Source organism: Enterobacter cloacae complex sp. 394F7 (assembly GCF_057320385.1).
The window spans coordinates 1-209739 of the sequence record NZ_JBXWCS010000010.1 but is presented as its reverse complement, the minus strand read 5'-3'; the positions used below and the strand labels follow the sequence as shown (position 1 = coordinate 209739).

At 55.1% G+C, this 209739-nt stretch carries 221 protein-coding genes, 5 tRNA genes, 1 other RNA gene, 1 pseudogene and 1 other annotated feature; of the genes and pseudogenes, 140 read left to right on the top strand and 88 right to left on the bottom strand.

Annotation, left to right across the window (positions count from 1 at the left end; all coding sequences use genetic code 11):
• Positions 1–129 precede the first annotated feature (129 nt).
• Positions 130–1173, bottom strand: a complete 1044-nt coding sequence (locus AC2FAK_RS16500; RefSeq protein WP_013098506.1) for an aminopeptidase — start codon at positions 1171–1173, stop codon at positions 130–132.
• Between the two features lie 246 nt (positions 1174–1419).
• Between AC2FAK_RS16500 and cysG the strand changes: the two genes are divergently transcribed.
• From cysG to rpoS, 13 genes are all read left to right on the top strand, one after another.
• Positions 1420–2769, top strand: coding sequence for a siroheme synthase CysG (gene cysG, locus AC2FAK_RS16495; protein ID WP_170942756.1), 1350 nt, complete (start codon positions 1420–1422; stop codon positions 2767–2769).
• Between the two features lie 9 nt (positions 2770–2778).
• Complete coding sequence (gene cysD, locus AC2FAK_RS16490) at positions 2779–3687, top strand: sulfate adenylyltransferase subunit CysD (protein WP_008499613.1); 909 nt, start codon at positions 2779–2781, stop codon at positions 3685–3687.
• A 9-nt stretch (positions 3688–3696) separates the two neighbouring features.
• Positions 3697–5121, top strand: coding sequence for a sulfate adenylyltransferase subunit CysN (gene cysN, locus AC2FAK_RS16485; RefSeq protein ID WP_095455283.1), 1425 nt, complete (start codon positions 3697–3699; stop codon positions 5119–5121).
• A complete protein-coding gene (gene cysC, locus AC2FAK_RS16480) occupies positions 5121–5726 on the top strand; it encodes an adenylyl-sulfate kinase (protein ID WP_013098503.1) in 606 nt (201 codons plus the stop codon). The genes cysN and cysC overlap by 1 nt, the downstream gene beginning before the upstream one ends.
• Positions 5727–5784: 58 nt before the next feature.
• Positions 5785–6111 carry a DUF3561 family protein gene (locus AC2FAK_RS16475; RefSeq protein WP_013098502.1) on the top strand — a complete coding sequence of 109 codons (327 nt, stop codon included), beginning with the start codon at positions 5785–5787 and terminating at the stop codon, positions 6109–6111.
• A 166-nt stretch (positions 6112–6277) separates the two neighbouring features.
• On the top strand, positions 6278–6589 hold the full coding sequence (gene ftsB, locus AC2FAK_RS16470) for a cell division protein FtsB (protein ID WP_003862095.1): 312 nt from the start codon (positions 6278–6280) through the stop codon (positions 6587–6589).
• 19 nt (positions 6590–6608) lie between these two features.
• Positions 6609–7319, top strand: coding sequence for a 2-C-methyl-D-erythritol 4-phosphate cytidylyltransferase (ispD, locus tag AC2FAK_RS16465; RefSeq protein WP_013098500.1), 711 nt, complete (start codon positions 6609–6611; stop codon positions 7317–7319).
• Positions 7319–7798 (top strand): 2-C-methyl-D-erythritol 2,4-cyclodiphosphate synthase, encoded by a 480-nt coding sequence (ispF, locus tag AC2FAK_RS16460; protein ID WP_095455284.1) that lies wholly within the window; start codon positions 7319–7321, stop codon positions 7796–7798. The genes ispD and ispF overlap by 1 nt, the downstream gene beginning before the upstream one ends.
• Positions 7795–8844, top strand: a complete 1050-nt coding sequence (gene truD, locus AC2FAK_RS16455) for a tRNA pseudouridine(13) synthase TruD (RefSeq protein WP_040023576.1) — start codon at positions 7795–7797, stop codon at positions 8842–8844. Before ispF ends, truD begins: the two co-directional genes overlap by 4 nt.
• The gene (gene surE / locus AC2FAK_RS16450; RefSeq protein WP_029883175.1) at positions 8825–9586 is read left to right on the top strand and encodes a 5'/3'-nucleotidase SurE; all 762 of its coding nucleotides are present in this window, start codon (positions 8825–8827) and stop codon (positions 9584–9586) included. The genes truD and surE overlap by 20 nt, the downstream gene beginning before the upstream one ends.
• Positions 9580–10206, top strand: a complete 627-nt coding sequence (locus AC2FAK_RS16445) for a protein-L-isoaspartate(D-aspartate) O-methyltransferase (protein ID WP_013098496.1) — start codon at positions 9580–9582, stop codon at positions 10204–10206. The genes surE and AC2FAK_RS16445 overlap by 7 nt, the downstream gene beginning before the upstream one ends.
• 116 nt (positions 10207–10322) lie before the next feature.
• Positions 10323–11447, top strand: a complete 1125-nt coding sequence (gene nlpD / locus AC2FAK_RS16440) for a murein hydrolase activator NlpD (RefSeq protein ID WP_029883176.1) — start codon at positions 10323–10325, stop codon at positions 11445–11447.
• Positions 11448–11506: 59 nt separating this feature from the next.
• On the top strand, positions 11507–12499 hold the full coding sequence (gene rpoS, locus AC2FAK_RS16435) for an RNA polymerase sigma factor RpoS (protein ID WP_013098493.1): 993 nt from the start codon (positions 11507–11509) through the stop codon (positions 12497–12499).
• Positions 12500–12550: 51 nt separating this feature from the next.
• On the opposite strand, the gene AC2FAK_RS16430 is transcribed toward rpoS, so the two are convergent.
• Both AC2FAK_RS16430 and AC2FAK_RS16425 read right to left on the bottom strand, forming a co-directional pair.
• Positions 12551–12928 carry a DUF4440 domain-containing protein gene (locus AC2FAK_RS16430; protein WP_095455285.1) on the bottom strand — a complete coding sequence of 126 codons (378 nt, stop codon included), beginning with the start codon at positions 12926–12928 and terminating at the stop codon, positions 12551–12553.
• Positions 12925–14133: an MFS transporter gene (locus AC2FAK_RS16425; protein WP_095455286.1), complete on the bottom strand. Its 1209-nt coding sequence runs from the start codon at positions 14131–14133 to the stop codon at positions 12925–12927. The genes AC2FAK_RS16430 and AC2FAK_RS16425 overlap by 4 nt, the downstream gene beginning before the upstream one ends.
• Positions 14134–14242: 109 nt before the next feature.
• Between AC2FAK_RS16425 and AC2FAK_RS16420 the strand changes: the two genes are divergently transcribed.
• On the top strand, positions 14243–15130 hold the full coding sequence (locus tag AC2FAK_RS16420; RefSeq protein WP_095455287.1) for a LysR family transcriptional regulator: 888 nt from the start codon (positions 14243–14245) through the stop codon (positions 15128–15130).
• Here AC2FAK_RS16420 and AC2FAK_RS16415 read toward each other — a convergent pair.
• Positions 15127–15534 (bottom strand): MarR family winged helix-turn-helix transcriptional regulator, encoded by a 408-nt coding sequence (locus AC2FAK_RS16415; RefSeq protein WP_020689291.1) that lies wholly within the window; start codon positions 15532–15534, stop codon positions 15127–15129. The genes AC2FAK_RS16420 and AC2FAK_RS16415 overlap by 4 nt on opposite strands.
• A gap of 173 nt (positions 15535–15707) precedes the next feature.
• On the opposite strand from AC2FAK_RS16415, the gene AC2FAK_RS16410 reads away from it, so the two are divergent.
• The 3 genes from AC2FAK_RS16410 to AC2FAK_RS16400 are packed head-to-tail and all read left to right on the top strand — an operon-like array spanning position 15708 to position 17959.
• On the top strand, positions 15708–16310 hold the full coding sequence (locus tag AC2FAK_RS16410) for a non-oxidative hydroxyarylic acid decarboxylases subunit B (RefSeq protein WP_013098488.1): 603 nt from the start codon (positions 15708–15710) through the stop codon (positions 16308–16310).
• Positions 16300–17727 carry a non-oxidative hydroxyarylic acid decarboxylases subunit C gene (locus tag AC2FAK_RS16405; RefSeq protein ID WP_013098487.1) on the top strand — a complete coding sequence of 476 codons (1428 nt, stop codon included), beginning with the start codon at positions 16300–16302 and terminating at the stop codon, positions 17725–17727. The genes AC2FAK_RS16410 and AC2FAK_RS16405 overlap by 11 nt, the downstream gene beginning before the upstream one ends.
• Positions 17728–17737: 10 nt before the next feature.
• Entirely contained in the window at positions 17738–17959 is a 222-nt protein-coding gene (locus tag AC2FAK_RS16400; RefSeq protein ID WP_013098486.1) for a non-oxidative hydroxyarylic acid decarboxylases subunit D, read from the top strand.
• Positions 17960–18098: 139 nt separating this feature from the next.
• Here the strand turns inward: AC2FAK_RS16400 and mutS are convergent, their stop codons facing one another.
• The gene (gene mutS / locus AC2FAK_RS16395) at positions 18099–20660 is read right to left on the bottom strand and encodes a DNA mismatch repair protein MutS (RefSeq protein ID WP_095455288.1); all 2562 of its coding nucleotides are present in this window, start codon (positions 20658–20660) and stop codon (positions 18099–18101) included.
• A gap of 522 nt (positions 20661–21182) precedes the next feature.
• On the opposite strand from mutS, the gene AC2FAK_RS16390 reads away from it, so the two are divergent.
• Together AC2FAK_RS16390 and AC2FAK_RS16385 are read left to right on the top strand one after the other, a co-directional pair.
• Positions 21183–21998, top strand: coding sequence for a winged helix-turn-helix domain-containing protein (locus AC2FAK_RS16390; RefSeq protein ID WP_013098484.1), 816 nt, complete (start codon positions 21183–21185; stop codon positions 21996–21998).
• A complete protein-coding gene (locus AC2FAK_RS16385; protein ID WP_023621089.1) occupies positions 21995–22474 on the top strand; it encodes a membrane protein in 480 nt (159 codons plus the stop codon). The genes AC2FAK_RS16390 and AC2FAK_RS16385 overlap by 4 nt, the downstream gene beginning before the upstream one ends.
• Here AC2FAK_RS16385 and AC2FAK_RS16380 read toward each other — a convergent pair.
• Entirely contained in the window at positions 22452–22697 is a 246-nt protein-coding gene (locus AC2FAK_RS16380) for a SymE family type I addiction module toxin (RefSeq protein WP_013098482.1), read from the bottom strand. The genes AC2FAK_RS16385 and AC2FAK_RS16380 overlap by 23 nt on opposite strands.
• Before the next feature lie 174 nt (positions 22698–22871).
• On the opposite strand from AC2FAK_RS16380, the gene AC2FAK_RS16375 reads away from it, so the two are divergent.
• Positions 22872–23216 carry a nitrous oxide-stimulated promoter family protein gene (locus tag AC2FAK_RS16375; RefSeq protein WP_028028023.1) on the top strand — a complete coding sequence of 115 codons (345 nt, stop codon included), beginning with the start codon at positions 22872–22874 and terminating at the stop codon, positions 23214–23216.
• Between the two features lie 5 nt (positions 23217–23221).
• On the opposite strand, the gene AC2FAK_RS16370 is transcribed toward AC2FAK_RS16375, so the two are convergent.
• The 10 genes from AC2FAK_RS16370 to hypA all read right to left on the bottom strand — a co-directional run bounded on the left by AC2FAK_RS16370 (position 23222) and on the right by hypA (position 33151).
• Positions 23222–24442: an MDR family MFS transporter gene (locus AC2FAK_RS16370; RefSeq protein ID WP_095455327.1), complete on the bottom strand. Its 1221-nt coding sequence runs from the start codon at positions 24440–24442 to the stop codon at positions 23222–23224.
• Between the two features lie 14 nt (positions 24443–24456).
• Complete coding sequence (eitC, locus tag AC2FAK_RS16365) at positions 24457–25218, bottom strand: siderophore ABC transporter ATP-binding protein EitC (RefSeq protein WP_038984751.1); 762 nt, start codon at positions 25216–25218, stop codon at positions 24457–24459.
• Positions 25218–26255 (bottom strand): FecCD family ABC transporter permease, encoded by a 1038-nt coding sequence (locus tag AC2FAK_RS16360; protein ID WP_095455289.1) that lies wholly within the window; start codon positions 26253–26255, stop codon positions 25218–25220. The genes eitC and AC2FAK_RS16360 overlap by 1 nt, the downstream gene beginning before the upstream one ends.
• Entirely contained in the window at positions 26255–27253 is a 999-nt protein-coding gene (gene eitA, locus AC2FAK_RS16355; RefSeq protein WP_095455290.1) for a siderophore ABC transporter substrate-binding protein EitA, read from the bottom strand. Before eitA ends, AC2FAK_RS16360 begins: the two co-directional genes overlap by 1 nt.
• Before the next feature lie 151 nt (positions 27254–27404).
• Positions 27405–29477: a formate hydrogenlyase transcriptional activator FlhA gene (gene flhA / locus AC2FAK_RS16350; RefSeq protein WP_029883188.1), complete on the bottom strand. Its 2073-nt coding sequence runs from the start codon at positions 29475–29477 to the stop codon at positions 27405–27407.
• Positions 29478–29539: 62 nt separating this feature from the next.
• Positions 29540–30550, bottom strand: coding sequence for a hydrogenase expression/formation protein HypE (hypE, locus tag AC2FAK_RS16345; protein ID WP_095455291.1), 1011 nt, complete (start codon positions 30548–30550; stop codon positions 29540–29542).
• Positions 30547–31668: a hydrogenase formation protein HypD gene (hypD, locus tag AC2FAK_RS16340; RefSeq protein ID WP_095455292.1), complete on the bottom strand. Its 1122-nt coding sequence runs from the start codon at positions 31666–31668 to the stop codon at positions 30547–30549. Before hypD ends, hypE begins: the two co-directional genes overlap by 4 nt.
• A gap of 2 nt (positions 31669–31670) precedes the next feature.
• The gene (locus AC2FAK_RS16335) at positions 31671–31943 is read right to left on the bottom strand and encodes a HypC/HybG/HupF family hydrogenase formation chaperone (RefSeq protein ID WP_020689280.1); all 273 of its coding nucleotides are present in this window, start codon (positions 31941–31943) and stop codon (positions 31671–31673) included.
• Complete coding sequence (gene hypB / locus AC2FAK_RS16330; protein WP_058678798.1) at positions 31934–32797, bottom strand: hydrogenase nickel incorporation protein HypB; 864 nt, start codon at positions 32795–32797, stop codon at positions 31934–31936. Before hypB ends, AC2FAK_RS16335 begins: the two co-directional genes overlap by 10 nt.
• A gap of 3 nt (positions 32798–32800) precedes the next feature.
• Positions 32801–33151 carry a hydrogenase maturation nickel metallochaperone HypA gene (gene hypA / locus AC2FAK_RS16325; protein WP_038420487.1) on the bottom strand — a complete coding sequence of 117 codons (351 nt, stop codon included), beginning with the start codon at positions 33149–33151 and terminating at the stop codon, positions 32801–32803.
• 210 nt (positions 33152–33361) lie between these two features.
• Between hypA and hycA the strand changes: the two genes are divergently transcribed.
• The 9 genes from hycA (at position 33362) to hycI (ending at position 41140) form a co-directional block, all read left to right on the top strand.
• Positions 33362–33826, top strand: a complete 465-nt coding sequence (hycA, locus tag AC2FAK_RS16320) for a formate hydrogenlyase regulator HycA (RefSeq protein ID WP_013098469.1) — start codon at positions 33362–33364, stop codon at positions 33824–33826.
• A 70-nt stretch (positions 33827–33896) separates the two neighbouring features.
• Positions 33897–34505 carry a 4Fe-4S dicluster domain-containing protein gene (locus AC2FAK_RS16315; protein WP_047361443.1) on the top strand — a complete coding sequence of 203 codons (609 nt, stop codon included), beginning with the start codon at positions 33897–33899 and terminating at the stop codon, positions 34503–34505.
• Positions 34502–36316 (top strand): formate hydrogenlyase subunit 3, encoded by a 1815-nt coding sequence (gene hycC, locus AC2FAK_RS16310; RefSeq protein ID WP_095455293.1) that lies wholly within the window; start codon positions 34502–34504, stop codon positions 36314–36316. Before AC2FAK_RS16315 ends, hycC begins: the two co-directional genes overlap by 4 nt.
• A gap of 1 nt (position 36317) precedes the next feature.
• Entirely contained in the window at positions 36318–37241 is a 924-nt protein-coding gene (locus AC2FAK_RS16305) for a respiratory chain complex I subunit 1 family protein (RefSeq protein WP_485453318.1), read from the top strand.
• Positions 37242–37256: 15 nt separating this feature from the next.
• On the top strand, positions 37257–38966 hold the full coding sequence (locus tag AC2FAK_RS16300; protein ID WP_095455294.1) for a hydrogenase large subunit: 1710 nt from the start codon (positions 37257–37259) through the stop codon (positions 38964–38966).
• A 9-nt stretch (positions 38967–38975) separates the two neighbouring features.
• Entirely contained in the window at positions 38976–39518 is a 543-nt protein-coding gene (locus tag AC2FAK_RS16295; RefSeq protein ID WP_013098464.1) for a formate hydrogenlyase complex iron-sulfur subunit, read from the top strand.
• On the top strand, positions 39518–40285 hold the full coding sequence (locus tag AC2FAK_RS16290) for an NADH-quinone oxidoreductase subunit B family protein (protein ID WP_014833050.1): 768 nt from the start codon (positions 39518–39520) through the stop codon (positions 40283–40285). Before AC2FAK_RS16295 ends, AC2FAK_RS16290 begins: the two co-directional genes overlap by 1 nt.
• Positions 40282–40692: a formate hydrogenlyase maturation HycH family protein gene (locus AC2FAK_RS16285; RefSeq protein ID WP_014833049.1), complete on the top strand. Its 411-nt coding sequence runs from the start codon at positions 40282–40284 to the stop codon at positions 40690–40692. Before AC2FAK_RS16290 ends, AC2FAK_RS16285 begins: the two co-directional genes overlap by 4 nt.
• Entirely contained in the window at positions 40685–41140 is a 456-nt protein-coding gene (gene hycI / locus AC2FAK_RS16280; RefSeq protein ID WP_095455295.1) for a hydrogenase maturation peptidase HycI, read from the top strand. Before AC2FAK_RS16285 ends, hycI begins: the two co-directional genes overlap by 8 nt.
• Positions 41141–41228: 88 nt before the next feature.
• Here the strand turns inward: hycI and AC2FAK_RS16275 are convergent, their stop codons facing one another.
• A complete protein-coding gene (locus AC2FAK_RS16275) occupies positions 41229–42653 on the bottom strand; it encodes a 6-phospho-beta-glucosidase (protein ID WP_095455296.1) in 1425 nt (474 codons plus the stop codon).
• 18 nt (positions 42654–42671) lie between these two features.
• The gene (gene ascF / locus AC2FAK_RS16270) at positions 42672–44123 is read right to left on the bottom strand and encodes a PTS cellobiose/arbutin/salicin transporter subunit IIBC (RefSeq protein WP_013098459.1); all 1452 of its coding nucleotides are present in this window, start codon (positions 44121–44123) and stop codon (positions 42672–42674) included.
• Between the two features lie 215 nt (positions 44124–44338).
• Here ascF and AC2FAK_RS16265 point away from each other — a divergent pair, with 215 nt between their 5' ends.
• The 4 genes from AC2FAK_RS16265 (at position 44339) to AC2FAK_RS16250 (ending at position 49279) form a co-directional block, all read left to right on the top strand.
• Positions 44339–45352 (top strand): LacI family DNA-binding transcriptional regulator, encoded by a 1014-nt coding sequence (locus AC2FAK_RS16265; RefSeq protein ID WP_029883949.1) that lies wholly within the window; start codon positions 44339–44341, stop codon positions 45350–45352.
• A 134-nt stretch (positions 45353–45486) separates the two neighbouring features.
• Positions 45487–46032 (top strand): electron transport protein HydN, encoded by a 546-nt coding sequence (gene hydN / locus AC2FAK_RS16260; protein WP_014833044.1) that lies wholly within the window; start codon positions 45487–45489, stop codon positions 46030–46032.
• Between the two features lie 6 nt (positions 46033–46038).
• Positions 46039–48255 carry a carbamoyltransferase HypF gene (hypF, locus tag AC2FAK_RS16255; protein WP_095455297.1) on the top strand — a complete coding sequence of 739 codons (2217 nt, stop codon included), beginning with the start codon at positions 46039–46041 and terminating at the stop codon, positions 48253–48255.
• A gap of 1 nt (position 48256) precedes the next feature.
• Positions 48257–49279, top strand: a complete 1023-nt coding sequence (locus AC2FAK_RS16250) for a HoxN/HupN/NixA family nickel/cobalt transporter (RefSeq protein WP_023622352.1) — start codon at positions 48257–48259, stop codon at positions 49277–49279.
• A 286-nt stretch (positions 49280–49565) separates the two neighbouring features.
• Here AC2FAK_RS16250 and norW read toward each other — a convergent pair whose 3' ends face one another.
• On the bottom strand, positions 49566–50699 hold the full coding sequence (gene norW, locus AC2FAK_RS16245) for an NADH:flavorubredoxin reductase NorW (RefSeq protein WP_095455298.1): 1134 nt from the start codon (positions 50697–50699) through the stop codon (positions 49566–49568).
• A complete protein-coding gene (norV, locus tag AC2FAK_RS16240; protein ID WP_095455299.1) occupies positions 50696–52138 on the bottom strand; it encodes an anaerobic nitric oxide reductase flavorubredoxin in 1443 nt (480 codons plus the stop codon). Before norV ends, norW begins: the two co-directional genes overlap by 4 nt.
• Positions 52139–52322: 184 nt before the next feature.
• On the opposite strand from norV, the gene norR reads away from it, so the two are divergent.
• Entirely contained in the window at positions 52323–53837 is a 1515-nt protein-coding gene (gene norR / locus AC2FAK_RS16235; RefSeq protein ID WP_095455300.1) for a nitric oxide reductase transcriptional regulator NorR, read from the top strand.
• Here the strand turns inward: norR and gutQ are convergent.
• The 7 genes from gutQ to srlA all read right to left on the bottom strand — a co-directional run bounded on the left by gutQ (position 53834) and on the right by srlA (position 58744).
• Entirely contained in the window at positions 53834–54799 is a 966-nt protein-coding gene (gutQ, locus tag AC2FAK_RS16230; protein WP_058650467.1) for an arabinose-5-phosphate isomerase GutQ, read from the bottom strand. The genes norR and gutQ overlap by 4 nt on opposite strands.
• Complete coding sequence (srlR, locus tag AC2FAK_RS16225; RefSeq protein WP_013098449.1) at positions 54792–55565, bottom strand: glucitol operon DNA-binding transcriptional repressor SrlR; 774 nt, start codon at positions 55563–55565, stop codon at positions 54792–54794. The genes gutQ and srlR overlap by 8 nt, the downstream gene beginning before the upstream one ends.
• A gap of 63 nt (positions 55566–55628) precedes the next feature.
• On the bottom strand, positions 55629–55988 hold the full coding sequence (gene gutM, locus AC2FAK_RS16220; RefSeq protein ID WP_013098448.1) for a transcriptional regulator GutM: 360 nt from the start codon (positions 55986–55988) through the stop codon (positions 55629–55631).
• A gap of 67 nt (positions 55989–56055) precedes the next feature.
• Positions 56056–56835 carry a sorbitol-6-phosphate dehydrogenase gene (gene srlD, locus AC2FAK_RS16215; protein ID WP_013098447.1) on the bottom strand — a complete coding sequence of 260 codons (780 nt, stop codon included), beginning with the start codon at positions 56833–56835 and terminating at the stop codon, positions 56056–56058.
• 14 nt (positions 56836–56849) lie between these two features.
• A complete protein-coding gene (gene srlB, locus AC2FAK_RS16210) occupies positions 56850–57212 on the bottom strand; it encodes a PTS glucitol/sorbitol transporter subunit IIA (RefSeq protein ID WP_013098446.1) in 363 nt (120 codons plus the stop codon).
• Positions 57213–57224: 12 nt separating this feature from the next.
• On the bottom strand, positions 57225–58184 hold the full coding sequence (gene srlE, locus AC2FAK_RS16205) for a PTS glucitol/sorbitol transporter subunit IIB (RefSeq protein WP_095453492.1): 960 nt from the start codon (positions 58182–58184) through the stop codon (positions 57225–57227).
• Positions 58181–58744 (bottom strand): PTS glucitol/sorbitol transporter subunit IIC, encoded by a 564-nt coding sequence (srlA, locus tag AC2FAK_RS16200; RefSeq protein WP_014833029.1) that lies wholly within the window; start codon positions 58742–58744, stop codon positions 58181–58183. Before srlA ends, srlE begins: the two co-directional genes overlap by 4 nt.
• Before the next feature lie 274 nt (positions 58745–59018).
• Between srlA and mltB the strand changes: the two genes are divergently transcribed.
• The 19 genes from mltB to AC2FAK_RS16105 all read left to right on the top strand — a co-directional run bounded on the left by mltB (position 59019) and on the right by AC2FAK_RS16105 (position 73686).
• Positions 59019–60119 (top strand): lytic murein transglycosylase B, encoded by a 1101-nt coding sequence (gene mltB, locus AC2FAK_RS16195; protein ID WP_023620633.1) that lies wholly within the window; start codon positions 59019–59021, stop codon positions 60117–60119.
• Between the two features lie 493 nt (positions 60120–60612).
• The gene (locus tag AC2FAK_RS16190; RefSeq protein ID WP_013098442.1) at positions 60613–61266 is read left to right on the top strand and encodes a metal ABC transporter ATP-binding protein; all 654 of its coding nucleotides are present in this window, start codon (positions 60613–60615) and stop codon (positions 61264–61266) included.
• Positions 61263–62123 (top strand): metal ABC transporter permease, encoded by an 861-nt coding sequence (locus AC2FAK_RS16185; protein WP_095455301.1) that lies wholly within the window; start codon positions 61263–61265, stop codon positions 62121–62123. The genes AC2FAK_RS16190 and AC2FAK_RS16185 overlap by 4 nt, the downstream gene beginning before the upstream one ends.
• A gap of 14 nt (positions 62124–62137) precedes the next feature.
• Positions 62138–63016: a metal ABC transporter substrate-binding protein gene (locus AC2FAK_RS16180; RefSeq protein WP_029883886.1), complete on the top strand. Its 879-nt coding sequence runs from the start codon at positions 62138–62140 to the stop codon at positions 63014–63016.
• 130 nt (positions 63017–63146) lie between these two features.
• Positions 63147–63644 carry a nicotinamide-nucleotide amidase gene (gene pncC, locus AC2FAK_RS16175; protein WP_013098439.1) on the top strand — a complete coding sequence of 166 codons (498 nt, stop codon included), beginning with the start codon at positions 63147–63149 and terminating at the stop codon, positions 63642–63644.
• 89 nt (positions 63645–63733) lie between these two features.
• The gene (gene recA / locus AC2FAK_RS16170) at positions 63734–64792 is read left to right on the top strand and encodes a recombinase RecA (RefSeq protein WP_013098438.1); all 1059 of its coding nucleotides are present in this window, start codon (positions 63734–63736) and stop codon (positions 64790–64792) included.
• Between the two features lie 68 nt (positions 64793–64860).
• The gene (gene recX / locus AC2FAK_RS16165; protein WP_013098437.1) at positions 64861–65361 is read left to right on the top strand and encodes a recombination regulator RecX; all 501 of its coding nucleotides are present in this window, start codon (positions 64861–64863) and stop codon (positions 65359–65361) included.
• A 131-nt stretch (positions 65362–65492) separates the two neighbouring features.
• Entirely contained in the window at positions 65493–68120 is a 2628-nt protein-coding gene (gene alaS / locus AC2FAK_RS16160) for an alanine--tRNA ligase (RefSeq protein ID WP_095455302.1), read from the top strand.
• 241 nt (positions 68121–68361) lie between these two features.
• A complete protein-coding gene (csrA, locus tag AC2FAK_RS16155; RefSeq protein ID WP_000906486.1) occupies positions 68362–68547 on the top strand; it encodes a carbon storage regulator CsrA in 186 nt (61 codons plus the stop codon).
• A gap of 343 nt (positions 68548–68890) precedes the next feature.
• A tRNA-Ser gene (locus tag AC2FAK_RS16150) sits at positions 68891–68983 on the top strand.
• A 4-nt stretch (positions 68984–68987) separates the two neighbouring features.
• A tRNA-Arg gene (locus AC2FAK_RS16145) sits at positions 68988–69064 on the top strand.
• Positions 69065–69128: 64 nt separating this feature from the next.
• A tRNA-Arg gene (locus tag AC2FAK_RS16140) sits at positions 69129–69205 on the top strand.
• Between the two features lie 29 nt (positions 69206–69234).
• Positions 69235–69311, top strand: a tRNA-Arg gene (locus AC2FAK_RS16135).
• A gap of 65 nt (positions 69312–69376) precedes the next feature.
• Positions 69377–69453 (top strand) — tRNA-Arg (locus tag AC2FAK_RS16130).
• Between the two features lie 117 nt (positions 69454–69570).
• Positions 69571–70137: a fructose-1-phosphate/6-phosphogluconate phosphatase gene (gene yqaB / locus AC2FAK_RS16125; protein WP_020686219.1), complete on the top strand. Its 567-nt coding sequence runs from the start codon at positions 69571–69573 to the stop codon at positions 70135–70137.
• Positions 70134–70562, top strand: coding sequence for a YqaA family protein (locus AC2FAK_RS16120; RefSeq protein WP_014833021.1), 429 nt, complete (start codon positions 70134–70136; stop codon positions 70560–70562). Before yqaB ends, AC2FAK_RS16120 begins: the two co-directional genes overlap by 4 nt.
• 83 nt (positions 70563–70645) lie before the next feature.
• Entirely contained in the window at positions 70646–72190 is a 1545-nt protein-coding gene (gene gshA / locus AC2FAK_RS16115; protein WP_013098433.1) for a glutamate--cysteine ligase, read from the top strand.
• 153 nt (positions 72191–72343) lie between these two features.
• Positions 72344–72859, top strand: a complete 516-nt coding sequence (gene luxS / locus AC2FAK_RS16110; protein ID WP_013098432.1) for an S-ribosylhomocysteine lyase — start codon at positions 72344–72346, stop codon at positions 72857–72859.
• 53 nt (positions 72860–72912) lie between these two features.
• Complete coding sequence (locus AC2FAK_RS16105) at positions 72913–73686, top strand: AraC family transcriptional regulator (RefSeq protein ID WP_094084772.1); 774 nt, start codon at positions 72913–72915, stop codon at positions 73684–73686.
• Here the strand turns inward: AC2FAK_RS16105 and leuA are convergent.
• The 13 genes from leuA to AC2FAK_RS16040 all read right to left on the bottom strand — a co-directional run bounded on the left by leuA (position 73664) and on the right by AC2FAK_RS16040 (position 88470).
• Positions 73664–75319 carry a 2-isopropylmalate synthase gene (leuA, locus tag AC2FAK_RS16100; RefSeq protein WP_057072118.1) on the bottom strand — a complete coding sequence of 552 codons (1656 nt, stop codon included), beginning with the start codon at positions 75317–75319 and terminating at the stop codon, positions 73664–73666. The genes AC2FAK_RS16105 and leuA overlap by 23 nt on opposite strands.
• A gap of 166 nt (positions 75320–75485) precedes the next feature.
• Positions 75486–77033 (bottom strand): multidrug efflux MFS transporter permease subunit EmrB, encoded by a 1548-nt coding sequence (emrB, locus tag AC2FAK_RS16095; RefSeq protein WP_013098429.1) that lies wholly within the window; start codon positions 77031–77033, stop codon positions 75486–75488.
• A 16-nt stretch (positions 77034–77049) separates the two neighbouring features.
• Positions 77050–78222, bottom strand: coding sequence for a multidrug efflux MFS transporter periplasmic adaptor subunit EmrA (emrA, locus tag AC2FAK_RS16090; RefSeq protein ID WP_013098428.1), 1173 nt, complete (start codon positions 78220–78222; stop codon positions 77050–77052).
• A gap of 129 nt (positions 78223–78351) precedes the next feature.
• On the bottom strand, positions 78352–78882 hold the full coding sequence (gene mprA, locus AC2FAK_RS16085) for a transcriptional repressor MprA (RefSeq protein ID WP_013098427.1): 531 nt from the start codon (positions 78880–78882) through the stop codon (positions 78352–78354).
• A 314-nt stretch (positions 78883–79196) separates the two neighbouring features.
• Positions 79197–80381, bottom strand: coding sequence for an MFS transporter (locus AC2FAK_RS16080; protein WP_095455303.1), 1185 nt, complete (start codon positions 80379–80381; stop codon positions 79197–79199).
• A gap of 188 nt (positions 80382–80569) precedes the next feature.
• On the bottom strand, positions 80570–81565 hold the full coding sequence (proX, locus tag AC2FAK_RS16075; protein WP_013098425.1) for a glycine betaine/L-proline ABC transporter substrate-binding protein ProX: 996 nt from the start codon (positions 81563–81565) through the stop codon (positions 80570–80572).
• A 9-nt stretch (positions 81566–81574) separates the two neighbouring features.
• A complete protein-coding gene (gene proW / locus AC2FAK_RS16070; RefSeq protein ID WP_013098424.1) occupies positions 81575–82639 on the bottom strand; it encodes a glycine betaine/L-proline ABC transporter permease ProW in 1065 nt (354 codons plus the stop codon).
• Positions 82632–83834, bottom strand: coding sequence for a glycine betaine/L-proline ABC transporter ATP-binding protein ProV (proV, locus tag AC2FAK_RS16065; RefSeq protein ID WP_095455304.1), 1203 nt, complete (start codon positions 83832–83834; stop codon positions 82632–82634). Before proV ends, proW begins: the two co-directional genes overlap by 8 nt.
• A 333-nt stretch (positions 83835–84167) precedes the next feature.
• Positions 84168–85127, bottom strand: coding sequence for a class 1b ribonucleoside-diphosphate reductase subunit beta (gene nrdF / locus AC2FAK_RS16060; RefSeq protein WP_095455305.1), 960 nt, complete (start codon positions 85125–85127; stop codon positions 84168–84170).
• 9 nt (positions 85128–85136) lie between these two features.
• Positions 85137–87281 carry a class 1b ribonucleoside-diphosphate reductase subunit alpha gene (gene nrdE / locus AC2FAK_RS16055; protein WP_095455306.1) on the bottom strand — a complete coding sequence of 715 codons (2145 nt, stop codon included), beginning with the start codon at positions 87279–87281 and terminating at the stop codon, positions 85137–85139.
• Complete coding sequence (gene nrdI / locus AC2FAK_RS16050) at positions 87254–87664, bottom strand: class Ib ribonucleoside-diphosphate reductase assembly flavoprotein NrdI (protein WP_029883717.1); 411 nt, start codon at positions 87662–87664, stop codon at positions 87254–87256. The genes nrdE and nrdI overlap by 28 nt, the downstream gene beginning before the upstream one ends.
• Positions 87661–87900, bottom strand: coding sequence for a glutaredoxin-like protein NrdH (gene nrdH, locus AC2FAK_RS16045; RefSeq protein ID WP_013098419.1), 240 nt, complete (start codon positions 87898–87900; stop codon positions 87661–87663). The genes nrdI and nrdH overlap by 4 nt, the downstream gene beginning before the upstream one ends.
• Positions 87901–88143: 243 nt before the next feature.
• Positions 88144–88470, bottom strand: a complete 327-nt coding sequence (locus AC2FAK_RS16040) for an ElaB/YgaM/YqjD family protein (RefSeq protein ID WP_046889284.1) — start codon at positions 88468–88470, stop codon at positions 88144–88146.
• 160 nt (positions 88471–88630) lie between these two features.
• On the opposite strand from AC2FAK_RS16040, the gene AC2FAK_RS16035 reads away from it, so the two are divergent.
• Positions 88631–88975: a DUF2002 family protein gene (locus AC2FAK_RS16035; RefSeq protein ID WP_013098417.1), complete on the top strand. Its 345-nt coding sequence runs from the start codon at positions 88631–88633 to the stop codon at positions 88973–88975.
• Between the two features lie 32 nt (positions 88976–89007).
• Here AC2FAK_RS16035 and alaE read toward each other — a convergent pair whose 3' ends face one another.
• The gene (gene alaE, locus AC2FAK_RS16030) at positions 89008–89457 is read right to left on the bottom strand and encodes an L-alanine exporter AlaE (RefSeq protein ID WP_013098416.1); all 450 of its coding nucleotides are present in this window, start codon (positions 89455–89457) and stop codon (positions 89008–89010) included.
• Positions 89458–89936: 479 nt separating this feature from the next.
• Here alaE and stpA point away from each other — a divergent pair, with 479 nt between their 5' ends.
• Positions 89937–90341, top strand: a complete 405-nt coding sequence (gene stpA, locus AC2FAK_RS16025) for a DNA-binding protein StpA (protein WP_013098413.1) — start codon at positions 89937–89939, stop codon at positions 90339–90341.
• Positions 90342–90379: 38 nt separating this feature from the next.
• Here the strand turns inward: stpA and AC2FAK_RS16020 are convergent, their stop codons facing one another.
• Complete coding sequence (locus AC2FAK_RS16020; RefSeq protein WP_023621597.1) at positions 90380–90559, bottom strand: YodC family protein; 180 nt, start codon at positions 90557–90559, stop codon at positions 90380–90382.
• A 79-nt stretch (positions 90560–90638) separates the two neighbouring features.
• The gene (locus tag AC2FAK_RS16015; protein WP_058678779.1) at positions 90639–91160 is read right to left on the bottom strand and encodes a rhodanese family protein; all 522 of its coding nucleotides are present in this window, start codon (positions 91158–91160) and stop codon (positions 90639–90641) included.
• 178 nt (positions 91161–91338) lie between these two features.
• Here AC2FAK_RS16015 and AC2FAK_RS16010 point away from each other — a divergent pair, with 178 nt between their 5' ends.
• Positions 91339–91497 carry a YqaE/Pmp3 family membrane protein gene (locus AC2FAK_RS16010; protein ID WP_013098410.1) on the top strand — a complete coding sequence of 53 codons (159 nt, stop codon included), beginning with the start codon at positions 91339–91341 and terminating at the stop codon, positions 91495–91497.
• Here the strand turns inward: AC2FAK_RS16010 and AC2FAK_RS16005 are convergent.
• The gene (locus AC2FAK_RS16005) at positions 91494–92423 is read right to left on the bottom strand and encodes a LysR substrate-binding domain-containing protein (RefSeq protein WP_020684930.1); all 930 of its coding nucleotides are present in this window, start codon (positions 92421–92423) and stop codon (positions 91494–91496) included. The genes AC2FAK_RS16010 and AC2FAK_RS16005 overlap by 4 nt on opposite strands.
• A gap of 318 nt (positions 92424–92741) precedes the next feature.
• On the opposite strand from AC2FAK_RS16005, the gene AC2FAK_RS16000 reads away from it, so the two are divergent.
• The 6 genes from AC2FAK_RS16000 (at position 92742) to AC2FAK_RS15975 (ending at position 100309) form a co-directional block, all read left to right on the top strand.
• Positions 92742–93347 carry an ankyrin repeat domain-containing protein gene (locus tag AC2FAK_RS16000; protein ID WP_014832999.1) on the top strand — a complete coding sequence of 202 codons (606 nt, stop codon included), beginning with the start codon at positions 92742–92744 and terminating at the stop codon, positions 93345–93347.
• 106 nt (positions 93348–93453) lie between these two features.
• Entirely contained in the window at positions 93454–94995 is a 1542-nt protein-coding gene (gene fdrA, locus AC2FAK_RS15995; protein ID WP_062676657.1) for an acyl-CoA synthetase FdrA, read from the top strand.
• A complete protein-coding gene (locus AC2FAK_RS15990) occupies positions 94995–96410 on the top strand; it encodes a YlbE family protein (protein ID WP_170942754.1) in 1416 nt (471 codons plus the stop codon). Before fdrA ends, AC2FAK_RS15990 begins: the two co-directional genes overlap by 1 nt.
• Before the next feature lie 11 nt (positions 96411–96421).
• The gene (locus AC2FAK_RS15985; protein ID WP_095455308.1) at positions 96422–97975 is read left to right on the top strand and encodes a xanthine permease; all 1554 of its coding nucleotides are present in this window, start codon (positions 96422–96424) and stop codon (positions 97973–97975) included.
• On the top strand, positions 97972–98928 hold the full coding sequence (locus AC2FAK_RS15980; RefSeq protein WP_020684934.1) for a carbamate kinase family protein: 957 nt from the start codon (positions 97972–97974) through the stop codon (positions 98926–98928). The genes AC2FAK_RS15985 and AC2FAK_RS15980 overlap by 4 nt, the downstream gene beginning before the upstream one ends.
• Before the next feature lies 1 nt (position 98929).
• Positions 98930–100309: an amidohydrolase family protein gene (locus AC2FAK_RS15975; RefSeq protein ID WP_095455309.1), complete on the top strand. Its 1380-nt coding sequence runs from the start codon at positions 98930–98932 to the stop codon at positions 100307–100309.
• 95 nt (positions 100310–100404) lie between these two features.
• On the opposite strand, the gene AC2FAK_RS15970 is transcribed toward AC2FAK_RS15975, so the two are convergent.
• Positions 100405–101325 carry a LysR substrate-binding domain-containing protein gene (locus AC2FAK_RS15970; RefSeq protein ID WP_013098402.1) on the bottom strand — a complete coding sequence of 307 codons (921 nt, stop codon included), beginning with the start codon at positions 101323–101325 and terminating at the stop codon, positions 100405–100407.
• Between the two features lie 215 nt (positions 101326–101540).
• On the opposite strand from AC2FAK_RS15970, the gene AC2FAK_RS15965 reads away from it, so the two are divergent.
• The 4 genes from AC2FAK_RS15965 to AC2FAK_RS15950 are packed head-to-tail and all read left to right on the top strand — an operon-like array spanning position 101541 to position 105513.
• Positions 101541–102872 (top strand): MFS transporter, encoded by a 1332-nt coding sequence (locus AC2FAK_RS15965; protein ID WP_095455310.1) that lies wholly within the window; start codon positions 101541–101543, stop codon positions 102870–102872.
• A gap of 35 nt (positions 102873–102907) precedes the next feature.
• Entirely contained in the window at positions 102908–103657 is a 750-nt protein-coding gene (locus tag AC2FAK_RS15960; RefSeq protein WP_023620857.1) for an SDR family NAD(P)-dependent oxidoreductase, read from the top strand.
• Positions 103658–103669: 12 nt separating this feature from the next.
• Positions 103670–104515, top strand: coding sequence for a transketolase (locus AC2FAK_RS15955; protein WP_013098399.1), 846 nt, complete (start codon positions 103670–103672; stop codon positions 104513–104515).
• Positions 104515–105513, top strand: coding sequence for a transketolase family protein (locus tag AC2FAK_RS15950; RefSeq protein WP_375714096.1), 999 nt, complete (start codon positions 104515–104517; stop codon positions 105511–105513). The genes AC2FAK_RS15955 and AC2FAK_RS15950 overlap by 1 nt, the downstream gene beginning before the upstream one ends.
• A 37-nt stretch (positions 105514–105550) precedes the next feature.
• On the opposite strand, the gene AC2FAK_RS15945 is transcribed toward AC2FAK_RS15950, so the two are convergent.
• Positions 105551–106153 carry a short chain dehydrogenase gene (locus AC2FAK_RS15945; RefSeq protein ID WP_095455311.1) on the bottom strand — a complete coding sequence of 201 codons (603 nt, stop codon included), beginning with the start codon at positions 106151–106153 and terminating at the stop codon, positions 105551–105553.
• A 97-nt stretch (positions 106154–106250) separates the two neighbouring features.
• On the opposite strand from AC2FAK_RS15945, the gene AC2FAK_RS15940 reads away from it, so the two are divergent.
• Together AC2FAK_RS15940 and AC2FAK_RS15935 are read left to right on the top strand one after the other, a co-directional pair.
• Positions 106251–107138 carry a LysR family transcriptional regulator gene (locus tag AC2FAK_RS15940; RefSeq protein ID WP_095455312.1) on the top strand — a complete coding sequence of 296 codons (888 nt, stop codon included), beginning with the start codon at positions 106251–106253 and terminating at the stop codon, positions 107136–107138.
• Positions 107139–107157: 19 nt separating this feature from the next.
• Positions 107158–108339 carry an aminotransferase-like domain-containing protein gene (locus tag AC2FAK_RS15935; RefSeq protein ID WP_038420464.1) on the top strand — a complete coding sequence of 394 codons (1182 nt, stop codon included), beginning with the start codon at positions 107158–107160 and terminating at the stop codon, positions 108337–108339.
• Positions 108340–108420: 81 nt separating this feature from the next.
• Here AC2FAK_RS15935 and AC2FAK_RS15930 read toward each other — a convergent pair whose 3' ends face one another.
• Positions 108421–108840, bottom strand: coding sequence for a nuclear transport factor 2 family protein (locus AC2FAK_RS15930; RefSeq protein WP_020690742.1), 420 nt, complete (start codon positions 108838–108840; stop codon positions 108421–108423).
• A 98-nt stretch (positions 108841–108938) separates the two neighbouring features.
• Between AC2FAK_RS15930 and AC2FAK_RS15925 the strand changes: the two genes are divergently transcribed.
• Positions 108939–109670: a helix-turn-helix domain-containing protein gene (locus tag AC2FAK_RS15925; protein ID WP_045901495.1), complete on the top strand. Its 732-nt coding sequence runs from the start codon at positions 108939–108941 to the stop codon at positions 109668–109670.
• A gap of 146 nt (positions 109671–109816) precedes the next feature.
• Here AC2FAK_RS15925 and AC2FAK_RS15920 read toward each other — a convergent pair whose 3' ends face one another.
• The 3 genes from AC2FAK_RS15920 to AC2FAK_RS15910 form a co-directional block, all read right to left on the bottom strand.
• Positions 109817–110164: a HigA family addiction module antitoxin gene (locus AC2FAK_RS15920; protein ID WP_038980942.1), complete on the bottom strand. Its 348-nt coding sequence runs from the start codon at positions 110162–110164 to the stop codon at positions 109817–109819.
• A 10-nt stretch (positions 110165–110174) separates the two neighbouring features.
• Positions 110175–110474, bottom strand: coding sequence for a type II toxin-antitoxin system RelE/ParE family toxin (locus AC2FAK_RS15915; RefSeq protein ID WP_014832979.1), 300 nt, complete (start codon positions 110472–110474; stop codon positions 110175–110177).
• A 253-nt stretch (positions 110475–110727) separates the two neighbouring features.
• Positions 110728–111165, bottom strand: a complete 438-nt coding sequence (locus tag AC2FAK_RS15910; RefSeq protein WP_072203667.1) for a hypothetical protein — start codon at positions 111163–111165, stop codon at positions 110728–110730.
• A gap of 486 nt (positions 111166–111651) precedes the next feature.
• On the opposite strand from AC2FAK_RS15910, the gene AC2FAK_RS15905 reads away from it, so the two are divergent.
• From AC2FAK_RS15905 to AC2FAK_RS15895, 3 genes are read left to right on the top strand one after another with little or no spacing between them, the layout of a single operon-like run.
• Positions 111652–112101 carry an STM2901 family protein gene (locus AC2FAK_RS15905; protein WP_095455329.1) on the top strand — a complete coding sequence of 150 codons (450 nt, stop codon included), beginning with the start codon at positions 111652–111654 and terminating at the stop codon, positions 112099–112101.
• Positions 112095–112421 (top strand): DUF1493 family protein, encoded by a 327-nt coding sequence (locus tag AC2FAK_RS15900; RefSeq protein ID WP_040023494.1) that lies wholly within the window; start codon positions 112095–112097, stop codon positions 112419–112421. The genes AC2FAK_RS15905 and AC2FAK_RS15900 overlap by 7 nt, the downstream gene beginning before the upstream one ends.
• A 14-nt stretch (positions 112422–112435) precedes the next feature.
• The gene (locus tag AC2FAK_RS15895) at positions 112436–112921 is read left to right on the top strand and encodes an Hcp family type VI secretion system effector (protein ID WP_029882108.1); all 486 of its coding nucleotides are present in this window, start codon (positions 112436–112438) and stop codon (positions 112919–112921) included.
• 64 nt (positions 112922–112985) lie between these two features.
• On the opposite strand, the gene AC2FAK_RS15890 is transcribed toward AC2FAK_RS15895, so the two are convergent.
• From AC2FAK_RS15890 to AC2FAK_RS15860, 7 genes are all read right to left on the bottom strand, one after another.
• Entirely contained in the window at positions 112986–114155 is a 1170-nt protein-coding gene (locus tag AC2FAK_RS15890) for a beta-barrel domain-containing protein (protein ID WP_094084808.1), read from the bottom strand.
• A gap of 10 nt (positions 114156–114165) precedes the next feature.
• Positions 114166–116358, bottom strand: coding sequence for a type I secretion system permease/ATPase (locus AC2FAK_RS15885; RefSeq protein WP_045294745.1), 2193 nt, complete (start codon positions 116356–116358; stop codon positions 114166–114168).
• Positions 116355–117758, bottom strand: a complete 1404-nt coding sequence (locus AC2FAK_RS15880; protein ID WP_013098387.1) for a TolC family outer membrane protein — start codon at positions 117756–117758, stop codon at positions 116355–116357. The genes AC2FAK_RS15885 and AC2FAK_RS15880 overlap by 4 nt, the downstream gene beginning before the upstream one ends.
• 83 nt (positions 117759–117841) lie before the next feature.
• The gene (locus tag AC2FAK_RS15875) at positions 117842–127117 is read right to left on the bottom strand and encodes a BapA/Bap/LapF family large adhesin (protein ID WP_423250532.1); all 9276 of its coding nucleotides are present in this window, start codon (positions 127115–127117) and stop codon (positions 117842–117844) included.
• A 108-nt stretch (positions 127118–127225) separates the two neighbouring features.
• On the bottom strand, positions 127226–128482 hold the full coding sequence (locus AC2FAK_RS15870; protein ID WP_423250533.1) for an Ig-like domain-containing protein: 1257 nt from the start codon (positions 128480–128482) through the stop codon (positions 127226–127228).
• A gap of 696 nt (positions 128483–129178) precedes the next feature.
• Entirely contained in the window at positions 129179–129535 is a 357-nt protein-coding gene (locus AC2FAK_RS15865; protein ID WP_095455313.1) for a hypothetical protein, read from the bottom strand.
• A 359-nt stretch (positions 129536–129894) separates the two neighbouring features.
• Positions 129895–131301, bottom strand: coding sequence for an MFS transporter (locus AC2FAK_RS15860; RefSeq protein ID WP_170942757.1), 1407 nt, complete (start codon positions 131299–131301; stop codon positions 129895–129897).
• 340 nt (positions 131302–131641) lie between these two features.
• Between AC2FAK_RS15860 and AC2FAK_RS15855 the strand changes: the two genes are divergently transcribed.
• On the top strand, positions 131642–132556 hold the full coding sequence (locus AC2FAK_RS15855) for a LysR family transcriptional regulator (protein ID WP_013098383.1): 915 nt from the start codon (positions 131642–131644) through the stop codon (positions 132554–132556).
• Here AC2FAK_RS15855 and AC2FAK_RS15850 read toward each other — a convergent pair.
• Both AC2FAK_RS15850 and AC2FAK_RS15845 read right to left on the bottom strand, forming a co-directional pair.
• Positions 132540–133133: an L-threonylcarbamoyladenylate synthase gene (locus AC2FAK_RS15850; RefSeq protein WP_013098382.1), complete on the bottom strand. Its 594-nt coding sequence runs from the start codon at positions 133131–133133 to the stop codon at positions 132540–132542. The two genes, AC2FAK_RS15855 and AC2FAK_RS15850, sit on opposite strands and share 17 nt — an antisense overlap.
• Before the next feature lie 38 nt (positions 133134–133171).
• A complete protein-coding gene (locus AC2FAK_RS15845; protein ID WP_023620864.1) occupies positions 133172–133951 on the bottom strand; it encodes an L-threonylcarbamoyladenylate synthase in 780 nt (259 codons plus the stop codon).
• Between the two features lie 235 nt (positions 133952–134186).
• Here AC2FAK_RS15845 and AC2FAK_RS15840 point away from each other — a divergent pair, with 235 nt between their 5' ends.
• The 7 genes from AC2FAK_RS15840 (at position 134187) to AC2FAK_RS15810 (ending at position 140832) form a co-directional block, all read left to right on the top strand.
• The gene (locus AC2FAK_RS15840) at positions 134187–134663 is read left to right on the top strand and encodes a YbhB/YbcL family Raf kinase inhibitor-like protein (protein ID WP_013098380.1); all 477 of its coding nucleotides are present in this window, start codon (positions 134187–134189) and stop codon (positions 134661–134663) included.
• Positions 134664–134673: 10 nt separating this feature from the next.
• On the top strand, positions 134674–135900 hold the full coding sequence (locus AC2FAK_RS15835) for an HlyD family secretion protein (protein ID WP_045901484.1): 1227 nt from the start codon (positions 134674–134676) through the stop codon (positions 135898–135900).
• 12 nt (positions 135901–135912) lie between these two features.
• Positions 135913–136518 (top strand): L-threonylcarbamoyladenylate synthase, encoded by a 606-nt coding sequence (locus AC2FAK_RS15830; protein ID WP_023620866.1) that lies wholly within the window; start codon positions 135913–135915, stop codon positions 136516–136518.
• Positions 136515–137741 carry an MFS transporter gene (locus tag AC2FAK_RS15825; protein WP_095455314.1) on the top strand — a complete coding sequence of 409 codons (1227 nt, stop codon included), beginning with the start codon at positions 136515–136517 and terminating at the stop codon, positions 137739–137741. Before AC2FAK_RS15830 ends, AC2FAK_RS15825 begins: the two co-directional genes overlap by 4 nt.
• Positions 137742–137849: 108 nt before the next feature.
• Positions 137850–139205, top strand: a complete 1356-nt coding sequence (locus tag AC2FAK_RS15820; protein ID WP_095455315.1) for a 3-isopropylmalate dehydratase large subunit — start codon at positions 137850–137852, stop codon at positions 139203–139205.
• Complete coding sequence (locus AC2FAK_RS15815) at positions 139195–139734, top strand: LeuD/DmdB family oxidoreductase small subunit (RefSeq protein WP_095455316.1); 540 nt, start codon at positions 139195–139197, stop codon at positions 139732–139734. The genes AC2FAK_RS15820 and AC2FAK_RS15815 overlap by 11 nt, the downstream gene beginning before the upstream one ends.
• Before the next feature lie 87 nt (positions 139735–139821).
• A complete protein-coding gene (locus AC2FAK_RS15810) occupies positions 139822–140832 on the top strand; it encodes a TauD/TfdA family dioxygenase (protein WP_013098374.1) in 1011 nt (336 codons plus the stop codon).
• Between the two features lie 115 nt (positions 140833–140947).
• On the opposite strand, the gene AC2FAK_RS15805 is transcribed toward AC2FAK_RS15810, so the two are convergent.
• Together AC2FAK_RS15805 and AC2FAK_RS15800 are read right to left on the bottom strand one after the other, a co-directional pair.
• Positions 140948–141361, bottom strand: coding sequence for a DUF7079 family protein (locus AC2FAK_RS15805; protein ID WP_240516908.1), 414 nt, complete (start codon positions 141359–141361; stop codon positions 140948–140950).
• Positions 141358–141927 carry a hypothetical protein gene (locus AC2FAK_RS15800; RefSeq protein ID WP_240516909.1) on the bottom strand — a complete coding sequence of 190 codons (570 nt, stop codon included), beginning with the start codon at positions 141925–141927 and terminating at the stop codon, positions 141358–141360. The genes AC2FAK_RS15805 and AC2FAK_RS15800 overlap by 4 nt, the downstream gene beginning before the upstream one ends.
• A 221-nt stretch (positions 141928–142148) precedes the next feature.
• Between AC2FAK_RS15800 and AC2FAK_RS15795 the strand changes: the two genes are divergently transcribed.
• Together AC2FAK_RS15795 and AC2FAK_RS15790 are read left to right on the top strand one after the other, a co-directional pair.
• Positions 142149–142451: a hypothetical protein gene (locus AC2FAK_RS15795; protein WP_040023478.1), complete on the top strand. Its 303-nt coding sequence runs from the start codon at positions 142149–142151 to the stop codon at positions 142449–142451.
• Positions 142452–142755: 304 nt separating this feature from the next.
• Positions 142756–143571: pseudogene (locus AC2FAK_RS15790) on the top strand (DUF4225 domain-containing protein).
• 13 nt (positions 143572–143584) lie between these two features.
• On the opposite strand, the gene AC2FAK_RS15785 reads toward AC2FAK_RS15790, so the two are convergent.
• The 4 genes from AC2FAK_RS15785 to AC2FAK_RS15770 form a co-directional block, all read right to left on the bottom strand.
• Positions 143585–143911, bottom strand: a complete 327-nt coding sequence (locus AC2FAK_RS15785) for a hypothetical protein (protein ID WP_095455319.1) — start codon at positions 143909–143911, stop codon at positions 143585–143587.
• A 588-nt stretch (positions 143912–144499) separates the two neighbouring features.
• Entirely contained in the window at positions 144500–145390 is an 891-nt protein-coding gene (locus AC2FAK_RS15780; protein WP_095455320.1) for a hypothetical protein, read from the bottom strand.
• Positions 145391–145665: 275 nt separating this feature from the next.
• A complete protein-coding gene (locus tag AC2FAK_RS15775) occupies positions 145666–146691 on the bottom strand; it encodes a site-specific integrase (protein WP_033146283.1) in 1026 nt (341 codons plus the stop codon).
• A gap of 3 nt (positions 146692–146694) precedes the next feature.
• Positions 146695–147327, bottom strand: a complete 633-nt coding sequence (locus AC2FAK_RS15770) for a phage repressor protein CI (protein ID WP_485453317.1) — start codon at positions 147325–147327, stop codon at positions 146695–146697.
• 116 nt (positions 147328–147443) lie between these two features.
• Here AC2FAK_RS15770 and AC2FAK_RS15765 point away from each other — a divergent pair, with 116 nt between their 5' ends.
• The 16 genes from AC2FAK_RS15765 (at position 147444) to AC2FAK_RS15690 (ending at position 157808) form a co-directional block, all read left to right on the top strand.
• Complete coding sequence (locus AC2FAK_RS15765) at positions 147444–147692, top strand: hypothetical protein (protein WP_033146281.1); 249 nt, start codon at positions 147444–147446, stop codon at positions 147690–147692.
• Between the two features lie 32 nt (positions 147693–147724).
• A complete protein-coding gene (locus tag AC2FAK_RS15760) occupies positions 147725–148234 on the top strand; it encodes a phage regulatory CII family protein (protein ID WP_058651061.1) in 510 nt (169 codons plus the stop codon).
• A 7-nt stretch (positions 148235–148241) separates the two neighbouring features.
• The gene (locus AC2FAK_RS15755; RefSeq protein ID WP_334756679.1) at positions 148242–148466 is read left to right on the top strand and encodes a phage filamentation protein Fil family protein; all 225 of its coding nucleotides are present in this window, start codon (positions 148242–148244) and stop codon (positions 148464–148466) included.
• Positions 148456–148656, top strand: a complete 201-nt coding sequence (locus tag AC2FAK_RS15750) for a hypothetical protein (RefSeq protein ID WP_017382392.1) — start codon at positions 148456–148458, stop codon at positions 148654–148656. Before AC2FAK_RS15755 ends, AC2FAK_RS15750 begins: the two co-directional genes overlap by 11 nt.
• A gap of 69 nt (positions 148657–148725) precedes the next feature.
• Positions 148726–149151 carry a tellurite resistance TerB family protein gene (locus AC2FAK_RS15745; RefSeq protein WP_063930707.1) on the top strand — a complete coding sequence of 142 codons (426 nt, stop codon included), beginning with the start codon at positions 148726–148728 and terminating at the stop codon, positions 149149–149151.
• Complete coding sequence (locus tag AC2FAK_RS15740) at positions 149151–149300, top strand: DUF3927 family protein (RefSeq protein ID WP_017382390.1); 150 nt, start codon at positions 149151–149153, stop codon at positions 149298–149300. The genes AC2FAK_RS15745 and AC2FAK_RS15740 overlap by 1 nt, the downstream gene beginning before the upstream one ends.
• Positions 149301–149402: 102 nt before the next feature.
• Complete coding sequence (locus AC2FAK_RS15735) at positions 149403–149636, top strand: DUF2732 family protein (protein ID WP_485453316.1); 234 nt, start codon at positions 149403–149405, stop codon at positions 149634–149636.
• The gene (locus tag AC2FAK_RS15730) at positions 149636–149863 is read left to right on the top strand and encodes a TraR/DksA family transcriptional regulator (protein WP_023307009.1); all 228 of its coding nucleotides are present in this window, start codon (positions 149636–149638) and stop codon (positions 149861–149863) included. Before AC2FAK_RS15735 ends, AC2FAK_RS15730 begins: the two co-directional genes overlap by 1 nt.
• Positions 149860–150717 (top strand): DNA adenine methylase, encoded by an 858-nt coding sequence (locus tag AC2FAK_RS15725; RefSeq protein WP_485453315.1) that lies wholly within the window; start codon positions 149860–149862, stop codon positions 150715–150717. Before AC2FAK_RS15730 ends, AC2FAK_RS15725 begins: the two co-directional genes overlap by 4 nt.
• Before the next feature lie 42 nt (positions 150718–150759).
• Positions 150760–153129: a replication endonuclease gene (locus AC2FAK_RS15720; RefSeq protein ID WP_485453314.1), complete on the top strand. Its 2370-nt coding sequence runs from the start codon at positions 150760–150762 to the stop codon at positions 153127–153129.
• Between the two features lie 85 nt (positions 153130–153214).
• Positions 153215–153910 carry a DNA adenine methylase gene (locus tag AC2FAK_RS15715; RefSeq protein WP_032665772.1) on the top strand — a complete coding sequence of 232 codons (696 nt, stop codon included), beginning with the start codon at positions 153215–153217 and terminating at the stop codon, positions 153908–153910.
• Positions 153911–154070: 160 nt separating this feature from the next.
• Positions 154071–154259 (top strand): hypothetical protein, encoded by a 189-nt coding sequence (locus AC2FAK_RS15710; protein WP_014884914.1) that lies wholly within the window; start codon positions 154071–154073, stop codon positions 154257–154259.
• 10 nt (positions 154260–154269) lie between these two features.
• Positions 154270–154503: a DinI family protein gene (locus tag AC2FAK_RS15705; RefSeq protein WP_485453313.1), complete on the top strand. Its 234-nt coding sequence runs from the start codon at positions 154270–154272 to the stop codon at positions 154501–154503.
• Between the two features lie 286 nt (positions 154504–154789).
• Positions 154790–155008 (top strand): hypothetical protein, encoded by a 219-nt coding sequence (locus AC2FAK_RS15700; protein ID WP_050870784.1) that lies wholly within the window; start codon positions 154790–154792, stop codon positions 155006–155008.
• Positions 155008–155850, top strand: a complete 843-nt coding sequence (locus AC2FAK_RS15695) for a hypothetical protein (protein WP_485453312.1) — start codon at positions 155008–155010, stop codon at positions 155848–155850. Before AC2FAK_RS15700 ends, AC2FAK_RS15695 begins: the two co-directional genes overlap by 1 nt.
• A 212-nt stretch (positions 155851–156062) precedes the next feature.
• Positions 156063–157808: a DUF262 domain-containing protein gene (locus AC2FAK_RS15690; RefSeq protein ID WP_032665778.1), complete on the top strand. Its 1746-nt coding sequence runs from the start codon at positions 156063–156065 to the stop codon at positions 157806–157808.
• Between the two features lie 36 nt (positions 157809–157844).
• Here AC2FAK_RS15690 and AC2FAK_RS15685 read toward each other — a convergent pair whose 3' ends face one another.
• Together AC2FAK_RS15685 and AC2FAK_RS15680 are read right to left on the bottom strand one after the other, a co-directional pair.
• Complete coding sequence (locus tag AC2FAK_RS15685; RefSeq protein WP_485453311.1) at positions 157845–158906, bottom strand: phage portal protein; 1062 nt, start codon at positions 158904–158906, stop codon at positions 157845–157847.
• Positions 158906–160669 carry a terminase ATPase subunit family protein gene (locus AC2FAK_RS15680; protein WP_017382378.1) on the bottom strand — a complete coding sequence of 588 codons (1764 nt, stop codon included), beginning with the start codon at positions 160667–160669 and terminating at the stop codon, positions 158906–158908. Before AC2FAK_RS15680 ends, AC2FAK_RS15685 begins: the two co-directional genes overlap by 1 nt.
• 149 nt (positions 160670–160818) lie before the next feature.
• Between AC2FAK_RS15680 and AC2FAK_RS15675 the strand changes: the two genes are divergently transcribed.
• From AC2FAK_RS15675 to AC2FAK_RS15625, 11 genes are all read left to right on the top strand, one after another.
• Positions 160819–161646: a GPO family capsid scaffolding protein gene (locus AC2FAK_RS15675; protein WP_353427968.1), complete on the top strand. Its 828-nt coding sequence runs from the start codon at positions 160819–160821 to the stop codon at positions 161644–161646.
• A gap of 15 nt (positions 161647–161661) precedes the next feature.
• Positions 161662–162810: a phage major capsid protein, P2 family gene (locus AC2FAK_RS15670; protein ID WP_485453310.1), complete on the top strand. Its 1149-nt coding sequence runs from the start codon at positions 161662–161664 to the stop codon at positions 162808–162810.
• Positions 162811–162813: 3 nt separating this feature from the next.
• A complete protein-coding gene (gene gpM / locus AC2FAK_RS15665; protein ID WP_485453309.1) occupies positions 162814–163467 on the top strand; it encodes a phage terminase small subunit in 654 nt (217 codons plus the stop codon).
• Positions 163468–163565: 98 nt separating this feature from the next.
• Positions 163566–164033 (top strand): head completion/stabilization protein, encoded by a 468-nt coding sequence (locus AC2FAK_RS15660; RefSeq protein ID WP_014884903.1) that lies wholly within the window; start codon positions 163566–163568, stop codon positions 164031–164033.
• Positions 164033–164236 (top strand): tail protein X, encoded by a 204-nt coding sequence (locus tag AC2FAK_RS15655; protein WP_063160416.1) that lies wholly within the window; start codon positions 164033–164035, stop codon positions 164234–164236. Before AC2FAK_RS15660 ends, AC2FAK_RS15655 begins: the two co-directional genes overlap by 1 nt.
• Before the next feature lie 3 nt (positions 164237–164239).
• Complete coding sequence (locus AC2FAK_RS15650; protein WP_014884902.1) at positions 164240–164455, top strand: hypothetical protein; 216 nt, start codon at positions 164240–164242, stop codon at positions 164453–164455.
• Positions 164436–164951 carry a lysozyme gene (locus tag AC2FAK_RS15645; protein WP_485453308.1) on the top strand — a complete coding sequence of 172 codons (516 nt, stop codon included), beginning with the start codon at positions 164436–164438 and terminating at the stop codon, positions 164949–164951. The genes AC2FAK_RS15650 and AC2FAK_RS15645 overlap by 20 nt, the downstream gene beginning before the upstream one ends.
• Positions 164948–165376: an Rz-like lysis system protein LysB gene (gene lysB / locus AC2FAK_RS15640; RefSeq protein ID WP_485453307.1), complete on the top strand. Its 429-nt coding sequence runs from the start codon at positions 164948–164950 to the stop codon at positions 165374–165376. The genes AC2FAK_RS15645 and lysB overlap by 4 nt, the downstream gene beginning before the upstream one ends.
• The gene (lysC, locus tag AC2FAK_RS15635; protein WP_278435506.1) at positions 165261–165509 is read left to right on the top strand and encodes an Rz1-like lysis system protein LysC; all 249 of its coding nucleotides are present in this window, start codon (positions 165261–165263) and stop codon (positions 165507–165509) included. Before lysB ends, lysC begins: the two co-directional genes overlap by 116 nt.
• Positions 165472–165903, top strand: coding sequence for a phage tail protein (locus AC2FAK_RS15630; RefSeq protein ID WP_278435353.1), 432 nt, complete (start codon positions 165472–165474; stop codon positions 165901–165903). Before lysC ends, AC2FAK_RS15630 begins: the two co-directional genes overlap by 38 nt.
• Positions 165896–166342 (top strand): phage virion morphogenesis protein, encoded by a 447-nt coding sequence (locus tag AC2FAK_RS15625; protein ID WP_485453306.1) that lies wholly within the window; start codon positions 165896–165898, stop codon positions 166340–166342. The genes AC2FAK_RS15630 and AC2FAK_RS15625 overlap by 8 nt, the downstream gene beginning before the upstream one ends.
• Here the strand turns inward: AC2FAK_RS15625 and AC2FAK_RS15620 are convergent.
• A complete protein-coding gene (locus tag AC2FAK_RS15620; RefSeq protein WP_353421970.1) occupies positions 166305–167195 on the bottom strand; it encodes a hypothetical protein in 891 nt (296 codons plus the stop codon). The genes AC2FAK_RS15625 and AC2FAK_RS15620 overlap by 38 nt on opposite strands.
• Positions 167196–167272: 77 nt before the next feature.
• Between AC2FAK_RS15620 and AC2FAK_RS15615 the strand changes: the two genes are divergently transcribed.
• The 5 genes from AC2FAK_RS15615 to AC2FAK_RS15595 are packed head-to-tail and all read left to right on the top strand — an operon-like array spanning position 167273 to position 171115.
• On the top strand, positions 167273–167851 hold the full coding sequence (locus AC2FAK_RS15615; RefSeq protein WP_126814913.1) for a phage baseplate assembly protein V: 579 nt from the start codon (positions 167273–167275) through the stop codon (positions 167849–167851).
• Entirely contained in the window at positions 167848–168207 is a 360-nt protein-coding gene (locus AC2FAK_RS15610; protein WP_032665788.1) for a GPW/gp25 family protein, read from the top strand. Before AC2FAK_RS15615 ends, AC2FAK_RS15610 begins: the two co-directional genes overlap by 4 nt.
• A complete protein-coding gene (locus AC2FAK_RS15605; protein ID WP_029463805.1) occupies positions 168194–169102 on the top strand; it encodes a baseplate assembly protein in 909 nt (302 codons plus the stop codon). Before AC2FAK_RS15610 ends, AC2FAK_RS15605 begins: the two co-directional genes overlap by 14 nt.
• Positions 169095–169700, top strand: coding sequence for a phage tail protein I (locus AC2FAK_RS15600; protein WP_014884893.1), 606 nt, complete (start codon positions 169095–169097; stop codon positions 169698–169700). The genes AC2FAK_RS15605 and AC2FAK_RS15600 overlap by 8 nt, the downstream gene beginning before the upstream one ends.
• Entirely contained in the window at positions 169697–171115 is a 1419-nt protein-coding gene (locus AC2FAK_RS15595; protein ID WP_485453305.1) for a phage tail protein, read from the top strand. The genes AC2FAK_RS15600 and AC2FAK_RS15595 overlap by 4 nt, the downstream gene beginning before the upstream one ends.
• Before the next feature lie 55 nt (positions 171116–171170).
• On the opposite strand, the gene AC2FAK_RS15590 is transcribed toward AC2FAK_RS15595, so the two are convergent.
• From AC2FAK_RS15590 to AC2FAK_RS15570, 5 genes are all read right to left on the bottom strand, one after another.
• A complete protein-coding gene (locus AC2FAK_RS15590) occupies positions 171171–171644 on the bottom strand; it encodes a tail fiber assembly protein (RefSeq protein ID WP_485453304.1) in 474 nt (157 codons plus the stop codon).
• 95 nt (positions 171645–171739) lie between these two features.
• On the bottom strand, positions 171740–172060 hold the full coding sequence (locus tag AC2FAK_RS15585; protein WP_032679844.1) for a gp53-like domain-containing protein: 321 nt from the start codon (positions 172058–172060) through the stop codon (positions 171740–171742).
• A 26-nt stretch (positions 172061–172086) separates the two neighbouring features.
• Positions 172087–172338, bottom strand: a complete 252-nt coding sequence (locus AC2FAK_RS15580) for a gp53-like domain-containing protein (protein WP_485453320.1) — start codon at positions 172336–172338, stop codon at positions 172087–172089.
• Between the two features lie 101 nt (positions 172339–172439).
• Positions 172440–172751 (bottom strand): gp53-like domain-containing protein, encoded by a 312-nt coding sequence (locus AC2FAK_RS15575; protein ID WP_485453319.1) that lies wholly within the window; start codon positions 172749–172751, stop codon positions 172440–172442.
• A gap of 62 nt (positions 172752–172813) precedes the next feature.
• The gene (locus AC2FAK_RS15570; RefSeq protein ID WP_485453303.1) at positions 172814–173113 is read right to left on the bottom strand and encodes a gp53-like domain-containing protein; all 300 of its coding nucleotides are present in this window, start codon (positions 173111–173113) and stop codon (positions 172814–172816) included.
• Positions 173114–173292: 179 nt separating this feature from the next.
• On the opposite strand from AC2FAK_RS15570, the gene AC2FAK_RS15565 reads away from it, so the two are divergent.
• The 10 genes from AC2FAK_RS15565 (at position 173293) to AC2FAK_RS15520 (ending at position 182265) form a co-directional block, all read left to right on the top strand.
• On the top strand, positions 173293–173880 hold the full coding sequence (locus AC2FAK_RS15565) for a recombinase family protein (RefSeq protein WP_105608375.1): 588 nt from the start codon (positions 173293–173295) through the stop codon (positions 173878–173880).
• Positions 173881–173938: 58 nt separating this feature from the next.
• Positions 173939–174691, top strand: a complete 753-nt coding sequence (locus AC2FAK_RS15560) for a DNA-methyltransferase (RefSeq protein WP_015386375.1) — start codon at positions 173939–173941, stop codon at positions 174689–174691.
• A gap of 80 nt (positions 174692–174771) precedes the next feature.
• Positions 174772–175944 carry a phage tail sheath protein gene (locus AC2FAK_RS15555; RefSeq protein ID WP_007848866.1) on the top strand — a complete coding sequence of 391 codons (1173 nt, stop codon included), beginning with the start codon at positions 174772–174774 and terminating at the stop codon, positions 175942–175944.
• A 9-nt stretch (positions 175945–175953) separates the two neighbouring features.
• Positions 175954–176469 carry a phage major tail tube protein gene (locus AC2FAK_RS15550; protein ID WP_007848874.1) on the top strand — a complete coding sequence of 172 codons (516 nt, stop codon included), beginning with the start codon at positions 175954–175956 and terminating at the stop codon, positions 176467–176469.
• 54 nt (positions 176470–176523) lie between these two features.
• A complete protein-coding gene (locus AC2FAK_RS15545; protein ID WP_014884889.1) occupies positions 176524–176826 on the top strand; it encodes a phage tail assembly protein in 303 nt (100 codons plus the stop codon).
• A 14-nt stretch (positions 176827–176840) separates the two neighbouring features.
• Complete coding sequence (locus AC2FAK_RS15540) at positions 176841–176960, top strand: GpE family phage tail protein (protein ID WP_007848878.1); 120 nt, start codon at positions 176841–176843, stop codon at positions 176958–176960.
• Positions 176953–180396, top strand: a complete 3444-nt coding sequence (locus tag AC2FAK_RS15535; RefSeq protein WP_485453302.1) for a phage tail tape measure protein — start codon at positions 176953–176955, stop codon at positions 180394–180396. The genes AC2FAK_RS15540 and AC2FAK_RS15535 overlap by 8 nt, the downstream gene beginning before the upstream one ends.
• Positions 180396–180881 (top strand): phage tail protein, encoded by a 486-nt coding sequence (locus tag AC2FAK_RS15530; protein WP_015386377.1) that lies wholly within the window; start codon positions 180396–180398, stop codon positions 180879–180881. Before AC2FAK_RS15535 ends, AC2FAK_RS15530 begins: the two co-directional genes overlap by 1 nt.
• Complete coding sequence (locus tag AC2FAK_RS15525) at positions 180878–181978, top strand: phage late control D family protein (RefSeq protein WP_485453301.1); 1101 nt, start codon at positions 180878–180880, stop codon at positions 181976–181978. The genes AC2FAK_RS15530 and AC2FAK_RS15525 overlap by 4 nt, the downstream gene beginning before the upstream one ends.
• A 68-nt stretch (positions 181979–182046) precedes the next feature.
• Positions 182047–182265 carry an ogr/Delta-like zinc finger family protein gene (locus AC2FAK_RS15520; protein ID WP_334756744.1) on the top strand — a complete coding sequence of 73 codons (219 nt, stop codon included), beginning with the start codon at positions 182047–182049 and terminating at the stop codon, positions 182263–182265.
• A 114-nt stretch (positions 182266–182379) separates the two neighbouring features.
• On the opposite strand, the gene ssrA is transcribed toward AC2FAK_RS15520, so the two are convergent.
• Together ssrA and smpB are read right to left on the bottom strand one after the other, a co-directional pair.
• Positions 182380–182743, bottom strand: a transfer-messenger RNA (tmRNA) gene (gene ssrA, locus AC2FAK_RS15515).
• Positions 182744–182832: 89 nt separating this feature from the next.
• The gene (gene smpB / locus AC2FAK_RS15510; protein ID WP_008502505.1) at positions 182833–183315 is read right to left on the bottom strand and encodes an SsrA-binding protein SmpB; all 483 of its coding nucleotides are present in this window, start codon (positions 183313–183315) and stop codon (positions 182833–182835) included.
• 156 nt (positions 183316–183471) lie between these two features.
• Here smpB and AC2FAK_RS15505 point away from each other — a divergent pair, with 156 nt between their 5' ends.
• Entirely contained in the window at positions 183472–183909 is a 438-nt protein-coding gene (locus AC2FAK_RS15505) for a type II toxin-antitoxin system RatA family toxin (protein WP_014832955.1), read from the top strand.
• Complete coding sequence (locus AC2FAK_RS15500) at positions 183899–184186, top strand: RnfH family protein (RefSeq protein ID WP_003863119.1); 288 nt, start codon at positions 183899–183901, stop codon at positions 184184–184186. Before AC2FAK_RS15505 ends, AC2FAK_RS15500 begins: the two co-directional genes overlap by 11 nt.
• Positions 184187–184294: 108 nt before the next feature.
• Here AC2FAK_RS15500 and bamE read toward each other — a convergent pair whose 3' ends face one another.
• From bamE to nadK, 3 genes are all read right to left on the bottom strand, one after another.
• Positions 184295–184633, bottom strand: a complete 339-nt coding sequence (gene bamE / locus AC2FAK_RS15495) for an outer membrane protein assembly factor BamE (protein ID WP_095455321.1) — start codon at positions 184631–184633, stop codon at positions 184295–184297.
• Between the two features lie 138 nt (positions 184634–184771).
• On the bottom strand, positions 184772–186433 hold the full coding sequence (recN, locus tag AC2FAK_RS15490; RefSeq protein ID WP_095455322.1) for a DNA repair protein RecN: 1662 nt from the start codon (positions 186431–186433) through the stop codon (positions 184772–184774).
• An 85-nt stretch (positions 186434–186518) separates the two neighbouring features.
• Positions 186519–187397 carry an NAD(+) kinase gene (gene nadK / locus AC2FAK_RS15485; RefSeq protein ID WP_013098356.1) on the bottom strand — a complete coding sequence of 293 codons (879 nt, stop codon included), beginning with the start codon at positions 187395–187397 and terminating at the stop codon, positions 186519–186521.
• A gap of 122 nt (positions 187398–187519) precedes the next feature.
• Here nadK and grpE point away from each other — a divergent pair, with 122 nt between their 5' ends.
• Positions 187520–188113, top strand: a complete 594-nt coding sequence (gene grpE, locus AC2FAK_RS15480; protein WP_013098354.1) for a nucleotide exchange factor GrpE — start codon at positions 187520–187522, stop codon at positions 188111–188113.
• Positions 188114–188165: 52 nt separating this feature from the next.
• On the opposite strand, the gene AC2FAK_RS15475 is transcribed toward grpE, so the two are convergent.
• Entirely contained in the window at positions 188166–189452 is a 1287-nt protein-coding gene (locus AC2FAK_RS15475) for an HlyC/CorC family transporter (protein WP_028028086.1), read from the bottom strand.
• A gap of 18 nt (positions 189453–189470) precedes the next feature.
• Entirely contained in the window at positions 189471–190262 is a 792-nt protein-coding gene (locus AC2FAK_RS15470; protein ID WP_014832951.1) for a cytochrome C assembly family protein, read from the bottom strand.
• 166 nt (positions 190263–190428) lie between these two features.
• Between AC2FAK_RS15470 and ffh the strand changes: the two genes are divergently transcribed.
• The 7 genes from ffh (at position 190429) to AC2FAK_RS15435 (ending at position 195845) form a co-directional block, all read left to right on the top strand.
• Positions 190429–191790 (top strand): signal recognition particle protein, encoded by a 1362-nt coding sequence (ffh, locus tag AC2FAK_RS15465; protein WP_013098351.1) that lies wholly within the window; start codon positions 190429–190431, stop codon positions 191788–191790.
• A gap of 116 nt (positions 191791–191906) precedes the next feature.
• The gene (gene rpsP, locus AC2FAK_RS15460) at positions 191907–192155 is read left to right on the top strand and encodes a 30S ribosomal protein S16 (protein ID WP_003863133.1); all 249 of its coding nucleotides are present in this window, start codon (positions 191907–191909) and stop codon (positions 192153–192155) included.
• Between the two features lie 15 nt (positions 192156–192170).
• Positions 192171–192710 carry a ribosome maturation factor RimM gene (gene rimM, locus AC2FAK_RS15455; RefSeq protein ID WP_013098350.1) on the top strand — a complete coding sequence of 180 codons (540 nt, stop codon included), beginning with the start codon at positions 192171–192173 and terminating at the stop codon, positions 192708–192710.
• A gap of 31 nt (positions 192711–192741) precedes the next feature.
• Complete coding sequence (gene trmD / locus AC2FAK_RS15450) at positions 192742–193509, top strand: tRNA (guanosine(37)-N1)-methyltransferase TrmD (RefSeq protein WP_008502493.1); 768 nt, start codon at positions 192742–192744, stop codon at positions 193507–193509.
• Positions 193510–193552: 43 nt separating this feature from the next.
• Positions 193553–193900 (top strand): 50S ribosomal protein L19, encoded by a 348-nt coding sequence (gene rplS / locus AC2FAK_RS15445; protein ID WP_002914145.1) that lies wholly within the window; start codon positions 193553–193555, stop codon positions 193898–193900.
• A 132-nt stretch (positions 193901–194032) separates the two neighbouring features.
• The gene (locus AC2FAK_RS15440; RefSeq protein WP_045901431.1) at positions 194033–194437 is read left to right on the top strand and encodes a DUF2946 domain-containing protein; all 405 of its coding nucleotides are present in this window, start codon (positions 194033–194035) and stop codon (positions 194435–194437) included.
• Between the two features lie 37 nt (positions 194438–194474).
• Positions 194475–195845 (top strand): PepSY-associated TM helix domain-containing protein, encoded by a 1371-nt coding sequence (locus AC2FAK_RS15435; protein ID WP_095455323.1) that lies wholly within the window; start codon positions 194475–194477, stop codon positions 195843–195845.
• Between the two features lie 2 nt (positions 195846–195847).
• Here AC2FAK_RS15435 and AC2FAK_RS15430 read toward each other — a convergent pair whose 3' ends face one another.
• From AC2FAK_RS15430 to AC2FAK_RS15415, 4 genes are all read right to left on the bottom strand, one after another.
• Entirely contained in the window at positions 195848–196333 is a 486-nt protein-coding gene (locus tag AC2FAK_RS15430) for an OmpA family protein (RefSeq protein WP_095455324.1), read from the bottom strand.
• A 12-nt stretch (positions 196334–196345) separates the two neighbouring features.
• Positions 196346–197566: a diguanylate cyclase DgcN/YfiN gene (dgcN, locus tag AC2FAK_RS15425; RefSeq protein ID WP_095455325.1), complete on the bottom strand. Its 1221-nt coding sequence runs from the start codon at positions 197564–197566 to the stop codon at positions 196346–196348.
• The gene (yfiR, locus tag AC2FAK_RS15420; protein WP_013098345.1) at positions 197559–198047 is read right to left on the bottom strand and encodes a regulatory sequestration protein YfiR; all 489 of its coding nucleotides are present in this window, start codon (positions 198045–198047) and stop codon (positions 197559–197561) included. The genes dgcN and yfiR overlap by 8 nt, the downstream gene beginning before the upstream one ends.
• A 203-nt stretch (positions 198048–198250) precedes the next feature.
• Complete coding sequence (locus tag AC2FAK_RS15415; protein ID WP_020690780.1) at positions 198251–198625, bottom strand: DUF2799 domain-containing protein; 375 nt, start codon at positions 198623–198625, stop codon at positions 198251–198253.
• Positions 198626–198839: 214 nt separating this feature from the next.
• On the opposite strand from AC2FAK_RS15415, the gene aroF reads away from it, so the two are divergent.
• The 3 genes from aroF to AC2FAK_RS15400 are packed head-to-tail and all read left to right on the top strand — an operon-like array spanning position 198840 to position 201975.
• A complete protein-coding gene (gene aroF / locus AC2FAK_RS15410) occupies positions 198840–199910 on the top strand; it encodes a 3-deoxy-7-phosphoheptulonate synthase AroF (protein WP_485453300.1) in 1071 nt (356 codons plus the stop codon).
• Positions 199911–199920: 10 nt separating this feature from the next.
• Entirely contained in the window at positions 199921–201042 is a 1122-nt protein-coding gene (gene tyrA, locus AC2FAK_RS15405) for a bifunctional chorismate mutase/prephenate dehydrogenase (RefSeq protein WP_013098342.1), read from the top strand.
• A gap of 60 nt (positions 201043–201102) precedes the next feature.
• Complete coding sequence (locus tag AC2FAK_RS15400) at positions 201103–201975, top strand: SMP-30/gluconolactonase/LRE family protein (RefSeq protein WP_045901427.1); 873 nt, start codon at positions 201103–201105, stop codon at positions 201973–201975.
• On the opposite strand, the gene pheA is transcribed toward AC2FAK_RS15400, so the two are convergent.
• From pheA to bamD, 4 genes are all read right to left on the bottom strand, one after another.
• The gene (gene pheA / locus AC2FAK_RS15395) at positions 201972–203132 is read right to left on the bottom strand and encodes a bifunctional chorismate mutase/prephenate dehydratase (protein WP_013098340.1); all 1161 of its coding nucleotides are present in this window, start codon (positions 203130–203132) and stop codon (positions 201972–201974) included. The genes AC2FAK_RS15400 and pheA overlap by 4 nt on opposite strands.
• Before the next feature lie 30 nt (positions 203133–203162).
• Positions 203163–203288 (bottom strand) — a sequence feature (Phe leader region).
• Positions 203240–203287: a pheA operon leader peptide PheL gene (gene pheL / locus AC2FAK_RS15390; protein ID WP_100249759.1), complete on the bottom strand. Its 48-nt coding sequence runs from the start codon at positions 203285–203287 to the stop codon at positions 203240–203242. It overlaps the preceding feature by 48 nt.
• A 103-nt stretch (positions 203289–203391) precedes the next feature.
• A complete protein-coding gene (raiA, locus tag AC2FAK_RS15385; RefSeq protein ID WP_008502470.1) occupies positions 203392–203733 on the bottom strand; it encodes a ribosome-associated translation inhibitor RaiA in 342 nt (113 codons plus the stop codon).
• A gap of 268 nt (positions 203734–204001) precedes the next feature.
• On the bottom strand, positions 204002–204739 hold the full coding sequence (gene bamD / locus AC2FAK_RS15380) for an outer membrane protein assembly factor BamD (protein ID WP_013098339.1): 738 nt from the start codon (positions 204737–204739) through the stop codon (positions 204002–204004).
• Positions 204740–204870: 131 nt separating this feature from the next.
• Between bamD and rluD the strand changes: the two genes are divergently transcribed.
• The 3 genes from rluD to clpB all read left to right on the top strand — a co-directional run bounded on the left by rluD (position 204871) and on the right by clpB (position 209282).
• Positions 204871–205851, top strand: coding sequence for a 23S rRNA pseudouridine(1911/1915/1917) synthase RluD (gene rluD, locus AC2FAK_RS15375; protein ID WP_029882082.1), 981 nt, complete (start codon positions 204871–204873; stop codon positions 205849–205851).
• Complete coding sequence (gene yfiH / locus AC2FAK_RS15370) at positions 205848–206579, top strand: purine nucleoside phosphorylase YfiH (RefSeq protein ID WP_095455326.1); 732 nt, start codon at positions 205848–205850, stop codon at positions 206577–206579. The genes rluD and yfiH overlap by 4 nt, the downstream gene beginning before the upstream one ends.
• A gap of 129 nt (positions 206580–206708) precedes the next feature.
• The gene (gene clpB / locus AC2FAK_RS15365; protein ID WP_013098336.1) at positions 206709–209282 is read left to right on the top strand and encodes an ATP-dependent chaperone ClpB; all 2574 of its coding nucleotides are present in this window, start codon (positions 206709–206711) and stop codon (positions 209280–209282) included.
• Positions 209283–209739: the final 457 nt, after the last annotated feature.

The following is a 209739-nucleotide window of genomic DNA, read 5'->3' as shown; positions in this document are numbered from 1 at the left end:
TACGAGCTGAGTGAATCTAACTGCTCGCAAAATATTCATTCTAATCCTCTGAAACCACTAATAAAAAATTAGTGGGGATTCCTCAGCCCGGTGGGAGAGGGTTGGGGTGGGGCATCAGGCCGCACGACCTCAGGCTTTCCCCGCTTTCGCCAGCTCCTTCACCAGCGGCAGCATCACTTTCACCACATCGCGGCTGCGGTGCTCAATGCGCTGCGGCAGTGCGCTATCAATATGCTGCTGATTATCCAGCATCACGTTATGCCAGCTCGTCCCGTCCGGAAAGGCTTTCGTTTTAGCCCGCTGCTGATAGCCATCTTTTTTGCCTAACGCCCAGTTGGTGGCTTCGACGTACAGCACCGGGATGCCCGCTTTATCGAACACTTCACCGTCGTTACAGCAGCCCGTTCCGCGCGGATAAGCCGGATTGCCGCCAGGATTGGTCGTGGCATACACGCCATGGCTGCGCGCAATTGCCAGCGCCCGGTCACGGGTCAGTTTACGCACGGTACCCGGCGTACTCTGTCCGCTATTAAAATAGAGCTTATCGCCAACGATTAAATTATCGAGGTTAATCACCAGCAGCGTATTTTTCTTCTCCTCAGCGCTCATGCGCTTAAGGAAATTCTCCGCGCCGAGTTTGCCTTCCTCTTCGCCGCTGGTTGCCACAAAGCGAATACCGTATTTTGTCGGAATGTTTTTCATTCGCTCGGCCAGTTCAAGCATCACGCCCAGACCTGCCGCGTTATCGTCCAGCCCTTGCAGCGTCAGCCCGCCCAGATTGTTATCGGTATCGGCGTCGCTCATGGGCGCGTAAGTGTCCAGGTGCGCCATAATAATGATCTGCTCAGCCGCGCTACCTTCATGTGCCGCAATAACGGTACTGCCGGTCACGTTATGCCAGTTTTTTGTTTTATTTCGTGAGGTGTAGATATAGCGGCTGTGAAACGAGCGGATATCGCTCTGGTAGCCCATATCGGCAAACTGCTGGCGAAGATAGTCAGCGGAAAGCATTTCCGCAGGGGAACCGGTCATGCGTCCGGGAAAAACGGTGGCAATATGCCGCGCCTGCATATTGGCGATTTCACCATACGGTTGATTTTTTGCCTGAGCCGGAAGGATAAAGCAAACGCCGAGCGCCAGGGCAACGTATCGGTGGCGCATTGCGGAAAACATAGTGAGTCCTTAAAAACAGAGCAAAATTATAACCCGCTTAGTATGAAACTGTGATCGGCCATACACAATTTGAATTGCTCTTAAATGCCCGAAATTTCGCGTGTTAAGCACTTTTTGATATTTGCTTTTTCATCGCGTTATTCCATTGAGTAACTACTCATTCCAATTCGTAATTTCATTCGGTCTAAGCCGCCCCCTATAGTCCCTCTATTCCTCGTTGTTAGTGAGTTGTTGCTTGTGGACTATCTGCCCCTTTTTGCTGCGATTAAAGAAAAACCGGTACTGGTTGTGGGTACGGGGGAAATTGCCGATCGCAAAATCGCGTTTCTGCAGCGCGCGGGCGCGCAGGTGCGGGTTGTCGCAGAAGCGGAGTTCGACGAGTCACAAATCGACAGCGTGGTGCTGGTGATTGCAGCGACGGAGGATCGCGAACTCAACCGACGCGTTTCCGAGGCCGCTCAGGCGCGTTACCGCCTGGTGAACGTGGTCGACGACCAGCCTTTGTGCTCGTTTATCTTCCCGTCGATTGTCGACCGCTCGCCGCTGCTGGTGGCGATCTCCTCCGGCGGTACCGCACCGGTGCTGGCGCGCGTGCTGCGGGAAAAGATTGAAGCGCTGTTACCAACCAGTCTCGGACGTATGGCAGAGAAAGCGAGCTACTGGCGCAACCATCTGAAAAACCGCCTGACCAGCGTAACGGAACGCCGTCGCTTCTGGGAGCGGGTATTCCGTGGCCGCTTTGCCAGCCTGATGCACGCCGGTAATGAAACGGCTGCGCAAAAAATTCTCGAAGACGAGCTGGATAACCCCGGCAGCACGGGCGGGGAGATCATTCTGGTGGGGGCAGGTCCGGGGGATGCCGGGTTACTGACCTTACGCGGACTGCAGGTGCTACAAGACGCGGACGTGGTGTTCTATGACCATCTGGTCACCGACGGTGTGCGCGAGCTAATTCGTCGCGATGCCGAGCAAATCTGCGTGGGTAAACGCGCAGGCGAGCACTCGGTACCGCAGCACGACACCAATCAGATGCTGGTTGCTGCAGCGAAAGCAGGCAAAACCGTGGTGCGCCTGAAAGGGGGCGATCCGTTCATCTTTGGTCGCGGTGGCGAAGAACTGCAGGCGGCAGCCGAAGCGGGCGTGCCGTTCCAGGTGGTGCCGGGGATTACGGCGGCCTCCGCGGTAACGGCCTACGCCGGTATTCCGCTTACGCACCGCGATTACGCCCAGAGCGTGACCTTTGTGACCGGTCATTATAAGGCCGACAGCACGCCGTTTGACTGGTCGCATCTCGCCCAGAGCCGACAGACGCTGGCCATCTATATGGGCACCATGAAGGCGGCGGACATCAGTGAACAACTTATTCAGCACGGTCGCGAGGCGACAACGCCGGTGGCCGTGATTTCTCGCGGCACCCGCGTCGATCAGCGTGTGGTGACCGGTACGCTACAAGACCTTGCAGTCCTGGCGAAAGACGCCCCGATGCCCGCGCTTATTGTGGTGGGCGAAGTGGTACAGCTGCACAGCACGCTCGCCTGGTTTCAACATACAACAGACTCAGAGGGGTTTGGCTCCTCTGTGGTGAATCTGGCTTAAGGAACGGTTATGGACCAAAAACGACTTACTCACCTGCGACAGCTTGAAGCGGAAAGTATCCATATTATCCGCGAAGTGGCCGCCGAGTTCTCTAACCCGGTGATGATGTACTCCATCGGCAAAGATTCCAGCGTGATGCTGCATCTGGCGCGTAAAGCGTTTTATCCGGGTACGCTGCCGTTCCCGCTGCTGCACGTGGATACCGGCTGGAAATTCCGTGAGATGTATGAGTTCCGCGACCGTACCGCCAAAGCCTATGGCTGTGAGCTGCTGGTGCATAAAAACCCGGAAGGGGTGGCGATGGGCATTAACCCGTTTGTTCACGGCAGCGCCAAACACACCGACATCATGAAAACCGAAGGGCTGAAGCAGGCGCTGAACAAGTACGGTTTTGACGCCGCTTTCGGCGGTGCGCGCCGTGACGAGGAGAAATCCCGCGCCAAAGAGCGTATTTACTCCTTCCGTGACCGCTTCCACCGCTGGGATCCGAAAAACCAGCGTCCTGAGCTGTGGCACAACTACAACGGCCAGATCAACAAAGGCGAAAGCATTCGCGTCTTCCCGCTCTCCAACTGGACCGAGCTGGATATCTGGCAGTACATCTATCTGGAAAATATCGAGATCGTTCCGCTTTACCTGGCGGCTGAGCGCCCGGTGCTGGAGCGTGACGGCATGCTGATGATGATCGACGACGATCGCATTGATTTACAGCCGGGCGAAGTGATCAAAAAACAGATGGTGCGTTTCCGTACTCTTGGTTGCTGGCCGCTGACCGGCGCGGTGGAGTCCAACGCGCAAACGCTGCCAGAGATCATCGAAGAGATGCTGGTATCGACCACCAGCGAGCGACAGGGGCGCGTCATTGACCGCGACCAGGCAGGCTCGATGGAGCTGAAGAAACGTCAGGGTTATTTCTAAGGAGCCGCCATGAACACCACGATTGCCCAACAAATTGCCAACGAAGGCGGCGTAGAAGCATACCTGCACGCGCAACAACACAAGAGCCTGCTGCGCTTTCTGACCTGCGGTAGCGTTGATGACGGTAAAAGCACGCTGATTGGTCGCCTGCTGCACGACACGCGTCAGATCTATGAAGACCAGCTCTCTTCCCTGCATAACGACAGCAAACGTCATGGTACTCAGGGCGAAAAGCTCGACCTGGCGCTTTTGGTGGACGGCCTGCAGGCGGAGCGCGAGCAGGGCATCACTATTGATGTTGCGTACCGCTATTTCTCCACCGAGAAACGCAAATTTATTATTGCCGACACGCCGGGGCATGAGCAGTACACCCGCAACATGGCCACCGGTGCATCAACCTGTGAGCTGGCGATCCTGCTGATCGACGCCCGTAAAGGCGTGCTGGATCAAACCCGTCGTCACAGCTTCATCTCCACGCTGCTGGGGATCAAACACCTGGTGGTGGCGGTGAATAAAATGGATCTGGTGAACTTCAGCGAAGAGACCTTCGAGGAGATCCGCCAGAGCTACCTGACCTTTGCTGAACAGTTGCCGGGTAACCTTGATATTCGCTTTGTGCCGCTCTCGGCGCTGGAAGGGGATAACGTCGCCTCCCAGAGCGCCAACATGCCGTGGTACAGCGGCCCGACGTTGCTGGAAGTGCTGGAGACGGTTGAAATTCAGCGCGTGGTGGATACCCAGCCAATGCGCTTCCCGGTGCAGTATGTGAACCGCCCGAACCTCGATTTTCGCGGCTTCTCCGGCACCCTCGCCTCGGGCACCGTCACGGTGGGGCAGCGCGTCAAAGTGCTGCCGTCGGGTGTGGAGTCGTCCATTGCCCGTATCGTCACATTTGATGGCGATCTGCAGGAAGCGGGTGCCGGTGAAGCGGTGACGCTGGTGCTGAAAGATGAGATTGATATCAGCCGCGGCGATCTACTGGTGGATGCGCAGGAAGCGCTGGCGGCGGTGCAGGGTGCTGCCGTGGATGTGGTGTGGATGGCTGAACAGCCGCTGACCGCAGGCCAAAGCTACGACATCAAAATTGCCGGTAAGAAAACGCGCGCCCGCGTGGACGGTATCCAGTTCCAGGTGGACATCAACAATCTGACCCAGCGTGAAGTGAGCGAACTGCCGCTGAACGGTATTGGCCTGGTGGATCTCACCTTTGACGAGCCGCTGGTGCTGGACAAATACCAGCAAAATCCGGTAACGGGTGGACTTATCTTTATCGATCGCCTGACCAACGTTACCGTTGGTGCAGGCATGGTGCGCGAGCCTAATCAACAGGCGGCAGCGGTGTCTGAATTCAGCGCCTTTGAGCTTGAACTGAATGCGCTGGTGCGTAAGCACTTCCCGCACTGGGGTGCACGCGATCTGCTGGGAGGCAAGTAATGGCCGCCCATGATGAGAACGTCGTCTGGCATCCTCATCCGGTTACCGTCGCTCAGCGGGAGCAACTCCACGGCCACCGTGGGGTTGTGCTGTGGTTTACCGGGCTGTCCGGCTCCGGTAAATCGACGGTCGCGGGCGCGCTGGAAGAGGCGCTGCATCAGCAGGGGGTGAGCACCTACCTGCTGGATGGCGACAACGTGCGTCACGGCCTGTGCAGTGATTTAGGGTTTAGCGATGAAGACCGCAAGGAGAATATCCGTCGGGTTGGGGAAGTGGCCAGCCTGATGGCGGATGCCGGGCTGGTGGTGCTGACCGCGTTTATCTCGCCTCACCGCGCCGAGCGGCAGATGGTACGCGAGCGCGTCGGTCAGGATCGATTTATTGAGGTGTTTGTCGATACGCCGCTGGAAATCTGCGAAGCGCGCGATCCGAAAGGGCTGTACAAAAAAGCCCGCGCGGGTGAGCTGCGAAACTTCACCGGCATCGACTCGGTCTACGAAGCGCCTGAATCCCCTGAGATTCACCTGGAAGGTCAACAATTGGTAACAAATTTAGTAAGCCAATTATTAGACCTGCTCAGACGGGACGATATTATCAGATCCTGAGACGGTATCGTTCGGGAGCTGTCTTCCCGAACGATGAGTCACGGTCACAGGATTAGCTATGCGCAACAGTGAAAACTACATGATTACCACCGGGTCGGATCCGATAGCGACCGACGACGAGACGACCTGGTCCTTTCCCGGGGCCTTCGTCGGCTTCGTCTCGTGGTTGCTGGCGCTGGGCATCCCGTTTCTCATCTACGGCGGTAACACGCTGTTCTTCTTTCTCTACACCTGGCCCTTCTTCCTGGCGCTGATGCCCGTGGCGGTTGTCGTCGGCATCGCCCTGCATTCACTGCTTAACGGCAAACTGCTGTACAGCACCGTTGTCACGATTGTGACGGTGGTCCTGATGTTTGGTCTGTTATTTTTGTGGCTCATGGGCTAACTTCAGCCATAATTCAAACCGTAACCAACTGTGTGACGATATTGAGCAGGGCGATTCTGCGGAAAAAATGTGGTACATTTGCCCGCGATGTTGCGGCATCTCTGTTACTCCGGCATAGAGCGCCGGGGGCGTTGTGGGATGAAGATGCCGTTTTTCAGGGGGCAGGATGGGTAAACTAACGCTGCTGTTGCTGGCTCTGCTGGTCTGGCTGCAATATTCGCTGTGGTTCGGTAAAAACGGACTGCACGACTATAGCCGGGTAAGCGATGACGTCGCGGCTCAGCAGGCAACTAACGCCAAACTTAAGGCGCGAAACGATCAACTCTTTGCTGAAATTGATGACCTCAATGGCGGGCAGGAGGCGATTGAGGAACGCGCACGCAATGAACTCAGTATGACTAAACCGGGCGAAACCTTTTATCGTCTGGTTCCGGATGCGTCTAAACGCAATCAGGGCTCAGCACAAAACAATCGATAATCAGGCCCAGGATTACGACATGGCAGTGACTTTTTCGGACGTATGCGCCGTGGTGCCGGCCGCGGGTTTTGGCCGGCGCATGCAGACAGAATGTCCTAAGCAATACCTCTCTATTGGCGATAAAACGATCCTCGAACATGCCGTGGCGGCGCTGCTGGCGCACCCCCGAGTGACGCGTGTCATCATCGCCATCAGTCCGGGCGATGCCCGGTTCGCACAGTTACCGCTGGCCGCTCATCCGCAGATCACCGTCGTTGATGGCGGTGCCGAGCGCGCCGATTCCGTGCTGGCGGGCATCCAGGCCGCTGGCGATGCCCAGTGGGTGCTGGTCCACGACGCTGCGCGCCCGTGTCTGCATCAGGACGATCTTGCGCGTCTGCTGGCGCTAAGTGAAACCAGTAAAGTCGGTGGCATTCTGGCCGCACCGGTACGTGACACCATGAAGCGTGCCGAGCCTGGCAAACAGGCTATCGCGCATACCGTTGAGCGCGTCGATCTCTGGCACGCGCTGACGCCACAATTTTTCCCCCGCGAATTACTCCACGACTGCTTAACGCGCGCGCTTAAAGAAGGTGCGACCATCACCGACGAAGCCTCTGCGCTGGAGTATTGCGGTTTCCACCCAACGCTTGTTGAAGGGCGCGCTGATAATATAAAAGTGACGCGCCCGGAAGATTTACAGCTCGCGGAATTTTATCTTACCCGTTCGACCCATCAGGAGAAGGCATAATGCGAATTGGACACGGTTTTGATGTACACGCCTTTGGAGGCGTTGGCCCAATTATCATTGGCGGCGTGCGCATTCCTTATGAAAAAGGGCTGCTGGCGCATTCTGATGGCGACGTGGCATTACACGCCTTAACCGACGCCTTGCTGGGCGCGGCGGCGATGGGCGATATCGGCAAGCTGTTCCCGGACACCGATCCGGCGTTTAAAGGCGCAGACAGCCGTGCGCTGTTGCGTGAAGCCTGGCGCCGTATTCAGGCGAAGGGCTACACCCTGGGTAACGTCGATGTGACGATCATCGCTCAGGCCCCTAAAATGCTGCCGCATATTCCTCAGATGCGCGTATTTATCGCTGAAGATCTGGGCTGCCATATGGATGACGTTAACGTCAAAGCGACCACCACGGAGAAACTGGGCTTTACCGGTCGCGGCGAAGGCATCGCCTGCGAAGCCGTGGCGCTGCTGGTGAAGGCGAGCAAATGACCGATTTTGACAACCTGACCTACCTGCACGGTAAACCGCTGGGGAGTGGTCTGCTGAAAGCCAGCCCCGAAGATTTCGTGGTCGTGGAAGATTTGGGCTTTGAGCCGGACGGCGAAGGCGAGCATATTCTGGTGCGCATCCTCAAAAATGGCTGCAATACCCGCTTTGTGGCCGATGCGCTGGCTAAATTTCTGAAAATCCATGCCCGCGAAGTGAGCTTCGCCGGGCAGAAAGACAAACACGCGGTCACCGAACAGTGGCTTTGCGCGCGCGTTCCCGGCAATGCGATGCCTGATTTAAGCAAATTTGAGCTTGAGGGCTGTAAGGTGCTGGAGTACGCCCGTCACAAGCGCAAACTGCGTCTGGGGGCGTTGAAAGGTAACAACTTTACCCTCGTACTGCGTGAAGTGACCGACCGTGACGACGTGGAAAAACGCTTGCAGGCCATCAATGAACGCGGTGTGCCTAACTACTTTGGCGCACAGCGTTTTGGCATCGGCGGCAGTAACCTGCAGGGCGCACTGCGTTGGGCGCAGAGCGATGCGCCGGTGCGTGACAGGAATAAACGCAGTTTTTGGTTGTCGGCGGCCCGCAGTGCGTTGTTTAATCAGATCGTAAGCGAACGGCTGAAAAAACCGGACGCGAATCAAGTTGTTGTCGGCGATGCGCTACAATTAGCGGGACGCGGTAGCTGGTTTGTGGCAACGGCCGAAGAAATGGCCGATGTACAGTCGCGCGTGGACGCTAAAACGCTGATGATCACCGCAGCCTTGCCCGGCACGGGCGACTGGGGTACGCAGGGTGACGCGCTGGCCGCGGAGCAGGCAGCCGTGGCCGAAGCGCAAGAATTACAATCATTGCTGGTGCGGGAAAAAGTCGAAGCAGCACGCCGGGCGATGTTGCTCTACCCGCAGCAGTTAAGCTGGAACTGGTGGGATGACGTAACCGTTGAGTTACGCTTCTGGCTGCCGGCAGGTAGCTTTGCCACCAGTGTTGTCAGGGAACTTATCAACACGTCGGGTGATTATGCGAATATTGCTGAGTAACGATGACGGGATCCATGCCCCAGGCATTCAGACGCTGGCGAAACACCTTCGCGAATTTGCGGATGTGCAGGTCGTGGCTCCCGATCGTAACCGCAGTGGAGCGTCTAACTCATTGACGCTGGAGTCGTCGCTTCGCACCTTTGCTTTTGAAAATGGCGATATTGCCGTGCAGATGGGCACGCCAACGGACTGCGTTTTTCTGGGGGTGAATGCGCTGATGCGCCCGCGCCCGGATATCGTCGTTTCCGGGATTAACGCCGGGCCGAATCTGGGTGATGACGTTATCTACTCTGGTACCGTGGCGGCCGCAATGGAAGGCCGTCATCTTGGCTTTCCGGCGCTGGCGGTATCGTTAAATGGTCACACTCATTACGACACGGCGGCAGCGGTAACCTGTTCTATCCTGCGGGCACTTAGCCGTGAACCGCTGCGTACCGGACGCATCCTCAACATCAACGTGCCGGATCTCCCGCTGAATGAAATCAAGGGCATTCGCGTCACGCGTTGCGGGAGCCGTCATCCGGCCGATCAGGTCATCCCGCAGCAGGATCCGCGCGGCAACACGCTCTACTGGATTGGCCCTCCTGGCGATAAGTGCGATGCGGGGCCGGATACTGACTTTGCCGCTGTGGATGAAGGCTATGTCTCGGTAACGCCGCTGCACGTAGATTTAACCGCGTATAGCGCGCATGATGTGGTGTCGGGCTGGCTTGATCGCGCAGGAGTGAACGCGCAATGGTAAGCAAACGTGTACAAACTCTTCTGGAACAACTTCGCGCACAGGGGATCCGCGACGAGCATGTGCTTGACGCGCTCGCCCAGGTTCCGCGTGAGAAATTTGTAGACGAGGCGTTTGAACACAAAGCGTGGGAAAACGTGGCGTTGCCCATCGGGCAGGGCCAGACGATTTCGCAGCCCTACATGGTTGCGCGCATGACGGAGCTGCTGGAGCTCACCCCCGACTCCCGCGTGCTGGAGATTGGCACCGGGTCCGGGTATCAGACTGCGATTCTGGCGCATCTGGTGCATCATGTGTGCTCGGTTGAGCGGATCAAAGGTTTACAGTGGCAGGCGCGTCGTCGCCTGAAACAACTTGATTTACACAATGTTTCGACACGACACGGTGATGGATGGCAGGGTTGGCAGGCTCGCGCCCCGTTTGACGCAATCATCGTGACGGCGGCTCCACCGGAGATCCCTGCGGCCCTGTTGTCGCAGCTGGATGAGGGAGGCATTCTTGTATTGCCTGTTGGCGATGAGCAGCAGCTGTTAAAGCGCGTTCGTCGACGTGGCGACGAGTTTATTATCGATACCGTAGAAGCCGTGCGCTTTGTGCCTCTGGTAAAGGGGGAACTGGCCTAAGACTCGGAATTATCCAGGGTTATTAAGGCAAATTCAGCGTATGGTGTGGCGCGAAAGAGTCGTGCCATCACGGTTAATTTTAAGTCACTGGTAGTTAACACATTCCTGGGGGATAAATGAGCGCGGGAAGCCCTAAATTCACCATCAGCCGTGTTGCGGCATTATCACTGGTTTCGCTCTGGCTGGCAGGCTGTTCGAGTTCTAACAATGCACCTGCGCCTGTCAGTTCTGTTGGCGGAAACAGCGGCTCCGGTAACACGTCCAGCGGAATGTTGATCACGCCGCCGCCTAAAATGGGCACTGCTGCGCCGCAGCAAACACCACAAATTCAGCCTGTGCAACATCCTGTTACACAGCCAACACAGATTCAGCCAGTCGAACAACCTGTTCAGACCCAAAATGGCCGCATAGTGTATAACCGTCAGTATGGGAACATTCCGAAAGGCAGCTATACCGGCGGCAGCACCTATACCGTGAAACGTGGCGATACGCTGTTCTATATTGCGTGGATCACCGGGAACGATTTCCGTGACCTCGCGCAGCGCAACAACGTCCAGGCACCGTATGCGCTGGAAGTCGGGCAGACGCTCCAGGTGGGCAACGCAACGGGTACGCCGCTTACGCCTGGCAATACCGTCTCTGCAGCCGACGTGACCGCGCAAAATAACAGCGTTAAGCCTGCACAAAAATCCACCACGGTGGTTGCTTCACAACCTGTAATTACGTATTCTGAAGATTCAGGTGATCAGACTGCTAACAAAATGTTGCCGAATAATAAAGGGACTGCGACTGCTGTCACAGCACCGGCTACGGCACCTGTGGTTAGCTCTACTGAACCGACTGCCAGCAGTATGAGTTCCAGTTCGCCAATTTCAACCTGGCGCTGGCCAACTGACGGTAAGGTTATCGAGAACTTCTCTTCCTCCGAAGGAGGGAACAAAGGGATCGATATCGCAGGAAGTAAGGGACAGGCTATCATCGCGACCGCAGACGGACGCGTTGTGTATGCCGGTAACGCTCTGCGCGGTTACGGTAATCTTATTATCATCAAACACAACGATGATTACCTGAGTGCCTACGCCCATAACGACACAATGCTGGTCCGGGAACAACAAGAAGTTAAGGCGGGGCAAAAAATCGCTACCATGGGTAGCACCGGAACCAGTTCTACACGCTTGCATTTTGAAATTCGTTACAAGGGGAAATCCGTAAACCCGCTGCAGTATTTGCCGCAGCGATAAATTGACGGGGCATGCCAGCCAGGGTGTCTCGTTCAGGGATCACGGGTAGGAGCCACCTTATGAGTCAGAATACGCTGAAAGTTCATGATTTAAATGAAGATGCGGAATTTGATGAGAACGGAGCAGAGGCTTTTGACGAAAAAGCCTTAGTAGAAGAGGAACCCAGTGATAACGATTTGGCTGAAGAAGAGCTGTTATCGCAGGGTGCCACACAGCGTGTACTGGACGCGACTCAGCTTTACCTTGGGGAGATTGGTTACTCCCCACTGTTAACGGCCGAAGAAGAAGTCTATTTCGCACGTCGTGCTTTGCGTGGTGATGTTGCCTCGCGCCGTCGCATGATTGAAAGTAACTTGCGTCTGGTCGTGAAAATTGCCCGTCGTTACGGCAATCGTGGTCTGGCTCTGCTGGATCTGATTGAAGAGGGCAACTTAGGTCTCATCCGCGCAGTAGAGAAGTTTGACCCAGAACGTGGGTTCCGCTTCTCCACCTACGCGACCTGGTGGATTCGTCAGACCATCGAACGGGCCATTATGAACCAAACCCGTACGATTCGCCTGCCGATTCACATCGTCAAAGAGTTGAACGTCTATCTGCGTACCGCGCGCGAGTTGTCCCATAAACTGGACCACGAGCCAAGCGCAGAAGAGATTGCTGAGCAACTCGACAAACCGGTTGATGACGTAAGCCGCATGCTGCGTCTCAACGAGCGCATTACCTCGGTTGACACCCCGCTGGGTGGCGACTCCGAAAAAGCGCTGCTGGATATCCTGGCCGATGAAAAAGACAACGGCCCGGAAGACACCACGCAGGACGATGACATGAAACAGAGCATCGTCAAATGGCTGTTCGAACTGAACGCCAAACAGCGTGAAGTGCTGGCACGTCGTTTCGGTTTACTGGGGTATGAAGCTGCGACACTGGAAGACGTCGGCCGTGAAATTGGCCTGACCCGTGAACGTGTTCGTCAGATTCAGGTTGAAGGTCTGCGCCGCCTGCGTGAAATTCTGCAGGGGCAAGGTCTGAATATCGAAGCGCTGTTCCGCGAATAAGCAACCTTTCGTCAAAAAAAGGCCCGTCGTGAGACGGGCCTTTTTTATCTCTTACGGCTGCGCCGTTTCGTGCAGCAGACGCCAGCTGATCTTCTCGCCATCCCGATTGAGCACCGCGGTTGACCAGCGTACGTTGACGGGCTGGTCCAGGCGGGTCTGCGTCTCCCGGTAATGAAGCACCGCACCGTTATCCCATGACTGAATCGTGGCTAACTCATCAATGATGATTTTAAGGCCGGGTCGGCTTCCACGCTGGGCGTGCAGAAAACGGACAAGGGCGTCATGGTTTAAATGCGCCCCACTCGGGGGAACCATCAGAAAGTTTGGCTGGAAACGGGCGAGCAGGGCATCAATATTACCTTCACCGGCACCCAGCCAGTTTTCCAGTGCGATATGAATATCAATGATGTCGTGTTCGAAAGGCGTCATGGTTGCTCCTGTTGCAGTTGTGCAAGCACCTGCGGGTTGTTAAGACGAAATACAGAGATGACGGGCACCAACGTGATGGCCGAAGCAACCAGAAACATCCCGTGCCACGCGGCGACGGGGGGCAAATACCTCTGGGCCAGATCCAGCACCTGTGCCAGCAGAAAGGCACCCGCAAAAAAACTCAGCTGACGATTAAGATTCCACAGCGCGCTGGCATCAGCCATCTCTTCCCGACGCGTTGTCAGAAATGCGCTGCTCTGGGCCGTACTGCTGCAAAGACTGCCTCCTGCGCCCATTAATGCAAACGCAACGATCGCTGGCAGCGTGCCCGTGGTCGCACTGACGCAGAGCAAAAGCAGAATACCTGACGCCTGAAGCAGGCAACCCGCGATCAACAGAGGTCGGGGGCCGACACGGTTAAAGTAACGGCCCGTTGCGGTGATGGCCATAAACGATGCCAGAGACCACGGCAGCATAAGCATACCCGTCGCGGCTGGCGTCATGTTGGCCACGCTCTGCAGATAAAACATGCCGGTGACGTTTATTCCGATAAACATGCCGGGGACACATACATAAACCATCATGGAAACGCGCAGAAGCGGATCGGCGATCAAACTCAGGTTCAGCAGTCGGTTTGCTTTCATCGCGGGCATTTCATGCTTAAGCCACAGACAGGCCAACGCAAAGGTCAGGAGAGCAACCGGGAGGGTAGCAAAAAATACCCACCGCCAGCTTAACGCCTGAACCAGTACGCCCCCTAACGCAGGTGAGCATGCGGGGGCAAGCAGTGCAACCAGCATGACGGCGGAAGAGAGCCTGGCGCGTTCATGCGATTTAAACTGTTGCCAGGTCAGCGCCTGCCCTACGGGGATCAATAAGCCACCGCCCACGCCCTGCAGCACCCGCCAGGCAATCAGAGTTTCAAGTGTGGCAGACAAGCCTGCCGCGGTGGAGGCTACGCTAAAGAGAACCAACGAGAGAAGGACGACGTGCTTTGCCCCGATGCGGCGCGTCAGGGCACTGCTGAACGGGATCACCAGCGTCAGGCCGGCAATATACCCGTTACTGACCCAGGCGAGTGCAGAGGGCGTGGCGTGATAGGTCTGCGCCATTGCCGGAAAGGCGACGCTGGCGATAAACATGTTGATCAAATCAAGAAAAAAGCCCAGCAGATAGACTACGGCGACTTTGCTGCGATACGTCATGGTGGATCCTCCGGTGAGGGGGCGTATCGTATCGGCTTGTCCGGTGCCGATAAACGCAACAATTCGCGATATACTGTCAAAACTATTTTGACAATTATGAAGGTTAACGATGCTGAATCTCCAGCGAACGGCGATGTTTGTGGCGGTAGCGGATGCGGGCAGTTTTACTGCCGCCGCAGAGTCGATGGGGCTGACAAAGGCCGTGGTCAGCTTCAATATTCGCCAGCTGGAAGATGAGCTGGGAGTCACGCTGCTGTTGCGATCCACCCGTCGCCTGACGTTAACCGAGGCGGGCGTGCTTTTTCATCAGCGAAGCGTCAGGCTTTTACAGGAGGCTGAACGCCTGCAGGACGACGTTCGCGCTAACCATTCCGGCCTGACCGGCGAATTGCGGATCACCACAACGCCCGAATACGGTTCGCAGGTGGTTGTGCCTTTGCTGGCCGAATTTAGCCAGCAGCATCCGGAGCTTCGCGTTCGTCATGTTTCGTCGTCTCAGCATGCCGATCTCATCTCGGAGCGCTTTGATGTCGCCATCCGGCTGGGAACACTCGCTGATTCGCGCTACCACGCCGCCTTGATTTCAAACTTTACTATCCTGCCGGTTGCCGCCCCCGGGTGGCTGGCTAACCATCCCGTTGAATCTCTCGAACACCTGGCGCAGGCCGGGTGGATCGTTCACGAGCGTTTACCTTCGCCGCTGCACTGGCAGGTAAAAGATGCAGATGGCAATCTGGTTGCCTTTGAGATTAAAAAAGCCCCGCGCCTGTACGCAGATAGCGCCCAGGCGCTGATGGCTTTCGCGCATGCGGGATGTGGTGTGGCGCTGCTGCCGGAGTGGCTGGTGCGAAACGCACTGAATTCGGGGGTTCTGGTATCGCTTTTACCGGGATACACGTTTGCTCAGCAGGGCATCTATGCCGTTTATCCAGATGCCCAGCATGTGCCCGCTAAGGTTCGGACATTTATTGATTTTATGCGTGCCCGGGTGAACTAGTCATGCATCATCTTTTTGATCAGTGCCGTAAATTGTTCCCGCTCGTCCTGGCTGAGACGCCCTAAAAACGCCTCATCCACCTCATTACCGACCGGTTTACAGCTTGCAAGCAGGGCTTCCCCTTCAGGCGTGAGGAAGACAAACCGGCGGCGCTTATCCGCAGGATCGTGTTCGCGCTTCACCAGCCCACGCGATTCCATGCGGCTCAGCATTTCGGCCAGCGTCGCTTTTGTGCTCACGGCGACTTCCGTCAGGGCGACCTGCTCGATCCCCGGATTTTCAGAAACAGATCGCATCACCGCATATTGCGGCTTGGTCAGCGCCGGTAAAGCATGTTGCCAGTGGGCAGTATGCTGTTGAAAAAGCTGCCGTAGCAGGTGGAACGCTTCTTGTCTCAGTTCCATGAACACTCCGACGAAAAAAATCTCCCCCCTATGATAGCCGCTATTGCCTGCGATTTTAACGCAGCAGTTTTTAGCATTACGTGTGATCGTGTACGAACAATATTGTCAGCTCAGCTCACCGGGAGTAACGTAGTCATTATGTTCGCATACGAACAAATTAATTGAGGTGCTGAATGAGATTGATCGTGGGAATGACGGGAGCAACAGGTGCTCCGCTGGGTGTGGCTTTACTGCAGGCGTTACGGGACATGCCAGAGGTTGAAACCCATCTGGTGATGTCGAAATGGGCGAAAACCACCATTGAGCTGGAAACGCCCTATACCGCGCAGGATGTCGCCGCCCTGGCAGATGTCGTTCACAGTCCTGCCGATCAGGCTGCCACCATCTCCTCCGGCTCGTTTCGTACCGACGGCATGATCGTCATTCCCTGCAGCATGAAAACGCTGGCGGGTATCCGCGCGGGCTATGCCGAAGGGCTGGTGGGCCGTGCGGCAGACGTGGTGCTGAAAGAGGGGCGCAAGCTGGTGCTGGTCCCGCGTGAAACGCCGCTCAGCACCATTCATCTGGAGAACATGCTCGCGCTTTCCCGCATGGGGGTGGCGATGGTGCCGCCCATGCCTGCGTATTACAACCACCCGCAAACCGCCGATGATATCACCCAGCATATCGTGACCCGCGTACTCGACCAGTTTGGTCTGGAGCACAAAAAGGCGCGTCGCTGGAACGGCCTGCAGGCGGCGAAACATTTTTCACAGGAGAATAACGATGGCATTTGATGATTTGAGAAGCTTCCTGCAGGCGCTCGATGAGCAAGGGCAACTGCTGAAAATTGAAGAAGAGGTCAATGCGGAGCCGGATCTGGCGGCGGCCGCTAACGCGACGGGACGTATCGGTGATGGTGCGCCTGCGCTGTGGTTCGATAACATTCGCGGGTTTACCGATGCCAGGGTGGTGATGAACACCATCGGCTCCTGGCAGAACCACGCCATTTCGATGGGGCTGCCGGCGAATACCCCGGTCAAAAAGCAGATCGATGAGTTTATTCGCCGCTGGGATAAATTCCCGGTCGCACCGGAGCGCCGGGCCAACCCCGCATGGGCGCAGAATACGGTGGACGGTGAGGAGATTAACCTGTTCGACATCCTGCCGCTGTTTCGCCTGAACGACGGGGACGGCGGTTTTTATCTCGACAAAGCGTGCGTTGTCTCGCGCGATCCGCTCGACCCGGACCATTTCGGCAAGCAGAACGTCGGTATTTACCGCATGGAAGTGAAGGGCAAACGTAAGCTCGGCCTGCAGCCGGTGCCGATGCATGATATCGCCCTGCATCTGCATAAAGCCGAAGAGCGTGGTGAAGACCTGCCGATTGCGATTACGTTGGGCAACGATCCGATCATCACCCTGATGGGCGCAACGCCGCTGAAATACGATCAGTCCGAGTATGAAATGGCCGGGGCGCTGCGTGAAAGCCCGTACCCGATTGCGACCGCGCCGTTGACCGGCTTCGATGTGCCGTGGGGGTCTGAAGTGATCCTGGAAGGGGTGATTGAAGGCCGTAAACGTGAAATTGAAGGGCCGTTCGGTGAGTTTACCGGGCACTATTCGGGCGGACGCAATATGACGGTGGTCCGTATTGATAAAGTCTCGTACCGCACCAAACCGATTTTCGAATCCCTCTATCTCGGGATGCCCTGGACCGAGATCGACTACCTGATGGGGCCAGCCACCTGTGTGCCGCTTTACCAGCAACTGAAAGCGGAGTTCCCTGAAGTGCAGGCGGTGAACGCGATGTACACCCACGGTCTGCTGGCGATCATCTCCACCAAAAAACGCTACGGTGGTTTTGCCCGCGCGGTCGGTTTACGCGCCATGACCACGCCGCATGGCCTGGGCTATGTGAAGATGGTGATTATGGTGGATGAAGATGTCGATCCGTTCAACCTGCCGCAGGTGATGTGGGCGCTGTCATCAAAAGTGAACCCGGCAGGGGATCTTGTGCAGCTGCCGAACATGTCGGTTCTTGAGCTTGATCCTGGGTCCAGCCCGGCAGGCATCACCGACAAGCTGATTATTGATGCCACCACGCCTGTTGCGCCGGATAACCGCGGTCACTACAGCCAGCCGGTGCAGGATTTACCTGAAACCAAAGCCTGGGCTGAAAAGCTGACTGCGATGCTGGCAGCACGCCAATAAGGAGGAAAAGATGATTTGTCCACGTTGTGCCGATGAGCAAATTGAGGTGATGGCCACATCACCGGTGAAAGGGATCTGGACGGTTTATCAGTGCCAGCATTGCCTGTATACCTGGCGCGATACCGAGCCGCTGCGTCGTACCAGTCGCGAACATTACCCTGAAGCGTTCCGTATGACGCAGAAGGATATTGATGAGGCGCCGCAGGTACCGACCATTCCGCCATTGCTGTAAAAAAAAGCCCGGTGGCGCTGCGCTTACCGGGCGGTAACATCGTGCGGTCTGTTTTGCCGGGTGGCGGCTTCGCCTTACCCGTCCTACAAAACCCGTAGGCCCGGTAAGCGTAGCGCCACCGGGCAAAGATCGCAGAGAACTAAACCAGACTCTTCAGCCGATAAATCCACTCCAGCGCCTGACGTGGCGTCAGTGAATCCGGGTCGAGATTCTCCAGCGCTTCAACGGCGGGTGACGTCTCTTCCGCAGGTGCCAGCAGCGACATCTGCGTACCATCAATCTGGGTGGCTGCCGCATTCGGTGACAGGCTTTCCAGCTCGCGCAGTTTCTGACGCGCGCGTTTAATTACTTCTTTAGGCACACCCGCCAGCGCCGCGACGGCCAGGCCATAGCTCTTGCTCGCTGCACCTTCCTGCACCGTGTGCATAAAGGCGATGGTATCGCCATGCTCAAGCGCATCCAGGTGGACGTTTGCCACGCCCTCCATTTTCTCCGGCAACTGCGTCAGTTCAAAGTAGTGCGTCGCGAACAGCGTCATGGCCTTGATTTTATTCGCCAGGTTTTCCGCACACGCCCATGCCAGCGACAGTCCGTCGTAGGTTGAGGTGCCGCGTCCGACTTCGTCCATCAGCACCAGGCTGTGTTCTGTCGCGTTGTGCAGGATATTGGCGGTTTCCGTCATTTCGACCATAAAGGTGGAACGGCCGCTGGCCAGATCGTCCGCCGCACCCACGCGGGTGAAGATACGATCGATGGGGCCAATCTCCACTTTCTGCGCCGGAACGTAGCTGCCGATGTAGGCGAGCAGGGCGATAAGCGCCGTCTGGCGCATATAGGTACTTTTACCGCCCATGTTCGGACCGGTAATGATCAGCATTCTTCGCTGCGGCGACAGGCTCAGCGGGTTAGCGATGAACGGCTCGTTCAGTACCTGCTCCACCACCGGGTGGCGGCCTTCGGTAATGCGAATGCCGGGCTTGTCGATAAAGGTCGGGCAGGTATAGTTCAGCGTTTCAGCGCGCTCAGCCAGATTCACCAGCACATCCAGCTCCGCCAGCGCGCCAGCGCTTAACTGCAGGTCCGCGAGGTGTGGCATCAGCATGTCGAACAGCTCGTCGTAAAGCTGCTTTTCCAGGGCCAGCGCTTTGCCTTTCGAGGTGAGAACTTTGTCCTCATACTCTTTCAGCTCAGGAATGATGTAGCGCTCAGCGTTTTTCAACGTCTGGCGACGCACATAGTGAATCGGCGCCAGATGGCTCTGCCCGCGGCTGATCTGAATATAGTAACCGTGGACTGCGTTATAGCCGACTTTCAGGGTATCGAGCCCGAGACGTTCGCGCTCGCGGATCTCCAGCTTGTCGAGGTAATCCGTTGCGCCGTCAGCCAGCGCGCGCCATTCATCCAGCTCTTCGTTGTAGCCAGGGGCAATTACGCCGCCGTCGCGCACCAGAACCGGCGGCGCATCAATGATAGCGCGCTCCAGCAGATCGCGGAGTTCAGCAAACTCGCCCATGGTTTCGCGCAGTTTCTGAACCGGTGCGCTGTCAACGTCGCTCAGCTGAGCACGCAGTTCCGGCAGCTGCTGGAAGGCATGACGCATCCGTGCAAGGTCGCGAGGCCGCGCCGTGCGCAGTGCCAGGCGAGCCAGAATACGCTCCAGATCGCCCACCTGACGCAGCACAGGCTGCAGCTCGGTGTAGCGATCCTGCAGCGCGGCAATGGTCTGCTGACGACAAACGAGCGTATCCGTATCGCGGACGGGCATATGCAGCCAGCGCTTCAGCATGCGGCTGCCCATCGGCGTCACGGTGTTATCGAGGACGGATGCCAGCGTGTTCTCAACGCCACCCGCCAGGTTCTGGGTGATCTCCAGATTCCGGCGCGTGGCCGCATCCATAATGATGCTGTCCTGCTGGCGCTCCATGGTAATAGAGCGGATATGCGGTAGGGCGGTGCGCTGGGTGTCTTTCACATACTGCAAAAGGCAGCCCGCGGCGCACAGTCCGCGCGGGGCGTTTTCCACCCCAAAGCCAATCAGATCGCGGGTGCCAAACTGCAGGTTGAGCTGCTGGCGAGCGGTATCAATTTCAAATTCCCACAGCGGACGGCGGCGCAGGCCGCGACGACCTTCGATCAACGCCATTTCGGCAAAATCTTCGGCATACAGCAGTTCCGCCGGGTTGGTGCGCTGCAGTTCGGCTGCCATGGTTTCCCGGTCAGCCGGCTCGCTCAGACGAAAACGCCCGGAGCTGATATCCAGCGTGGCGTAACCAAACCCTTTGCCGTCCTGCCACAGGGCCGCCAGCAGGTTATCCTGACGCTCCTGGAGCAGGGCTTCGTCGCTAATGGTGCCTGGCGTGACGATACGCACGACCTTGCGTTCAACCGGGCCTTTTGAGGTGGCCGGATCGCCGATCTGCTCACAGATGGCAACCGACTCGCCCTGATTCACCAGCTTGGCCAGGTAGTTTTCTACCGCATGATGCGGAATGCCTGCCATCGGGATGGGTTCACCTGCCGATGCGCCACGTTTGGTCAGAGAGATGTCGAGCAGCTGCGATGCCCGTTTAGCATCGTCATAAAACAGCTCGTAAAAATCGCCCATGCGGTAAAACAACAGAATTTCCGGATGCTGCGCTTTCAGCTTCAGGTACTGCTGCATCATTGGGGTATGGGCGTCAAAATTTTCAAGTGTACTCATTAGGTTACCGTGTCCATTTTTTTTCAATTTCAATGAGTTGTCTTTTTTATTGTCAGGTTTCTTTCTCTCTCATTGGAACGCATGACAGCCTGCGTTTCTTATCATGAATCGTTCACGGACCATGATAACGGACTCTGCTGGACAGGAAAACAGACGTGCGGGCTCTTTCGACTAAAATGCGTACCTGATTCCAGCGATGCTGAAGACGTGGGTCTGTCTTGCCGCAATTGCGACAGGCACGCTGGTCCGGTAATGCTAAAGGAACACCGCGCGATATTCCTTGCGTATTAAACGTAAACGGGAATAAAGGCGTCAGGATATAACGTCATCTTTTTTTCTGTTTCAGAAACGTATTTGTCTTCGATGTGGGGATAATATTCTATTATGCTCACATTATTTTATTTCGGTGTTACTGCTGAACAAACACCATAACTTACTGCTTTGACAAGGAATATTCGCAGAGTATACTTGCTAACTCTGGCAACAGTTTTCTGATTCTGTTGATTGCATAGTGAGTCTCATATGTTCTGGATAATTAACGATAATATTAAATTTTGTCCAGAGAAAAACTTACTTGTCTCTATGACCCGACCGGAGTTGAGCGTCATTCTGACGACGCCAGCCAGTCGCTGTCTGGTACTTCTGCTTGAGTCCGCCCCGGAAGTGGTTAATCAAAGGGATTTCTTCACTAAAGTTTGGGGTGAAGACGGAATGTTAGTTCCGGCAAATACCCTTTATCAGAATATCTCCATTATCCGGCGTGGGTTGCGCACGACGGGAGAGACTGACGACACGCTGGTTGCCACGGTGCCCAGAAAAGGGTTCCAGATTAAAAAAGAAGTTAAGGTCAGCCGAATTGAAAACGACGTAACAGAATCAGAAAGCGCGATAGCAGAAGCCCAGCCTGTCACCGGCTCGAAAGAGGTGATTGCGGAAACTGCTGCCGTTCAGGTGAAAGATAAGACCCCGCGTCATCACTATCGTCGCTATCTTCCACTGCTTTTTATGGCCCTCTCTTTTGGGCTGGGCTATTTTATTCTTCATCTGGCGGTCCATGACTATTCCAGAAAAGACTTTTTTAAAGACTACACCATAAGCAGTACGGAAAATGGCTGCCATTTTTTCTCACGAAACGATGATATTAAAAGCAGGGGTAACTTCACGCGTTATAAGCAAATTATCATGCGAACAGGGCTCGATTGTAAAAAATACCCCTGGGCCTACTTCTCTTCATCCAGCACGGCTCCGGCACTTTCTGTACTTATTTGCAGAAAACCGTATGAGCAAGAAGAAGATGCAGGATGCGTTACGCTTTATTTTAGGGGGTACAATCAGTGACTAAAAAGTCTACTGCCATCCTGTGTCTCGTCCTGTTTGCCGTTGGGGCGCTGACGTCCTGGCTTTATCATTATCACTTAGAAAAAAAACAAAATACGGAAGCCTGTTCAGTTTCTGTTGTTGTTTACCATGAAGATGCCCGCGCAAACCTGACGCTGGATTTTATGTACACCATGCAAAAGCAGACCGGGGTCATCGCGCTAAGCGGGACATATTTTAAAAATGAGAAGGCGATAGCCTCTATCCGTCGGGATGTGTCTTATATCTGGACCGAAAACAAAGACTCTTTCCAGTTTACCTCCGTGAAGATCCATGAGGTTAATGAAGACTCCCTGCCGGATAATGTGCTCGGCGACGTGTTGCCTGATTTCTTTATTTATCCGAACCATAAATTGAACTATACCATTCTGAAACAAGGGCCCAGAGGGTTTCTATTTACCGTCGGTAAGCGTCCTATTTTCTTCTGCTCTCGCTGAGATCTTCTTTCAGTAGTTCGATGACAATTTTCCCCTGTTCAACCCCCACCCTGACCTGAGAGTGGGTAGTAAACCCTGCCTGCTCCAGCCAGTCGCCTTTTAAGCTCAACGCCGCATGTACGCTGTAACGTCGCGGGATTTTGGTCTTCCGGTCTTCGTGACGCTTTCTGAAATAACCGACTTTTAAGTGGCGATAGTGTTTGGTCGTGGCGATCTCTTGCATATAGCCTCCGTAACGATGAGCGACGCGTGTTGTTAATGACTGTATAAAATACCAGTAAAAAAGGGTGGGGGTGGGCTTAATAGTGGAAGGCGGCTTCAGAAAACGAAATGCAACGACTGAAAAGTGGCAGATAAAGGGGTATTATTAATGCATGTTTTTAGTCGGTGAGCCGCTATGTCTGGTAAACGTATTTCACGGGAAAAAAAGACGATCGCCAGAATGATCGCTCTGTATGAAAAGCAGTGCCCGGAGGCTTCTCAGGAAGAGGGACATTATCAGGCGCTGAATGCCTATGCGGATAAGCGTCTGGATAAGTGCGTCTTTGGTGAGGAAAAACCGGCCTGTAAACAGTGTCCGGTACACTGCTACCAGCCCGCCAGGCGTGAAGAGATGAAGCAGATTATGCGCTGGGCGGGGCCGCGCATGCTGTGGCGTCACCCCATCCTGACGGTACGCCATCTGCTGGACGATCGTCGCCCGGTACCGGAATTACCGGAAAAGTATCGCCCGAAAAAGTAACCGTCTCAGCGCGTGAAAGGGCGACAAATGATCTTCATGGCGATCGCGCTGCATAGCGGGAACAGGGCCAGCAGCAGCCAGGGGGACATCGCCTGCGGCGAAGGGACAAGCGCGCGATCCAGCAGACTGCCAAACAGCAAATTCCCCAGCAGCACCGCAACGCCGCCAGCGGTGGCGAGTGCGCCGTAGTGCGCGCCAAGCGTCGATTCCTCCGCAAAGCGTGGAACCAGATCTTTCGCCGAGGGCACCAGCAGCATTTGCCCAAGCGTTAATAGCGCCACAAAACATACCGACGGCAGCAAGCGCAGCCAGCCTTCCGGCGGCACCGTCGGGGCGAATACCGCCACGCTCGCAAAAGATGCCGAGAGCAGTAAAAAGCCCACCGGCAAAATTCTCACCGCGCCCACGCGTCGTGCAAAGCGGGCCAGCGGAAGCTGCAAGGTGATGATCAGCACAGAGGCCAGCATAAACAGGGGGCCGAGATCTTTCTCGTTACCACCGGCACGCTGGATCTCTACGGGCAGCGCCAGATAGAGCTGGTTGTAGCTCAACAGCCACGAGCTGTAGGCGATGATAAAGGCGACAAAGCGCGGCTGACGGAAGGTTGTCCACCAGGGAACAATATTGAGTGCCTGCTTGCTGTGTTGCGCAGCCGGAAGGCAGAAGTAGAGCACAATCAGCGCGACGACGAAGACCCCCGCACCCGCCAGCGCCACCTGGCGAAACCCCAACCCCGTGAGCAACGCCCCGACAACCGGCCCCAGCACCGCGCCGAGTTCACCGCAGACGGCAAACAGCGCAAACCACTCTGCACGGCTGCGTTGACCTTTAGTCTCGCTATGCGTACCCGCCCTGGCCAGCAGCGCTTCGATGGAGGGAGAGAACAACGCGCCGCCAATGCCGGTCAGACAGGCGCCAAGGATGATGGGCCAGAGCGCGTGTCCAAATGCCAGCAGCAGATAACCCGCAACGCGGATGACGCAGCCGCAGAGGATAATGATTTTGGCACCAAAGCGGTCTGAGAGCGCACCGCCGACGATGAACATCCCCTGCTGCGAAAAGGTACGCAGCCCCAGAATCAGCCCGATAAGGCTGCCGGAAAGCAGCATGTCATCGCGCAAAAAGATCGCCAGGAAGGGGACGACCGCGTAAAAACCGATGTTAAACACAAACTGGCTGCCCAGTAAGACGGGCGGCCAGAGCGTTGTGGCAGGGCGCAGGGGCATCATGTTACGGGCGCTTAAACGATAAAATGAATGTGTTTTTTGCCATGGAACGGCGAGATCTCGATTTTGGTTTTGACCCGAAAAACGTCCCAGAGCAACGTCTCAGAGAGGATCTCCTGCGGCGTTCCGGTGGCCACGATTTGCCCCTGCTGCATCACAATCAGCGAATCGCAGAACATCGATGCATGGTTGAGATCGTGAATAGCCACAATGCTGGTCACCGGCAGATCGCTTATCAGGTGCATCAGCTGCATCTGATGGTGAATGTCCAGGTGGTTGGTCGGTTCATCCAGCAAAATTTCTGTAGGCGTCTGCGCCAGCGCCCTGGCGATATGCACGCGCTGGCGCTCCCCGCCGGAGAGGCTCAGCCAGCCCTGATCGCTTTTTTCCAGCATATCCACCCGCTGCAGGGCGGCGGTAACGGTCTCGTCATCCTGCTTGCTCCAGTTCGAGAACGGGGAGTGATGCGGGATGCGACCGAGTTTGACGACATCGCGAACGCGCATATTGGCATCGGTCATGCCGTGCTGTTCAACGAAGGCCACCCGGCGCGCAAGCTGCTTTTTGGCGATGCGGGAAATGTCCTGACCGTCCAGCGTCACACAGCCCGCATCCGGGCGGCGCAGGCCAGCCAGAATGCGCAGAAGCGATGATTTACCGCAACCATTAGGGCCAAGCAGTCCTACCGTTTCACCGCGCGCCACCTTGAGCGACACGTTATTGACGATGACCTTTTTGCCTACCTTCCAGGTAATATTTTCAGCGCAGATACTCATTACTTATTCCTTGAGCGGTAGATGATCACGGCAAAGAACGGCACGCCAACCAGGGCGGTTACCACCCCGACGGGCAGACTTTGCGGGGCAATCAGCATGCGCGAGGCGATATCTGCCAGCACCATCAGGATCGCCCCCGCCAGTGCGCTGGCAATCAGCAGGGTTCGATGCAGAGGACCGAACAAGAAACGCATGACGTGCGGAACCACCAGCCCGACAAAGCCGATTGAGCCCGCCATGCTGACGATGGTTGCGGTGATCAATGCGGTGGTGGTAAAGAGCGTCAGGCGCACCCAGGGGACGGCAATCCCCAGCGAGGCCGCGGCATCGTCACCAAAGGTAAAGGCATCCAGCGCCCGGGAATAGTAGAGGCAAATGGCTAACCCAATCAGCACCACAACCAGTGCCAGCTGGAATTCAGGCCAGCGTACACCGCTAAAGCTGCCCAGCAGCCAGAACATCACATCACGCGCCTGCTGCGCGCTGGCAGAGGTGCTGATGGTATAGGCGGTGATGGCGTTGAAGAGCTGAGAGGCGGCTACGCCCGCCAGAATGGTACGCTCGTTGCCGCCGCGCGCGCCGTTGGTCAGAAAGGCGACAAACGCAAAGGCGGCGAATGCGCCAGCAAACGCGCCCGCAGAGAGCGACACCGCGCCGGTCCCCATCCCCAGCACCACGACGGAAACCGCGCCGGTGGACGCCCCCGCAGAGACGCCGAGCACGTAAGGTTCAGCCAGCGCGTTTTTCAGCAGGCTCTGCAAAACCGCGCCGCAGATAGCCAGCCCCGCGCCGCAGCAGGCCGCCACCAGCGCGCGGCTCAGGCGGAAGTCCCAGATCACGCTCTCATAGATGCGGTTGAGCGGAACCGCGGTCAGCCCCAGCTTATTACCGATAGCATAAAAGACATTGGACAGCGGAATCGACAACTCTCCGACGCTTACGCCAAGGGCTATCACCAGAAACAGCAGGACGATAGCCAGCAGGGCGGAAGTGGTCAGGAACAGGCCCTGTCGGGCCTGAAGTACGGCTGCCGTCATCAGTTCAGCCCCAGTTTTCTGAGCTGTTCGCCCACCTGTTCAGCGCCATAAATGGTACGGATCGTCGGGTTCATTGCCTGGCCGTCCATCACCACGATATGGCCTTTTTTGACGGCATCAAGCTGGCTGACGGCCGGATCGCTTTTCAGGAATTTGATTTTCGCTTCCGCGTTATCCAGCGCCCAGCGGTTACGGTCGAGGCTTGAGACCACAATCACGTCCGGGTTAACGGCAATGATGCTTTCCCAGCCCACGGTTGGCCATTCGGCCTCGGCGGTGATGGCGTTATGGCCACCCAGTACGTCAGCGATAAAGCCTGAGGCGCTGTTTTTACCGCCCACGTAGGCATCAGCAGAAGGAGAGGCGCTTGAGAACCAGAACACAAAGGAGAGGTCTTTTTTGCTTTTGCCAAATTCTTTGCGCAGGTCTGCCTCACGTTTTTTGAAGCTGGCGATAACGGCCTGACCACGGTCTTCAACGTTGAAAATTTTGGCGAAATCTTCAATCTCTTTATAAAGGTATGTCATGTCCCACAGCTTCTGGCGGCTGCCGTACATATCGCCCGAGGCTTTTTTAGTGGCGCACATGCCCGGTGATAAATAGCTGTTCACGCCGACGGTAGCCAGATCCTCACGTTTTGCGACCTTACTTTCTGGCCCGAGCAGCAGCGGCAATTGTGCAGGAACAAAATCGGGGTTTTGCGCAAGGATAGATTCCAGCGTAGGAATTTCGACGGTGAGCGTTTTGATTTTGGCATTCTGTTCCGCCAGCTGCGGCAGCACTTTGGTCGGCCAGAAGGCGCTGGCCTTCACCTTATCTTCCAGACCCAGCAGAAGCAAAATCTCAACGGTATTTTGACCAAGGGCCACGACGCGTTCCGGCGCTTTGGTGAAGGTCTCTTTATAACCGCAGTTTTCAATGGTCAGAGGATAAGTGGTTGCCAGAGCAGAACTGACCGACGCAACCGCCAGGCCTAACGCGCAGATGACCTTCTTCATTAAACGCTACCCTTCATTAAAGTTATTTTTGATGCAAATGAAACTCATTATTAAGGCGGAATTTTATACAGAGGAAAATATTGTGTGTCAATGAGGGACAATAACGCAGGGTGACAAAAGGCGGTGCCAGAAAGCACCGCCGGAATGCGCCTTAAATCAGGCTCTCTTTATCTATTCCAAGGCGCTTCATGCGCGACAGCAGGGTGGTGCGTTTTAACCCCAGACGCTGGGCTGCCCCTTTCGGCCCGGCCACCACGCCGTTGGTCTCTTTCAGTACGCGGACGATCAATTGATATTCATCTTCCCCGTCCTGGGCCACGTCGGTCGCGGCCGCGGGAGAGTCCGGCAGAGAAACCTCCGGCAGGGAGAGTTGCAGCACATTACCGCGCGTCAGCAGCACCGCACGCTCAATGACGTTTTCCAGCTCGCGCACGTTGCCGGGCCACTCCATCGAGGAAAGGGTGCGTAACGTCTCGGCGGGAATGCTGTCGATGTTGCGTCCCATCCGGCGGGCAATTTTGGCGGTAAACGCTTTGACCAGCAGCGGGATATCTTCCGGACGCTCGCGCAGGGGCGGCAGGCAAATCGGGAACACGTTCAGGCGATAGTAGAGGTCGCTGCGAAACTCGCGGTCGGCGACCATTTTTTTCAGATCGCGGTTGGTGGCGGCAATCAGCCGCACGTCGGTCTGAATCAGCTTATTGCTGCCAAGACGTTCGAACTCCTGTTCCTGCAGCACACGCAGCAGTTTAGGCTGTAGCTCCAGCGGCATATCGCCCACTTCGTCGAGGAACAGCGAGCTTTTATCCGCCAGCTCGAAACGGCCCAGGCGCTGGCTGCTGGCACCGGTAAACGCGCCGCGCTCATGGCCAAAGAGATCGCTTTCCAGCAGACCCGCAGGCATGGCGGCACAGTTCATTTTCACCATCCGGCGGCTGTTGCGGTTGCTAAGATTGTGGATCGCGCGGGCAATCAGCTCCTTACCCGTACCGGTTTCGCCCAGGATCAGCACTGTGCTGTCGCTTTGCGCGACCATTTCCACCTGTTTGAGCACGCTGTACATGGCATCGCTGCGTCCGATGATTTCGCCAAACTCGCTGTCGACATTGTTAAGCTGTTCCGTCAGCGCCAGGTTTTCATCCACCAGCCGTTCTTTCAGACGGTGGATCTCCTGATACGCCAGCGCGTTATCCAGCGCGATGGAGATACGCTCGGCAATCTGACGCAGCAACTTCAGGTTGGCGGTGGTGAACACCCCTTCCTCACACTGCGCCAGCTTGAGAACGCCCAGCATGGTGTTACCGGACATCAACGGCAGCAGGCACAGGGTCTGGATTTTGTTGCCCCAGATGTTAAACAGCATTCGCTCGTAAGGCGCCATCACATCCTGCTCGCTGAGATTGAGCAGCAGGATCTCCTTGCTTTTAAACACCCGTTCAGAAAGGGTTCCCGCTTCATCCACCTCGCTCTGCTCATGGGCCGGGTTCGCTTCGTCGAGATAGTGCGTGGAGTAGATGTTGAGCTTGCCCTTGCGATGGCCGCGCAAGGCAATGCTGATGGCGTCAATTTTGAAGTAGTGATGGATCTCCTTCGACACTTCGCTGACCAGCTCATCCATGTCGAGACGGGAGAGCACGGCATTGGTGATTGCCACCAGAATGCGGAAGTTGTCACGCTCACGGCTCAGCAGGTCGTAATCCACATTATTGCTGACGCGGCTTTGGATCTGCTCGGCGACGACGGCCACTATCTGGGTAAAGGTGTGCAGACGCTCATATTCCGCCTCGCTCCATGGCTGGTCGGTATTACGGATAAACTCGCAGCCACCAAAAATGTGGCCTTCCACCGCCAGCGGCAGCAGGCTGTAATGACCAAACGGCTGATATAAGGCGCTCCGGGCCAGCATCGGCCACGCCTGACGGAACTCCTCAAAATTGCAGTGCAGCGCTTCCGGCCGGGAAAGAATACGGCGTATCGGCCCGTGAGCGAGATACGTTTCGTCTTCGTATTCAAACGCTTTTCCGTTTTCTCGTGTGGAGAAGTAGCTCGCACGATGGCTGCCGCTATGCCAGAGCACAATGGCGGCGCTGTCTGCCAGTGCAGATTGCCTGACCAGACGCGTCAGGGCATCGCTCAGCGCACCCAGGTCGGGCTGCTGTAAAAGTGTTCGCGTAATGTCGAACAGACCCTGCTGTCCGAGATCGCTCATCGGTGTATACGGCATAGTGCTTTCCAGTAGAAACGGACAAAAAAATAAATTCCGTGCCGACCGCTTTTCGCGCGGTTCTAGCAAATGCGGGGTAACGGTTCCGCGTGCGGCAGATCCAGCGTGCGCTTCACGCCATACAGTCCGGCCAGGCGCACCCCTTTGCGCTCAACCACCTCACCAATTATCGCGGCCTCTTTTCCTGACGGATGCGCCCGCAACTGTTCAAGTACGGCTTCGGCCGCGGCGCGCTCAACGCCTATCACCAGCTTGCCTTCGTTAGCAAAATTGAGCGGATCCAGTCCCAGCAGCTCGCACAGTCCGCGAACCGCAGGCTTCACGGGCAGGCTGCGCTCAGTAAGTTCAATACCGCAGCCGCAGCAGGCCGCGAACTCATGCACCACGGCATTGACGCCGCCACGGGTGGCATCCCGCAGGGCTTTCACGCCGGGGATCGACCGCAGCGTCTGGATAAGCGGGGTGAGCACCGCGCAGTCGCTGCGCAGTTCCCCGTCCAGCCCCAGGCCTTCGCGCAGGTTAAGGATGGTCGCCCCGTGACAGCCCAGCGTGCCGCTGACCAGCAGCACGTCGCCCACGGCCAGCTGCTGCGCGCCCCAGTGAATATCGGCGGGGATCGCCCCCATCCCGGCGGTGTTGATAAAGAGCTTATCCGCCGCGCCGCGCTGCACCACCTTGGTATCGCCGGTGACGATAGCAATCCCTGCCTCGCGCGCGGTGTGCGCCATGCTGCTGACCACCGCCGCGAGCGTCTCCATCGGCAAACCTTCTTCAAGGATAAATCCGCAGGAGAGGTAGCGCGGAATGGCACCGCTGACGGCGACATCGTTCGCGGTACCGCAGACGGCCAGCTTGCCGATATCGCCGCCGGGGAAGAATAGCGGGTCAATCACATAGCTGTCGGTGGAGAAGGCCAGCCTGTCGCCCTGGGCGGTGAGGGAAGCGAGGTCAATGCGGGCCTGGTCTTCCTGCTCGGCGAGCCAGGGGTTATCAAAGGCCTCCATAAACAGCCGGTTTATCAGCTGCTGCATCGCCAGACCGCCGCTGCCGTGCGCCATTTCAACCGTGTTCATGCTTCACTCTCCTGGTTGCGGTACTGATACCACGCGGCACATGCCCCTTCGGAAGAGACCATCAGCGCGCCAAATGCCGTTTGCGGGTTACAGGTGTTGCCAAATAACGGGCAGTGGTGGGGTTTACATCTTCCGGTAAGGACCTCGCCACAGCGGGCCTGGGGATCGTCGCAAACCTGTTGTGGCTGTGGGCGGAAATGCGTTTCTGCATCAAACGACCGGTAGTCTGGGGTCAGGCGCACGCCGGATTCAGCAATCAACCCCAGCCCGCGCCACTCGCTGTCGCCCTCAACGCTAAATACGTCAGCTATCGCCTGCTGCGCCCGTTCATTTCCGGCATCCGGCACCACGCGGCGGTACTGATTTTCCACCGCGCTCAGGGCTGCTATTTTCTGCTCAACCAGCATGGTGACGCCTTGCAGTAGATCAAGAGGTTCGAAACCAGCGACGACTAACGGGCGATGGTAATCGTCAGCGATAAAGCCGTAGGCCCCGGTACCGATCACCATGCTGACATGGCCCGGTGCCAGGAACGCGTCAATGCCGTTGTCCGGGGCGTCAAGCAGGCTGCGCAGCGTCGGGATAAGCGTAATGTGCTGACAGAAAAAGAAAAAATTGGTGACATTGCTGCGTTTTGCCTGCTGCAGCGTGATCGCCGTAGCGGGCATGGTGGTCTCAAAACCCAGCCCGAAAAATACCACCTTTCGGACAGGGTTATCGGTTGCAAGCTTCAGGGCATCCATCGGCGAGTACACGATGCGCACATCCGCGCCGCGCGCTTTGGCCTGCAGCAGCGAGCCCTTTTTCCCCGGCACGCGCATCGCGTCGCCAAAGGTACAGAAAATGACGTCAGGCTGGCTGGCGATCTCGATACAGCTGTCGATGCGCCCCATGGGCAGCACGCAAACCGGGCAGCCCGGGCCGTGGATAAACTCTATGTTGTCCGGCAGCAGCTGATCGAGGCCAAATTTGAAAATGGCATGGGTGTGCCCGCCGCAGACTTCCATGATCCGCAGCGGCTTTTCCGCCGTGTGTTTCAGCAGGGCGGCCCGCGATTTCAGATGACCGATAAGCTGCATCACCTTCTCAGGTGCGCGGTATTCATCAACGTAACGCATAATTACCGTTCCTCGCCGTACAGCAGCGCGCCGACGTCCGGCTCCACATCAAACATGTTTTGCAGGGCATCCAGCGTGTCGCGCGCTTCCGCTTCATTAATCACGCTCATGGCAAACCCCACGTGTACCAGCACCCACTGACCAAGGCGCGAGACGCCCGTCTCATCGGTGCTGCCCACCAGCGTTAAATCGACGTCACGCAATATGCCGCAGACCTCCACTTTGGCCTGGTTTCCGTCAATGGAATGGATTTGTCCAGGGACGCCTATGCACATCGTTCACTCTCCAGCCAGTTTAGCCAGTGCGCCATGCCGTCGCCGCGCGTGGCGGAGACCAGCAGGATCGCAATGTCAGGGTTCACTTCACGGGCATAAGCCAGGCATTTATCCACGTCGAAATTCAGGTACGGCAGCAGGTCGACTTTGTTCAGCAGCATCAGCGACGCGGCGGCAAACATATGCGGATATTTGAGCGGCTTGTCTTCTCCTTCGGTCACCGAGAGGACCGCCACTTTATGCCGCTCCCCGAGATCGAAGCTGGCCGGGCAGACCAGATTGCCGACGTTTTCGATAAACAGAATGCCGTTATCCGCCAGCGGCAGACGCGGTGTGGCATCGGCAATCATCTGCGCATCCAGATGGCAGCCTTTACCGGTATTGACCTGTATCGCCGGGGTGCCGGTTTCACGAATACGGGCGGCATCGTTGACCGTTTGCTGATCGCCTTCGATCACAGCGCAGGAGACGCGTTCGTTCAGGCGTTTGAGCGTTTCCGTCAGCAGCGTGGTTTTGCCGGAGCCGGGGCTGGAGACGAGGTTGAGCACCAGCTGTTGACGTGCGGCAAACCGGGCGCGGTTGCGGGCGGCGATCTGGTTGTTTTTATCGAGTACGTTGATTTCCACGTTCAGCATCTGGCGCTGGCTCATGCCCGGCGCATGGGTACCCGCCTCGCCGTGGCCGTAATGAAGATCGCCCATATCGGAGCGTTGAGGCGCAAAGCGAATGCCGGTGAGTGCCGCTGCCGGACGCGGTGCGGGGGTAAAAGGGGCGGAGCGAAACGCGGAGTGAGGACGGTGTTCATCCCCTTCGATATACAGGTTGCCTTCGGCGCAACCGCAGGTACTACACATACTTTACTCCTTCTCGATTTCAAGGCGTTGGATCTGCATCCCGTCATCCGCCACGATGCGAAGGCCGGTGTGCTGACACTGTGGGCAGCGCTGGACCTTCGACGACAGCAGGGTGACGTACTGCTGACACTGCTCGCACCAGCACTCCGCCTGTTGCTCTTCAATATGAAGTGCGCAGCCTTCCGCCAGCGTGCCGCGGCACACCAGCTCAAAACAGAAGGTGAGGGCGCTGGTTTCGACGCAGGAAAAGGCCCCGACCTTCAGCCAGACGCCGGTCACGCGCGTCGCGTGGTTTTGCGCTGCCTGCTGTTCGATGAGTTCCAGTGCCCGCTGGCAGAGGGTGATTTCGTGCATGACGCCTCCTTAATGAATTGCCCCGTTAATGCAATAACAATGCCAGCCTGGTTTTGGTTAGGGGGTGACGATGTCAACGCTGTCGAAATGACACGTCGACACCCTCTTGTTGACAGCCTGTTTTGAATTAAATCCATTAAATATCAAAGCATTAAAAAATGGCATGGAATCTGCTTAACAGCCGCTATCTCCATTAACCGGATACCTTCTATGACTATTTGGGAAATTAGCGAAAAAGCGGATTACATCGCGCAGCGTCACCAGCAGTTACAGGACCAGTGGCACCTTTACTGCAACTCACTGGTCCAGGGGATCACCCTCTCCAAAGCCCGTCTTCACCACGCCATGAGCTGTGCGGCGCAGGGGGATATGCGCTTTGTTTTGTTCGGCCATTTCACGATTTACGTCACCCTGGCCGACACCTTCAACAGCCACACCATTGAGTACTACGTCGAGACAAAAGAGGGTGAAAAACAGTGTATTGCGAAGGCGCAACTGATGGCCGACGGCATGGTTGACGGTCACGTCAGCAATCGCGATCGCCAGCAGGTGCTGGAGCACTATCTGGAAAAAATCGCGCCGGTTTATAACGGTCTGTACACCGCCGTTGAACACGATCTCCCGGTCAACCTGAAGCAGCTGATGGATGAACACGCCTCAGCGGACGTGGCCTGATCATCACGTGTCGAGAAGTGTCGACATGACAGTTTTTCGTCAAAAATGACTATCACCAGAGGATGACCCGGTGAACCGTTTTGTAATTGCTGACTCGACGGTCTGTATTGGCTGTCGAACCTGTGAGGCGGCCTGTTCGGAAACGCACCGCCTGCACGGGCTCCAGTCCATGCCGCGCCTGCGCGTCATGCGTAATGAAAAAGAGTCTGCCCCGCAGCTCTGCCACCACTGTGAGGATGCGCCGTGCGCGGGCGTCTGTCCGGTGAATGCCATCACCCGCGTTGACGGCGCGGTACAGCTGAACGAAAGCCTGTGCGTGAGCTGCAAGCTGTGCGGCATAGCCTGCCCGTTCGGTGCGATTGAATTTTCCGGCAGCCGTCCGCTGCATATTCCGGCGAATGCCAACACCCCAAAAGCGCCACCTGCTCCCCCGGCTCCGGCACGTGTCAGTACGCTGCTTGACTGGGTGCCCGGCGTGCGTGCGGTGGCGGTGAAGTGCGACCTGTGCAGCTTCGATAAGCAGGGCCCGGCCTGCGTGCGCACCTGCCCGACCAAAGCGCTGATTCTGGTCAACATTCGCGATATTGCCCGCACCAGCAAACGCAAGCGCGAGCTGACCATTAATACCGACGTCGGCGATCTTTCTCTGCTTCAGGCGCTTAACGAGGGGGCGAAATGAACGCGATATCTATGATTAACAGCGCCGTGGCGTACTTTGCCGCCGCTGCTGTGCTGGCGTGGCTCCTGTCATTCCATAAAACCCTGAGCGGCTGGATCGCCGGTATCGGCGGGGCGGTGGGCAGCCTGATGACGCTGGCAGCAGGTACGGCAGTGTTACTCAGCGGCCAGACCGCCGAAGCAATGATTCCGATCGTCCGTCATACCGTTCAGCTCACGCCGCTGAACGCCATCTGGCTGGTGACTTTTGGCCTGTGCGGGGTGTTTATCAGCCTGTTCAATATTGACTGGCACCGCCATCCACACACCAGAGCCAATGGTCTGCTGGTCAACCTGCTGCTGGCGACGGCGGTCTGTACCGTTATCGCCAGCAACCTCGGTGCGCTGGTGGTGATGGCGGAGATCATGGCGCTCTGCGGCGTGTTCCTGACGGGGTGTAGCGCCTCCGGCAAACTGTGGTTTGCGCTGGGGCGTCTCGGCACGCTGCTGCTGGCGCTGGCCTGCTGGCTGGTGTGGCAACGTTTCGGCACGCTCGACTTCGCAGCGCTTAACGGCCAGCCGCTGGGAAATGACGTCTGGCTGCTGGGCGTGGTGGGCTTTGGCCTGCTGGCCGGGATTATCCCGCTGCACGGCTGGGTGCCGCAGGCGCACGCGAATGCTTCAGCGCCCGCTGCCGCGCTGTTTTCCACCGTGGTCATGAAGGTCGGTCTGTTCGGCATGCTGACGATCACCCTGACCGGCGGCCAGCCGCCGCTGTGGTGGGGTGTCGCGCTGCTTATCGCCGGTATGGTTACCGCTTTTGTCGGCGGGCTGTATGCGCTGATGGAGCACAATATTCAGCGTCTGCTGGCGTACCACACCCTGGAAAATATCGGCATTATCCTGCTCGGCATCGGCGCAGGCGTGACCGGGCTGGCACTCAATCAACCGGCGCTGATCGCCGCCGGGTTTATCGGGGGGCTGTATCACCTCGTTAACCACAGCCTGTTCAAAAGCACCCTGTTCCTGGGCGCGGGAAGCGTCTGGTTCCGCACCGGTCATCGGGATATCGAAAAACTCGGCGGTATCGGCAAAAAGATGCCGGTGATTTCTCTCGCCATGCTGGTCGGGCTGATGGCGATGGCCGCGTTGCCGCCGCTGAACGGCTTTGCGGGCGAGTGGGTGATCTACCAGTCCTTCTTCGCGCTCGGTCAGAGCGATGCCTTTATCGCCCGGCTGCTCGGCCCGCTGCTGGCGGTTGGGCTGGCGATAACCGGGGCGCTGGCGGTGATGTGTATGGCAAAAGTCTACGGCGTCACCTTCCTCGGCGCACCGCGCACGCGGGAAGCGGAAAACGCCTGCTGCGCCCCGGTACTGATGTGTGCCAGCGTGGTCGCGCTGGCGCTGTGCTGCATCGCGGGCGGGGTCGCCGCCCCATGGCTGCTGCCGCTGCTGGGTAACGCCATTCCACTGCCGCTGACCCTTGCGCATACCACCGTCTCCCAGCCGATGATGGCGCTGCTGCTGATTGCTGCACCGCTGCTGCCGTTTGTGCTGATGCTGTTCTTCAGGCGCGACCGACTCCCCTCCCGCTCGCGCGGCGCGGCCTGGGCCTGTGGCTACGAACACGAACAATCGATGGTCATCACCGCCCACGGTTTTGCCATGCCGGTGAAAGAGAACTTCGCTGCCGTGCTGAAGCTGCGCCACTGGCTGAACCCGGTGGGCTGGATGCCGGGCTGGCAGAGCGCCGCTGTACCTGCGCTGTTCCGCCGTCTGGCGCTGATCGAACTGGCGGTGCTGGTGGTCATTGTGATTTCACGAGGAGCCTGACATGAGTCTGTTACTGGCAATACTTCAGGCGCTGGTGCTGTTCGCCGTTGCGCCACTGCTGTCGGGCATCACGCGCGTGGCGCGCGCCCGGATGCACAACCGTCGCGGGCCTGGCGTGCTCCAGGAGTACCGCGATCTCTTCAAGCTGCTCTCCCGCCAGAGCGTGGCGCCGGATGCCGCAGGCTGGGTCTTCCGCCTGACGCCGTTCGTGATGGTCGGCGTGATGCTGACCATCGCCACCGCGCTGCCGGTGGTGACGGTGGGCTCGCCGCTGCCTGCACTTGGGGATCTGATTACGCTGATTTACCTCTTCGCCATTGCCCGCTTCTTCTTTGCTATTGCGGGCCTGGATACCGGCAGCCCGTTTACCGGTATCGGCGCCAGCCGCGAGGCGATGCTGGGCGTGCTGGTCGAACCGATCCTGCTGCTGGGGCTATGGGTGGCCGCGCAGGTCGCGGGTTCCACCCATATCAGCTTTATCACCCACACCGTTTACCACTGGCCGGTGTCACGTACCCTCCCGCTAGTGCTGGCCCTTTGCGCCTGCGCATTCGCCACCTTTATTGAGATGGGCAAACTGCCGTTTGACCTCGCAGAAGCCGAGCAGGAGCTACAGGAAGGGCCGCTCACCGAATACAGCGGCTACGGCTTTGCGGTGCTTAAGTGGGGCATCAGCCTTAAGCAACTGGTGGTCCTGCATATGTTTGTTGGCGTCTTCTTCCCGTGGGGGCAGATGACGCACTTCTCCGCTGGAGGACTGGTATTGGCCGTGGTGGTTGCCGCGCTCAAGTTGCTGGTCGGCGTGCTGGTGATTGCCCTGTTTGAAAACAGCATGGCACGTCTGCGCTTTGTCGCGACCTCGCGCATCACCTGGGCCGGTTTTGGTTTTGCATTTTTAGCGTTCGTCTCCTTGCTGGTGGCGTGATTAAAGAGAGTATTTATGTCTGAAGAAAAGAAAGGTCAGCAGTATCTCGCCGCGTTGCATCAGGCTTTTCCGGGTGTTGTGCTGGATGAAGGATGGCAGACCAAAGACCAGGTAACCGTCACCATTAAGGTGAACTATCTGCCGGAAGTGGTGGAGTTTTTTTACTACCAGCAGGGCGGCTGGCTGTCGGTGCTGTTCGGCAATGACGAGCGTCAGCTGTGCGGCAATTACGCGGTGTACTACGTGATGTCGATGGAGCAGGGCGAGAAGTGCTGGCTTACCGTACGCGTGGAAGTCGACCCGAACAAGCCGGAGTACCCGTCCGTCACGCCCCGCGTGCCTGCCGCCGTCTGGGGCGAGCGCGAAGTGCGTGACATGTATGGCCTGGTGCCGGTGGGGCTGCCGGATGAACGCCGCCTGGTGCTGCCGGACGACTGGCCGGACGAACTGTATCCGCTGCGCAAGGACAGCATGGATTACCGCCAGCGTCCGGCCCCGACCACCGACAGCGAAACCTACGAGTTCATTAACGAACTCGGCAACAAAAAGAACAACGTGGTGCCGATTGGCCCGCTGCACGTCACCTCTGATGAACCAGGCCACTTCCGCCTGTTTGTTGACGGCGAAAACATTATCGACGCCGACTACCGTCTGTTCTACGTCCATCGCGGCATGGAGAAGCTGGCGGAAACCCGGATGGGCTATAACGAGGTGACATTCCTCTCGGACCGCGTGTGCGGCATCTGCGGCTTCGCCCACAGCACCGCCTATACCACCTCGGTGGAGAACGGCATGGGGATCGTGGTGCCGGAGCGCGCGCAGATGATCCGCGCCATTTTGCTGGAAGTGGAACGTCTGCACTCGCACCTGCTGAATCTCGGTCTGGCCTGTCACTTTGTCGGTTTCGACTCCGGGTTTATGCAGTTCTTCCGCGTGCGCGAGGCGTCGATGAAGATGGCGGAGATCCTCACCGGGGCGCGTAAAACCTACGGTCTGAACCTGATCGGTGGGATCCGCCGTGACCTGCTTAAAAACGACATGATCCAGACCCGACAGCTGGCACAGCAGATGCGTCGCGACGTGCAGGAGCTGGTGGATATGCTGCTCAGCACGCCCAACATCGAGCAGCGTACCGTGGGGATCGGCCGTCTTGATCCGGAGATCGCCCGCGACTTCAGCAACGTTGGCCCGATGGTGCGCGCCAGCGGCCACGTCCGCGACACCCGCGCCGATCACCCGTTTGTCGGCTACGGCCTGCTGCCAATGACCGTACACAGCGAACAGGGCTGCGACGTCATCTCCCGCCTGAAGGTGCGTATCAACGAGGTCTTCACCGCGCTGAATATGATCGACTTTGGGCTCGATAACCTGCCGGGCGGCCCGCTGATGGTGGAGGGCTTCACCTACATCCCGAACCGCTTTGCCCTCGGCTTTGCCGAAGCGCCGCGCGGGGACGACATCCACTGGAGCATGACCGGCGATAATCAGAAGCTTTACCGCTGGCGCTGCCGTGCGGCCACCTACGCCAACTGGCCAACCCTGCGCTATATGCTGCGCGGCAACACGGTCTCCGACGCGCCGCTGATCATCGGCAGCCTCGACCCGTGCTACTCCTGCACCGACCGCATGACCGTGGTGGACGTGCGCAAGAAGAAAAGCCAGGTGGTGCCGTACAAAGAGCTTGAGCGCTACAGCATCGAGCGTAAGAACTCGCCGCTGAAATAAGGACTCGCCATGTTTACCTTTATCAAAAAAGTGATCAAAACCGGCACGCCCACCAGCCGCTACCCGCTGGAGCCGATGCCGGTGGATAAAAACTTTCGCGGCAAGCCGGAGCACAACCCGCAGCAGTGCATCGGCTGTGCGGCCTGCGTCAACGCCTGTCCGTCGAATGCCCTGACGGTGGAAACGGATCTGAAAACCGGCGAGCTGGCCTGGCAGTTTAACCTCGGACGCTGCATTTTCTGCGGCCGCTGCGAAGAGGTTTGCCCGACGGTCGCCATTCGTCTGTCTCAGGAGTACGAGCTGGCGGTGTGGAAGAAAGAGGACTTTTTGCAGCAGTCGCGTTTTGCCCTGTGTAACTGCCGCGTCTGCAAACGTCCGTTCGCCGTGCAAAAAGAGATCGACTACGCCATCGCGCTGCTTAAGCACAACGGCGACGCCCGCGCGGAGCATCATCGCGAAAGCTTTGAAACCTGCCCGGAATGCAAACGGCAGAAATGTCTGCTGCCGTCCGACCGCATCGATATCACCCGTCATATGAGAGAGGCCAGCTGATGGAAAACTTACTCGGTCCGCGCGACGAGCGGGGCATTCCGGTGCCAATGACGGTGGAGGAGTCCATCGCCAGCATGAAGGCGTCGCTGTTGAAAAAAATCAAACGCTCGGCCTACGTTTACCGCGTGGACTGCGGCGGCTGCAACGGCTGCGAGATTGAGATCTTCGCCACGCTGTCACCGCTGTTTGACGCCGAACGCTTCGGCATCAAAGTGGTGCCGTCTCCGCGTCATGCCGACATTCTGCTGTTCACCGGGGCCGTCACCCGCGCCATGCGCTCGCCCGCGCTGCGCGCCTGGCAGTCTGCGCCCGATCCGAAAATCTGTATCTCCTATGGGGCGTGCGGTAACAGCGGCGGCATCTTCCATGACCTCTACTGCGTGTGGGGTGGCACCGACAAAATCGTGCCGGTGGACGTCTACATTCCGGGCTGTCCGCCGACGCCTGCCGCCACGCTGTACGGCTTTGCCATGGCGCTCGGCCTGCTGGAGCAGAAAATCCACGCCCGTGAACCGGGTGAACCCGACAATCAGCCTGCGATGATCCTGCACCCGGACATGGTGCAGCCGCTGCGGGTGAAGGTAGACCGCACGGCGCGCAGGCTGGCGGGCTATCGCTATGGCCGCCAGATTGCCGACGATTACCTGCGCCTGCTGAGCCAGGGCGAGCACCAGGTGGCGCGCTGGCTGGAGGCGGAAAACGACCCGCGTCTCAATGAGATTGTGGCGAACCTGAACAGCATTGTGGATGAGGCGCGTATCCGATGAGTGAGACGGTGGTGTTCAGTCAGCTGAGCCGTAAATTTATTGATGAGAACGATGCCACGCCGGACGCGGCGCAGCAGGTAGTCTATTACAGCCTGGCGATTGGGCATCACCTCGGGGTGATCGACTGCCTGGAGGCGGCGCTGAGCTGCCCGTGGTCCGACTATCTGGCGTGGATCGCCACGCTGGAAGAGGGCAGTACGGCGCGGCGCAAAATGGAAGGAGTACCGAAGTACGGTGAGATCGTTATCGACGCCAACCATATTGCGATGCTGGCGAACGCGTTTGACGCGGCGCTGAAACGGCAAACCCCCGAACAGCAGGCGTGGAGCAAAACGCTGCTCAGCATGCTGCATGATATTCATCAGGAAAGTGCCATCTACCTGATGGTGAGGAGATTACGTGACTGACGTTTTACTGTGTGTCGGCAACAGCATGATGGGCGACGACGGCGCAGGCCCGCTGCTGGCAGAGATGTGTGCCGCGAACCCGCAGGGCAACTGGGTGGTGATTGACGGCGGCAGCGCGCCGGAAAATGACGTGGTGGCCATCCGCGAACTGCGCCCTGATCGGCTGTTGATTGTCGATGCTACGGATATGGGGCTGAACCCGGGGGAAATCCGCCTGATCGACCCGGACAACATTGCCGACATGTTCATGATGACCACGCATAATATGCCGCTTAACTATCTGGTGGATCAGATCAAAGAGGACGTGGGCGAGGTGCTGTTTCTGGGCATTCAGCCGGACATTGTCGGATTTTATTACCCGATGACACCTCCGGTGAAAGCCGCGGTGGAAGTGGTCTATTCACGGCTTGCCGGATGGGTTGGGGACGGGGGATTTTCCCGGCTCTGAACAGTGCCGGGTGGCGGCTTCGCCTTACCCGGCCTACCAAACCCATCTCCCTCTCCCTGTGGGAGAGGGCTGGGGTGAGGGCAACAGGCTACTCGAGATCCCCCCCGTTACTCGCAATCACTTTCTTATACCACCAGAACGACTTCTTGCGTTTGCGCTCCAGCGTGCCGTTTCCGGCATCGTCGCGGTCAACGTAGACAAACCCGTAGCGCTTGCTCATTTCGCCCGTTGAGGCCGCCACCAGGTCAATGCAGCCCCAGGAGGTATAGCCCATCAGCGGCACACCGTCCTCAATGGCATCGCCCATCGCGCGGATATGCTCGCGCAGATAGCTGATGCGGTAGTCATCGTTAATTTCGCCGTTTTCATCAATGACATCTTTTGCGCCGAGGCCGTTTTCCACCAGGAACAGCGGTTTCTGATAACGGTCGTACATCATGTTCATGGTGATGCGCAGGCCGAGCGGATCGATGCCCCAGCCCCATTCGCTCACCTGAATATGCGGGTTGCGCAGGGATTTGACGATGTTCGCCGCATTGGTATTGTTCGCATTCATATCGGCCGACGCGCAGCGCGAGGCGTAATAGCTGAACGATACAAAATCGACGGTGTTTTTCAGCATTTCGTCGTCGCCCGGATCTTTCACAATCACCACCCCTTTTTCGCGGAACACGCGGGCGGAGTAAGCCGGATAGCTGCCGCGCGCCTGCACGTCGATAAAGAACAGGTTCTCGCGGTCCTTCTCCAGCGCCATCCATACGTCTTCCGGCTTGCAGGAGTAAGGGTAGAAATTCCCGCCCGCCAGCATGCAGCCGACCTGGTTTTCCGGGTTTACCTCGTGGGCGATTTTGGTCGCCAGCGCGCTTGCGACCAGCTCGTGGTGCGCGGCCTGGTATTTCACCTGATCTTCGTTTTCACCTTCTTCGAACACCAGCCCCGCGCCGGAGAACGGGCTGTGCAGCATGATGTTGATCTCGTTGAAGGTGAGCCAGTATTTCACCAGACCGTTAAATTCTTCGAAACAGGTGCGGGCGTAGCGGGCAAAGAAATCGACCATCTTGCGGTTGCGCCAGGAGCCGTACTCCGTTACCAGATGCATCGGCACGTCGAAGTGGCACAGGGTGACCAGCGGCTCAATGTTGTACTTTTTGCACTCTTCAAACACCGCGCGATAGAAGGCAATGCCCTCTTTGTTCGGCAGCGGTTCGTCGCCGTTCGGGTAGAGGCGGCTCCAGGCAATCGAGGTGCGGAACACCGTAAAGCCCATCTCCGCCATCAGGGCGATGTCCTCTTTGTAGCGATGGTAAAAATCGATCGCCTCGTGGCTTGGGTAAAACTCGTCGTCACGCAGCGAAAAACGCTTTTCCTTACCAAGCTTCACCGCCAGGCGGTTTGCACCGTGAGGGATCATGTCGACCGTGGTCAGCCCTTTGCCGCCTTCACGGTAAGCGCCTTCGCTCTGGTTGGCGGCAAGCGCGCCGCCCCATAAAAATCCTTGTGGAAAAACAGACATTTCTACCTCGTTATACGGTTAAACTTGTGCGGTTTTGGCCTGCACCGGCGCGCTCTGCAGGGCGCGGGCTTTTTCAGCCTCGTCTTCGACCGGGATATCTTCAAAGCCTAATATCAGGGTCAGCACGAAGGAGAGCACGACCGCCAGCGCCATGACGCCGAATACCCAGACAATGGTCATCGGGTTGGCCGGATCGAAGAACTGCACGCTGGTAAACAGCCCCGGCGCCGCCATTGAGTGGCTGGCAAGCCCCGCAATACCGGCCACCGCGCCACAGATAAAGCCGCTAATCAGGCTGGCAATCAGCGGGCGTTTCAGGCGAACCGCCACGCCGTACAGCGCCGGTTCAGAGATGCCCGCCATGATGGCGGAAGCCGCCGCGGCCAGCGCCGTCTGGCGCAGCTCCGGGTTTTTCGTTTTCCATGCCACCGCCAGGGATGAACCGCCGAGCGACAGGTTGGCACCGATTTCCGACGGCATCACCATTCCCTCTTTACCTGTTTCGGCAATGGTCTGAATGATAGTTGGGGTAAAGACGCGGTGCATCCCGGTCATGACCAGCAGCGGCCAGAGCGCGCCCATGATCGCCACGGAGAGCCAGCCCAGATAGCCGTGGATGGTGTAGACCAGCGCGGAGATGGCGCTGCCGATCCAGATCCCCAGCGGCCCAATCAGCACGATGGCGAGCGGGGCGGCAATCAGCACGATCAGCATCGGCTTGAGGAAGTTTTTCGTCACCGCAGGCGTAATGCGATCCACCCAGCGTTCGATATACGACAGGCACCAGGTCATCACCAGCGCCGGGATCACGGTGTAGGTGTATTTCACCGCCGTCACCGGGATAAACGCGAATTCGACGTGCTCACCCTGCGCGGCTTTCGCCATCAGCTCGATAAAGCTCGGATGCACCAGCACGCCTGCAATGGCGATCGCCAGCGACATGTTGGTTTTGAATTTCACGGCGGCAGATGCTGCCACCATCAGCGGCAGGAAGAAGAACGCCCCGTCGCCGATGACGGTCAAAATGGTGAGCGTCGGCGCGCCTTTCTCCAGCACGCCGGTCATCTCAAGGATCATCGCCAGCAGCTTGACCATCGAGCCGCCGATGATCGCCGGGATCAGCGGCGACATGGTGCCAATCAGCGCGTCGAGGATCCCGGCACCGATGCGGCGCAGGGTCAATTTCTGTGGGCCTTCCGGTACGGCAGGCTGCAGGTCGGTTGGCAGCAGGCTCACCACCTCACGGTACGCCTGAGAAACGGTATTGCCGATAATCACCTGGCACTGGTTGTCGTTACGTACCACGCCCAGTACGCCGCTGATATTTTTCAGGCGTGCGGTATCGGTAGCGGTTTCGTCTTTCAGGACGAAACGCAGTCGCGTCATGCAATGGGTGACGGCGACGATGTTGTCTTTACCGCCAAGCGCGCTGACAACGTCTTGCGCCAGCGCGGCATAATTTTTGGCCATCGGATGTGATCCTGTTGTCGTTGTGAGAGTATGTAGGAAACCGGTTCCACATAATCATCATGAGTTTCTTTGAATGAAACAAGATCGCATTTTGACCATTTTTTCATTTCGTGATGGCGATCACCAGACGGTTCAAAAAGCGTGAGCGCGTCGTTGCGACAATTGTTTTGCAGTGCAGTACACTGCGTGCCATCAGTATGAAAGGGAATAACAACATGACCACGATGCTTGAAGTGGCGAAGCGGGCAGGCGTTTCGAAAGCGACGGTTTCCCGGGTGCTGTCGGGGAATGGCTATGTCAGCCAGGAGACCAAAGACCGGGTGTTTCAGGCCATCGAAGAGAGCGGCTATCGCCCCAATTTGCTGGCGCGCAACCTGGCGACCAAACGCACCCAGACGCTGGGACTGGTGGTGACCAACACCCTGTATCACGGCGTCTATTTTAGCGAGTTGCTGTTTCACGCCGCCCGCATGACGGAAGAGAAGGGGCGGCAGCTGATCCTGGCGGACGGCAAGCACAGCGCCGATGAAGAGCGCGAAGCCATCCAGTACCTGCTTGATATGCGCTGTGATGCGGTCATTATCTATCCGCGTTTTCTGAGCGTGGAAGAGATGGACGAGATCGTCGAGAAATACGAGCAGCCGATCATGGTACTGAACCGTCGCCTGCGTAAAAACAGCAGCCACAGCGTCTGGTCAGATCATAAAGCCTCCTGTCAGGAAGCGGTGTCACAGCTGATTGAGAAAGGGCACCGTGACATTGCGTTTATCACCGGCTCGCTGGATTCGCCCACGGGCGTGGAGCGTCTTTCTGGCTACAAAGACGCCCTGGCGCAACACCAGATCCCGCTGCGTCCGACGCTGATCGCCCACGGCAAATGGAATCCGGCCAGTGGCGCGGCGGCCGTGTCTGAGCTGCTCTCGCGCGGCGAAACCTTTACCGCGCTGGTGGCGAGTAACGACGATATGGCGATTGGCGCCATGAAACAGCTTCACGACAGCGGCGTCGCCACGCCTGATGCGGTGTCGGTGGTAGGCTTCGACGATGTGGCGATTGCGCCCTACATCGTGCCCTCGCTCTCCAGCGTGCGTATTCCGGTTACGGAGATGATTAAAGAGACCATCAGCCGCCTGATTTTTATGCTCGACGGCGGCGAGTTTAAGTATCAGCAAACCTTCTCGGGTGAGCTTATCCTGCGCGACTCTGTCATCGACGGCCCGCACCGCTGATGTCGACAGCTGTCATCGTCAGAAGTGACGATGACAGCCCTGGCGTCATTTTCTAAATCACTATAAATCAACGAGTTAAAAACTGGCACGGTTTATGAATATCTCCGCGCATGACTGTAATGCTGGAGAAGCAGATGAACCGTTTTATTATGGCTGATGCCAGTAAATGCATTGGCTGCCGTACCTGTGAAGTGGCGTGCGTGGTGTCTCATCAGGCGGAGCAGGATTGCGCTTCGCTTACGCCTGAGACCTTTTTGCCGCGGATCCACGTCATCAAAGGCGTGAATATTTCCACCGCCGCTATCTGCCGTCAGTGCGAAGACGCGCCGTGCGCCAACGTCTGCCCTAACGGTGCAATCAAACGTGAAAAAGGCTTTGTGCATGTGATGCAGGCGCGCTGTATCGGCTGTAAAACCTGCGTGGTCGCCTGCCCGTACGGCGCGATGGAGGTGGTGGTTCGTCCGGTGGTCCGCAACAGCGGCATGGGGCTGAACGTGCGGGCGGAAAAAGCCGAAGCCAACAAATGCGATCTTTGCTATCACCGTGACGCCGGTCCGGCCTGTATGGAGGCCTGCCCGACACACGCGCTGGTTTGCGTGGATCGCGATAAGCTCGAGCAGATGAGCGCCGAAAAGCGTCGTCGCGCAGCGTTCGATACCACCTCATCTCTGCTGTTCTGATCCGTCATGGGCGGTAACGGCGTACAGTTGCGGGTGCGTGGCAAGGTGCAGGGCGTGGGCTTTCGGCCCTTCGTCTGGCAACTGGCTCAGGCGCTGCAGTTGACCGGCGATGTCTGCAACGACGGAGAGGGCGTGCTGGTGCGCCTCGCGGGTAATGGGGGGCATTTCACCGCGAGGCTGCGCCAGGACTGCCCGCCGCTGGCGCGCATCGAGAGTATCGACACGCAGCCGTTCCACTGGTCAACGCTGCCGGAGACATTCACCATTCGCCACAGCGCGGGCGGGGCAATGGACACCCAGATTGTACCGGATGCCGCCACCTGTCCCGCGTGCCTTGCGGAGATGAACGATCCGCACGAGCGCCGCTATCGTTACCCGTTTATTAACTGCACCCACTGCGGCCCCCGTTTTACCATTATCCGCGCCATGCCGTATGACCGCCCGGCCACGGCCATGGCGCCATTCCCGCTCTGCTCGCCGTGCGAAACGGAATACCGCAACCCTGCGGACCGACGTTTTCACGCCCAGCCCGTGGCTTGCCCGGACTGCGGCCCTGAGCTTGAGTGGCGTGCGGCCGATCGGGTTGTCACCCGCGAGCTGGCGCTGAACGCGGCGGTGCAGATGCTGAAAAACGGTGGCATCGTGGCTATCAAAGGGCTGGGCGGATTTCATCTGGCCTGCGACGCGCTTAACCCGCAGGCGGTGGCAACGCTGCGGGCACGTAAACAGCGTCCGGGGAAACCGCTGGCGGTGATGATCCCCAGCGCCGACGGCCTTCCGCAGCCGGTGCAAACGCGGCTGCGCTCGCCTGCCGCGCCCATCGTGCTGATCCCTAAAGCCTGGCTGCCGGCCTTCCCGGACGACATCGCGCCGGGCCTGGATAGCCTCGGTGTGATGCTCCCGGCCAATCCGCTGCACCATTTGCTGATGCAGGAGACGCGACGCCCGCTGGTGATGACCTCCGGCAACCTCAGCGGCAAACCGCCTGCCATCAGTAATCCACAGGCGCTGGAACAGCTCGCAGAGATCGCTGACGGTTTTCTGCTCCATAACCGCGACATCCTGCAGCGGATGGACGATTCCGTACTGGATCAGGACGGGGCCATGTTGCGTCGGGCGCGTGGATTCGTGCCGGATGCCATCACGTTACCCGCCGGTTTTAGCTCTGTTCCCTCTATTCTGGCGACCGGTGCCGACATGAAGAATACCTTCTGTCTGGTGCGCGGTAACCAGGCGGTGCTGAGCCAGCATTTTGGCGATCTCAGTGACGACGGTGTCGAGGCCCAGTGGCGGTCGGCACTGTCGTTGATGCAGCAGATCTACGCCTTTCAGCCAGAGCGGCTGGTGTGCGATGCCCATCCTGGCTATCACGCCCGGCACTGGGCACAGGAGCAGGCGCTGCCGGTCGATACCGTACTGCATCATCACGCGCATGCCGCGGCCTGCCTTGCCGAAAACGGCTGGCCGCTCGACGGTGGCGACGCCATCGCCCTGACGCTGGACGGGATCGGCATGGGCGAGCACGGCGCGCTGTGGGGCGGGGAGTGTCTGCGGGTGAATTACCTTGAGTGCGAGCATCTGGGCGGCCTGCCCGCCGTGGCGATGCCGGGCGGTGATCTCGCGGCCATGCAGCCCTGGCGAAATCTGCTGGCACACTGCCTGGCGTTTGTTCCTGACTGGCAACGCTACCCGGAAACCCGCGCCGTACGTTCGCAAAACTGGCCGCTTTTAGCGACCGCCGTTCAGCGCGGCCTTAACGCGCCGCTGGCGTCGTCCTGCGGGCGGTTGTTTGATGCGGTGGCCTGTGCTCTGGGTATTGAAACACAACGCTATGAAGGCGAAGCCGCCTGCAGGCTGGAGGCGCTGGCCGCGCAGTGCCCGGGTGTTGAGCACCCGGTGACGCTTCAGGTTGAAAACCTTGCGCTCTTCTGGCGGCAGTGGCTGGCCTGGCAGGCGCAACCCTGTGAGCGCGCGTGGGCCTTTCACGACGCGCTGGCAAAAGGGCTGGCGGCGTTAGCCCGACACCATGCCCGACGCCTGTCGCTCTCTACCGTCTGTTTCAGCGGCGGCGTATTGCATAACCGCCTGCTGCGGGCGCGTCTGCGTGCACACCTCTCTGATTTCACGCTTCTTTTTCCCCATCATCTGCCTGCGGGTGACGGGGCTATCTCCTTCGGGCAGGCGGTGGTTGCCGCAGCCCGGTCATGTTCAAAAAGGATGTAAAATGTTACGACGCTTACGCAATGAACCTCGCGCCGCGCTCCTGCTGCTGGCGCTGGTAATAGCTAATCTTCTGGCGTGGGGCTGGGCGTGGAACGCCTTTAGCAGCAGTTCTGCGTTAATGGCCGCAAGCCTGCTTGCCTGGTGCTATGGGTTGCGTCACGCGGTGGATGCTGACCACATCGCGGCCATTGATACCGTGACACGCAAGATGATGCAGCAGGGCAAGCGCCCCTCAGGCGTCGGGGCGTGGTTCTCACTGGGGCACTCCACCATTGTGGTGCTGGCCTCCATCGCCATAGCCGCGACGGCGACCGCGTTTCAGAAAAATATGGCCTGGTTTCATGAAACCGGCAGCCTGATTGGCACGGCCGTCTCCGCGACGTTCCTGCTGGCGATGGCGTTAGTCAATATGGTGATTTTGCGCGGCGTCTGGCGCAATTTTCAGGCGCTGAAAAACGGGCAGGCGGTGCAGGGAGACATCTCCCTCCCGGCGCAGGGCGGAATAATGAACTGGCTGTTTGGCGCGACTTTCCGCCTGGTCAACAAAAGCTGGCAGATGTATCTGGTCGGTTTTCTGTTCGGGCTTGGTTTTGATACCGCCACTGAAATCGGCGTGCTCGGGATCTCTGCCGCCAGCGCCTCAAACGGTATGTCGGTGTGGTCAATCATGATCTTCCCGGCGCTTTTCGCCAGCGGCATGGCGCTGGTGGATACCCTCGACAACCTGCTGATGGTGGGGGCTTACGGCTGGGCATTCAACAAACCGCAGCGCAAGCTCTACTACAACATGACCATTACCGGTACCTCTGTGGTGGTGGCGGTGTTTATCGGCGGGCTGGAAGCGCTGGGGCTGCTGATGGATAAATTTGCCCTCAGCGGCGGCATCTGGGATCGCATTGGTGCCGTCAACGATAACCTCGGCAACGCCGGTTTTGTGGTGGTCGGGCTGTTTGTCGCCTGCTGGCTGATCTCCATGATCAACTACCGCTGGCGCGGCTACGACGCGCTGGTCATACATTCCTGAGCGCTGCGCTAAAACCATTGTGTTTGAGGGGTAAAATCGCCATGATGTCGTTCCGGTAAAGCGAAGCAGGGTGCCGTTTTGCTGGAAAAATGGAATGCATATCTTGCTGTTTATGAAGGTTTTCACTCTTTTATATTCAGTAAAATAATAAGTTAAGGATAGATGGCGATGATTTACCTCTTTTGTATTTATCTTGTTAATAGATTACGTAAAAAAAAGCCCCGGGACATCGGGGCTGCGGATAATAAAATCCCAGGGTTAAGTAAGCGTGGTAAAAGGTTAAGGGTTAAGCGGGCAGCGATTTCAGTAGCGCGAAAGCCTCCTTCATCCGATCTTCGCTAACCACGAAGGCGCGGAGCTGGCCATCGGCGTCAGAGCCGCGCGCGACCATTCCCTGAGCTTCCACAGCGATCTGCCAGTTCAGATCCTGGCGCTGGGTTTCACCTGCCAGATGCAGCGGCAACGCTGGCGTTTTCACCTTCACCAGCATGGCCGGTAATTTCAGCGGCGCGCTGTTGCCGAGCAGGTTTTTTGCCAGATACATGGCGCTAAGCTGGATCGGCTGCAGGAAAGGCAGTACCTGGCCGTTGATTTCCGCGCAGTCCCCCAGGGCGTAAATGTCGGGTTGCGTGGTTTGCAGGTAGCTATTCACCTTCACGCCACGGCCTGTTTCAGCGCCTGCGCGGTGCGCCAGCGCCATTTCCGGGCGCAACCCCGTCGCGGCAACCACCACATCGACTTCCAGGCTGCGATTGCAGTCAAGCGTCGCGTGAATGCCGCCTTCGGTTTCGCTCAGATGTTGCAGTTGCGATTTCAACAGCAGATGCACGCCCATGTCGGTCAGACGGTGCTGTAAGCGACTGCTTACTTCTGCAGGCATCAAGGCCGACAGAATGCTTGCCGCGTGGTCGACCAGGGTGACGGCTTTACCCGCCCGACAAAAATCCATCGCCAGCTCGGTGCCAATCAAACCGCCGCCAACAATCATTACCCGTTTTGCATCACGAAGCTGCGTTTCGCTGGCCCGATACTCCTGCTGGCTGTTAAGCGTCATCATCAGCTCGCGGCCGGTAACCGGCGGCACGAACGCAGAGGCCCCCGTCGCCAGCACCAGCTTGTCGTACTGCCAGGTTTTATCTTTCGCTTTTACCACGTGGGCATCGGCGTCGATATCGGTGACCCAGGTGTACGGAAACAGACGCAGGTTGAACTGCTCCGCGAACTCCCCCGCCGTCTGGCGGGTGAGATCGTCGGCGCGCTGGTTCAGGCTAATCACATGGCTTAAATCGGGCTTGTTGTACTCGTCCATGCTGTCGGCCGCGATCATCGTCAGCGGCACGCTAGCGTCCTGTTTGCGGATATTTTTCACCAACTGGCGGGCGGCAAAGCCCGAGCCGATGATGACGATACCGTTGCTCATTTTGCCTCCGTTGCCAGTTCGTCAAAGACGTCTTTTCCGAGGGAACATTCCGGGCAGAGGAAGTTGTCCGGCACCTCACTCCACGGCGTACCTGGAGCCACGTCCTGCAACGGCTCGCCCAGTTCCGGGTCGTAGATCCACTGGCAGACGCTGCACTGCATACGTGGACCGAGATCGGCGCCGGCTGCCCCGGCACAGGTTTGCGGCTGTTCGGCGGGGAGTGCTGCGACCTCAGGAAGCGGTGCAAGCGCCCACTGACGAGCAATATCGCGGCCGTGCTGACGACAGACTTCCAGCGCGTCAAGATCCGGACGCCATTTGGCCTTCAGGCTCATGGACATCTCAAAACCGGCATCCTGCAGGCGGGTGGAGAGACGATCTACCGCACCGCCGCTCCAGCCGTGGGAGCCAAAGGCGCTGGCACGTTTGTTACGGAAGCGCAGGCCGGTCATCTCTTCCACCAGGCCAGCAATTTTCGGCATCATCACGTTGTTCATGGTGGAGGTGCCCACCAGCACGCCCTTAGAGCGGAAGACGTTGGTGAGGATCTCGTTTTTATCGCTGCGCGCCACGTTGAAGATTTTCACCGCCACGTTTGGGTCCACCTCGTTGATGCCCTGGGCGATGGCGTCTGCCATCATGCGGGTGTTGTTGGACATGGTGTCGTAGAAAATCGTGATGCGGTCTTCCTGATAATCCGCCGCCCATTTCAGGTACAGCTCAACGATCTGGGTTGGGTTTTCACGCCATACCACGCCGTGGGAGGTGGCAATCATATCCACTGGCAGGTTGAAGCCGAGGATCTCGGTGATTTTGGGCGTCACCAGACGGCTGAACGGGGTCAGGATGTTGGCGTAGTAGCGCTGGCACTGTTCAAACAGCTCGGTCTGATCCACTTCATCGTTAAACAGGCGTTCGTCGCAGTAGTGCTGACCAAAGGCGTCGTTGCTGAACAGCACCGCGTCGCCGGTCAGGTAGGTCATCATGCTGTCCGGCCAGTGCAGCATCGGGGTTTCTACGAAGATCAGCTGTTTACCGTTACCGATATCCAGCGTGTCGCCGGTTTTCACGGTGTGGAAGTTCCACTCCGGATGGTGATGGTGACCGTTGATGGAGTCGATGGCGTTGGTGGTGCAGTAGATCGGGGTATCCGGAATGTGGGACATCAACTCGGTCAACGCCCCGGCGTGATCCTCTTCCGCGTGGTTGATGATGATGTAGTCGATGTCGTTCAGATCGATTTCACTGCTCAGGTTCTGCACGAACTCGCGGCTGAATTTATGATCGACGGTATCGATCAGTACGTTTTTACCTTCACGAATGAGATAGCTGTTATAGCTGCTGCCGCGCAGCGTTTTATATTCCGTTCCGTGAAAATCACGCACTTCCCAGTCACGTTGACCAACCCAATGAATGTTATTTTTAACCAGAATAGACATAGCAACCTCAAATAATACGGCGTGTTGAAAAAGATGTTTTGTCTATATCAACTTGCGTGCCAACTTTTAGTTTGTTGATTTTTATGGATTAAATTTTTTATGCCCCGGAATGGGTAGTCATTATGACTATCGTTAAAGATGTCAATATGACACTATGCATTGTCAAAATGACAGCGAGGCAGACATGAGCTTTTCCGTAGACGTGCTGGCGAAAATCGCCATTGAACTGCAAACCGGCATCGGGCATCAGGATCGTTTTCAGCGGCTGATCTCCACGCTGCGCCACGTGCTGGAATGCGATGCTTCGGCGCTGCTGCGCTACGAGGGACGGCAGTTTATTCCGCTGGCCATCGACGGGCTGGCGCAGGACGTGCTCGGGCGACGCTTTACGCTGGAAGGCCACCCGCGGCTGGAGACCATCGCCCGGGCAGGTGACGTGGTGCGTTTTCCGGCAGACAGCGATCTGCCCGACCCGTACGACGGCCTTATACCCGGGCAGGAGAGCCTGAAGGTGCACGCCTGTATCGGCCTGCCGCTGTTTGCCGGACAAAACCTGATTGGGGCGCTGACCCTCGACGGCATGTCGCCGGACCAGTTCGATACCTTCAGCGACGAAGAACTGCGCCTGATTGCGGCCCTGGCGGCCGGGGCGCTGAACAATGCTCTGCTGATTGAACAGCTGGAGAGCCAGAATATTCTTCCCGGCAGCCCGGCGGCGTTTGAACAGGTCGCGCATACGGAGATGATTGGCCTCTCGCCAGGCATGGTACAACTCAAAAAAGAGATTGAGATCGTCGCGGCATCCGATTTGAACGTGCTGATCTTCGGTGAGACCGGCACCGGTAAAGAGCTGGTGGCGAAATCCATTCACGAAGCTTCACCGCGTGCGGCCAACCCGCTGGTCTACCTTAACTGCGCCGCACTGCCGGAAAGCGTGGCGGAAAGCGAGCTGTTCGGCCACGTCAAAGGGGCATTTACCGGGGCCATCAGCAACCGCAGCGGTAAGTTTGAAATGGCCGATAACGGCACGCTGTTCCTCGATGAAATAGGCGAGCTTTCGCTGTCGCTGCAGGCCAAGCTGCTGCGCGTATTACAGTACGGTGATATTCAGCGCGTGGGAGACGACCGCAGCTTACGGGTCAACGTGCGCGTGCTGGCGGCAACCAACCGCGACCTGCGCGAAGCGGTGCTAAACGGCAATTTCCGCGCCGATCTGTTCCATCGTCTGAGTGTTTTTCCGCTTACCGTGCCGCCGCTGCGCGAGCGTGGGGACGATGTGGTGCTGCTGGCGGGTTTTTTCTGCGAACAGTGTCGGCTCAAAATGGGCTTGTCGCGCGTGGTATTAAGCCCGGGGGCGCGAGGCCATCTGCTGACCTACGGCTGGCCGGGTAACGTACGCGAGCTGGAGCACGCCATCCATCGCGCGGTGGTGCTGGCGCGGGCGACACGCTCGGGGGATGAAATCGTGATTCATGCGCGCCATTTTGCCCTGCATGATGAAAATATACCGTCCGTGAAGCCCGCTGCGCCTGAAAGCGTGAACGAGAATCTGCGTGAAGCGACGGAAGAATTTCAGCGTCAGATGATTACCCGCGCGCTGGAACAGAACAACCGCAGCTGGGCGGCGTGCGCGCGGGCGCTGGAAATGGACGTCGCCAACCTGCACCGGCTGGCGAAGCGTCTGGGACTGAAGGGTTAAATAATGCCTGCCTGGTAGAAATCCTGCAGGTTGATGGCGCCGCACAGGCGGCCAGCGTCATCCACCACCGGCGCGGCGGTGATTTTACGTTTCATCAGCACCTCTTTGGCTTCAATGGCGCGGCTGTTGGCATTCAGCGTTAACCCGCCAGAGGTCATCGCTTCTGAGACGCGTGCCTCCAGCTTGCCGCCGCCCACCAGCCAGCGGCGCAGGTCGCCGTCGGTAAAGACGCCTTTCACCTGGCGCGTATCGTCGCAGACGGCGACCAGCCCCAGCCCGGTGCGGCTCAGCTCCAGCATCGCGTCCATCACGCTGGTATCGAGTTTGACCTGCGGGATGGCATCGCCAGAGCGCATCAGGTGGTGAACATTATTCAGCAGCCGTGCGCCGAGCGCCCCGGCAGGGTGTGAACGGGCGAAATCTTCTTCATTGAAACCGCGCGCCTGCATCACCGCCATTGCCAGCGCGTCGCCCATCATCAGGGTGTTGACGGTGCTGGAGGTGGGGGCGAGGTGCATCGGGCAGGCTTCGCGCTCCACGGCAATATCCAGCACCGCTTTGGCCGCCAGCGCCAGCGGCGAACGGGATTTACCGGTCATGGCCAGCAGGGCGATCGATTTTTCCTGCAGGCGCGGGATGATGAGGTCCAGCTCTTTGGCCGAGCCGGAGTAGGAGATAAACAGCATCACGTCACGGCTTTCAATCATCCCCAGATCGCCGTGCAGGGCTTCAGCCGGGTGCACGAAGAACGCCGGTGTCCCGGTGCTCGCCAGCGTTGCGGCAATTTTTTTGCCGATGTGGCCGGACTTGCCGATCCCGGAGACAATCACTTTGCCTTTACACTGGATGATGGTGTTGGCGGCGCGGACAAAATCGTCGCCCAGCCGTTCCGGCAGGCGGCTGGCCTCCTGTAGCTCCAGCATCAGGGTCTGACGGCCTGCGTTTAACAGAAAATCACTCATCTTTTTCTCCAGTTACGATCACATCAATGCCTTTCTCTTCCAGCGCTTTTTTGAACGCCGGATCGATCCCTGCGTCGGTAATCAGCGTATCGACGCTTTCAAGGCTGCAGACAATGTTGGGGCTTTTACGGCCAAACTTCGAGGAATCCGCCATCAAAATCACCTCCCGGGCGGCGTTGCACATGGCTTTACTGACGCTGAACACCTCGTTGAACGTGGTGACACCGGCGTTCAGGTCGATGCCGTCGGTGCCCATAAACAGTTTGTCAAAGCTGAAGTGCTCGAAGGCGTTTTCCGCCAGCTGGCCGTGAAAGGACGCCGATTTTTTTCGGAAGGTACCGCCGGGCATCAGAATGGTTTGTTCGCTGTCGAACTCTGCCAGGGCGTTGACGATATGCAGGCTGTTGGTCATCACCGTGATGTTGTTAAAGCGGTTGAGCAGCGGGATCATCTGCAGGACGGTACTGCCCGCATCAAGAATAATGGAGTCACCATCATGGATAAATTTCACGGCGGCTTCGGCAATCAGCGCTTTCTGGTGGGTGTTGATCAGCGTTTTGTGATCGATAGGCGGGTCGGCTTCATCTTTGTTGAGCATCACCCCACCGTAGGTTCGAATGACCGCGCCTGCGTTTTCGAGCAATACCAGGTCCTTGCGTATCGTTGTGCCGGTGGTGTCAAAGTAGTGGGCCAGCTCTTCTACCGAGCATTTTCCCTGCTTTTGCAGATGCTCAAGAATGGCCGCCTGCCGCTGACGAGGTTTCATAGGCGCTTCGTTCCTTACGTTGCGAAATGATAATTTCGCAAGCTTATCGCGTTCACAACGAAATTATCCATGTTTCAATTTAAGCGCTAATGATAGTGCATTCTGACAGAGTGGATCGTGGGGGAAGATCACATCAGGCTGTAATTCCTGCAACGATATGCCGTTAATTGCCTGAATTTTCACCGGGCGGGCAAACACCGTCATCCCGCGCATGATGAGGGAGTCGCATACCCGATTCTGTTCATCCAGCGCAATTGCAACCACAACGCGCGGTTTAAAGCGCCCCCCGGAGCGCCCGACGCCCACGCGGCCCTTCTGGCACAGGGCGTCAAACGCGCGGTTAAACTGATGGATCTGCCAGCCGCCGAATGCCATCTGGCAGATCCAGGCGAGGGCGGCGACGGTGATGAGTGCGGTTACCATATCGGCTCCTTGTTATATTCCCTCTCCCGGTGGGAGAGGGGGAGGGTGAGGGCATCAGACTGCTCGATCAGAACATCACCTGCCCACCGGTGACGTTAATCGATTGGCCGGTGCAGTACGAGGCTTTTGGGCTTGCGTAAAACAGCAGCATGTTCAGCACGTCCTGATAGTCGCACCCGCGCTTCAGCGGCACTTTGTCGATGTAATACTGCTCCACTTCGTCTTCTTTGATGCCAAGCTTGGTGGCGTATTGAGGTAGCAGCGACTGGAACATTGGCGACTTCAGCAGGTTGCCCAGCATCAGCGAGTGAACGGTAATCCCGTATTCGGCCAAATCCAGCGCCAGAGACTGGGTCAGCCCTACGCCGCCAAATTTCGCCGCGCTGTAGCCGGAGTTATGCTTGCTGCCCACTTTGCCCGATTTGGAGTTGATCTGAATGATGCGCCCCTGAATGCCGTCGCGGATCATCAGACGGGAAAATTCGCGGGCGCAGAGGAAGTAACCCACCAGATTCACCTGCAGCGAGCGGTCAAAGTCCCCCAGTTCGAAATCGCTGATAAACGCCGCTTTCGCGATCCCTGCGCTGTAGACCAGCAGGTCGGTACGGCCAAAAATCTCGTCTACCCCGCGAGCCAGCGCCATGACGCTCTGCTCGCTGGTGGCATCGGCACCAAACCCGTACGCCATCCCCTCACCAAACTCGGTGTTGATGGTATCCGCCACGCGGGCGGCTTTCTCACTCTGAATATCCACTACCGCCACGCGGTAACCTTCTGCGGCAAGCCCACGGCAGAGAAACTCTCCTAAGGTTTGTCCTCCACCAATGACAACGGCAACCTGACTCATAACGCTCTCCTTAATTACGCAACAAATTTTAATGTGCAGCCTGGGGTAACAGCCTGCGGAACCGGCCCCTCCACGTGAACCGTGCCGGGATACTCTGCCTGCGGCTGGCCATCGAACCGCAGGGTGATGTGGCCCAGCTCGCGCAGGTTTTGCTCGGCCACGTCGCCCACGGCGGTGACGGCATAGCGGGTGTCACCCAGCTCCAGCTGGCTTCCTGCCTTTAACGCTCCGTGCAGCTCGCCGTGGCAGTGGATAAAGCAAAACTCTTCGATATCTGCCGGTGCACCTTCGCGGAAAGTGATCAGCATCTGGTCGCTGAGCGCATCGGCCGCGCTCTGGCCGATACGGGTGATGGTGGTCTGATAAATCACGGTCATCGCAGGAACCTCTTATTGATAAATAAAGCCGGAAACGAACCAGGCAATCAGCACCGTCGGTGCGCCCGTCAGGAAACGACTGACCAGCACAGACGGTACGCCCACGCGTACGGTGTCCTGGCGCGCTTCGGCCAGCGACAGGCCAACGGGAATGAAGTCGCAGGCTGCCTGAGCGTTAATGGCAAACAGCGCAGGCAGAGCCAGGTGCGGAGGAATGTTGCCCAAACCAATCTGCACGCCAATCAGGACGCCGATGACCTGAGCAATCACCGCCCCCGGGCCGAGGAACGGCGACAGCAGCGGGAAGGAGCAGATCAGCGCCAGCGTCACCAGACCGAGCGGGTGGCTGGCAAGCGGGGCGAGGCCGTGGGCGATCCAGTCTCCCAGACCGGAGGCCATGATGATGCCGATTAACGCGGAGACGAAGGCCATAAACGGCAGAATGGTTTTTAGCACCGTGTCGATGGTGTCGCGCCCGGACTGGAACAGTACCGCCACGGCGGATCCCATTCCCATGCCGACCTTCGCCAGCAGGCCGTCGCTCTGCTCGGTGATCTTCTTACTGGTGTCGTAATCACGCGGTGCGGCTTTTTGCGGCGCGGAAGTGCCATTCACCAGCGTGATGTTGTCCTCCTTCACGCCTGAGACATAAATGTCTTCGAGGATGTACTGCGCCAGCGGGCCTGATTTTCCGGTGGAGTGAATATTCACCGTCGGAATGCGACGCTTCGGATAGATACCGCAGCGCAGCGTGCCGCCACAGTCGATGACCGCCACGCCGATTTCCGCCTCCGGAGGTTCGCCTTCTTTGAAGCCGTCCACCGCTTCCCAGCCGGTCAGCTCGCGTAGCTTGTCGACAATCGCCGGGCGTGTGCCTGCGGTGATATAGACGATTTTTTTGCCTTCGGTGGCGTCGAACTCCAGCGGGCCGCCCCAGCCGCCCGTGCCTTTCTCAATGCGGATCCGGCTCATGCTGTGGCTCCTGACAGGTGAACGTTTTGCTCAAGCTGGATGCCCATTTTTTTCTCGAAAATGGTGGTGGTGAGATCGGTCACCCAGCCACGGAAGAAATTGGTGACCAGGCCGACCAGCAGATAGCTCACCGCCAGGGGGCCAAGCGGCAGGCCAAGCGTGGTCAGGCCGCTGGCAATGCCGAGATAAACAAACAGTTCCCCCGGGTTGATATGCGGGAACAGGCCGTTCATGGAGTGACAGCTATATGAGGCGGCGGCGTAATAACTCGGCTTGTATTTTTCTGGCATAAAGCGGCCGAGGCTTAAGGTCATGGGGTTGCAGAAAACGAAGGTTCCAATGCAGGGCAACAGCAGGTAACGGGATAACGGGTTCCCGGCACAGCGTTGGGCGAAGCGTTCAATGCGTTGCTGGCCGATAAAATTAATCAGCGCGTTCATGATCACCAGCAGGCTGATCAGCAGGGGCAGGATCCCGGTCACCATGCCGGTGAAGACTTCTCCGCCTTTCTGAAACAGCCCGATGAACCACTCGGCGCCGTGGGTGATGGTTTCTATCATTCTTCTCTCCTGTGAGGCTTTTCTTGTTTTGTATTTCCGGGACTAATAATAATCACTTTGAAAGGTTTTAAAGTGTTAATCAGATCTCACAATGAAAGAAAAATGGATTATTTTGAAAGTTAATGGGCGGGGGAGACGCATTTTGGTTGAAAAAAGCGCAGATTTGCGTTGAGGAGCGTAAAGATTTGGTGGGTAAGGCGCGTACCGCTTCCTTGAGGTGTTGCGGATGCTTTACCATACTGGGTTCTTATCGAACCCGTTAAATGGATGTCCCATGTTCAAGCGTCGTTATGCAGCGTTGTTACCTGCGCTTATTCTGCTGTCCGCCTGTAGTAGTAAACCCAAGACTGAAGCCGCTGTGCAGACGGCTGGCGCGCCTTCAGGAGGATTCCTGCTGGAGCCGCAGCACAATATGATGCAGATGGGGGGCGACTTCGCGAATAACCCGGCGGCCGAACAGTTCATCGATAAAATGGTGAGCAAACACGGCTTTGACAGACAGCAACTGCATGAAATCTTGTCGCAGGCGAAACGTCTGGACTACGTGCTGCGCCTGATGGACAGGCAGGCACCGTCAGCGCAGGTGCCAACCGGGCCAAACGGTGCGTGGTTGCGCTATCGCAAACAGTTTATTACCCCGGACAACGTGCAAAATGGCGTGGTGTTCTGGAATCAGTATGAAGATGCCCTCAATCGCGCGTGGCAGGTCTACGGCGTGCCGCCTGAAATCATCGTCGGCATTATTGGTGTGGAAACGCGCTGGGGCCGCGTGATGGGCAAAACGCGCATTCTTGATGCGCTGGCCACGCTCTCGTTTAACTATCCTCGTCGTGCCGAGTACTTCTCTTCCGAGCTGGAAACCTTCCTGCTGATGGCGCGTAACGAACAGGATGACCCGCTCGATCTGAAAGGGTCGTTTGCCGGAGCGATGGGCTACGGCCAGTTTATGCCCTCTTCCTACAAGCAGTATGCCGTCGACTTTAACGGAGATGGTCACATCAACCTGTGGGATCCGGTGGATGCCATCGGCAGCGTGGCGAACTACTTCAAGGCACACGGCTGGACGCCGGGTGGGCAGGTTGCCGTGCAGGCTAACGGCGAAGCGTTTGGTCTGGAAAACGGCTTCAAAACCAAATACAGCGTTGCGCAGCTGACGGCGGCAGGTTTAACGCCAACGCAGCCGCTGGGTAATGTCGATCAGGTGAGCCTGCTGCGTCTGGATGTAGGAACCGGGTATCAGTACTGGTACGGTATGCCAAACTTCTACACTATCACCCGCTATAACCACAGCACGCACTATGCGATGGCGGTGTGGCAGTTGGGTCTGGCGGTATCGCAGGCGCGTGTCCCTGCGGCATCGCCGTTTAGTCAGTAAGTCGTCTTATCCCTCCCTCTCCCTTTGGGCTGAGGAATCCCCAGAAAATTAGATATGGATAAATGGTTGTTTATTGTTCAAAAATGGAGCTAAAAACAACCGATAACTCGACAGAAGATGCACATTTATGAGCGTTTTCTGTCTGTCTACGAGCTGAGTGAATCTAACTGCTCGCAAAATATTCATTCTAATCCTCTGAAACCACTAATAAAAAATTAGTGGGGATTCCTCAGCCCTTTGGGAGAGGGCTGGGGTGAGGGCACCCCGCGCTCGTCCAGGTTTTTCAGAAACATTTCGCCACACTCCCTTTGCAAACGCGCCATTTACATCTCAATCGCCTTTCATTATTGTTACGTTATAACATTTAATGTGGTGTCAACATGTCAACGTCCCTTTTCTCTTTGTCTGCGGCAGTTAGGTTTCTGCTGGCGCTGGTGATTATCGTATTTATCGGGCTGGCCGTGCGCTGGGCGGTGGCATTGCCATGATTGCCATGATTGTCATGGATGAACTGGTTGCGGGTTACGACCGCATGCCCGTTACGCGTGCCTTGTCGGGCGTAATTGAACGCGGAAGTATGACCGCCATTATCGGGGCCAACGGATGTGGAAAATCCACGCTGCTCAAAACGCTCGCCGGGTTTATTCCGCCGGTGAGCGGCCGTTTTCGCTGGCAGGAGAAACGCCCGGTGATTGGCTGGCTGGCACAGCGTCACGCGCTGGAGGCGCAGTTTCCGCTGACGGTGCAGGATGTGGTGAGTATGGGCTGCTGGCCGCGTGTGTCGCTCTTTTCCGGCTTTCGTCGGGAAACACGCTCGCGCATTGCCAGCGCGCTGGAGCGTGTGGGGCTGGACGCCATGGCGTTATCTACCATCGATGCACTCTCCGGCGGCCAGTTTCAGCGCATGCTGTTTGCGCGGATCCTGGTGCAACAGGCGCCGCTGGTGATGCTGGATGAACCTTTTACCGGCGTCGATGAAGCTACCTGTAACGTGCTGATGGACCTGATGCTCGAGATGTACATGCAGGGCCAGACCCTGCTTGCGGTATTGCATGACAGCGAGCGCGTATCGCGTCATTTTCCGCAAACACTACGGCTGGATACGGCTATTCCGCACTGGAAAACCGAGCGGGTGAGGGTGGCATGATCTGGCATCTCTTCTTTCAGCCGTTTATCGAATACGGCTTTATGCGTCGCGCGCTGATGGTGTGCCTGGCGCTGTCCGTCAGCACCACGGCACTGGGCGTTTTCCTTCAACTGCGCCGGATGAGCCTGATGGGCGATGCCCTATCACACGCCATTTTACCCGGCGTTGCGGTGGGTTATTTGCTGAGCGGTATGTCACTGCTGGCGATGAGCATCGGCGGGTTTATCGCCGGGATCGCCGTGGCGCTGGTGGCCGGGCTGGTCAGTCGACGTACGCCGCTCAAAGAGGACGCCAGTTTTGCCGGGTTCTATCTCGGCTCGCTGGCGCTGGGCGTGACGCTGGTGTCGCTACGTGGTTCGAACGTCGATCTGCTGCACCTGCTGTTTGGCTCCATTCTGGCGGTGGATAACGACGCCGCGCTGTTTGTGGCTGGCGTATGCATCTTCACGCTGGTGACGCTGGCAGTTTTCTATCGCGGGCTGGTGACCGAGGCGTTCGATACCGCCTGGCTACAGGTTAACGCCCGCTGGCTGCCCGGCCTGTTGCACGGGCTGTTTCTGGCGCTGCTGGTGCTTAACCTGGTGGCCGGATTTCAGGTTCTCGGCACGCTGATGGCCGTCGGGCTGATGATGTTGCCGGCGGTGGCGGCACGCTGCTGGGTGCGCACCCTGCCAGGGTTGCTCTGCCTGGCGGGCATCAGCGGCGTTTTTTGCGCATGGCTGGGGTTAAGCCTCTCCTGGGCGGTGAGTTTACCCGCCGGGCCGTCCATCGTGCTGACCGCCAGCGCGCTGTTCTTTATTTCTGTTTTATTTGGCACACGAAGCCACCTGGCTGGCAGCCTGCGTGCGCTTTTTTAACGCAAGGGGAAATGATGAAACGTACAGGGTTAATAATGGCGCTCGCGCTCGGGATGTTGTCACAGGGCGTAATGGCGAAAACGCTTAATGTGGTCACCAGTTTTTCCATTCTGGGAGACATTACGCGTGAGGTAGGGGGAGACCGGGTCAATGTGACCACGCTGGTGGGGCCGGACGGCGATCCGCATACCTTTGAACCGTCGCCGAAAGACAGTGCGGCGCTCAGCAAGGCCGATGTAGTGGTGGTGAACGGTCTGGGGCTGGAGGGCTGGCTCGACCGTCTGGTGAAGGCCTCCGGATTTAAGGGCCAGTTGGTGGTGGCTTCGACCGGGGTGAAAACCCACACGCTTGAAGAGGACGGGAAAACCGTGACCGATCCGCATGCCTGGAACAGCGCGGCGAACGGGGCACTGTATGCGCAAAATATCCTTGCCGGTCTGGTAAAAGCCGATCCTGAAGATAAGGCGGCGCTGGAGGCCACCGGTCAACCCTATATCGCGCAGCTTATGCAACTGGACAGCTGGGCCAAAACGCAGTTCAGCCAGATCCCGCAGGTAAAACGTAAAGTCCTCACCAGCCATGACGCCTTCGGCTACTTCAGCCGCGCCTATGGCGTAACCTTTATTGCGCCGCAGGGCTTGTCGTCAGAGAGCGAAGCCAGCGCAGCGCAGGTGGCTGAGATTATCAATCAGATTAAAGCGGACGGGGTGAAAACCTGGTTTATGGAAAACCAGCTCGACCCGCGCCTGGTTAAACAAATTGCCACGGCCACCGGTGCGCAGCCGGGGGGCGAACTTTACCCGGAGGCGCTGTCGGCCAAAGGCGGCGTGGCGGATACCTACGTTAAGGCGTTTCGCCATAACGTAAATACCCTCGCCAGGAGCATGAAGTAACCTTTTTCTCAGCCGGTGCCTTCGCATCGGCTTTTTTCTGAAGCCCCCTCGTAAAACATGATCCTCATCTCCATATCTGACGAGAAAGTGCTATCTTGTGCTGCACGTTTTTCTGATGCCCGGAGCGAGAATGACTGACCATGAATTGATGCAGCTTAGCGAAGTCGTAGGACTGGCGCTTAAGCAACGTGGCGCGACTATTACGACTGCCGAATCCTGTACCGGCGGCTGGGTTGCTAAAGCCATTACCGATATTGCAGGCAGTTCCGCCTGGTTTGAACGCGGCTTTGTGACCTACAGTAACGAAGCTAAAGCGCAAATGATTGGCGTGCACGAATCCACGCTTGAACAGCATGGCGCGGTCAGCGAACCGGTGGTGATTGAGATGGCAATTGGTGCGCTGAAAGCGGCGCGTGCAGATTATGCCATCTCTATTAGCGGTATCGCCGGCCCGGACGGCGGCAGTGACGTGAAGCCTGTCGGCACCGTCTGGTTTGGTTTTGCCACCTCTAAAGGTGAAGGGATCACGCGTCGCGAGTGCTTTAGCGGCGATCGTGAAAGCGTGCGTCGTCAGGCCACCGTTTATGCGTTAAAAACGCTCTGGCAACAATTTCTACAAAACACTTGATACTGTATGACCATACAGTATAATTGCACCAACAGAACAGAAATCCACGGTGAAGCACAGTCGCTTCTCCCGGCATGACAGGAGTAATAATGGCTATCGACGAAAACAAACAGAAAGCGTTGGCGGCAGCACTGGGCCAGATCGAAAAGCAATTCGGTAAAGGCTCCATCATGCGCCTGGGTGAAGACCGTACCATGGATGTGGAAACGATCTCCACCGGTTCGCTTTCTCTGGATATCGCGCTGGGCGCGGGCGGTCTGCCAATGGGCCGTATCGTAGAGATCTACGGGCCAGAATCCTCCGGTAAAACCACCCTGACGCTGCAGGTGATTGCCGCGGCGCAGCGCGAAGGTAAAACCTGTGCCTTTATCGATGCCGAGCACGCGCTGGACCCTGTTTATGCTCGTAAGCTGGGCGTGGATATCGATAACCTGCTGTGTTCTCAGCCAGATACAGGTGAACAGGCGCTGGAGATTTGTGACGCGCTGGCGCGTTCCGGTGCGGTTGACGTTATCGTGGTCGACTCCGTTGCTGCGCTGACGCCAAAAGCGGAAATCGAAGGCGAAATCGGCGACTCTCACATGGGCCTCGCGGCACGTATGATGAGCCAGGCAATGCGTAAGCTGGCCGGTAACCTGAAGCAGTCCAACACGCTGCTGATCTTCATCAACCAGATCCGTATGAAAATTGGCGTAATGTTCGGTAACCCGGAAACCACTACTGGTGGTAATGCGCTGAAATTCTATGCTTCTGTCCGTCTGGATATCCGCCGTATCGGTGCGGTGAAAGAGGGTGAGAACGTGGTGGGGAGTGAAACCCGCGTGAAGGTCGTGAAGAACAAGATTGCCGCGCCGTTCAAACAGGCTGAATTCCAGATCCTCTACGGTGAAGGTATCAACTTCTTCGGCGAACTGGTTGACCTGGGCGTGAAAGAGAAGCTGATCGAAAAAGCGGGCGCATGGTACAGCTACAACGGCGATAAAATTGGTCAGGGTAAAGCGAATGCGATCTCCTGGCTGAAAGAGAACCCGGCTGCAGCGAAAGAGATCGAGAAGAAAGTGCGTGAGCTTCTGCTGAACAACCAGGACTCTAAACCTGATTTTGTGGTTGATGGTGCGGATGCTGAAGAAACTAACGAAGACTTTTAAGGCTTTCGTTTAAAAATGAAGGGCTGCTGATGCGGCCCTTTTTGCATTTCTGAACCAGCAGGTTTTTTATGAGCGAATCCACAACGCGTCGACCCGCTTATGCGCGATTACTGGACCGCGCGGTGCGGATCCTTGCCGTGCGTGACCACAGTGAACAAGAGCTGCGGCGTAAACTGTCGGCCCCGGTGATGAGTAAAAATGGGCCGGAAGAGATTGATGCCACCGCGGAAGATTATGACCGGGTGATTGCCTGGTGCTATGAGCATCACTACCTGGATGACGACCGTTTTGCTTCCCGGTTCCTGGCCAGCCGTGGCCGCAAGGGATACGGTCCGGCGCGTATCCGTCAGGAGCTGAACCAGAAGGGCGTTGCCCGTGAGTCCATCGAAAAAGCAATGCGCGACTGTGACACCGACTGGTGTGCGCTGGCAAAAGAGCAGGCGATTCGTAAATACGGTGAACCGCTGCCGCGTGAATTTTCAGAAAAAGTCAAAATCCAGCGCTTTTTGCTCTACCGCGGCTTTCTGATGGAAGATATTCAGGATATCTGGCGTAATTTTGCCGATTGAACGCATGCGGGATTTTACTTCCCACCAAAGAAAACTTATCTTATTCCCACTTTTTCCAGTAGCAGGTCTGTCCAGGGGTTTACCGATACCGGCTTGCTACGACATTTCGTTAGCTTGATTTCAGGATAATTATGAGCAAGAGCACCGCTGAGATCCGTCAGGCGTTTCTCGATTTTTTCCATAGTAAGGGACACCAGGTTGTTGCCAGCAGCTCCCTGGTGCCGAACAACGACCCAACTCTGCTGTTTACCAACGCCGGGATGAACCAGTTCAAGGATGTGTTCCTTGGTCTCGACAAGCGTAATTATTCCCGCGCCACAACCTCACAGCGTTGCGTGCGTGCGGGCGGTAAACACAACGACCTGGAAAACGTCGGTTACACCGCGCGCCACCATACCTTCTTCGAAATGCTGGGTAACTTCAGCTTCGGCGACTATTTCAAACATGATGCTATTCAATACGCGTGGGAACTGCTGACCGGTGAAAACTGGTTCAACCTGCCGAAAGAACGTCTGTGGGTTACCGTCTATGAAACCGATGACGAAGCCTACGAAATCTGGGAAAAAGACGTCGGTATCCCGCGCGAACGTATTATTCGCATCGGTGACAACAAAGGCGCACCGTACGCGTCTGACAACTTCTGGCAGATGGGTGATACCGGCCCTTGCGGTCCATGCACCGAGATCTTCTACGATCACGGCGACCACATCTGGGGTGGCCCTCCAGGCAGCCCCGAAGAAGACGGCGATCGCTACATTGAGATCTGGAACATCGTCTTCATGCAGTTCAACCGTCAGGCCGACGGCACCATGGAACCGCTGCCAAAACCGTCCGTTGATACCGGTATGGGCCTGGAGCGTATCGCGGCTGTTCTGCAGCACGTTAACTCCAACTACGAAATTGATCTGTTCAGCACCCTGATCAAAGCCGTTGCAGAAGTGACCGGCGCGACCGATCTGAACAACAAATCACTGCGCGTAATCGCAGACCATATCCGTTCCTGTGCGTTCCTGATTGCTGACGGTGTTATTCCGTCGAATGAAAACCGTGGCTATGTGCTGCGTCGTATCATTCGTCGTGCTATCCGTCACGGCAACATGCTGGGCGCGAAGGACACCTTTTTCTATAAGCTCGTTGGGCCACTGGTTGGCGTAATGGGTTCAGCGGGTGATGAGCTGAAACGCCAGCAGGCGCAGGTTGAGCAAGTACTAAAAACTGAAGAAGAGCAGTTTGCACGTACGCTGGAGCGTGGGCTGGCGCTGCTGGATGAAGAACTCGCTAAGCTTAAGGGCGACACGCTGGATGGCGAAACCGCCTTCCGCCTGTACGACACTTACGGCTTCCCGGTTGACCTGACGGCGGACGTTTGCCGTGAGCGCAACATCAAAGTGGACGAAGCAGGCTTCGAAGCGGCGATGGAAGAGCAGCGTCGTCGTGCGCGTGAGTCCAGCGGTTTTGGCGCAGACTACAACGCGATGATCCGCGTGGATAGCGCGTCTGAATTCAAAGGTTATGAAGCGCTGGAACTGACTGGCAAAGTGACCGCCCTGTTTGTTGACGGCAAAGCCGTAGACAGTATCAGTGCAGGTCAGGATGCAGTTGTCATTCTGGATAAAACTCCGTTCTATGCGGAATCCGGTGGTCAGGTTGGCGATAAAGGCGAGCTGAAAGGCAACGGTTTCAGCTTCAGCGTGAGCGACACTCAGAAATACGGCCAGGCGATTGGTCATCTGGGTAAACTGGTTTCAGGCTCCCTGAAAGTGGGCGAGGGCGTTCAGGCTAATGTTGACGAAGCGCGCCGCGCACGCATCCGTCTGAACCACTCGGCAACGCACCTGATGCACGCTGCACTGCGTGAGGTTCTGGGAACGCATGTTGCACAGAAAGGTTCTCTGGTTAACGACAAAGTGCTGCGTTTCGACTTCTCGCATTTTGAAGCGATGAAACCGTCTGAAATCCGTGCGGTGGAAGATCTGGTGAACGCGCAAATCCGTCGTAACCTGCCAATCGAAACCCACATTATGGATCTCGACGCGGCGAAGAAAAAAGGTGCGATGGCCCTGTTTGGTGAGAAATATGACGACCGTGTTCGCGTATTGAGCATGGGCGACTTCTCTACCGAGCTGTGCGGTGGTACACACGCATCGCGTACCGGTGATATCGGTCTGTTCCGCATCGTTTCTGAATCCGGTACGGCGGCAGGTGTGCGTCGTATTGAAGCGGTGACCGGTGAAGGCGCGATTGCCAGCCTGCATGCGCAGAGCGACCAACTGCACGATATCGCGCAGCTATTGAAAGGCGATACCCAGAATCTGGGCGAGAAAGTGCGTGTTGCGCTGGATCGTACTCGCCAGCTGGAAAAAGAGCTGCAGCAGCTGAAAGAGCAGGCTGCGGCGCAGGAGAGTGCAAACCTCTCCAGCAAAGCTGTAGACATTAAGGGCGTCAAACTGCTTGTCAGCGATCTGGCAGGTGTAGAGCCTAAGATGCTGCGTACCATGGTCGACGATCTCAAGAACCAGCTTGGTTCGACGGTTATCGTACTGGCGACGGTAGCAGAAGGTAAGGTTTCTCTGATTGCGGGCGTCTCTAAGGATGTGACCGACCGCGTTAAAGCAGGGGAACTGATTGGCATGGTTGCCCAGCAGGTGGGTGGCAAAGGTGGCGGTCGTCCGGACATGGCGCAAGCCGGTGGTACGGATGCGGCGGCACTTCCTGCGGCATTGGCCAGCGTTGAAAGCTGGGTAAGCGCGAAACTGTAATAACTACAAAGCACAAACAGACGCCATAGCGGTAACGTTATGGCGTCTTGTTCACTGCACTATCGATAACGATAAAGTCAGGTTGAGTTTGTGTATATCGGCTAAACTTACGTTTAACAGAATGTGATGCCGTGACTGCTTACACTTTACGTGTTTGTCATCGCTTACTTTTTGGCGTTATATGATGGATAATGCCGGGATACAAGAGACCCGACTCTTTTAATCTTTCAAGGAGCAAAGAATGCTGATTCTGACTCGTCGAGTTGGTGAGACCCTCATGATTGGGGATGAGGTCACCGTGACAGTTTTAGGGGTAAAGGGTAACCAGGTACGTATTGGTGTTAACGCTCCTAAAGAAGTATCTGTCCACCGTGAAGAGATCTACCAGCGTATCCAGGCTGAAAAATCCCAGCAGTCCAGTTACTGATATTGTCGCGTCTCGCTGTCGGGCGAGACGCAACCCCTCCTGTTATTTTTCCTGCTTAAAGTTACCGTCCGATTTCAATCGCTCTGTTTTTAACCACTCTCGCCAGCTTATCTCGTCCAAACCACACGCTTCTCTTCATAGATTTCTGTGAGGATACCTGCAAAATCCGCTTATAAAACACTCTCTTTGCGGCTTTTACATGCGAATTGCGTGTGATTTGTGCAAACGATAAAAGCTTTTGGAAAATTGTTTGACTTATAAGTCCCAGAAAGTAATATATGCGCCACGCAGCGACGAGAAGCTCTTAACGAGTGGCTCGAAGCACTCGAAAGAGGCGTTGTGTGGTGAGGTGGCCGAGAGGCTGAAGGCGCTCCCCTGCTAAGGGAGTATGCGGTCAAAAGCTGCATCCGGGGTTCGAATCCCCGCCTCACCGCCATTTTGCATCCGTAGCTCAGCTGGATAGAGTACTCGGCTACGAACCGAGCGGTCGGAGGTTCGAATCCTCCCGGATGCACCATCTATTACTTCATATTGCTTTAGAAGTGATATGAACATCGAGCAGTACAGTAGTAAATCCCGATGCATCCGTAGCTCAGCTGGATAGAGTACTCGGCTACGAACCGAGCGGTCGGAGGTTCGAATCCTCCCGGATGCACCATTTACTATTTCTGAAAGCAGTACCCTGATGCATCCGTAGCTCAGCTGGATAGAGTACTCGGCTACGAACCGAGCGGTCGGAGGTTCGAATCCTCCCGGATGCACCATCTATTACTTTGTGTTGCTTTTTAAGTGACACCAAGTATCAGCAGCAATAGCAGTAAATCCCGATGCATCCGTAGCTCAGCTGGATAGAGTACTCGGCTACGAACCGAGCGGTCGGAGGTTCGAATCCTCCCGGATGCACCATCTTCTCCTGGTTTGTTTATTCCTTCGACGTTCCGTCAGCAATCACACTCTCTGTCAGCGACAAAAACGCCCGTTTACGATAAAGTAACCCTTTGTTAATCGGTTAGCGAGAGCACGATGTACGCACAGTATGACGGTTTGATCTTCGATATGGATGGCACGCTTCTGGATACCGAACCCACGCATCGCCAGGCCTGGACGGACGTTCTTGGACGTTACGGTATGCGCTTCGATCTCCAGGCGATGATTGCCCTCAACGGATCTCCTACCTGGCGTATCGCACAGGCCGTGATTGAACTTAATCAGGCCGATCTCGATCCGCACCAGCTCGCGCGTGAAAAAACAGATGCAGTCAAAGCTATCCTGCTGGATACCGTGCGTCCTCTGCCGCTTATTGACGTGGTAAAAGAGTGGCACGGACGTCGCCCGATGTCGGTCGGCACGGGCAGCGAAAGCGCCATCGCCGAAGCGCTGCTCAATCATCTTGGCCTGCGCCACTATTTTTCTGCTGTGGTTGCCGCCGACCATGTTAAAAATCACAAACCCGCACCGGACACCTTCCTGCTTTGTGCAGAACGAATGGGTGTGCCGGCGGCAAAATGCGTTGTCTTTGAAGATGCCGACTTTGGCATTCAGGCCGCGCGTGCTGCCGGAATGGATGCGGTGGATGTTCGCTTACTGTGAGTGACGCGCTGTCACTTTTATCATTATTCGCCAGTAGTTTTTTAAGTGCTACGCTCTTACCGGGTAATTCGGAAGTGGTGCTGGTGGCGATGCTGTTGTCTGGCGTGAGTCAGCCCTGGTTGCTTGTGTTAATAGCAACAATGGGTAATAGCCTTGGAGGGCTGACTAACGTTATTCTTGGGCGTTTCTTTCCGCTGCGTGAAAAATCGCGCTGGCAGGAAAAGGCAGTCGGCTGGCTAAAACGCTATGGCGCTGCCACGCTGTTATTAAGCTGGATGCCTGTAATAGGCGATTTACTGTGTCTGCTGGCGGGATGGATGCGCATCTCCTGGGGGCCGGTGCTCTTTTTTTTGTGCCTTGGCAAGGCGTTGCGCTATGTTCTTGTGGCGTGGGCAACACTACAGGGTATGACGTGGTGGCACTAATTGGTGGAATGAATACGCGACCTTCAATCGTCAACCATTACAATTATGCTGAGTAACATTACTTTGACAGGCGGGAGGTCAATTTGATCCCGGACGTATCACAGGCGCTGGCCTGGCTGGAAAACCACCCTCAGGCACTGAAGGGTATTCAGCGTGGCCTTGAGCGTGAAACGCTGCGCGTAAACGCGGATGGCAGCTTAGCGACGACGGGTCACCCGAAGACGTTAGGCTCGGCGCTGACACATAAATGGATCACTACCGATTTCGCTGAAGCACTGCTGGAATTTATCACTCCGGTGGACGGTGATATTGATCATATGCTGACGATATTGCGCGACATCCATCGCTACACCGCCCGAAATATGGGCGATGAGCGTATGTGGCCGCTCAGCATGCCCTGCTATATCGAGCAGGGGCAGGAGATTGAACTGGCGCAATACGGCACGTCGAATATCGGTCGACTGAAAACGCTGTATCGCGAGGGTCTGAAAAACCGCTACGGCGCGTTGATGCAGACGATCTCAGGCGTACATTACAACTTCTCTTTGCCGATGGCTTTCTGGCAGGCGAAATGCGGTGAAACGGATAAGGATGCGATCTCCGCGGGTTACTTCCGCCTGATCCGCAACTATTACCGTTTTGGCTGGGTTATTCCTTACCTGTTTGGTGCGTCTCCGGCTATATGCTCCTCGTTCCTGCAGGGGAAACCGACTACGCTACCGTTCGAGAAGACCGCGTGCGGAATGTACTACCTGCCGTATGCCACCTCGCTGCGTCTGAGCGACCTTGGCTATACCAATAAATCGCAAAGCAATCTCGGTATTACGTTTAACGAATTGCACGAATATGTGGCAGGATTGAAGCGGGCGATCAAAACCCCGTCGGAAGAGTACGAGAAAATCGGACTCGAAAAAGACGGCAAACGTCTGCAAATCAACAGCAATGTGCTGCAGATTGAAAACGAACTGTACGCACCGATTCGTCCGAAGCGCGTGACGCGCAGCGGTGAAACCCCGTCGGATGCGCTGCAGCGCGGCGGGATCGAATACATTGAAGTGCGCTCACTGGATATCAACCCGTTCTCACCGGTCGGTGTTGATGAGCAGCAGGTTCGCTTCCTGGATCTGTTTATGGTCTGGTGTGTGCTGGCCGATGCGCCGGAAATGAGTTCAGACGAACTGCTCTGTACCCGCACTAACTGGAACCGCGTGATCCTGGAAGGACGCAAACCGGGCCTGACGCTGGGTATCGGCTGTGAAACGGCGCAGTTCCCGCTGCCTAAAGTGGGTAAAGATCTGTTCCGCGACCTGAAGCGCGTTGCCCAGACAATGGACAGCCTTTACGGTGGCGAAGCGTATCAACAGGTCTGCGACCAGTTAGTGGAATGCTTTGATAACCCGGAACTGACATTCTCGGCGCGTATTCTGCGTTCTATGATTGATCAGGGCATCGGCGGAACAGGGCGTGCACTCTCCGCGGAGTACCGTGAAATGCTGATGCAGGAGCCTTTAGAGATCCTGAGCGAAGCGGATTTTGCGGCGGAGCGCGATGCGTCTGTCGTACGTCAGAAAGAGGTCGAAGCGGCGGATACGGAGTCGTTTGAGGCGTTCCTGGCGAAGCAGGCTTAAGCAGAAAAGAAAAAGGCCACATCGCTGTGGCCAAAATATACATCTCTGAATTCAGGGATGATGATAACAAATGCGCGTCTTTCATATACTCAGACGTGCATTCTGTAGAAGAGTTCAGTTTATTTTAAAAAAAATCACTATCGGAGGTGACGTATGCCGTTATTAGATAGCTTTACTGTCGACCATACCCGTATGGAAGCACCTGCAGTCCGCGTGGCGAAGACCATGAACACCCCGCACGGCGACACGATCACCGTTTTCGATCTGCGCTTCTGCGTGCCGAATAAAGAAGTGATGCCGGAGAAAGGCATTCATACGCTGGAACACCTGTTTGCTGGTTTTATGCGTGACCACCTGAACGGTAACGGCGTGGAGATTATCGATATTTCTCCGATGGGCTGCCGTACCGGTTTTTACATGAGCCTGATCGGCCAGCCGGAAGAGAAGCGTGTTGCTGATGCGTGGAAAGCGGCCATGCAGGACGTGCTGAAGGTAAAAGAGCAGAACCAGATCCCCGAGCTGAACGTCTACCAGTGCGGCACATACCAGATGCACTCTCTGGAAGAAGCCCAGGAGATCGCGCGTCACATCATCGAGCGTGATGTTCGCGTCAACAGCAACGAAGAGCTGGCCCTGCCAAAAGAAAAACTGCAGGAACTGCACATCTAGTGCACCTTTTCCCTCTCCCACCGGGAGAGGGTAGGGTGAGGGTTGTTTAACCCATGACCACAACGTCTACCTTCTCCTTTACCCATCGTCCCCTCGTTCCGTTTGCCCATGATTACGTTCATGGTGACAGCGAGCCGTGGCACCAGCACGACTGTGCCCAGCTGCTGCACACCCTGAGCGGGGTGGTAAGAGTGGATACCGCATCGGGCTGTTGGGTTGTACCGCCGGGCCGTGGCGTCTGGCTGCCAGCAGGAACGCAACACTCGCTTCGCATCACCGGCAACGTGGCGGCGCGTACGCTGTTTATCGATCCGCTGGCGCGGGCCGATCTCCCTGCAACCTGCCAGATCGTGCAGATCTCGTCGCTGTTACGCGAACTGATCCTCGCTTCCCTGCTGCTTGATGAGTCTTACTCGCCGGGGAGCCGCGACGAGCGGGTGTATGAGCTGATTCTGGATGAGATCCGTTTGATGCCAGTGCTGCCGTTTCATCTGCCGGAGCCGGAAAGCGAGCCGTTACGCCAGCTTTGCCAGCGGATCCGCCAGGCACCCGGTGAAAGCTGGAGCAGTACTGAGGCGGCGAGTTCCGCAGGCATGAGCGAGCGCACACTGAACCGTCATTTTCAACAGCAGACCGGTTTACGCTACGCAGAGTGGTTGAGAAGGGCGCGCCTGCTGGAGGCGTTGCAACGGCTGGCTCAGGGGCAGCCCGTGTTACGCGTGGCGCTGGATCTGGGCTACGGTAGCCACAGCGCCTTTACCGCGATGTTTCGCCGGGTGATGGGGACATCACCCAGCGATTACTTCAAAGACAGCTCACCGCATTAAACAGCGCCTGGAGCGAGGCGCGCGCCACGTCACTGTCAATGCCCACTCCCCAACGGCTGCTGCCGTCCTGGAACAGGCAGCGGATGTAAGCCACCGAGCGGCTGTCGCTGCGCTCCCCCAGCGTATGTTCGTGGTAGTCTTTAATCACAAACGGGGTGTTGAGCCAGCGGCTTAACCCACTGGCTGCCGCGGATAACAGCCCGTTGCCCTGGCCTTCAAGCTGGCGCGTTGCGCCCTGCGTCACGACGCTTGCCGTCAAACGTAACTGACCGTCCTGCTGACTGTCGCTGCGATAAGATTGCAGGGCAAAGTGTGGGTCTGCGACCAGCCCGTAGCGGCTGCGAAACAGTTGCCACAGGGCGTGCTGCGTCATCTCTTTACCATGGCGATCGGTCTCCTGCTGCACATGCTGGCTAAAATCCTGCTGCAACGCGCGGGGCAACTTCAGACCATGATTCTGCTCGATGAGCCAGGCGCTGCCGCTTTTCCCGGACTGGCTGTTAACCCTGATCACCGCTTCATACGTGCAGCCGATATCCTGCGGATCGACGGGCAGGTACGGCATCTCCCAGCGCTCGCCCGGTTTGCGGGCATCAAAGCCTTTTTTGATGGCGTCCTGATGCGAGCCCGAGAAGGCGGTATAGGCCAGCCGTCCCGCCCACGGATGGCGCGGGTGTACCGGAAGCTGGTTGCAGGCTTCCACTACTTCTACCACCCGGTTCATATCGCTAAAGTTGAGATTCGGGCTGATCCCCTGGCTGTAGAGATTCATCGCCAGCGTTACCAGGCAGACGTTGCCCGTGCGTTCGCCGTTGCCAAACAGACAGCCTTCCACCCGGTCCGCACCCGCCATCACCGCCAGCTCCGCGCTGGCCACGCCGGTGCCGCGGTCATTATGCGGATGAACGCTGATGCAAACATCGGCGCGACGGCTAAAGTGGCGGCAGAAATACTCAATCTGATCGGCATACACGTTCGGCGTGCTGACCTCCACGGTGGCCGGTAAGTTGATCACCATGGGCCGTTCGGTGCAGGGCTGCCAGATCTCCGCCACCGCTTCACAAATCTCCAGCGCAAACTCCGGCTCGGTAAAGCAGAAGGTCTCCGGGGAGTATTCGTACTGCCAGCGCGTCTCCGGGTTCTCTTCGCACAGCGTGCGGATAAGCCGCGTGGAGCGTGTTGCCAGCTCAACGATTTGCGCTTTCTCCAGGCCGAACACCAGGCGGCGAAACAGCGGGGCGGTGGCGTTATACAGATGGACGGTGGCCTGTTTCGCGCCACGTAACGATTCAAAGGTGCGGACGATCAGGTCTTCTCGTGCCTGGGTTAATACCTGAATTGTGACGTCATCCGGGATGCGATTCTCTTCAATCAACTGGCGAACAAAGTTGAAATCCGTCTGCGAGGCAGAAGGAAAGGCAACTTCAATCTCTTTAAACCCGCAGCTTAACAGCAGATCCCAGAACTGCAGCTTGCGCGTGCTGTCCATGGGTTCGGCCAGGGCCTGGTTGCCATCGCGTAAATCGGTTGAGAGCCAGCGCGGGGCATGGGTGATGCGTTGCTCAGGCCAGCGACGGTCGGGAAGAGAAATAACGGGATAAGGCTGGTACTTGTCGGCGGGTGTGTTCAGCATGATGCGCTCCTGTTGTCTTTTCACTATCGTGAATCGATTTCAGGAGCGCTGCTTTATCGGATGTGACAATTGCTGTCGCGTTTTGGACAACAGCGCGGGTTTTGCCGGATGTGCACATATCGTAGGCCCGGTAAGCGAAGCGCCATCGGGCATTTCACGCAGAGGACTAGTGCGCGCCACCCCCTCCACCGCCGGCACCAAACGGCGGTCTGGCAAACCACACCAGCCCCAGCAGGACGATGAAGATCCCCGCGGATATCCAGAAAATCTCGTTAGCCGAGATAATCAGCCCCTGGTTGGTGATCTGCTGGGCAATCCAACCGGACGCCTGCTGTTCCGTCATGCCCATCCCCTGAAGCTGGCTATACATCTGCTGCGCATTCGGGTTGTACGGATTTACCGCTTCGGTCAGCTGCGCATGGTGCATCGATTCCCGGTTTGTCCACAGCGTGGTGGTGATCGATGTCCCGATGGAGCCCGCTAATGTACGGGTAAAGTTCGACAGGCTCGACGCGGCCGCCAGACGCTCAGGCGGTAAGCCAGACAGCGTGATGGTGGTCAGCGGCATAAAGAAGCACGCTACCGCGAAGCCCTGAATAAACTGCGGCCACGCAGAGGCGCCAAAGTCCATCCCCGGTTCAAAGGTATACGCACGCCAGTAGAAGCACACCGCATACATAATGAAGCTGAAAGTCACCAGCCTGCGCATGTCGAGCTTATGGGCAAAGCGGCCAATGATTGGCGACAGCAGCACCGGGATCACCCCAACAGGCGCAGAGGCCAGACCCGCCCAGGTCGCGGTATAGCCATACACCTCCTGCAGCAGCTGCGGCAGCAGAACAATCGCGCCGAAGTAGAGCATATAGGCGAGGCTGATACACAGACAGCCGATGGTGAAATTTCGCGACTTAAACAGCGAGAGATCGACTATCGGGTTGTCGTCCGTCAGCTCCCAGACAATCAGGAAGCTCAGCGACACCACCGCGACAATGGTCAGGATGATGATCTCCTGCGAGTTGAACCAGTCCAGCTCCTTACCCCGGTCGAGCATTATCTGCAGACTGCCGATACCGAGGATCAGCAGCGCCAGACCAATGCTGTCGATTCGCCGCTGTTCGGTACGGGTCTCACGACCGCGCAAGGATTGCAGCGTCATCAGAACCACAACCGCTCCAATCGGAACGTTGATGAAGAAGATCCAACCCCAGTGGTAGTTATCGCTGATGTACCCGCCGAGAATCGGTCCGCAGATAGGCGCGACGATCACGGTCATTGACCACAGCGCCAGCGCGACGGAGCGTTTTGCAGGCGGGTAGTTACTCAGCAGCAAACTTTGCGAAAGGGGGATCAGCGGCCCGGCGACAATCCCCTGGATGACGCGGAAGAAAATCAGCATCGTCAGGCTGCTGGACATCCCGCACGCCCAGGAGGCCAGCACAAACGCCACTGTTGACCACAGGAACAACTTCACCTCACCGACGCGCTTCGCCAGCCAGCCGGTAATCGGAATGGAGATGGCGTTTGCCACCCCGAACGAGGTAATGACCCAGGTTCCCTGGCTCAATGATGAGCCAAGGTTCCCGGCGATCGTCGGGATCGCCACGTTTGCGATGGTGGAGTCCAGCACCTGCATGAATGTCGCCAGCGACAGCGCAATGGTCATAATGACCAGCTGCGCGCCTTCCAGCGGTTTTTGCGGCTTTTGCTGTTGCATAACGCTCACCTTCGGATTAACCGGCGTTTGCCTTCACGATGTCATCGATCAGCTTGTTGACCGGATCGAGGCTAATTTCACGGGCGTTACTTTCATAAGCCGGGGTGCTACGTACCTGGCTTGCCAGAATCTGGCCGTCGCGGTTAGCGGTATCCACCGTCACCAGCGTGGAGAGGCCAATACGCAGCGGATGGTCTGCCAGCTGTTTAGGATCAAGCTCGATACGCACAGGCAGACGCTGCACCACTTTGATCCAGTTACCGGTGGCGTTTTGCGCAGGCAGCAGCGAGAAGGCGCTGCCGGTACCCATATCCAGACCCACTACTTTACCGGTGTACTTCACGTCGTCACCGTAAATGTCGCTGATAACAGTTGCGGTCTGGCCGATACGCATATGGGCAAGCTGCGTCTCTTTGAAGTTCGCATCAACCCACAGATTGTCCGCCGGCACGACCGCCATCAGCGGCGTGGTTGGGCTGATCTGCGCGCCTGGCTGTACGGAACGACGGGAGACGTAGCCGGTCATCGGGCTGACGATTTTGGTACGCTGCAGGGCAAGCCATGCGTTACGCACTTCGGTCGCCGCCTGTTGTACCGCAGGCTGGTTTTCAAGGCTGGTACCGAGAATCATCGCCTGGTTAGCGTTGTACTGCTGAATAGCCACATCCAGCTGCGCCTGGGCGCTGGCAACGGCATCGCGGGCGTGCTGCAGCTCTTCACGGCCAATCAGATTGGCAGTACCGAGCGGCACGCGACGGTTCAAATCGCTCTGTGCCTGGGCGAGTGCGGTTTTCTGCACGTCGATGTTGGCCTGCAGCTGCTTGCTGTTGATCATCAGCTGACGGGTCTGACGCACGCTGGAGGCCAGCGCGGTCTGTGCTTTTTCAAACGCCTGTTGAGCGTCGGTCGGATCCAGCGTGACCAGCACATCCCCTTTTTGCACAAAGTCGGTATTGTCAGCCCAGACTTTCGTCACGCTGCCCGACACCTGCGCCATAATTTGTACCTGATTCCCTGCCACGTATGCGTCGTCTGTCTCTTCTGCATGACGCAATACTAAAAACCAATAGATCCCATATGCCACGGCAATAATGATAAAGAGCAAGGTCAACAGAAGAAGGGCGCTCTTACGTTTGCCTTTCTTGTTGGCCGGTTGCTGCGGGGTTGTGTTCTCCGCATTTGCGCTCATTGTTGTTCTCCACGATCTTCTTATTTTCACATCGGCTGAGCCGACCTGTTGTCAGAAAGGCCAGCAGTGTAACGTGCTGGCCTGTCAGTTTTCTTTTATTAAATCTGGATGTTCGAGCGTGTCGTCGCGTTAGCGCAGCGCCTCAAGGATGGCGCCATCTTCATCCATCTGATCCAGACGGGTGAGCAGCTTGCGAGTGATGTGCTCAAGCTGGTCGCGCTCGCTTGTGCTGAGGACAGACCAGAGTTTGTGCAGGCAGTTGTGCTGAGGTGGCAGCACCTCACGCAGGAATTGGTGACCTTTGTCGGTCAGTTGCAGATGCAGGCAACGGCGGTCGTTATCGCTTTCACGGCGTTCAATCCAGCCGCGCTTTTCCAGCTCATCAGCGATACGGGTGGCGTTCGTACGGGACGAACCCAGCGCGCAGCTCAGCTCAGACGGCTGAATACTGTGGTTTTCCTGAGACTCCAGCGTAATCAACGCCATAAATAACGTCTCGTTAATCCCCTGAGCTTTCAGCATCTTATTACGATTATCCAGCAGTTTCCCCTGCATGTGCATGCACAGGCGGGTCAGCAGGATTTCCTGATACGGGAAGTCCTCATGACGACTGGCGCGGAATTTAAGCATTTGTTCAATGGGCGTAAACGAACTATCCATTTGGGCATAACCTCATTAATTACAGCCGATATAGTAACGACAGTGACAAATAATGTAAATGAATTATTTGTGCGGTTAAATCCGCCAAACTAATGTCACTATCAGAAAGCGCCGGGTGAGTCCGTGACCCGGTGAGCACAGAAAGAGAGAGGGATGAACCCGCGGAAGAGAGGATGTGAGGACAGGGGTCTGAACTATTCATGCCGTTTGAAAATATGTCACCCACATTAAAATTTCTGGGATAAATGATTACGTTTACATTAACAGAGTGAGGGGCCCCTTTACACCCTAAGAGGCCCAAAGCTATGTAAAACTTAGTGAATGGCTTCCTGGCGATGGTATCCGCGCCACCATACTACCAGGTTTAGCGCGGCGACAACGGCTCCTGTCGCGCACACGCCTGTCCACCCGCCATGCTGCCACGCCGAGGCGGAAATTAACGAGCCCGCAGCACCACCAATGAAGTAGCTGGTCATGTACCCGGCAGTAAGACGGTTTCGCGCGTCTGGCTTCACGCGGTAAATCACGGTCTGGTTAGTGATATGCACGCCCTGTACGGTGAGGTCGAGCACCAGAATGCCGACGATCAGCGCCAGCACGGAGGTATGACCGTACCAGATGGCCGCCCAGGAGAGCAGAAGCAGCACCAGTCCCGCGCTGGTGGTCATGTGAGATTTGCCCTTATCGGCCAGCCCGCCTGCCGGACGCGCGCCGAGCGCCCCCGCCGCACCAGCCAGACCAAACAGACCAATCACCCCTTCGGAATAGTTAAATGGCGGTGCAGCCAGCAGAAAGGCCATCGACGTCCATAGAATGCTGAAGTTGGCGAAGGTGAAACATCCCAGCAGCGCACGGGTGCGCAGGAGTTTATCCCGGGTAAAGAGGCTGAACACGGAGGCCAGAAGCTGAGGATAGTTCAGGTGATTTTCCTGCTTCACCTTCGGCAAGCCGCGCCAGAGCGCGAGCGCCATCACCACCATCAGCACGCTTGCCACCCAGTAGACGGTACGCCAGCCGCCAAGGCTGGCCAGCAGACCTGCTACGGTACGTGCCAGCAGTATCCCCAGCAGCAGGCCGCTCATGATAGTGCCCACCACTTTGCCGCGCTTTTCCGGTGCGGCGAGGGTGGCGGCCAGTGGAACCAGAATTTGCGCCACCACGGAGAACAGACCCGTCAGCGCGGTGCCGATAATCATCATTGTTAAAGAGTGGCTGCTGGCGGTGATCAGCATGCCGCCTGCGGCCAGCAGGCTCATGGAGACAATCAGCATCCGGCGCTCAAACATATCGCCGAGCGGCACCAGGAACAGCAGTCCGGCGGCATAGCCGAGCTGCGCGGCGGTGACAATAAAGCCTGCCGAGCTGGCAGAAAGGTTAAACGCCCGGGCGATGGTATCGAGCAGAGGTTGAGCGTAGTAGTTACTGGCGACCGCCAGACCCGTTGCCACGGACATTAAAAGAATAAGCGCGGGGCTAAGCCCCTGAGATGTTTTTGTCATGGGTTTCAGAAATCATTAGTTAAGTGATTATTTTTCCGGAAACAATAATAACCAATGATTGTGAAGGATGGGGGATTGTTGGGTGATGGATTGTGCGGTTTAGGGGATGGTGCGGTCTGGTGCCCTCATCCTAACCCTCTCCCTGTGGGAGAGGGAACGATTAAGAGGGCCGGGGTGAGGGGAAAAACTTACTTCTGCGCCTCAAGCGCTTCCTTCACCCAGCCATCAAACTGCTGCTGGTGGGCTTTAATCCAGCCGTCAACGTGGCCCTTCACATCCGCCTCAGACGATTTGCCCGCGTGCATCATCGCATTCTGGGCGTTGATGTCCGCCAGCGGCAGCTTCATTACCGAGAACAGTTTGGCCGCGGCAGGGTTTTTCTCCGCCCAGGCTTTGTTGGCGACGATATGCATCGTATTCACCGGGAAGCCGTAGTTCATGCCGTTCGGCAGTTTGGTGTCGATATCTTTCTGCTCGCCCGGCAGGGAGGAGAACGGTACCTGCAGCCACACCACATCTTTACCCGGCTTTAGCACGTCGCTCACCCAGTACGGGGTCCAGGTGTAATAAATCACCGGTTTGCCCTCTTTAAAGCGGGCGATGGTGTCGGCCATCATCGCTGAGTAGTTGCCGTGGCTCACGTCGACGGTTTTCGCCAGACCGTACGCTTTGTTCTGGTGGTTAATCACCGCTTCACAACCCCAGCCCGGCGAGCAGCCCATCATATCGGCTTTGCCGTCGCCGTTAGTGTCGAACAGTTTGGCGATCTTCGGATCTTTCAGCTGCTCAATATTGGTGATGTGGTACTGGTCGGCGGTTTTCTTGTCGATCAGATAACCCTGCGCCGCACCGGTCACGAAGGTGCCTTCACGGTAGAACTTCTTATCACCGCCAGCCGCGGCGTACATATCGTCGTGCAGCGGCTGCCAGTTGACGGCAGTGAAGGTCGCATCACCGGAGGCAATCGAGGTGTAGCCGACGTTGTAATCCACTTCGCTCGGCGTATTGACCGTATAACCCAGCTTCTCCAGCGCGCGGCTGACGATAAGCGTCTGGAAGCTCTCTTCCGAAATGGTGCTCTGCACCGGCTGCACGGTAATGCCTTTACCCGGCAGGTCCGCGGCGAATGCGCTGGTGGAGACAAGGGTGGCAAACGCTGTGGCAAAAAGTACCTTATGTCGCATCGTTGTTCCTTATTTTCTGAATGGGCGGGTGAGTAACCCGACAGGGCCGGTGGTATACCAGCGACGGTTGCCGCGACTGCGTGAATCACGACCGACAGCCTGGGTCAGGCGGTCAAGGATAATGGCGAGGATCACAATGCCCACGCCGCCGACGGTCGCCAGCCCCATATCGAGGCGGCCAATACCGCGCAGTACCATTTGACCCAGCCCGCCAACGGCAATCATCGAGGCGATCACCACCATCGAGAGCGCCAGCATCAGCGTCTGGTTAACCCCCGCCATGATGGTAGGCATTGCCAGCGGGAGCTGAACTTTAAACAGCATCTGCCGCGGGCTGGCACCGAACGAACGGGAGGCCTCAATCAGATCCGCAGGCACCTGGTTAATCCCGAGTATTGTCAGACGAATAATCGGCGGCAGGGCAAAGATAATGGTCACCACCACGCCCGGCACGTTGCCGATACCGAACAGCATCACGATGGGCACCAGATAAACGAACGCTGGCGTGGTTTGCATCGCATCCAGCAGCGGACGAACGATCTTCGCCGCCCGTGGACTGCGCGCCAGCCAGATCCCCGTAGGCAAACCGATGACAATGCAGAAGAGCAGGGCGGTCAGCACCAGTGCCAGGGTGATCATCGCCTGCGACCACGCGCCAATGGCACCAATCGCAATCAACGAGATCAGCGTGGCGATCCCCATGCCTGCGCTACCAAACTGCCAGGCGATCAGCGAGAACAGCACAATCGCCACCGGCGCGGGCATGCCCAGCATCAGCTGCTGGAAGCCGTTGAGGATGTAATCCACCGGAACGCGGATCCCCTGGAAGACGGGACGGAAATGGGTAACCACCCAGTCGATCCCCTCCGTTACCCAGCTGTCCAGGGGGATCAGCGTTTTGTGGAACGGATCCATAATATTGAAATGTTCTGGTGCCGGTGCTGGCGCATTATTGAGCCAGTCTGCCGCGCCACCGCCATCGGCCGGTGCTGGCGTGGAACCCCACGCATCGGCAGATTGCGCAGCGCTGTCTGCTGCCTCTGTGGTGCCCCACGGGTTAGATTGATCAGCCATGGTTTGCCCCCTCGCGATCTAAAGCCTGCAGCAACATCCGTTTTGAGATGATGCCGACGTACTGTTGTTCTTCTCCAATAACCGGCACGGCACAGGGTGCCTGGCCGACGTGAGAGAGCAACTCGCTGAGCGGCGTTTCGGCATCCACGGCGAGCGGAGCGTCAATTAACGCCGCATCAATTCCCTGGTTTTCGCTGAGCGCGGTTTTGAGAGAATCGATGGAGACAACGCCGACAAATTTATTGCCGCGTTCAACCAGATAACCGTATTCACGGTCTTCGTCCTGCAGAAGCTTAAGGGCAGAGCGCGGACCGAAACCTGGCGTTTTACGAATAATGCCGTTCGGGGTACGACGGGCAATATCTTTGGCGCTAAACACCTGGCTAATATCCACGCCGCGGAAGAAGGTCCGCACATAATCATTTGCCGGATTATTCAGAATTTCATCCGGTGTACCGACCTGCACCACTTTGCCATTTTGCATAATGGCAATGCGGTCGCCAATACGCATGGCTTCATCGAGATCGTGAGAAATAAAAACAATCGTTCGCTGATGTCTGGCCTGTAATTTTACCAGCTCATCCTGCATCTCGGTGCGAATTAAGGGATCAAGCGCCGAGAAGGCTTCATCCATTAATAAAATATCGGGATTAATGGCTAATGCGCGGGCTAAACCTACACGCTGACGCATGCCGCCGGAAAGCTCATCCGGATACGCATGGGCATAATTTTCAAGCCCCACCTGGCGCAATGCATCAAGTGCTTTTTCCTGACGTTCGCTGGCGGCAACGCCCGCTAATTCCATACCAAAGGCGGTATTATCCAGTACCGTCATATGCGGCATCAGGGCGAACGACTGGAAGACCATCGCAATTTTTTTTCTGCGCACCTCGCGGAGTTCGGCATCTGATATTTGGGCAATGTCTACACCATCAATCAGGACCTGCCCACGGGTGGGTTCAATCAGGCGATTGAGAAGGCGAACCATAGTGGATTTACCCGAACCGGATAACCCCATGATGACAAAAATCTCGCCTTCTTCAATGGCCAGACTGGCGTCTTTAACGCCAAGCGATAGCCCGGTTTTTTCCAGAATTTGCTCTTTCGAAAGGCCTTTTTCAATATATTTGAATGCGCGCTGCGGATGCTCGCCAAATATTTTATAAAGATTCTTCACTTCTAATTTAATTGCCATGCAATAGAGAGTGTCCTGTTATTTGTTTATGTCGATATGATTACCATGGTAAATTGTTAACGGGCATAACCCTAACATACTCAGATTCTGAGGCAACCCTGGGTTTGCTTATGGGTTGAATTTTGCAGTAAGCGAAACGGCTGAATTTCCCATGAGTAAAGGGCTGAGCGCGATCTGAATTTTTGTGAATTTTTTGCTGCGCCATCGGGAGAATTCGCCTGGATCGGAGTGATTCAGGCGAATATGTCGTGGAGATGACAGTGTAGCTGAAGGTGAAATATCCGGAAGGAAATTGGAATATTTATATTTAATTAATGAACGTTAAGGCGCTCATTAAAAATCCCAGTCCTCATCTTCTGTTTCCACCGCTTTACCCATCACATACGATGAGCCGGACCCGGAAAAGAAGTCGTGGTTTTCATCAGCGTTGGGGGAGAGCGCCGCCAGAATTGCCGGGTTCACGTCGGCCATTTCCGGCGGGAACAACGCCTCGTAGCCGAGGTTCATCAGCGCCTTATTGGCGTTGTAACAGAGGAAGGCTTTTACCTCCTCTTCCCAGCCGGTTCCGGCGTAGAGCTCTTCGGTATAGCTCAGTTCGTTATCATAGAGATCCATCAGCAAATCAAGGGCAAATCCTTTTAGCTCCTCGCGTCTGGCATCACTGACTTTCTCCAGCCCTTTCTGGTACTTATAGCCGATGTAATACCCGTGCACCGCTTCATCCCGGATAATGAGGCGAATGAGATCGGCGGTGTTGGTGAGTTTGCCGCGGCTCGACCAGTACATCGGCAGCCAGAAGCCAGAGTAGAAGAGGAATGATTCCAGAAACACGCTGGCGATTTTCTTCTTCAGCGGCTCATCGGCCTGATAATAATCCAGCACCAGGTTGGCCTTGCGCTGCAGTGACTCGCTCTCTTCACTCCAGCTGTAGGCCGCATCCACATCTTTGGTCTGGCACATCGTCGAGAAGATCGAACTGTAGGAGCGGGCGTGCACCGCTTCCATAAAACTGATGTTCGACATCACCGCCTCTTCGTGCGGCGTCAGCGCATCGGCCATCAGCGCGGGGGCGCCAAGGGTATTCTGGATGGTGTCCAGCAGCGTCAGACCGGTAAAGACGCGGATTGTCAGCTGCTGCTCGGCATGACTCAGGGTTTGCCAGGCCGGAATATCGTTAGAAAGCGGCACTTTTTCCGGCAGCCAGAAGTTGCTGGTCAGGCGGTTCCACACCTCCAGGTCCTTATCATCCTGAATGTGGTTCCAGTTAATCGCACTCACGCGTGACAGTTTCATCCTTTCTCCTTACAGCGCGCAGGACACGCAGCCTTCGATTTCGGTGCCTTCCAGCGCAAGCTGGCGCAGGCGAATGTAATAGAGCGTTTTAATGCCTTTCTTCCAGGCATAAATCTGTGCTTTGTTGATATCCCGCGTGGTGGCCGTGTCCGGGAAGAAGAGCGTCAGCGACAGGCCCTGATCCACGTGCCGGGTTGCTTCGGCGTAGGTATCGATGATTTTTTCCGGGCCAATTTCATACGCGTCCTGATACAGCGCCAGGTTCTCATTGGTCATAAACGGGGCGGGGTAGTAGACGCGCCCGGTTTTGCCCTCCTTGCGGATCTCAATTTTCGACACAATCGGGTGAATGCTCGACGTGGCGTGATTGATATAGGAGATAGAGCCGGTGGGCGGCACCGCCTGCAGGTTCTGGTTATAGATGCCGTGGCGCATCACATCGTCACGCAGCTGCTGCCACATTTCGCGCGTGGGCAGAACGATCCCGGCGCGGGCAAATAACGCGCGCACTTTCTCCGTTTTCGGCTGCCAGTCGCCCTCCAGGTACTGACTGAAATATTCCCCGCTGGCATAGCGCGACTGCTCAAAGCCCGCGAAGCGCTGGTTGCGCTCGCGCGCCAGCATCATTGAGGTGTGCAGCGCATGCCAGGTGATGGTGTAAAAATAGAGGTTGGTGAAATCCAGCCCTTCCGGGCTGCCGTAGGCGATGCCTTCCCGCGCCAGATAGCCGTGCAGGTTCATCTGCCCCAGACCAATGGCGTGCGACGCGGCGTTGCCTGCCTCAATGGACGGCACGCTGCGGATATGACTCATGTCTGATACTGCCGTCAGGCCGCGAACTGCCGTGTCGACCGTACGGCCAAAATCGGGGGAATCCATGGTGTGGGCAATATTCAGCGACCCGAGGTTGCAGGAGATATCTTTGCCGATGTCGGCGTAGTCCAGATTCTCGTCATAAGTGGACGCGCTGTTGACCTGCAAAATCTCCGAACAGAGGTTGCTCATGTTGATGCGCCCGGCAATCGGGTTCGCACGGTTTACCGTGTCTTCATACATGATATACGGGTAGCCGGACTCAAACTGAATTTCGGCAAGCCGCTGGAAGAAATCGCGGGCGTTGATGTATTTTTTGCGAATGCGATCGTCGGCAACCAGCTCGTCGTAAAGCTCGCTTATCGCCACGTCACCAAACGCTTTGCCGTAAATTCGCTCGATGTCATACGGCGAGAACAGCGCCATGTCGGCATTCTCTTTGGCGAGCTTAAAGGTGATATCCGGGATCACCACGCCGAGCGACAGGGTTTTGATACGGATTTTTTCGTCGGCGTTTTCGCGTTTGGTATCCAGAAAACGCAGAATGTCCGGGTGGTGGGCGTGCAGGTAGACTGCCCCGGCCCCCTGACGCGCGCCAAGCTGGTTGGCGTAGGAGAAGGCATCTTCCAGCATCTTCATTACCGGGATCACGCCGGATGACTGGTTCTCAATGCGCTTAATTGGCGCACCCGCTTCACGCAGGTTAGACAGTAAAAACGCCACGCCGCCGCCGCGTTTGGACAGCTGCAGCGCCGAATTCACCGCGCGGCCAATCGACTCCATATTGTCTTCTATACGCAGCAGGAAACAGGAGACCAGCTCGCCGCGCTGGGCCTTGCCGCAGTTAAGGAAGGTCGGAGTGGCTGGCTGGAAGCGTCCGGAGAGGATCTCTTCCATCAGCTGTTCAGCCAGGGCTTCATCGCCCTGGGCCAGGGTCAGCGCCACCATCACCACGCGATCCTCAAAGCTTTCAAGGTAGCGTTTGCCGTCAAAGGTTTTCAGGGTGTAGCTGGAGTAATACTTCCAGGCGCCCAGAAACGTCTGGAACCGAAAACCGCTGGCGTGAGCCCGCTCAAATAACCTGACCACAAAGGCGCGGTCGTAACGGGAGAGCACGCGTTCTTCGTAATACCCTTCGTTGACCAGGTAGTCGAGACGCTCATCCTGGCTGGCGAACGTCACGCTGTTTGGACGGACGTGGGCGGCAAAAAAGGCGTCCACGGCGTCATGATCTTTACCAAACTGGATGCGCCCCTCGCGATCGTAGAGGTTAAGCATCGCGTTTAAGGCGTGGTAGTCCGGTGTCGCCTGCATTACGCGTTCTGCGGTTGTCGTTGCCAAAATTCGTTCACTCCTTTACGCACGTTCTCTACGTCCTGCTGTGTCCCCATCAGTTCAAAGCGATAGAGATACGGCACGCCGCATTTTTGAGAGATGACATCCCCGGCGCGACCAAAGGCGTCGCCGAAATTACGATTGCCCGCCGCAATCACGCCGCGAATAAGCGCGCGGTTATGGGGATCGTTGAGAAAGCGGATCACCTGACGCGGTACCGCACCTGCCGTACCGCCGCCGCCATAGCTGGGAACCACCAGAATGTAAGGGTCGTCTACCTGAATACGCTCCCGCTCGTTGAGCGGAATGCGCACCGCAGGCAGCCCGACGCGCTCAATAAAGCGGAGCGTGTTTTCCGAGCTGCTGGAGAAGTAGACCAGCCCGCTCATGCCCTTGCGGCCTGCGCGGCGAGGCGGTTAATCATGTCCGGGCGAAAGCCAGACCAGCTGGTTTCCCCGGCCACCACCACTGGCAGCTGGCGAAATCCCTGGGCACGCAGAGTATCGGCAGCCTCGGGCACCAGATCGATATTCACCATCTCAAAGTCCACCCCGCGGCTTTCCATAGCGCGTTTGGTCGCGTGGCACTGAACACAATCGTTACGAGTGTAAATAATAATGCTCATGATTCGTATTTCCATTTAAAATGAGAGAACGGCGCGAAGCATCGCGTCAGGTTGTGTGTGTCTTGCTAAAGGGAATACTAGATGTAGTTGTGCTAATTTTCAACCATACAAGATATGGGAAATTCAGATTGATGGCGCCCCAATGATGAGCACAGCGGGGCAGGGCAGGCTACACGGGTTTTTCAGGCTTTCAGGCAATGAAAAGCCCCGGCGCCAGAGGCAACCGGGGCTGATAACGCGTGCTTACTTACGCAGGCTAAGCAGGGCGCCAACAAAAATACCCACCGCCGCGACCGTACCCAGGGTACACAGCGGTTTTTCACGAACGAAGGTGGTGGCGCAACTCGCCATGTCGCAGGCAGCCTGGGTGGCGCGTGAACGGCCATGCATACGGGCACGGGTTTCACGCAGCAGAGACTGAGCCTTACGTTTTGCGGCCTCCGCATCGTCCTTCGCATCGGAGCCCCAGGATTTCAGCACCTCTTCCAGCGTGTCCGCTAATTTGCTGACATCATTACGAATATCCTGAGCGTCGTCGTTAATATCGTTTCGGTTCGGTCTGTTAAACATACGATCCTCCATAATTTTGTCTTCCGGTTTAGTTTAGTTCAGAAATTTAATATCTGAAGCGAGTCACGACTCATCAGGCCGTTTATGGAATATTCTGAAAGCCCTGCTAATGCTGAATACTGTAAGGTTGCCGGGCAGGAAAAGATAACGAGGAAAAGATATGTATTTACGACCGGATGAGGTGGCGCGCGTTCTTGAAAAAGCGGGATTCACCATGGATGAAGTGACGCCAAAAGCGTATGGCTATCGCCGTGGCGAGAATTATGTTTACGTGAATCGTGAAGCCAGAATGGGGCGTACCGCTCTTATTATTCACCCGACGCTGAAAGACAGAAGTCTGTCATTTGCTGAGCCTGCCTCGGATATTAAAACCTGCGATCACTACCAGCAATTTCCGCTCTATTTAGGCGGCGAGACGCACGAGCATTATGGTATTCCGCATGGTTTTAGCTCGCGTATGGCGCTGGAGCGGTTTCTGAAGGGACTGTTTGGCGACGCACAATAATACTGCGACTGGCATATGCCAGTCGCTTCATATCAGGCTTTTGCCTGGCTGTACTGGCTGACCCTGAACAGGCGGCGACAGTAGTCGAGGAAATAGCCATACACCGCGCCCATCAACATCGAAATCACGATATTTGAGCTCACTGCTGCGGCAATCTGATGCCAGTCTGCCCCCACCGTCAACAGGATCGCCACATACACAGGCGACTGAAACGTCACATAGGCCAGCACATCTGCCAGGTTTTTCATCCAGCCAGACGGGCTGATGCGGCGGGCGAAGCGCATCACGGCATCACGGTATAAGCCGTAAGGCCAGGCGATAATAATGTTCACCGGGATCGCTACCAGACGCGAAGAAAGTGACTGCTCGAAGGTCATTCCGGAGAGGAATATTTCAATCAGCATGTTCACGACGGAACAGTAGACAACCATCGCGAAAGTATCCGCTACCGCGTGGCGCAGGCGAGATTGCGGTGAGAACATGGCTGAGCTCCTTGAGACGCACAAAAGTAATGATCTTAGTGATTTGGGTTGGTTTGGTTGACGTGTATAGCGTATCCTTCTGGCTTTAAACTAACAACTAGTGTTAAATTTTTATTTATTCGCGTTTTTTCCACAAAATCCTCTAAAGATGATGGTTTTTTGCTCGCTTCGTTATTTTCTTTCTCGTCCTGTTTTTTGATGCGCAAAATCAACAAGTTGCTTGCAATGCGTGGGCGGCGACCGTGCGACACGCAGCGCGCAGCGTACCCTCCTGTGATTTGACTTAAAACCGACCGTTTATGTTGTTATGAATGTTTATAAAAAGCAGCGCGATAACGCGATATCCGGATAATATAAGCTGTGTCTTTAAAAATATTTACAATAATGACAAAAAGCGTCGATGGGTGGATATTATGTTTGAAATGAATTATTCTTCGCTTTGATTTTACGACTCACCACAAAAAAGGTTTTCAAATAATATGTCTTTGACGTTACAGAATCTTAATAATATCCGAACTCTGCGCGCCATGGCGCGTGAATTATCCCTGGACGTTCTTGAGGAAATGCTGGAAAAAGTCAGGGTCGTTGCTGAAGAGAAACGTAGTGAGCAGGCGGAATTAGAGCAACAGCGCGCTGAGCAGCAGGAAAAAATTAATGCTCTGCTGGAACGGATGAAAGCCGATGGTATTTCACCGTCCGATCTGCTGGGTGTAGAGCTGGCGCATGCGGGTAAATCGGCGAAAAAACGTAAGCCGCGTGAAGCAAAATATCGCTTTATTGACCAGAACGGTGAAGAGAAAACGTGGACCGGTCAGGGCCGCACGCCGAAGCCTATTGCCAATGCGCTGGAAAACGGCAAATCACTGGATGATTTTCTGATCTAATGCGTGAGCCGGGCGGAAGACTCCGCCCGGTTGTCTGTTTAGCAGACGCCAAAATCACCGTCTTCGGTGTACAGCGCAACATCCGCTGCTTTCAGGGTATATTTCTCGCCCTGCTCATTGCTGGCCTGAACGGCCACAATGCTATCCCCATTCACTTCGAGCACTTTCAGTTTCGGGCCGCCCTGACGCGGTTGCACATAATCACCGACAGAAAACATAGAACCTCCTCATCGTTTTAGCGATCTTCACTGTAGCCCACGTCACACGCCGGGTACAGCAGGGTTCATCGATTACTGCTTATGAGGTATGTCTGTTCCACGGCATCACCTTGAGCAGTCTTGCCATGCCGCAAAATCCGGTCAGGCCAGCAAACAGAAGCCCGGCCCCGACAAAACCGCTCAGCAGGAAGAAGCCGCTGGAGAGCGTATAGCCCAGCACCACGCCGCACAGAATCAGCAGCCCGGCAGCAATTTGCACCTGACGCATCAGCGGCAGCGGCTGGGATTTATCTTCTACGGTCGGCAGTCCGGCCTGTTTCCAGCCCTGAATACCGCCCTCGACCACCAGGGCCTGAGCAGGCGACGCCGCCTGGGCAAGACGTGCGGCGTTGTTCGATGTTCTGGCCCCGGACTGGCAGTGAAAAATCACCGTTTCACCCGCCCCGGCGTTCAGTGCGCCGGGTAAGGTGTCCAGTGGCACGGACTGTGCGACGGGAATATGCTCGCGGGCATATTCGTCAGGATCGCGAATATCAATCAGCTTTGCGCCGTCATCAATAAGCGCGTTTGCCTGCTGTGGCGTAATCAGAGGAAGAGACATGGTGTTTCCTTACGGTCGTGATTTATGTAGTAGAGTATTTAAAGAAGGATTTAAGCCAGTGTAAAGAGGGTAAAGGCAGGTAAAAGCGCGCCAGCCGAATGGCAGTTACCCGTAAACTGGCTACGCTTAGAGATGTCTCTTTTATAATTTTCAATTGGTTAGCTTGCACGGAGTCTTTATGGGTTTTTGGCGTGTTGTTTTTACGATTATTCTCCCGCCGCTGGGCGTACTGCTTGGCAAGGGACTGGGCTGGGCGTTTATCCTGAATATCCTTCTGACCATACTGGGCTACTTCCCTGGACTTATCCACGCGTTTTGGGTTCAGACGAGAAACTAGGTACGCCACAGTAAGTCGCTGTAGATCCCGGTCAGTACGCCCTGCGGGCCGAACTGCTGTTTGATCCAGCGCGTAACCTGGCCGGTCGCCGCATGCTGCGTGGCAAGCAGCATGCGCGAATCCTGACGCGGGTTATTGATGCGTCGTGTCACCAGCAGCCCGTCCGCTACGGCCTCCCGGGCCATGTATTCCGGTAAAAAACCGATCCCTTCCCCCAGAATCTGACACTGGCATTTGGTGTTAAAATCCGGCACCAGAATCGCCTCCTGCCCGTGCAGCAGCCAGCCGACCTTCTTATTAATGGTATGCGCGGTGTCCTCCACCATGATGTTCGGGTAGAGGCGCAGCTGGCTTTCCGCGATCGGTTCCGGGACAAACGCCAGCGGGTGTTCCGGCGCGATGGCGAATACCCAGCGAATAGCGCCAATCTCCGTGTAATCAATGCCGCCGCCGTCAAGAAGCGTATCCGGCGCGCCAATCGCGATATTGGCCTGGTTATTGATGATTGAGTCCCAGACGCCGTTATAGACCTCCGTGGTGACGGTGATCTGGCAAGTGGGAAACTGCTTTTTCAGCACCTGCAGCAGCCGCGCGGTATGACGTGGGGTATACAAAAGCTGATTGATGCAGATGCGTACCCGCGCCTCGATGCCCTGAGAGATGGTGTCTATCCCACGCCTGATAGCATAGAAATCGTTCAGCAGATCGGTAGCCTTGCGGTAAAAGTAAAAGCCGGACTCGGTCAGCTCGATGCTGCGGGTGTTACGCACAAACAGCACCACGTCCAGCCCGGTCTCCATACGTTTGATTGTGTAACTGATGGCCGACGTGGTCACACCCAGCTCGGCGGCGGCTTTGCTGAAACTGCCAAAACGCGCCGCCGTGGTGAAGGCCAGCAGATTCTCTTCAGTAAAGATGGAATTCATATTACGGCTCCGGGTTACCATCAGTTTTGAACATATTTTAACAGCGGCGTAACAACGCATTTGACGGCGGTCACAGTTCTGATGTTTAGCTACAGGCCTTGTTATGCAAGGCTTCTTTGGTCATAAGCAAAATGCCGTGAATGGCCTGAAAAAACGCTTACCCATAAGAAAAAGGTTGCACAGACGCACGTTTTGGCTGAACCGTTGAATTTAACTCAACAATGAATTGCCTGTCGATGAATGATTTTTAAGCGGATTCTTTTCTGAAAGGGCTGTTGCTATTCTCAGGTCATCAGCAACACACCATCGGGAGTCTGTATGTCTGCGAACGAACTTGTGACGGAATTTTTACTGGCGGCAGAGCAGGGTAATGTCGACGCGCTAAAAGCCTGCCTTGAGAAAGGTGTCGATATTAACGCCACCAACCGTCAGAAAAGAACCGCCATTGTTATTGCCAGCCTGAAAAAACATTACCCCTGTGTCGCGTTATTAATTGACGCCGGTGCGGATATAGATAAACAGGACCAGACCTGTTTTAACCCCTTCCTGATAAGCTGCCTGACCAATGATTTAACCCTGCTGCGGCTTGTTCTGCCCGCCAACCCGGATCTGGACCGTCTGACGCGCTTCGGCGGAGTGGGGATTACGCCCGCCAGTGAGAAAGGACATGTGGAAATTGTCCGCGAGCTGCTGGAAAAGACCGATATTAACGTTAATCACACCAACTTCGTCGGCTGGACGCCGCTGCTGGAAGCCATTGTCCTGAATGACGGCGGCCCGAAACAGCAGGCGATCGTGAAGCTGCTGCTGGACCACGGTGCGAATCCGCACATGACCGATAAATACGGTAAAACCCCGCTCGAACTGGCGCGGGAAAAAGGCTACCACGCGATAGCTGACCTGCTGCTGGCGGCGGGCGCGTAATTTATTCGGCCAGCCTGTTTCCGGCTGGCCCCCATTTCAAACGTATTTTTCCGACGTGCATTTTGCACGACGGCGGCCCCCTTTTATCCGCATTCAGGAGAAAATAATGCCCACAAAAATCGTGATTAAAAAGAACACGTATTTTGACTCCGTCTCATTAATGTCCGTTTCCACCAAAGCCAATAAATTGCCAGGCGTTGAACAGGCGTTTGTGGCGATGGCGACGGAAATGAACAAAGGCGTATTAAAAAACCTCGGGCTGTTAACGCCGGAATTAGAGGATGCAAAAAACGGCGATCTGATGATCGTCATTAAAGGCGACGCGGCCAATGATGAAACCCTGGCGGCGATTGAAGCGTTATTCACCCGAAAAGAGAGCGCGGGCACCCATGAAGCACGCTACGCGACTCTGGCCAGCGCGAAAGCCCACCGTCCCGACAGTAACCTGGCGGTGATTTCAGTAAACGGCATGTTTGCGGCACGCGAAGCGCGCAAGGCGCTTGAAAACGATCTCAACGTGATGCTCTTTTCCGATAACGTATCCCTCGACGATGAGCTGGCGCTCAAGCAGCTGGCGCACCAGAAAAGGCTGCTGATGATGGGGCCAGACTGCGGCACTGCCATCATCAACGGCGCAGGACTGTGCTTCGCCAACGCTGTACGCCGCGGGTCGACAGGCATTGTCGGGGCGTCCGGCACCGGTAGCCAGGAGCTGAGCGTGCGCATTCATGAATTTGGCGGCGGGGTATCGCAGCTGATTGGCACCGGCGGGCGCGATCTCAGTGAAAAAATCGGTGGTCTGATGATGCTCGACGCCATCGACATGCTGGAGGCCGACGATGCCACCCAGGTCATCGCGCTGATCTCCAAACCGCCAGCGCCAGCGGTGGCAGAAAAGGTGCTGGCGCGTGCCCGGGCCTGTCGCAAACCCGTCATCGCCTGCTTCCTTGGACGCAACGAACCGCCCGCCGATGAAGACGGTCTGCAGTTCGCCCGCGGCACCAAAGAGGCGGCCCTGAAGGCCGTGCTGCTCACCGGTATCAACAAAGCGTCCCTTGACCTGCATCCGCTCAACTGGCCCCTGATTGAAGAGGTGCGCGCCCGTCTCACTCCGCAGCAGAAATACATTCGCGGTCTGTTCTGTGGCGGCACCCTGTGTGATGAAGCGATGTTCGCCGCGCTTGAGAAGTACGACGACGTCTACAGCAACATTCAGCCCGATCCGGCGAAACGCCTGCGCGACATTAACGTCAGCCAGGCTCACACCTTCCTCGATTTTGGGGATGACGATTTCACCAACGGCAAACCGCACCCGATGATCGACCCGACCAACCGCATCAGCCGCCTGCTGCAGGAGGCGCGCGATCCGGAAGTGGGCGTAATTGTGATGGACTTCGTGCTGGGCTTTGGCGCGCATGAGGATCCGGTCGGCGTGATGCTCGATGCCATTAAAGAGGCGCAGGCGATTGCGAAAGCCGATAACCGTCCGCTGGAGATCCTCGGCTACGTGTTGGGCACCGACCAGGATCCCCAGTCGCTGGCGCAGCAGTGCCAGCTTCTGACCGATGCCGGCGTGATCTGGGCCAGCAGCAGTACTAACACCGGATTACTGGCACGCGAATTTGTCTGCAAAGGGGAGAACGCCTGATGACCACCTTATTCAACCAACCGCTGAACGTCATTAACGTCGGTATTGCGCTGTTCAGTGACGATCTTAAAAAACAGCACGTCCCCGTCACCCAGCTCGACTGGGCACCGCCGGGGCAGGGAAATATGCAGATCGTCGAAGCGCTCGACCAGCTGGCCGCGGAGCCGCTGGCAGAGAAGATCGCTGCCGCCAACAAGATTGCGCTGGAGCGCATCATTCAGTCCCACCCGGTGCTGGTGGGGTACGACCAGGCGATTAACGTTGTGCCGGGGATGACCCGTACCACCATTCTGCATGCCGGTCCTCCGGTGAGCTGGGAAAATATGTGTGGCGCGATGAAAGGCGCTGTCACCGGCGCGCTGGTGTTTGAAGGGCTGGCGAACGATCTGGAGGAGGCGGCAAGGCTGGCGGCTTCAGGCGACATCACCTTCTCGCCGTGCCACGAGCACGACTGCGTGGGCTCGATGGCGGGCGTTACCTCCGCGTCGATGTTTATGCATATCGTTGAGAATAAAACCTACGGCAACCGCGCCTACACCAACCTCAGCGAGCAGATGGCGAAGATCCTGCGCATGGGCGCCAACGACCAGAGCGTCATCGACCGTCTGAACTGGATGCGCGATGTGCTTGGCCCGATGCTGCGCGACGCCATGAAGATTATCGGCGAAATCGATCTGCGCCTGATGCTGGCTCAGGCGCTGCACATGGGTGACGAATGCCACAACCGCAACAACGCGGGCACCACACTGCTGATCCAGGCGCTGACGCCGGGGCTGATCCAGGCGGGCTATCCGGTGGCGCAGCAGCGCGAGGTATTTGAGTTTGTCGCCAGCAGCGACTACTTCTCCGGCCCGACGTGGATGGCGATGTGTAAGGCCGCGCTGGACGCCGCCCACGGCATTGAGTACAGCACCGTGGTCACCACCATGGCGCGTAACGGCTACGAGTTTGGTCTGCGCGTCTCTGGCCTGCCAGGGCAGTGGTTCACCGGCCCGGCGCAGCAGGTGATTGGCCCGATGTTCGCGGGTTACAAGCCGGAAGACTCCGGGCTGGATATCGGCGATAGCGCCATCACGGAAACCTACGGTATCGGCGGCTTTGCGATGGCGACGGCCCCGGCGATTGTCGCGCTGGTGGGCGGCACGGTGGAAGAGGCCATCGACTTCTCCCGCCAGATGCGCGAAATCACCCTCGGTGAAAACCCGAACGTCACCATTCCGCTGCTGTCGTTTATGGGGATTCCAACCGCCATCGACATCACCAAAGTCGCGGGCAGCGGCATTCTGCCGGTGATTAACACCGCCATTGCCCACAAAGACGCCGGTATTGGCATGATTGGCGCGGGCATTGTGCACCCGCCGTTTAGCTGTTTTGAAAAGGCGCTGTTGACCTTCCGCGATCGCTACTTTTTATAAGGCAAGCATCCATGAAAAACATGAAACTGGAGTGGAAAAGAGGTGACTGGGCGGCATATTTCGGGTTGATGACCAACAACCTGACCAATTTGCTGACCATGATGGGGTTGCTCATTTTTGTCGTCGGCATCCCGAAGGAGATTGTTTATGGACGCATCGCGCCGGCCTTCGGGCTGGCGGTGCTGGTGGCGAGCGTCTGCTACGCGTGGTTTGGCCTGCAAATGGCGCGTGCCACCGGACGAACGGACGTGACTGCGCTACCGTCTGGCCCGAGCGCGCCGTCGATTTTTACCGTCACCTTTCTGGTCTTAATGCCGGTCTACCAGCAAACCGGTGACGCGGATTTTGCCATCCAGATTGGTCTGGTGTGGTGCTTTGTCGAGGCGATGATTCTGGCGGGCGGCTCTTTCCTGGGGGAGACCATCCGCAAGATGATCCCGCGAACCGTGCTGCTCTCGTGTCTGTCGGGCCTGGGCCTGCTGCTGCTGGCGATGAACCCGATGCTGCAGGCGTTTGAAGCGCCCACCGTGTCGTTCATCGTGCTGCTGCTGATCTTCATTAACTGGTTTGGCAAAAAACCGATCTTCGCAAGGATCCCGACCGGTCTGCTGTTGTTGATTGCTGGCACGGTGTTAGCGTGGATCTCCGGCCTGCAAAGCCCGGAGGCAATTAAAGCCTCGATGTCCTCTTTCGGCTTTAACCCGCCCGAAGTCCATGTAGAAGGTTTCCTGCAGGGCTTGCCGCACGCGCTGCCGTATCTGGCGTCTGCCGTGCCGCTGGGGCTGGCGAACTACATCTTCGACCTGGAAAACATTGAAAGCGCCCACGCGGCGGGAGACGAGTACCCGACCCGCAAGGTAATGCTGGCGAACGGCCTGGCCTCCATGCTCGGCTGCCTGATGGGCAATCCGTTCCCGGTGACGGTCTATGTGGGTCATGCGGGCTGGAAAGCGATGGGCGCCAGCATCGGCTACACGCTGGCCTCCGGCGTGACCATGTTTATCGTGCCGCTGTTCGGGCTGGGGGCGTTTATGCTCGCCATCATTCCGATGACCGCCATCGTGCCGATCCTGGTGTTTATCGGCGTTGTCACCGCCAACCAGGTGGTGAGGGAAACGCCCAAAGTGGAGGTGCCCGTGATTTTCATCTGCCTGTTCCCGTGGATCGCCAACTGGGCGTTGACCATGATGAACAGCGTGATGGGCGCGGCGGGCACCAGCGCGACGAAAATCGGCACTGACGTGCTGCACAGTAAAGGGATCTACTACGAAGGGTTGGTGCATCTGGGCAGCGGCGCACCGCTCGCCAGCATGCTGTGGGGGTGTATCGCCATCTTCGCCATCATCAACAAACCGCTGCGCGGGGCCGTTGCCGCCGCCGGTGGCGCGCTGCTGGCGCTGTTTGGCGTGATCCACGCCCCGGTGGTGGGCTTTGCCGAAGGCAGTTCGCTGATGTTTGTGACCGCGTATCTGATGATGGGCGGCATGTTTGTGGTGAAGCATGTTCTCGACAGCCGGGAAGTGGCGAGCGCTGAGCCGGGTACTGTTGCGAAGGAAAACGTATGAAAGAGCTTATGGTCGTCGCCATTGGCGGCAACAGCATTATCAAAGACAACGCCAGCCAGTCGGTAGAGCATCAGGCGCAGGCGGTTAAAGCGGTGGCAGAGTCGGTGCTGGAGATGCTGGCCTCGGACTATGACATCGTGCTTACCCACGGCAATGGCCCCCAGGTGGGGCTGGATCTCCGCCGCGCTGAAATTGCCCACGAGCGGGAGGGACTGCCGCTCACGCCGCTGGCCAACTGCGTGGCGGATACGCAGGGCGGTATCGGCTACCTGATCCAGCAGGCGCTTAACAACCGCCTGTCTGCGCGCGGTGAGCAAAAAGCGGTCACCGTTGTCACTCAGGTGGAGGTGGATAAAAACGATCCGGGCTTTAGCCACCCGACCAAGCCCATCGGCGCATTCTTCAGCGAAGCGCAGCGCGATGAACTGCAGCAGGCGCATCCGGACTGGCACTTTGTTGAGGATTCTGGCCGGGGCTATCGTCGCGTGGTGGCGTCGCCGCAGCCGTTACGCATTGTTGAAGCCGATGCCATCAAGACCCTGACGCAAAAAGGCTTTGTGGTGATTGGCGCGGGCGGCGGCGGTATTCCGGTGGTGCGCACTGAGCAGGGCGATTACCAGAGCGTTGACGCGGTGATTGATAAAGATCTCTCCACCGCGCTGCTGGCGCGCGAGATCCGCGCCGACGTACTGGTGATCACCACCGGGGTCGAAAAAGTGTGCATCCACTTTGGCAAGCCGAATCAGCAGGCGCTGGACACGGTGAGCGTGGCGCAGATGACCCGTTACAAAGACGAGGGCCATTTCCCGGCGGGCAGCATGCTGCCCAAAATCGTCGCCTCGCTGGAATTTTTACACCATGGCGGCAAGCGCGTGATCATCACCTCGCCAGACTGCCTGCCCGCCGCGCTGCGCGGGGAAACCGGTACCCATATTGTTAATGAAGGAAGATAAGATGAGTGAAAATAAAAGCCGCCGTGAATTTATCAGCCAGAGCGGCAAAATGGTCACCGCCTGCGCGCTGTTTGGCGCGACCGGCTCCGTCGCGTATGCTGCCGATTCCGCAAAACCAACCTGCGAGACGGGCAAACCGATGAACATCACCGCTAAACACTACTACCTGGACAACTTGCTGCTGGAGGCCGGATTTAACGTCGACGGCGGCGTGGCGACGAGCACCCGCACCGAGCTGAAAACGCTGGAGATCAAAGACGGGAAAATTGTCGCCCTGCGGGATAACAAAAATCACGTGGACGCCACCCTGCCGCACTATGACGCGGGCGGCAAGCTGATGCTCCCGGCGATGCGCGATATGCACATTCACCTGGATAAAACCTTCTACGGCGGCCCGTGGCGTTCGCTCAACCGCCCGGCGGGTACCACCATTCAGGATATGATCCGCCTTGAGCAGAAGCTGCTCCCCGAACTCCAGCCTTATACCCAGGAGCGCGCCGAAAAGCTGATCGATCTGATCCAGTCGAAAGGCTCCACCCTCGCCCGCAGCCACTGCAATATTGAGCCGGTCTCGGGCCTGAAGAATCTCGAGAACCTGCAGGCGGTGCTGGCGCGTCGCAAGCCCGGATTTGACTGCGAGATCGTGGCGTTTCCACAGCACGGCCTGCTGCTGTCGAATTCCGAAAAGCTGATGCGCGAGGCGATGCAGGCCGGGGCGCACTACGTGGGCGGGCTGGACCCGACCAACGTTGACGGGGCGATGGAGAAATCTCTCGACACCATGTTCCAGATTGCGCTGGATTACGACAAAGGGGTGGATATTCACCTGCACGAAACCAGCCCGGCGGGCGTGGCGGCGGTGAATTACATGGTCGAAACCGTGGAGAAAACGCCAGCGCTGAAGGGCAAGCTGACCATCAGCCACGCCTTCGCGCTGGCGACGCTCAACGAGCAGCAGGTGGATGAGATCGCCACCCGCATGGCGGCACAGCAGGTGACCATCGCCTCCACCGTGCCGATTGGCACACTGCATATGCCGCTGAAGCAGCTGCGTGAGAAGGGCGTGTTCGTGATGACGGGGACCGACAGCGTGATCGACCACTGGTCGCCGTACGGCCTGGGGGACATGCTGGAAAAAGCGAATCTCTACGCCCAGCTCTATATCCGCCCTAATGAGCAGACGCTGTCCCGCGCTTTAGGTATTGCGACCGGTGACGTACTGCCGCTGAACGACAAAGGTGAACGCGTCTGGCCGAAAGCGCAGGACGACGCCAGCTTTGTGCTGGTGGACGCCTCCTGTTCCGCCGAGGCGGTGGCGCGCATATCTCCGCGCACCGCGACCTTCCATAAGGGGAACCTTGTCTGGGGCACGGTGGGTTGATGTGCATTTCTCCCTCTCCCGGTGGGAGAGGGTTGGGGTGAGGGCAACAGGCCGCAGATTTTGTAGGTCGGGTAAGGCGAAGCCGCCACCCGACGTTACAGATGATAACCCGACAGCCGCAGCTCCCGGTCAATCCACTCAACGAACTGCTGGATCTTCCACGCGCGTTCATGCATATGCGGCATTACCAGATGATGCGCGTTAATGGCGATCCCCATCTCATCCGGCAGTACCTGCACCAGTGAGCCATCTTTCAGGTGGTCTGTCGCCATCATTTTGCTCTCAAGGATAAATCCCAGCCCCATGCGCGCCGCTTCAAAGCTCATATAGGAGCGGTCAAAGCTGAGGCTGAAGTTGAGCCAGGGCCGGTCGATATTGTGCCAGGCGAACCATTTTTCCCAGTTCACCAGAGTGCTGGTGGACGAGATGAGTGACTGTTGCAGCAGATCGGTGGGTGTGCTGATGGGGTGTTTTTGCGCATACTCCGGCGAGGCCAGCACCACCAGCGTGTCGTTTTTTATGGTCATCACCCGGTAAGCATCCCAGTCCGGGATACCGTGGCGGATATCAATATCAATATTATCTCTGGCGAATTGCAGATTCTCATAGGAGCAGGTGAGATTGATGGTGATATCGGGATATTCGGCGCGAAACTTACCCAGGCGGCGCAACAGCCATGACAACCCGAAGGTGGGCGAGGAGTGCACCCGAAGCACGGCGTTATCTTTCTCTTTGACGATCTGATCGGTGGCGCGTCCGATGGCGCTCATCGCCGCCGAGACCTCCCGCAGATATTTTTCTCCCGTTGGGGTGAGCTGAACCCCTTTGCCGCTGCGGATGAATAATTTCTTGCCCATCCACGACTCCAGCGACGCGATCTGATGGCTGACCGCGGAGGGGGTGACGTTGAGCTGTTCGGCCGCCTGATGGATGCTCAATGCGTTAGCGACGGCGATGAATGCCTGCAAATTTCTGAGCGAGGGCAGTGATAACGTCTGGCGATCCTGCGCGGACATAGCCTACTCCTGTTATGTTTATTGATAAAAAACATAACATTGAGACGATATGAGGGCAATTTTATCCCGAGGTTTTTTTTTTGAGCTGTATCGCGAATCAAATTTATCTCAGCAATAAATGAGGTTTATTGAATGGTGTTTCATTCATGAGCCGATATATTGACCTTGAACGTAAAAATAAAACGACTCACGTTGTTCGAATAATGAGGTAAGTTATGTCTCGTATAGAACATGCTGTCCCCTACATAAACACTAAAAAAACCAATTACCGTTTCGTTGTGCTGGCATTAATTTTTATTGTGTATGCCATTAACTATGCTGACCGAACAAATATTGGTGCAGTACTGCCCTTTATCATTGATGAGTTTCATATTAATAATTTCGAAGCCGGTGCCATCGCCAGTATGTTCTTTTTGGGATACGCATTGAGCCAAATTCCAGCGGGCTTTTTTATCGCCAAAAAGGGTATTCGCGGCATGGTGGCGCTGTCGATATTCGGCTTCTCGGCGTTTACCTGGCTGATGGGCGCGGCAACCTCGGTTCTTGGGCTGAAGTTTATTCGTCTGGGGCTGGGGTTAACGGAGGGGCCGTGCCCCGTCGGGCTGGCCTCCACCATCAATAACTGGTTTCCACCCAGGGAGAAGGCCACCGCCACCGGCGTCTACATCGCGGCCACCATGTTCGCGCCGATCCTCGTGCCGCCGCTGGCGGTGTGGATCGCCATGACCTGGGGCTGGCGTTGGGTCTTCTTCTCCTTCGCGATCCCCGGTCTGGTCATTGCCGTTCTGTGGTATCTGCTGGTGCGCACCAGACCATCAGAGAGCGCATTCGTCTCTAAAGCCGAACTGGAGACCATTACTGTGGGTCAGGAGACGCCGGACGCCAGACGGGAAAACATCGTGATTTCACCGGGCTTTGCGCGCCTTGACCGCCTGATTCGCGTGCGGGACTTAGCCCCGGTGAGCACGGTAAAAGGGCTGTTTACTTCGAAGAATATCCTCGGCGACTGTCTGGCCTATTTCATGATGGTCAGCGTGCTGTATGGCCTGTTGACGTGGATCCCGCTCTATCTGGTGAAAGAGAAAGGCTTTACGTTTATGAGCATGGGGCTGGTCGCCAGTATGCCGTGCATCGGCGGATTTATCGGGGCGATTTTTGGCGGTTACGTATCCGACAAACTGCTCGGCCGTCGGCGTAAACCGACCATGATGTTTACCGCCATCAGTACCGTGTTAATGATGGTCATCATGCTGAATATTCCGCAAAGCACCGTTGCGGTTTGCGTGGGGCTGTTTTTTGTCGGCCTCTGTCTGAATATCGGCTGGCCTGCTTTTACGGCTTACGGTATGGCCGTTGCGGACAGTAAAACCTATCCGATAGCTGCGTCAATTATCAATAGCGGCGGAAATCTCGGCGGATTTGTTTCCCCGATGCTGGCGGGTTTTCTGCTGGATAAAACAGGCAGTTTTAACTCTGTCTTTATTTATTTCGGTGTTTGTGCAGCGATTGGCCTGTTTGTGATTATGTTGCTGGATGAACCGAAATAAAAAATAAATTCCTTTTACCATAGTGGAGTAAATATATGCTACTGAAAGATAAAGTCGCCGTTATTACCGGCGCGGCTTCTGTACGCGGTTTGGGTTTTGCCACGGCTAAATTATATGCCGGGCAGGGTGCGAAGGTGGTGATTATCGATTTAGATGCTGAGGCCAGTCGGGCAGCGGCGGCGAATCTGGGTGAAGAGCATCTGGGCCTTGCGGCGAACGTCAGCAATGAATTACAGGTCAACGCCGCCATTGAGCAGGTGCTGGGAAAATACGGGCGCATCGATATTCTGGTGAATAACGCCGGTATTACTCAGCCGATTAAGCTGATGGATATTAAACGCGAGAATTACGACGCGGTGCTGGACGTCAGCCTGCGCGGCACGCTGCTGATGTCCCAGGCGGTGATCCCCACCATGCGCGCGCAGAAGTCAGGCAGCATTGTCTGCATTTCATCGGTATCAGCACAGCGCGGCGGCGGTATTTTTGGCGGCCCCCACTACAGCGCAGCTAAAGCAGGTGTTCTGGGCCTGGCGAAAGCGATGGCCCGCGAGCTGGGTCCGGATAACGTACGCGTAAACTGCATTACACCCGGCCTTATCCAGACGGACATCACCGCAGGCAAGCTCAGCGATGAGATGAAAACCGCCATCCTGGCGGGCATTCCGCTTAACCGCCTCGGCGACGCGCAGGATATTGCCCGCGCCGCGCTGTTCCTTGGCAGCGACCTTTCGTCTTACTCCACCGGTATCACGCTCGACGTGAACGGCGGCATGCTGATCCATTAAGGAGACTCGACGATGACGGATACCACAGTTCAACAGGTTGCTGCGGCGGCATGGCGTATTCGCCGCTATGCGCTGCGCATGGGCGAAGTGCAGGGGCAGGGCTACATCGGGCAGGCGCTGGGCTATGCCGACGTACTGGCCACCGCGTTTACCCACGGTATGAACCTCAAGCCGGACGAGCCGGAGTGGGAAGGCCGTGACCGTTTTCTGCTTTCCCACGGTCATTACGCCATTGCCTGTTATGCCGCTCTGATTGAAGCCGGGATCATTCCTGAAGAGGAGCTGGAGACCTACGGCTCGGACGACAGCCGCCTGCCAATGTCCGGTATGGCAACTTACACGCCGGGCATGGAGATCTCCGGTGGTTCGCTGGGACAGGGGTTAAGTATTGGGGTCGGCATGGCGCTGGGGCTGAAGCACAAGCAGAGCGCGGCATGGGTCGTTAACTCCATGTCGGACGGTGAGCTTGACGAAGGATCAACCTGGGAAGCGGCTATGTCTGCAGCGCACCATGGCCTGTCGAACCTGATCGTGCTGGTGGACATTAACCGCCAGCAGGCAGACGGCAATTCGCACAAGATCCTTGGCTTTGAGCCGCTGGAAGATAAATGGACCTCGTTCGGCTGGTATGTGCAGCGCGTAAATGGCAACGATGTCCCTGCGCTGGTGGCGGCGTTTGATAACGCCAGACGCTATCCGGAAAACCAGCCACGCGTCATTTTGTGCGACACGCTGATGGGCAAAGGTGTGCCTTTCCTCGAACAACGTGACAAGAACCATTTTATTCGCGTGGATGCTGACGAGTGGCAAAAGGCACTCGCCGTGCTGGATGCCAACAAACCTGAAGGAGTGCTGTAATGAGCCAGATAACAGAGAAAAAACCGCGTTTAACCACGTCGGCCATGATTGCCTCTATTGCGGAAGACGGCCAGGAGACGCGCTCTGCACCGTTTGGCCATGCGCTGGTGAAGCTGGCGGAACAGCGCCCGGAAGTTGTCGGTATGACGGCGGATTTGTCGAAATATACCGATCTGCATATCTTTGCCCAGGCGTATCCGGAACGTTTCTTCCAGATGGGGATGGCGGAGCAACTCTTGATGGGCGCGGCCGGGGGAATGGCAAAAGAGGGGTTTATTCCCTTCGCCACGACATATGCGGTCTTTGCCACCCGTCGTGCCTACGATTTTATTCATCAGGTTATCGCCGAAGAGCATCTCAACGTGAAGATATGCGCTGCACTGCCGGGGTTAACCACGGGCTACGGTCCGAGCCACCAGGCGACGGAAGATATTGCGATTATGCGCGGTATTCCGGGGATGACCATCATCGATCCCTGCGACGCGATAGACACCGAACAGGCTGTACCGGCGATCGCGGCGCACAATGGGCCGGTGTATATGCGACTGCTGCGCGGCAAGGTGCCGGTGGTGCTGGACCAGTACAATTACCAGTTTACGCTGGGCAAAGCCGCGCTGCTGGAAGAGGGGAGCGACGTTCTGATCATCGCCTCAGGGCTAATGACCATGCGCGCGCTGGAGGCAGCAAAGCAGCTGCGTAAGGATAACGTCAGCGTGGCGGTACTGCACTCGCCCACCATTAAACCGCTGGATGAGGAGACCATTCTGGCGCAGGCCGCGAAGCCGGGACGGCTGGTTATTGTGGCGGAAAACCACAGCAGCGTTGGCGGGCTGTGTGAGGCCGTCGCGTCGCTGTTAATGCGCAACCGCGCGAACGTGGATTTCGATACCGTCGCACTGCCGGACGCGTTCCTTGATGCGGGTGCGCTGCCAACCCTGCACGACCGCTACGGGATCTCAACCACCGCTATGGTGGAGAAAATCCGACGCAGGCTCTGATCGTGACGGGGCGAGCGTTCCTCGCCCCTTTCCTGCTTCAGTAACCCACCTTATACACCCGCCCGGTCTGCACCCCTTCCACGCTGCGGCGATAGGCTTGCGCCACGGTGGCGGCCGGCACGCTTTCAAAGCCCGGGAAGAAGCCGTCGTACGTTTCGACCGATTCAGTGAGGACCGTCGGGCTTATCAGGTTGATGCGGATCCCACGCGGCAGCTCGCAGGCGGCAGCGCGAACAAACCCTTCCAGCGCGGCATTCACCGTGGTGGCATTGACGCCCTGCGCGATGGGCTCGTGCGCCACAATCCCGCTAATCAGGGTAATGGAGCCGCCATCGTTCAGGTAGTGCTGGCCGGTCAGCGCCAGGCGCACCTGTCCGAGCAGTTTATCCTGTAACCCCTGATTGAAATCGCTGTCCTTCATGGTGGCGAGGGGGCCAAAGTACAACCCGCCGCTGGCGGAGACAATCGCATCCACCGGGCCAACCTTTTCAAACAGCGCCTGGACGCTCGCCTGCGAGGTGATATCCACCTGATAGTCCCCCTGCGTGCGGCCGACGCGGATGACCTCATGACGACGACCCAACTCTTCCGCTACTGCACGACCAACCGTACCGCTGGCACCAATAATGACGATTTTCATAGCCGACTCCTCATGTTATGAGCCTTCATTCTTTAATAAATTAAAAGTCGGATAAACTGGGCTAAAGTTAGAAGATTGCTAACCAGAGGTTTGTAATATGGATAAGCTTCGCGGCATGGAAACGTTTATCGCCGTGGTGGAAAGCGGCAGCTTCACCGGTGCGGCGTCCCGGCTGGATATGTCGTCGGTGATGGTGGGGAAGTACATTGCGCTGCTGGAATCACAGCTTGGCACCCGTCTGCTGGAGCGCAATACGCGGCGTCAAAGCCTGACCGACGCCGGACGGGTCTATTATGACGAGGCGAAGCGGGTGCTGGAGCAGGTGGCCATTGCCGAAAGCGCGGTGGAACGTCTGCGCGCCGCACCGGCGGGCACCCTGCGCGTGACGGCACCTACGTCGTTTGGCGGCTGCGTTATCGCGCCGCTTACCGCCACCTTTCTGCAGCGCTATCCGGCAGTGCGTATCGAACTGGATCTCACTAACCGGATGGTGGATCTGGTGGAAGAGGGGGTCGATCTGGCCATTCGCATTGGTGATATTCGCAATGACGATCTGGTGGCGAAATACCTGTGTCCTTACAACATGGTGATCTGCGCGTCGCCGGATTATCTGGCGCGCCACGGTACGCCGCAAACCCCTGCCGATCTGGTGGACCATCTCTGCCTTTCCCACACGGTATGGACCGCGCGCAACGAATGGCGGTTGCCGGGTGTGGAGGGCGAAGTGCGCTGGAAGCGCGATGCCATTTTACGATGCAACGACGGCTACGGCTTACGCATGGCGGCGCGCGCCGGGGCAGGGCTGCTTCTGCAGCCGGAGGTGCTGGTGGCGGAAGAGCTGGCAAGCGGCAGGCTGGTTCGGGTTCTGGAGCCGTTTACACCCGCGCCGAGGCCGGTGCATTTACTGTGGCGTCAGGATTTACGTCCCCTCCCGAAGCTAACGGAATTTATTGCTCATATTCTGCTAAGATTGGGCACAATATAAAAAAGAAGGTAATCAAAGAATGTCTGCAAACAAACTCGCCAGCAGCGCGCAGGGCCTGCAATCTTCCGCCATCCGTGAATTATTAAAACATAGCAAAATGGCAGGCGTCATTTCGCTGGGTGGGGGTATTCCTAACCCGGCCTTGTTCGATCACGAAGGCCTGAAAATCGCCGCTGATGCCGTACTGTCGCAGCATTTTGGTGAAGCCTTCCAGTATGGTCTGACCGAGGGTGTGCCGGGACTGCGGGAAGAGATTCAGCGCATCTGCGAAGGGCGCGGGATCCGCTGCAAAGCGGATGATGTGGTCGTGACCTCCGGTTCACAACAATCCCTCGACGTGCTGGCGCGCGCGTTAATTAATCCGGGCGATACCGTCGTCGTCGAACGCCCAACCTATCTTGCTGCGCTGCAGGTCTTTGGTCTGGCGCAGGCGAATTTCGAATCCGTTGGCACCGATGGCGACGGCATGAAAGTGGATGAACTCGAAGCCCTGGTGGCAAATAAACCCATCAAAGCGGTTTATATTGTGCCGACATTTGGTAACCCGGGTGGCGTTACGCTGTCTGAGGCGCGCCGTAAACAGCTGGTGGAACTCTCGAAGCGCTATGACTTCGTGATTATCGAAGACGATCCGTACAGCGAAATTAATTACACCGACGAAGTTTTCCGCCCGTTAATTGCCCATGCCAAAGATATCGGCAACGAAGAGAATGTGGTGTATACCTCAACCTTCTCTAAAATTCTCGCGCCGGGCACCCGTGTGGGCTGGGTGCTGGTGCCGGAGTGGCTGAAGCGTGCGGTGGTGAACCTGAAGCAAACCACCGATCTGCACACCAGTACGCTGTCGCAGCTGATGACTTACGAATACCTGAAAACCGGGCGTCTGGCCGGGCAGATCAAAATGATCCGCGAAGCCTATCGTCAGAAGTACCAGACGTTCGCCAACGAACTGGAAGCCGAGCTGGGCGATGTGATGTCGTTCCACAAGCCGAAGGGCGGCATGTTCCTGTGGGCGAATATGAAAAATGGTAGTAATACCACGCGCTGGCTGGAAAAGACGTTAAGTAACGGCGTAGTATTTGTCCCGGGCGAATTTTTCTACTGCAATGAGCCAGACCATTCGACGCTGCGTATGTCGTTTGTCACGCCAACGGATGAAGAGCTGAAAGAGGCGGTTCGTCGCCTGAAAAAATCGCTGTAAAAGACCTGCGCATAATGGCGCTCCTGCCGTTATGCGCAATACGCGTTTTGTTGAGGTATATAACCTTACCTCACCGTGACGTTACTCTGTCGCATGGGCCAGCGTGCGATCTGAAGCATCGCCGCTGAGGGCCCGGGTGACTTCATGGATCCGCCAGATTTTCCCTTCACGCAGCGCGGCAAACAGGTAAACCTCGATCTCTGCCTGACGACCGCCAGGATACGTGACCGTCACGATATGCCGGTCAGCCAGAAGTTCGTCATGACAGGCTATCTCCGCCACGGTGAAGGCGATCGTGCGAGTCTGCGAGCTGACGTGACTCAGGTGCTGGATAAATCCCCGGTAATCAAGCGTGTGACCGTCCGTAACCTGCTGGTAATCGGGCGTAAAGACCTCTGCCGGATCGATATCGCCGTTGAATAAGCGGGTTAACAGGCACGCCATCTTTTCGCGCTGTGCGGCATTGTCGGTGTCGGCTATCAGGGATGTGATTATGCTCATTAAGGGCTCCTTATGTGGTTTAGTCGCCATTATCCTTGACAGCCAAAGACGCAGTTTCTGTAATACGCCGATGAATAACGATTTTCGGTCAAAATGATATGGTCAGTACTGAGACGCTCCTTCATCCTGGCGGGTACCGAACCCCCTGGCACAGCCATCGCGCTGGCCAGCTGTGGCGCATTGCAACGGGTCTGCTGGTGATTGAGTCGCAGCGGGGGCGCTCGGTCGTACCGGCAAAACACATCGGCTGGATCCCGCCAGGTAATCAGCACGCCGCCTTTTCTGAAAGCGCGATAGAAGGCAGCGCCATCTATCTTGACCCCGCCTGTTGCGCAAGACTTCCCGATGTGCCCGCCCTGTTCGAGCCCGACGATCTTACCCATGCACTGTTTTCCCGCTTAAGCGTTGCTGAAAGCGAGTACGATCCGCGAAAGCTCACCCTGCTGCTGGATGAGCTTGCCGTGGCACCCCAGGTGCACTTTACTCTGCCCGTGCCGACGGATCCGCGTCTGAAGGACGTGGTCAGGCATTTGCTGCAGTTTGTCGATGATAATCAGACGGTTGAGAGCCATGCCCGCCAGGCGGGGATGAGCGTGCGTACGTTCAACCGTCGGTTTCGTGCCCAGACCGGAATGAACTTCGTTAACTGGCGGCAACTGGCGCGCGTTATGCAGGCAATGGAGTGGCTGGCCGCGGGGAAGCCGGTGGGATGGATTGCGCTGTCTTGCGGTTACAGCAGCGTCAGCGCATTCATTGAGGTTTTCAGCGCGTGGACCGGTAAAACGCCGGGGCAGTGGGCGCTTAAAGAAGCCCCTTTTGGGCGAAGGTAATGCGCGTGGCGTCGTTGAGATCCCGCTCTTTTAACGATTCCGGATTAACCCAGGCGATATCCTGAAATTCGGCATTAAACGTGACTTCCCGGTTGGCGCATGATTTCTTCCTGAAAAAGTATTAAGTAGGTAAATGCTGTGCCGAATCAGGCAACATCCGGTTGGCCACCTTTACGCTTCGCTATGACTTCCGCAACGGTTTTTATACGGCTTAGCTCCTCTTGCGTTCTGGCGTTTGATTGTGCTTCCCAGATATCGACGTTCAGTTGTAAGTTCAACCAAAATTCAATAGTGGTATCAAAGGCTTTTGCCAATTTTATCGCCATATCGGCGGTAAGCTTGCGATTGTTATTTACCAGCGCGCTGATGGTATTGCGGTGTACATTTAGCATCTCCGCCAGATCGCTGATTTTCAGATTGAGCGGTTCAAGATACTCATATTGCAACACGTCGCCCGGCGTGGTGGGTTTGCGGAGTGCCTGTTGAAGTATCATAGGTGGTGCCTCACTTGTGTTGCGTGTACTTGTGTGGAGAGAGATAGAGATCGTCTGCTTTTCCCTCTGCCCAGCGAAATACAAGCCTGTATTGTCTGTTTACCCGGATTGAGGAATATCCCTTCAGCGGCGGATTCAATGCTTCAAACATATTGCCCGGTGGTGAACGCAAATCCCGATGCGAGATGGCTGCATTGATGAGGTCGAGCTTTCTTGCAAGAACGGTTTCCAGATTTGAAGGAATAACATTGCTCGATCTCCCGTAAAGAAAAAAATCCTCAAGCCATTGATCCCGAAAATGATTAATCATAATGCTGGTAAGCTCCAGTCCATGAAGCTGAGTGGATAATAATGCACTCCTGCACAGTGCGCAAGTGCAGTTCTGTCTGCTGTTATGTTACCAGGGGAATGGCTGAAGGGAAGTAGGATGCATGACTAAAGGTTAATTCTCCGAGGTGGATTCCACTTCTGGCGTATGGCTCTATGCCCGGCGGCGCTGCGCTTGCACGGGCCTACGGGCATGTAGGCCGGGTAAGGCGTAGCCGCCACCCGGCAATCCGGGCTCAACCCAGCAACGCGATTCCAGCCTCCGTCCTCAGCCAGCGCGGGGCTTTTAGCTGGTCGGCAAAATATCCGGTGAGTTCAAAGAGCAAATCCCCCATCACGCGTGCGGATCCGGGCGTGAGCGCGTCAGTCATCAACAGTTGGGTAATTTCCTCGCAGTAGCGGCAGAGCTGGTCGGATTCGGTGTTGAATACAGGCTCACGTTCGGGAAACCGATCGACGGTGAGACGTTCCTGTAGGTGCTCAGGGATAGGCTCCAGCAGCATTGGGCGGAGCAGGGCAAAAGTCGAGGCAAGACGACCGCAGAGGGCTATTTTTCTCGCGGGATTGGTCTCTTCCACCAGCGCTTCGCAATAGCGTTGGCAATTGTCGGCAAGATCGATGAAGTCGGTGTTGCAGTCGAAAGGGGTCGTGAAAAGTGCGTTACTGGTGGTCATGATTTTTCTCCAATCAGGTAATTAACCCGGCCGCGGAAATGCCAATTTCCGGGTGGCAGGTCTGAACGGAGTTGGCATTACCGGCTTGGAGTGTACCGGCGCGTCTTGCGACGCCCCCGTCCAGCCCACCATTGGAATGTAGCCAGACGTGCGGCGTAACAAGGACTTACGCCGTCTCCAATCATAACCGGGATGCCAATCCCGACGCCAGATTTTGCTGGCGTGGGAGGAACATACGCCCGAAAAGCCGTTAGAAAAAGTGGGGATGAAGGGATAAGTTACATTCTGCGAGGCTGCTTCAGAAAAAATGGAAATTGAGGAATGCGTTCAAGCCAAAAATGTTTCACCTGATGAGCCAATATATTCCGCCGCACATAATGCTGCCGGTTTATAAAATTAGGAATTTATAAAGGTCTATTTTATCAACATTGCGGTCAAAGTGGCGTATGGTATTTATTCTTAATAAGAATGGCTATGAAGGTGTGTATGGATACCGTCGAGGCGCTTAATGGAACCTACTTCTATAAAGGAATTTGCAACATATCGGCTGGTGAACTGTTTTTCTGGATTTTGTTAGATAAAATTGAAGAGCAGTTTGGCGACATAGAGGATGCACTAACAATAAGTTGTATCATTTTAGGATTGCCGATATTAAAGACCAGAAATAAGCCCTACGGAACAACAGCAGGAACATCTATAGCATCAAAATATTTACGTCAATATCTCAATGTAGAGTTACCTGTAAGATTACCGACGTTAACTGAAGCGAGCATTGCCACTTTAAAACCTAAGTATGTGACAAATTTGGGGGCCTTTGTCGGGAGAGGCCTACCAGTGATTGGCTGGACATTGGTAGCCAGCGATTTGGCTCAAATATGCTATAAGACACTTAAAATGTATAACACGATTGCTCATAAGAAAGACCGGATATGGTAACTGAACAAGAGGTTTTGGCTTTTTTTCAGAATGAATTGCCCGTTATGGGTACATTTACCGGCAAGCTCATACCTTTGCAGTTAGATGATATTTTACAAGACTATGCAGAGGATGATGATTTAGCCATCTGTATGGATAAATTCAGCGAACGATTCAATATTGATATAACGCTGATGAATTACAATGCCTATTACCCATGGTTTCACACATGGTTTTTTCGAAAATGGTTTACGGATAAACCCGTAAAGCAAATTTCTAAGCCTTTAACGGTGAGGATGTTCGCCGAATCTGCGAAAGCGGGAAGATGGTTATATGATTAATAAGGAGGAAAATGATGGCTGTACCGGTCCATTTATGGCTAAAAGATGATGCAGGAAATCTGATTAAGGGGTCATCTGACGTAGAACATAGAGAAGGGAGTATTGAATTACGTGGTTTGACACATAATTTAAGTATCCCGGTTGATGGGACAACAGGAAGACTCACCGGAACACGTCAGCACGCTCCTTTCCTGTTTGAAAAAGAAATTGACAGCGCATCCCCCTATCTTTATCGGGCTGTTGCAACAGGGCAAACTCTCAAATCTGCAGAGGTAAAGTGGTACCACATTAATGATGCAGGGCAGGAAGTTGAATACTTCAATATTTTACTGGAAAGTGTAAAAGTTGTTTCTATTACGCCAATTATGCACGATACGCGTAACTGTCCGGGAACAGGGCACATGGAAAGCATTCAACTGCGCTACGAGAAAATCACATGGCGTTATGTTGATGGAAATATTCAATACTCCGATGCCTGGAATGAGCGAGCTACGGTTTGAAGTGCAACAAACTGCCTCCGCTCTATAAATTGAGTGGAGGCATGTCCTGTTCATCCTGCAAAGATCACCGCTCCCTCAGCGCTTCCTTCGCCCGGTTAAACGGCTTAATCATATAATCCAGCACCGTTTTCTCCCCGGTCTTGATATCCACCGTCGCAATCATCCCCGGCACAATTGAGAAGTGCCTGCCTGCTTTATTCACCAGGTAATCCTGGCTGGTGCGGATAAACACCCGGTAATAGAACACTTCCGGCTTGGCTTCGTCCTGGATGGTGTCCGGGGAAATCGTCTCCACCACCCCGTGCAGCCCGCCGTAAATGGCGTAGTCGTAGGCGGTGATTTTGACCAGCGCTTCCTGGTTCGGATGGATAAAGGCGATATCGCGCGGCGAGAGGCGGGTTTCGATCAGCAGGTGATCGTCCACCGGCACGATCTCCATCAGCTCGCCGTTGGGCGGGATCACGCCGCCGATGGTGGTGACCTTGATGTTTTTCACGATCCCGCGCACCGGCGATTTCACCGTCAGGCGCGTGACGGAATCCTGACGGCCTTTCAGGATCGCCGAGACCATATCCACCTCCGCGTTGGCTTTGGAGAGCGCCTCGCGCGCCTGAACGTAATACTGCGAGCGCACGTCGGTGAGCTTCAGCTCCAGGTCACTTTTCTGCCGCTGCAGGCGCAGCACCTCTACGTGGCTGGCGGCCCCGGTTTTGACCAGCCGCTGGGTGATCGCCAGCTCCTTATTGGCGAGATCGAGCGCGGCACGCAACTCCCGCTGGGTATCCTCAAGCTGCGCGCGGCGGGAGTTGTAAAGCCGCGTTTCGTCGGCAATTAACTCAGGCCATTCCTTCAGCGAAGAGGGGAATTTAAGCGGCAGATCGTTCACCTCGGCATACAGGCGCGCGCTGGAGGCCAGCGAGGCGCGATAGCGTGCCGCACTTTCGCCGACGTTTGATTCTGAACGCGTGGGATCAAGGCGCGCCAGCACTTGTCCGGCCTGCACCTGATCGCCCTCGTGGACGTTCAGCTCGGTGAGGATCCCCCCGTCCAGCGACTGTAAAACCTGCTCGCGCGAGCTGGGGATCACTTTGCCGGTACCGGTTGAGACCTCATCCAGCACGCCAAACCAGGCCCAGATCCCGAGGACGATAAACAGCAGCAGAGAGAGGATCACGATTCGTCGCGCGCCGGTGTAGCCGCTTTCAGAACCGAGCGCATTATCCAGATCGTCCATTGCCGCGGCATCACGCTGACTGATTTTCATTTTTCCACTCCCTTGCGGCGGCTGCCTGCTGTTGTTGCATGCGGCTGTTGTTCAGCGCCTGCGCTTTCGGGGCATCCATCACCAGCATGCCCTCCTTGAGCACCACCACCCGCTCGACCAGTTCCAGCACCGGCACGCGATGGGTGGCGACGATCAGCGTACGGTGGCCGAGCCAGGCGCTCAGACGCTGGATAAACTCCCGTTCGGTATGCTCATCCAGCGAGGCGGTGGGTTCGTCCATCAGGACGATATTCGGGTCGCGCAGCAGCATACGCGCCAGCAGGATCGACTGCCGCTGGCCGCCGGAGAGCCCCACGCCGTTCTCCATGATCGGATAGTCCAGCCCCTTCGGCAGCTTCTGCACAAAGCTCGCCGCGCCGGTTAACTCCAGTGCGGCGAAAATCTCCTCGTCGGTGGCGCGCGGCATGCCGAGGGTGATGTTTTCCCGCAGGGTGCCGTAAAACAGCCGCGCGTTCTGGGTCATAAAGCCGACGTTGCGCCGGACGTCGGCGACGTCGAGGTGCGGCAGGCTGAGGTTGTCGAGTCGCAGCTCGCCGCCCGCCAGATCCATCCCGCCTGCCATCGCCTGCAGCAGGGTTGATTTGCCCGCGCCGTTACGCCCGAGGATCGCCACTTTCTCACCGGGCTTGATCTCCAGACGGTTGATGCGCAGCGCCATGCGCGGATCCTCCGGGTGATAGCGAAACTGCGCCTGCTCGAACAGGTAGTGACCGCGCAGCACATCCTGGCGGATCGGCGTCTCCTCGCGCTGGTTCTCGGTAGGTAACTGCATAATGCTGTCCAGCCCCTCTTTTGCCGCTTTCACCTGCTGCCAGCGGGCCAGCACGCCGCACAGCGTCGCCATGGGGGCGATCATGCGCGAGGCCAGCATCGAGGCGGCGACCACCGAACCGGTGGTCAGCGTGCCGTCGATCACCATCGGTGCGCCAACCACGATCACGGCGGCGTAAACCAGGCTCTGGATGGTCATCCCCCAGCTGATCAGATTCTGCGTCAGCTCGCGGGTACGCAGGCCGGATTCCGCGGTGATCTGGATATAGCTGTTCCACTGCTGCAAAAAGCGGTTTTCCGCCTGCATCAGCTTGATGTCCTCCAGCCCCTGCACGCTCTCGACCAGCACCGCGTTGCGCAGGGTCGATTCATGGGCGGATTGTTTCGCCAGCTCCGCCAGTTTCTTCTGCAGCAGCAGGCCGGGCAGAACCATGATCACCGCCGCCACCGGGGCGATCCACGCCAGCTGCGGGGCGATAATCGCCAGCACCACCACAAACAGCAAGAAGAAGGGCAGATCGACAATCGTCGAGATGGTGGAGGAGGTGACCATCTCGCGGATCTGCTCCAGCTCGCGCAGTTGGGAGATAAAGCTGCCGGTAGAGCGTGGGATCGCGCTGTTGCGTAGCCGCAGGGCGTGACCGAACACGCGATCTGAGACGCGCAGATCCGAGCGTTTACCCAGCAGATCCATAATGTGCCCGCGCGCCACGCGCAGCACGAAGCCGAACAGGGTGGCGATCAGCACCCCGATGGTCAATACATACAGCGTCGGATAGGACTGGGCGGGGATCACCCGGTCGTACACCTGCATGGAAAAGACAATCCCGGAGAGCGACAGCACGTTGATAAACAGCGCGGCGAGCATCACCCAGCTGTAGGGGCGCAGGTCGCGCATCACCAGCCGGTAGAGCCAGTCCGGGCGGTATTTTGAGATATAGGCGTCCACGCGGCTGTCCTTCAGCGCTGCCAGCGGACGCAGGGCGATGACGTGGCGGATGGCGGGCAGCATCGCCGTCATCGACAAACGGTTGGTGTAGGTCTGGTCGTCAAAGAAGCTGACCTCCAGCGTATCGTCGCCGTCGAAATGTTCGATCACGCCAACCCTGCCGTCGTTTAGCGCCACCACCACCGGCAGACGCCAGCTGTTGATCGACTGCTGGCTGGCGGTAAGCAGCTGAAACGACAGCCCCGCCTCACGGGCGAGCTGGGTGAGGGCGGGCACCATCGGTTTGCCTTTCAACCACGGTGCGCCTGCCAGCAGCGCGCCGGGAGAGCAGGCGACGCGGTAGCGCGTGGCAATAAAGCCAAAGGCCTGCGCCCACTGGGCCAGGGCGTCATCCGTCATGGGCTCAGCTTGCGGCATATCACGCTCTTTCATGGCTGGATCTCCACGGTCTGGATGGTGCGGTTATCAAGATCGAACGCATGGCGCAGCTGCCCGGTGTTGTAGAGGCAGTTGAGCTGCAGCTGATGCAGCTGGCCAAGAGTCTGTTGCTGGGTGAAACGCGCCTGGTAGACCTCCTGCTCGGCGTTGAGCACATCGAGCAGCGGGCGTGAGCCAAGGTCAAGATACTGCTGCTGATACAGCTCGCGGGTGCGGGCGCTGAGCGCCTCCTGACGACCCTGGATCTGCAGGGTGCTGAGCAGGCTCATCACCTGACTGCGCGCCTCAAGCAGCTTCTGGCGAACCTCAAGGCGGGTGCGCTGAATGGTGGATTGCGCCGCTTCCACGGCGTGTCCGGCAGCGTTACGCCGGGCGGTGAGGCCGCCGCCCTGATAGAGCGGCATCTGCACTTTCACCCACGCGGAGTATTGCGTGCGATCCCGCGTTTCGTTACCCGCATAGCGGTCGTTGAGGTAGTGACGCACTTCCGGCTCCAGCGAGACGGTCGGAGTCATCTGGGCGTTGGCGTAGTCAAGGTTGGCCTGCGCGACGTTCGCCTGCGCCCAGGCCGCTAACACCGCTGGCACCAGACGATCGTCCGGTTCGGCGATATCACAGCTGCGGGCCAGCTTTTGCGGAAAATCGTTGCCCACCTCGTTGAGGGTGTTCCAGCCGAGAAAACTCATCAGCGTAGCGCGGGCGCTGTCGAGGCTGGCCTGGTACTGCATGAGCTGGGCGCGGGCCCCTTCGATACGGGCATCGGTCTGCACCACGTCAGAGAGCGAGGTGGCTCCTTCGTCGTTACGCTGGCGGGTCAGCTTGCCAATGGAGGAGAGAGCGTCGAGCTGTTCTTTGGCGGTATCGACCATCTGCTGCCAGGTTTGCACTTCCACCATGGCGATGGCGGTATCGTGGGCGATGGTGTCGATGCTCACCAGTACGTTGGCCTGCTGCTGGGCAACCCCGGCGTTTTCGGCACGCACCTGGCTTGCCACCTTGCCAAAGTCGTACAGCATCTGGGAAAGAGAGAGCACCAGCGATGGCGTAAAGCCATTATCGTCGCCGTCATGGGTATAGCCATTGTCCATACCGGCGTTAATTTGCGGGTAGTATTTCGATTTGGCGACGTCCACCTCTTCACTCTGTTGGTAGAGTTTTCCTACCGCTTCACTGATGGCCGGGTGCCAGGTGACGGCGCGGTTGACGGCGTCGCCAAGCTGCAGCGTGCCGGGGGCGGCGTTGCCCGCCACAGGCGCCACGCGGCCATTCAGGGAGGGGAGTTCCTGCGTTTCGCGAAGTTGTCCGGTATTAATCATCGCCGCCGGATTAGCGGAGAGTGCGGGCACAGATATCAGGCAGCACGAGAGCCACCAGTAAGGCATCATCTTTCCCATGTCATGTCCCTAATAAAAAATACGTACAGCTTTATTGTTTATGCCCGGGCGCAGTGCGCCCGGGTCAGGTACTACAGGTGCTATCAGGTCACGATGTGTTGCTGGTTAACTAACTCGTCGTAGGTGGTCTGGACGTTATCAAGCGTCACGAGCGTGGTATTGGTATAGGTGCTTCCTGTACCGTCACGGTCGATGGAGATCACGGTACTGCCATTGCTGTTCGTCACATGCAGGTAATTACCGAGCGTTGACGCACTGCCGTTCCAGCCCACCAGCAGATCGCCGATGTCAATTTTGTCTCCCTGGGCCAGCGAGAAGTTGGTCCAGTGATCGCCGGCGGTACTGCTGACGTTACCCGCGGTGGCGTTGCCTGCGGTGCTGTTCAGCACCTGATAAATCAGCGTATCGCCGTACGCGGTGCCGGTAATGACATCGTTATGCTCAGAACTGACGAACTGCGGCGCCATATTGATGGTCAGCGTGGCAGTGTCCGTATTGCCGTTGGCATCGGTGAGGGTGTAGTTGAAGACCTCCTTCGACGTGATGGTTGAGAGCGACACCCCGCTGTTGAGGGTGTAGGTGTAGTGGCCGTCTGCGCCAATCGACAGCGTGCCGTAATGACCCGTGACGTTGACCAGCGTACTGCCGGTGTAAGGATCCAGCGTGGTGGTGGTGCCGTCGAAGCCGGTAATGGTCACGCGGGTATCGACCGACTGCAGCTGATCCATCGCCCCGGCGGAATCCGTACCGTCGAAGATATTGCCGTCAACGGTGTGGCCGCTGGTGGAGTCGAACTGGGTCAGTGAGTAGGTGGTACCGTTCACGCTCGGGGTGATGGTGATATTGCCCACGCTCAGCCCCGGTACGCTGCCGGTATAGCTCAGCGTATAGGTCCCGGCATTCAGATCCAGCCCGGTCAGGGGCACGTCGATACTGCCGCCCAGCAGCGAGCCGCCGCTGAAGGAGCCGGTGCGGATAACACCGTTGGCATCGCTGATCGTCCAGTTCACCGTCAGCCCGCCCAGCGCCAGCAGCGACGCGACGTCAAAGTGCAGCGACGCGCTATGCAGGGCGGTGTTCGGATCCACCACAAAGGTCCCGCTTCCGCTGCCCGTGGTGGTGCCTAGCAACGAGGTGGTCCAGCTGGCGCTGCCGACGGTGGTGTCAGAGTAAGCCGAGGTATGGTGTACCGACGTGACACTCATCTCGGTGCTGACATCGTTCACCGCATCCATTGCCCGCGCGGTTGGGGTAATGTTGAGCGAGCCCGTATCTTTCGCGCCGTTTGGTGCCGTAATGGTATAGACGAAGGTGTCCGGCGTGCTGATATGGTCCGCACCCACGCCGCTATTCAGGGTGTAGGTGTACTGACCGGACGAATCAATGGTCAGCGTGCCGTATTCTCCCTGAATGTCGGTTGTTCCACTGCTGTTAACCGCCACACCGTTCACTTCTGTCACCACCGTGCCATCCGGCACCGGATCGTTCGCCAGCACATCCCCCGTGGTGCTCTCCCCGATGCTGGAGACGCTGTAGACATGATCCTGCAGCACGCTCAGGGTGTAGGCCGTCAGCGCGGTGATCCCTGCCGCCGTATTGAGCAGGAACAGATACTCCCCGGCAGGCAGGTTCAGCGTCAGCTGCGAGGAGGTGCCGCCCAGCAGCGGCGCACGCAGCCAGCCCGGCTCAACGCGCATCTGCTCGAAGGTCTGGGTCGCATTGTTGAACTTATAGACGTACAGGTCGAACACCGATGCCAGGGCTACGCCCCCCACGGAGGCCTGAATCGTCATGGTGCGGGTTGTACCTTCCTCCACGGTGTAGATGATTGGGTTGGTCATATCGTCCAGCAGGTTCAGCCCCAGCGTGTTGCCGAGATTGATCCCCACCAGGGTAAAGCCGCTTTGCGACGATGTGCCGTTATCGATGGCCTGGACGGTGGTGTCGAAGGTCAGGGAAGCCGCGTCGTCTACGGCGACAATGCCATTCGCCACGCTGCCCGAACCGAGCGACAGCACAAGGTTCGCCGACGCGCTGACACCGTTATGGGTAATGGTGTAGGTGAAGCTCTCCGTGCGGCCAATCACCGCGGCACTGGTATCGGTGAGGTTGTAGGTGTAGCTGCCGTCGCGGTTAATGGTCAGCGTACCGTACTGCCCCTGAATCACCGTGCCGTCGGCGTTAACGCTGGTGGTGACCCCCAGCGCGTTGGTCACGGCGGAGACGGTCGTACCTGCCGGAGCGTTATCGCTGCCTGCGGTAGGATCGGTATCCAGGATCACGTTACCGTCCAGGCTGGTGTCGCCCGTTACGGTCCCGGCGCTGGTCTCTTTCACCGCCACATCCAGGCTGGTGTACGAGCCGGTTGCCAGCAGGTTGGTGTTGTAGCTCAGCACGCGATACTGGCCATCAGCGAGCCCGGTCAGGTTCAGCGACACGCCGGTGGCCCCAAGGGTCAGCAGGTCGGCGAACTGCGGTTGTCCGGTATCCACGACGGTGGTCCAGGTGTTGTTGACGGTATCGAAACGCTGCACCACCAGCTCCAGGGTGTTGAGCAGCGAAAGCACCGCCCCCGTGGCGTTGGCATTGACCACAATATCCGCACTGCCGCCGCTGCCCACGTTGAACTCAACCTGGGCTGTATCGTTGCCCAGCAGGGTCAGCACGTTGCCTACGGCACCCACCAGCAGGAAGCCATAGTCGCTGTACTGGCTGTTGGTGACGGTGGCGGTGGTACTGAGATCCAGCTCTTCAACGTTATTGCTGGCAGAGAGCGGCACCACCGGCGCAAGGACCGAGCCCGGCTGCGAGGTGTTACCCGCCGCATCGGTGGCCGTGATCTGCAGCGTCTGGCCTTCGGTCTGCTTGTTGAGGAAGGTGTAGCTGTAGGCGCCATTGCTGTCTGCGGTGGTGGTCACCGTTGACCCGTCCGCGAGGCGGATGGTGACGGTGCTGCCCGCTTCCGCCGTACCGGTCAATACGCTGCCGTCAGCGTTAAAGGTCCCGGCAGGCGCGTTTGGCGCCGTCACGTCGACGATAACGGTTGTCGAGAGCGAGATCGGGCTGGTGCCGGCTGAGTTGGTTGCCGTGGCGGTAAAGGCGTGTGATCCCTCGCTTAATGCCGGGGTCGTAAAACTCCAGTTACCGCTGGCATCCGCCACTACCGTACCCATCGACACGCCGTTGTTATACAGCGTGACGGTGGCGTTCGGCTGTGCGGTGCCGCTCAGGGTTGGCGTGGTGTCATCGGTGGTTTTACCGTTGGTCAGCCCTCCGGTAACGCTACCGACGTTATCGTCAATGTTGGCGATAACCGGTGCGTTTGGAATGTTGGTTGATGGCGCAACCACCGAGGCGCTTACGCCAGCGTTACCGGCCTTATCGGTCGCGTAGACCAGCAGGGCTTCACCGTTGGTCTGCGCCGTGGTGAGGGTAGCGCTAAAGTTGCCGTTACCGTCTGCCGTCGCGGTACCGAGCACCGTACCGTTACCGCTGGTGATGGTGACGGTGCTGCCCGCTTCCGCGGTACCGGTGACCTGGGTTCCGTTAGCGATCACCTGCAGGCTGGTCGGTGCGCCCGGTGCCGTCAGGTCCACCAGGATTGTGGTCACGGTTGATGGCGCGCTGGTATTGCCCGCGGCATCGGTGGCGGTGGCGGTGAAGCTGTGCGAACCTTCCGTCAGCGTGGTGGTGGTCTGCGCCAGCGTCCAGTTGCCGTTGGCATCGGCGGTGACCGTGCCAACCAGCGTGCTACCGTCGTAGATACGCACCGTCGCATTGGCTTCGGCGGTACCGCTCAACGCTGGTCGGGTGTCGTTGGTCGGGTTATTGCCCGTCACCGGCCCGGTAACGCTGCCCACGTCGTCTACAATCGCGCTGATGACCGGTGCGGCTGGCGCGGTGGCATCCACGTTGATCACATACCCGGTGGTGGGTGCGCTGGCGTTGCCCGCCGCATCGGTGGCGGTAAACGTCAGGCTGTGCTGACCATCGCTGAGCGCCGGGGATGGCGTAAAGCTCCAGTTACCGCCGGTGGCGACAACGCTGCCAATCTGCACGCCGTTATCGAAGATTTTCACCGTCGCGCCCGCTTCCGCCGTGCCGGTGAGGGTTGGCTGCGCGTCGTTGGTCAATCCGCCATTGGCGACAGGCGTGGCGGCATTCCCGACGTCATCCACAATGCTGCTCAGCACCGGCTGCGCAGGCGGCGTGGTGTCGATGGTCAGGTTGAAGGTTGCTGACGGCGCGCTGGTGTTACCTGCCGCATCCGTCGCCTGAGCCGTAAAGCTATGTGGACCGGTTGCCAGCGTGGTGGTCAGCAGAATGCTCCAGTTTCCGCTGGCATCCGCGGTACCGGTGCCCACCAGCGTCGTACCTTCATAAATGTTCACCGTGGCAAACGGCTCGCTGGTACCGACGAGACGCGGAATGGTGTCGTCGGTGCTTTGTCCGGAGCTGACAGGGCCGGTGATCGTGCCCACGTCATCAACCGCCTGGCTGATAACCGGCGCGTTAGGCGCAGTGGTATCCACCACCAGCGTAAAGTCAGGCGATGCGGGGCTGACGTTGCCCGCCGCATCGGTGGCCGTGACGGACCAGGTGTGGCTACCATTCGCCAGCGCTGTGGACGGGGTAAAGCTCCACGCGCCGCTGCCGTCAGCCTGGGCGGTGCCGACCTGCTGCCCGTCCTGATAGACAGTGATGGTCGCGTTGGCCGCGGCTGTGCCGCTAAGGGTTGGGGTGGTATCGTCCGTGCTCTGCCCGGAGGAGAGCGGTGTCTGAACGCTGCCCACGTTATCGCTCGCGGTCAAAATGGACGGCGCTGTCGGTGCGGAGGTATCCACCGTCAGGTTAATCGGTGCCGACGTGCTGCCGGTATTGCCTGCCGCATCTGTGGCGTTGAAGGTGATGGCATGTGGCCCTTCGGTGAGCGCGGTACCCGGGGTGAAGGTCCAGTTCCCCTGAGCATTGACGACCGCGGTGCCAATCTCGCTGCCATCAACAATGATGTGCACCGTGGAACCGACTTCGCCCGTGCCGTTGAAGGTGGGTTTTGTGTCGTTGGTGCTGTTGCCGCTGGTGAGCGTCCCGGTGACCGGACCGACATCGTCAATCACACTGGTAACCACCGGCGCGGAAGGACCTGCGGTATCAACCGTGAAGACGAAGACCGGCGAGTTGGCTGAGACGTTACCGGCGGCATCGCTGGCGTTGATGCGAATGTTATAGCTGCCATCTCCCAGCGCCGGATTAGGGGTAAAGCTCCAGTTGCCGTTGCTGTCTACCGGTGCGGTACCGATCTCCACGCCATTGTTCAGGATGTGGATGGTACTGCCGACGGCGCCTGTCCCGCTGAGCGTTGGCGTGGTGTCATTGGTGACCTGGCCGGTGGTGAGATTACCGACAATCCCGCCCGCCACGTTGTCGCTGACGGTTTCCAGCACGGGGACCGCCGGCGCCGTCAGGTCAACCACCACGCTCCAGGCGTTTGACGACAGGCTAACGTTACCCTGCGGATCGGTGGCCTTGACGGTGAAGCTGTGCGACCCTTCGACGAGGGCGGTCTCAGGCGTAAAGCTCCACGCGCCGGTACCGTCCGCCGTGACGATGCCAATCTGCGTATTGCCATCAAAGATCGTCACCACGCTGTTCGCTTCCGCCGTACCGGAGAGGGTAGGCGTTGCGTCGTTGGTGGTATTGCCGCTGACCACGGTCGTGGCGGTGTTACCGACATCATCGGTGACGTTAACAATCACCGGGGTGGTGGAGCTGGTGTCAACCACGATGGTGAAGCCTGCCGATGGCGCACTCTGGTTGCCCGCCGGATCGGTCTCACGGATGGTCAGGACGTTATTGCCCTCCGCCAGCGCGGACGGCGTGAAGCTCCAGTTACCCGTCTGGCCGACCACGGTGGTGCCCAGCAGGGTGCCGTTGCTGTAAATGGATATGGTATCGCCCGCCGTGCCGCTACCGGTCAGGGTTGGGCGGTTGTCATTGGTGGTCTGTCCGTCCGTGAGTGGACCGGTGCCTGGGCCGACATCATCAATAACCGCGCCAATGGCAGGCGCGTCAGGGGCGGTGAGATCAACAGTGACGGTCGCCACCGGCGAACGTCCGCTGGTTTCGCCATTCAGCGTGGCGGTGACCTCAAAGGTGTGCGCTCCTTCACCCAGCGGCAGAGTTGGCGTATAGCTCCAGTTGCCGTTTGCATCGGCGGTTACGGTTGGCAGCAGAACCTGCACGCCATCCTGATAGACAGTGATTATGCTGCCTGGCTCTGCTGTCCCGACAAGGGTCGGCGTCGTGTCGTTGGTGGTTTTGTCTTTCACATCGCCCGTAACCGGGGCCGTATCGTCGTTGATGACCGTAATGACGGGAACGTCCGGGAGGTTCGGCTGCGTACCGGTGACGGTATAGGAGGCTTCAGGGCTGAGATTCCCTGCAGCATCCGTGGCGGTGATGGTCAGCGCCGCGCCGTCCTGCTGGGCCGGGCTGAGCGCCACGGAGAAGTTGCCACCGGAGACCACCCCGGTACCGATCACGTTACCGCTGGCGTCTGTAACGATAATGGTGGTGCCCTCTTCGCCGGTACCGGTCAGCGGCGTACCCTGTGCGGCCACGCTGATATTGTCCGGCGCTGCCGGAAGCACGGTATCCACCGTGACGGCAAGCGGCGCAGAGCTTCCTGAAGCGTTACCCGCCGGGTCGACCGACGAGACGGTGAAGCTGTGTGGGCCTTCCGCCAGTGTGGTGTCGGCGGTCCAGCTCCAGGTCCCATCCGGCTGGACGGTGACCTGGACTGTGGATGGCGTACCGTCCACGCTGACAATCACGGTGGAGCCCGGCTCACCGGTGCCGTTGAGGGTTGGCGTACCGTCGCGGGTATAGAGCGTCCCGTTGGTGAGCTGGCTCTCTTCAACGCTGTTGATCTGCGGGATCTCAGGTGCAGTGGTATCGACGGTGACGGTAAAGACCGGGCTGAGTGCGCTGACGTTACCCGCAGCGTCGACTGCCGCAACGGTGATGTTCAGCGGGCCATCCGTCTGCGTGGGCAGGGTAAATGACCATTCGCCGTTAGCCACAACCACGCGTCCAAGCTCGACGCCATTGTTGTAGACGATTACCGTTTCACCCGTCACACCGGTTCCGCCGACGGTTGGCGTGGTATCGGTAGTAACACCGCCATTCGGCTCACCGGCGATGGCGCCAATCACCGGGGTATCCGGTGCGAGGGTATCGACGGTGATGGTGATCCCCGTAGAAGGGTCAGAGACGTTACCCGCCTCGTCGGTGGCGGTAGCGGTAAATTCGTGGCTGCCCTCGTCAATAGCGCTTTCAGGACGCCAGCTCCAGTTGCCGTTGCCGTCTACCGTGACGGTACCCACGGCGGTTGGCGTGCCGCCATCAACGCTATCGTAAATGGTAATCACATCGTTTGGCGTACCGGTGCCACTCAGTACCGGACGCGGATCGTTGATGGTTTCGCCATCGGCAACCGGGCCGGTTATCTGGCTGACGCTGTCGGTAATGACCGGGACCGCGGGCGCGGCAGGCGCGTCGGTGTCGATGGTGATAGTCACCGGCTGGGACGGGGCGCTTTCGTTGCCCGCGCCGTCCTTGTTGGTGACGGTCAGGGTAATGTCATAGGTGCCGTTGGGCAGGTCGGTGGATGGCGTCCAGCTCCAGTTGCCGTCGCCGTCCACCACGGCGTCACCGATTTTGTCGGTGCCGTTGTAAATCGTCACCGTATCGCCTGGATTACCGGTACCGCTCAGCGTCGGCGTGGTATCACGGGTGGTTTCCCCCGGGTTCAGCGACGTGGGTGCTGAGCCATCCGGGTTTACGGTGATGGCTGGCGTGTCCGGTGTGGCCGGTGCGACGGTATCAATCACCAGCTCGAACGGATCCGAAATCGAGGTATTCCCGGCGGCATCTGTGGCATGGATCGTCAGCGAATGCGGGCCGTCGGTGAGCGGCGTGGTAGGGGTAAAGCTCCAGCCGCCGCTGCCATCGAGCGTTGCGGTACCGAGCAGCGTGGTGCCGTCATACACGGTGATGACCGTGCCGTCCGGGGCGCTACCCTGAAGTAACGGCTGGGTGTCATCCGTGGTATCGCCGCTGTTGAGCGGGCCTTTAACGTCTCCGGCGTCGTCGGTGACGGTTGCCAGCGTCGCGACCGGCGGTGGGGTGGTATCAACGGTAAAAGTAAATCCACCGGATACCGGGCTGGTGTTACCGGCGACGTCGGTGGCGATCGCGGTCAGGGTATGCGTGCCGTCGCCAACCGGCGTGGTGGGCGTAAAGGTCCACGCGCCGCTGCTACCGACCACCGCGGTGCCAATATCGACGCCATCCAGACGGATGGTGATCGTTGAGCCGGGTTCACCGGTACCGTTGAGCGTCGGCGTTGCGTCATTGGTGGTGTCGTTGGCACCCACCGGGCCGGTGCCCCCAGGGACATTATCGACAAGCTGGGTGATGGCGGGCGCATCAGGCGCCGTTCCGTCAATGGTAATGGTCCAGGCGTTTGAAACGTTACCGTTGCTTGATGTCGCCGTCAGTACATGGGCACCTTCGGCCAGCGGGGTGGATGGCGTAAAGGTCCACTGGCCAGATGATGGAACAACGACCGTGCCGAGGACGTCGCCGCCGCTATGGATGGTGATGGTCGAGCCTGGCTCCGCCGTGCCGTTCAGGGTAGGGGTGCGGTCATTGGTGATCCCATTCTGGCTGATGGGGCCTGTGACGCCGGGTTGATCATCCACCACAGAGAGGATATCGGGTGTCGTGTCCGGTGCGGTGAGGGACGCCGCCGGACTCTGGTTGCCCGCCGCGTCAGTGGCTACCACAGAAAGCTGCTCGCCGTTTGTTTGTGCAGGAGAAAGGGTCGCAACAAAGTTACCGTTGCCGTCAGTGGTGGCGCGGCCAATCACGTCGCCGTTGCTGTTGGTGATGACGATTTTGCTGCCTGGCTCGGCGGTGCCGGTAACCTGGGTTCCCACCGGGTTAATGGCAATAACGGGCAGCGCAGGTGGCGTGGTATCGACGGTAAAGTTTACTGGCTGCGATTCTGCGCTCTGGTTGCCCGCCGCATCGGTTTGTTTAATGGTGATCGAGTGCGGGCCTTCCGCGAGTGGGTTGTCTGGCCTGAGACTCCAGGTGCCGTTTGGCAGCACGGTGGTTTGCCCAATCAGCACACCATTGTCATAGACCTGGATTGTGCCGCCAGGCTCTCCCCGTCCCGCCAGCAGTGGTTCAGAGGAGTCGGTGAACTGGCCTGCGGTAATTGCGCCTTTAATGGCCCCGGTCTCATCGCTCAGTACAATCGCCGTGGGCGTTGCCGGAGGGGTGAGATCCACGGTGAGGGTGAATACCGGAGAGGCGGGTCCGGTGTTGCCAGCGGCATCGGTTGCCCGGACGGTGAACTGGTGGGTGCTTTCACCCAGATTGACCGATGGCGTGAAGGTCTACGTGCCGTTGCTGCCGGTGACCGCCGTGCCAATAGCGACAGAGCCGTCATAGATGGTTACGGTGGAGCCTGGTTCGGCGGTGCCCGAGAGTTGAGGACGCGGATCGTTAGTGCTGCCTCCGCTGCTTACCGTTCCTTTGCCGGGATCAATATCGTCCGTTGCGCTGCTAATGGTGGGCGCGCCGGGCGCAACCGTATCGACAACAAAACTGACGGCAGCGGATGCCGGGCTGGTATTGCCTGCCGCATCGGTCGCGGTTGTGGTAATGGTGTGGCTGCCGTTGGCGAGATCGGTGGTGGGGGTAAAGCTCCAGCTACCTTTAGCATCCACCGTGGTGGTGCCAATCTGCTTGCCGTTATCGTAGAGAGTGATGGTGCTGCCTGGCTCGCCGATACCGCTGAAGGTCGGGCGGGCATCATCGGTGCGCTGGCCGTTTTCCAGCGGGCCCGCTTTGTCGCCGGCATCGTCATTTACCAGCAGGATGTCCGGGGCATCCGGCGCGGTGGTGTCCGGGGCGGTCACGGTCGTGCCCGGGCTGGTATTCCCGGAGGAATCCGTCGCGGTGGCGGTAATTTGTTCGCCGTTAGTCAGCGGCGTCCCCAGGTCGATGGTGAATTTACCGTCGCTGCCGGTTTTGCCGGTGCCGATGACATTGCCGTCGGCGTCTTTCAGCGTGATGGTACTGCCCGGTTCGGCGGTACCGGAGACGGTTTTACCATCCGGCGAGAACTGAAGGCCGGACGGCGCATTCGGCGGAGTGGTATCCGGATCGGAAGGGTTTGTCGGCGTGCCGGGGTTGCTGCCGTTGTCATCATCGCCATCCCCACCGCCGCCACCGCCGGTGCTTGCCGCCGCCGCGATGCCACCCGCGGCGACAATGCCACCCAGTACCCAGGGCCAGATGGCCGCGCCGCCTGCATCACTTCCGGATGCGGCAAGCAGGACGTCAGTGGAGGCAATAGATTCATAGGTGGCCGCCCCGGCGGGGTCCTGAATCCACCACAGCGCTCCCTCACTGTCCTGCAGTACCAGCTGGCTCGCCCCTTGCGCATCGGTGACGAAGAAATTTTTAACGGTAATCACCTCGCCGGAGTGTAGCGTGATCACCAGATCGTTACCGTTGCGGGCGAAGTCAGCGACATTGGCTCGCTCTACCTTAAGCTCAACGATAGAGGAATGGCTCAGCGTAACCTGAGTGCCTTCCGTGGTGGTTTCCACACCCGTAAGTTTCGATATAACAGAGATTTGGCTCATTTAGTGAGTACTCCAGCAGAGTTATCGTTAACGGCGAGCAAGATGAGCCATCTCTGTTAAGGGTAAAGCGCGCCCCCGGCGGAGTAACTGTTATTTAAAACAGCGCTCACCGTATTTATTTTCAGCGCGAACGATGCCCGCCAGAATGCAGAGTGGCAACATCAGAGCGAATCTATTTATTTGAGAAAAACTATCAACAATGTGATTTTGTCTTTTATATAACCTTGTATTTAATAGAGGAATTAATCCGGGACGGTATGAAAATGATATAGTCAGAAAAGTCTGGATATGCAAATTAAGCTTTAGTAAACATGGCGCAAGGATGTGAAGAGGGCATTACTTTATAGATTTTGTTTATAATTTAAATTTTGTAAGTCCTTGATTATTTGTGATTAATTCATTTTTAATGAGTCGGTTTTTTGTGCGTTTTCGCCGCGGGAAAATAATTGGTAGGTGATAACTTTAATCGTATTCTGGCATTGATTGTTTATGGTTGCTTAATTGCGGTTTAAGATAGGGTAATGTTTTTGATGTAAGATATATTATATTTATTCGCATTTTAAAAATATTCTTTTACAGGGTTAAATTTTCTGCTAGCAGGCGATATTTAATAAAATGGTGAGGGGTAAAATACGCCTGACTTTATTTGAAGCAATAAAAAAGGCCGCGCAGGCGGCCTTTTTATCTGTGTGACGGTTACTCAGTGACTTTCTTTTCCAGCTCGCTGGCACCTTCTTTGGTTTTGTTCCAGCCTTTCTCAGCACCTTCTTTGGTGGCGTCCCAACCCTTCTCGGTGCCTTCTTTGGTTTTGTGCCAGACTTTCTGTGAGTCTTCGCTGATCTTGCTGCCAAAGCTTTCGCTTTTACCTTCTGCAGCATGTTTCTGTTTCAGCTTCAGCTCTTCACCTTTGTTCTGCTCTTCGTGCAGTTTTTGCTTCGCTTCGTTGGCGTTAGCGTTCGCCGCGGCGACGGTATCATCAGTTGCATGTGTGGTCGCAGCAAATACTGGAGAAGCCAGCAGAATGGCAGACAATGCGATAATTGTTTTTTTCATAATATCCTCATTTACGTTATCGGTTATGAGCGTGATTCAGCATGTCACAGACAAAGCGAAGCGGCTTTAGGAAAAAACTGTAAAAGGGTGGAGGCCATGACGGCGCTATTTCATGCGAAAGACTAACCGAACGTGAGATATCCAATCTCAGCCAGTGCTGCCAGCGTCAGTAAAATAAAAAATACTATGGTGAAGGGTCTGTACATCGCTCTCTCCTTGTTTGCGCAAATTTCATCCGTGTTTTCCTGGTATGCTCCCGCCCGATGTTATTAGGGGCGATGTTATTATCTCCGGGGCAGCGAAAATAATCATGGATGCCGCTCACAAGTTGTGAGACGGCATTTTATTAGTCACCGTGATTAAATATTTTCCAGGTCGATACCGCGCGTGTTGGGACCAAAAATACCAATGGTGAGCATAACAATCAGCATACTGATCACAATAAAGGCAATGACCGCCATTGAGCCGCTATATTGCAATATCAGACCGATAATTATACTGCTGAAGACGGTGGATAAACGGCTAAAGGAGTAACAAAAGCCGACCGCTCGCGCCCGGATACGGGTGGGGAAAATCTCTGACTGATAGGAGTGGTAACTGTAAGTCAGCCAGGCATTGGACCAGGTAATAAAAAAGCCGCAGGCAATGAGCAGCAGTGGGTTGCTCTGAAACGCAAACAGCGAACCAAAGATGACCGTGGTCAGACAGGACAACACGATTTGCCATTTATTTTCCATTCGATCGGCATAGCGGCTGCAGATAAGCGCGCCGAGAGGATAGGCCAGGGTAATGAAAAAGGCGTATAACAAACTGTGCGTGACGGATGTCCCGCTGCCGGACAGCAGGGCGGGCAGCCAGTTTCCGAAGCCAAAAAAGCCAATCGCCTGAAAGATATTCATCACCACCAGCATCGCAACCCGGCCACGGTAGCGCGGAGACCAGATATCCTTAAACCTGCCCTTGAGTGAAACCTGTTCGTTGTGCTGCCCGGCGCGGAGAGGGAAATCCGCCTGTTCGCCGCTGCCGCAGCGCTTCTCCATCTCCTGCATGACGGTTCTCACCTCGAGAAAACGCTTTTGCTGCAGCAGCCAGCGCGGAGATTCCGGCAGCCCCTTGCGCACCAGCCATATAATGATGGACGCCAGCGCGCCAGCGATCACCACGAACCGCCATCCGCTCAGGCCAAACCACATCTGCGGCACCAGCCACCATGACATCAGCGCGACGGCAGGAACCGAGAGAAACTGAATGAAAAAGGCGAAAGCAAAGGCGCGGGTGCGAAGGTGAGCAGGTACCCACTCTGTCAGATAGGTATCAATGGTGACCAGTTCAACGCCGAGGCCGATGCCTACCATAAAACGAAAAAAGATCACCCATTCTGCCTGATGCTGAAACGCCATGACGAGAGAGAACAGCCCGTACCAGAGGAGGGCATACATAAAGGTCGCGCGTCGGCCAATGCGATCAGCATAGGGGCTGAGCAGGCTGGCACCGATAAAAAGCCCCAGAAAGGTCGCGGACGCAAACGCGGCCTGGTCGGCCATACCGAACACGCCCTGCTGGCCGGTGTGGAAGATGCCATCAGCAATGAGACCGGCGCTGATGTAGCCTGTCTGAAACAGATCGTAAAGCTCAAAAAAACCGCCAAGGGACAGCAAGGCGATGAATCGCCAAAGTCCGGCGGAAGCCGGTAAGGCATCGATCCTTGCCGCAAGATCGTCCTCGCGGATGGGGTTTTGTGCCCCCCACTGTGTTCCTGAAACTATGCATTCACTCACGGTTAACCCTCTCGTAACATTCACCCTGAGTCGTTATGCTAGAGGGAAATCAGCGGATTTAAATTTTTAATTCGTATTCAGAAGCAATAAATAAAGCATAAAAAACCAGATATTTTTCTTTTAGTGCGTGGATATTCACCCTCTGAGTTAACCCATTTTTTGAAGAAAATATATTCTTGTTACGCGGTGAAAAATAGCCGTGCGGCGCTGCGGAGTTATTATCGAACCGGGGCAGAACGACAATGCTGGAAAATTTTCACTTGACGATAGCAAGGACTTTTGCCACTAATTATCGGGTGACGTTTGCTGACCTGGTGCAGATTGTAGAATGGAAAAAATCGAGAATTTAATTCCGATGGTGGTTTTCGCGCGTGTCGTCGAAACCCTGAGCTTCACCGAGGCCGCACTCTCTTTGGGAATGTCGAAGTCATCAGTTAGCCGGGATATTTCAACGCTGGAAAAACGTATTGGTGCAATGCTGCTTAAGCGCACCACCCGGAAAATAGAGATTACGGAGCTGGGGCTGAGTTACTATCAGCACTGCTTCAAAATATTGAATGAACTGCGCGCCGCAGAACGCTTTATACGGGATTATTATGAGGAACCAGCGGGGACAATAAAAATACTTGCCCCGGTGACGTTCGGAAAAGAGTATGTTGTGCCAGCATTAAATGCGTACTTAGAACGAAATATTATGGCCAACGTCGATCTCGATTTATCGGATAAAGCGGTGGATATCAAAGAGAGCCAGTACGATCTCTCTATCATTGTGGCGCAGGACACGCCAACCCATGAGCACACCAAATTTTTATGCTCCATCCAGTGGGGGCTTTATGCCACCCCTGACTGTATCGCCCGGATGCGTCCTGTCCTGACGCCGGGCGATCTCCCGGCCCACAACTACATTCTGTTTCGCGGTGTGGCGCGTACGGTTTCGCTGCCGTTCAGAAAAGAGAAACAGAAGGTCAATATCGACGTTCATAGCCGCTTCAGAAGCAACAACAGCGTGGCGCTGATCAGCATGGCGCTTTCCGGCCTCGGCATTGCTTACTTGCCCAATTACATTGCGCGAGAAAGTCTCGCCACCGGGAAACTGGTCCGGCTTTTACCCGGCTGGCAGATGGATGAATATAAAGTGTGGCTACTGTCCAAAAATAAAAACACGATGACCTCAGGCATTAAACGCTTTAGCGACGAACTTCAGCAGCTGATCGCCGGGGCCGAGGTCAAAGCAGGCTACTGATATCCAGCTCGCCATGACGCAGGATCGAGACTTTGTCATCCAGCAAAGAGATATGCGTGGTGGCGGTACGGCTGGGGTTTTTGCAGTTGGACGGGACAACCAGATCGACACAGTCTCCCATGTCTTCCCGGGCGAGCGTAAAACTGACAAGATCGCCCTCATCCTGCGGATACCCTGCCGGGATCACCACCAGGGGCCTGCCTAAGCGGCTGATGATGGTTCGCATCTGACTGTTTTTCACGCAGACGACCGGGAGAATATCGCCTGCGCCGGGAAGAAAATCGGCGCGCTGTTTCTTTCGCAGGCTGATTTTAAGGGTGCCGGGCCAGCAGGCCCGGCTGAGCATTTCAATTTTGCTTCTTTGCCACGGGCTGACATCCACCCATTCCCATATGTCCGCCAGTTCGCAGAAGCAAAACGTCATCTCTCTGGTACAGGGCGATCTTTTTAACAGCGTCAATTTTTCCACGGCATCCGGGCTGTAAGGATCGGCTGCCAGGGCAAAGTGGGTATCGGTAGGGATCAGGATGATCCCGCTATTACGCAATACGGTAATGGCCTTGTCTATAAATGACATGATTATCGATATCCCTGTGACGCGGTTAAACCCAAAAATTAATAGTAATCGCCGTGGCGATAGTCCCAGGTATTAAACTGGGCGGACATGAAATTAATAATTTTATTCACGTCGAGACCTTTGCGAATTAATACCGGGCAAGGGGTCACTTTTCTGGCACTACCCTGTTCAGGGACCAGTTTCCCTTCGCTGTCCACCATGGACACCATCACGCCTTGTTCATAGCGACTCTCCTGGGTTTCATCAGGCTGAATAGACTTAACGTACTCGTTGGCACAAATAATTAAGTCTGCACGCGATTCGATGCGTTCCCCAATGAATTCCACCATGCCGCGGTTGCCTTTTCCTGACGGATTCGCCGAGCTGGCAAAAGAGAATTTTTGATGATTTTCCCACAGCTCTTTAGCAATCATTTCGCCGGGTTTGCCAAATTTAATCACGAAGCAGCTGGTTTTTCTGCCGTCCATCATCAGCTCTTTGAGGCCGTTATCGGGTAATCTGGCGATGGCATCTTCTCGCCACGGTAAAATACAGCCCAGTAATACGTCTGCATCCCAGTGGGCCTGATAAAATGCCTCGATTTCCGGGTTCATCTCCGCCAGCGATTTCAGCTGTTCCATACTGCCGCACAATACCACGCCGGGTTTATTACGGTTTCGCTGTTTGGCTTCGAATTTTCTCTCCAGCCCCTCTTTATCTGAGGTCATAATGATATAACCCACTTTCGTAGGGCAAACAATCATTCCGCCTTCAGCCGATAATACGTTAATCGCTTCCGGCTGAACCTGACCATTCCACGCGACTTTCTTATTCATCATTCAATTCTCCCTGCACCGCACTGGTGTCATAAATTTAGGGAAAGGATGTCGTGTAATAAGAGGCTTCGCAATCAGCAGAGAAATTTTCACCGCATTGTTTCAGTGTTGGAACAATATCGCGTTATTCCTGGGCAATATGCCGGGTTGGTTAATTCTGTTACCGGTTTTGCTTTCAATCGGTTACCAATAGAACAACCCACCGGTAAATACCGATTTTCAAACAGAGGTTAACGCTATGAAAGTATCTATTGCAGGTTTAAGTGACTACGCTTTTCTCTCCAAAGCGAACGAATATCATAATTTTGGGGGGAATGGCGATAATGTCTCGCCCGCCTTGTCCTGGGAAAATGTCCCGCAGGGAACCAAAAGTTTTGCCGTAACCGCGTACGATCCTGATGCGCCAACGGGCAGCGGTTTCTGGCACTGGGTGGCGTATAACATTCCTGCCAGCCTGACCGGGCTTGCGGCAGGCGCGGGAAACCCGGCGAACACACCCGACATCAAACACGCCAGCTCCGATTTTGGTGCGCCTGGCTACGGCGGTTGCTGCCCGCCAGAGGGCGACATTCCGCACCGCTATATCTTCACCCTGCACGCCCTGAGCTGTGATGACCTGGGCGTGACGCCGGATCTGCCAAACGCGGTGATACGTTTCCTCATCAACATGCATACCCTTGAGAAAGCCAGCGTCGTCACGCTGTATAAGCGTTAATGAGGCGTGTGTGATTAACCGAATCAGAGCGGTTTTCGCCCGGTATAGCCTGCTCAAATGGGGCGTGGCGGGTGGCGTGCTGGTGGCCATTGTTCTGCTGTTTTTTGCGGGAATGGGGGTCTCCAGCAAGGAGGCCTTTATCAATGGCCGAATATCCACGGTGCTCTCCCCGCTGCCGGGACAGCTGGTGCTGGCGAAGAACATCGCGCCGGGACAGGCGGTCCGGGCCCGGCAATCGCTGGGAAATGTTGTCACCACGCAGGCGAACGACCAGATCCCCGGCCTGGTGGCTCAGCGCAGCGCGCTGGAGATCCAGCTTGCTGAACTCGACAAGCAAATTTCGGGGATCGATCAACGACTGCAGGTTTATCAGCAGCAGCGGCAGCAGTACCTTGCCGAGAGCAGAATGCAGCAGCAGTTAGGTGAGAAACAATCGGCTGCCACGTTTGTGCAACTGAAGGAGGAGCTGAGCGCGATTACGGCGCAAACCGCCTTCTCCCGACAGCAGCTTCAGCGCTATGAAAATCTCTACCAGCAGCGTTTCATCAGCCGCATGGAGTATGAAGAGCGTAAGAACAACACGCGGGTGTTGCAGGCCAGCCAGGAGGCGAAAGCGGCCGAGCTCCGTCAGCGTTTACTGGACGTGAATGCCGCCAAATCCGGTCTTCAGCTGACAGGGCCAAGAACGCTGGATGCGCCACAGCAGAATCAGCGCGATATGTCGCTCACAATCGAGAATATGCAGCAGGAGAAGCTACAGCTGATTGCCCGCAAGCAGGCGACGACGCAAAGCATTCAGGAAGTCGCTGCGCTTCTTCACTCCCGTCAGCAGGCGGCGCTCAACAGCAGCACGGACGGCGTGATCTGGGACGTGACGGAGGAGAGTGGTGCGAGCGTTCAGAACGGCACCCCCATTGTGCGCATTCTGGATTGCCGCACTCGCTGGGTAGAGGCGTTTTTTGATGAGGCTGACGCCGGCAGTCTGCGCCCGGGGATGGCGGTAACGGTGCGTCTGACCACCGCATCCGCCACGCGCTGGAAAGGAACGATAAGAACCCTCCGCGCTGGGAGTGGACGCGTGGCGGTCGGGGAGAGGGACGTACAGCCCCCGCCTGAAATCGCGCGCCGGCAGTTGCCCGTGAAAGTACTGACTGCACATATCGATATCGACTGGAAAGACGTGCCGGATCCCGCCAGTTTCTGCCTCGCGGGCCGTAGCGTAACCGTCAACATTTAAACAGGAAAAGAGATGCAGCATATACATAATACGGTCGCCGCCCTGAAGCGCGGCGAGGTGGTTCTGGTCCCCACGGACACGAATTACGCCCTGGCGGCAGACCCGTGGAACATTGACGCCTGCCAGAAAATTTACGATCTCAAAAAACGCGAACGACAGAAACCGCTGACGCTTTTCGTCGCGGAACCGGCGCAGGCATGGGATTACATCGCCGTCGATAAGGTCCAGCACCGCGCTGCGCTCGACAAACTGATTGGTGCCATGCCCGGCGCGCTGAATGTGGTGGTTCCGGCATCGGACAATGTGCCGCAGAACCCCTATCTGAAGCCGGACTCCATCTCTCTGGTGTGCAATCATCAGAGCGTGTTGCGAGAGGTGATTGCGCTGTTTGGCCGCCCGCTGGGGATGAGTTCTGCCAATCTTTCCGGCGTGGAGTCTGACTGCCTGATCGACATTGATGCCGCCCGCCAGACGTTTGGCGACCGTGTGGGCTATATTCTGCCCGCAGTCCAGCGTCCGGTGACAACGGTCTCCAGCACCATCGTCTCGTTACTGGAGAAGGAGATTAAAATCCTTCGTGCGGGAGATATGGATATTATGGCGATGCTGGCGTCATGACGACGCGCCGGTTACATCCCGGGTCTGGCAACCATGGCCTGTTCCTGGCCTACCGTATTATTTCCCGTTGCTATTTCCATCTTCCCGTCTTGCTGCTCTATTTCTGGACAATAGACATGGGGATGTACCGGATTATTTTCCTGCTGGCGCTGTATGGATTGACCAGCACCTTCAGCAGCGGCATACCCGGCTGGCTGCTGCGCTTTTTGTCACCCAGACAGACGGTGATTGCAGGCGAACTGATGAAGGCGCTGGGAATGACGCTGATGCTCTGGAGCACCCGGCAAAGTGAGGTCAGCCTCCCTCTGCTGGTGGTGTCGCAGCTGCTTGGCGGCGCGGGATTTACCATTGCGCTGACCACGGATGCGGCCCTGCTGCGCCAGCTCACCGCAGGCGACCAGCACCGGTTTATGCAGATCCAGACCACGTCGCAAAGCGGGATGTTTATTGCCACCCTGATCGCCGGGTCGCTGGGGAGTATTCTGTTTGACTATAATCCCCAGTGGCCGTTTATCGCCGCCATTGTGGTGAGCGTTATCTCCTCCGGATGCGTGGCGTTGATTCGTGTGCAGGAGGCAGAGCCCGAACCTGCCCGGCCTGTTGAGCGGGTCTCTTTTTCGCCCAGAGGGAACCAGCTCTTCTGGATGCTGTTCTATTCCATCTCACGCGCTTTTACGCTGGCGCCGTTCATCGGCTTTATCCCGTTCTACTTTATTATGGTGAATGTCGACCCGCTGCTTTTCGGTGCCGTACTGAGCTGCTTTACGCTCTCGTCCTGGGGAGCGATCAAAATAGCCGGGCCGTTTATCGCACGGTTTGGGGTAACGGCGTTACTGGCGACGACAAGCCTTTTTATGACGGCGGCGCTGGGGCTTTTTGCCAGCAATGAATGGCTTGCAGCGAGAGGCATGGACTATTTTGTCTCCGGGCTGCTGGCGCTGGTGCTGCTGGGGTTTGGCTCCGGGACGATCCGGCCCGTCACGCTTGCTAACCTCGATCTCTCTGCCAATACCCCGGATGAACGTATGCGCGTGTTCGGGCGCATGGAGCGTGATTTCGGGCTGGCCAATGCTTTTTTACTGGCCGTTGGGGCGTGGCTGCTGGTGAGCCGGGACTTTTCCACGCTGATGCTGATCTTCTGCCTGATCTATATTCTGGTGGTATGCATATCTGCACTGCTTTACTTAAAGAATTTGCGCAGCGGGGAGCACAGTTCCACCTGAGGAACAATTCATACGCAAAATGAAACTAATCTGACGAATAACGGATTCCCGTTGAAAGCCCCTCCTCTGTACGGTGTAATTTCCCCATCAGATAAAGAGGAGAGAAAAATGAATATTCACGAAACTGATGATTATGCGTCGGTAAATATAAAGCCGGGGATGACGTTAACCGAAAAAATCATCGCCAGAGCCAGCAAGAGATCGCATGTTTCACCGGGTGAAGTTCTTTTCGTGAATGTTGATGTATTAATGTCCCACGATCCCTGCACGCCTGGCGTCGCCAGCGTATTTAAAAAAGAATTTGGTGAAGAGGCAAAAGTCTGGAACCCGGATCGCTTTATTATGATCCCTGACCACTTTGTTTATTCCGCCGACCCGCAGGCGAATCAAAATATTCGGGTAATGCGGGAATTCGCAAAAGCGCAAAATATTACCCATTTTTATGATGTGGGCACCCCGGACTATAAAGGCGTGTGTCATATCGGCCTGGCGGAAGGGGGACACACCCGGCCGGGAGAGGTGTTGTTGGGGACCGATTCTCACACCGTGACTGCCGGGGCCTTTGGCACCTTCGCCATTGGCGTGGGGATCACCGACGGGGCGTACGCCCTGGGTACGGGGGAGCTCCCGTTGATGGTTCCCGCCACCATAAAAGTGAATTACTACGGTAAAAAAGCGAAAAGCGTTCAGGCGAAAGATTTAATTCTGGTGTTAATGAAAGAGCTGGGCGTGGAAGGGGCGACCTATAATGCCATCGAATTTACCGGCAACGTCATCGATGAATTATCGGTCGAAGAGCGAATGACGATGTGCAATATGGTTGTGGAGTGCGGGGCTAAAAACGGCATTATGGTGCCAAACCAGGCCACGCTGGATTACCTGGCGACCAGAACCACCGTCCCGTTTTCCGTGGTGACGCCTGATGAAAATGCGCATTACGTCCGCACGATTGATATTGACGTCTCGGCATTAACCAGTGTGATTGCGCGGCCACACTCACCGGATAATGTGGTGGCAGTGACACAGCTGGAAAATATTGCCATTTCGCAAGCCTATATTGGCTCCTGCACGGGCGGTAAAACGGATGATTTTATCGCTGCTGCGGAAATACTGTGGCAGCGCAAGGTGGCCATCCCAACCTACGCCGTTCCCGCGACCAAAGAGGTTTTTCATAATCTGATCACCACCCAGGTGAAGGGCCGATCCGTGTATGAAATTCTGACCCGGGCTGGCGTTAAATTATCTTCTGAACCCGGCTGCGCGGCTTGCTGTGGCGGGCCTGCGGACACCTTTGGGAGAGTCAGGGATCCGATAAGCGTGATCTCCACCACCAATCGTAACTTTGTGGGGCGGATGGGAAACAAAGGCGCGATGATTTATCTGGCCTCACCTTATGCAGTGGCTGCTGCGGCAGTGACCGGTTTTATTACTAATCCAGAACGGTACTTAACTAATGACTATTAATAACGTAATGCGCGGTACAGTTTATGTGTTAGGCGACAATATCGATACCGACCAGATATTAACGGCTGAATATTTGAAAGTTAACCCGGCCTCTGCCGAGGGGCGTGAAGAGCTGGCAACGCTCGCCATGTGCGGACTGCCGGAAGGGGCGCTGCCGTTTATTAATCCGCAGACGCAGCGAGCCGGTTATGACTTTATTGTGGCCGGGAAAAATTTCGGCTGTGGCTCATCGCGCGAGCATGCGGTGGTGGCTCTGGGAGCATCCGGCGTGAAGGCCGTCGTCGCCCAGTCGTTCGCCCGCATATTTTTCCGTAACTGTGTATCCACGGGGCAAATCATGCCCGTCACGCTGAATGAAGGCTGTGATATCCGTGCGCTGAAAACGGGGGATACCATTGAAATCGATTTAGACGCTCATCAGATTGATACTGCTGATGGGATTCTGAAAACCGCTCCGGTAGGGGAACTTGCGAACATTGTCGCCGCCGGTGGCTTGTTCGCTTACGCAAGGCAAACAGGAAAGATTTAATCCAATACAACCATAAGACTCAAAACAAGACGCCTTACTTTCTCAGGGTGCAGCGTCTGTTTTGAGCGTACATAAGGCAATCAAACTATGATCACCCAGCTAGAGTTTAACGATCTTCAAAAAGATGAGCTATCAAAACTTATCAGCCGTGTCACCATCAGCCCTTATACAGACTACAAACTCTTCAAGCAGTCCATCACCGAACTCATTGAAAATGGTCTGGTGCCCACTTTTTTTGTTCAGGCCTGCGAGCGCGTCAGGCAAGAGCGCAAGGATCAAGGCATTAACGCGCATTTATTAAAAAACGTACCACTCGACACCATCATCCCTGAATTTGATCAGTCCAATCCCGTTAACGATAAGTACGCCAAAAAGCTCACCTTTGTAGGAGAGGCGCTGCTGGAGCTGTTCGCTCAGCTCACCGACTCCCCGTTACTGGCCTACCGTACGCGCAACAACGGTGATTTTTTCCATGATGTTTATGCCGACAAAAAATACAGCAACACACAAACGCAAAAAACGGACGGCGAACTTTATTACCACAACGATCGCACCGCTCACCCGGTACGTGCTGATTTTCTCAGTTTATTAGGCATGCGTTGCAGCGAAGAAAACCTGATTTTTACCGGCTACCTGGACGGTAAAGCGATTCTGGATAATTTGAAAGCTGAATCCCAGGAGTGGTTACGCAAGCCACTTTTTATTACCCCTTTTGATGAATACTCTCGCGACTCGAACGCCAGCCAGATTGATTCTGAGCTGCATCCGATCCTGGAGAATATTCATACTTTCCGTTACTACGACACACGCACAACGTATTCTCCGGATGCGCCAGCAGAGGCGATCAAAGCATTAATTGACCTTAAGGTGGCCATCACCAAAGCGGCAAAAGGCCGCGTTGCTATTAACAAAGGCGACCTGTTCTCCTTCGCCAATCAGGACTCTTTACACAACCGGGAAATCATCCAGGTGAGAGATCCCTACTCTGCGGAAAAACGCTGGCTGCTGAAAACCTACAGCTTCCGTAATCCCGAAGTGATGAATATGTATCACAACTACTTCGATGCCGATCTGCCGGGGTTTGTGGTCGCCGAGTAAGAGTGTGACCTTGCTGGTATAAAAAAGCCCGCATACCTGAGGTGTGCGGGTTTTTTTGTTTGTGCGAGAAGACCTGTGCTATTAACATTCTTTGGTTATCATCTCGCTTTATAACTTATGACAAGCCGTTATCAAGCTCAGCGGATAGCCTGTTAAGTTCCTTGCTGATGTGTTTGCGCCGTTGTTTTAACAGTACCCGGGCCGGAATGATGCGTTCGATAATTGTCGGCTTTCTGTTCAAATACGTTGTCACAAGCCGTTTGATCTCTTCTTCTGACCAACCGTCCATCACCGGCGTTGGGTTGTAAAGCAGATTCGCCTGTAGAGCAGGGGCGACTTCCTCATCCACAATTCTGAAGATCTCTTCCCGGTTTAATCCGGATTTTTTCAGCACCTCTGCCATCCATTGATAGTCATACTCCTGGAGTTCACGCCCGGAAAAAAGTTCTGATAAGGCGTGCCAGACGGGGACGCGGGCGATCAGTTCTGCGTCAGTTAAGGTGAGTATTCTGTTAAATAATGGCTTCAACTTATGTTTTCCGGCGTGGGAGTGGCAGAAATCGCTATGTATTTTTTCAGGCCTGACTCCCGTTTAACACCTTTCGGGTCGGAAATAAAAGGGAGGCGCAAGCGAGGTGAATCTGATACTTCCACTGTCCAGATATAATCCCCAATAAACCTGAAATTCACGCTATCGTCAGTGATCTGGAGGTCAGCAAAACTTCCTGTCGAGTATTCATTACCTAAACGAACAATTTCTTTAAGCCCGTCATGCACGTCGATAAGGGCAATGGTCAACGATTCCTCGAAAATGACATCGTCTGTCAGAAACAGGATATAACGTTGGTCATTAACCTGAACCGCAGCTTCCAGTATGTGTCCGGGAACGAGAATACCCGTGCTTTCGCCATTGAGCATGACGTCACACTGAGCCTGGGTTAACTCGTTCGCTTCGCGGGTTAATATCAGAGAGAGTGATTGAACCTGCTGCATCATTAATTTCGGGTATGTTTCCATGTCTGGACTGGAAGCGTTCTGTGACTGTGGATTTGCTAAAGAGAAAACATAAGCTTTTGATGGTTTACTGGCAAACAAATTTGCCTGGCTGTAGAGCCTCCTGAATTAATTACCGGGCAGCAGGTCAGGGGGGGGGCTAGCCACCTGTTGACGCGGGGTATCTGTTGCTTCAACTGGGTGAACTGCCCGGGTAATTCAGGAATAAACAGGCAGGAGGACACCATAAACTACCGGCAAGTTGGCCGTTTTTTTACTCAGGTCACGGTATACTGGCTTTGATTATAAAGAGGGGGATTAGCGTGACGATAACTGAAGATGTATTGCTTAGATCGGGCTTCACAAAACAGGAGTTGCAACAGCTTAAACGCCATGCAGCTACTCAACATATAACATTGGAACTTTTGCTCCCTGCGCTTTCAAATCGTTTCAAAGGAATTCTCATTCTTTCAGTTATGCTTATCGTTATGTTCATCCTGGCGGTGTGCTTCGCTTCCCCGGAAAATATCATCTCATTAGGCGTTGCTGTAGTGTTTATTATTGGTATCTTTTGTTGGATGACTCCACTGAAATTAGCTTATAAAGCCTGGCGTTTAAAGACGTAGCATTAATTTTTTATCTTCCTTTTTTCATGGGGCAATTTACAGGTTCAACTAATTTCTCAGGGTTTGTGCATTCCGCGCTCTTATCACTGAATGTGATAGTTACATCCATTGGCCTGATTGGCTATATAGGCACTTCAATGCAGTTAGCTGTTGGCGTATTACCCGCCTCTGTATGATGAGACTGAACTAAAATTTAGACTAAACAAATATGCTCAGATTGCGGTAAAAGTTCACAATGCAATAAAAATATGGTTAAGTGAATAGCAGCGTTACGTCAGGCTGAAACCAAAATGGATAAGAAAAAATGGATATATATCTGAACCCGAACCGGTCTATTAATTACTATGCTTCCATGGCGCAGATAGAAGCAAACTCTCTGTGGAACATAGCAACGCAGGTTGCCAGCGCACATTTTAAAGATGGGCTGACCCGTATCCGGTTTCTTGATGAAATCAAGGCATTTATTAATGCTCAGCGTAACGGTATCCGCCAGGCCAGGAATGATGGTGTTTGCAAAGAGTGCATTGCAAATTTAAAAGCCGAACGCGACAACCTTAAAGTTCAGGACAGAATGTTACGCACGGGTGAGGCTTATCTTGCTGCTGCCGTAAATCTTTATGAAGATAATGGGAAAATCGTCGGGTACGTGATTAGCGGCGTTGGAATTGTTCTGGGCGGCATTCAGATTGTGGGCGGTGCAATGATGGCGGTTGGTTCAGCCAGCACCGGGAATATCCTCGGTGTAATTGCAGGAGCAACGCTGATCTTTCATGGAACCAGTAATCTAATGGAAAATATTGATAAGCTAACGGGAGTACCAAATCCAGGGAATATTGCTCAGGATGCGTATATGGGCGCTGCAGAGTTTCTCTGATTTGAGCGTAAGACAGGCATGTTAGCCTGGCAAGGGATGAACATGGTGACATCAATGTATGGAATATTTCGCCCCATGCTCAAGCCTGAAAGTTGGCGGCTGTACGACTGGTTATCGACGGACTTTTACCGCAAAGTTTCAACAATGACACGGCCAGCGCTGGCTATTGAAGTTGGAAAATCAGCCCATAAAATTTATACGATGGGAAAAACGTATAATACCGATGAACAAGAGTTTGTTCGTTAGGCAGAAAGGAGGATTATCCCTCCTTGCGTAAAAATTTCACCGCCTTCCATGAGACAGACAGCGGTGCCATTCCCAATATAAAAAGAGATAAAACGATAATTATTGCGAAATAAATCCAACCATTACCATAATCATTAGTGATAGTTGCATAGGTAGCAAAAAACAGTAAACCAATGACAATGATCCAGGACGTGTAGAAGCGTCTTTTTAGCTCAACTAAAAGTGAATGCAGAGTCCGATCTTTACGTTTCGGATCTTCAAGTACGGCACGCAAAGCCGTAATGTTTTTATCAGTAAACCCGTATGAACGAAGTTTCGTTTCCTGTTGCGCGTCTATCACCCTTCACTCCTGAACGTTGAATGCTCCTGCTTAAATTATATAAAACAATAACAGTTATGGCTGAGCAAAAACAGATTCAACACTCGCTGGGGTCATGAATCACTCGATTGTGCCTATAGTCAGACAAACCCCGCTACGTGCCTGACAGCCAGAACATAAGCATATCTCTTAACTAGGTGAAATTCCTTTAGTGCGCAGGATTACCATCATAGAGTGCACGGCGTTGAGGTCAACGACTGCTTCGGTTCATTACAACACTAAGGCTTATCAATAGTCGGTATGGTCTGTTCCGATGATGACGCAGGTGCGTCCGAGGCATGCTTACACGCTACTTATCTTCAAACCAGACCGCGCCAATCCTAGTCGGGTTGAGGAAAATCAAAACTGAAAATAATGAAAAGAATTTCAGCGTTTTCAGTTTTAGTTAGAATTAAAGGAACGAAATCGAGTGTAACTAGCTTTTATCATTGTTTTTTTGTAAGTTGTATGAATCGTAATATCCGATATGTTAAAAAAAATTTTCATGTTCCAAGTCTGGTCAGAATGCGTAATCCCTACGCAAATAACGCTGGAGCAAATTGAAATCAATTAGAACACTTGATTATGCTTTTCTATCGGCCCGACTCCGTCAAAGACTTCAATTTCAATAGATTCTTTCAAAGGCTTTGACATCAGTTTTTCAAAAATTGGTTTGTAGTAATCTTTGAATTTCAACGATACATCACGGTTATAGCCATAAAGTACGAAGCAGTTTTTCAAAATTTCTTGGGATTTAACAGAGTAGAAATCCATATACTGTATCCTACAGTGCTTATCAGGGGTTTCCGAAACCAGCAGCGCCAGTATAGAGCGCACAGCAGGCTCTTGAGACGCAATGGCGTTCTCCACATTGAAATTTATTTCTTTTAAAAATTTTTCCTGCACATAAGGTTTTATTAACCCATTGATTTTAAATAGATATTCTGATTTGCTGACCTGCGCTACCGCAAGAATCCATCTTTGTTGGTTCAAAAATTGAATTCGTTCAGCATTTCTTAGAAAGCTTTGATCACCTTCGATTGCAAGGTGTTCTAAAATTTTAACTAGCCTATCCTCCAAATGTGGATAGGCTGCTTTGAAGTTAGCAATGAATTTTGCTTCTGCCTGCTCCGACTTCAATTTTTGTATGTTCTTGTCTGCAATAGCCTGTTGTTTTTTCTCAATCTCTGACCAAATATTGCGTACTATACCGCATAACTTTTCGCATAATGAAAAAACTAATACGGATAGTCCAAGCCCAAAAGTAGCTGTCAGAAAAGCGATATAAGCCAGATAGAAATCTGTTACAGGTTTTAAGGCTGGCGTTAGCCAGTATACGAAGCTTTGATTAAGAAAAATTAAGCATAAAGTTACACCTACCACCATGAAGACTGTTAGAGCAGCACGACGCGGCGTATACAGTGTTGAAAGGAATGAAAAGAATTGCTCGATTGGTCCCACTTTTTGTTTCCCATGTTTGCAAGCCTTTCTGATTATCAGAGATGGCGATGGACGTAAAATGGACAATAGATATTAAAAAGGGGCTACGTCTTCACGTAACCCCTTGTTTTATTTGGTGGAGCTGGCGGGAGTTGAACCCGCGTCCGAAATTTCTACATACCATTTTAATAGTAATAAAAACAGGTATTTAATAATAAAATCATCATGTTATTGTAATTGGTGTTCGTCAGGTTTTATATGATTTTAAGTCTTTGCCGCCAATCTGCCGCCATAAATTATCGGTTCCAGTTAAGATTGTGAAGCGGGTTTTTTGTTACTGCGTCTTCCAGATGGTCGGGGGCAAAGTGGGCGTATACCATCGTCATTTTGATATCTGCGTGGCCCAGAATATCGCGCAGTACCAGTATGTTTCCTCCATTCATCATAAAATGACTTGCAAAGGTATGGCGCAGTACGTGGGTGCATTGCCCCTCAGGTAAATCAATGCCAGCCCGTTTCACTGCACGCTCAAAAGCTTTTCTGCATGGAGTGAATAACCTTCCTCGGTTTTTGGGGAGTTCATCGTACAGTTCCTGAGAGATCGGTACGGTCCTGTTTTTCTTACCTTTGGTTTTGGTATAGGTAATTCGATACTTTGATAGCTGATGTCCCTGCAGGTTTTCAGCTTCGCTCCAGCGTGCGCCGGTCGCCAGGCAAATTTTTGCAATCATCAGCAGGCTAGGGCTTTGAGAATCAGCGCAGGCATCTAGCAGGCGTTTGATTTCATCCTCAGCCAGGAACGCCAGTTCCCCTTCTGCTATCTTGAATGTGGGCAGCCCTGCTAAGGGGTTTGGTGCTGACCAATGCCCCATCTTTTTCAGCGTGCCAAATACAGAGGAGAGGTTGCGTTGTTCAAGGTTTACTGTCCGGGGTTTAACTGGCGCCATGAGTACGCCATCTTCATTTTTAATTTCCCCCTTTAACCGGGCTTCCCTGTATTTTGTGAAATCACCTGCGGTTAACTCCGATGCAATGGGATCACCTAGGCCATTGCAAATAATTCTGAGTTTCGCCATTAGGCGTTTAGGGTCCGCAAGGGTCTGTCCGTAGAGTGAATGCCATTGCTCAATCACCTCTGACAAATGGCGCCGGTCTTCCTTTTCTCCCAGCCAGGGCTTTTTGTTAACTTCATCCATGGTGAAGTTTTCAAAGGCAATAGCCTCGCCTTTCGTCGCAAACTGCTTGCGTACTCGCTTTCCGTCGCGCCCGGTCGGGTAACACTCACACAACCATTTTCCGTTCGGCTGCTTCCTGATAGTCATACGTTATAGGCTCTTGATAACTTTGACTGCGCGCCCGATGACTTCAACATCATCCACTGAGCACTCAAAAGATGCTTCATCTTGTTGAACCACAATCCTATTGCCTGGGATGCGTGAGATTTTTACGAAGCTTTTTACACCATCGATATCTACCAGCCAAAAGCCATTGCTGATCTGTTTCACTGATGTATCAACAACAAAACTATCTGTAGGTGTCTTTACGAACAAAGAATTTGAAGGCTCACCCTCTAACAACCTGCTATCCAAAAGCATTTCATCATCTGGCTGCAGTTCACCGTTCTTCAACTCCGCGTGTTTGATGCTGGGAGCAACGATTTTAGAAAGTGGTCTTACTGTGACAGGAGTTCCCTTTTTGAGGTTTTTTTCCTCGCTGTCACTTGCATACATTTCCCCCTGACCAGTGGCCAGCCATAAAAGAGATATTCCAGTTTCAAGAGCACATTGGATAACCCATTCAGCGGGAAAGCTATCTCGTAAGTATCTGTTTGCCATGGTGCTTTTTGATACTGACAGATGCTCGCACAGTTGTTGGCGCGAGCTAAAATTGTAGGCCTTAATGAGCCTATTGATCGCATCACGCCCGCCGCTATCGTTACCCGCCTTGATTAAACTCATAATCAAACCCCTTGACGCATATAAAAAGTGATCCTAATATCCATTCAAGTTTTGAAAACCAAACTCAAACCATATAAAACGAGATAAAACGAAACTAAACTAAGAGATACTGCACTATGAGCACTGAGATTTCAATTCGTGTACCAAAAGTGATAGCGACTCCAGCAGAGTTCGCGGAGTGGGAGGGGTACTCTCGCGGCTCTGTTTATCAGATGATTCATAACGGTAAACTTGCTAACTACATTGAAAAGAAAGAAAAAAACAAAGGTCGAGTTTCCATTTTATATCTTAAGTACAAGCAAGAGCAGGCTCGTAAGAACATGGAGCACTCAGCCTTCAACTACAACGTTGTTGTTGGTCAGTGAGTTCAATTATGAGAACCATTTCAGAGGCTAACATGTTTGATTATCGCGTTTCCAAACATCCTCATTTTGATGAAGCCTGCCGTGCTTTCGCATTGCGTCACAATATGGCGAAACTGGCAGACCGCGCAGGAATGAAGGTCCAGACGCTGCGCAACAAGCTTAACCCCGATCAGCCCCATCAGCTCACGCCGCCGGAAATCTGGCTGCTGACAGATATAACTGAGGACTCCACGCTTGTTGATGGGTTCCTGGCTCAAATCCATTGCCTGCCATGTGTGCCGCTGAACGAAGTAGCCAGCGAGAAAATGCCTCATTACGTTTTGAATGCTACAGCAGAGATTGGTCGTGTTGCAGCAAGCGCTGTTTCTGGCGAACACCAGACAACAACGGAACGCCGCCAGGTTATTGAAAGCATCAATTCTGTTACTCGTTTGATGGCGCTTACAGCTGTTTCCATGCACGCGCGCCTACAGTACAACCCGGCAATGGCAAGTGCTGTCGATACAGTGACGGGCCTCAGTGCTTCATTCGGTCTGATCTGAGGTGCTTATGCTAAATAAAGAACCTTCACTCGCTTCTCTGCTGGTAAAGCAAAGCCCGGCAATGCACTACGGCCACGGCTGGATTGCAGGAGATAACGGCAAGCGCTGGCACCCGTGCCGCGATCAGTCCGAATTATTAAACGGGCTGAAAACAAAAGCGGCTAAGCCGTCAGCATTTTTAATTATTCGCATTGCTCGTTTGATTATTAAAGGAGTGAAACATGTCTCGTAATGAGCTGAGAATTATTCTGGGCGTGATCATCCCAAATATGGCGGAAGGTTTTGAAATTAAAACCCGTGATGGTGCTGTTTTGCGTGTCGATCCTGAATGGGAGTGCTGCAAAGAATTTAAAGAAGGTTTGCAGGCTGAAATTATCAACCAAATTAAAAGTAAGCCTGTTCCAGTTGCCGGTTATATCTAATTTGACGCCTGCCTAATGCTCATAACGTGGGCATTGTGAAGACAGTCAATTAAAAATGAGGAAATAACAATGTTTGGAATCTTTAAAAAGAAAGCTCGTAAAGCCGTTGTAGAAGTAAAAAAAATGGAAAACCGCGACGCGGTAGAGGCCACTGTTTGGGGCGCCTATTCCATTGCGTACGCTGACGGAACCTGTGACGCGAAAGAAATCGGCGTGCTGGAAAAAACAATTTCAGCCCTGCCAGCCTTTGCGCCTTTTGCCGGTGAAATTGCGCAGATGAGCAGTAATATCCGCGCCCGTTATGAAGCATCACCGCGTAGCGCTAATGCTCAGGCTCTGCGTGAACTGGGGGATGTTGCGGGTACTGACGACGCGGTGAACGTGTTGTGCCTGTGTCTTGATATTGCTGACCAGGACGGCATCGGCAGCGAGGAAGAAGCGCAGCTTAAGAAAATTGCGCAGGCTCTTCAGTTGTCACTGGACCAGTACCTGTAATGGGAAAGCTGCGTTGTCTCATTATCTGTGTGCTGCTGTTCCTGGTTGTTGCAGTAGATTTCACGGGCCGTCTTATGTCGATGTTGGCTGATGGTGTTTTGGTGGCGGGGATTATTGCAGTAGCGCTTCCAATGTTTAAGAAAGCCTGATTCTTACAGCCCGCGTTGCGCGGGCTATATCCGAGTAAATAACCCGTTTTTTTGGCGTAAACCCGCCGGGCATTTTTTTGCCCGAATTCTGAGGAAATGAATATGAAAAATACTAAAACCCACTCAACTAAAACAGGCCCAGACGATGCTGGCCTGTTCGCTTTGTTAAATGAAACGCGCATGGATGAGCGCCGTTGCCGTGCTGATGTAATGGCGGCTCGTCTGGATAGTCTGGCCGTGCGCATCGTTTCCCGTCAGTTGAGCCATATCGAGGCGGCCGAACTGCTTCGCGTTGAAGCGGTACGCATCCAGAACGAAGCGCAGGAGCTGCATTAATGGCTGATTCAATGGACCTCGCACAGCTGCGCGAACAGGAAGATCGTGAGCGCCATATCAACAATGCCCGCGCCAAAGTGCCGGGCGTTTCCCGTGTTCTCTGTGCGGAGTGTGATGCTCCGATCCCGCCAGCGCGCCGCCGCGCTATTCCGGGCGTGCAGTGCTGTGTGACCTGTCAGGAAATCGCAGAGTTAAAAGGCAAGCACTACAACGGAGGCGTTGTATGAGCACTATCCTGAAATGGGCGGGAAACAAAACCGCCATTATGTCCGAACTGAAAAAGTATCTCCCAGCTGGCCCGCGATTGGTTGAACCTTTCGCGGGTTCCTGCGCTGTGATGATGGCAACAGACTATCCTCATTATCTTGTCGCAGATATCAATCCAGATTTAATTAATCTGTATCGTTCTATTGCAGAAGATACAGAAAACTTTATTAATCTTGCTAAGGCGGTTTTTGAAAGTTTTATTGTCGCTGAAAATTATTATCGTGTGCGTGAAGCGTTTAACCACGATCCGCAATTAGACCGACTGCACCGTGCTGTATATTTTCTTTATCTAAACCGCCATTGTTATCGTGGGTTATGCCGCTACAACCTAAGCGGTGTATTCAACGTCCCTTTCGGTAATTATAAAAAGCCGTATTTTCCTGAGCGTGAAATCCGCGCATTTGCTGAGAAAGCGAAGCGAGCCACCTTTGTTTGCGCTAACTACGAAGAAACGTTGTCTTTGTTGCAGACGGGCGATGTGATTTATTGCGACCCTCCTTATGACGGGACTTTTAGTCATTACCACACTGCCGGTTTTACAGAGGACGATCAGTATCGCCTGGCGTCTATTCTTGAGCGCCGCGCGTCAGAAGGCCATCCGGTCATAGTTTCAAACAGTGACACCTCACTTACTCGCTCCCTTTATCGGAATTTCACCCATCACCGCCTTACCGCAAACCGCAGTATGGGTGTTGCGGCTGGTGACGGTAAGTCTGCCGTGGAAATCATTGCTACCTCAAAATCGTGTCACTGGCTTGGATTTGATCCTGCAACCGGACCTGACTGCAGCGTGAATTATGAGGTGCAGGCGTGAGGGCAACGGCGTTTATTCGCGCTTACATTATGGGGTGTCAGAATGTCTGACACCGTTTTCCCCTACGCATGGAATGCCCCGCGCCTTGCAATCGGTGGTTTTAAGCAAGCCGATGCGGCGCCGGGGATCATGTATCTGACGCCTGACGGCAATCGCAAGCGTTTGTCGATTGCCGAACTGGCAGAAACGGATGAAGCACCAGACCGGGGCCGGGCGGTTCGTCGTCGCCTGGCTTCGCTGCCTCATTTTGTCCGTCGTATGTATGCTCAAAAACTTGAACAGGTAGACCGTAAAGGCAAACAAGCGGCTGATGCCTGGCTTATCAATACCTTTGAACGATTCGTTCTGAGTCGTATAGATCATGTTAACGAGCAATATCTGCCGCAGGGGGTTATGCCTGCGGCTTTGTTGCCTCTGCGTGAACAATTCTGGCGCCTGCTTTGGGCTGGCAAAAGAGAGCTGAAAAGACTGGCGCATAACCTTGCTGACCTGTTGGGTAGCGAGTTTAACCGCGAGTTTGATTTCCAGATGGCCCGCACGTCCGATCCCCATTTCGCCACCCTTTCAGGTTATGGCCGCATGGGGTTTCTTGCCAATCATCTCAAAACGTCGGTCCCGTGCTGGACGGCCTACTGCAAAGAAGAACTGGAGGCGGAAGACGCACTGAAAGCAGTGGCCCGCCTGCAGTCTCCGCAGTGGTGGCTTAATCGTCTGCGCCGTATGCATGCTCGCTGGCGTGAGCATCTGATGGTTGCGGCCGGGTATGTACACAAAAAATCCGCACCGTACTGCAGTGACCCATGTTTGCAGGAGTGGACGGCGCAAAAGAAAGCCAACCGTGAATTTCTGAAAGCGATGGAGCTGGAAGATGAGGACACCGGAGAGCGCGTATCGCTGATTGATAAAGTGGCCGGCAGCGTTGCAAACCCAGCCAACCGACGCCGTGAACTGATGGCGCGCATGCGTGGGTTCGAAGATTTAGCGAATGAGGCCGGACTGGCCGGGGCGTTCTTCACGCTTACCGCTCCATCCAGATATCACTCAATGCAGTACGACGGGCGCCGGAACAACAAATACAGCGGCGCGTCACCGCGTGAAACGCAGAAATATCTTTGCAAAGTATGGGCGCGCACGCGTGCGGCCTGGCTGCGCAATGGTATTCGCGTGTTTGGCTTTCGCGTTGTTGAGTCTCACCACGACGAAACCCCGCACTGGCACCTCCTGCTTTTCATGCGCCCGGAGCATATCGAACCGGCAACAGCAATCTTTCGTAAGCACGCCATGCGTGAGGATGGGAATGAGCCAGGCGCCGCTGAAAACCGCTTCGAAATGAAACCCATCGAGAAAGAGAAGGGCAGCGCAACGGGCTATATCGCCAAATACATTTCAAAAAATATTGATGGCTATCAGCTTGATGACGATCTGGATGATGAAACCGGCAAGCCTCTGAAAGAAATGGCCCGCCGCGTAAGTGCCTGGGCCTCTCGCTGGGCGATCCGCCAGTTCCAGCAAATAGGCGGCGCACCGGTAACTGTTTGGCGTGAATTACGTCGCCTCGGTGATCGTGAGCTGGTCCTGCACCCCGAAATTGAGCCAGTGCGTCAGGCTGCCGACAGCAGCGCGTGGGATTTGTACGTAAGTGCGCAGGGTGGCCCGCTGGTTTCCCGTGATCTCCTGCGCGTGCGCCTCAGCTATGAAGTCACCGAAAACGGCAACCTCTACGGGGATGACGTCTCCAAAATTTCCGGCGTTTATTCCCCGATCCGTGGGCCGGAATCACTGATTCATACGCGCACTACCAAATACAAAATCGTGCCGAAACGTCAGGCCGACGGCGTTTCAGGTTTTGACCTTGCTTTTTCAGGCGGCCCCGCCGCCCCTCGGAGTTCTGTCAATAACTGTACGCGGGAGCCGCGGGAGGTTGAAAAACGCGCCGATCCTGGCGGCACGGTCATGAATGACTGTGCCAGCTGGGCGGATATGGGCTCTTTATCCCGGAAAGAAAAACGGGTGATAGCGCAGCGGCTGAGCGAAGCGGCAAAGGCATCCAACAAGCGCGTAAAAGTGAGGCCAAAAGCCAGCCCTATGACGGAGCAGGAAAAGCAAATTAGTGAGCTGCTGGCTCTGCGTGGTGTGGATGTCAGTGCCGGAATGGTCCGTTCGTTGATTTCTGGCGCGGTGGTTGCCTTTGGCGATCAGGTGTTAACGGTTGAAGAAGGGCGCCTTACTGTCCGAAACCGTACTGCGGCAGGTGTTGAGCGTCTGCCGTCCCAGATTGTGGAGATTAAACAGCAGGCGGATGACCTTTTGAACCGAATGAAGCGTGCATTTTCAGCGCGTGAATGGCCCGTGATCAACATGGTCAGGTCTGACGGTGTGGTACCGCGTTCCGTCATTCACCGTCAGAAATGACAGTGCTGGCCATTCATCGAGTAACGTCATTTTCGACTGTGCTGCAGGTGAATTAAAACGAAATCAGTAGTTGAGGAAAACAGAAATGACCTATCTGGGAAGCAAGGCCGCAAGCGGTGTTTTTCAAAAGATTATTGCGGAAATGCCGCCGCATGATACCTACATTGAGACGCACCTGGGCGGTGGCGCTGTCATGTTGCGTAAGCCACCGGCCCGCCGTAATTGGGGCATTGATATTGATCCCCTGACGGTTGAAGCGTTCTGCCAGGGCAATGCTGATTTCCTTGATAACGTGGGCGATAGCCTTTTTATCGATGTTGCCGATGCGGTGCAGTTTTTAAGGGACTTCGATTTTTCCTCTGCCGGTCGTGTGCTGGTTTACGCGGACCCTCCTTATTTGCATGAAACGCGGACCAGTGCCGCGCGGTATCGCAATGAATATACCGTAGCCGATCATGAGCGGCTGCTGGCCTGCCTTAAAAGCCTGCCAAAAAATGTCAGTGTAATTTTGTCCGGCTATCCGTCAACGCTTTATGACGAACTGTTAACGGGCTGGCGCCAGAAAGAATTTCAGGCCATGACGCGCGGCGGTGTGCGCACAGAGAAAATCTGGATGAATTACCCGGAGGGGAAAGCCTACTCGCACACTTTCGCGGGTAAGGATTACAACGACAGGGAGCGCATCAAACGCAAGGCGAAGCGCTGGCGCGAAAAATTCGCAGCACTACCACACCCGGAGCGGCTGGCAATAATGACCGCCCTGAGCGAAGTTGATGATTAACCTCAGCAAACAGACTCATCTGATTGATTGATAGAAAGTATTTTACAACCTCAAAATCCTCCTATACTGTATATATAAACAGTGGATATAAATACAGCGCGTCAATATCTCTTCCTGGGGATATTGGCTGGTTTATCCCGTAGTGAGGATAGGAGGGAAAATGCAGGACTATCTTTTGGAGTCGTTGAAACTCCAGCGTATTGATTTCTTTATCAAGCTTGTAGCGGCTAGTGAGTGTAGCGAAGAAGAGAAACGCCTTGCGATCCAGTGGGTGTCGGAACTGACGGACGAGCTGATGGCGAAAATTCGTAACCATGATTACGGCCAGGCAATGGACGTTATCAACTAAAGGGGGCTTTATGCGCATTGAAATAATGATCGATAAAGAGCAGAAGATAAGCCAGGCAACACTGGAAGCCCTTGAATCCGAGCTTTACCGAAATTTGCGCCCTCTCTACCCAAAAACGGCAATCCGCATACGCAAGGGAAGCGCTAACGGCGTTGAGCTGAGCGGGTTAAAACTGGATGAAGACAAAAAGCGAGTGATGGAAATTATGCAGAAGGTCTGGGAAGACGACAGCTGGTTTCATTAGCGAACGTTGCGGACGATAAAACTGGTTTTTACCGTCCGCAAGGTTGAACAACGAGCCGTTCGAGGCGTTAGAAATTGTCTTTGTTAGTGCCTGCTTCTCATAAGAGGCACTATATATGCTAAATGCAGCGGTTTAAGGCAGAAACATCTTGCGCGATTAGGGGCAATGAACTTAAGTTAAGTAACGCAACCAACTGTTAAAACGGTTGTCTTAGTTATAAGGAATTTGCTGTTGTGGTTGCTGGTGACGAAGTGTACACTTCCGCGCCATATAAGAAGGAGGGGTTATGTCAAGTATCGCCGCATTGAGGCTGGGTAATCCAGTTGAACGTTTGGCACGGGTTCTGAAAGAGAACCAGGACAAGCTCAATCTGAGTAAAGACGGTTTTGTGTCCGTAGATTTGTCCAACGAAGAAGCTATGAAAGCCATCAGAGATCAGATGGATAAGCTTGAAGGCGTCAAAACGAGCACTGTTAAAGCAAAATATTATTACAGAACCCGATAATGGCAACATTACTTTTAGCAGTGATTTTGGTTAGTGGTTTTATTTATGTAAACCTATCACTTTCAACACGTTATAGATATAAGCGTTCCAATGGCTGGGACGCTTATTTTTTTGTGGCTGCATGGGGAATTGTCTTTTTCCTCGCTGGCGGCTTCCTTACCTTCGCTCTTAACATCAGCGGTGGGTTTCGCTGGCTTTCTAATGCGCTGAATCTGACTCCAGACAGCTTTAACGGGATGTTATCCACCACAACCGATAAACCGCAGCGCATCAATGAAATTAAGCAAATCGCGTGGGTTGTGATTTCAATAGTTCTGGCGGCACTGTTCGGTTGGCTAAACAAACGTCGTACTTCAAAGGGGGATCGCCGTTGGGATGCACTGGCAAAGGCAGTGGGAAACAATTCTTTTGAATCGCTGCTCATGGAAGCATCAGCTCGCCAGTTTCCTATCATCGCTACACTTTCATCACGCAAAATCTATGTAGGGCTGGTGACTTGCCCTGCGTTGGAAAATGGATTGTCGGAACACCTTGAAATTCTCCCCATGCTGAGCGGATATCGTGACAAAGACGACCTAACGATAAATATCACGACAAACTATCATCAGCACTATCTTGAAAGCGGCGTTATCAGTGGGATGTCGCGCCTGAATATCCAGGATTTCCGTGTGCTGATCCCTAAAGACGAAGTTGAAACCATCTCGTTTTTTGATACTGAAACGTATAACAAATTTAAAGAAGACGAAGTGCGTGATCGGAAAGACTGCCGCAAGTTGGGTGGCAAAAAACCATCCACGCGCAGGAGAAGGACTGCTGGCGACGCAGAGCAGGGTAGTGCATGACTATGCTGCATGAATGCGCATGATCGTTTAAGGATCGTTTTTGCTGAGGCCCGCCAGAAATGGCGGGCTTTTGCTTATGTCATGCATGTGCATGAAAACCACTACACAAAGCGGGCAGGCGTGGCGGGGCTACGAGCGCGCGGTTTTGGTTGTCAACGCACTATTAATGCTATAGAACAGTGCTACTTAAACGATTTTCTAAGGTGGCCTCAATGGAACTGCAAGCAAACGCCAGGACATTAACCAATGTATTATCAGTCAACAAAAAATATATCGTCCCTAGGTTTCAAAGAGAATATTCATGGGGAAAGGAACAAGTAAGTGAGCTGTGGAATGATATAATATCTAATATCCATTTGCAGCAGGATGGACAGTATCATTATGATGAGTATTTTATTGGTGCGCTCGTTTTAGTTGGTCAAGAGACAAGTTCAGAATTAATGATAGTAGATGGTCAGCAGCGTCTAACTACTCTAACAATTTTGCTTTCTGCTTTATGCGATAAATTTAAACAGAATAATGAACAGGCAGTTGCGCAATCTATTTACAATAATTATATATCTGGCATCGATGATGATGGCAAACCATTCTTTAAATTAGTAAATGAAACTCCGAAACCATATTTTCAAAACAATATACAACATATTGATAAAAAAAGTGATGGTCCTGAGTCTCTTGAGGAAAGAAATCTGCAGTCCGCATATAATGATTTGACTGAGTATCTTTCTGAGGAGTACCTCTCTAAGATGTTAGGAATTGATGGGAGGGAGTTTAATTATCTGGAAGCTTTGAAAGCAGTAAGAGATCAGGTCCTTCGTTATCTAAAGGTGATTTACATTACAGTAAACGATGAAGATGAGGCGTATACTATTTTTGAAACTCTCAATGCGAGAGGGTTAAATCTTAGTTATGTTGATTTGATAAAAAATAAATTATTCAAAAAACTCAATGGTACGCATCCTGATGATGATGCGAAAACCAAGTGGAACAAAATCAGACAGATTATATCTAGCCGTAATGGGGTAGGTTCGATTGAAACCTTTATACGTCATTGGTGGGTGTCTAAGTATTCTTACGTCAGTAGTGATACTCTTTATAAAGCATTTTTGGATAAATGGAAGAAAGGGGAAATTGATGCTGCAGGGTTCATTGATGAGTTGCTCTCAGATGCTGAGATTTATGTGAAAATCTCTGCTCCGACTGAACAGGATTTTCCTGAGATAGAAATGAAACCAGTTTATAGAGGGCTGCAGGCGTTAAGATTGTTCAATATATCTCAGAATAAACCATTTCTGTTGTCTTTGTTTAAGGCAAGGGCCAGTGGTAAATTAAAGCTTGTTGATATGAATAATGCTATTTTATCGATCGAGCGCTTTCACTTTATGTTTAACGCTATTTGTTCATTGCGCCCTTCTGGTATTGAAAGTGCTTATGCTAAAGCAGCGAGGGCTTTGGTAGATGAGGCTGCGACGAAAGCTAGTAATCGACAGGTTATAATAGCTTTACTAGATATGCTTGTGAAAAGAAAGCCTGAGTTTAACGTGTTTGTGGAAAAATTTATTATGCTAAGGTTTTCTAATCAAGAATTAAAAAATAAAAGGTTGATTCAGTATATTTTTAATAGGCTTGAGTTGCATTATATGAAAACGGGTGAGTATATGCCTGACTCATTAACATTAGAACACATACAGCCGCAAAGTGTTGGTGAACCAGATGCTTATAGCATGATAGGTAATCTTTTGCCCTTGTCAAAGGAATTGAATGAAAAAGCGGGAAGTAAACCGGTGAAAGAAAAGATTGATATTTATAAGAAATCAAAATTTGCATTGGTTCAAATTTTCGTAGATGAGTTTGAAAATAAATATCAAGGGGAATGGAAACCTGATTCTATGATGTCTAGGGCTATTGAATTATGCATGTTATCTTATAATACGGTTTGGAAATTAGGAAGGGATTAAGAATATCAGGGGCTAATATTTAGCCCCTGATGTTTATTAATTGGTGCTATTATCAATCTCTAAAGAATATGCCTCAAAGCGGATCAATTCTTCTCCCAGCCATTCGTTTATTTCCTGCATTCGCTTCTGCAGCGGCATCAATTCGTTGCGGACAAATACTCGGCTTGCTTTCTCCACGTCACCAAATCCCCCTGTATTCGTTGGAATAATCCCCATCAGCTGCGGCGGCACGCGGTGAGCTGCCAGCATGTCATCACGGCTCACATTCTTGATGTTAAGAAACTCATCTTTCGCTGCGACCTCTGACAGTGGGATGATCTGAATGCCGTCTTTCTTGCCGTTCGGGCTGTACATAAACAGGTTGCGGAAGTTGCCCGGCCCTTTCGATTTTTTAAGTGCTTCGCGTATGTTGTCCACGTCTTTCTGATCGGCGGCGGGGTCGCTCATGTACATGATGAAACCAGCATGGCTACCGTTGAGGTAATACTTACGACGAAACAGCGTTGCCGATTCATTCAGCAGTGCGGAAGGAATGGCAGAAAGGTATTCCGGCATCCCGTAAAGCTCCTGGTTAACGTCGGGTTCCATCAGATGAAACACGCTTCCCTCATCGAACTGATATGGCTGTGAGCTGTGACCATACTGTGCAAACCAGTAGGTGTCCTGGTCAATGCCACGACGGGTATATTTGGCAAGCGAGGCGCGCAGCTCCATGATCTGACCTAACCGGTTCATGCGTTTTTCAAGGTAGGCATTACCGAATACCAGAAAGTCCTGGGCGAACCGGGAAAAGGCTTGTTTAGACAGCCAGCGGTGAGGGATGAAGGTACTGGTAAGAATATTACGTTTTACCTGAATAGCGCTGGAGTGATGCACGGCGGCGCGGTAAGTTCGCGCCAGGCCATCCATGCTGATCGGTGGTTCGTACCAGCGGTCTACCTGCACGCACTCCAGGTAATCAAATAACTCCCGGCGGTCCATCACGGGGATCGGATCGCCAAACGTAAACGCCTCCGCATGTGCATTACTGACCATGCTGGCCGTATCGGTGGCGGTCTGGCCGCGCGGTGTCTTGCTGCGGTTTTTGCGGTTAGCCATTAAAAAATCTCCACGATGTTGCTGGTACTGGCGGAAGCTCCTGCCAGTGGTTCGTTATAAAGTGCGTGCATGGTTGCCCAGGCTAAATCCGCGTGGCTGGCTTCCTCTGTGCGGGCTGCTTCGTAGGTTGGCCGGTTGCCGCTGGCGGTGGTTGAACGGCGAATGGACATAAAGGACTGCGCGATATCCAGCATCCCTGCGTCAAATTCCAGACGGCGTCCGCTGATGATGTCGTAGGCTTTAAGCACCAGGGCATTTTTAACGGTCGGGTTGTAGACAAACTCGCGCGCCGCAGGGAAGAACTGCTTAACCGTTTTGTAAACGCCATCGCCTACGCCGGTCGAGTCAATGCCGATGTAGGTCACGTTGTAGCGTCTGGTGATTTCCTCAATCGCTGAGGCCTGGGCGCGAAAGTCCATCCCGCGCCACTGGTGACGCTCAAGGATGCGGAATTTACCCCCGGGGACGACGGGAGGCGCAATGACCACGCAACCGGCGCTGTCACCATTCTGCGTTCCTTTTGCCGGGTCATAGCCGATCCAGACAGGGTGGTATGCAAACGGCCGCAGTAATAGCGGTTCGAAATCGTCCCACACATCCCAGCTGTCAACCATGCAGGACTGCAGCAACGCCAGCGGGAACACGGACGCCAGGTCGTCAACAAACTGACACATCAGCAGGTTGTTGTATTCGTCCGGGCTGTACTCCAGGCGCAGCTGGTCCAGGTCGAAAAGGTTACACCCGCCGTTTACGGCATCTTCGATGGTGACTATCTGGCGGTACTGGCCGTCAGGACATAAAACGCCGTGTGCCAGGCTACTGTGAGAAAGGTCAAATTCTACCCTGTCGGCTTTCGGGCGCCCTTTATTGAACAGGGCACCAGACCAGAACGGGTAGGCGCTGTGCGTCAGGCTGGAAGGTGTTGAGAAATAGGTCTGACGCCATTTTTTGTGCAGCGCCATACCGGAGGCCACCTTGCGCAGCTCCTGGAATTTCGGTATCCAGAAATACTCATCAAGATACAGATTGCCGTGATAGCTCTGCGCGGTACGGGCATTTGTACCGAGGAAGTAAAGACAGGCGCCGTTAGGCAGCACCATCGGATCGCCTTTCAGCTCAACGTCCACCTCTTTTGCGAAGTCGATAATGTACTGTTTAAAAACGTGTGCCTGAGCTTTACTCGCTGACAGAAAGATTTGATTTCGGCCCGTGGTCAGGGCGTCTATCAACGCTTCACGGGCGAAATAGTAGGTTGCACCGATCTGGCGTGACTTTAAGAGGTTGCGGATACGGTGCTTGATGCCAGCGTCCCACCAGTGGCGCTGGTATTCGAACATACCGGCGCGGAAAATCTCTTCCAGCTTTTCGATCTGTTCGTCGGTAAACAGGTTTTTTTCCGGCGGCTTGCGCGGACCTTTATTGCGGTTCGCAACGTTCGGATTCAGGTCTGCTTCATTCCCGCCATTGTTAAATTTGCCGATTCTGGCCTGTCGTTCGGACTGACGCGCCAGCAGGTCAATTTCTTTAAAATCCTTTCCTTCCTTCTGCTCCTTCATGACGAGCTGGCAGTAACGTGCGGCGGTGGTGAGCTGCATCTGATCCAGTGGGCCATATTCGCCCCACTTATCGCGTTTTTTCCAGCTGTGAACGGTTGCAACTTTCTCGCCCAGCATTTCAGCAATGCGGGCTACGCGGTATCCCTGAAAGTACATCAGCATTGCCTGACGACGGGGATCGAGGTCTGCGGGGGTCAGTGTTGTCATGGCACAAACATACGGCCTCAAATCAGCACTTTCCCCGGCTTCGCATTGTGTGGGAGTTCGCACAAGCCCAACGCGTTGTTTACACGCGCCCATCACCGCAAACATAAGGCTCTGAACGTGTTACGAACTAACTAACCGGAGCCGGACCGATGGCAAAAAAATCTAAGCGTTTTCGTATTGGGGTCGAAGGGGCCACTACTGACGGGCGCGTTATTGAGCGTGAATGGCTCACCCAGATGGCGGCGAGCTATAACCCGCAGGTATACACCGCGCTGATCAATATGGAACACATCAAGGGCTTCACCCCTGATGGGCCTTTCCGTCGTTTTGGCATGGTGGAAAAGCTGGAAGCGGAAGAAATCACCGAAGGGGCATTATCCGGGAAAATGGCGCTGTATGGCTGGATTGCCCCGACTGACGACCTGGTCACGATGACCAGCAACTGGCAGAAGCTTTTCACCTCAATGGAAGTTAACACCAGCTTTGCCGATACCGGCTCCGCTTATCTGGTTGGCCTGGCGATTACTGACGATCCGGCAAGCCTCGGCACTGAAATGCTGCAGTTCAGTGCCAGCGCAGAACATAACCCCCTGGCGCGCCGCAAGCTGGACAAAGACAACCTGTTTACCGCAGCTCTTGAAACGCTGATCGAGTTTGAGGACGTGCCGGAAAAAACCAGCCTGTTTACCCGCGTGAAAGAGCTGCTGTCCCGCAAAGGCGCCGATGATAACGCCCGCTTTGCTGATGTGAATCAGGCTGTTGAAACCATCGCGCGTGAGCATCAGACGCTGGCGGAGCAGGTCAGCACCCATCAGACCGATTTCAGTAACAAGCTGAGCGATATGCAAAAGGTTGTTGATGAGACAACCAGCGCACTCTCCACCCTGCGTGAGCAGCTTTCCACTCAGGACAGCCGCAGCGAACGCCGCCCTAATGCGACCGGCAATAACGGCGCAGAACAAACCACCGATTGCTGACGGAGCAAAAGCACAATGAAAAAAGAGACACGTTTTAAATTCAACGGCTATCTGACGCAGCTCGCCAAACTCAACGGCGTATCTGTGAGCGATATCGCCTCGAAATATACGGCTGAGCCGTCAGTGGCGCAGACGCTGGAAACGAAAATCCAGGAGTCTTCCTCGTTCCTGCAGAAAATCAACATTATCCCGGTTGATGAGCAGTCCGGCGAGCGTCTGGGGCTGGGTATTGGTTCCAGTATTGCCGGAAATACTGATACCACCCAGAAAGACCGTGAACCCGTTGATCCGACTTACATCGACGGTGAAGGGTACAAGTGTACCCAGACCAACTCTGATACGGCGCTGCCCTATGCGAAGCTGGATTTATGGGCCAAATTCCAGGACTTCCAGACGCGCATCCGTGACGCCATCATTACCCGCCAGGCGCTTGACCGCATCATGATCGGCTTCAACGGCGTGAAGCGTGAAAAAACGTCAGACCGCAATACCTATCCGCTGCTGCAGGATGTGAATATCGGCTGGCTGGAAAAAATCCGCCAGGAGAAACCCGTACAGGTGATGGATAAGATCGTGTCCGAAGGCGAGGTTATTTCTCAGACTATCCGTGTCGGTAAAGGCGGTGATTTCCTGAATCTGGACGCGCTGGTTATGGGCGCCGTGAATGAGAAAATCGCGCCGTGGTATCAGGAAGATACGGAGCTTGTGGTTATCGTCGGGCGCCAGTTGCTGGCGGATAAATATTTCCCGATCGTCAACCGTGACCAGCCAAACAGCGAAACGCTGGCGGCAGATCTTATCGTCAGCCAGAAGCGTATCGGCAACCTCCCGGCCGTTCGTGCGCCGTTCTTCCCGGCGAATGCCATGCTGATCACCCGCCTGGATAACCTGTCTATTTACTGGCAATCAGGCTCCCGCCGCCGTTCGGTCATCGACAATCCGAAGCGTGACCGCGTGGAGAACTTCGAGTCCGTTAACGAGGCGTATGTTGTCGAAGATTACGACGGCGTTTGCCTGGTTGAGAACATCGAACTGTTGCCCGTGCAGGCAGGTGGCAATGCCAGCCCAGCGCTGACAACTGAAACTATCCAGGAAATCGTCACGGCAGCGGTGAAAGGCGCGCTTGATGCGCAGGCAGCTGGCGGTGCTGGCGCCGGAGCGTGATAAATGAATCCGTTCCGTGCTCACACTCAGTATGTACAGGCACAGGATGCCGCCCGGCAGGGCGGCAGTAATGCCAGCCTGACGGGCTACAACCAGATGCTGTTACAGCTGACAGAACACCGCAGGCGCCTTAAAACCGTCCAGTCAAATGAGCGCAAGGCTCAGCTCAAACGTGAGTTTCTTCCCGCTTATGCCTCATGGATTGCCGGTTTACTGGATGCTGACGCGTCAGGCCAGGACGACGTGGCGATGTACGTCATGATCTGGCGCATTGATGCCGGAGACTATACCGGCGCGCTGGACATTGCCCGCCATGCCATTAAACACGGCTGGGTCCTGCCGCAGCGATTCAACCGGACCTGCGGGACCGCTGTTGCGGAAGAGTTTGCCGACGCGGCAATGCGCGCTTTTTCTGCCGGTGAATCATTCAGTGCCGCCATTCTTACCCAGGTGCTCGATATCGTTGAAGGTCAGGATATGCCGGATCAGTCCCGCGCCCGACTTCATAAGGCGATAGGCTACGCGCTGCGGGATAACGATCAGGCAGTGGCGGCACTTAACCATCTGAAGCGTGCCCTGCAGCTGGATAACAGTTCTGGCGTCAAAACCGAAATCAACAAGCTTGAAAGCCGATTGCGACAGGCAATGTCGGCTTAACGAATCGTGCCAACGCGCGGGGCGGCACGGGGTGGCGACAGGCTTTATGCCGCGTCAAAACCCCGTCCACCGCCCAACTATTTGGGAGTGCCAGAAATATGCAATTCGTTTCGCCGGAACAGGCCGGGGAAAGTACCCAGGACGTTATTAAAAACACCAGTTTCTGGCCTGATGTCAGGGTTTCAGAGTTCCGCCGTGATATGCGCATGGATGGGAGTGTCACCGATCCGCGCCTGCGTCTGGCGTTGCTGACAGCGATTGCTGAAGTTAACGCCGATCTTTATGAGTTCCGCGAGAAACAACGGGCGCAGGGGTATGCGAGCCTGGCCGACGTCCCTGCTGATGTGATCGACGGCGAAAGCCAGCGGCTCATGCTGTATCGCCGTGCGGTGTTTTGCTGGGCAAAAGCAAACCTGGTTGAGCGCTATCGCGATTTTGACGCAACCGGCGACGGAAGCAAGAAAGCTGAAGATATCGAAACAACCTTAGGCGAGCTGTGGCGCGATGTGCGCTGGGCGGAGTCCCGCCTGCGCGATATGCCTCATATGACGGTGGAGCTGATTTGATGAAAGTGCGTGCGCATCAGTATGACACGGTGGACGCACTCTGCTGGCGCCATTACGGGCGCACGCAGGGAGTCACTGAACAGGTGCTGCAGGCGAATCCGGGGCTGGCTGAATATGGCCCCTTTTTACCGCACGGGCTGCAGGTGGAGCTGCCGGACATTACGGCGTCAACCACTACGCAGACTGTCCAGTTATGGGACTGAACTATGACGCTTGAACGAATCAGCGCCTTTATCACTTACTGCGTTGCCCTGCTTCTGGCATGGCTCGGCGATTTGTCTCTTAAAGATGTGTCGACCATCACCGGTCTTGCGCTGGGGATTATTACTGCAGCGGTGACCTGTTATTTACGCTGGAAAGCCTACCAGCTGCTGCGGGATGGCAGAATATCCAGGGGGGAATATGAGTCCTTCAATCGTTAAGCGTTGCCTGGTCGGCGCGGTGCTGGCGATTGCCGCCACGCTGCCGGGTTTTCAGTCGCTTCATACCTCCGTCGAGGGGCTCAAACTGATTGCTGATTTCGAAGGGTGCCGCCTGCAGCCATACCAGTGCAGCGCCGGGGTCTGGACTGACGGGATCGGCAATACGTCCGGGGTAGTGCCGGGCAAAACCATAACGGAGCGACAGGCCGCGCAGGGGCTGATTAATAACGTATTGCTGACGGAAAAAAGGATTGAAGCCTGCCTGCAGGTTAAGCCACCTCAGCATGTTTACGATGCCCTGATCAGTATCGGTTTCAATGTCGGAACGGGGACAATCTGCCGGTCAACAATGGTTTCTTACATCAATCGCCAGCAATGGTGGCAGGCGTGCAACCAGCTCCCCCGCTGGGTTTATGTAAATGGTCAACGGAATAAAGGGCTGGAAAACCGGCGCGCCCGCGAGCTTTCCTGGTGCCTTAAAGGGGCAGGGGCATGACGCGCGCGCTGGCGGTGATCCTGGCTCTGGTGCTGGCATTGCTGGGCTGGCAGTCATGGCGGCTTAACAATGCCGGTCACACCATCGGGACGCAGGCTGAGGCGCTTAAAAAGAACAAGCAAAAGTTGGCGAAGAAAAACAGCCAGCTCATCAGCCTGTCCATTCTTACCGAAACCAACAGCCGGGCGCAGACGCAACTTTATGCTGCAGCGGAGGAGACTTCCGCGCTGTTGCGGAGTCGCCAGCGCCGGATCGAGGAGTTAAAACGTGAAAACGAGGATTTACGCCGGTGGGCTGACACTCCTTTGCCTGCTGACATTATCCGGCTGCGGGACCGCCCGCCCCTCGCCGGAGGTGCAGCTTACCGTGAGTGGTTGTCCAAAAGTGACGCAATGCCGCCTGGACAGGTCAGCGCCGCGCAGTAATGGGGATTTGAACCAGGTGCTGGATGAGACTGAGGCCGCCTGGGCGGTGTGTGCCGACAAAGTGGACACGATCATAGCGTGTCAGGAGCGAGACAGTGAACAAGCCGCAGTCCTTACGCGACGCCCTGAATAAATCGGTGGCGTATGTCCGTGACAACCCGGACAAACTGCACCTTTTTGTTGATAACGGTTCGCTGGTCGCAACCGGCGCCCGTTCAATGTCATGGGAATATCGCTACACCCTGAACGTGGTGATCGAAGACTTTAGCGGCAACCAGAATTTAGTGATGGCGCCCGTGCTGCTCTGGTTAATGACCAATCAACCGGACGCTATCAACAACCCGGAGCTGCGCGAAAAACTTTTTACCTTTGACGTCGATATCCTGAGCAACGATCTGTGTGATATCAGCCTCAATTTGCAGCTCACGGAGCGCGTGATTGTCAGTACAGACGGCACCGTATCGAGCGTAGAAGCGGTGCCGGAACCCGACATACCCGAAGAAATATGGACGGTGAAACGTGTATGACCTGCAGAGGGTGGATGACTGGCTGTCGGCCCTGCTGGCGAATCTGGAACCGGCAGCCCGCAACCGTATGATGCGACAACTGGCGCAGGAGCTGCGCCGGTCGCAACAGCAAAACATCAGGCTGCAGCGCAATCCAGACGGCACCGCCTTTGAGGCGCGCCGGGTGACGGCCAGAAGTAAAAAGGGGCGCATCAAGCGCCAGATGTTCGCCAAATTGCGCACCACTAAATACCTGAAAACCGCAGCCACTGCGGACTCTGCCAGCGTGCAGTTTGATGAGAAAGTCCAGCGCATCGCCCGTGTTCACCATTATGGTCTGCGTGATCGAGTCAGACGCAATGGCCCGGAGGCCCGGTACCCGGCACGCCGTCTTTTGGGTGTGAATGATGAGGTGGAAACCGTCACCCGCGATACGTTGTTACACTGGTTACTTGATTAGTGTGTTTGAAGTGATATCTGAAGCTCACAAAATCCCAATTAATTCTTCCATCGTCAAATCCGGCCTCTTTCAAAATGACAAGGCAGTTTAGACGTCGGAATAAAGAGTAATAATCCTTTAGTAAAAATGTGCTTATCGCACCATTCCTTTTTAAAGGGGGAGTTTGGTATGTGCCGTTATGGAAAAGTGCATTGCGTAAACTCGCGTAAATATCGAGAGAGTGAGATGGTCTTTTATTGTCTTGTTGTTTGATATCAAAATCGAATTTTTTAAGGTATTTATACAGTACAGAGGCTATACCGCTGGTGAGGTCATTCTCTCGTTGGCGAGCTATAGACTCTAAACCTGAAAATAATAGATAGTATTTTATATCTATATAGTTTGTTTGATTAATGAAAACTTGCGTGTTTTTATGGATTAGAAGAGAGAATTGATGGTCTTTATCAATGATAATCTTGTTTAATGCGGATTCAATAAAATATCTTCTGGAGTTTTTAGAGAAATAGTCTTCTCTAATCATTATCCCATTGCTAACAAGAGGGAGTGTACTAGTAATTACCTTAGGGTAATCATTGTCAAGATTATCAATGGTCTCGTGTTTTTTTAATGCATATCCAAAAGATACAGGGCGTTGTTCTATGAAAGATAATATTGCCGAAAGATGAAATATTATGTCTCGGCACTCATTGTTATCCTTAATGTCCAATTCTAGAAAGGCCGTAAGGTGTAGTTCTGTTTTTATTCGCATTATTTTTGTTATTTCAGATGCGGATTTAATTACTGGAAATATAGTGCCAAAAGAGAAATGAGTCACTTTTGTGATATTGAATCCATATATTCCAACAGTAAACATAAGGCCTCCTTTTTGTGCTGTAGACCATACAAAGGACCACAAGTTTGTAACTCATTCTAATGTGAGAATCTTATGAAATGAACGTACAACTCACAGAAATCATGCGCCTTATCACCAACCTGATCCGCACCGGCACCGTAACCGAAGTGGACCGGGAAAACTGGCTGTGCCGGGTGAAAGTGGGCGAGCTTGAAACCAACTGGATTAACTGGCTGACACTGCGCGCAGGTGGTGCCCGTACATGGTGGTGCCCGTCGCCGGATGAGCAGGTGGTGGTGCTGAGTATGGGCGGCAATCTGGAAACCGCTTTTGCCTTACCTGCGATCTATTCCAACCAGTTCGCGCCGCCGTCGGACTCCGTGGACGGATGCGTAACGGAATACCCGGACGGTGGCTGGTTTGAATATGAACCAGCGACCGGCCGCTGGCATGTGCGGGGCATCAAATCCATGGTGATCGAGGCTGCAGATAACATAACCCTGAAAACGGGGGAATTTGTGGTGGAAGCAAGCAACACGCGCATAAACAGCGAAGTGGTGATCAATGGTGGCGTCACCCAGGGCGGCGGCGCCATGAGTTCTAACGGGATCGTAGTCGATAAACACGGTCATACCGGCGTTAAGTCCGGCGGTGATACATCGGGAGGTCCGGTATGACGCTGTATATCGGCATGAGTCAGGGCAACGGCAGGGCCATTACCGACACGGACCACCTGCGCCAGTCGGTCCGGGATATTCTGCTGACCCCGCAGGGGAGCCGCATTGCCCGGAGGGAATACGGCTCGCTTCTGTCTGAACTGATAGACCAGCCGCAGAACCCGGCGCTGCGCCTGCAGGTTATGTCTGCGGTCTATGTGGCTCTGAGTCGCTGGGAGCCACGGCTTACCCTAGATTCCATCACAATAAACAGCAGTTTTGATGGTTCGATGGTGGTTGAGCTTACCGGGCAGCGTGATAACGGCGCGCCGGTTTCACTTTCGGTATCAACAGGAGCAGACAATGGCAGTCATTGACCTTTCCCAGCTGCCCGCCCCGCAGATAGTGGATGTGCCGGATTTTGAAACGCTGCTAAACGAACGGAAAGCCGCGTTTGTAGCCCTTTATCCGGCAGACGAGCAGGACGCGGTAAGGCGCACGCTTGAGCTGGAGTCTGAACCCGTGACCAAGCTCCTGCAGGAAAATGCGTATCGTGAAATTCTCCTGCGTCAGCGCATTAACGAGGCGGCGCAGGCGGTCATGGTGGCTTATTCCATGGGGAGTGATCTCGATCAGCTGGCCGGTAACTGCAACGTAAAACGTCTGACGGTTATTCCTGCAGATAACGACGCGGTACCGCCGGTTGCTGCCGTGATGGAAAGTGATGAGGCTCTGCGTCAGCGTGTTCCTGCAGCTTTTGAAGGGCTGTCAGTTGCAGGCCCAACGGGAGCTTACGAGTTTCACGCTAAAAGCGCTGACGGGCGAGTCGCTGACGCCAGCGCAACCAGTCCGGCCCCGGCGGAGGTGGTGCTTACCGTGCTGAGCCGTGAGGGCGACGGAACGGCTGCGGCGGATCTGCTGGCTGTGGTTGAACTGGCGCTTAACAGTGAGAACGTGCGGCCGGTTGCTGACCGTCTGACGGTGCGCAGCGCTGAAATCATTCCGTACAGCGTGGATGCGACGATCTTTCTTTACCCGGGGCCAGAAGCTGAGCCGGTGATGGAGGCGGCAAAAGCCAGCCTGCAGAAATATATCGCCAGCCAGACGAGGCTGGGGCGTGATATTCGCCGCAGTGCTATTTATGCCGCGCTACATGTTGAAGGTGTGCAGCGTGTTGAACTGGCCTCGCCGCTCGCTGATGTGGTGCTGGATAAGACACAAGCCGCTTCATGTACGGAATGGAGCGTAACCAACGGGGGAACGGATGAATAGTCTGCTTCCTCCTGGTTCATCGCCGCTTGAGCGCCGCCTGGCGCAGACCTGCAGCGGAATTTCCGATCTGCAGGTGCCGCTGCGGGATTTATGGAACCCGGCAACATGCCCGGTCAAGTTTCTGCCGTATCTGGCGTGGGCCTTTTCGGTTGATCGCTGGGACGAAGGATGGGCGGAGAGCGTAAAGCGCCGTGTGGTGCAGGATGCTTTCTATATCCATCAGCACAAGGGCACAACCAGTGCTGTGCGGCGTGTGGTGGAGCCGTTCGGCTTTCTGATCCGCATCATTGAATGGTGGCAGACCGGCGAGGCGCCGGGCACTTTTCGCCTGGATATCGGGGTGCAGGACCAGGGCATAACAGAGGAAACCTATCTGGAGCTGGAGCGCCTGATTGGTGACGCCAAACCCTGCAGCCGGCATCTGATCGGCATGTCCATAAACCTGCAGACGAGCGGACCATATTTCGTTGGGGCTGCCACTTACACCGGCGAAGAAATCACGATTTACCCGTATATCAACGAAACCATCATTTCCGGTGGCACTGCCTACGAGGGCGGCGCCGTCCATGTTATCGACACAATGAGAGTGAACCCATGAGCGCAAAATTTTATACCCTGCTGACGGATATTGGCGCGGCGAAACTGGCAAGCGCTGCCGCGCTCGGTGTGCCGCTGAAAATTACCCAGATGGCGGTGGGGGATGGCGGCGGCATGCTTCCAACTCCCAGCGCACAACAGACGAAGCTGGTTTCCGAAAAGCGGCGCGCTGACCTGAACATGCTTTACATCGATCCGCAGAACAGCAGCCAGATTATTGCTGAGCAGGTGATTCCTGAAACTGAGGGCGGTTGGTGGATTCGTGAGGTTGGGCTGTTCGATGAAACGGGCGCGCTGATCGCAGTGGGGAACTGCCCGGAGAGCTACAAGCCGCAGCTGGCAGAGGGAAGCGGCCGCACGCAGACAGTGCGCATGGTACTGATTACCAGCAGCACCGATAACATTACGCTGAAAATTGATCCGTCCGTAGTGCTGGCTACCCGAAAATATGTGGATGACAAGGTGCTGGAACTAAAGGTGTATGTAGATGAGCTGATGGCGGCGCATCTTGCTGCAGCTGATCCGCATACGCAGTATGCGCCAAAAGCCAGCCCGACGTTTACCGGCACCCCAAAAGCCCCGACTGCAGCTGCAGGTAACAATACCACTCAGCTTGCCACAACTGCGTTTGTGCAGGCGGCTCTGATTGCCCTGGTGAATGGTGCCCCGGCTACGCTGGACACGCTGAAAGAAATTGCTGCGGCTATCAACAACGATCCTAATTTCAGCACCACCATTACTAACGCGCTTGCGCTCAAAGCCCCACTGGCAAGCCCGGTCCTGACCGGAACACCGACGGCGCCCACGGCTGCGCAGACTGTCAACAATACGCAAATTGCCACTACTGCTTTCGTAAAATCAGCTCTGGCTGCGCTTGTTGGCTCATCACCTGCGGCGCTTGATACCCTGAACGAGCTGGCGGCGGCGTTAGGAAACGATCCTAACTTTGCAACAACCATGACAAATGCACTGGCAGGCAAGCAGCCGCTGGATAGCACGCTGACAACTTTGTCTGGAAAGACAGCGGATGGGATTATCGAATACCTTCGTTTGGGAGAAGCGGCAAAACTCGCCGCAGCGAGCGGCGTTTTGTCTAATAGCGGCTGGGCGAAATTCCCATTAATCGGCGGTATTACGTTAATGGTGCAGTGGGGGCGATGGGAGGGAGGTGTAACAAGCACTACTTATAAGAGTGATATAACTTTTCCCGTGGCGTTTCCTGCGGCCTGCTTCGGCGTATATTCAAGCGCAGGCGTGAGGGCATCCGATTATGATTATGTGCCAATCTATAGAACTTTAAGGCAAGCTGTTTCAATCGGCTACCCAACGAAAACGGGTGTTCACGCTCAGTTCTTCCTTGACGATACTCTGCCTGGTAATTCCCGTATGTTTACGTGGTTTGCAATTGGGTTTTAATTTAATCCTGTAGCTAACCCGACTGAATAAAAATAAAGCCCTTACGGGCTTTATTTCACTCAGGCCAATTTTTTACTACGTAACCGTTGTTTACTGCCTCAATGAGAATCCATTGAGGTATCGCAGGCAACGCTATGTCCGGCCATCCCTCATTCTCAGGCCAAACTTTAAACTTTTGCCTTACATCCAAAAGTTCCGCTTGCTGCTCAGAGGTTAATAAAACATTGTTGATAGTGTAATCAGAAACAAGCATTCGATCTGTACTGACGATGAATTCATCCCGCAAAGCACGGGCGCGTGCCTGGATTTGTTCCGGGCTTTCTTCCACAATGGGAATATCAATCCAGATCGGAAAACCATCAGATCCAATGCCACGCAATTTCCCTTCTGGTGGCGTCGCGGAAAATTCGCTAAAAACACTATCCTCCACTTCGATTAAATCATTAGGAAGACTACCTGCATTTACATAAGACTCCTTTAAAGCTACGGGGTAAAAAGCATTATTTGTAGGGCTAAACCAATAGTTCATAACGCACTCCTTAGTTTGAGCCTCAGATCGTAAGTGCGGTTTCGTAAAATAATTATCTAGCTACTATGTGTGAGTAATCACACAATTTTTTGACGTCAGTAGCCAACAGCGAACCAGTAAACGCTACGTTCAAAAGGTTGTTGCACGCCGTTCACTGTTCTGGCGCACAAAGCAAACGCGCTGGTTTTATCCCTGATAAATCCATTAGTCATAGTTACCATGCTCACATCAGCGGAATCAGTTGTATGGGCCATAGCAACCAGGCATAAACCCCCTACGGGAAATGCAATTGGGAATTTAAAAGAATAATTACTCGCACCGGTTAAAAGCCCCCACTGCAGCAGCATTTTTTTGCCGCCAGAAACGGGAATATATAGCCAGCCATTAGCACCGATCTGTGCGGTGGCCGCCTCCATTTTTGCCGCTTCTCCCAAACGAACGTTTAAAAGCCTATGGCAATATAGCTTGATGATTGAAGCCTAACCGGAATATGTGGGTATGGCGCATTAGAAACATCACGGAACACTGCGGCAAACTCCGTTAAAGACCTTGTAGCAAACGATACTGAGAAGCCGCCATTGCTGGTATCGAATGGGCCGAAAGCCCCTCCTAAAAAGTATTTTGGAAAGGCTATAGGTAATTGCGCATTTCCGGCTATACCACTTCCACCATTTGTCACAATCCCCCATTGGATTATTAAATCCCGTCCTCCGCTTAACGGTAGTGTGATCCATCCAGGGGTGGCAAGCGTACCTGTTGCGGCGGGCAGTTTCGCGCCTTCCCCTAAACGAACGTTTAAAAACCAATGGCTGTAAACCGTGTACCGGCGTTACTCCTGGTTGAAAAATTTCGCGCCATTACCGATTTACGGGAATCATTAACAGATTGAGCATCTACCCCTATAGAGATCGGCACGGTCGAATCTGCCGATCCCGCCGCGGTAAAAATCACGAAACACATTTGAGTTGGAAACGCTATTGGATAAAAAACCTCAATGGACGTTCCAGCAGGGATAGAAGTTATTGCCCCGGTTTGAATGATTAACCCATTCGGGAACTTCGCGTAAGAGTTTGCGCCCCCTGCAAAATTTGCAGCAAAAAGCCCCATATCTGGAAGTTGCCCGCTTGATGCACCAACGCCTCTTTTTGCCGCTTCCCCCAAACGAACGTTTAATACCCTATTGCCATCCAGTAAATAGAGTTGGAGGTAGGAGTAACGTAAGTAAATCTGGCCTTAGTCGTAGTTGTATTGCCAATATCGAATCCAGTAAAACGCATGGATGGATCGTTTGTAGACATTAAAGCGCTGAGATGTCTGAATGCAGTAGGGAATGCAATTGGGAAAGAAATGTCAGTGATTCCTACTGCCCCAGATGTGCCGTTGACGTTAAGCGCCCCCCATTGAATGATCAGCCCAGTCGGTAATTTTTGATACCCATTGAAACCTAAAGAACCGGCAAAGTTGCTCATATCAGGAAGCTGGCTTGCACCATTGCCGACCCCCCGTTTAGCTGCTTCCCCCAAACGAAGGTTTTTTATCCACCACGGTCATGATTGTCCGTGTTGGCCATTCTCTGCAGTACAGTCAGAAATGACCATGCTCGATAAAATGGTGGCATCATTCACCACTTTTTTAAGGGCGAAAAATCATGCAAATCGGTTACGTGAGGGTGTCAACAAATGACCAAAACACGGCTTTACAACGAAATGCGCTGGAGTGCGCAGGATGTGAGCTGATATTTGAGGACAAAATGAGCGGAAAAACCTCAGATCGGCCAGGGCTAAAGAAGGTCCTGCGCACACTCTCAGAAGGGGACACGCTGGTAGTCTGGAAGCTGGACAGATTAGGCAGGAGCATGCGACATCTTGTTACTCTGATTGAAGACCTGCGCGGGAGAGGGGTAAATTTCCGCAGCCTGACAGACAGCATTGACACATCAACTCCTATGGGGCGTTTCTTTTTCCATGTTATGGGTGCCCTGGCAGAAATGGAGCGAGAGCTGATCGTAGAGCGAACCCGTGCCGGGCTGGCTGTAGCGCGTTCGCAAGGGCGGATTGGTGGCCGACGGCCAAAGTTATCAGAGGATGAGTGGGCGCAAATTGGCCGGTTGCTGGCTGCCGGAGAAACGCGAAAACGCGTGTCGATAATTTTTGATGTTGGCATATCTACCATTTACAAAAGATTCCCCGCGTCGGGCTTAACTGAATTGTCTGAACGCTCAGACACTCCTGTATAAATGAACATGCTTTCTCATTTATGTAACCTGAAATCAGGCACATAAGAGAGGCAAGGCTATGCAAAAAGCGGTTATTGGGGCGGCAACTATTTACTGTGGTGACAGCCTGGAAATTTTGCGCGAACTCACTGGCGAATTTGATGCAGTTATTACTGATCCGCCTTATTCCAGCGGAGGTATGACACGCAGTGATCGGCAGGCCAAACCCTCCGGGAAGTATGTAGGCAATAACAACTACCATGAGTTTTTTGGCGATAACAGAGACGTGCGCTCCTGGGCGTTCTGGATGACGCAGTGGATGAGTCAGGTTAACCGCCTGGTTAAGTCAGGCGGCTATGCCATGGTTTTCACTGACTGGCGGCAGCTTCCAACGCTTACTGACGTTTTCCAGGCTGGCGGTTTTGTGTGGCGGGGGCTGATTCCGTGGGATAAAACGCTTTCAACCCGTGCGCCTCATACCGGTTATTTTCGTCATCAGTGCGAATACGTGGTTTGGGGAAGTAACGGACCATTGCCTAAAAGTCTGCATGGTGGACCCTGGCCGGGTATGGTGACTCGTCGGGTTATTCCGTCTCAAAAACTCCATATGACCGGCAAACCGATTGAGCTTATGGAGAGCCTGGTTGCTCCCGTTCCTCCTGGCGGCCATATTCTTGATCCATTTATGGGGAGTGCATCAACTGGCGTTGCCGCGCTGAGGAAGGGATATAAATTTACCGGGATTGAAATGAGCCAGCAGTATTTTGATATCTCATGCGAACGTCTGGAAAAAGAAAACGCAGATATCCGCGCGGGCGTATTGTGTGATTAAGGTAACAATGCCGCGTAGCTGTCTGCGCGGCCCATTCAATTCACCATAGGGCGAAACCTAAACACCGGAGGGTTCGCCGTATGGCTCAGGATTATCACCACGGTGTGCGCGTCGTTGAGGTCAACGATGGCACCCGCCCCATTTCAACAGTAAGCACGGCAATTGTCGGTATGGTCTGTACCGGCGATGATGCAGATGCGTCCGTGTTCCCCCTCAATAAACCGGTCCTGCTCACCGACGTGCTGACCGCCAGCGGTAAAGCAGGCGAGTCCGGCACGCTGGCCCGCTCGCTGGATGCAATTGCCGACCAGGCTAAACCCGTGACCGTCGTTGTGCGCGTGGCTCAGGGTGAAACCGAAGCGGAAACAACCTCCAACATTATCGGCGGCGTGACAGCTGACGGTAAAAAAACGGGCATGAAAGCGCTGTTATCTGCGCAGTCTCAGCTCGGCGTTAAGCCGCGCATTCTGGGCGTGCCGGGGCATGACACGCAGGCGGTTGCCACTGAGCTGCTGAGCGTGGCGCAGAGTCTGCGCGGGTTCGCCTATCTGTCAGCCTACGGCTGCAAAACGGTAGAGGAGGCCATTGCCTACCGCGCTAATTTCAGCCAGCGCGAGGGAATGCTGATCTGGCCTGATTTCATCAGTTTTGACACCGTGCTGAATGCTGACGCAACGGCTTATGCCTCAGCCCGTGCGCTTGGCCTGCGTGCCAAAATTGACGAACAGACCGGCTGGCACAAATCCCTGTCCAACGTGGGCGTGAATGGCGTCACAGGCATTTCTGCTGATGTGTTCTGGGATTTGCAGGACCCGGCAACCGATGCGGGGCTGCTGAACCAGAACGATGTCACCACGCTGATCCGCAAAGACGGCTTCCGCTTCTGGGGTTCCCGTTGCCTCAGTGACGATCCACTGTTTGCCTTTGAAAACTACACCCGCACCGCGCAGGTACTGGCTGACACCATCGCCGAAGCGCATATGTGGGCGGTGGATGGCGTGCTTAACCCGTCACTGGCCCGCGACATTATCGAAGGTATTCGCGCCAAACTGCGTAACCTGAAAACGCAGGGCTACATCATCGGCGCCGACTGCTGGCTGGATGAGTCCGTAAACGATAAAGATTCCCTGAAAGCCGGGAAGCTCACTATCGATTACGACTATACGCCGGTACCGCCTCTGGAAAACCTGATGCTGCGCCAGCGCATCACCGATCAGTATCTGCTGGATTTCTCCAGCCAGGTCAGCGCGTAAGGGGACAATATGGCTTTACCACGCAAGTTAAAACACCTGAACCTGTTTAACGACGGGAATAACTATCAGGGGATCGTTGAGTCCCTGACCCTGCCTAAATTCGGCCGCAAGTTTGAAAAGTATCGCGGCGGCGGTATGCCCGGTTCGGCTGATGTTGATCTGGGGCTGGATGATGGCGCGCTGGACACGGAATTTTCAATCGGTGGCACCGAACTGCTGTTATTCAAACAGATGGGTAAAGCCACCGTTGACGGTATCCAGCTGCGTTTCACCGGCTCCATTCAGCGTGACGATACCGGCGAAGTGCAGGCCGTTGAGCTGGTTGTGCGCGGGCGACATAAAGAAGTCGATTCCGGCGAATGGAAAACCGGGGAGAGCAACACCACAAAAGTCAGCAGCACCAACAGCTACGCGAAGCTGACCATTAACGGCGAGGTGCTCTATGAGGTTGATGTGATCAACATGATTGAAATCGTTGATGGCGTGGACCTGATGGAAGAACACCGCAACGCCCTGGGCCTCTGATCTACTTTAAAGGCGCGGGCAGCCGCGCCAGTACCTTATTAACAGGAAATGACAATGAGCGAACAACAGACTGAAAAAACCGTACAGCTGGACACCCCGATCAAACGCGGTAAAACCGAAATTGCCGAAATTGTGCTGCGCAAGCCGCAGTCCGGCGCGCTGCGTGGCACCCGTCTGCAGGCGATCATGGATATGGACGTAGGCGCGATGATGACGATTATTCCCCGCATTTCCACGCCCGCGCTGACCGCTCAGGAAATGGCTGAAATGGACCCCGCCGATCTCACCGCACTGTCGGTTGAGGTGGTCACTTTTTTGTTGAAGAAATCGGTGCTTGCCGGTTTGCCGACAGCCTGACGGTAGAAGACCTGGTGGCTGATATCGCCACCATTTTTCACTGGCCGCCGTCCGTCACTGACGTTATGCCGCTGACCGAAGTGCTGGAGTGGCGGCATAAAGCGATTCAGAGAAGCGGGGCCAGCGATGAGTGACACTAACCTGCGTTTGCAGGTAATTCTAAATGCGGTTGATAAGCTCACCCGCCCATTCCGATCAGCGCAGGCCAGCTCTAAAGAGCTGGCTACCGCCATTCAGCAAAGCCGCGCAAGATTAAAAGAACTGGACGCCCAGGCGGGCCGCATTGACGGTTTCCGCAAGGCAAGCGCGCAGCTCGCCGTCACCGGCAACAGTCTTAAAGCCGCACGCGAAGAAGCGGCGAAACTTGCCACGCAGTTCTCGGCCACTAACCGCCCGACCGCGGCGCAGGCTCGTCTGCTTGAGCAGGCAAAAAACCGCGTTAACGAGCTGCAGAGCAAATATAACGGCCTGCGTCAGTCGGTGCAGCGTCAGCGTCTTGCGCTCAATGAGGCCGGGCTGGACACCAAAAATCTGAGCAGTGCACAGCGGGAGCTGCGGCAGAATGCCGACGAAACCCGGCAGGCGCTGGACCGACAGCAGAAATCCCTTAAACGCCTGGGCGAGCAGCAGGCCCGTATGAACGCCGTCCGCGATCAGTATTCGCGGCGCCTTGAGGTGCGGGATCGTATTGCGGGCGCCGGAGCAACGACTACTGCCGCCGGGCTGGCGATGGGGGCGCCGGTGATGGCAGCCGTTAAAAGCTATGCCAGCATGGAAGATGCGATGAAAGGCGTTGCAAAGCAGGTTAACGGGCTGCGGGACGACAACGGCAACCGCACAAAACAGTTTTACGATATGCAGGATGCCATCAAAGCCGCCAGTGAACAGCTGCCGATGGAGAATGGCGCCATTGACTATGCCGCGCTGGTTGAAGGTGGCGCCCGCATGGGCGTGACAAACCAGAACGATTCTTACGAAGACCAGAAGCGTGACCTGCTGGCCTTTGCATCCACTGCAGCAAAGGCCGCAACGGCATTCGAGCTGCCCGCTGATGAGCTGGCGGAGGGGCTGGGGAAAATCGCGCAGCTGTATAAAGTGCCGACCCGAAATATTGAACAGCTTGGCGATGCCCTGAACTACCTGGACGATAACGCCATGTCTAAGGGCGGCGATATCATCAATGTGCTGCAGCGCATGGGCGGCGTGGCTGACCGGCTTGATTTCCGAAAGGCGGCCGCGCTGGGTTCCACCTTCCTGTCTCTGGGGGCCGCGCCTGAAATTGCCGCCAGCGCATCAAATGCGATGGTGCGCGAACTGTCGATTGCAACCATGCAGAGCAAGCGGTTCATGGAAGGTATGGATCTGCTGAAACTCAATCCAGAAGAGATTGAAAAGCAGATGACAAAGGACGCAATGGGGACCATTCAGCGTGTGCTGGAGAAGGTCAACAAGCTGCCGCAGGACAAGCGCCTGTCCGCCATGACGATGTTATTTGGCAAGGAGTTTGGCGACGATGCGGCGAAGCTGGCAAATAACCTGCCGGAGCTGCAGCGACAGCTGAAACTTACCTCAGGCACTGAGGCTAACGGCTCCATGCAGAAAGAATCCGATATCAATAAGGATTCACTTTCCGCGCAGTGGTTGCTTGTTAAAACGGGCGCGCAGAACGCTTTCAGTAGCCTGGGTGAAACCCTGCGCCAGCCGCTGATGGATATCATGGGGTACGTCAAAAGCGTTACCGGGGCACTGCGTCGATGGGTTGAGGCTAACCCGCAGCTGGCGGGCACGCTGATGAAAGTGGCGGCTGCCACTGCTGCGATAACCGTTGTTCTCGGCACGCTGGCGGTGGCCGTGGCTGCCGTGCTGGGGCCGCTGGCGGTGATCCGTTTAGGCCTGTCCGTGCTGGGTGTAAAAACACTCCCATCCGTTATGTCTGCAGTGACCCGCACCGGCGGTGCGCTGTCCTGGCTGGCAAATGCGCCGTTTTCCCTGTTGCGCCGTGGCCTGGCGGCATCCGGCAGCAGCGCCGGATTGCTGACGTCTCCCCTTAACTCCCTGCGCCGTTCTGCCGGGCTGGCTGGCAATGCGCTGAAAGCGCTGGCCGGTGCGCCGCTTGCTGTCCTTCGCGGCGGAATGTCTGGTATTCGCAACATTATCGGCATGGTAATGAATCCGCTGGCCGCGTTGCGCGGGGGATTATCCACAGCCGGTGGCGTGCTTCGTTTTCTGGCGTCCGGCCCGCTGGCTCTCCTTCGCGTTGCGCTGTACGGAATTTCTGGATTGCTGGGCGCCCTGCTTAGTCCGATAGGTCTGGTCGTGGCGGCGCTGGCTGGCGTGGCGCTGGTTGTCTGGAAATACTGGCAGCCGATAAGCGCATTTTTAGGTGGAGTGGTTGAAGGATTCAAAGCTGCAGCTGCGCCTATCAGTGCGGCGTTTGAGCCACTGCAGCCTGTTTTCCAGTGGATAGGTGACAAGGTCCAGGCGTTGTGGGGCTGGTTTACTGATCTGCTGACGCCGGTTAAATCCACCTCTGCAGAACTGCAAAGCGCGGCGTCGATGGGGCGGCAGTTTGGCGAAGCGCTGGCGGCAGGGCTGAACATGGTCATGCACCCGCTGGATTCGCTTAAATCGGGCGTGTCCTGGCTGCTTGAAAAACTCGGCATTGTCAGCAAAGAGGCGGCCAAAGCGAAGCTTCCTGAACAGGTCACGCGGCAGCAGCCAGCTACGGTCAACAGAGACGGTAAAGTGGTGCTGCCGCCTGGCGGATTTCCGATGATGGGTTTTGCTGGAATGTACGACAGTGGCGGTACCATTCCGCGCGGCCAGTTCGGCATCGTGGGTGAGAATGGCCCAGAGATTGTTAACGGACCCGCCAATGTCACCGGCAGGAAACGGACTGCTGATCTGGCGAGGGTGGCGGCAACGCTCAATCCTTCCCGGACGGAACCGGCCAGCGCTAAACAACGTCCTGAACGCGGGATAGTTCTGCCGCCTGATAGTGTGAACGGTCCGGCAAATATTCCGGTAATCAATCGCACTACTGAACTGGTGAAACTGGCGGCAACAGTAAGTCCCGTTCGTGATGTAACAGCCAGCCCGGATCAACGGCCTGAAAGCAGGTTAATACTGCCTCCTGAGATTGTTAACGCCCCGGTAAAACTTCCTGGTCGGGATCGTGCTGCGGAGCTGGCTGATATCGCTGCTGCCGTCATGCCAGCACCGGCCATTATGGAAATCACGGATAACAGGGTTGACCCGATGGCTATGCGTCAGAAGGTGTTCGCTTCCGTGGTCGCTGGCGTAATGGGCCTGGCGGCTGCCCCGGCAGAAGCCGCACCACTTCATCCGTACAGTGTGCCTGTCAGGACGCAACCGGCGCCGTCGCCGAAGGAAGAGAGACAGCCGCAGGTCATTAAGTACGAGATAAGCGCGCCAATTCATATTGTCGCGCAGCCAGGGCAAAGCGCGCAGGATATCGCCCGCGAGGTGGCCCGGCAGCTTGATGAGCGTGAGCGCAGGGCCAGGGCAAAAACACGCAGTAATTTCAGTGATCGAGGGGGTTACGAATAATGATGATGGTGCTGGGGTTGTACGTATTCATGCTGCGAACAGTGCCCTATCAGGAGCTGCAGTATCAGCGCAGCTGGCGGCACGCAGCCAACAGCCGGGTTAACCGGCGCCCGTCAACGCAGTTTCTTGGACCGGATAACGATTCGCTTACGCTGTCCGGCGTCCTGCTGCCGGAGATTACCGGCGGCAGGTTGTCTTTGCTGGCGCTGGAGCAGATGGCGGAGCTGGGAAAAGCCTGGCCTCTGATTGAGGGGAGCGGGACGATTTACGGCATGTTTGTGATCGAGAGTCTGAGCCAGACAAAAACAGAATTTTTTGAGAGCGGTATGCCCCGGCGCATCGAATTTTCGCTGAGCCTGAAACGGGTGGATGAGTCGCTGTCTGATATGTTCGGCAGCCTCAGCGACCAGCTCAGTAATTTGCAGGAATCTGCCACCTCTGCGATAGGCAATATGAAAAATACGGTTGGAGGGTTACTGCAGTGAATTTCAGCTCTGATCTCCTGAACCTGAACAGCAAAATTCCCGGTTTCAGTATCATCATTGAAGGTAAAGATGTGACTACCGTGCTGGATGCGCGCCTGATGAGTCTGACGCTGACGGATAACCGGGGCTTTGAAGCGGACCAGCTTGATCTGGAACTAGACGACTCGGACGGGCTAATCGTTCTGCCGCGTCGGGGGGCCATTATTCAGTTTGCGCTGGGGTGGAAAGGTCAGCCGCTTTTTCCGAAAGGGGCGTTTACTGTCGATGAGATTGAGCACAGCGGCGCGCCTGACCGTCTCACAATCCGCGCGCGTAGTGCAGATTTCCGTGAAACCCTGAATACGCGGCGTGAAAAGTCCTGGCACCAGACAACGGTGGGCGAAGTTGTGAAGGAAATCGCCGCCAGGCATAAATTAAAGATGGCGCTGGGAAAGGACCTGTTGGACAAGCCTGTCGATCATCTTGACCAGACTAATGAAAGCGACGCCAGCTTTTTGATGAAGCTGGCGCGGCAGTATGGGGCGATAGCCTCAGTTAAGGACGGCAATCTGTTGTTTATCCGCCAGGGGCAGGGCAGAACGGCAAGCGGTAAGCCGCTGCCGGTTATCACCATAACCCGCCAGGCCGGTGATGGTCATCGTTTTACCCTGGCTGATCGCGATGCCTATACGGGGGTAATCGCCAGCTGGCTCCATACCCGTGAGCCAAAGAAAAAAGAGACGGCAAAGGTTAAGCGCCGTCGAAAGAAAACCACTGCGGCAAAGGAGCCGGAAGCAAAACAGGGAGATTACCTGGTTGGAACGGATGAAAACGTGCTGGTACTCAACAGAACTTATGCAAACCGCAGCAATGCAGAGCGAGCGGCAAAGATGCAGTGGGAGCGCCTGCAGCGCGGGGTTGCAACATTCTCCCTGCAGCTCGCAGAGGGAAGGGCTGATCTGTATACCGAAATGCCGGTGAAGGTGAGTGGCTTTAAAGAGCCCATTGATGATGCTGAATGGACCATTACCACGCTGACGCATAGTGTCAGTGCTGATAATGGTTTCACTACGACACTGGAGCTTGAAGTTAAGATTGATGATCTCGAAATGGAGTAATGGGTTCTCAAAATTGAATAATGATGTATCATTATTGTGATTTTGGCAAAAGTGGTGGGATAACCGGAATGATGAATTGTCCAGAGTGCGGCCAGGCAGCCCATACAAGAAGCAGTTTTCAGGTATCAACAACAACCAAAGAACGTTACAACCAGTGCCAAAATATCAACTGCGGTTGTACTTTTGTCACGCATGAAACATTTGTTAGGCATATCATTAAGCCTAATGTGATTTCTTCTGCCCCCCCACATCCAGGAAAAGATGGGCAAGGGCACATGAATTTTTAAAAAGAACCCGCTTTCAAAGCGGTTTTTTTGTCGCCAGTCCAAAAGCCTGTCGCCATTTTGCCGCCATTGGAATAGAACAAGGGGCTACGTTTTCACGTAACCCCTTGTTTTATTTGGTGGAGCTGGCGGGAGTTGAACCCGCGTCCGAAATTTCTACATCCTCGGTACTACATGCTTAGTTTGTCTTTACATTCGCACGCCAGCTGCGGACAGACACGCCACTAACGAACTAGCCTGATTAGTTTTAACGCTTCAACCCCAGGCAGGGCTTCCACGCGATCTCTTTTGGGTTTGACCTCTCTTTGATCCCCGTCTTAAGAGCGGAAGCTAGGGAGAGAGGGCTCAGAGCAGGTTATTAAGCTGCTAAAGCGTAGTTTTCGTCGTTTGCGACTATTTTTTTGCGGCTTTTAACGAGGCAAACCGCCCCTCGGCATGCACCTTGGGTTTCGCAAATCCCGTCGAATCCAGAATCAGCCCCAATAGTGTTGAACTCAGTATACCAGATTTCACTTCCTGGATACCAGCCCGGAACGCTAACTTATTGAATAGTACAATAAGTGTGCAGAATCAACGTCCTGCGTTTTTCATAATGCGCGCTTTGTCGAGCTGCCATTCGCGCTCTTTCAGGTCAGTACGTTTGTCGTGCTGTTTTTTACCTTTGGCAACGCCCACTTTCACTTTGCACCAGGCGTTTTTCCAGTACAGCGACAGTGCGACCACGGTAAACCCTTCACGGTTAATGCGCCCGTAGAGGGATTCCAGTTCACGCTTGTTCAGCAGCAGCTTACGGGTGCGCGTTGGGTCACACACGTAGTGCGAAGAGGCGACGGTCAGCGGCGTAAAGTTGGCACCGAACAGGAAGGCTTCGCCATCTTTCAGGATCACATAGCTATCGCCGATGTTGGCTTTCCCGGCGCGCAGCGATTTTACTTCCCAGCCCTGCAGGGCAAGGCCAGCTTCAAATTCTTCTTCAATGAAATACTCATGGCGAGCACGCTTGTTGAGCGCAATGGTCGCCGAGCCTGGTTTATGTGCTTTTTTCTTCGTCATAAGTGTCGTAAAGCCGTCGGTAATCTGATTTCAAAAAGTCACCTCATTGCGTCCTGTGAGGTCTAACGCGCTATCTTAGCACGAGATGAGGCTTAGCGTTTTTTTAACAGGTGATAAATGTTATTATTTGTCCGTTGTGTGACCATGGGAAATGCTATGCCTCAGATTAGCCGTACTGCGCTTGTACCTTACAGCGCGGAACAAATGTATCAGTTAGTGAACGATGTTCAGTCCTATCCAGAATTTATTCCGGGATGCACCGGGAGCCGCGTTCTGGAGTCAGGCCCGACGCAGATGACGGCGGCGGTGGATGTCTCCAAAGCGGGGATCAGCAAGACGTTCACCACCCGCAATACGCTGACGAGCAATCAGAGTATTTTGATGCATCTGGTGGATGGTCCGTTTAAGACCCTGATGGGAGGCTGGAAGTTTACGCCGCTGAGCGCTGATGCCTGCCGCATCGAGTTCCATCTGGACTTTGAGTTTACCAATAAGCTGATTGAGCTGGCGTTTGGCCGCATCTTCAAAGAGCTGGCGTCCAATATGGTTCAGGCCTTCACGACCCGCGCCAAAGAGGTCTACAGTGTCGCATAAGATAGCGGTGGAAGTGGTCTATGCGTTGCCGGAGAAGCAGTATCTGCAGCGCGTGACGCTGGAAGAGGGCGCAACCGTTGAGGCGGCTATCCGCGCCTCCGGCATTCTGGAGCTTCGTCGCGATATCGATCTGGCAAAAAATAAAGTCGGCATTTACAGCCGCCCGGTGAAGCTGGGTGATGTGCTGAAAGAGGGCGACCGGGTGGAGATTTATCGTCCGCTGATTGCCGACCCGAAAGAGCTGCGTCGCCAGCGTGCGGAGAAATCAGGTAAGTAGTGCTTTCTTCCCCCGGTGGCGCTGCGCTTACCGGGGCTACGATCCAGTGCGAAATGTCGATACAAAAAAGGTGCTCAATGAGCACCTTTTTGCATTTCTGACGCCGGATTATTTGATCAGGGCAGGCTTGTTGTCGATGTTGGTCAACACACCGGCGCTGCTGAAGGTCAGCGTCAGGGTCTGCTGGGTCACATCTTCGTGGCCTGGCTGCTGACGGAATACATAGAACCAGGTGTTGGTGCCGAACGGATCGGACATCATCGGGGTTCCCAGTGCATAAGCGACCTGCTGTTGTGTCATCCCTACACGGATTTTAGACACATCGTTAGGGGTAAGGTAGTTCCCCTGGTTGATGTCAGGACGGTAAACCACTTTCTCCAGAGTGGAACAGCCTGCGGTCAACATCAGAAGAACCGCAGCGGCAGCGGTCAGCGTTTTACAGCGCATAGTGATTTGATTCCTTTTCGGGCCCGAGCAGTACGCGGCTCATATGTAATATGCCGATGATAATAGACCTTGCCCCACTTTGAAACCGGTCTGGCGGCGTTTTTGTTGTTCTGTATGACCCTGAGATCCCGAAAAAGTTTATGCCGCCAGCAGTTCTTTCGCATTCGCGAGCGTATTGCGGGTGACTTCGCTGCCTCCCAGCAGACGAGCCAGCTCCTGCAGACGCGAGCGTTTATCCAGCGGTTTCATGTGCGTTTCGGTCATTTCACCGTCCGTTTCTTTGCTGACGATAAAGTGATGATGACCACAGCCCGCCACCTGCGGCAGGTGGGTGACGCACATCACCTGAGTCGATTCACCGAGCTGGCGCAGCAGTTTACCCACTACCGCCGCCGTCGGGCCGCTGATCCCCACATCCACTTCATCGAAAATCAGGGCCGGGGTTTCCATTTTACGGGCGGTGATAACCTGGATCGCCAGAGCAATACGGGAGAGCTCACCGCCAGATGCCACTTTGGAAATAGGCTGTAACGGCTGGCCTGGGTTGGTGGTGACACGGAACTCGATGCGATCCGCACCTTCCGCCGTCAGGGAGTTCTCTTCGAAGCGAACATCAATCGTGAATATGCCGTGCGGCATCGCCAGCGTATGCATGCTGTCGGTGATGTGCTGGCTGAGTTCCTGAGCATAATGCTGACGAACTTCATGCAGCTTTTTCGCCGTGGTCAGCGCCTGCTGATGGTGCTGGTTTACCGCCAGAGTCAGCGTTTCCAGTGAATCAGCCTGATCGTCAAGTTGCTGCTGTTCATCAAGGAGAGACTGATAGAACGCAGGCAACTCTTCCGGCGTGACGTGGTGCTTGCGCGCCAAAGAAATCTGACGGGAAATGCGCTGTTCCAGTTCAAACAGGCGATTGGGGTCGAGATCCAGGCGTTCACAGTAGTGGCGCAGTTCATCACCGGCTTCAGAGATTTGAATCGCCGCCTCTTCCAGCATATCCAGCACGCCGGACAGTTTGCTGTCTATGCCCGCCAGCTCGGTAACAAGCTGACGCACGTTATACAGCTGGCTTTGCAGATTAACGTCTTCGCCATCTGCCAGTAAGGTGAGGGCGTTCTGGCTGGTAGAGAGCAGATGGCCACTGTTGGCCAGACGCTTGTACTCTTCGTCAATGAGTTCGAACTCACCCGCCTGCGGATTAAACTCGTTCAGTTCTTTGAGCTGATATTCCAGCAGTTCGGCGCGTGCGGCACGCTCCTGGCTTTGCTGCTGATGCTGAGCCAGCTCGCGGCAGCTCTGGTGCCACTGGCGATAGTGTTCTGCCATCAACTGAGTAAGTGCATACTCACCTGCATAGCCATCGAGCAGCGACTTTTGCTGCTCCGGCTTAACCAGCTGCTGATGCGCGTGCTGACCATGGATCTGAATAAGCAACTGGCCCAGCTCGCGAAGCTGAGAAAGCGGTACCGCCGTACCGTTGATAAAACCGCGTGAACGACCGTCGCTGCTGATAACACGGCGAAGTAAACACTCACGTCCATCTTCAAGCTGGTTTTCTTCGAGCCAGCGCAGGGCTGCAGGGGTGTCTTTCAGGGAGAAGCGAGCGCAGAGGTCAGCACGGTTGGCGCCCATGCGCACCATGTCACCCTCAGCACGCCCGCCAAGGCACAAGCCGAGGGCATCAATGGCAATGGATTTACCCGCACCGGTTTCCCCGGTGATCGCCGTCATGCCGCTGTGGAAATCGATCTCAAGCTCACGAACAATGGCAAAGTTGCTGATGGTCAGTTGTGCCAGCATAATTGTTTTCCTGTATGAAAAACCATAACTGTGTTTTCATACAGTATAAACTGGTTTTTTATACAGTAAAGTACTGGATGCAAAATCAGAACAATTTTTTTGACCAGCCAAGCTTCGAGCTTAATGTGTTGAAATAGCTGTAATCTTTCGGGTGAATAAGGTTCAGGTGATAATCACACCGACGAATCAGTACATCTTCACCTTCCTGAATAGGCAGTGCGATCTGGCTGTCGCAGCTGATCTCCAGGTCATTACGGCGGTGCGAGAAACGCAGGCGAATGGTGCTGCTGCCGTTAATCACCAGCGGGCGGGCAGAAAGGGTGTGCGGGAACATCGGCACCAGCGTAATGGCATCCAGCGAAGGCGTCAGGATTGGTCCTCCCGCAGAAAGCGAATAGGCGGTCGAGCCCGTCGGCGTGGAGATAATCAGCCCGTCAGAGCGCTGGGAGAACGCGAAGATTTCATCGATATACACTTCGAACTCAATCATATGCGCCACTTTGCCGGGGTGAAGTACCACCTCGTTAATGGCGGTACTGATGCGTTTCTGGCAGTCCTGCTGACACACCTGCGCTTCCAGTAAAAAACGTTTTTCGCTGATGTAATGTCCTTCCAGCACATCGGCCAGCTGCTGCTGCGCGTTGTCCGGGTCGAGGTCTGTCAGAAAACCGAGATTGCCACGGTTGATGCCGATGACTTTTATGTCGTAGCGCGCCAGCGTGCGAGCCGCGCCGAGCATGTTGCCGTCGCCGCCGACCACCACGGCAAGATCCGCCTGCTGTCCAATCTCTGCCAGCGTGCCGGTTTTGACGCTCTTAAGCTGCAGCTCCTGAGCGATCTGCTGCTCAACCATCACTTCATAGCCTTTGCTACACAGCCAGCGATACAACATTTCATGTGTCGTCAATGCCGTAGGGTGACGCGGGTGCCCGACGATCCCAATACACCTGAAATGATTATTCATTTTCTGGAGGTCCTTGTGCCTGATGAATGATGACAATCTCTCTTGTTCCCTTGAATCCAGGAAACTGATCCCCATAATAAGCGAAGTTAGCGAGATGAATGCAGAAAAACGCGGAGAAATTCATGAGTAGTAAAGAACAGAAAACGCCTGAGGGGCAAGCCCCTGAAGAAATTATCACGGAACAGCACGATGAAGTTGAGGCTGTAGAGCCAGACGCATCTGCTGAGCAGGTGGACCCGCGCGATGAAAAAATTGCGAATCTGGAAGCCCAACTGGTAGAAGCACAGAATCGCGAACGCGACAGTGTTCTGCGCATCAAGGCGGAAATGGAAAACCTGCGTCGTCGTACCGAACAGGACGTTGAAAAGGCGCATAAGTTTGCGCTGGAGAAATTCGTCAACGAACTGCTGCCGGTAATCGACAGCCTCGATCGCGCGCTGGAAGTGGCTGATAAAGCGAATCCGGACAACGCGGCGATGATTGAAGGTATCGAACTGACGCTGAAATCCATGCTGGACGTGGTGCGTAAGTTTGGCGTGGAAGTGATTGCCGATACCGACGTCCCGCTGGATCCTAACGTGCACCAGGCAATTGCGATGGTGGAATCAGAAGACGTTGAAGCCGGTAAAGTGCTGGGCGTGATGCAGAAAGGGTATACCCTGAACGGCCGTACCATCCGTGCTGCGATGGTAACCGTGGCGAAAGCGAAAGCGTAATTTGCCGCTACGTAGTGCCGGGCGGCGGCTTCGCCTTGCCCGGCCTACAACTTTATTCCGCGATACTTTCGCGCAGTGGTTTGACAGGCAGGACCTTCACCTGCTTAATCATATTGTCCTGCACGTCCAGGATATCAATATCATACTGTTCAATGCGCACCCGCGTGCCCGCCGCCGGGATCTCTTCCAGCGCTTCCAGAATCATCCCGTTCATGGTACGAGCCTCATCTTCCGGCAGATGCCAGTTAAAGGCTTTATTGAGTTCGCGGATGTTCGCGCTGCCGTCAATCAGCACCGAACCGTCGTTTTGCGGTGTGACCTCTTCCGCAAGAGAAGGGGACATGGAGGTGGTAAAGTCTCCAACAATCTCTTCCAGAATATCTTCGACCGTCACCAGCCCCTGAATATCGCCATACTCATCGACCACCAGACCGACTTTCTTTTTGTTACGCTGGAATTTTACCAGCTGCGTGCTGAGCGGCGTTCCTTCCGGCACGTAGTAAATCTCGTCGGCGGCGCGCAGCATCACCTCTTTAGTGAACTCTTTTTTCTCGGTCATCAGGCGATAGGCTTCCCGTACGCGCAGCATACTGATGGCGTCGTCCAGGGAGTCGCGATACAGCACAATGCGTCCGTGCGGGGAGTGGGTCAGCTGGCGGACGATGGCCTTCCAGTCGTCGTTAATATCAATCCCGACGATTTCGTTACGCGGCACCATAATGTCGTTAACGCTGACCTTTTCCAGATCCAGCACCGACAGGAGCATGTCCTGATTGCGGCGTGAAATCTGCGAGCGGGATTCGTTCACGATGGTGCGCAGCTCGTCTTTGCTGAGTGCACTGCTAATGGCGACGTCGGCTTTGATGCCGACCATGCGCATCAGGATACGGGTGACCATATTCAACAGCCAGACCAGCGGCATCATCAGGATCAGCAGCGGTGCCAGCAGGAAGCTGCTCGGGTAAGCCACTTTTTCCGGGTAAAGCGCAGCGATGGTTTTGGGCAGCACTTCCGCAAACACCAGCACTACAAACGTCAGTACGCCGGTAGCAATCGCGACCCCGGCGTTGCCGTACAGGCGCATCCCGACAATGGTGCCCAGCGCAGAGGCGAGGATATTGACGAGGTTGTTACCGATAAGCACCAGACTTATCAGGCGATCCGGTTTACGGAGCAGCTTTTCAACGCGACGTGCGGCACGGTTACCCTGTTTAGCACGATGACGTAACCGGTAGCGGTTTAAGGTCATCATGCCGGTTTCCGAGCCAGAGAAATAGGCGGAGATGACCACCATGACGATCAGCGTAACGATCAGCGTGGTGGTAGAGATGTGTTCCAGGGGGAACTCCTTTGTTACTTAGCCAGCAAATTGCTGTATGAAGCGACTTCCGAAATAGGCAAGGGTGAGAATGCCCGCACCCGCGACGTTGAACCAGACCACGCGACGACCGCGCCAGCCCTCATGATAATGGCCCCATAACAGCACAATATAGACAAACCACGCGATGATGGAGAGCACCGCTTTGTCGATATTCTCCACGCTGAACAGGTTTTTCATATAAAACAGGCCAGTGCAGAGCGTTAAGGTCAATAATACTACGCCGACCTGGGTGATGTGGAACATCTTACGCTCAATGACCATCAGCGGCGGCATCTCATGGTTAAACGCCAGCTTTTTGTTTTTCAACTGGTAGTCAATCCAGGCGAGCTGCATGGCATAGAGCGCGGCAATGATCAGCGTTGCGTAAGAGAACAGCGACAGGCCGATGTGCACCAGCATGCCCGGCGTGGCTTCCAGATGCGTAATGAACTCATTGGGCATAAAGGTAGCTAAGGCCAGATTGATCAGCGCGAAGGCATAAACAATGGGCAGCAACAGCCAGCCACGATTCTTAGAGGCGACAATGGTCATCACCGTACAGATCATCAGGCTGACCAGCGAACCGACGTTCAGCACGCTCAGGTTTTGCACGCTGCCGTCACCGGGAATGATGCGCGATTCCAGCGCAAAAGCGTGACTAATCAGTGCGATCACCGCCGACAGAATAGCCATGCGCCGCCAGCCGCTGTTTTTTTGCAGCAGTCCGGGAATGATCAGCGCAAGGCTGACAGAGTAGGCAACAAGGGCGATCAGTGCGAAAACAGGCATATAGGCATCGACAGTTGTCTTAATAAGAAAGAGAAGCAGTATAACGTTACGTGACGCCTGCTCCAACCGTTGCATAACAACAAAGGCGCCTTCATGTTATACTCCGGCAAAATTCTGTGTATGTGTCGCTCATGGCGGCCCAACGTTTCTACTCAGGCGAGAGACAATGTTTGATAATTTAACCGATCGTTTGTCGCGCACGCTGCGCAACATCAGCGGCCGCGGACGCCTTACTGAAGACAACATCAAGGAAACGCTGCGCGAAGTGCGCATGGCGCTGCTGGAAGCAGACGTCGCGTTGCCGGTTGTTCGTGATTTTATCAACCGCGTTAAAGAGAAGGCGGTTGGTCATGAAGTTAACAAGAGCCTGACCCCGGGTCAGGAGTTCGTCAAAATCGTTCGTAACGAACTGGTTTCGGCGATGGGCGAAGAGAACCAGGTCCTGAACCTGGCGGCTCAGCCTCCGGCCGTCGTGTTGATGGCGGGTCTGCAGGGGGCGGGTAAAACCACCAGCGTCGGTAAGCTGGGTAAATTCCTGCGCGAGAAGCACAAGAAAAAGGTGCTGGTGGTTTCTGCGGACGTTTATCGCCCGGCGGCGATCAAACAGCTGGAGACCCTGGCGCAGCAGGTTGGGGTCGATTTCTTCCCGTCTGACGTGGCCCAGAAGCCAGTCGACATCGTGAACGCGGCGCTGAAAGAGGCGAAGCTGAAGTTCTACGACGTGCTGCTGGTGGATACCGCCGGTCGTCTGCACGTCGACGAAGCGATGATGGACGAAATCAAACAGGTGCATGCTTCTATCAACCCGGTAGAGACCCTGTTTGTGGTTGACGCCATGACCGGTCAGGATGCGGCAAACACCGCGAAAGCGTTCAACGAAGCGCTGCCGTTAACCGGCGTGGTGCTGACCAAAGTGGACGGTGACGCCCGCGGCGGTGCGGCGCTTTCTATTCGTCATATCACCGGTAAGCCGATCAAATTCCTCGGTGTGGGCGAAAAAACCGAAGCGCTGGAGCCGTTCCACCCGGACCGTATTGCCTCCCGTATCCTCGGCATGGGCGACGTACTGTCGCTGATTGAAGATATCGAGAGCAAAGTTGACCGTGCGCAGGCCGAGAAGCTGGCCAGCAAGCTGAAAAAAGGCGACGGTTTCGATCTGACCGACTTCCTTGAGCAGTTGCGTCAGATGAAAAACATGGGCGGCATGGCAAGCCTGATGGGCAAACTGCCGGGCATGGGCCAGATCCCAGACAACGTAAAAGCGCAGATGGATGACAAGGTGCTGGTGCGTATGGAGGCGATCATCAACTCAATGACCCTCAAAGAGCGTGCTAACCCGGATATCATCAAAGGTTCCCGTAAGCGCCGTATCGCAGCCGGTTGCGGCATGCAGGTGCAGGACGTTAACCGCCTTCTGAAACAGTTCGACGACATGCAGCGCATGATGAAGAAAATGAAGAAAGGCGGCATGGCGAAAATGATGCGTGGCATGAAAGGCATGATGCCACCCGGTTTTCCTGGGCGATAATCGCTTTTGAGATTGCTTTTTGCCCGAAAATGAGTAAAATTTTCGGGCTTTTAATATGACACCCGGGCTCCGTTCCTCGATGGGGCCCGGTTGTTTTATTCACACAAGAGGATGTTATGGTAACTATTCGTTTAGCACGTCACGGCGCTAAAAAGCGTCCGTTCTACCAGGTTGTTGTGACTGACAGCCGTAATGCACGCAACGGTCGCTTCATCGAGCGCGTTGGTTTCTTCAACCCACTGGCCGCTGGCGCAGAAGAAGAAACTCGTCTGGATCTGGATCGTATCGCTCACTGGGTTGGCCAGGGCGCGACTGTTTCCGATCGCGTTGCTACGCTGATCAAAGCAGCAAACAAAGCAGCTTAATCTGTCACGGTGGTCATGATGAGCAATAAAGCACCTGTTGAACCGATTGTATTGGGCAAAATGGGTTCTTGCTACGGTATCCGTGGTTGGCTCAGAGTGTTTTCCTCCACTGAAGACGCTGATAGCATTTTTAATTACCAGCCCTGGTTTATCCAGAAAGGCGGTAAGTGGGAAGAGGTCGAGCTGGAAAGCTGGCGTCACCACAATCAGGACATCATCATCAAGCTGAAAGGCGTTGACGATCGTGATGCCGCGAATGCACTGACTAATTGTGAAATTGTCGTGGATTCGTCGCAGTTGCCGGAGCTCGAAGAAGGCGACTATTACTGGAAAGACCTTATGGGTTGCCAGGTAGTCACTACTGAAGGCTACAGCCTGGGGAAAGTCATCGACATGATGGAAACCGGGTCCAATGACGTTCTCGTCATTAAGGCAAACCTGAAAGATGCATTTGGCATCAAGGAGCGGTTGGTTCCGTTCCTCGATGGACAGGTTATCAAGAAAGTCGATCTCGCTACTCAAACGATTGAAGTAGATTGGGATCCTGGTTTTTAAATTCTCCGGATAAACGGTAAAAGACGGCGCTATGTGGATTGGCATAATTAGCCTGTTTCCTGAAATGTTCCGCGCGATTACCGATTACGGGGTAACTGGCCGGGCAGTAAAGAATGGCCTGCTGAGCATCCAGAGCTGGAGTCCTCGTGACTTCACGCATGACCGGCACCGTACCGTGGACGATCGTCCTTACGGCGGCGGACCGGGGATGTTAATGATGGTGCAACCCTTACGGGACGCCATTCACACAGCAAAAGCCGCGGCAGGTGAAGGCGCAAAGGTGATTTATCTGTCACCTCAGGGACGCAAGCTTGATCAAGCGGGCGTCAGCGAACTGGCGACGAATCAAAAACTGATTCTGGTCTGTGGTCGCTACGAAGGGATAGATGAGCGCGTAATTCAAACCGAGATTGACGAAGAATGGTCTATCGGCGATTACGTTCTCAGCGGTGGTGAGTTACCCGCAATGACGCTGATTGACTCCGTCGCCCGGTTCATTCCGGGAGTACTGGGCCATGAAGCTTCGGCAACGGAAGATTCCTTTGCCGATGGGTTGCTGGACTGTCCACACTATACCCGTCCTGAAGTGTTAGAAGGGATGGAAGTCCCGGCAGTGTTACTGTCAGGAAACCATGCTGAGATACGTCGCTGGCGTTTGAAGCAGTCGCTGGGCCGAACCTGGCTTAGAAGACCTGAACTTCTGGAAAACCTGGCTCTGACTGAAGAGCAAGCAAAGTTGCTGGCCGAGTTCAAAACTGAACACGCGCAACAGCAGCATGAACATGATGGGAATGCGTAATACGCTCCCGAATATCAGTTTACCCAGGATAAGAGATTAAATTATGAGCAACATTATTAAGCAACTTGAACAAGAGCAGATGAAGCAGGACGTACCTTCCTTCCGTCCAGGTGACACCGTGGAAGTGAAAGTATGGGTTGTTGAAGGTTCCAAAAAACGTCTGCAGGCATTCGAGGGCGTGGTTATCGCTATTCGTAACCGCGGTCTGCACTCTGCATTCACTGTTCGTAAAATTTCCAACGGCGAAGGCGTTGAGCGTGTCTTCCAGACTCACTCTCCGGTAGTTGACAGCATTGCTGTTAAACGTCGTGGTGCTGTACGTAAAGCTAAACTGTACTACCTGCGTGAGCGTACTGGTAAGTCTGCTCGTATTAAAGAGCGTCTGAACTAAGATTCGCTTAAGCGACATCCTGTTAGAAAGGGCTGGCCGAAAGGCTGGCCCTTTTTTTATCCCATCGCATCTCTCGTGTTAACCCTTTCGTCATAAATCATTTACAATGCTGGCCTCTTCCGTGGAGGGTAAGTGATTAACGTACTGCATCAGCATAACTGGAAACGCGCAGCGGCATTGACCGCGCTGTTTGCGATCCTGCTGATCGTGATCGCACCGCTGATCTCCGTCTCGCTGCAAAAAGATCCCATGAGTGCCATGCCGGGGATGCACCATGACATGAGCATGATGTCGATGGATGAGCACCACGGCGATATGCAGCACAGCATGCCGGTTGACCATGCGGAAGCCTGTGGCTACTGCGTGCTATTAGCCCACGTGCCGGGCATGATACTTGCTCTGATTGTGCTGCTCAGTATCGTGCTGCAAAGGCTGCGTGTCAGGATGCCGCGTCAGGCGGTCAGCCACTGGCACTTTTTCCCCTGGCTTTATCCTGATACCCGCGCGCCGCCGCGGCAGTCTGCTTTTTCCCTTTAAAAAATATCGATAACTTTTTGCCTTAAAAAGGAAAAGTATGACTACCTGCACTCCGCGCGCGGCATGGGGAAACCTGCTGCGTCGACTCCATTTCTATGTCGGGCTGTTTGTCGGCCCGTTTATTTTCTTCGCCGCGCTGACCGGTACGCTGTACGTGGCGACACCACAGCTGGAAAATATCCTGTACCGGCACGCGCTCCATACGGATTCCGTGGGGGAACTCCAACCGCTGGCGGAACAGATCGCCGTGGCGGAAAAAAACATCAGCACCGATCTGCGTTTATACGCCGTTCGTCCTGGCCTCGCTGCGGGTGAAACCACCCGGGTGATGTTTGCCGACCCGTCGCTTGGGCCATCGGAGACCCGCGCTATTTTTATCGATCCCGTTACTCTTGCGGTGCGTGGCGATATGACCGTGTATGGCACCAGCGGGATTTTACCGCTACGCCAGACCATTGATTATCTGCATACGTCCCTGATGCTGGGTAACGTTGGTCGGCTCTACAGCGAGCTGGCCGCGTCGTGGATGTGGGTCGCCGCGCTGGGCGGGATTGCGCTGTGGTTTTATACCCGGCCAAAACGTCGGCTCAACAATCGTTTTCAGAACCGGCGTCGCCTGCATGTCACGCTGGGCTGGGTACTGCTGGGGGGAATGTTGCTGTTTTCTGCGACCGGCCTGACGTGGTCCCAATGGGCGGGCGGCAACGTGGATAAACTGCGCGCGCAGATGAACTGGCTCACGCCGCAGGTGAACACCACGCTTTCGGGTGCGCCCGTCACGATGGATGAGCACGCTGAACACCATGGGCATCATGCTGGCATGATGATGCCCGACATGACGATGGATCTGACCCAGTTCGATGGCGTATTGCACGCTGCCCGCCAGGCCGGGATTGATGCGAATAAACTCGAAATCCGCCCGGCGAAAAGCGCTGACCAGGCGTGGACCGTGACGGAAATTGACCGTCGCTGGCCGACCCAGGTGGATGCCGTTGCGGTGGATCCAAATTCCATGCAAATTCTGGACAGAACCCGCTTTGAGGATTTCCCGTTAATGGCAAAGCTGACCCGCTGGGGTGTGGATTTCCATATGGGGATCTTATTCGGGCTGGTTAACCAGTTACTGCTCGTCGCATTTGGCCTGGCGCTGTGTGTGCTGATTGTCTGGGGATACCGGATGTGGTGGATGCGTCGTCCGGCGCAATCGACGGCGGATCCGCTTCAGACGCTTTGTCAGTGCTGGCTGGCGCTCCCGGGATGGGGAAAAGCCGTCACGGTGGTGGTCAGCGTATTGCTGGGGCTGGCATTGCCGGTGATGGGCGTGAGCCTGGCGCTGTTTATGCTGATTGACTGGCTACGCTGGCGAGCGGCAACTGGCGTCTCGCTCGCACAATCATCCGTTAAATAAGGCTATGGCGTGCTGATGACCACCGCGACCCGACGGTTTTCAGCACGCCCTTGCGCCGTACTGTTGCTGGAAACCGGATATTTTTTACCTAATCCCTGCGTGGTGAGGTTGCTGCGCGGGATATTGGCGCCTTTGGCCCAGACGTCAGCCACTGCATTGGCACGTTTTAACGACAGCGCTTCGTTGTAGCTCTCTTCTCCGTAATTATCGGTGTGGCCATCCATACGCGCGTGTTTTAGGCCGGTGGCCGCCAGGCGAGAGGCCATGGTGCGGATCTGCGCTTCACTTTCCGGGCGCAGTCTGGCGTCATTTTTATCAAACAGGATCGTATCTGACAGGCCCAAAGACCAGTCGCCATTCAGTTCGTTAAAACCGTATGACTTCATCGCCGCAATTTGCTCAGGGGTGAATTTACCTTCAGGCGGTAACTGACAACCCGCCAGTACCATTGAAGCGAGAAATAACGGCGCGAAGTATCGCTTTAACATATCGTATCCTTTCTAAGTTATTGCTTTTGTACGCTGGTTTTTATCCTGGTACATGTTGCGGTCGGCTTGCTCCAGTAATGCTTCCACAGAGGCACTTTCCCACGCCAGAGCAAAGCCAATGCTAAGTGACATCGTTGCTGTCTGCCCGTTATGCAGATCGAACGGGCGCATAAACTGCTGCGACAGCGCAGCACAAATCTGTTGAACCTCTGCGGCAGACTGCACGCCGTACAGCACCATCGCAAACTCGTCACCGCCAAGGCGGTATGACTGATGACGCTTATCGCCAAACTCAACCATCCGGCGGGCGACTTCAATCAGGACGCAATCGCCCGCAGCATGTCCCCAGGTATCGTTAATAAACTTGAAATTATCACCGTCGAGGAAGAGCAGGGCAGTGTTGGTTTTTGCGGAGGCGTCGTGCATTAATGCCGCGATGCTGCTACGAAACGCCGCCCGATTGGCGAGGCCGGTGAGAGGATCGTGCATGGCGGTACGCAGTAGCTGAGCGTTTTTAGCCTGCAGCTTAAGCTGCCACTCTTCCATTTCATCCAGCAGACTGTTGAAGTCTTCGCCAAACTGGTGGAATTCTTCGATGCGACCATCCTTCACCCGCCGGGAAAAGTTGCGGTTGGTACGTACGTCATGCACGACGTCGGTGATGTTTTGCAGCGCCGTGACCATGCCATGATGCAGAGATTGTGTAATCGTAAGCGCGACGGCGGTGGCAAAAAGAATACAGCCGGTAAGAACGGCAAACGACAGCCAGATGAAATGGCTGATGAGATTATCGCGTGCGGTCAGGCGAATTTCGCCGATCGCATTACCGTTATGCATGATGGGCTGCGCGACCGGGTCGGGGAACAGCCAGCGGCTAACCAATGCACCCAGCGTGTCGTTATTCTCTTCCGGGTTCCAGGACCAGTAAGCAAACCGCTTTTTATGCGCGTTAATAACCTCAGCCACGGCAAACTGGCCCTGTTTACCCAGGGTGGCGAGCGTTTCGTTAGCCGCCAGCGAATCATTAAACACCAGTGAGGCTTCAAGGCTGTGGCTCATTGTTGCGCCGGTTAATTCGAGATTTTTTTGGGCGTATTGCTTTAATGTCACCACAGAAGCAAAACAGAGCAGGAGCCAAATTAACGTCATAGTGATGATGACGCTTATCATGCTGATTCGTCTCAACGTGCTTTTAAACGTTGGACGTGGCGTTGAAGTGATTTCTTTATCCATGCTGCTTATTCCGTGCCAGCATTAATACATCCGGATTGACGCGTACGCCACTGCGCGTCAATGCATCGAGATTAACGGAAAATCTGACCTGGTTATGATCGATTATCAGGCAGAATGCACTGCCAATAACACATTCCGGATTCTGCTCTGAGATTAATAGCAATGCTCTGCCCTGATATTGACTTATTAATTCAAGTTGTTTTGCAGGCGATTCAGCCCCGAAATAAATAGCATCACACGTCGCGGACAGGGCTTCCTGATCGTTACGTACAATGACGGGAGTATAAGGTAACTCGCTTTGCCCCTCTTCGCTGCTCAGTGCTTGCGTGTAGTGAGACGAGGCATAAACGCAGAGTTTAGGTTGCCCGGAAAGTGACGGCCATCGGGTATAGCTCACAATACCCGATACAATCGAACGTACCGATTTATCGGTTTCCGTGAACGTGGCTGCCGGTGCTGGGCCCACCATAAAGAACAGCATTAGCACCAGAGTGAGTCGGAACAAAGAGATCAAGAATGAATTTCTCACCAGAATCCGCCATACCGCTCTGGAAAATAGATGTCCTTACGAGTTGTCGGCAGAATACCATTGTTTATCAAAGCCGTCATTATGTCAGAAATGTACTGAGTACGACCTAAGCTAAATCCTACAGTTGTATATATTCCGGCGTATAAAAAAACGGCTTAATTAAGTCTGCTGGAACGCATACTTTCATCCATTCCTTGTTGCCATGATTCATGCAGTTTTGCTGCGTTTTCAACAGTATCACAACTGGCCGGGAAAGATTTACCTGCTACTCCCCAGGCGTGAATAAAACCTTCCTCACACACTTTTTTCTGTCCGTCGGCGTAGCCACGAAGATATTCACTACGATCAACCTGCGGATCGTTAAAACTATCGGCCAGCGTCTGATTATCTTTAACCGGCAGACCATTCATGGCGTCTTCTTTACCCGCATCAAACCAGCTGGGACTAGTCCAGTCGGGCTGGAAGGTATAAGGGTTGATCTCACAGCCCGATAAAAACAGCGACAACAGCATCAGAGCAATTGAACGCATAGCCATTCTCCTTTTTTCTTCAGCATAGCCTGTCAAAAGAAAGTGGGAGTGTAATTTTATGTTTACGATTTTGTCGGCTGATTTTTGCAGTAAAATGGCTTTTGTAAAGTAAAGTGTACGTATTTTGGATTGAAATCTTTACTTGTTGTGGTATCGTTGTTTCACCTCTTCGAGGAAAACACCTATCGCAAACGAGCTTTACAGGATCGCCATCATGCAAAAAGACGCGCTGAACAACGTACATATCACTGACGAACAGGTTTTGATTACACCGGATCAACTGAAAGCGGAGTTCCCGCTGAGCGCCGCGCAGGAGGCTCAAATTGAGCACTCGCGCCAGACCATTTCTGACATTATCGCTGACCGCGATCCGCGTCTGCTGGTGGTATGTGGTCCTTGTTCCATTCACGATCCTGAAACCGCCATTGAGTACGCTCGTCGATTTAAAGCATTAGCGGAGGAGGTCAGCGATAGCCTCTACCTGGTGATGCGCGTCTATTTTGAGAAGCCACGTACCACCGTTGGCTGGAAAGGGTTGATTAACGATCCGCACATGGATGGCTCGTTTGATGTGGAAGCCGGTCTGAAGATTGCGCGTCGCCTGCTGGTTGAGCTGGTCAGCATGGGGCTGCCACTGGCAACCGAAGCGCTGGATCCGAACAGCCCGCAGTACCTGGGCGATCTGTTTAGCTGGTCTGCGATTGGTGCGCGTACCACGGAATCACAAACCCACCGTGAAATGGCGTCTGGTCTGTCGATGCCGGTAGGTTTTAAAAACGGGACCGACGGTAGCCTTGCCACGGCGATCAACGCCATGCGCGCCGCGGCCATGCCGCATCGCTTTGTAGGTATTAACCAGGCGGGCCAGGTTTGTCTCCTGCAGACGCAGGGTAATCCGGACGGTCATGTGATCCTGCGTGGCGGTAAAGCGCCAAACTACAGCCCGGCAGATGTGGCACAGTGTGAAAAAGAGATGGAGCAGGCGGGACTGCGCCCGGCACTGATGGTAGATTGCAGTCATGGTAATTCGAACAAAGATTACCGTCGTCAGCCTGCGGTGGCGGAATCGGTGGTCGCACAAATCAAAGACGGCAACCGTTCTATTATCGGTCTGATGATTGAGAGCAATATTCATGAAGGCAATCAATCATCTGAACAACCGCGCAGCGCAATGAAGTACGGTGTGTCCGTGACGGATGCCTGCATCAGCTGGGAAACCACCGATGCGCTGCTGCGTGAGATCCACAAAGATATAAACGGCCAGCTGGCGACGCGTCTGGCTTAAGAGGTTAGGTATGGTTGCTGAATTGACCGCATTACGCGATCAAATTGATGAAGTGGATAAGGCGCTGCTGGATCTGTTAGCGCGCCGTATGGCGCTGGTTGCCGAGGTGGGTGAGGTCAAAAGCAAATATGGCCTGCCGATTTACGTTCCGGAGCGCGAGGCCTCCATGCTGGCTTCCCGTCGTAAAGAGGCCCAGGCGCTGGGCGTCTCGCCGGATTTGATTGAAGATGTTTTGCGTCGTGTGATGCGGGAGTCCTACTCCAGCGAAAACGATAAAGGCTTCAAAACCCTTTGCCCGTCCCTGCGCCCGGTCGTTATTGTGGGCGGGGCGGGTCAGATGGGGCGGCTGTTTGAAAAAATGCTGACCCTGTCTGGCTATCAGGTGCGTATCCTGGAAAAAGAGGACTGGGCAAAAGCACCGGAGCTGATGAAAGATGCCGGAATGGTCATCGTCAGCGTGCCGATTCACGTGACGGAGCAGATCATTGCGAAGCTTCCTCCGCTACCTGCAGATTGCATCCTGGTGGACTTAGCATCCGTGAAAAATGGTCCGCTGCAGGCAATGCTGGCTGCGCACACGGGGCCGGTCCTGGGGCTACATCCTATGTTTGGCCCGGACAGCGGCAGCCTGGCGAAACAGGTGGTGGTCTACTGCGATGGTCGTCAGCCGGAAGCCTACCAGTGGTTCCTGGAACAGATTCAGGTTTGGGGCGCGCGGCTGCACCGCATTAGCGCGGTTGAACACGATCAGAATATGGCGTTCATCCAGGCGCTGCGCCACTTTGCGACCTTTGCCTATGGGCTGCATCTGGCGGAAGAGAATGTGCAGCTTGAGCAGTTATTGGCACTCTCTTCGCCTATCTATCGTCTGGAGCTGGCGATGGTGGGGCGTCTGTTTGCTCAGGATCCCCAGCTTTACGCCGACATTATTATGTCGTCTGAGAACAACCTGGCACTGATTAAGCGTTACTACCAGCGTTTTGGCGAAGCCATTACGCTGCTGGAGCACGGCGACAAGCAGGCGTTTATCGACAGCTTCCGTAAGGTCGAACACTGGTTTGGCGATTACGCGCAACGTTTCCAGAGCGAGAGCCGCACGCTGTTGCGTCAGGCAAATGACAGTCGCCAGTAATGCGATGATGTATATACTGAAAGCCAGCATTGCTGGCTTTTTTCATTTTGGGGAACTGTCATGGCCGAACCGCAGCTGCTGTTGAACTACACCGGGCATCTGCCCGAATGCCCGACGTGGAGTGCAGAGGAAAATGCGCTCTACTGGGCGGATATTCTTGAAGGTGAGATCCACCGTTATCATTTACCCACGGCGGAACACACCGTGCTCTCTTTCCACGAAGAGGTGGGGTGTTTCGCCCTGCGCGAACGCGGCGGCTTTATCGTCGCGATGCGAAGCGGCATCTGGCTTTCCGATAAACACGGTCTGCTGCAGCGCAAAGTCTGTGATAACCCGTCGAATCCGCAGCTTGCGCGTTTCAATGATGGGGGAACCGATCACCGGGGCCAGTTCTACGCCGGGACCTTCTGGGCACCGGGTGATTACAACGGGGCGCTGCTGATGCGCATTGATAACGATCTGACGCCAAAAGTTATCCAGTGCGACATTCATGGCCACAATGGTCTGGCATTCAGCCCCGACCAGCGGTGGATGTTTACTTCTGATACGCCAAACGGCGTTATCTACCGTACCCCACTGGATGAGCAGGGGGAACCCGGTAAAAGGGAGGTATTCCGCCGGTTCAACGACGGCGAAGGGATACCTGACGGTGCCGCGATGGACGTGGAAGGCTGTTACTGGAGTGCGCTGTTTGATGGCTGGCGCATCGCGCGCTTTTCACCTCAGGGAGAGCAACTGGAAGAGTACCGTATGCCGGTCCGTTGCCCAACGATGGTCTGCTTTGGCGGTGACGATATGAAAACGCTGTTTATCACGACCACCCGGGAAAATATGGATGCGCAGGAGGTGGCGCAATATCCCCTCTCCGGCGCTATCTTCACCCTGCCGGTCAGTGTGGCAGGGATGAAGAAAAGCCGGTTTATCGAACGTTAGCTTGGGTCAACCGGTACCACGTTTTCGCTCGGATAACAGCCCAGCACCTTCATTGAACGGGTGATTTCGCTCAGTTCACGCAGGGCTTTCTGCATGGACGGCGATTCCAGGTTGGCCTGAATGTCGAGATAGAACATCTCTTCCCACGGATTGCCGTGAATCGGGCGCGATTCGAGTCGGGTCATGATCAGATTGTGGTTACGCAGTACCAGCAGCGCTTCAACCAGTGCGCCTGCCTGCTGCCCGGTTGCCATCAACAGGGTGGTTTTGGCGGGCACCTGATCAGAGACATTAATGGCTTTGCGTGCCAGCACGATGAAGCGGGTAATGTTTTGCGTCTGGTTTGCCAGGTTACGTTCCAGAACCTGGAGACCATACAGCGCACCGCCCGCCTCGCTGCCCAGCGCCGCGACGGTAGGGGAGTTTGCCTGGGCGACTTTTTCCATCGCCGCGGAGGTGCTTTCGGTGTACTCAATTTTCCAGTTCGGATAACGGTTCAGGAACTGACTGCACTGCTGGAACGGCTGCGGATGGCTGTAGACCGTCTCGATGGTGCTCAAATCGGTTGAGCCAGAGACCAGCACGCAGTGATCGATAGGGATTGTCAGCTCCCCAACCAGCGACAGGCTGGTGTGTTGCAGCAGATCGTACACGTCGTTGATGGCACCGGAACTGGTGTTCTCAATCGGCACGACGGCGTAATCCGCCTGGCCGGTTTCCACCTGATTGAAAATATCGGCGAACTTTGCGCAGCCGCTCTCAATGAACTCTTCAAAATGACGTGCAGCGTACTGGCGGGCAGCCAGATGGGAGTAGGAGCCCTTAGGGCCAAGAAACGCGATGCGGGCAGAGTGCGGGTTGGTTTTATTCAGATGCTGCTGCAACAGCGCTTGCTGGGTCAGAACAGAGTCTTCGATGATGAGCTGGAACAAACGGGTGATGTAATGTGCGTCAAGATGATGGGCTTTGCCGAGTTGAATCAGACGTTCCAGCAGGTCGCGTTCGCGGTCGATATCACGTACCGGACGGTGGGAGTCCAGTTTGGCTTTACCCACTTCGATGGCGAGCGCGCGGCGTTCAGCCAGAAGTGCCAGTAATTTTTCATCCAGCGCGCTGATTTTTACTCGCAGATCCAGTAACGGGTTTTCCGGTGTCATAGTGTTGTCTGTCTCGTTTTATCGTTATCAATAAAAAAGGCCTCCCGGTGTGGGAGGCCTTGTTGTTCGTCTTCGCATTCTTTATCACACGACGAAACGCCTCCCGTTCAGGGGAAGGTAAAAAAGAATGCGAAGAAAAACGGCGTTAGTTTCATGAAATCATCCTGTGGTTGATAACGTTAAAGTACCCGTACTGTTTTCACCCTGTCAATAAAAAACGCGCCCGAAGGCGCGTTGGCGGTAAACTCAATTTAAAGGATTACTCTTCTTCAACTTCTTCCGCGAAGCTGGCGTCTTTCACCGAGGTCGTGGCGCGACGGGCTTCACCTTTGTGCTGCACTTTATTGAGCTGCCGTTCCAGCTTGTTGATCAAATCGTTAATAGCGGTGTACATATCCTCGTGTTTTGCGCTGGCGACCAGATGGCCGTTTGGAGTATTGATAGTTGCGTCAGCGATGAAACCCTGCGGCTCCTTAGACAGGATGATATGTGGATTAATCAAGTGTGTTTGCCATTTATCCAGTTTGGCGAGACGGTCTGCGACGTGCTGGCGAATTGCCGGGGTAATTTCCATTTGTTTGCTGGTAATGTTCATTGTCATAAATTTTACCTCTTGTCTTTCCGTCTTGGTGATTCCAGCATACCTGTCCTAATGTCAAAATGTGTGATTTAGATCACGTTATTTTGTCGGTTTTTGTCAGGGAATCTTTTTTGTGAGGCAGGGCAGGAAGAGGTGAGATTTACCTTGTCGAAGGCAAAAATTGCGGTCATAGTTGATAGGATGTGTTGAAGCTAAACCGCTTCAGCTTTGTCTGAATTGAATAAAAAAACGGCAGCCCGCGGGCTGCCGTTTTGCTTTGACGTCGCTATCAGGTGTTGCTGCTGTTCGCGGCGATGATTTTTGCTACCTTGTCTGCCTGTGCGGTCATCTGCATCTGGCGGTAAGCATTCTCCATCAGCTTCAGGCCGTCGCGGGTCGCCTGCGTATCCGGATAATCACGCAGCATTCCTTCTACACGGTTAACCACGGCAACCCATGCGCCACGGCGGGTGTAGTATTCAGCAACCGAGTATTCGTATTTCGCCAGACGGTCTTTCAGGAATACCAGACGTTTGGTGGCGTCGGTCACGTACTGGCTGTTCGGATAGCCGCGCACCAGTTTGGAAAAGTCGTTGAACGCATCACGCGCATGCTGCGGGTCACGGTCGGAGCGATCCACACCGAAGAAGCCCTGCAGGGCACTGTCATCCAGCGCCATGTTGGTCAGACCGCGCATGTACATTACATAGTCGATGTTAGGATGAGTCGGGTTCAGACGCATGAAACGATCGATGGTTGCCTGAGCCAGCGGCAGATCGGCATTTTTATAGTATGCGTAGATGAGATCTAACTGTACCTGCTGCGAATACGGACCAAATGGATAGCGATTATCCAACGCTTCCAGTTGCGTTATCGCCTGTTTCCAGTTACCGTCCTGCAACTTTTGTTGTGCAGTCGCATAGATTTCATTCGGCGGATTGTCAGGGACCTGTTCATTTGAACCGGAGCAGCCCACCAAAGCCAGGCTCAACGTGGCCGCTGCCACCAGATATTTCATGCGCGTCATGACGTTTTGACTTTCCTCAAATGTTTGTCCGGGAGAAACTCTGTTCCTGCTCCCGATTAAGACCAGCTACAATAGCACACTATATTAAACGGCAAAGCCGTAAAACCCAACGTTAAACGAAGAAGCAGTTTATGGCACAACGAGTAGAACTCACCGCAACAGTCTCCGAAAATCAGCTCGGTCAACGCTTAGATCAAGCTTTGGCCGAATTGTTCCCTGATTATTCGCGTTCACGCATAAAAGAATGGATTCTTGACCAGCGCGTGCTGGTAAACGGTAAAGTCTGGGACAAACCGAAAGAGAAAGTGTTAGGTGGGGAAGCTGTCGCCATCAATGCTGAAATCGAAGAGGAAATCCGCTTCGAGCCACAGGATATCCCACTGGATATCGTCTATGAAGATGATGACATTCTGGTGATTAACAAGCCGCGCGACCTGGTTGTTCATCCGGGAGCGGGGAATCCTGACGGTACGGTACTTAACGCACTTCTCCATTATTATCCGCCGATTGCTGATGTGCCGCGTGCCGGTATCGTGCATCGTCTGGATAAAGACACCACCGGTCTGATGGTGGTGGCAAAGACTGTACCTGCCCAGACTCGCCTGGTGGAATCACTGCAGCTGCGTGAGATCACCCGCGAATATGAAGCCGTGGCTATTGGCCATATGACTGCTGGCGGTACGGTTGATGAGCCGATCAGCCGTCACCCTACCAAACGTACTCATATGTCGGTGCATCCGATGGGTAAACCGGCGGTAACGCACTATCGCATTATGGAACATTTCCGCATTCATACGCGTCTGCGCCTGCGTCTGGAGACCGGTCGTACCCACCAGATCCGCGTGCATATGGCGCACATCACCCATCCGCTGGTGGGGGATCAGGTTTACGGTGGTCGTCCGCGTCCGCCAAAAGGAGCATCGGACGAGTTCATTAGCGTACTGCGCAAGTTTGATCGTCAGGCGCTGCACGCCACCATGCTGCGCCTTTATCACCCTATTTCAGGGATTCAAATGGAATGGCACGCGCCGATCCCGCAGGATATGGTGGAGCTTATCGACGCCATGCGCGCGGATTTTGAAGAACACAAAGATCAAGTGGACTGGTTATGACCAAACTGATTGTTCCGGAGTGGCCACTGCCTGAAGGTGTGGCTGCCTGCAGTTCAACCCGCGTTGGCGGGGTAAGCCAGGGGGCGTGGGCGTCTTTGAACCTTGGCGCACACTGCGGCGACAACCTGGAACACGTTGAAGAAAACCGCTCGCGGCTGTTTGCTGCGGGCAACTTACCGTCTAAACCGGTGTGGCTTGAGCAGGTTCACGGTAAAGCCGTGCTGAAGTTGACGGGAGAACCCTACGCGTCTAAACGTGCCGATGCCTCCTACAGCGATACGCCGGGAACAGTATGCACGGTGATGACAGCCGATTGTCTGCCGGTGCTGTTTTGTAACCGTGCGGGTACCGAGGTTGCGGCTGCTCATGCGGGCTGGCGTGGTCTGTGTGAAGGCGTGCTGGAAGAGACCGTCGCCTGCTTCAAAGACGATCCTGCAAATATCATTGCCTGGCTTGGCCCGGCAATTGGTCCTCAGGCATTCGAGGTGGGCCCAGAGGTTCGTGAAGCGTTTATGGCAAAAGATCCGCAAGCCGTTAACGCTTTCGAACCTGTGGGGGAAAAATATCTGGCCGATATTTATCAGCTTGCCCGTCAGCGTCTGAATAATGTCAATGTGACGCAGATCTTCGGCGGTGACCGCTGTACGTTCACCGAAAAGGGTGATTTCTTCTCTTATCGCCGTGACAAGACCACGGGGCGTATGGCAAGTTTTATTTGGCTGATATAACCTAAAGAATCAAGACGATCCGGCACGTGCTGTTTTCTTTTCACATAATTCAGGTCATTAACCTTGAATAATTGAGGGATGACCTCATTTAATCTCCAGTAGCAAATTTGACCTGTTATGGGAGGAGTTATGCGTCTGGATCGTCTTACTAATAAATTCCAGCTTGCTCTCGCCGATGCCCAGTCCCTTGCACTGGGGCACGACAACCAATTCATCGAACCTCTTCATTTAATGAGCGCCTTGCTGAATCAGGAAGGGGGATCGGTACGTCCATTATTAACGTCTGCTGGCATTAATGCTGGCCAGTTACGCACTGCCATCGATCAGGCGCTGAGCCGTTTACCGCAGGTAGAAGGTACCGGCGGTGACGTTCAGCCGTCCCAGGATCTGGTGCGGGTGCTGAACCTTTGCGACAAGCTGGCGCAAAAACGTGGGGACAACTTTATTTCGTCGGAACTGTTTGTTCTGGCGGCGCTTGAATCACGCGGTACCCTGACCGACCTGCTGAAAACTGCCGGCGCAACCACGGCCAATGTGACTCAGGCGATTGAGAAAATGCGTGGGGGTGAAAGCGTGAACGATCAGGGAGCCGAAGACCAACGTCAGGCTTTGAAAAAATTTACGGTCGATCTGACCGAGCGTGCTGAGCAGGGTAAACTTGACCCGGTGATCGGCCGTGATGAAGAAATTCGCCGTACTATTCAGGTTCTACAGCGCCGTACCAAAAACAACCCGGTGCTGATTGGTGAACCGGGTGTTGGTAAAACCGCCATCGTTGAAGGACTGGCGCAGCGTATTGTAAACGGTGAAGTACCGGAAGGGCTGAAAGGCCGCCGTGTACTGGCGCTGGATATGGGGGCGCTGGTCGCCGGGGCGAAGTATCGCGGCGAATTCGAAGAGCGTCTGAAAGGGGTGCTTAACGATCTGGCTAAACAGGAAGGCAATGTCATTCTGTTTATCGATGAGTTGCACACCATGGTCGGTGCCGGTAAAGCAGACGGCGCGATGGATGCCGGGAACATGCTGAAACCTGCACTGGCACGCGGTGAACTTCACTGTGTGGGTGCCACGACGCTGGACGAGTACCGTCAGTACATTGAAAAAGATGCTGCGCTTGAACGTCGTTTCCAGAAGGTGTTTGTCGCGGAACCAAGCGTGGAAGATACCATCGCGATCCTGCGTGGTCTGAAAGAACGTTATGAGCTGCACCACCATGTGCAGATCACTGACCCGGCGATTGTTGCGGCAGCGACGCTTTCGCATCGTTATATCGCCGACCGTCAGTTACCGGATAAAGCGATCGACCTTATCGATGAGGCCGCATCCAGCATTCGTATGCAGATAGACTCGAAGCCGGAAGAGTTGGACAGACTCGACCGTCGTATCATTCAGCTCAAACTGGAACAGCAGGCACTCAAGAAAGAGTCTGATGAAGCCAGTAAAAAACGCCTCGATATGCTCAATGAGGAACTGGACGATAAAGAGCGCCAGTATTCTGAGTTAGAAGAAGAGTGGAAGGCAGAGAAAGCGTCACTCTCTGGCACTCAGACCATTAAGGCTGAACTTGAACAGGCAAAAATTGCCATCGAACAGGCGCGTCGTGTCGGTGACCTGGCGCGAATGTCAGAGTTGCAGTACGGCAAAATCCCTGAGCTGGAGAAACAGCTTGAGATTGCGACGCAGTCTGAAGGTAAAACGATGCGTCTGTTACGTAACAAAGTAACGGATGCGGAAATTGCTGAGGTGCTGGCGCGCTGGACCGGTATTCCGGTAGCACGCATGATGGAAAGCGAACGCGATAAACTGCTGCGCATGGAGCAGGATCTGCATCAGCGCGTGATTGGCCAGGACGAGGCGGTTGAAGCGGTTTCTAACGCCATCCGTCGTAGCCGCGCCGGATTGTCTGATCCTAATCGTCCGATTGGTTCGTTCCTGTTCCTGGGCCCTACCGGGGTGGGTAAAACCGAGCTGTGTAAGGCGCTGGCTAACTTTATGTTCGACAGTGACGACGCGATGGTGCGTATCGACATGTCCGAGTTTATGGAGAAACACTCCGTTTCACGTCTGGTGGGTGCGCCTCCGGGATATGTCGGTTATGAAGAAGGTGGTTACCTGACAGAAGCGGTACGCCGTCGCCCTTATTCCGTCATCCTGCTGGACGAAGTGGAAAAAGCGCACCCGGATGTGTTCAATATTCTGCTGCAGGTCCTGGATGATGGTCGTCTGACCGACGGGCAGGGGAGAACGGTGGATTTCCGTAATACGGTCGTGATCATGACATCGAACCTGGGTTCCGATTTGATTCAGGAACGTTTCGGTGAACTGGATTACAGCCATATGAAGGATCTGGTTCTGGGTGTGGTTAGCCATAACTTCCGTCCGGAGTTCATCAACCGTATCGATGAAGTGGTGGTATTCCATCCTCTGGGTGAGAAACACATTGCGTCGATTGCACAGATCCAGCTGCAGCGTCTGTACAAACGTCTGGAAGAGCGTGGATATGAAATTCACATCTCTGACGATGCGCTGAAACTGCTGAGCGAAAATGGTTACGATCCGGTTTACGGGGCGCGTCCGTTGAAACGTGCTATCCAGCAGCAGATCGAAAACCCTCTGGCGCAGCAGATACTGTCAGGCGAACTGGTTCCGGGCAAAGTTATCCGTCTGGAAGCCAACGACGACCGAATTGTGGCAGTGCAGTAAGTCACAAAACGCAAAAACGAGCCGCTTGCGGCTCGTTTTTGTTTAAAAACCAGGCCAGAATTGAGGTCTGGGATGTAATTTGCCTGGAAAGTGAGCAGTCAGTAAATAATTTTCACTTTATCCTTGCGGCTTCAGAATTACTCCCTATAATGCGCCTCCACTGACACGGAACAACGGCACACACGCCGCCGGGTCAGCAGAGAAAAGCAAATTAAACGCTTGACTCTGAAGCGGGAAAGCGTAATATGCACACCCCGCGCCGCAGCGAAAACGAAGCGGCACTGCTCTTTAACAATTTATCAGACAATCTGTGTGGGCACTCAAAGTGACATGGATTCTTAACGTCCTCGGACGAAAAATGAATACCAAGTCTCAACGAGTGAACACGTAATTCATTACGAAGTTTAATTCATTGAGCATCAAACTTTTAAATTGAAGAGTTTGATCATGGCTCAGA

Coding starts and splice junctions, on each gene's coding strand:
- AC2FAK_RS16500 (WP_013098506.1), bottom strand. CDS start 1,173: ATGTTTTCCGCAATGCGCCACCGATACGTTGCCCTGGCGCTCGGCGTT.
- cysD (WP_008499613.1), top strand. CDS start 2,779: ATGGACCAAAAACGACTTACTCACCTGCGACAGCTTGAAGCGGAAAGT.
- cysN (WP_095455283.1), top strand. CDS start 3,697: ATGAACACCACGATTGCCCAACAAATTGCCAACGAAGGCGGCGTAGAA.
- cysC (WP_013098503.1), top strand. CDS start 5,121: ATGGCCGCCCATGATGAGAACGTCGTCTGGCATCCTCATCCGGTTACC.
- AC2FAK_RS16475 (WP_013098502.1), top strand. CDS start 5,785: ATGCGCAACAGTGAAAACTACATGATTACCACCGGGTCGGATCCGATA.
- ftsB (WP_003862095.1), top strand. CDS start 6,278: ATGGGTAAACTAACGCTGCTGTTGCTGGCTCTGCTGGTCTGGCTGCAA.
- ispD (WP_013098500.1), top strand. CDS start 6,609: ATGGCAGTGACTTTTTCGGACGTATGCGCCGTGGTGCCGGCCGCGGGT.
- ispF (WP_095455284.1), top strand. CDS start 7,319: ATGCGAATTGGACACGGTTTTGATGTACACGCCTTTGGAGGCGTTGGC.
- truD (WP_040023576.1), top strand. CDS start 7,795: ATGACCGATTTTGACAACCTGACCTACCTGCACGGTAAACCGCTGGGG.
- surE (WP_029883175.1), top strand. CDS start 8,825: ATGCGAATATTGCTGAGTAACGATGACGGGATCCATGCCCCAGGCATT.
- AC2FAK_RS16445 (WP_013098496.1), top strand. CDS start 9,580: ATGGTAAGCAAACGTGTACAAACTCTTCTGGAACAACTTCGCGCACAG.
- nlpD (WP_029883176.1), top strand. CDS start 10,323: ATGAGCGCGGGAAGCCCTAAATTCACCATCAGCCGTGTTGCGGCATTA.
- rpoS (WP_013098493.1), top strand. CDS start 11,507: ATGAGTCAGAATACGCTGAAAGTTCATGATTTAAATGAAGATGCGGAA.
- AC2FAK_RS16430 (WP_095455285.1), bottom strand. CDS start 12,928: ATGACGCCTTTCGAACACGACATCATTGATATTCATATCGCACTGGAA.
- AC2FAK_RS16425 (WP_095455286.1), bottom strand. CDS start 14,133: ATGACGTATCGCAGCAAAGTCGCCGTAGTCTATCTGCTGGGCTTTTTT.
- AC2FAK_RS16420 (WP_095455287.1), top strand. CDS start 14,243: ATGCTGAATCTCCAGCGAACGGCGATGTTTGTGGCGGTAGCGGATGCG.
- AC2FAK_RS16415 (WP_020689291.1), bottom strand. CDS start 15,534: ATGGAACTGAGACAAGAAGCGTTCCACCTGCTACGGCAGCTTTTTCAA.
- AC2FAK_RS16410 (WP_013098488.1), top strand. CDS start 15,708: ATGAGATTGATCGTGGGAATGACGGGAGCAACAGGTGCTCCGCTGGGT.
- AC2FAK_RS16405 (WP_013098487.1), top strand. CDS start 16,300: ATGGCATTTGATGATTTGAGAAGCTTCCTGCAGGCGCTCGATGAGCAA.
- AC2FAK_RS16400 (WP_013098486.1), top strand. CDS start 17,738: ATGATTTGTCCACGTTGTGCCGATGAGCAAATTGAGGTGATGGCCACA.
- mutS (WP_095455288.1), bottom strand. CDS start 20,660: ATGAGTACACTTGAAAATTTTGACGCCCATACCCCAATGATGCAGCAG.
- AC2FAK_RS16390 (WP_013098484.1), top strand. CDS start 21,183: ATGTTCTGGATAATTAACGATAATATTAAATTTTGTCCAGAGAAAAAC.
- AC2FAK_RS16380 (WP_013098482.1), bottom strand. CDS start 22,697: ATGCAAGAGATCGCCACGACCAAACACTATCGCCACTTAAAAGTCGGT.
- AC2FAK_RS16375 (WP_028028023.1), top strand. CDS start 22,872: ATGTCTGGTAAACGTATTTCACGGGAAAAAAAGACGATCGCCAGAATG.
- AC2FAK_RS16370 (WP_095455327.1), bottom strand. CDS start 24,442: ATGCCCCTGCGCCCTGCCACAACGCTCTGGCCGCCCGTCTTACTGGGC.
- eitC (WP_038984751.1), bottom strand. CDS start 25,218: ATGAGTATCTGCGCTGAAAATATTACCTGGAAGGTAGGCAAAAAGGTC.
- AC2FAK_RS16360 (WP_095455289.1), bottom strand. CDS start 26,255: ATGACGGCAGCCGTACTTCAGGCCCGACAGGGCCTGTTCCTGACCACT.
- eitA (WP_095455290.1), bottom strand. CDS start 27,253: ATGAAGAAGGTCATCTGCGCGTTAGGCCTGGCGGTTGCGTCGGTCAGT.
- flhA (WP_029883188.1), bottom strand. CDS start 29,477: ATGCCGTATACACCGATGAGCGATCTCGGACAGCAGGGTCTGTTCGAC.
- hypE (WP_095455291.1), bottom strand. CDS start 30,550: ATGAACACGGTTGAAATGGCGCACGGCAGCGGCGGTCTGGCGATGCAG.
- hypD (WP_095455292.1), bottom strand. CDS start 31,668: ATGCGTTACGTTGATGAATACCGCGCACCTGAGAAGGTGATGCAGCTT.
- AC2FAK_RS16335 (WP_020689280.1), bottom strand. CDS start 31,943: ATGTGCATAGGCGTCCCTGGACAAATCCATTCCATTGACGGAAACCAG.
- hypB (WP_058678798.1), bottom strand. CDS start 32,797: ATGTGTAGTACCTGCGGTTGCGCCGAAGGCAACCTGTATATCGAAGGG.
- hypA (WP_038420487.1), bottom strand. CDS start 33,151: ATGCACGAAATCACCCTCTGCCAGCGGGCACTGGAACTCATCGAACAG.
- hycA (WP_013098469.1), top strand. CDS start 33,362: ATGACTATTTGGGAAATTAGCGAAAAAGCGGATTACATCGCGCAGCGT.
- hycC (WP_095455293.1), top strand. CDS start 34,502: ATGAACGCGATATCTATGATTAACAGCGCCGTGGCGTACTTTGCCGCC.
- AC2FAK_RS16305 (WP_485453318.1), top strand. CDS start 36,318: ATGAGTCTGTTACTGGCAATACTTCAGGCGCTGGTGCTGTTCGCCGTT.
- AC2FAK_RS16300 (WP_095455294.1), top strand. CDS start 37,257: ATGTCTGAAGAAAAGAAAGGTCAGCAGTATCTCGCCGCGTTGCATCAG.
- AC2FAK_RS16295 (WP_013098464.1), top strand. CDS start 38,976: ATGTTTACCTTTATCAAAAAAGTGATCAAAACCGGCACGCCCACCAGC.
- AC2FAK_RS16290 (WP_014833050.1), top strand. CDS start 39,518: ATGGAAAACTTACTCGGTCCGCGCGACGAGCGGGGCATTCCGGTGCCA.
- AC2FAK_RS16285 (WP_014833049.1), top strand. CDS start 40,282: ATGAGTGAGACGGTGGTGTTCAGTCAGCTGAGCCGTAAATTTATTGAT.
- AC2FAK_RS16275 (WP_095455296.1), bottom strand. CDS start 42,653: ATGTCTGTTTTTCCACAAGGATTTTTATGGGGCGGCGCGCTTGCCGCC.
- ascF (WP_013098459.1), bottom strand. CDS start 44,123: ATGGCCAAAAATTATGCCGCGCTGGCGCAAGACGTTGTCAGCGCGCTT.
- AC2FAK_RS16265 (WP_029883949.1), top strand. CDS start 44,339: ATGACCACGATGCTTGAAGTGGCGAAGCGGGCAGGCGTTTCGAAAGCG.
- hydN (WP_014833044.1), top strand. CDS start 45,487: ATGAACCGTTTTATTATGGCTGATGCCAGTAAATGCATTGGCTGCCGT.
- hypF (WP_095455297.1), top strand. CDS start 46,039: ATGGGCGGTAACGGCGTACAGTTGCGGGTGCGTGGCAAGGTGCAGGGC.
- AC2FAK_RS16250 (WP_023622352.1), top strand. CDS start 48,257: ATGTTACGACGCTTACGCAATGAACCTCGCGCCGCGCTCCTGCTGCTG.
- norW (WP_095455298.1), bottom strand. CDS start 50,699: ATGAGCAACGGTATCGTCATCATCGGCTCGGGCTTTGCCGCCCGCCAG.
- norV (WP_095455299.1), bottom strand. CDS start 52,138: ATGTCTATTCTGGTTAAAAATAACATTCATTGGGTTGGTCAACGTGAC.
- norR (WP_095455300.1), top strand. CDS start 52,323: ATGAGCTTTTCCGTAGACGTGCTGGCGAAAATCGCCATTGAACTGCAA.
- gutQ (WP_058650467.1), bottom strand. CDS start 54,799: ATGAGTGATTTTCTGTTAAACGCAGGCCGTCAGACCCTGATGCTGGAG.
- srlR (WP_013098449.1), bottom strand. CDS start 55,565: ATGAAACCTCGTCAGCGGCAGGCGGCCATTCTTGAGCATCTGCAAAAG.
- gutM (WP_013098448.1), bottom strand. CDS start 55,988: ATGGTAACCGCACTCATCACCGTCGCCGCCCTCGCCTGGATCTGCCAG.
- srlD (WP_013098447.1), bottom strand. CDS start 56,835: ATGAGTCAGGTTGCCGTTGTCATTGGTGGAGGACAAACCTTAGGAGAG.
- srlB (WP_013098446.1), bottom strand. CDS start 57,212: ATGACCGTGATTTATCAGACCACCATCACCCGTATCGGCCAGAGCGCG.
- srlE (WP_095453492.1), bottom strand. CDS start 58,184: ATGAGCCGGATCCGCATTGAGAAAGGCACGGGCGGCTGGGGCGGCCCG.
- srlA (WP_014833029.1), bottom strand. CDS start 58,744: ATGATAGAAACCATCACCCACGGCGCCGAGTGGTTCATCGGGCTGTTT.
- mltB (WP_023620633.1), top strand. CDS start 59,019: ATGTTCAAGCGTCGTTATGCAGCGTTGTTACCTGCGCTTATTCTGCTG.
- AC2FAK_RS16190 (WP_013098442.1), top strand. CDS start 60,613: ATGATTGTCATGGATGAACTGGTTGCGGGTTACGACCGCATGCCCGTT.
- AC2FAK_RS16185 (WP_095455301.1), top strand. CDS start 61,263: ATGATCTGGCATCTCTTCTTTCAGCCGTTTATCGAATACGGCTTTATG.
- AC2FAK_RS16180 (WP_029883886.1), top strand. CDS start 62,138: ATGAAACGTACAGGGTTAATAATGGCGCTCGCGCTCGGGATGTTGTCA.
- pncC (WP_013098439.1), top strand. CDS start 63,147: ATGACTGACCATGAATTGATGCAGCTTAGCGAAGTCGTAGGACTGGCG.
- recA (WP_013098438.1), top strand. CDS start 63,734: ATGGCTATCGACGAAAACAAACAGAAAGCGTTGGCGGCAGCACTGGGC.
- recX (WP_013098437.1), top strand. CDS start 64,861: ATGAGCGAATCCACAACGCGTCGACCCGCTTATGCGCGATTACTGGAC.
- alaS (WP_095455302.1), top strand. CDS start 65,493: ATGAGCAAGAGCACCGCTGAGATCCGTCAGGCGTTTCTCGATTTTTTC.
- csrA (WP_000906486.1), top strand. CDS start 68,362: ATGCTGATTCTGACTCGTCGAGTTGGTGAGACCCTCATGATTGGGGAT.
- yqaB (WP_020686219.1), top strand. CDS start 69,571: ATGTACGCACAGTATGACGGTTTGATCTTCGATATGGATGGCACGCTT.
- luxS (WP_013098432.1), top strand. CDS start 72,344: ATGCCGTTATTAGATAGCTTTACTGTCGACCATACCCGTATGGAAGCA.
- AC2FAK_RS16105 (WP_094084772.1), top strand. CDS start 72,913: ATGACCACAACGTCTACCTTCTCCTTTACCCATCGTCCCCTCGTTCCG.
- leuA (WP_057072118.1), bottom strand. CDS start 75,319: ATGCTGAACACACCCGCCGACAAGTACCAGCCTTATCCCGTTATTTCT.
- emrB (WP_013098429.1), bottom strand. CDS start 77,033: ATGCAACAGCAAAAGCCGCAAAAACCGCTGGAAGGCGCGCAGCTGGTC.
- emrA (WP_013098428.1), bottom strand. CDS start 78,222: ATGAGCGCAAATGCGGAGAACACAACCCCGCAGCAACCGGCCAACAAG.
- mprA (WP_013098427.1), bottom strand. CDS start 78,882: ATGGATAGTTCGTTTACGCCCATTGAACAAATGCTTAAATTCCGCGCC.
- AC2FAK_RS16080 (WP_095455303.1), bottom strand. CDS start 80,381: ATGACAAAAACATCTCAGGGGCTTAGCCCCGCGCTTATTCTTTTAATG.
- proX (WP_013098425.1), bottom strand. CDS start 81,565: ATGCGACATAAGGTACTTTTTGCCACAGCGTTTGCCACCCTTGTCTCC.
- proW (WP_013098424.1), bottom strand. CDS start 82,639: ATGGCTGATCAATCTAACCCGTGGGGCACCACAGAGGCAGCAGACAGC.
- proV (WP_095455304.1), bottom strand. CDS start 83,834: ATGGCAATTAAATTAGAAGTGAAGAATCTTTATAAAATATTTGGCGAG.
- nrdF (WP_095455305.1), bottom strand. CDS start 85,127: ATGAAACTGTCACGCGTGAGTGCGATTAACTGGAACCACATTCAGGAT.
- nrdI (WP_029883717.1), bottom strand. CDS start 87,664: ATGAGCGGGCTGGTCTACTTCTCCAGCAGCTCGGAAAACACGCTCCGC.
- nrdH (WP_013098419.1), bottom strand. CDS start 87,900: ATGAGCATTATTATTTACACTCGTAACGATTGTGTTCAGTGCCACGCG.
- AC2FAK_RS16040 (WP_046889284.1), bottom strand. CDS start 88,470: ATGTTTAACAGACCGAACCGAAACGATATTAACGACGACGCTCAGGAT.
- AC2FAK_RS16035 (WP_013098417.1), top strand. CDS start 88,631: ATGTATTTACGACCGGATGAGGTGGCGCGCGTTCTTGAAAAAGCGGGA.
- alaE (WP_013098416.1), bottom strand. CDS start 89,457: ATGTTCTCACCGCAATCTCGCCTGCGCCACGCGGTAGCGGATACTTTC.
- stpA (WP_013098413.1), top strand. CDS start 89,937: ATGTCTTTGACGTTACAGAATCTTAATAATATCCGAACTCTGCGCGCC.
- AC2FAK_RS16020 (WP_023621597.1), bottom strand. CDS start 90,559: ATGTTTTCTGTCGGTGATTATGTGCAACCGCGTCAGGGCGGCCCGAAA.
- AC2FAK_RS16015 (WP_058678779.1), bottom strand. CDS start 91,160: ATGTCTCTTCCTCTGATTACGCCACAGCAGGCAAACGCGCTTATTGAT.
- AC2FAK_RS16010 (WP_013098410.1), top strand. CDS start 91,339: ATGGGTTTTTGGCGTGTTGTTTTTACGATTATTCTCCCGCCGCTGGGC.
- AC2FAK_RS16005 (WP_020684930.1), bottom strand. CDS start 92,423: ATGAATTCCATCTTTACTGAAGAGAATCTGCTGGCCTTCACCACGGCG.
- AC2FAK_RS16000 (WP_014832999.1), top strand. CDS start 92,742: ATGTCTGCGAACGAACTTGTGACGGAATTTTTACTGGCGGCAGAGCAG.
- fdrA (WP_062676657.1), top strand. CDS start 93,454: ATGCCCACAAAAATCGTGATTAAAAAGAACACGTATTTTGACTCCGTC.
- AC2FAK_RS15990 (WP_170942754.1), top strand. CDS start 94,995: ATGACCACCTTATTCAACCAACCGCTGAACGTCATTAACGTCGGTATT.
- AC2FAK_RS15985 (WP_095455308.1), top strand. CDS start 96,422: ATGAAAAACATGAAACTGGAGTGGAAAAGAGGTGACTGGGCGGCATAT.
- AC2FAK_RS15980 (WP_020684934.1), top strand. CDS start 97,972: ATGAAAGAGCTTATGGTCGTCGCCATTGGCGGCAACAGCATTATCAAA.
- AC2FAK_RS15975 (WP_095455309.1), top strand. CDS start 98,930: ATGAGTGAAAATAAAAGCCGCCGTGAATTTATCAGCCAGAGCGGCAAA.
- AC2FAK_RS15970 (WP_013098402.1), bottom strand. CDS start 101,325: ATGTCCGCGCAGGATCGCCAGACGTTATCACTGCCCTCGCTCAGAAAT.
- AC2FAK_RS15965 (WP_095455310.1), top strand. CDS start 101,541: ATGTCTCGTATAGAACATGCTGTCCCCTACATAAACACTAAAAAAACC.
- AC2FAK_RS15960 (WP_023620857.1), top strand. CDS start 102,908: ATGCTACTGAAAGATAAAGTCGCCGTTATTACCGGCGCGGCTTCTGTA.
- AC2FAK_RS15955 (WP_013098399.1), top strand. CDS start 103,670: ATGACGGATACCACAGTTCAACAGGTTGCTGCGGCGGCATGGCGTATT.
- AC2FAK_RS15950 (WP_375714096.1), top strand. CDS start 104,515: ATGAGCCAGATAACAGAGAAAAAACCGCGTTTAACCACGTCGGCCATG.
- AC2FAK_RS15945 (WP_095455311.1), bottom strand. CDS start 106,153: ATGAAAATCGTCATTATTGGTGCCAGCGGTACGGTTGGTCGTGCAGTA.
- AC2FAK_RS15940 (WP_095455312.1), top strand. CDS start 106,251: ATGGATAAGCTTCGCGGCATGGAAACGTTTATCGCCGTGGTGGAAAGC.
- AC2FAK_RS15935 (WP_038420464.1), top strand. CDS start 107,158: ATGTCTGCAAACAAACTCGCCAGCAGCGCGCAGGGCCTGCAATCTTCC.
- AC2FAK_RS15930 (WP_020690742.1), bottom strand. CDS start 108,840: ATGAGCATAATCACATCCCTGATAGCCGACACCGACAATGCCGCACAG.
- AC2FAK_RS15925 (WP_045901495.1), top strand. CDS start 108,939: ATGGTCAGTACTGAGACGCTCCTTCATCCTGGCGGGTACCGAACCCCC.
- AC2FAK_RS15920 (WP_038980942.1), bottom strand. CDS start 110,164: ATGATACTTCAACAGGCACTCCGCAAACCCACCACGCCGGGCGACGTG.
- AC2FAK_RS15915 (WP_014832979.1), bottom strand. CDS start 110,474: ATGATTAATCATTTTCGGGATCAATGGCTTGAGGATTTTTTTCTTTAC.
- AC2FAK_RS15910 (WP_072203667.1), bottom strand. CDS start 111,165: ATGACCACCAGTAACGCACTTTTCACGACCCCTTTCGACTGCAACACC.
- AC2FAK_RS15905 (WP_095455329.1), top strand. CDS start 111,652: ATGGATACCGTCGAGGCGCTTAATGGAACCTACTTCTATAAAGGAATT.
- AC2FAK_RS15900 (WP_040023494.1), top strand. CDS start 112,095: ATGGTAACTGAACAAGAGGTTTTGGCTTTTTTTCAGAATGAATTGCCC.
- AC2FAK_RS15895 (WP_029882108.1), top strand. CDS start 112,436: ATGGCTGTACCGGTCCATTTATGGCTAAAAGATGATGCAGGAAATCTG.
- AC2FAK_RS15890 (WP_094084808.1), bottom strand. CDS start 114,155: ATGGACGATCTGGATAATGCGCTCGGTTCTGAAAGCGGCTACACCGGC.
- AC2FAK_RS15885 (WP_045294745.1), bottom strand. CDS start 116,358: ATGAAAGAGCGTGATATGCCGCAAGCTGAGCCCATGACGGATGACGCC.
- AC2FAK_RS15880 (WP_013098387.1), bottom strand. CDS start 117,758: ATGGGAAAGATGATGCCTTACTGGTGGCTCTCGTGCTGCCTGATATCT.
- AC2FAK_RS15870 (WP_423250533.1), bottom strand. CDS start 128,482: ATGAGCCAAATCTCTGTTATATCGAAACTTACGGGTGTGGAAACCACC.
- AC2FAK_RS15865 (WP_095455313.1), bottom strand. CDS start 129,535: ATGAAAAAAACAATTATCGCATTGTCTGCCATTCTGCTGGCTTCTCCA.
- AC2FAK_RS15855 (WP_013098383.1), top strand. CDS start 131,642: ATGGAAAAAATCGAGAATTTAATTCCGATGGTGGTTTTCGCGCGTGTC.
- AC2FAK_RS15850 (WP_013098382.1), bottom strand. CDS start 133,133: ATGTCATTTATAGACAAGGCCATTACCGTATTGCGTAATAGCGGGATC.
- AC2FAK_RS15845 (WP_023620864.1), bottom strand. CDS start 133,951: ATGATGAATAAGAAAGTCGCGTGGAATGGTCAGGTTCAGCCGGAAGCG.
- AC2FAK_RS15840 (WP_013098380.1), top strand. CDS start 134,187: ATGAAAGTATCTATTGCAGGTTTAAGTGACTACGCTTTTCTCTCCAAA.
- AC2FAK_RS15830 (WP_023620866.1), top strand. CDS start 135,913: ATGCAGCATATACATAATACGGTCGCCGCCCTGAAGCGCGGCGAGGTG.
- AC2FAK_RS15825 (WP_095455314.1), top strand. CDS start 136,515: ATGACGACGCGCCGGTTACATCCCGGGTCTGGCAACCATGGCCTGTTC.
- AC2FAK_RS15820 (WP_095455315.1), top strand. CDS start 137,850: ATGAATATTCACGAAACTGATGATTATGCGTCGGTAAATATAAAGCCG.
- AC2FAK_RS15815 (WP_095455316.1), top strand. CDS start 139,195: ATGACTATTAATAACGTAATGCGCGGTACAGTTTATGTGTTAGGCGAC.
- AC2FAK_RS15810 (WP_013098374.1), top strand. CDS start 139,822: ATGATCACCCAGCTAGAGTTTAACGATCTTCAAAAAGATGAGCTATCA.
- AC2FAK_RS15775 (WP_033146283.1), bottom strand. CDS start 146,691: ATGACTATCAGGAAGCAGCCGAACGGAAAATGGTTGTGTGAGTGTTAC.
- AC2FAK_RS15770 (WP_485453317.1), bottom strand. CDS start 147,327: ATGAGTTTAATCAAGGCGGGTAACGATAGCGGCGGGCGTGATGCGATC.
- AC2FAK_RS15765 (WP_033146281.1), top strand. CDS start 147,444: ATGAGCACTGAGATTTCAATTCGTGTACCAAAAGTGATAGCGACTCCA.
- AC2FAK_RS15760 (WP_058651061.1), top strand. CDS start 147,725: ATGTTTGATTATCGCGTTTCCAAACATCCTCATTTTGATGAAGCCTGC.
- AC2FAK_RS15755 (WP_334756679.1), top strand. CDS start 148,242: ATGCTAAATAAAGAACCTTCACTCGCTTCTCTGCTGGTAAAGCAAAGC.
- AC2FAK_RS15750 (WP_017382392.1), top strand. CDS start 148,456: ATGTCTCGTAATGAGCTGAGAATTATTCTGGGCGTGATCATCCCAAAT.
- AC2FAK_RS15745 (WP_063930707.1), top strand. CDS start 148,726: ATGTTTGGAATCTTTAAAAAGAAAGCTCGTAAAGCCGTTGTAGAAGTA.
- AC2FAK_RS15740 (WP_017382390.1), top strand. CDS start 149,151: ATGGGAAAGCTGCGTTGTCTCATTATCTGTGTGCTGCTGTTCCTGGTT.
- AC2FAK_RS15735 (WP_485453316.1), top strand. CDS start 149,403: ATGAAAAATACTAAAACCCACTCAACTAAAACAGGCCCAGACGATGCT.
- AC2FAK_RS15730 (WP_023307009.1), top strand. CDS start 149,636: ATGGCTGATTCAATGGACCTCGCACAGCTGCGCGAACAGGAAGATCGT.
- AC2FAK_RS15725 (WP_485453315.1), top strand. CDS start 149,860: ATGAGCACTATCCTGAAATGGGCGGGAAACAAAACCGCCATTATGTCC.
- AC2FAK_RS15720 (WP_485453314.1), top strand. CDS start 150,760: ATGTCTGACACCGTTTTCCCCTACGCATGGAATGCCCCGCGCCTTGCA.
- AC2FAK_RS15715 (WP_032665772.1), top strand. CDS start 153,215: ATGACCTATCTGGGAAGCAAGGCCGCAAGCGGTGTTTTTCAAAAGATT.
- AC2FAK_RS15710 (WP_014884914.1), top strand. CDS start 154,071: ATGCAGGACTATCTTTTGGAGTCGTTGAAACTCCAGCGTATTGATTTC.
- AC2FAK_RS15705 (WP_485453313.1), top strand. CDS start 154,270: ATGCGCATTGAAATAATGATCGATAAAGAGCAGAAGATAAGCCAGGCA.
- AC2FAK_RS15700 (WP_050870784.1), top strand. CDS start 154,790: ATGTCAAGTATCGCCGCATTGAGGCTGGGTAATCCAGTTGAACGTTTG.
- AC2FAK_RS15695 (WP_485453312.1), top strand. CDS start 155,008: ATGGCAACATTACTTTTAGCAGTGATTTTGGTTAGTGGTTTTATTTAT.
- AC2FAK_RS15690 (WP_032665778.1), top strand. CDS start 156,063: ATGGAACTGCAAGCAAACGCCAGGACATTAACCAATGTATTATCAGTC.
- AC2FAK_RS15685 (WP_485453311.1), bottom strand. CDS start 158,906: ATGGCTAACCGCAAAAACCGCAGCAAGACACCGCGCGGCCAGACCGCC.
- AC2FAK_RS15680 (WP_017382378.1), bottom strand. CDS start 160,669: ATGACAACACTGACCCCCGCAGACCTCGATCCCCGTCGTCAGGCAATG.
- AC2FAK_RS15675 (WP_353427968.1), top strand. CDS start 160,819: ATGGCAAAAAAATCTAAGCGTTTTCGTATTGGGGTCGAAGGGGCCACT.
- AC2FAK_RS15670 (WP_485453310.1), top strand. CDS start 161,662: ATGAAAAAAGAGACACGTTTTAAATTCAACGGCTATCTGACGCAGCTC.
- gpM (WP_485453309.1), top strand. CDS start 162,814: ATGAATCCGTTCCGTGCTCACACTCAGTATGTACAGGCACAGGATGCC.
- AC2FAK_RS15660 (WP_014884903.1), top strand. CDS start 163,566: ATGCAATTCGTTTCGCCGGAACAGGCCGGGGAAAGTACCCAGGACGTT.
- AC2FAK_RS15655 (WP_063160416.1), top strand. CDS start 164,033: ATGAAAGTGCGTGCGCATCAGTATGACACGGTGGACGCACTCTGCTGG.
- AC2FAK_RS15650 (WP_014884902.1), top strand. CDS start 164,240: ATGACGCTTGAACGAATCAGCGCCTTTATCACTTACTGCGTTGCCCTG.
- AC2FAK_RS15645 (WP_485453308.1), top strand. CDS start 164,436: ATGAGTCCTTCAATCGTTAAGCGTTGCCTGGTCGGCGCGGTGCTGGCG.
- lysB (WP_485453307.1), top strand. CDS start 164,948: ATGACGCGCGCGCTGGCGGTGATCCTGGCTCTGGTGCTGGCATTGCTG.
- AC2FAK_RS15620 (WP_353421970.1), bottom strand. CDS start 167,195: ATGTTTACTGTTGGAATATATGGATTCAATATCACAAAAGTGACTCAT.
- AC2FAK_RS15615 (WP_126814913.1), top strand. CDS start 167,273: ATGAACGTACAACTCACAGAAATCATGCGCCTTATCACCAACCTGATC.
- AC2FAK_RS15610 (WP_032665788.1), top strand. CDS start 167,848: ATGACGCTGTATATCGGCATGAGTCAGGGCAACGGCAGGGCCATTACC.
- AC2FAK_RS15605 (WP_029463805.1), top strand. CDS start 168,194: ATGGCAGTCATTGACCTTTCCCAGCTGCCCGCCCCGCAGATAGTGGAT.
- AC2FAK_RS15600 (WP_014884893.1), top strand. CDS start 169,095: ATGAATAGTCTGCTTCCTCCTGGTTCATCGCCGCTTGAGCGCCGCCTG.
- AC2FAK_RS15595 (WP_485453305.1), top strand. CDS start 169,697: ATGAGCGCAAAATTTTATACCCTGCTGACGGATATTGGCGCGGCGAAA.
- AC2FAK_RS15590 (WP_485453304.1), bottom strand. CDS start 171,644: ATGAACTATTGGTTTAGCCCTACAAATAATGCTTTTTACCCCGTAGCT.
- AC2FAK_RS15585 (WP_032679844.1), bottom strand. CDS start 172,060: ATGGAGGCGGCCACCGCACAGATCGGTGCTAATGGCTGGCTATATATT.
- AC2FAK_RS15575 (WP_485453319.1), bottom strand. CDS start 172,751: ATGGGGCTTTTTGCTGCAAATTTTGCAGGGGGCGCAAACTCTTACGCG.
- AC2FAK_RS15570 (WP_485453303.1), bottom strand. CDS start 173,113: ATGAGCAACTTTGCCGGTTCTTTAGGTTTCAATGGGTATCAAAAATTA.
- AC2FAK_RS15565 (WP_105608375.1), top strand. CDS start 173,293: ATGCAAATCGGTTACGTGAGGGTGTCAACAAATGACCAAAACACGGCT.
- AC2FAK_RS15560 (WP_015386375.1), top strand. CDS start 173,939: ATGCAAAAAGCGGTTATTGGGGCGGCAACTATTTACTGTGGTGACAGC.
- AC2FAK_RS15555 (WP_007848866.1), top strand. CDS start 174,772: ATGGCTCAGGATTATCACCACGGTGTGCGCGTCGTTGAGGTCAACGAT.
- AC2FAK_RS15550 (WP_007848874.1), top strand. CDS start 175,954: ATGGCTTTACCACGCAAGTTAAAACACCTGAACCTGTTTAACGACGGG.
- AC2FAK_RS15545 (WP_014884889.1), top strand. CDS start 176,524: ATGAGCGAACAACAGACTGAAAAAACCGTACAGCTGGACACCCCGATC.
- AC2FAK_RS15535 (WP_485453302.1), top strand. CDS start 176,953: ATGAGTGACACTAACCTGCGTTTGCAGGTAATTCTAAATGCGGTTGAT.
- AC2FAK_RS15530 (WP_015386377.1), top strand. CDS start 180,396: ATGATGATGGTGCTGGGGTTGTACGTATTCATGCTGCGAACAGTGCCC.
- AC2FAK_RS15520 (WP_334756744.1), top strand. CDS start 182,047: ATGATGAATTGTCCAGAGTGCGGCCAGGCAGCCCATACAAGAAGCAGT.
- smpB (WP_008502505.1), bottom strand. CDS start 183,315: ATGACGAAGAAAAAAGCACATAAACCAGGCTCGGCGACCATTGCGCTC.
- AC2FAK_RS15505 (WP_014832955.1), top strand. CDS start 183,472: ATGCCTCAGATTAGCCGTACTGCGCTTGTACCTTACAGCGCGGAACAA.
- bamE (WP_095455321.1), bottom strand. CDS start 184,633: ATGCGCTGTAAAACGCTGACCGCTGCCGCTGCGGTTCTTCTGATGTTG.
- recN (WP_095455322.1), bottom strand. CDS start 186,433: ATGCTGGCACAACTGACCATCAGCAACTTTGCCATTGTTCGTGAGCTT.
- nadK (WP_013098356.1), bottom strand. CDS start 187,397: ATGAATAATCATTTCAGGTGTATTGGGATCGTCGGGCACCCGCGTCAC.
- grpE (WP_013098354.1), top strand. CDS start 187,520: ATGAGTAGTAAAGAACAGAAAACGCCTGAGGGGCAAGCCCCTGAAGAA.
- AC2FAK_RS15470 (WP_014832951.1), bottom strand. CDS start 190,262: ATGCCTGTTTTCGCACTGATCGCCCTTGTTGCCTACTCTGTCAGCCTT.
- ffh (WP_013098351.1), top strand. CDS start 190,429: ATGTTTGATAATTTAACCGATCGTTTGTCGCGCACGCTGCGCAACATC.
- rpsP (WP_003863133.1), top strand. CDS start 191,907: ATGGTAACTATTCGTTTAGCACGTCACGGCGCTAAAAAGCGTCCGTTC.
- rimM (WP_013098350.1), top strand. CDS start 192,171: ATGATGAGCAATAAAGCACCTGTTGAACCGATTGTATTGGGCAAAATG.
- trmD (WP_008502493.1), top strand. CDS start 192,742: ATGTGGATTGGCATAATTAGCCTGTTTCCTGAAATGTTCCGCGCGATT.
- rplS (WP_002914145.1), top strand. CDS start 193,553: ATGAGCAACATTATTAAGCAACTTGAACAAGAGCAGATGAAGCAGGAC.
- AC2FAK_RS15435 (WP_095455323.1), top strand. CDS start 194,475: ATGACTACCTGCACTCCGCGCGCGGCATGGGGAAACCTGCTGCGTCGA.
- AC2FAK_RS15430 (WP_095455324.1), bottom strand. CDS start 196,333: ATGTTAAAGCGATACTTCGCGCCGTTATTTCTCGCTTCAATGGTACTG.
- dgcN (WP_095455325.1), bottom strand. CDS start 197,566: ATGGATAAAGAAATCACTTCAACGCCACGTCCAACGTTTAAAAGCACG.
- yfiR (WP_013098345.1), bottom strand. CDS start 198,047: ATGCTGTTCTTTATGGTGGGCCCAGCACCGGCAGCCACGTTCACGGAA.
- AC2FAK_RS15415 (WP_020690780.1), bottom strand. CDS start 198,625: ATGCGTTCAATTGCTCTGATGCTGTTGTCGCTGTTTTTATCGGGCTGT.
- aroF (WP_485453300.1), top strand. CDS start 198,840: ATGCAAAAAGACGCGCTGAACAACGTACATATCACTGACGAACAGGTT.
- tyrA (WP_013098342.1), top strand. CDS start 199,921: ATGGTTGCTGAATTGACCGCATTACGCGATCAAATTGATGAAGTGGAT.
- AC2FAK_RS15400 (WP_045901427.1), top strand. CDS start 201,103: ATGGCCGAACCGCAGCTGCTGTTGAACTACACCGGGCATCTGCCCGAA.
- pheA (WP_013098340.1), bottom strand. CDS start 203,132: ATGACACCGGAAAACCCGTTACTGGATCTGCGAGTAAAAATCAGCGCG.
- raiA (WP_008502470.1), bottom strand. CDS start 203,733: ATGACAATGAACATTACCAGCAAACAAATGGAAATTACCCCGGCAATT.
- bamD (WP_013098339.1), bottom strand. CDS start 204,739: ATGACGCGCATGAAATATCTGGTGGCAGCGGCCACGTTGAGCCTGGCT.
- rluD (WP_029882082.1), top strand. CDS start 204,871: ATGGCACAACGAGTAGAACTCACCGCAACAGTCTCCGAAAATCAGCTC.
- yfiH (WP_095455326.1), top strand. CDS start 205,848: ATGACCAAACTGATTGTTCCGGAGTGGCCACTGCCTGAAGGTGTGGCT.
- clpB (WP_013098336.1), top strand. CDS start 206,709: ATGCGTCTGGATCGTCTTACTAATAAATTCCAGCTTGCTCTCGCCGAT.